Origin of the sequence: Agromyces sp. CCNWLW203 (assembly GCF_036576125.1) — a bacterium.
Classification (GTDB): Bacteria; Actinomycetota; Actinomycetes; order Actinomycetales; family Microbacteriaceae; genus Agromyces.
Window position 1 is genome coordinate 56,975 of the sequence record NZ_JAZHYX010000004.1, and the last position, 227,370, is coordinate 284,344.

Consider the following 227,370-nt stretch of genomic DNA (forward strand, 5'->3'; position numbering starts at 1 on the left):
CGTCGACGCCCTCTTCACCGAGGCGCGCGAACTCGCGCAGGTCGGTGAGGCGGCCGTCGAGCGGCAGCTGGTCCATCTTGAAGTCGCCGGTCGCGAGCACGGTGCCCGCGTCGGTCTTGATCGCCACGGCGAGCGCGTCGGGGATCGAGTGGTTGACGGCGATGAACTCGAGCCTGAACGGGCCGATCTGCTCGTGCCCGCCCTCTTTCACCGTGAGCGTGTAGGGCTTGATGCGGTGCTCTTTGAGCTTCGCCTCGATGAGCGCGAGCGTGAGCTGCGAGCCGATCAGGGGAATGTCTCCCCGGAGCTTCAACAGGTACGGCACGGCGCCGATGTGGTCTTCGTGGCCGTGCGTGAGCACGACGCCGACGACGTCGTCGATGCGGGACTTCAGGAAGCCGAAGTCGGGCAGGATCAGGTCGACGCCCGGCTGGTGCTCTTCGGGGAAGAGCACGCCGCAGTCGACGATGAGGATCTTGCCGTCGATCTCGTAACTGGTCATGTTGCGGCCGACCTCCCCCAGGCCGCCGATGGGGATGATGCGGAGCGTTCCGGCCTCGAGCGGGGCGGGATCGATGACGACGTCGGGCATGTGCCCTCCTTCTGTTGCGGTGTTCAGTTCGGTGCCGACCCTGTGATCGGCGGATGTCTCGGGGCGGAGGACGGAGCGGGCAGGTGCACGCCGCGGCATCCGCTCGTTCAGCGGGTGGTTCCCGCGACCTTCGGCAGCGCGCCGCCGGCGGCGGCGTTGCGGTCGGGACGGAAGTTGTGGAAGTCGGCGCCCGGGATGCCCTGCACGTGGTCGATCTCGTCCTCGATGAGGGCGGCCTCCCACTCTTCGGGGCCGACGAGCGGCAGACGCACACGCGGGCTGCCGATGCGGCCGAGGCCGTGCAGGATGTACTTCGCGGCGACGGTGCCCGGCACGTGGGTCATGACGGCGCGCACGAGCGGCTCGAGCTGCTGGTGCGCGGCGGTCGCCGTCGCGAGGTCGCCCGCGTTCACCGCGTCGATCATCTGGCGGTACGGCGCCGGCGCGATGTTCGCGGTGATGCCGATGAGCCCGGTCGCACCGATCGAGAGGTGCGGCAGCACGTTCGCGTCGTCGCCCGAGAAGTAGAGCAGATCGGTCTGGTTCAGCACCCGGCTGACCTCGGAGAAGTCGCCCTTCGCGTCTTTCACGGCGAGGATGTTCGGGTGCTTGGCGAGCCGGATGATCGTCTCGTACTTGATCGGCACGCCCGTGCGACCCGGGATGTCGTAGAGGATCACCGGAAGGTCGGTGGCGTCGGCGACCATGCGGAAGTGCGTGAGGATGCCGGCCTGAGTCGGCTTGTTGTAGTACGGCGTGACGATCATGATGCCGTCGGCGCCGGCCTGCTCGCTGTGCTTGTAGAGCTCGATCGCGTGCGCGGTCTCGTTCGAGCCGCCGCCCGTGATGATCTTCGCGCGGCCCGCGGCGACGTCTTTGCCGACCTCGACGAGCTTGATCTTCTCGGGGTCGGTGAGGGTCGACGTCTCACCGGTGGTGCCGGTGACCACGATGCCGTCGGCCCCGGAGGAGATCACATCGTCGATGTGCTTCTCGACCCCGGGCCAATCGACTTCGCCGTCCGCCGTCATCGGCGTGACGAGCGCGACGAGCACTTGTCCGAAGGGATTCTCTGAAGTCACGCCCTCCAGCGTATCGGGTCGGCCCCGTTCACCGAGTCGCAGGAACAACCGTCCGACACGCCGAAGCGCTTCGGCGCGCCGCGCGTTTCATCCTGCGACTCAGTGAATGCGGCGACGACTGCGTTCGAGCGCCGCGAGGATCGCCGCCTCGACGAGCGGCCAATCGTGCACCACCATGGCGTAGTCGAAGCGCAGAGCCTCGAGGCCGTAGGTCGACGCGACGGCATCGCGCACGAGGTCTTTGTGCCGTGACGATGCGCCGTCCGCGTGACCCGCGACGCCGTCGACCTCCAGCACGATCCGGCCCTCGATTACGAAGTCCACATGGCCGACGCCCGGTATCGCAACCTGCGAGATGAGGGTGATGCCGAGGGCTCGCAACCGCAGACGCAACAGGGATTCGAGCCCGCTGTCCGCGTCCCAGCGCGCGAAGTCGACGAGCCATCGGCGCTTCTGCGGAACCAGCTGGCGGAGGCGCGCGACACCCGACACCGAGATGAGGCGTTTGCGCATCGCCGACTCGAGAGCGACGAAGAAGTCCTCGATGCCGAGACAACCGAGCGATTGCGCGAGGGCATCGACGATCGAGGCGAGTCCGCCAGTGGCCTGACCGGCGGTCCAGTGGACGATGCAATCACAGCGGTCGTGCCGCCTGGAGCGGCCCGTGCGCGGCATCGAGACGTGCACGCGCCGGTCCTCCTGATCGAGCACCCAGAGCTCCGCATCTCTGAGGCGACTGAGGCATCCGAGTCGGCCACCGTGAGCGACCGCAGTGATCACCTCGGCCGGCGTATCACGGGACGCGTACACGCCTTCGCGAACGCGGATGACCTCGGCACTCAGCACCGCGGCCTTCAGCGAGTGCTCGTCGACCCCCAGGCTCGCGAGTTCGGCCGTGCGCGCGATGCCGCCGAGCTCTTCGCACCACCGGCGCACGTCGAACGGCTGAACTCGCATGGGCCAAGGCTGCTGGTATCTGCGAGGACGGCGGGCGCACCGCATGAATTCGTGAGGATCGGCCACCTCAGCGAGCTGGGGAGGCGGAGTGCGCTGCCGAGGACTGCGCCGAGTCGCAGGATCAGCTGCGCGACACGCCGACGAGTCATCGGCGTGTCGGCCGAATCTTCCTGCGACTCAGCGACGCGGCCGGCCAGCGGTGGGCGGGCGGCGCCGAGGGTCAGGGGCGGGCGTAGCGGCGGAAGCGGTAGCCGATGCCCGTGCGGGAGACGTGCGATGCCATGTCGTCGGTCTCGACGAGCCGCCAGCTCATGTCGACCGAGGGGGCATACGCATCGCCCGGGATGTCGAGGTCGAGCTCGGTGACCTCGAGGCGGTCGGCCCGGTCGATGAGCCGCTCGAAGAGCTCGCCGCCGCCGATCGCCCAGATCCACTCGGGGTCGGATGCCGCGGCCAGCGCCAGCCCGTCGTCGATCGAGCCTGCCCGCGTCGCGCCCTCGGCCACCCACTCCTCATTACGGGTGACGACGATGTTCGCGCGGCCCGGCAGCGGGCGGAATCGCTCGGGCAGCGAATCCCAGGTCTTGCGTCCCATGACGACGGGGCTGCCGAGCGTGATCTCTTTGAAGTGGGCGAGGTCTTCGGGCACGTGCCACGGCATCACGCCGCCGGCCCCGATCACGCCGCGGTAGGCCTCAGCCCAGATCAGGCCGAGCTTCGGCGAGGCCTGCGCCGCCGGGCCCGAAGCCGCCGAGGCATCAGAGGCCCCAGCGGCATCCGGGACCCTCGAGGTATCCGCTTCGCTCATACCGCGACGGCCGCGCGGATCGGCGGGTGGTGCTGGTAGCCCTCGACGATGAAGTCGTCGTACTCGTAGTCGAAGACCGAGTCAGGCGTGCGCGCGAGCCGCAGGGTCGGCGGCGCGAACGGCTCGCGCTCGAGCTGCGTGCGCACCTGCTCGACGTGGTTGTCGTAGATGTGGCAGTCGCCGCCGGTCCAGACGAAGTCGCCGACCTCGAGCCCGGTCTGCGCCGCGATCATGTGGGTCAGCAGCGCGTACGACGCGATGTTGAACGGCACGCCGAGGAAGAGGTCGGCACTGCGCTGGTAGAGCTGGCACGAGAGCTTGCCGTCGGCCACGTAGAACTGGAAGAGCGCGTGGCACGGCGCCAGTGCCATCGCCGGGATGTCAGCGGGGTTCCATGCCGACACGATGAGCCGGCGCGAGTCGGGGTTCGTGCGGATCTGCTCGATGACGTCGGAGATCTGGTCGATCTGCTCGCCCGAGGGCGTCGGCCATGAACGCCACTGCACGCCGTAGACGGGGCCGAGCTCGCCTTCGGCATCGGCCCATTCGTCCCAGATGGTGACGCCGTGCTCGCGCAGCCAGCCGACGTTCGACGAGCCCTGCAGGAACCACAGCAGCTCGTAGGCGATCGACTTGAAGTGCACGCGCTTCGTGGTGACGAGCGGGAAGCCCTCGGAGAGGTCGAACCGCAGCTGGCGACCGAACACGCTGCGCGTGCCGGTGCCCGTGCGATCGGTCTTGACGGTGCCGTGTTCGAGCACGTCGCGCAGCAGGTCTTCGTACGGAGTTGAGATCGTCTCGGCCATCCCCACAAGGCTAACCCGCACCGGCGACACTTCGGCGAAGGCGAGCGGATGCCGCGGCATCCGCGTCATCGTCGGTCACACTCAGTTCGGGGCGCCGCGGCCTGCGTACGCTCGTCGACATGGACTGGCTCCCCGCACTCGCGACCGGCGCAGCGCTCGTCGCCGCGGCGACCGCGCTCGGCCTCGTCTGGCGTGCACGGCAGGGCGTCGCGCGCGCAGGTTCCGGCGACGTGGTGCGGCCGGCCGAGCTCGGGGTCGAGGCGTTCGGCGAGCGGGCGACGCTCGTGCAGTTCTCGACCGAGTTCTGCGCCCGCTGCCCGGCGACGGGTCGCCTGCTCACGCAGCTCGCCGGCGAGCACGATGGCGCGGCGCACGTCGAGGTCGATCTCACCCATCGCCCAGACCTGGCGGGCCGCTTCCGCGTCACCGAGACACCGACGACGCTCCTGCTCGACGCCCACGGGGCAGTGCGCGCCCGCATCGCAGGTCGCCCCCGCGCCGCCGCCGTGCGCGAACGACTCGACGACCTCTTGAGGAGCCCCCATGTCATCTCCCCCTGAATCGGCATCTGAGGCAGGCCGCGCCCAGCCCGGCATCGACCCGCGCGGCCCGCGCTTCGGCGCAGCCATCACGGCGACCCTGCTGCTCATCACGGTCGTGCTCGCGATCGCGGGCGCGGATGCCGCAGCCTTCTGGCTGCTCGTCGCGATCACGCTGCTCTTCGCCTGGGGCGCGTTCGCAGGTATCCGGCGGCACCCGTACGGTCTGCTCTTCGCGCGGCTCGTGCGCCCGCGGCTCGCGCCGCCCGCCGAACTCGAGGACCCGCGCCCGCCGACCTTCGCACAGGGCATCGGCTTCGCCGTCGGCCTCGCCGGGGTGCTGCTCTCCCTCCTCGGCCTCGAGTACGCGGTACCCATCGCCGCGGCGATCGCGTTCTTCGCGGCGTTCCTGAACGCCGCCTTCGACTTCTGCCTCGGCTGCCAGATCTACCTGCTGCTCGCGCGGGCCCGGATCGTTCCTGGGACCTGACCTGCGCCGCCTCGCGCCGATAGGCTGGGGGCCCGGCTCGACGAGGAGGAACCATGGCAGTCACGAGTGAAGCGACCACCGTCTGGAAGGGCACGCTGTTCGAGGGATCGGGCGATGTCGCCCTCGACTCCTCGGGCCTCGCCTCCTTCCCCGTCAATTGGAAGGCCCGCTCCGAAGGCGCCGAGGGCACGACCAACCCCGAAGAACTGCTCGCCGCGGCGCACTCCTCGTGCTTCTCGATGGCGCTCTCGCTCGGTCTCGCCCAGGCGGGCACCCCGGCGGAGAGCATCCAGACCACGGCGGCCGTCACGTTCGAGGCGGGCAAGGGCGTGCTCGGCAGTCACCTGCTCGTGAGTGCCCGCGTGCCCGGCCTCACCGAAGAGCAGTTCGAGACCCTCGCCGAAGATGCGAAGAAGAACTGCCCGATCTCGCAGGCGCTCGCCGGCATCCCGATCACGATCGAAGCCGAACTCGCCTGATCCATGCGGGTACTCGTCGCCGGCGCATCCGGATTCATCGGCACCGCGCTGGTCACCGCACTGACCGGCGACGGGCACGATGTCGTACGCCTCGTGCGCCGACGCGCACAGAGCACCGACGAGGCGTCCTGGTCGCCGGCGGCGGGCATCATCGACTTCACCGTCATGGATCGCGTCGACGCGGTCGTGAACCTCTCGGGCGCATCGCTCGCGAAGCTGCCCTGGTCGAAGACCTACCGCGGTGAGATCCTCGAGTCCCGCATCACGGCGACCCGCACCCTCGCGGATGCGATGCGGAAGGCCCGGCAGCCGCCGGCGGTGTTCCTCAACGCCTCGGCGGTCGGGTACTACGGCGATCGTCCGGGCGAGCTGCTGACCGAGTACTCGAGCCAGGGCACGGGCTTCCTCGCCGAGGTCGTCGGCCGCTGGGAGGCCGCGGCCGGGCTCGCCCCTGAAGAGACGCGCACCGTCGTCCTCCGCAGCGGCATGGTCGTGGGGCACGGCGGCGCCATGAAGCGCGTCGGCACCCTCACCCGCCTCGGCGTCTCGGCCCGGCTCGGCACCGGGGGCCAGCACTGGCCGTGGGTCGCGCTCGACGACGAGGTGGGTGCCATCGTGCACCTGCTGGGGTCCTCGCTGTCGGGGCCGGTGAACATCGCCGGTCCGACACCGGCGACGGCCGATCGCGTGATGGGCGCGATGGCCGAGCGGATGCATCGTCCGCATGCCCTCGGAGTGCCCGAGCGTCTACTCGAGCTCGCCCTGGGGCTGGCCGCCGATGAACTGCTGCTCTCGAGCCAGAAGGTGCGGCCGCAGCGCCTCATCGACGACGGCTACCGTTTCCGGCACGCCACGGTCGAGTCGGCGATCGACGCGATGCTCGCCGTGCCGCGCTCGGCGGCGGGTTAGCTGGTCGACTCGCGCGACAGCTCGATCGCCCGGCGCACCGCCTGCCGCGCATGGCGGCGATCGCCTGCCGCGTCGTACGCGAGGCCGAGCCGCATCGCGGCCTGCCAGGACTCGGGGGTCGCATCAGCGGCCGCGCGGAAGCCGTCGAGCGCCGCTCCGGCAGCAGCCCGCTCGGGGCGACCGCTCGGCATGAGCGGCAGCTCGAGGTCGAGCCCGCCCTCTTCGCCCAGCCGTTTCACGAGTTCGTGCGAGCGGATGCCGAACTCGAGTTCGCGCCACAGCGCCCAGAGGCCGACGATCGGCAGCACGACGAGCGCGACGCCCATCGCGATCGCGATCGGCTCCCCTGTGGCCATGAACTGCACGGCGCGCCATCCGACAAGCGCGAGGTAGAGCACGAGCAGCGCGGCCATGATGAGCGCGCCGAGCTTCGTGGTCATCGGGCGGTGCCGGGGAGCCCGAGGTCGAGCAGGGCGTCGAGGCCGACGGTGACACCGGATGCCGCGGGGGCGCCGCGGAGCGCGAGCAGGATGCCGGCCTCGTACGAGCTCGGCGAGAGCGTGGAGTGCGTGATCGTCAGGGTCTCGCCGTCGCCGCCGAAGACGACACGCTGCTCGGCCGCGACACCGGCGAGGCGCAGGCTGTGCACGGGAACCCCGCTCACGAGCTGCCCCCGCGCGCGCTGGTCGGCGTGCGGCGCTGCGACGGGGCCCTTCGCCGAGCGGGCTTCGCCGATGAGTTCGGCGGTGCGCACGGCCGTGCCCGAGGGCGAGTCGACCTTGCCGGCGTGGTGCGCCTCGACGATCTCGATCGAGTCGAAGAACGGCGCCGCGAGCTTCGCGAAGGCAGTGCCGAGCACACTGCCGATCGAGAAGTTCGGTACGAAGAGCACGGCGCCGGCGTCGGCGTGGCCGCGCACGAACGCGGAGATCTCGGAGATGCGCTCGCTCGACCAACCGGAGGTGCCGACGACGATCGGGATGCCAGCTCCGGCGGCGAACTCGACGATCTCGGCGCTCGCACCGGGATGCGTGACGTCGAACGCGACATCGGCGCCGAGCATGAGGTCGAGACTCGACTTCGAGTCGAGAGCGGCGTGCAGCTCGAGGTCGTCGGCCTCCTCGATCAGTCGAAGCGCCAGCTGCCCCATCTTGCCGGTGGCTCCCGCCACGGCGACCCGTATCGTCACGGATTCACCCTAGCAAGCGGGAGCCGGGCGACCGCCGTGACGGGATTGCCGAGCACGCGGCATCCGCTGCCGTTCGCAAATAGTGTTGAGTCATGCTGCGCTACCGAGACGCCTCAGTGACCGACGCCGACGCGCACGCGCTGCTCGCCGACTACTTCGCCGAGCGGGCGCAGGGGTTCCCGGCCTCGCAGGGCGAGTACAGCCCGACCTGGCCGACGGCCGAGCAGTTCACGCCGCCGGCCGGCGTCTTCCTGGTCGTCGTCGACGAGTCGGGCACGGCGGTCGGATGCGGCGGGGTGCGACGCATCCAGCGCCGTCCCGAGACCCTCGAGGTGCGCTTCGAGGTCAAGCACCTCTGGCTCGCGCCCGCGGCCCGCGGCGGCGGCGAGGGCCGGCGACTGCTCGCCGAGCTCGAACGGCGCGCGGTCGAGTACGGCGCGCAGGAGCTCGTGCTCGACACGAACGCGAGCCTCGAGGCCGCCGGCGGCCTGTACCGCTCGAGCGGCTACGTCGACATCGAGCCCTACAACGCCAACCCCAACGCGACGAACTGGTACGGCAAGCGCGTCGGCTGACGCGCACCGCACGCCCGCTCGCTCAGATCGCGTAGGGCTCCGCGAGGCCCGTGCGAAGCTCGGGCGGCAGGTGCGAGATGTCGTTGTGGGCGACGAGGCTCCACGGCCGGCCGGGCCGCTGGGTGAGCACCGTCAGGGCGCAGTTCGCCTGGTTGATCGAGACCCAACGCCAGGCGGGCGCGCCGAGCACCTCGCGCACGAACCATCCGATCACGAAGTTGTGGGTGATGAGGAGCTCATGCCGGTCTTCGCGGTGCGAGCGGAGGAACTCGGAGGCCGCGTCCTCCATCTGCGCACTGCCGGCCTCGATCTCGGCCTCGGTGACGGAACCGAAGAAGGCGTCGTACGCCTTCGGCGTCTCAGGTGCCGGCCCGGTCGGAACGCAGTCGAACAGCAGCGGCGAGGGCTCGACGCTCAGCGCCGGCATCTTCGCTGCGATGATCTGCGCCGTCTCGGCCGCCCGCTGCAGCGGCGAGTGCCAGGCGTTGTCGAACGGCACTCCGCCGAGGCGCTCCGCGAGGAGCTCGGCCTGACGCCGCCCCCGCGGCGAGAGCGGGCCGTCGGGCAAGCCGTGCTCGGCGTCGAGCTGCTCGCCGTGACGGACGAGGTAGAGGTGATGGGCCACGGTGTATCGGTTCCTCTGATGCGGGGCTGGAGTCGCGATCAGGCGACGTCTGAGTGCGGTGCGACCGCTGCGGGCGCCCCGGTGAACGCCGCCTCGTCGATCGCGCCGACGGCGACGAGCGAGAAGGCGCGCGCGACGAGGTCGCCCGCCAGTCGCTGCACGTCGTCTGCGGTGACGAGGGCGATGCGACGGAGGGCCTCGTCGAGGTCGACGAATTCGCCGAGGGTCAGTTCGGCTCGGCCGAGCCGAGACATCCGGGTGTCGGAGTCCTCGAGCGCGAGGGCCGATGCGCCCGCGAGCTGTCCGGAGGCGCGGCGGAGCTCTTCGGCGGTCACGCCGTGCTCCGCGAGCCGCTCGAGCTCGTCGCGCATGAGCGCGGCGACCGTGCCGGCCTTCGCCGGGGCGCACCCCGCGTACATGCCGAAGAGACCGGCGTCGGAATACCCCGGCGCGAAGGAGTAGACCGAGTAGGCGAGGCCGCGGCGCTCGCGCACCTGCTGGAAGAGCCGTGACGACATGCCCGAGCCGAAGATCGCGTTCAGCATGCTCATGGTCGGGCGCCGCTCGTCGGTTGCGACGAGGCCGGGCACGCCGAGCAACAGGTTGACCTGCTCGTTCGGACGGGCGACGACCGTGACCTCGGGACCGGTCACGAGGGTGGCCGGTGCGACCGAGCGACGTTCGACCGGGCGGCCCGAGGCCGTCGGGTCCCAGCCGGCCTCGGCGAGTGCCCGCTCGAGCTCGGCCAGCAGCAGGTCGTGGTCGACGGCCCCTGCGACCGTGACGACCAGGTCTTGCGGGCGATAGTTCGCCCGGTAGTGCTCCCACACGGCGTCGCGCGTGGCGCTGCGGATGGTCTCGGGGCTGCCGCCGATCGGCCGGCCGAGGGGGTGGGCGCCGAGCACCGCCTCGAAGAAGCGCTCGTTCGCGACGTCACCCGGGTCATCGCCGGCCATCGAGAGCTCTTCGAGGATGACCCCGCGCTCGCTCTCGAACTCGGTCGGGTCGAGCAGCGACGAGGTGAACATGTCGGCGAGCACACCGACCGCCATCGGCAGGTCTCGATCTTGCACCTTGGCGTAATAGCAGGTGTACTCCTTCGCCGTGAGCGCGTTGTGCTCGCCGCCGACGGCGTCGAAGGAGATCGCGATGTCGAGGGCGCTGCGCGTGGCCGTGCCCTTGAACAGCAGATGCTCGAGGAAGTGCGTCGATCCGTACGTCGCGGGGTGCGCGGCATCCGCTCGCTGCTCGTCTCGGGAGCCGACCGCGACCCAGAAGCCGATGGTCGCACTGCGACTGCCGGGCACCTGTTCGCTGAGCACTCGCACCCCCGATGGGAGCACGCTGCGCCGAACTCGCGCGTCGCCTGCGGCGGTGAAGGAGAGCTCGGCCTGGCCGAGTGGGAGGTCGACAGCGCCGTTCATCCCGATCAGCCTATGCCACGCGCGTCGGGCGCGCTCGGGCGGCTCGCGCCCGGGCGCGCCGGGGCACGACGCAGCTTCAGCGCGTCAGGCGGAAGCGCGGTCGAGTTCGACGATCTCCGAACGCTGCAGTTCGACGGATGCCGCGGCCATGAGCGCATCGACGTGGTCGGGCCGGCTCGCACTCACGACCGGCGCGACCACGGTGGGCTTGGCCAGCAGCCACGAGAGCGCGATCGTCGCCGGCTGCACGCCGTGCGCGAAGGCGATCTCGTCGACCGCCGCCAACACGCGGTGGCCGCGACGACCGAGGTAGCGCGCCTGCCGCTCGCCCCTGGCATCGTGACGCACGTCGGCGCGTCGCCGCACCTGCCCGCCGAGGAACCCGCTCGCGAGACCGAAATAGGGCAGCACGGCGAGGCCCTGCGCGTGGGCGACGAGCTCGGGCGCGCCCTCGAACGGGCGACGTTCCATCAGGTTGTACTTCGTCGTCAGCGCCTGGAAGCGCGGCAGCCCGTTGGCGGCGAGCACGCGCGCCTCGATCAGCCGATCGGGCGTGAAGTCCGCGGCGCCGATCGCGCCGACCTTACCGGCGGTGATGAGCGCGTCGACGGCGCCGAGGCTCTCTTCGAGCGGCACCTCGGTGTCGTCGCCGTGGAAGTAGAGCAGGTCGATGCGCTCGACACCGAGGCGCAGCAGCGAGTCGTCGACGGCCGACGAGATCTCGACGGGCGACAGCCCCCGGTGGTCGGGGTGGTGGCCGATCTTCGTCGCGATGGCCATGCGGTCGCGAGTGCCGCGAGAGTCCATCCACTTGCCGATGATCGACTCGCTGCGCCCCGCGGCGTAGCTGTCGGCGGTGTCGACGAGCGAGCCGCCGAGTCCGGCGAAGCGGTCGAGCACGTCGAACGCCTGCTCGGTGCTGAGGGTCCAGCCGAAGGTGCTGGCGCCGAGCGCGAGCGGATGCACCTCGATGCCGGAGTCGCCGATCGGCACCCGCTGCGGCACGATGATCGGGCCCGAGAGCGGGTTCGACGCGATGACGTCGACGTTGAGCGCCGCGAAGAGGTCGGAGGCCGAGTCCGAGGCCGACCCGCCGGGCTGCGTCAGCTCATCGAGCGAGCTCGACTCGTCGATCGTGAGCGCTGCCCCCGCACCGCTCGCCTCGTTCGCCCGATAGGCGTGTCGTCGTGCCACGTTCCCCTCCTCCCCAGGATTGACTCTGAGAATACGTCTCGATCGACGTTCGGAGGGTGTGATCCGCGGAACGGCAGGTGAACCGTTATCGAATCGTTTCGCTCAGGCTCGGGCCCGGCGGAGGAGGGAGCGGGCCTGTCTGAGCACCGGTTCATCGACCATGCCGCCCCGGAAGGCGAACACGCCGCCCTGCTGCTCGGCGGCTTCGAGCACGGCGCGCGCCCACTCCAGCTGCTCGGCATCGGGTCGATACGCCTCGCGCACGACCTCGATCTGACCCGGGTGGATGCACGCCGTCGCCGCGAACCCGACGGCCGCCGCGTCTTCGGCCTCGGCCCGGAGCCCGTCGAGATCGCCGATCTCGAGGTGCACGGCGTCGATTGCGACGACATCGTGCGCCGCCGCCGCGAGGCACACCTGGGACCTGGCGTGCCTCGCGACGTCGCGGTATCGGCCGTCGGGGAACCGGCTCGACGAGCCGCCGAGCGACGCGACGAGGTCTTCGGCACCCCACATGAGCGCCGACACATTCGGCAGCGCGGCGACGTCGCCCGCCGCGAGCACCCCGCGGGCGGTCTCGCAGAGCGCGATGACCTCGAACTCGGCGAGGTCGACGAGATCGGCCGTGCCCTCGCACTTGGCGAGCATGACCGTGCGATACGCCGTCTCGGCGAGGGCCCCGAGGTCGTCCGCGAACTCAGGTGTCGAGGCCGGGTTCACGCGCACGATGACCCGCTCGGGATCGAGCCGCGTTCCGACCAGCGCACGGCGCGCAGCTGCCTTGGCGTCGGCGGCGACGGCGTCTTCGAGGTCGAGGATCACGGCATCAGCACGATCGAGCGCCTTCGCGAAGCGGTCGGGCCGGTCGGCCGGGCAGAAGAGCAGCGCCGGGCCGAAGCGGAAGGTCGGATGCGTCATCCGCTCGCCCCTGCATCGCTGGCGCCGGTCGGCTGGTTGGCGCCGGCGGCCGGCAACCGCTCCCCCGCCTCGCGGAGCCAGACGAGCATGGTGCGCGACGCGGTCGCGACGACGTCTCCGTGCTGGTTGCGAGCGGTGTGCGCGAGCACCACGACACCCTGTCCCGGGCGCGAGGCCGACTCGCGCTTGGACTCGACGACGCTCTCGCCGTAGAGGGTGTCGCCGACGAACACGGGATGCGGGAAGGCGACGGCGCCGAACCCGAGGTTCGCGACGAGCGTGCCCTGCGTGAGCTGGCCGACCGACTGGCCGACGAGCGTCGAGAGGGTGAAGAGGGAGTTCACGAGTCGCTGGCCGAACGGCTGCTCTGCCGACCACGCCGCGTCGAGGTGCAACGGCTGCGGATTCATCGTGAGCGTCGTGAACAGCACGTTGTCGGCCTCGGTGACCGTGCGGCCCGGTCGGTGCAGGTAGCGCACGCCCTCCTCGAACTCCTCGAACCAGAGCCCGCGCTGCATGACGTCGCGGAGCGGCGCCCGTTCTGCCGAAGCATCCGTCATCGTCGTTCCTCCTAGCCGATGCCCAGCTCGCGTGCGATGACCATGAGCTGCACCTCGTTCGTGCCCTCGCCGATCTCGAGGATCTTCGAGTCACGGTAGTGCCTCGCCACGAGGGACTCGTTCATGAATCCCATGCCGCCGAAGATCTGCGTGGCGTCGCGCGAGTTCAGCATGGCTGCGTCACTCGAGACGAGCTTGGCCATCGCCGCCTCCTTCTTGAACGGCATGCCCGCGTCGACCCGCCGGGCGGCGTCGTGCCACGCGAGCCGCGAGGTGTAGACGCGGGCCTGCATCTGGGCGATCGTGAAGGCGATGTACTGGTGCGACGCGATCGGCACGCCGAAGACGTTGCGGGTCTTGGCGTAGGCGAGTGCCTCGTCGAGGCAGCCCTGCGCGACGCCCGTCGCGAGGGCGGCGATCGCGATGCGCCCCTCGTCGAGGGTGCGGAGGAAGTTCGCGAAGCCGCGCCCGCGCTCGCCGAGCAGGTTCGCAGCAGGCACGCGCACGTCCTCGAAGGTCAGCGGATGCGTGTCGGACGCGCGCCACCCCGACTTGTCGTACCCCGGGTCGACGGTGAAGCCGGGCGTACCGTTCGGCACGATGATCGTCGAGAGCTCCTTGGAGACCGAGCCGTCGGGGCGCGTGCGCTCGCCGGTCACCGCGGTGACGGTGACGAATCTCGTGATGGGCGTGCCCGAGTTCGTGATGAACTGCTTCGAGCCGTTGACGACCCACTCGTCGGCGCCCAGCACCGCGGTCGTGCGCGTGGCACCCGCGTCGGAGCCGGCCTCGGACTCGGTGAGGCCGAACCCGGCGAGCGCGCGGCCCGCGACGAGGTCGGGCAGCAGCTCGGCCTTCTGCTCGTCGGTGCCGTGGCGGAACACCGGCATGGCGCCGAGGCCGACGGCCGCCTCGAGGGTGATGGCGATCGACTGGTCGACTCGGGCGAGCGCCTCGATCGCGAGGCAGAGCGCCATGTAGTCGCCGCCCTGGCCGCCGACCTCTTCGGGGAAGGGCAGGCCGAAGAGCCCGAGGTCGCCCATCTGCGCGACGACGTCCATCGAGAGCGTGTGGGTGCGGTCGGCCTCGTACGACTGCGGTGCGACGACGGTGTCGGCGAACTCGCAGACCATGTCGTACAGCTGCTGTTCCTCGGCGCTCAGCTCGGTGCTCACGGTGGTGCTCCTCATTCCTGGTGGGACGGAGTCGGGTACGCCCCTTCGTGGGGCGCGTTCGACGGTTCGGTGACGGGGGTGTCGGATGCCGCGTGCTTCGCGCCGTCCGTCGCGATGACGGTGTCGGATGCCGCGTGCTGCGGTTCCACGCGCGCGACGGGCTGGTCGCGGGAGACCTGCTCCCCCACTGCGACGGCGAGGCGCACGACGCCGGCGACCGATGCCGTGACTCGGTGCTCCATCTTCATGGCCTCGATCGCGACGACCGCGTCGCCCGGCTCGACCACGTCGCCGTCGGCGACCAGCACGGCCGTGACGGTGCCGGGCATCGGAGCACGAAGCTCGGGGTCGGCGAGGCCGCCCCGTTCGATCATGGCGAGCCGGGCATCGAGCGCGGCGCGGCGACCCGGGGCCGGCACCCGCCAGATGCCCGAGCGGGCGTGCAGCCAGACGGCGCCGTCGGCGTCGGTCGCGATGGCACCGGATTCGATGCCACCGGCATGCGCGCTCGAACCGCCGAAGCGCCAGCCCCGTGCCGTCTGCCAGGCATGGGCGCCGGCGGCTCGTGCTGCATCGATCGCCTCGGTGGTGCGGAACCGCGCCGCCGCTGCCAGCACCTCGGGCGGCGCGGCATCCGACTCGGGGTCGGGCATGCGATCGATGAGACCGGTGTCGAGGTCGCCGCGCTGCACGGCGGGTTCGGCGAGGAGCCGTCTGAGGAATCCGAGATTCGTCTCGACGCCGAGCACGACGGTGTCGGCGAGCGCCGCGTCGAGGCGTGCGATCGCGTCGGCGCGGTCGGAGCCGTACGCGATGACCTTCGCGAGCATCGGGTCGTAGTCGGCGGTGATCTCCTGCCCCGAGCGGATGCCGCCGTCGACGCGTACCCCGGCACCACTCGGCTCCCGCCACACGAGCAGTTCGCCGATTGACGGCAGGAAGCCGCGCTCGGGGCTCTCGGCGTAGAGGCGCGCCTCGATGGCGTGGCCGGTGAGGTGGATGTCGGCCTGCCGCAGCGAGAGCGGCTGACCGGCTGCGACGCGAAGCTGCTGCTCGACGAGGTCGACCCCCGTCACGAGCTCGGTGACGGGGTGCTCAACCTGGAGCCGGGTGTTCATCTCGATGAAGAAGAACTCGTCGGGCGCGGCATCCGACACCAGGAACTCGACGGTGCCGGCGCCGCGGTAGTCGACACTGCGGGCGGCGTCGCACGCGGCCTGCCCGATGCGCGCGCGGGTCTCGGCGTCGAGGAGGGGCGAGGGCGCCTCCTCGATGACCTTCTGGTGACGCCGCTGCAGCGAGCACTCGCGCTCACCGAGGTGGATGACCGCGCCGAAGTCGTCGGCGAGCACCTGCACCTCGATGTGGCGGGGGCGCTCGATGAGCCGCTCGAGCAGCAATGTTCCGTCGCCGAACGCGGCAAGCGCGACGCGTCTGGCCGCGGGGATCGCGGCAGCGAGCTCCCGGGCGTCGCGGGCGATCTGCATGCCCTTGCCGCCGCCGCCGGCGCTCGGCTTCACGAGGAGCGGAAAGCCGACCGCTTCGCCTGCTGCGGCGAGCGCGGCGTCGTCGAGCGAGGGATCGGAGACACCGGGCACGGTCGGCACACCGGACGCCTCGACGTGGCGCTTCGCGCGGATCTTGTCGCCCATGACGTCGAGGGCCTCGATGCCGGGGCCGACGAAGACGATGCCCGCGTCGCGGCACGCCTCGGCGAAGCCCGCGTGCTCGGAGAGGAAGCCGTAGCCGGGATGGATCGCCTCGGCGCCCGTGGCACGAGCCGCGGCGATGATGCGCGCGGGGTCGAGGTAGCTCTCGGCGGCGGGCGCCGGACCGATGCGCACCGACTCGTCGGCGAGACGAACATGCGGCGCGTCGGCATCGGCATCGGAGAAGACGGCGATCGAGCGGATACCGAGGCGGCGCAGCGTGCGGATCACCCGCACCGCGATCTCGCCGCGGTTGGCGACGAGCACCCGGTCGAAGGGACGTGTCGACCGTGCCTCATCGACGACGTCGACCGTGCCCATCCGCGCCTCCCTGCGCTCGAGGTGCGCGAACTCAGTTAACGCGCACTAACTGGAGTCGATGTTAGCGGGCATTAACTGAAATCACAAGGGCGAACCGGGTGTGAAGGCGCCACCCACCCGTGCGCGCCACTCAACCGGCTCGCGGCATGAGCGCGGCCGCGAGGCGTTCGACGCCGAACTCGAACGCCCGGTCGACATCGCCGCCGAGGCGGAACGCCCCCGAGAGTTCCATGCTCACGAAGCCCGTGACCCAGGCCGTGAGCGTGCGGGCGGCGTCGAGTGCATGTTCGGGGCCGGCGATGCGGGCGGCGACGGCGAGCAACGGCGCACTGGCCTCGCGCAGCGTCTCGACGTCGAGGCCCGACTCGTCTCCCGATGCGAAGACGAGTCGATACGCTGCCGGCTGCTCGTGCGCGAACCTGCGCACCACGCTGGCGAGGCGGGCGATCTCGGCGATCTCGGCACCCCGAGCATCCGTCGCGGCCGCGGCATCCGTCTCGCCCGGCGCATGCGTCGCATCGCGACCTGCCGTACCGCCAGAGGCCGGATCGCTCTCGACGTCGAGACGCCGCCCGAGCTCGGCGAGCGACGACGCGGCGATCAGGCGCACGAGGTCGCCACGGTTCCGCACCCGCTTGTAGAGCGACGGGGCGCGCACTCCGACGCGGTCGGCGACCGCCTGCATCGTGAGTCCACTGAGCCCCTCGGCCTCGAGGAGGGCTCGCCCGGCCTCGACGATCGCGTCGAGCGAGGTGCGTTCGGGTGTCGGCATCGGCGGAGTCCTTTCGACCATTCGACTCTAGGCTATTGCACTTAGCCATGATAGCTATGTAGCATAGCCATCAACGATCTGCTCACGAACAAGCGAGGCATCTGATGAAGCTCGGCCCCTCCCTCCACCGCATCGGCTCCGACATCGTCGCCGTCTATCTCGTCGACTCCCCCGAGGGCGTCACCGTCATCGACGCGGGGCTCGCGGGGCAATGGAAGGAGCTGACCGCCGAGCTCGCCGCAATGGGCCGCTCGCTCGGCGACATCCGCGGCGTCGTGCTCACGCACGGAGACTCCGATCACATCGGCTTCGCCGAGCGTCTGCGCCGCGAGCACGGCGTGCCGGTCTTCGTGCACGCCGCCGACGCTGCCCGAGCCCGCGGCGAGGAGTCGACGAAGCCCGAGTGGGGCGGCATGAAGCTCGGGGCGACGACGAAGTTCCTCTGGTATGCACTCACCCGAAACGGCCTCCACACGACCCCGGTGACCGAAGTCGTGTCCGTCAGCGACGGCGACGTGCTCGACCTGCCCGGTGCGCCGCACGTGATCAGCATGCCCGGACACTCCCCCGGCAGCATCGCGATCCACGTGCCGTCGGTCGACGCCGTCTTCGTGGGCGACGCGCTCACCACCCGCCACGTGCTGACCGGCGCGACCGGCCCGCAGCCCGCCCCCTTCACCGACGATCCCGCCGAGGCGCTCGCGTCGCTGCGGCGCCTCGAGGGGCTCGGTGCGACGTGGGTGCTACCCGGCCATGGCGCGCCGTGGAACCGCGGCGTCGACGAGGCGATACGGCAGGTCGAGGCTGCAGCCACGCAGCAGTCCTGACCTCGCCGCTCGTACTTCCGAGGGGTCGACCACGGCCCGATCATCCTCGGAATCGCCGATCTCCTCGGAATCGCAGAACCGGGAGGCGCGAGCTACATGCGGAACAGCCCGAAGGCCGGCTCGGGCAGCGGGGTGCGGCTCGCGAGCTCGAGCGCGAGAGCGAGCACCGTGCGCGTGTCCTCCGGAGCGATGATGCCGTCGTCCCACAGCCGCGCGGTCGAGTGGTACGGGCTGCCCTGGTCGTCGTACTGCGCACGGATCGGATCCTTGAACGCCTGCTCCGCGGCATCCGACCAGGTCTCGCCCTTGACCGCGAGCTGGTCGCGCTTGACGGTCGAGAGCACGGATGCCGCCTGCTCGCCGCCCATCACCGAGATGCGGGCGTTCGGCCACATCCAGAGGAACCGGGGCGAGTACGCCCGGCCGCACATCGAGTAGTTGCCGGCCCCGAACGAGCCGCCGATCACGACCGTGAACTTCGGCACCCGGGTCGTCGCGACGGCGGTGACCATCTTCGCGCCGTGCTTGGCGATGCCGCCCGCCTCGGCGTCGCGGCCGACCATGAAGCCCGAGATGTTCTGCAGGAACAGCAGCGGGATGCCGCGCTGGTCGCAGAGCTCGATGAAATGCGCGCCCTTCATCGCCGATTCGGAGAAGAGCACGCCGTTGTTCGCGACGATGCCGACGGGGTGGCCGTCGATGTGCGCGAAGCCCGTCACCAGGGTGTCGCCGTACTCGCGCTTGAACTCCGAGAACTCGCTGCCGTCGACGAGCCTGGCGATGACCTCGCGCACGTCGTAGGGCTGCTGCACGTCGACTGGAACGGCGGCGGCGAGCGTCGACGGGTCGACGGCCGGCGGGCGCGGCTCGCGCACCGCCCATGCCCGAGGTGCCGGCTCGGGCAGCGTCGCGACCATGTCGCGCACGAGTTCGAGGGCGTGCTCGTCGTCTTCGGCGAGGTGGTCGGTGACGCCCGAGACCCGGGAGTGCAGGTCACCGCCGCCGAGCTCTTCGGGGGTGACGACCTCGCCGATCGCGGCCTTCACGAGCGGCGGGCCGCCGAGGAAGATCGTGCCCTGGTCGCGCACGATGACGGTCTCATCGCTCATCGCGGGCACGTAGGCGCCGCCGGCCGTGCAGGAGCCGAGCACGGCCGCGAGCTGCGGGATGCGCATCGACGAGAGCTGGGCCTGGTTGAAGAAGATGCGACCGAAGTGCTCGCGGTCGGGGAACACCTCGTCTTGCAGCGGCAGGAACGCGCCGCCCGAGTCGACGAGGTAGATGCAGGGCAGGCGGTGCTCCTTCGCGACCTCCTGCGCGCGCAGGTGCTTCTTCACCGTCATCGGATAGTAGGTGCCGCCCTTGACGGTCGCGTCGTTGCAGACGACGAGCACGGGGCGCCCGTGCACGAGGCCGATGCCCGTGATGATGCCGGCGCCAGGCGAGTCGCCGCCGTAGAGTCCCTCGGCCGCGAGCGGCGAGAGCTCGAGGAACGGGCTGCCCTCGTCGAGCAGGCGGTCGACCCGGTCGCGCGGCAGCAGCTTGCCACGGGCGACATGACGGTCGCGGGATGCCGCGGGGCCGCCGAGCGCCGCCGCGGCGAGTCGTTCGCGCAGCTCGCCGACGAGCGCGGCGTGCGCCGCGAGGTTGGATCGCGCGGCATCGCCGCTCGGGTCGATGCTCGTCTGCAGGATCGGCATTCGTGCCACCAGTCTTCGTCGACGGCGCGCCCACTTGTGGCCGGCGCAGGATTTCGGTTAGTGTGCACTAACTCGATTCCCGATGTTAGCGAGCATTAACCGAGATGGCAACCACACCGAGCACGGCCGAGATCATCGGCGGCGCGCGCGATGCACGCGCCGATGCACGCGACGACGCGACGACCGCGGGCGGGACGTCGATCTCGACCGAGCGCAGCCGGCAGAAGGCCGATCGCCGTCAGGCGATCCTCACCGCGGCCGCGACCCTCTTCGCGCAGCGGGGCTACGCCGGTGTCACGATCGAAGACCTCGGTGCCGCCGTCGGCGTGAGCGGTCCGGCCGTCTACCGGCATTTCCCGGGCAAGGCCGCCGTGCTCGCGGCGATCCTCCAGGGTGCGAGCCGCACGCTGCTCGACGGCGCTGAGCGGGTGCTCGCTGAGACATCCGACCCGGCCGCGAAGCTCCGCGAACTCATCGCGTTCCACGTCGACTTCGCCCTCGGCGACGCCGACGTGATCCTCGTGCAAGACCGGGAACTCGAGCAGCTCGACCTCGGCGCCCGGCACGAGGTGCGCCTCCTCCAGCGTCAGTACGTCGAGCACTGGGTCGACACCCTCGCCAGACTCCGGCCCGATCGGGCCGAGACGGAGCTCAGGATCCGGGCACACGCCGCCTTCGGTCTCCTGAACTCCACTCCGCACAGCGCCCGCATCCCTGGGCGCAGACCCGCCGACGGCACCATCCGCGGCATCCTGGAGGAAATGACATGGGCGAGCCTCATGTCGTGACCCTGCGCGCGACACGCGTGGGCGATCTCGACGCTCTGTTCCGATTCGAGCAGGATCCAGCCGCCGTGCGCATGGCGGCGTTCACCCCGCCCGACCCGAGCGATCGCGCGATGTTCGACGCCCACTGGCGACGACTCCTCGACGACCCGACGGTCGATGCCCGCACGGTGCGGGCCGACGGCGAGATCACGGGCAGCGTCGTCCGGTGGTTCGACGACGGCGTCGCCGAGATCACGTGCTGGATCGACCCCGCCCACTGGGGCGAGGGCATCGCGACGCGGGCGCTGCACCTGTTCATCGACACCCTGCCGCAGCGACCGCTGCGCGCGCGGGTCGCGAGCGACAACGCCCCGTCGATCGCGATCCTCGAGCGCCTCGGGTTCCGTCAGGTCGACGCCGTCACGAGCTTCGCGAACGCGCGCGAGGCCGAGATCGAGGAGCGCATCTACGCGCTCGACTGAGGCGTGCGCCTCTCGTCCGGCGCGAGCTCGAACCTCTGGCGACCCCAACGGAGAAGCTACCAAGCAAGCGACTCGTCGTACTCGGCGTTCGTGAGCTTCTGAACATCATCGAGCGGGAAGTCCGCGACGAGGCGTTTCCTACGGTTGGGGAGCATCGAGTACTCGATATGCGCAATTGCGCCTTCGAAGTCGAACTGAGACGCCTCACCGCTCCAGTACCTCTGAACGCGTTCGTCGGACGCCGAGGAGAGCAGTCTGAGACGGCCACGGCGAAACTCCACGTGGCCACCCGGTTCGATCGCTGCGAAATGAAGTTTTCGGACGGCTCGTCGCTCGCCGTTCAGAGTGAGGTAGCCCTGCACGTTCAAGGCGGCACCGTCTCCATGATTGGCAATGCGCACAGCGACGTTGTGCAAGTCTTCGCCAGCAACGGGATGCTTGGGGTCCGCAAACGCCACATCGAGCGGAACCCAGATGGGACGAGCCTGGTAGGCACGCTTCTGGACGAGCGCCCAGAGGGCGAACACGGCCGCCCCGACTGCCCCGACTGTGATCAGGATCTGACTGACGACCTCCCATGTCGACGGAGCGGAATCGAGCACGGATGCGATCTCGTCAAGCTTGCAGCTCAGGGGGTAGGTCTCACAATCCATCCCGGCACTCTATCGAGAGCCAGAACCGAAACTGGCGCCGCGAATCACTCGACGCCCAGCCGACGCGTCCAAGTGCGAAGCTGCTCCGCCTCCTGGAGTGGGTTGTTCGCTGGGATGGAAGTGCTCAGGGTCAACCGCCCGTGCACGAGTCCGAGAGTACTCGAGCGGCGGACATGATCGCGAAGCGCGCGGATTCAAGTTCTCGCGATGCCTCAGCCGCCCGCGCGGGCCCCGTGCTTGGCCGCGATGCCCGAGATGCGCGACGCGAGCTCGAGGTCGCGCGAAGTGACCCCGCCGACGTCGTGCGAACTCAACTCGAACCCGACGCGGCCCCACCCGAGCTGCACGTCGGGGTGGTGGTTCAACTCGTCGGCGACGAGGGCCACGGCATCGAGCAGGCGCACGGCGCTCGCGAAGTCCGCGGTCGCGTACGTCGCGACGAGCCGGTCGCCGTCATGGACGAAGGCGGAGCCGGCGAGCTCGTCGGCGGTCTCCCCGGGCGAGAGGATGCTTCGTGCGTTCATGCCACCATCCTCTCGTCGGGGCGCCGATGCCGCCACCGTGTTCAGCCAGTGGGCATCGAGCGCCGAGCCGAGCGCGGCCTCACATCATGGTGAGCGCTCGCCCCGGCTCCCGAAGGATCGCGCCGACGTCGGCGAGGAAGCGAGACCCCTGCGCCCCGTCGACCAGTCGGTGGTCGAACGAGAGGCTCAGCGTCATGACCTCGCGGAGGGCGATCTCGCCGCGGTGCTCCCACGGCTGACGGCGCACGGCGCCCATCGCGAGGATCGCCGCCTCCCCGGGGTTCAGGATCGGCGTGCCCGCGTCGATGCCGAACACGCCGATGTTCGTGATCGAGATCGTGCCGCCCGAAAGGTCGGCGGGGCTCGTGCGCCCGGCTCGGGCGGTCTCCGCGAGCGCGGCGATCGCATCGGCGAGCTCGCCGAGCGACATGCGCTCGGCTCCCTTCACATTGGGAACCACGAGACCGCGCTCCGTCGCCGCGGCGATGCCGAGGTTGACACCGCCGAACCGCACGATCTCCTGCGCCTCCTCGTCCCAGCGCGAGTTGACCTCAGGGGTGCGGCGCGCGGCCAGGCACAGGGCCTTCGCAACGACGGTGAGCGGCGTCACCTTGCGACCCGCGAACTCGCGGTCGTCGCGGAGCGCACGGAGCAGTTCCATCGTGGCCGTCACGTCGACGGTCAGGAACTCGGTGACGTGAGGTGCCGTGAACGCGCTCCGCACCATCGCCGCCGCTGTGTGCTTGCGCACTCCCTTGATCGGGATCCTCGTCTCGGCGGGCGTCTCGGCGCGTGCGGGTGCGGTGAGCGACGACACGTCGTCGGGCACGGGCATCGCGAGAGCGGACGCCGCGCGCTCGACGTCGTCGCGCGTGATCAGGCCGCGCTCGCCGCTGCCCTCGATGGTCTCGAGATCGATGCCGAGGTCACGGGCGAGCTTGCGCACGGGCGGTGTCGAGCGGGGTCGCTCGGTGCGATCCGTCGCCGGCGCGGCCGGTCGAGCGGAGCTCACGGATCCGGTCGGCGCTGCCTGTTGCGCCTCGGCTTGCACCTCGGGAACCGGCGGCACGAGGTCGGCTGCGAGCGCCGTGCGGCGGGCGCGACGCTTCGGGCCGCTCTCAGCGCCGGCCCCGTAGCCAACGAGGTTCGGGCCGGGCGCGGCGTCTGCCGCGGCATCCGACTCGGAGCTCGCTGCCGCCTGCGCAGCCTGCCCGGCCTTCGCGGCGGGTGGGTCCGACGAGGTGGCACCCGCGGTCGGCGCCGAGGCCCCGGCATCCGCTTCGCCCGTGTCGCAGGAGAAGAGCGGCGCGCCGACATCGACCGTCTCGCCCTCGGCCGCGTGCAGCGCGGTGATGACGCCGGCATACGGCGACGGCAGCTCGACGACGGCCTTCGCGGTCTCGACGTCGGCGATGATCTGGTTGAGCTCGACCCGGTCGCCCACGGCGACTCGCCAGGCGACGATCTCGGACTCGGTGAGGCCCTCGCCGAGGTCGGGCAGCGGGAAGTCGCGGATCATGCTCACGCCTCGACTCCGCTCAGCGAGTTCGGCCGGCCGAGCACCCGGTCGACCCCGTCGAGGATGCGGTCGAGATCGGGCAGGTGGTGCCGCTCGAGCTTCGCGGGCGGGTAGGGGATGTCGTGGCCGGTGACGCGCACGGGCGCCGCCTCGAGGAATTCGAAGCAGCGCTCGGTGATCGAGGCGGCGAGCTCGGCGCCCACTCCGCCCTGCTGACCGGCCTCGTGCGTGATGACGAGTCGGCCGGTGCGGCGCACGGAGGCCTCGATGGTCGCGTAGTCGACGGGCGCGAGCGATCGCAGGTCGATGACCTCGATCGACACCCCGTCTTCGGCGGCCGCGGTCGCGACGTCGCGCGCCGTCTGCACGAGCGCGCCATAGGTCACGAGGGTGACGTCGTCGCCGGTGGTCACTGTCGTCGCGACGCCCATCGGCCGGGCGTCGGCGAGGCTCGCGGTCTCGTCGACCTCGCCCTTGACGTGGTAGCGGCGCTTCGGCTCGAAGAACAGCACCGGGTCGTCGCTCGCGATCGCCTGGCGCAGCATCACGAACGCATCGGCCGGGTTCGAGCACGCCACGACACGCAGGCCCGCGGTGTGCGCGAAGTACGCCTCCGGCGATTCGGAGTGGTGCTCGGCCGCGCCGATGCCGCCGCCGAACGGCACGCGGATCGTGATCGGCATGTGCACGTTGCCGCGCGAGCGGTAGTGCAGCTTCGCGACCTGGGCGACGATCTGGTCGAAGCCCGGGTAGATGAACCCGTCGAACTGGATCTCGATGACGGGCCGGAACCCGCGGTACGCGAGCCCCACGGCGGTGCCGACGATGCCGGCCTCGGAGAGCGGCGTGTCGACGACGCGCTTCGCCCCGAACTCGGCCTTCAGTCCGTCGGTGACGCGGAACACTCCGCCGAGCGTGCCGATGTCCTCGCCCATGAGCACGACCTTGTCGTCGTCGGCGAGCGCACGGCGGAGTCCGGCGTTGAGGGCCTTCGCGAGAGTGAGGGTCGTCATCGCGTGCCTCCTTCGGTCGAGTCGGATGCCGCGGCATCCGTGCTGCCGTCTGCCGAGGTCCCGTCGAACATCGAGAGGTAGCGCGTGTAGTGGTCGCGCTGGCGCTCGACGTGGCTGTTGGGCTCGGCGTAGACGTGGTCGAAGACGCTCAGCGGTGCGGGATCGGCGAGCGTAGTGATCGCGGCGCGGAGCTCGGCCGCCGCGCGGTCGGCGTCGGCCCCGACCTCTCGCTCGAGGCCGTCGATGTCGACACCGGATGCCTCGAGCAGCGCGAGCACCCGGGCGAGCGGGTCGCGCTCGCGCCACTCGCTGAGCTCGTCGTCGGTGCGGTAGCGCTTGGGGTCGTCGGCCGTCGTGTGCGGGCCCATGCGATACGTGACCGCCTCGATGAACGTCGGGCCGGCGCCGCGACGAGCGCGGTCGAGCGCGATGCGGGTCGCCGCGAGCACCGCGAGCACGTCGTTGCCGTCGACGCGCACGCCCGGCATGCCGAAGCCGTCGGCGCGGCGGGCGAGGTGCTGCTTCGACTGCAGGCCGACGGGCTCGGAGATCGCCCACTGGTTGTTCTGGCAGAAGAAGACGACCGGGGCGTCGAAGCTCGCGGCGAAGACGAGCGCCTCGTTGACGTCGCCCTCGCTCGTGGCGCCGTCGCCGAAGAACGCGATCGCCGCGGCATCCGAGCCCTCCCAGGCCGCGCCCATGGCGTAGCCGGTGGCGTGCAGCGCCTGGGCGCCGATGATGATCTGCGGCACGGCCATGCCGTGCTCGAACGGGTTCCAGCCCGAGGCCGCCGTGCCGCGCCAGACCGAGAGGAGCTCGGCCGGCTCCACGCCGCGCACCCACGCGAGCGCGTGCTCGCGGTAGCTGGAGAAGATGAAGTCGTCATCGCGGAGCGCACGGCCCGAGCCGATCTGCGCGGCCTCCTGGCCGGCGAGCGGCGGCCACAGCCCGAGTTCGCCCTGACGTTGCAGGGCCGTGGCCTCTGCATCGATGCGCCGCACGATCGCCATGTCGCGGTAGAGGCGGCCCAGGGCGCCGAGGTCGATGTCGGCGATCCACGGATCGAAGTCGGCGTTCGCGTGGCGCTCGCCTGTGGGCGTCACCAGCTGCACGAAGTCGTCGTCGGGCCGGGTGAGCTCGCGCTGCGTGAGGAGCCCGGTGGCGTCTCGGTCGGATGGGGTCATCGTCGATCCTCGCTGTCGGCGGGCTCGCTTCGTGGGCTGCCCGCGCCCGGCGGCACTGCCGGATACCCTGAGCGTACGTCGATCTCGCACACAGCTCAACCAACCAAAGTCGCGCTGAGCATGTTGCACGGTCGCAGCACCCCGGTGACTGCTATCGTGTGGCGTTATGACCGGTTACGACGCTGTCGACAAGGCGCTGCTCACGGCGCTCGCTCCCGATCCGAGGGCGACTGTGGTGGCGCTCGCCGATCGCCTCGGCCTCTCGCGCAACACCGTGCAGGCGCGAATGGCACGCCTCGAGGCATCCGGAGCCTTCCTCTCGTTCGAGCGCAGCATGGACCCGGCGCCGCTCGGCTACCCGATCGAGGCGTTCGTCTCCGTGCACGTGCGCCAGAAACTGCTCGGCGAGGTCGTCGACGAGATCGGGCGCATCCCAGAGGTGATCCAGGCGCACGGGCTCTCGGGCTCGATCGATCTGCTCGTGCGGGTCGTCTGCCGCGACGCGCACGATCTCTTCCGCATCGACGGCGAGATCCTCGCGATCGACGGGGTCGAGCGCACCGAGACCTCGCTCGCGATGGGCGAGCTCATCCCCTACCGGCTCGCACCGCTGCTCGAGCGCACGAGCTGAGCCCATGTGCGTCGCGGTGCTCCGCTGCGAACGACTCCCCAGCTTCGTGGACTGGGAGATCCCCGACGTGGAATCGCTGTTCGACGACGACCGACTGCTCATCACGGCGTTCGCCGAACGAGGGGTCGATGCCGAACCGATCGCGTGGAGCGATGCGGCAGTCGCTTGGGACATGTACGACGCCGTGATCCTCCGCAGCACCTGGGACTACGTCGATCGACTGCCACAGTTCCTGGAGGTGATCGACGCCATCGAGCGCTCGAGCGCCGCACTGCTGAATCCCGCCGAGACCGTGCACTGGAACGCCGACAAGCACTACCTCGACGACCTCCGACGCATGGGGGTTCCGATCGTTCCGCTCATCCGCGGCACACCGGCGGCAGCGGCGCGCCTCATCGCGGAGATCACCGAGAGCGGATGGGACGAGCTCGTCGTGAAGCCCGCGGTCGGAGTCGGTGGCGCGGGGGTCGCTCGCGCGACCGCCGCGACCCTCGAGCGCGCGCTCGACGCATTCCTGCCTGAGACCGAGGTCATGGTGCAGCCCTTCGCCGCGGCGATCCTCGACGAGGGCGAGTCGTCATTCGTCTTCATCGGCGACTCGCTGAGCCATGTATTGCGCAAGCGGCCCGCGGCCGGGGACTTCCGCGCGCACGGCATCTACGGCGGCATCGTCGAGGCGATCGATGCCGCAGAGTCGGATATCGCGCAGGTGCGGTCGATGCTCGCTCGCCTGCCGTTCGACCTGCACTACGCACGAGTCGACGTCGTGCGCGTCGACGGCCGGCTCGCCGTGCTCGAGCTGGAACTCGTCGAACCGATGCTCTACTTCAGGCTCGCGCCGGGCAGCGCGGCGAGGTTCGTCGACGCGACCCTCACGCGGCTCGCATCGGGACACGTGCAGCGCTGATCGAGTTGCAAAGGAATTTCTGCAAACAAACTCTTGCAAAGAAATCTTTGCAGCGGTATCTTTGCAACATGGCATCCACGACCCCTGACGACATCGCGGCACAGCCGAGCAGCACCCGCCACCCCGGCATCGATCACGTGCTGCCGTCGGCGAGCCTCAAGTCGCTGGCGCATCCCCTGCGAGTGCGCATCTACGACGAGCTCTCGGCGTACGGCCCCCTCACCGCGAGCGGGCTCGGCGAGCGACTCGGCGAGTCGAGCGGCTCGACGAGTTACCACCTGCGTCAGCTCGAAGGCGCCGGCCTCGTGCGTGAAGACACCACGAGGGGCAAGGGTCGCGAGCGCTGGTGGGAGCGCACGCCGGGATCGATCTCGATTCCCGACGCCAGGTCACTGCCGCCGGGCAGCGCCGACCGCCTCGCCGTCAAGCTCGTCGAAGACGAGTGGTTCCGCACCAGAGAGCAGAACTTCCGCGAGTTCCTCACCGAGGGCGAGCATGTGTTCGACGAGGCCTGGCTCGACGTCGCGACGAGCGACACCATCAACCTGCGCCTGACGCCCGAGCAATTGAGCGGCCTCGTCGCCGACATCGACACGGCGATCGCGAAGTACGTCGCCGCGTACAAGGGCACCCCATCGGTCGGTTCCCGGCCCGTGCAGCTCCACATCAATGCGTTCCCGCTCGTGCGCGGGGAGCCGACCGGCGACACCTCGAAGAACGACACCTCACCGAAGAACGACACCTCTCCGAAGGAGGAACGATGACCACTCTCCTCTCCCCCGATTCCAGGCTCCTCTCCGGCTGGGCGGTGCGCGGCGGACTCGGCCTCGCGAGCTGGGGCCTGCAGCGCGAGGCACGGCGCAACGATCGCGACCGGCTGCAGCGCCGCATCGATGCTCGTGCCACCGCCGAGGCGGCACTCGCCGAGCGCGACGCGCTGCACCGCAGCGCAGGCTTCCTGCCCATGTGAACGGCACCGGCCGAGAACGACGGATGCCCCGCCCGAACGAATCGGGCGGGGCATCCGCTGTACTTCCTGCGACCTACGCGTCGGCGCCCTCTGCGGGCTCCTCGGCGTGCGTGCCTGCGGTCTCGCGACCCTCGGTGTCGGCGTCTTCGGCCAGCACCGGGGCGAGCGACAGCTTGCCGCGGTCGTCGATCTTCGTGATCTCGACGAGGATCTTCTGGCCGACGCCGAGCACGTCTTCGACGTTCTCGACGCGCTTGCCACCGGCGAGCTTGCGCACCTCGCTGATGTGCAGCAGGCCATCCTTGCCCGGGAGCAGCGAGACGAACGCACCGAACGCCGCGATCTTGACGACGGTTCCGAGGAACTGCTCGCCGACCTCGGGGTTCGTCGGGTTCGCGATCGCGTTGACCTGGGCGCGGGCGGCCTCGGCCGAGGGGCCGTCGGTCGCGCCGATGTAGACGGTGCCGTCCTCCTCGATGGAGATGTCGGCGCCGGTCTCGTCCTGGATCGCGTTGATCGTCTTGCCCTTCGGGCCGATCAGCTCGCCGATCTTGTCGACGGGGATCTGCACCGAGATCACGCGGGGCGCGGTCGGAGCCATCTCGTCGGGGCCGTCGATGGCGGCGTTCAGCACGGCGAGGATCGTCGTGCGGGCGTCCTTCGCCTGCGTCAGCGCGCCGGCGAGCACCGAGGCGGGGATGCCGTCGAGCTTCGTGTCGAGCTGGATCGCCGTGACGAACTCCGACGTGCCGGCGACCTTGAAGTCCATGTCGCCGAGGGCGTCTTCGGCACCGAGGATGTCGGTGAGGGCCGCGTAGCGCGTCTCGCCGTTCACGGTGTCGGAGATGAGGCCCATCGCGATGCCGGCGACGGGTGCCTTCAGGGGCACACCGGCGTTCAGCAGGGCGAGCGTCGAGGCGCAGACCGAGCCCATCGACGTCGAGCCGTTGGAGCCGAGCGCCTCGGAGACCTGGCGGATCGCGTAGGGGAACTCCTCGCGCGTGGGCAGCACCGGCACGAGCGCGCGCTCGGCGAGTGCGCCGTGCCCGATCTCGCGACGCTTCGGCGACCCGACGCGACCGGTCTCACCGGTCGAGTAGGGCGGGAAGTTGTAGTTGTGCATGTAGCGCTTCTTGGTGACCGGGCTCAGCGAGTCGATCGACTGCTCGAGCTTCAGCATGTTCAGCGTGGTGATGCCCATGATCTGGGTCTCACCGCGCTGGAAGATCGCCGAACCGTGCACGCGGGGCACGACCTGCACCTCGGCGTCGAGCGGGCGGATGTCGGCGAGGCCGCGGCCGTCGATACGGACGCCCTCCTCGAGCACTCGCGAACGCACGACGTGCTTCGTGACCGACTTGTACGCGGCGGAGACCTCGGCGTTGGCGGAGGCGGGAAGCTCCCCGGCCTCGACCTTGGCCGCGACCTGCTCCTTGACGCGCGACTTCAGCGCGTCGTCGGCGTCCTGGCGCTCGACCTTGCCGGCGATCTGGTAGATGCCCTTGAGCTCCTCGAGCGCGAGCGTCTCGACGACGGCCTTCGTCTCAGCCTGGTAGGGCGGGAACGTCGGGTAGTCGGCGGTCGGCTTCGCGGCGGTCTTCGCGACCGACTGCTGCGCCTCGACGAGCTGCTTGATGAAGGGCTTCGATGCTTCGATGCCCTGCGCGATGACGGCCTCGTCGGGCTTGACCCCGCCGGCCTGGATGAGGTTCCACGCGTTGTCGGTGGCCTCGGCCTCGATCATCATGATCGCGACGTCCTGCGAGCCGTCGGCCTCGGTGACCACGCGACCGGCGACGACCATGCTGAACACGGCGTCTTCGATCTGCGAGTACTTCGGGAACGCGACCCACTGGCCGTCGATGAGCGCGACGCGCACGCCGCCGACCGGGCCCGAGAACGGCAGGCCCGAGAGCTGCGTCGAGAGCGACGCCGCGTTGATCGCGAGCACGTCGTAGTACTCGTCGGGCTCGATAGCGAGCACGGTGACGACGACCTGCACCTCGTTGCGGAGGCCCTCGACGAACGAGGGACGCAGGGGGCGGTCGATCAGGCGGCAGGTGAGGATCGCCTCGGTCGAGGGACGGCCCTCGCGACGGAAGAACGAGCCCGGGATGCGGCCGGCGGCGTACATGCGCTCTTCGACGTCGATCGTGAGCGGGAAGAAGTCGAAGTGCTCCTTCGGCTGCTTGGAGACCGAGGTCGCCGAGAGCAGCATGGTCTCTTCGTCGATGTAGGCGACGGCGGAACCCTGCGCCTGCTGCGCGAGTCGTCCGGTCTCGAAGCGGATGGTGCGGGTGCCGAACTTGCCATTGTCGATGACGGCTTCGGCGAACGTGATTTCAGGACCTTCCAAGAGGTCGTCTCCTTTGTTTACCGTCGCACCCCGTGTGGGCGCGACTCATCCAGAGGAGCAGGAACAGGCAATACGAATCGCGTCGGTCGACGCGTTCACGCTGGCCACCAGTAGAAGTCCACCAAGCCCTCGCTTGGTAATCCACCACAGGGGACCAGCTTCCTGCCGGCCTGCTCCAGCGATCGCCCGCACGAAACGCACGGGCAACCTCCCCCAATGCTAGCAGAGCGAAGGTTTTCGGCCGGTGAACAGCGGATGTCGCGTGGCGAGCGCTCCTCCGGCGCCGCTCGGGCGTGCGCGAGCGCGAGGCATCCGTGACAGACTCGAAGGCATGAGTTCCGACGAGCAGACCAACCAGGGCCCGTCCGACGAGGCGAAGCGAAAGTTCCGCGAGGCCCTCGATCGCAAGAACAACGCCGCCAAGAAGCGCTCGGGCGAAGCCCACCTCGATGGCGGCGGCGCCGCCCAGCACACGCAGGGCCCGGCCGACCACAAGCGCGAGTTCCGCCGCAAGAGCGGCTGATCGGGCCTCACTCCTCCAGCGTCGCCCTCGGAGCGGCGGCGATCGGCGACGGCTCCGGCCGGTGATCGATGGCCGGCACGATGACGGGCAGCAGGCGCGCTCGCTTCGGCGCCCGCCCGTCGCCCGCCGCCCGGCCGGCGAGACGACGGCGCAGCCACGGCACCGCATGCCGCAGCAGCCACTCGGCATCGCCGACCGCGGTGCGGCCGGGTTCGTCCTCCTGCTCGTGCACGGCGCGCTCGAGTTCGCCGAGCACGCTCGCATCCTGCACTCCGAGCACCCGCGCCGCGGCGTAGGCGATGCCGCGGTGCCCGGCGGCGTTCAGATGCACGCGATCCTCGGCCCACCGCTCGTCGTCGACGAGTTCGGGGCGGTCGTCGACATCGAGGAGCATCGAGCCCGTCGCCTCGGCGAGCTCGCGCAGCCTCGCGTTGTAGACGCGGAAGCGACGCATGAAGAACCGCGTCGCGGGCCGGTGCGGGAGGAACGGCGTCACGAGCAGCACATCGCACCCCGCCGACCGCAGCTTCGAGACGGCGGCGCCCAGGTCGCGCGCGAGCGCTTCGGGGTCCGCTCGGCGGCCCACGAGGTCGTTGGCGCCGATGAGCACCGAGACGAGGTCGGCGCCGAGGGCGGCCGCCTGCGGCAGCTGCACGTCGATCGCGTCGCGCACCTTGCGGCTCCGCACCGCGAGGTTCGCATACGCGACCGGCTCGCCCTCCGAACTCGTGACGGCGATGAGCATCGCGAGGCGGTCGGCCCAGCCGCGGTACTCCCCCGCTGGCACGCGCGAGGTGTCGCAGAGACCTTCGGTCAGCGAGTCCCCGACGGCGACGTAGCGGCGCCAGCTTCGCGGCACCGCTGCAGGTGAGAGCCCGGCCGAGGGCGGGGCGGATGCCGCGGCGCTCGTGTTCCGGTCGAGTGGCGCCGGCGTCGCGACATCCGTCGCCCCGGCCGACGACCGCCTCGCGACCGACGACCGGGTCGCGACCGGCGCCCGCCCCATCGCCGTCTCGTAGTGGCCGATGAGCTCGTCGCCGAGGCGATCCCATCCGCGGCCGGTGACGGAGTCGCGCGCGCGTTCGCCGAACGCCCGTCGCTTCGCATCGTCGCCAGCGAGGTCGCGCACGCGATCGCGCAGGTCGTCGAGGTCGCCCGGGCGGTAGAGCCATCCGTTCGCACTGTTCTGCACGAGGTCGACCGGTCCGCCGCGGCCGGTCGCGACGACCGGCACGCCGCTCGCCATCGCCTCCTGCACGGTCTGGCAGAACGTCTCGCTCTCGCCAGGGTGCACGAACACGTCGAGGCTCGCCATCGCCCGTGCGAGGTCGTCGCCGCCCAGGAACCCGGTGAACCGGGCGTCGGGCAGCGCGCGTTCGAGCTGTGCGCGCGAGGGTCCCTCGCCGATGACGACGAGCCGCACGCCCGGCAGCGCGGTGATCGCCCGAAGGTCCTCGACCTGCTTCTCGGGAGCAAGGCGTCCGACGTAGCCGACGAGCACTTCACCACCCGGAGCCATCTCTCGGCGCCAGGCCTCGTCGCGCCTCGACGGCGAGAAGCGTTCGGCGTCGACCCCGCGACGCCAGAGCCGCAGGCGGTCGACGCCGAGCGACTCGAGGCGCTCGACCGCCGACGACGACGGCGCGAGGGTCAGGGTGGCGCGCCGGTGCAGCCGTGCGAGGTGGCGGGTGAGCGCCGGTGCGGCGCCCGGCACGCCGTAGCGTTCCGCGTACGACGGGATGTCGGTCTGGTAGACCGCGACGCTCGGGATGCCGAGCGACTCGGCGGCGAGCACTCCGCGCCAGCCGAGCACGAACGGCGAGGCGAGGTGCACGACGTCGGCATCGTGCGCGCGCATCACCTCGGCGAGCCGGTGCGCACCAGCGAGCGTGACGCGCACGTCGGGGTAGCTCGGCAACGGCACCGACGGCAGCAGCACCGCACGGGCGCCGTACAGGGTGTGGTCGATCGGCCCCGAGCGCGGGGCGATCACGAGGGCCTCGTGCCCCCGGCGCTCGAGGTGGCGCAGCGCTTGCAGCAGCGAGTGCGTCACGCCGTTCATGTGCGGGAGGAACGATTCTGCGAGGAGGACGACCTTCACGCCTCCAGCGTGCGGCCGGCGGCACCGCCCGCTCGCCGGAATCGCGCCCGAACACCGAGGATTCATCGAGTCGTCGGACGTTGTTCGCCGCGTGGTCGCCGGACGGAGCGGGGCGGCTCGGCCGCCGCATCCGTCAAGCCCTCGCTTTCCTCCGCCCCGAGGCGGATGATGGGCGAGTACGCAACACCCATCGTTCAAGGAGGAATTCCATGGCTTCCGTCGCACGAGTCACCACCATCTCGGTCCGGTCTGAGACCAGCTTCGAAGACGCGGTCGCGGCCGGCGTCGCCCGAGCCTCGGAGACGCTGCGCAACGTGAGCGGCGCCTGGGTGAAGGAGCAGAAGGTCGAAGCCACCGACGGCAAGATCACCGCTTGGTCGGTCGTGCTCGAAGTGAGCTTCGTGCTCGACGACTGACCGCATGCGGCACATCGCCGCAGCGCGACATCCGCCGTTCACCTCGACCGTCTAGAACGGGGGCATGAACGACGCGTGGATCGGCGACGTCGCGGCATCCGCGTGGCTCGTGCCCATCCTTTTCGCGCTCGTCGTCGGCGACGCGTTCCTCGTGGTGCTGCCGAGCGAGGCGGCGGTCGTCGCGCTCGCCGCGCTGTCGACGTCGACGGGCTCCCCGTCGCTCGTGGCGATCATCCCCGTCGCGGCCGCGGGCGCAGTCGTGGGCGACGGGCTCTGCTACTTGATCGGGCGACGGATCGGGCTCGATCGCTGGCACTGGCAGCGCACAGGCCGGATCGGCACCGCGATCACGCGGGTTCGCTCGGCCGTGCACCGGCGGACCGCCGTGCTCGTCTTCACGGCACGGTACGTGCCGTTCGCCCGCATCGCAGTGAACCTGGCTGCGGGGGCGGGCCGCGTGCCCCTGCGCCGCTACTTTCCGCTGTCGATCGCGGCCGGAATCGCGTGGGCCGTCTTCAACGTGTCGATCGGCGCCGTGGTGGGTGAACTGCTCGGCGATTCACCGCTCGTCGCGATCGCGATCTCGGTGCCCACCGCGATCGTGCTCGGGCTCGCCGTCGACCGCGTGCTGGCGAGCCTCGATGCTCGTCGCGCATCGAGGCTCGCCGGTCTCGCCGATTCGGCTGAAGCACCGCCCGGCCCGGTCACTCCCCCGTGAGACCGCCGATCAGGTGACCGAAGGGCCGGTCGAGGGCGAAGGGGTCCCTGACGTTCGCCGAGCGGTCGCTCGCGGCGACGAGCGCGGCGAGCTCGCCCGAGGCCCGGTCGATGCGCGCCGGCAGCGTCTTCACGCTGTCGGCCGACTCGCCCCAGTCGCCGGTCGCGGCGAAGACGCCCGTCGGCGCGACGATCGCGTGCAGGTAGGTGAACATCGGCCGCAGCGCGTAGTCGAGCGCGAGCGAGTGCCGCGGCGTGCCCGCGGTGGCGCCGATCACGACGGGCAGCTCGGCGAGCGCGGCGCTGTCGATCACGTCGAAGAAGGACTTGAACAGCCCCGAGTAGCTCGTCGTGAAGATCGGCGTGACGGCGATGAGCCCGTCGGCGCCGGTGACGGCCTCGATGACGGCCTCGAGCTTCGGGCTCGGGAAGCCCGTCAGCATGTGGTTCATGATGTCGGTCGCGACATCCCGAAGCTCGAAGGTCTCGACCGTCGTGTCGATGCCCTGCTCGGCGAGCTTCGCCACGGTGGCGTCGCTCAGCTTGTCGGCGAGCATGCGCGTCGACGAGGGCTGGCTGAGCCCGGCGGAGACGACCGCCAGTGTGCGGGTGGTCATGGTCAGGCTCCCTTCACGGCTGCGGCGCCGAACGCGGCGCCCTTCGGCGACGACTCGTTCGTGCCGCCGGCGGCCTTCGCGGCGTTGCGCGAGGCGACGAGCGACTCGTGCGTCGGGGCATCCGGAACCGTCTCTGGGCGGTTCTTCGCGAACTCGCGCCGCAGCACCGGCACGACCTCGGAGCCGAGCAGGTCGAGCTGCTCGAGCACGGTCTTCAGCGGCAGGCCGGCGTGGTCCATGAGGAAGAGCTGGCGCTGGTAGTCGCCCACGTAGTCGCGGAAGCCGAGCGTCTTGTCGATGACCTCCTGCGGGCTGCCGACCGTGAGCGGAGTCTGCGAGGTGAACTCCTCGAGGCTCGGGCCGTGACCGTAGACCGGCGCGTTGTCGAAGTAGGGGCGGAACTCGCGCACAGCGTCCTGCGAGTTCTTGCGCATGAACACCTGGCCGCCGAGTCCGACGATCGCCTGCTCGGCCGTGCCGTGCTCGTAGTGCTCGAAGCGCTGCCGGTAGAGCGCCACCATGCGCTGGGTGTGCGAGGCGGGCCAGAAGATGTGGTTCGCGAAGAAGCCGTCGCCGTAGTAGGCGGCCTGCTCCGCGATCTCGGGGCTGCGGATCGAGCCGTGCCAGACGAACGGGGGCACGTCGTCGAGCGGGCGCGGGGTCGACTGGAAGCCCTGCAGCGGCGTGCGGAACTGCCCCTCCCAATCGACGAAGTCCTCGCGCCACAGGCGGTGCAGCAGGTTGTAGTTCTCGAGGGCGAGGTTGATGCCCTGGCGGATGTCCTTGCCGAACCACGGGTACACGGGGCCCGTGTTGCCGCGGCCGAGCATGAGGTCGACGCGGCCGTCGGCGACGTGCTGGAGCATCGCGAAGTCTTCGGCGATCTTCACGGGGTCGTTCGTCGTGATGAGCGTCGTGGACGTCGTGAGCTGGATCTTCGACGTCTTCGCGGCGATGTAGGCCAGCGTCGTGGTCGGCGAGGAGGAGAAGAAGGGCGGGTTGTGGTGCTCGCCGAGCGCGAAGACGTCGAGGCCGACCTCTTCGGCGTGCTGGGCGATCGTCAGCACGTCGGTGATGCGCTCGTGCTCGCTCGGCGTTCGCCCCGTCGTCGGGTCTTGAGTGATGTCGCTGACGGTGAAGATTCCGAACTGCATGGTGCCCTCCTGGGCTCATCCTCTTGGGAGTTCCGCTTTGCATGCTTTTGCATACATCAGGGCCAACGGATGCCCCCTGCACAGTATTCCCGATCGGTTCTCACTGCACCTGCAGGCGTGCACCCGGCATCAGCCGTGCACCGGACGCGCGAACGGGCGGGCAGGCCCACGGCCTGCCCGCCCCTGAAACCGGGTCGCGCCGGTGTCAGTCGATCTCGTCGTGTTCGTGACCGTGGTCGGGCGAGAGCCCGCCGCCACCCGGCAGATTGACCGTGCCCTCGGGGCCGGCCGGTGCCGGCAGCATGAACTTTCCGGGCACCTTCGTGCCGACCACGCCGTTCACCGTCTCAGTGGAGTAGGCATAGGTCAGCACCGCCGTCGCGATCGCGTCGGAGTTGACGTCGAGCGCATCGAGCGCGAGGTTGTCGATCGTGTCGCACACGAGGTGGTAGCACGGGTCGTACTGCGCACCCGCGGTGCCACCCCAGATCGACGCCTGCTGCTCGGTCTTCACGACTTCGGCGCCGGTGAACAGGCCGCCCGCGGGCACCCCGTTCTGGATGAACGCCTGGTAGTCGCTGCGACCGCTGAACTCGGCATCGTCGTAGGGCACGCCGGCCCAGGTGTAGTAGCTCTCGAAGAGGTCCTCGATCTGCACCGACCCCTCGGGCACGACGACGGGCGCGGGCCAGCCGGACTCGTCGCCGTCGTACACCATGAAGATGTAGTTGGGCGAGGCCACCATGTCGAAGTTCAGGTACAGCGCGACCTCGCCGAGCGTGCCGGCTGCCACCTGATCGGCGACGTAGGCCCGCGAGCCGAGCAGTCCGCTCTCTTCAGCACCCCACCATGCGAACCGGAGGGTGTTCTCGGGCTTCAGCTTCGAGATCTGCTGCGCGATCTCGAGCAGCGCCGACGAGCCGCTGCCGTTGTCGTTGATGCCCGGGCCGGCCTGCACCGAGTCGAGGTGCGCTCCAGCCATCACGACGTTGCCGTCGTTGCTGCCCGGCAGTTCGGCGATCACGTTCACCTGGGGCCGCGACTCGGGCGAGGAAACCACGACGTGCGCGGTCGAACCCGCCTGCGCGAGCAGGGCGCCGTCGGCGAAGCTCGCACCCACGACCGGGATGGACAGCGGCGTCTGGTTGACACCGAACAGCGTGCCGGTCAGGAGTCCGGAGCGGAGGTCGGTGTTGCCCTGGTTGAACATGATGACGGCCGCGGCCCCGGCCTCCTGCGCATTGATCGCCTTCACGCCGAACTCGCACGTGCCACGCTGGATGAGCGCGATGGAACCGGCCGGGAAGCCGACGAAGTCGCTGTCTTCGCAGCCGCTCGTGACGGGATCGCGCGGGGGTGCGAGCACGATGTCGACGGGAACCACGTTGCCGGTGACATCGCCGTAGCCCGTGCCCGTGAAGACCGCCGACTCATACGTTGCCGCAGGGCCGGGTGTGAGTTGTTCCAGCACGGGCGGCGGCACGTACGTGAAGTCGAACTCGTCGAGCTCGACGTTCCACCCGGCGGCCTCGAGCGTCTCGACGACGTAGTCGACGCTCTCGGTGTAGCCCGACGTACCGGCGGCACGGTTGCCGCCGTTGGCATCGGCGATGGCCTGCAGCGCCTGCTGATGCTCGAGCACGCCGTCGACACGAACGCACTCGAGGAGCTTCTCGTAGGTGTTGTTCGTTCGGTCGTCGCACCCGGCTCCCGACGGCGCCGCCAGCGCCGCACCGGTCGGTACGAGCACCAGCCCGGCGACCGCCGCGGTAGCGATCGCCGCCGTCCTGGCGCGCCTGGAAAGTGTTGCAGATGGGTACATCGTCTCCCCTTCCGTGCCGGTTCGTCTCCGTTGACCCCCGGTCGCGGGCCAGCATATGTGGAACCTCGCGCAGAAGACAGCCCCCGTTTCCGAATCGGCCGCAGCGACGCACGGATCGAGCGTGGCGCGACCGCTGCGTGGCTAGACTCGCCGTGATGGGCACGATTTCGGTCATCATTCCGAGCCTGAACGACGCGGACTTCCTCGCCGCGTGCCTCGATGCGCTCGCGAGTCAGACGCGTCGCCCAGACGAGGTCATCGTCGTCGACAACGGCTCGACGGATGCCACGACCGAGGTCGCCCTCGCTGCGGGCGCACGCGTGGTGCACGAGCCGCTGCGCGGCATCTGGCCGGCGACGGCCGCGGGATTCGACGCGGCATCCGGTGACCTGCTCGCCCGCCTCGATGCCGACTCGGTGCCGGCACCCGACTGGGTGGCCGAGATCGAGCGGCGCATGGCCGCCTCCGACCGGCCCGCGGTCGTCACGAACGGCGGCCTGTTCTACGGGCGCAACCCGGTGGTGCGCTGGATCGCGCGGAACATCTACATCGGCGGCTACTTCACGGTGATCGGCGCGCTGCTCGGGCATCCGCCGATCTTCGGCTCGAACTACGCGATGCGCACCGACGCCTGGGCGAGGCTCCGCGACCTCGTGCACCGCGATCGCGCCGACGTGCACGACGACCTGGACCTCGCGTGGTGGATGCAGCCCGGCATGACGGTCGTGCGCGACCGGCGCATGCTCGTGGGCGTCTCGGCGCGCCCGTTCGACACCTTCGACGGCCTCGCCCGGCGCGTCCGCATGGCGTTCCACACGATGTCGGTCGAGTCGCGCGAGTGGCCGCCGCTGACCCGACTGTCCGAGCGGCGTCGCGCGCCGGTGTGGGTGTGGGAGGCATCGCCCGCGGATCTCGACGGAGCCGAGCCCTCCGACGCCGACGGCGACGAGCCGCTGCCGGCGTGAGGCCGGCCGCGGACGCCCGCCGGTCGCCACTCGCCGCTACGGCGTGAGTTCCGTCGCCTCGAAGAGCGCGAGCATGTCGCGCACGAGCTGGTTCGGCGCGGTCTCGCACGGACTGTGCCCGGTGGGATACACCGACAGATGCGCACCGATCTCGCGCGCGAAGCGTTCGTGCAGTTCTCGCGGCCAGAGATCGTGTTCCCCGACTGCGACGAGCTTCGGCACGGTCGACGCCGCGAGTTCCGCCCGAAGGTCGGGGGTCTCCATCATGAGCGCGATGATGTCGTCGACACTCTCGCGCCGGGTGAGCGCGAAGCGGTCGCGCACGAACTGGAGCCTGCGCGGCGGCACCCGATTGAGGTTGTTGCGGATGCCCCAGAGCATGAGCCCGGCACCCTGACGCGGCGAGGTGAAGGCGCTGATCGGCCCGATGCGCTTGACCCCTCGGAACGCCTGCCCCGGCTCGGGCGGGGCGCTGAGCAGCGTGAGGCTCGCGAAACGATCGGGTCGCTCGAGCAGCGCGCGCTCGGCGAGCGTGCCGGCGAAGCTGTAGCCGAGCACGTGCGCCGGGGCGGTGCCGTCGTCGAGCACGGCCAGCAGGTCGTCGAGGAAGAGGCGTTCGTCGTAGCGCTGCCGCGGCGGGTCGAGGTTCCACGGCCCGGCGCGCCACGACTCGTACTGCCCGGCGAGGTCGAAGGACTCGACGCGGTACCCGGCCTCAGCGAAGAGCGGCATCATGAGCACGAAGTCCTCTTTCGACCCCGTCGCGCCCGGCACGAGCACGACGCGCGGGGCCGTCGGCGCACCCAGCGCGACACGAGCGAGGCTGCCGCTCGGCGCCTCGAAGATCGAGTGCTCGGCGCCCTCGGGGAAGACCCGCCAATCGAGGTCGGGGATGGCATCGTCGGCCTCCCGCGCTGCGTCCGGCGGTTGAGCTGACCCGTGCGGACGTGCGGCATCGACCGCGACATCCGGTTCCGACGATTCGTCGGCGACCGAGCCGCGGCGACGGAACGAACCGAGTGCGCCTCCGAATGCGACCACGGCTTCACGATACCGGCGCCGCCCCGCTGCGGCGCGGAACTCCCGTCCGAAGCGGACGCGCGTCGGCGGCTGCATCGCGCATCGCGCACCGGGCATCGCGCGGCTCGGCGCACAGCTCGCGCAGAGCGAACACCGGGCGGGCCCACAGCGACCGCGCTTAGGCTTGGGGGCATGGCTACCGTGGCGCTCACCCTGGACACCTTCGAGAAGACGATCCTCGAAGGCGGTACCGTCTTCGTCGACTTCTGGGCCGGCTGGTGCGGCCCGTGCCTCCAGTTCGCGCCGAACTACGAGGCCGCCGCCGAGGCGAACCCCGACTTCACCTTCGCGAAGGTCGACACCGAAGACCAGCAGCAGCTCGCCGCGGCCATGAACATCACGTCGATTCCGACGATCATGGCCTTCAAGGACGGCATCGGCGTCTTCGCCCAGGCCGGCGCACTGCCGCGGCCGATGCTCGACGAGCTCATCTCGCAGGTGCGGGCGCTCGACATGGAGCAGGTGCGGGCGGATCTCGCCAAGCAGGAGTCCGACGAGGCTTCCGAGGCTTCGGCCTGAGCGGTCACTCCCCCGCTGCGCCGACGCGCTCGAGGCCGCTGAGGTCGAGCTCGACACCGTAAGGCCGCGAACCACCCGTGATGAGGGCCGGCACCCGAACGTAGCGACCGTGCTCGCGCATGCCGTCGAGGAGGTCGCGCCACCGGTCGTCGGCTGCCGGGCTCAGGAAGCCCGCGTGACGCGGCCGATCGCCGCCCGCGAGCTGCACGCCGATGCGATACCGCCGCGACAGCCACCTGCTCGCACGGGGCACGAGCACCGCATGCTGTTCGGGTCCGCCGTGCAGCCGCGCGAGTTCGATCGCCGGCTGGTGCCGGTGCGCGTCGGCGACGGGCGCCACAGCGCGCACCTCTCGATCGACGCGGGGTGCGTCGACGATCTCGAGCCCGTCGAGGGTCGTCAGGTCGCCCCATTGATCGGGGTTCGAGCGCCGCGAGCCGCGCACGAGGCCGAGGATCAGCCACGCGACTGCTGCCGCCAGAATCGCGAGGAACGGCCAGAGCAGCCACGGCGGACCGTCGGGTCGCACGACCCCCGTCAGCAGCAGCAGCACGAACACGACGAGGTACGGGAGCGGCTCCCAGGCGAGAAACGGCTTCGAACGGGGCGCGGGCATGTGGTTCAGGCTATCGCGGGCGCGGATGCCGCTTCGCCCGCCGGATGCCTCAGTCTCGAGTCAGCGCAGCCGCTGTATGAGCTCGGCCACCTCGTCGAGCACGGACTCGTCGCCCGCGTAGAGGCCGTGCTCGCGCGGCCAGTGCGCGACGACATCGGTGAAGCCGAGTTCGGCGGCACGCCCGACGGCGTCTTCGAACGCGGCGGCGCTCTCGAGGCTGTAGCGCGGTTCGGAGTCGAGCGAGAGGATGCGTTCGAGGCTCGACGGGTCGCGCCCTTCGCGAGCGCAGGCGTCGTCGAGGCGCGCGCTCAGCTCGGCGAGGCGCTGCCACCAGGCATCGGTGTCGTCGACGGTGCCGCCGGTCGTCACCCAGCCGTCGCCGAGGCGCGCGACGAGGTCGAGCCCCTTCGGGCCCTCGGCCGCGAGGTGCAGCGGCATGCGCGGCCGCTGCGCCGGTTCGCCGACCATGCGTGCGCCCGACGCCGTGAACCACTCGCCCTCGAACGAGATGCCGCCGGAACCAGGCGGCTCGAAGCGCAGCAGCACGTCGAGGGCCTCGGCGAACTCGACGAACCGAGCAAGGCGCTGCCGCGGCGTGTACTCAGCCTGGCCGAGCACGAAGGCGTCGAACCCCGTGCCGCCCGAACCGAGCCCGAGCAGCAGTCGGCCACCCGAGATCTGGTCGAGCGTCGCGACATCCTTCGCGAAGGGCACCGGATGCCGGTAGTTCGGGCTGGCGACGAAGGTGCCGAGCCCGATGCGCTCGGTGACCATCGCGGCCGCCGTGAGGGTGGGCACGGTGGCATGCCAGCGTTCACCGGCGAGCCCCCGCCACGAGAGGTGGTCGTAGGTCCACGCGTGGTCGAACCCGAGTTCCTCGGCGCCCCGCCAGTAGTGCACCGCCTCGGGCCAGTCGTACTGCGGGAGGATGATCACGCCGAATCGCATGATCAGAGTCTAGGCAGTGCACTCCTGGGCGGTGAGCCCGCCGCTCACCGCGTGAGCGGCCCCACCGCGACATCGAGCGCCTGCCGCAGGTCGGCGATCAGGTCGTCGGCGTCTTCGAGGCCGATCGAGAACCGCAGGTGCCCGTACTTCTTGAACCCGTCGGGGTAGAACGCGACGCGCGGCCCCGTCGTGCCGACGTGCACGATCAGGGACTCGTCGTGCCCGAGCGAGACCGCGGACGTCACGATGTGGAGCGCCGCCACGAAGGCGTTCTGCACCTCGGGTCCGCCGTCGACGGCCAACGACATGACCCCGCCGTAGGCGCCGCCGAACTGGACCGTGGCGAGCTCGTGCTGCTCGTGCCCGGCGAGCCCCGGGTAGGCGACGAACGCCACACGCGGGTCGGCGTCGAGCGCTTCGGCAACGCGCAGCGCCGTCGCGAACGTCTGCCGCAGGCGGAGCGGCAGCGTCACCGAGCCGCGCATGATGAGCCACGCGTTGAACGGGCTGATGACACCGCCGACGTCGACCATCGCATCGGCCTTCAGCTGCGCGATGAGCTCGCGCCGACCGGTGACGGCACCGCCCATGGCGTCGCCGTGGCCGTTGATGTACTTCGTGAGCGAGTGCACCGAGAGGTCGGCGCCGTGGTCGAGCGGGCGGAAGAACGGCGGCGGGGTGAACGTCGAGTCGACGCTGAGCAGGGCACCGGCGTCGTGCGCGATCGCGGCGACGCCCGCGACATCCGTCACCTTCGTCGTGGGATTCGCGATGGCCTCGATGTGCACCAGGCGGGTGTTCGGGCGAAGCGCCGCGCGCACGGCGGTGAGGTCGCTCGTGTCGACGAAGTCGGCCTCGATTCCGTACTTCTCGGGGAACAGCTCGGTGAAGAGCCGGTAGGTCGCCTCGTACGAGACATCCGAGACGATCACGTGGTCGCCCGACTTCAGGAAGGTGAAGAAGACGGCGTGCAGCGCCGCGACCCCGCTCGCGAGCACGACCGAGTCCTCGCCGTGCTCGAGCACGGCGAGCTTCGCCTGCAGCCCGAGCTGGTTCGCCCCCGAGTTGCGCGTGTACAGCGGCTTCTCGGTGCCCGACCAGCTCATCGTCGACGGATCTTCGGGCAGTGCGTAGGAGTTCGCCATCACGATCGGCGTGCGGATCGCCCCTGAACCGCCGTCGACGGCGTTGCCGGCGTGCACCGCCTGAGTCGTGTCGGCGAGTTCGGTCCAGTCGGCGCGTGTCATGTCTCGACGCTACGCCCGGTGCGCCGACTGTTACGGCCGGTTGCGAGAGCGGATGCCGCGGGCCGCTGCTACTCGCGGGCGTCGACCGCCACCGGCACGAGGTCGATGTCGAGCGCGACCGACGCGGCATCGCGTGGGCGCTCGAAGCGCACGAGCACGATGCCGCCGAGGATGAGCAGCCCGCCCGCCGCCTGCAGCGGACCGATCGCCTCACCCAGCACGAACCACGCGACGATCGCCGCGAAGATCACCTCGGAGAGCCCGAGGAACGACGAGAGCCTCGTGCCGAGCAGGCGGATGGCGCTGATGCCCGCGACGTAGGCGAACGCCGTCGAGACGAGGCCGACCGTCAGCACCGGCACCCACCACGGCGCGATCGTGCCGAAGTACTGCACCTCGACGAACTCGGCCGAGAACGGCATGACGCCGATGATGCCGAGGGCGCCGAGCACGATGGCGCCCACCACGAAGCCGCTCGCGGCGAGCGCGATCGGGGGCACCGAGGCATCCGCTCGCTCGCCGAGCACGTAGTAGACGCAGACGCCGACCATCGCGACGCCGGCGAGCAGCAGGCCGACGACGTCGAGACCGCCGCCGCCCGGGCCGATCACGAGGTAGAGGCCCGCGATCGCGAGCACCGAGCCCGCGATGACGACGAACTGCGGTGCGCGGCGCTGGCGCGCCCAGGCGACGAGCACGAGGGCGACCGGCGCGAGGTACTCGATGAGCAGCGTCGTGCTGACGGGGATGAGCGCGATCGAGGCGTAGAAGGCCACCTGGGTGCCGACGATGGCGATGAGTGCGTAGGCGAGCACGGTCCAGCGGGCGCGCCAGAGCGGGCGCAGGTCGAACTTCAGGGCGATGAGTCCGGGCACGATGAGCGCGATCGCGGCGACGCTGATGCGTGCGAAGACGGCGGCGCCGGGCGACCAGCCCGCCTCCAGGAGGGGCTTGACGACCACGCCGCCGGCGCCGAACGCGAGCCCTGCGGCGAGACCCAGGACGATGCCGAAGATGCCCTTCGATCCGCGCATCGGCGTCTCCTTCCCGTGGGTGTGAATGCTGGCCGTGTCATGACCGAACGACGTTATGCTCGTGACAGTACCGCCAGCGGATGTCAGGAGTCAAATGATTTTCACCGATGACACGATCGCGGCGCTCGGCTTCGTCGCCGCACTGGCCGACACCGTGCCCGAGGCATCAGAATCCGGCGTCGACGAGCTCACGACGCCCGAGCAACTCGGCGCGATCCTCGACGCCTGGTGGTACTCGGGCCGGCGCGACGGCACCGACGCCGAAGTCGCCGAGGTCGCCGCCGCGCGCGACCGGCTGCGGGTGCTCTGGCGCCTCGATCGTGACGACGCGGTGACCGAGGTGAACGCGATCCTCGACGAGGCGAACGCACTGCCGCGGCTCGTGCGCCACGACGACCTCGACTGGCACGTGCACGCGACCAGCCAGGAGGCCCCGCTCGCCTCCCGCATCCTCGTCGAGGCGGCGATGGCCTTCGTCGACGTCATCCGCGCCGACGGCATGGACCGGCTGCGGGTCTGCGAGGCCGACGACTGCGCGGGCATCTACGCCGACCTCTCGAAGAACGCGTCGCGCCGTTACTGCAGCACGCGTTGCGGCAATCGCATGGCCGCGCGGGCGCACCGCGCGCGCGTCGAGTAGCGGGCGCACCGCTTCATTCCCCGCCGATCTCCGATGCCGCCACCCGCTCGCATCCGGGCTGACCGACGGCGACGTCACGCCCCCTTAGAATCGGCCGGGTGACCCGACGCCGCTCCCGCCACGACGACTCCGCGTCTGCGCAGACCCCTGCGGCTGTCGATCCCGAACGGTCGATGCCCGACGACGCCCTTCGCGACGACCGTCCGCGGCACACCCCGCTCTGGGCACTGCTGTCGGGCTGGCTGCTCGCGCTCGAGGCATGGCTGCGCAGCCACGGCGGCCGCGGGCTCCGGCGCGGTCTGCGCCTGTTCTGGGCCGTCGTCGCAGCAGCTGGCGTCGTCCTGCTGGTCGGCCCCGTCATCAATCCGCCGCTGACCCTCGACGACATCACCTCGTCCGCCTCGCACGCGACCGACGACTGGATCGCCCGCGAGTTCGCCGCCGACTATCGCATCGAACTCGACGCCGACGACCGGCTACGCGCCGAGGTCGACGAGCGGATCGCGGCGAGCTTCCCCGACGACGTCGAGGCGACCGGCATCCAGCGCGTGCTCGCCGCCGAGTACGAAGGGCATTCGCTCGATCCCTCGTCGATCACCGCGTCCCTCGACGGTGAACCCGTCGAAGCCGAGGTCAGCCGGAGCCCGACGCAGGTCACCGTCACGATCGACGCCGGCGAACAGCTCACCGGCGACCACGAATTCGGACTGAGCTACCGGATATCGGACCTCGCATACGTCGCCGTCGACGAAGCAAGCGGCGCGAGCATCGACCTCCTGGAATGGGACGTCTTCGGACCCTCCTGGCCGCAGGCGTTCTCGTCCCTCGACGTCGCGATCACCCTGCCCGACGAACTCGCCGAACGGCTCATCCGCGAACCGCGCGGCAGCCTCGCCTGGACGCTCGTCGGCGGTGGCGAGTGGCTCGAGGCCGAGGCCGACGGCGAGCCGGGCCATTCCACGTACCGCCTGACGAACGACCAGAACATCCCGCCGCACGCGCAGGCCTGGTTCACCATGAGCTTCGAGGCCGGCACGTTCGAGATGCCGCCGCCGTCGCCCCTGTTCATCGTGCAGTCGTTCGGGCCGCTGCTGCCGCTCGCCCTGCTCGCGATCGCCCTGCTGTTCGCGCTGGCCGCGCGCGCAGTGGCCTGGGCCGATGCCCGCGGTCGACCGTGGTTCGTGGCCCAGCACGCGCCGCCGGAGATCACCCCCCGCCTCGCAGCGCACGTGCTCGGTGCGCCGCAAGCGGTCGAGCTGGGCGAGGCGCTCGCTGGGCTCCCGCGGTCGGGGCGTGCTCGCCCGGCCGAGATCGCACGTGCCCGCCTGCACGCCGCCCGTGCTGCACGCCGCACCGGGCGGATCGGCGACCTGCCCCGCGCGCTCGCACGGTACTGGTTCGGCGCCGATCGGCGGAAGATCATCGCCGACGGCCTCCGCCGTGTGCCGGTGGGGTTCGTGCGCGATGCGTTCCTCGTCGCTCCCCCGGCGCTCGCGCTCGTGCAGTGGGGACTCGTTCGCCAGCTCTCGCACCAGGCGAAGCTGGCCGTCGTCTGGTGGCCGGTGGCGTTCGTCATCGTCTCGACCGCGATCGCTGCGGTCGTGATGTGGATCGCATGGTCCTCGCGCCCGCTCACCCGGCGCGGGGCGCTTCTCAAGCAGCACCTGCTCGGCATCGACGCCTATGCGGGGCGCACGCAGCTGCTCGATCGGGGCCCATCGAGCGATCCGGCGCTCCCGTACGCCGTGCTCGCGGCCGACGCGAGATCGGCCGGGCGACGCGTGACCGCCCTGCTCGACGCCGAGATCGGCGACGCGTCGGCCGAACGCGGATGGCGCACGCCCGGGTACCTCACCTGGCCGCGTCTGCTCGTGATCGGCGCATCCCTCCTGCTGCTGCCCGGCATGATCGCGATGATCGCGCTCGTACCGAATCCGTACGAGCGCGGCATCCGCTACGCCGCGTTCGACCAGGACGTGCCCGGCTCACTCTGGACGAACGTCGTGACCGCGGACATCGTCGGCGAGCTCACGAGAGCGGCCGACGGCCGTGCCGTGCTGCAGGTCACCGAGCGGTACGAGGTCGCGTTCGACGATTCGAGCAGCCGCGTGCCGCAGTTCGCCGACCAGTGGCGCAACCACGTCGAGGGCCAGCCGCTCGACCTGCGAGTCGACTCGGTGCGGATCGACGGCGACGACGTGCCCTTCGCGACCGAGCAGGTGCGCGACACGCTCCTCATGTACACGACACTGACCGAGGTGCTGTCGGGAACCCGCGAGGTCGTGATCGAGTACACGCTCGGCTCGGCTGCCATCGCGACGGCGGGCGACGAGGGCGGCTCCGGGCAGGGGCCGATCGTCGACCGGGTGCGCTGGGCGGCACTGATCGAGAACTGGGATCTCGCCTCGTCGTGGCGCGACCACGACACGCAGGAGTTCGCACCCACGCGGATCGAGTTCCGCGTGGCCGACGAGCTGTACGCCCTCGCGACCGCGGCAGGCTGGATCACGCGCGACACCGATGCGGCCGACGAGGTGCGGGACTGGCCCGAGGCCGTCGTGCCGTTCGGAGGGATCGACGAGGCCGTGGCCGAGCTCGACATGCACGGGGTCGAGGAGACGACCGAGGGTTCAGGCGGCACGTTGGTCGCCGCCGTCTCCCTCGAGGACACCGAGTTCGGCGTGCCGCTCGCACTCACGGTCGACGACCTCGGTGTACGACTCGACTTCCCGGCGGGCACGTTCGCCGGTCCCGATGAGGACGCGCGGCGCAGTTGGCAGGTGATCCAGGCCCTCCCCTTCGCCGCCACGCTCACGCTCGAGGTGCTCGCGATCTTCATCGCCGTGCTCGGGATCCTTGTCGGCCTCGCCGGCATTCCGGCCGCGTTCCGGCCCGGCGCGTTCCGCGACCTCCTCGTCTGGTTCGCGCCCTCGGCGACGCTCGCCGCGGCCGTCGGGTTCTTCTGGCTGTGCGGTGACATGGTGGCCGACCATCCAGTGCTTCCGGGCCTCGGCCTGCCGCTCGTCGCGGCGATCGCCGCGGTTGTCGCCGCGCTCGTGCGGACCGCGCCCAAGCGGGCTCCCGAAGAGCTCCGCGACGAACTCGGCCGCGAATGACGAAAGCCCCCGGCCACTGGGTGGCGGGGGGCTTTCGCAAGAAGCTCGCGGTATCAACGAGAGCCGCAGCGATGAAGCTGCTTAGCGGCGCAGGCCGAGACGCTCGATGAGCTTGCGGTAGCGGTTGATGTCCACATCGGCGAGGTAGCCGAGCAGACGACGACGCTGACCGACGAGGAGGAGCAGGCCACGACGCGAGTGGTGGTCGTGCTTGTGCTCCTTCAGGTGCTCGGTGAGGTCCTTGATTCGCTTCGTGAGGAGCGCGATCTGGACCTCGGGGGATCCAGTGTCACCGGGGTGCGTCGCGTACTCTTCGATGATCGCCTTCTTGACATCGGATTCAAGTGCCATAGATGGGATCCCCTTCCTTCTTGTTGCGCGCTGCCCGTAGCAGATTGCCCGGGCTCTCTTTATGCGCGGCCGTCATGACGGCAACCTCAATACTCTACCAGAGCGGATGCCTCGCGGCCGACCTGCCCGCTTCGCAGCTCTGGTGCGCAGGCGGCACGGTGGATAGAGTCATCCGCATTGCCGGGGGCCGTCAGGGCGCCGAATTCGCGAAGGGTGTTCCGACATGTTCCAGGGGTTCGCCGGATGGCATGCACTCCTCGGCATGCTGGTCTTCTTCGCCGCGATCGCGGTCGGCGTGCTGCTGCTCATCCGGTACGCGGCGAAGTCGGGCACGACGGCGGCGCTCGAGAGCGCCGGGCCGCTGTCGCCGGGTGCGAGCGACCGGCTCGAGCAGCTCGAGCGTCTGCGCTCCGAGGCGAGGATCACCGACGCCGAGTACGCCGCGAAACGTGCGGAGATCCTGCGCGGACTCTGACGGCGGAGGTCTTCGGATCGCAGCCTCTGCTGCGACCAATCAACTGAGCTCGATCACGGCCTTGCCGAGCACGGCGCCCGACCGCAGGCGGGCAAGCTGCTGCGGCACCTGTTCGAGCGGGTGCGGGCCGTCGATGATCGCGCGGAGCTCACCCGCCGCGGCGAGCGCGGCGATGCCCGGCAGGTCGCGGTTCGGCACGGCGGCGAGCAGGCCGATGCTGCGAACAGCGTCGGCGTCCCCATCGGCGTCGGCGTCGGGTCCATTCCGGCGACCCGCACGAGCGCCCGCGACGAGCACTTGGGCGATGCGACGCGAGCTCCCGCCGATGTACGAGGCCCGCCCGTCCTCGGCGAGCAGCTCGGTCGACTGCGCCGGCGGCAGCGCCCCGACCACGTCGAGCACGACATCGAATGCAAGGCGCGACCCACCCACGCCGACGTCATCGCCGACGCCCGCGGCGACGACATCGGCGCCGAGATCGGCGAGCGCGTCGAGCTTCCACACCGCTCGTTCGACGGCGGTCACGTGCGCCCCGCCACGCTTCGCGAGTTGGATCGCGAAAGTGCCCACTCCCCCGCCGGCGCCGACGACGAGCACGCGCTTGCCGGTCAGCGACCCGCCGGGCACCACCGCCTCAGCCCCGCCGAGGGCCTGCCACGCCATGCTCGCGGCCTGCGGCAACGCGGCGGCGGTGAGGTCGTCGAGGCCGGCGGGTCGCGCCGTGAATGCGTCAGCGCGCGCCACGACGCGCTCGGCGAAGCCGCCCCAGCCCGCCGCCGAGAGTTCCCCGAACACGGCATCTCCGACGCGGTGACGGGTCACGCCCGGCCCTACGTCGATCACGGTGCCCGAGACATCCGAGCCGATCACCCGACGCTTCGGACGGAATGGCGCCTCGAGGCGAATGAGCGTGGCCCCGGTGGCGAGGTCGACGTCCCACGAGTTGAGCGACACGGCGGCGACCCGCACGGCGACCTCGCCCGCCGCCGGCACCCGATCGGGCAGTTCGGCGAGGCGCATGACCCGCTCGGGCGGGCCGTAGCGGTCGAGCACGATCGCGCGCATGCGCGGCATCCTCTCGTCGGGCGTCGGGGCGGGCGTCGGGGCGGCTTCGGGTCCGCTCGCGGTGCTCCGAGACTACCGAGCAGGCGACTCGACGGCACCGGATGCTTGCGGCATGGTCGCCACTGCGCGAAGCTGCCCGCATGCGAAAGCCAGTTCTCGTCGCGATCGGCGCGCTCGTCGTCGTCATGGGTGTCGTCTTCATGCTCCAGGGATTCGGCCTCATCGGCGGCAGCGCCATGACCGGATCAGCGCTGTGGGCGATCCTCGGACCGATCATCGCGCTCGCGGGCATCGCACTCATCGTGGTCGGGGTTCGCAGCCGGCCGAAGAGCTGACGGGGCCGGCACGACGGCACTTGGCACGGCGGATGCCGCGGGGCAGACTGACTCCATGGCGTTCGTCATCAAGCGGGTGTACGACCCGGCCGAGGCATCCGACGGCTATCGGGTGCTCGTCGACCGCCTCTGGCCGCGCGGTGTGAGCAAGGAGCGCGCCGAGCTCGACCTGTGGGACAAGGAGGTCGCACCTTCGCCCGACCTCCGCACGGAGTGGCACCACAACCGCGAGCGGTTCGACGAGTTCGCCGAGCGATACCGCAGCGAGCTCGACGCGAACGAGGCCGCGCGGGCGCTCATCGCGCTCGGCGACGAGCACGATCGGGTCACGCTGCTGTTCGGCGCACGCGACGAGCAGGTCAACCACGCGGCGGTGCTGCTCGAGTGGCTCGGAGAGCGCGGGGCATCCGTCGAGTCGGCCGACTGACGGCGACCGCAGCCGATCTTGCGGCGCCGAAACTCCCGGCGTAGCGTGCGAATCGATCGAAGGAAGTGAGTACCTATCATGATCACTACCACTCGAACCCGCACCGCGGCACTCGGCCTCACGGCGATCGCCGCCCTCGCATTCGCCGGCGCAGGAGCCGCCGCAACAGCGCACGCCGCGCCGCCCGGCGCCCCCGCGATCCCCCTCACGAGCGGGCAGGAGACCCCTCGCCCGACGGATGGCGGCGGCGCGCACGGCTCGTTCAGCTACGAGATCGACGGCGACGAGCTCTGCTACTCGCTCGAGGTCTCCGGCCTTTCGACACCGGCCGTCGCGGCGCACGTGCACCTCGGCGATCGCAATGTCGCCGGCCCCGTCGTCGTGCCCCTCGTCATCGAGAGCGCGACGGACTTCGACATCGAGACCTGCGTGCCCGGCGACCCGGAAGTGCTCGCCGCGATCGAGGCCGACCCGTCGAACTACTACATCAACGTGCACACCACGCTGAACCCGCCCGGGGAGGTTCGCGGACAGCTCAAGTGACGGCCAGCGCACCGGCCATCGCATGCGGCAGTACTACGGCGCCAGCAGGAAGATCGCCGGCCATCCCGTGTGCGCGTACACGATGACGGCGAACACGACGGCGTCGAAGAGCATGTGCACGACGAACACGTAGGTGAGCGACTTCGTGAGCTTGAACGTGTAGCCCTGGATGAGCGCGAACGGGATCGTGAGCAGCGGCCCCCACGACTGGTAGCCGAGCTCCCACAGGAACGACACGAACACGATCGACTGCAGCAGGTTCGCCTGCCAGGCCGGGAAATGCCGGCGCAGCAGCACGAAGATCGTGCAGATGAAGAAGAGCTCGTCCCACGTGCCGACCGCGGCGACGCCGACGAACAGGCGCGCGATCATGTCGGGCTCGGTCACCGTCGGCCAGTTCTCGTAGACGCCGGAGCTGATGAAGTAGAACGGCAGGATCAGCCAGCCCGCGAGCGTCACGAAGATCAGGTAGAGCCACTGCGTGCGGTTCCAGCGCCGGCCGGTGCGCCACGGGAAGCGGATGACGTGCTCGCGGTAGACGAACCGCGAGATCACGTAGGGCACGATCACGGCGAGGCCGAGCACCACCGCGAATCGCACGATGCCCTCGTTGCTGAGGTCGGCCTTCAGGGACACCGTCGAGATGATGACCTGGCCGATGGCGATGAGCGCGAGGTCGGCGAGCAGTCGCTCGGTGCGACCCGAGCGGTCGCAGAGCCACGCTGCCAGCAGCCCGACCGCGAGCATCGCGTAGCCCGCGATCGGCACCATGAACCCGAAGAGCGCGACCGCTGCGCCGCACACGAGCAGCGCCGGCAGCAGCGCGATGGGGTGTGTTCGCAGGGCCGGCAGGTCAGCGGATGCCGCGGCGCGCGCGTCGGGCGACTCGGGTGCCTGCTCGTCATTCGTGCGCGACATCCGTTCGCCGCCTACTCGTCGTCGGCGAGGTCGCCGCGGCGCGACGCCTCGGCCCAGCGGGAGAGGAAGACCGCGCCGGCCTCGTCGTGGATGAGCTCTCCCGCGGTGAGCACGGGGTAGGCGGTCGCCGGGATCCCCTCGGCCGGGCGAACGTCGACGTGCCGCACACGCTCGCCGCGTTCGGCGAGCCAGTCGGCCATGCGGTAGTCGCCGCGCGAGTCGCCCATCGTGCGCCAGTGCTGCGGGCGGATGCCTCGTTCCTCGAGCAGGTCGACGGCCCGCGCCGCCCCCAGGTCCTTGCCGAGTCGCACCGACTCGACGTCGGTCGAGATGATCGTCGGGTCGATGCGCCAGTGCACGCGCCCCGCGGCATCCGGTCGCTCGTCGCCCTCGCGCACCGTGCCGAAGCCGCGCGCGGCGAGCGAATCGTGGGCGTGCGCGTCGAAGCGCGGCTGGGCGCCGAGATAGTCAGCGGATGCCACGTGCACGTGCTGCTCGACCGAGACCATCGCCCGCTTGGTGTCGTCGAAGAACGCGAACTCGTCGAAGTGCGCCTCGACGTAGGCGCGCATGTCGGCGGCGAAGTCGACGGGCATCGCGAGGTCGAGGTCGACGAAGACCTCGCCGAGCCCCTGCTGGTCGATCGCGGCCCAGACCGCGCCCTTCTCGCAGATCGCCCAGACCGGAGCGCCGGGCTCGAGTCCTGCGGCGAGCAGCGGCGGCACCACCTGCTCGGCGATGAACGCGTCGGAGCGGCCCGTGTTGAAGATCACGGGGTTGCCTCCGTTCGCGAGCGCTGCGAGATCGCGGGCGATCGACGGGATCGCGATCGAGCGGGTCACGGGGCTCGCGATGGGGCCGTCGACGTCGAGCAGGAGGCCGAGGAGCGGGGCGGAGGTCACGTGTCAAGCCTACGGGCGCACCGGAGCGTGCGCGGCGTGCCGGCAGCACCGCGCTCAACTCGACGACATGTGGGCGCGCCGGAACTCGCCGATGTCGCCGGCGGATGCGAGCATCGAGGCATGCAGCAGATCGTGCCTCCCTACCTGCTCGACCGCATCGCCCACGCGGCCGCCCCCCGCTTCCCGATCGCGGCCGAGGCCGCGAGGCGGGCGCTGCTGCGCGAGCCCCCAGCGCGGCTCGGCATCGAGCCCCTGCCCGAACGGCCGACCGACCTGCCGACCGTGCTGCCCGACGCACCGTCGGCACCCGATCGCCGCATCTCCGACGCCGAGGGTCGCGAGACGCTGCCCGGTCGCCTCGTGCGCCGCGAGGGCGAACGCGCCACGGGCGACGACGCCGTCGACGACGCCTACGACGGGCTCGGCGACACGCACCGCATGTTCGATCGCATCTTCGGCCGCGACTCGATCGACGGAGCAGGCATGCCCCTCGAAGCCACCGTGCACTTCGGCGACAAGTACGACAACGCCTTCTGGGACGGCGAGCGCATGGTCTTCGGCGACGGCGACGGAGAGGTCTTCAGCGGCTTCACCGGCTCGCTGAGCGTCATCGGCCACGAGCTCGCGCACGGCGTCACCGAGCACACGGCGAAGCTGCGCTACCAAGGGCAGTCGGGAGCCCTCAACGAGCACGTCTCCGACGCCTTCGGCGCGCTCGTCGAGCAGTACGCGCTCGGCCAGGACGCCGAGGCGGCGAGCTGGCTCATCGGCGAGGGCATCTTCACCGACGAGGTGCAGGGGCGGGCGCTGCGATCCATGATCGAACCCGGCACCGCCTACGACGACGACGTGCTGGGCCGCGACCCGCAGCCCGGGCACATGCGCGACTACATCGAGACCGACGACGACAACGGCGGCGTGCACCTGAACTCCGGCATCCCGAACCGTGCGTTCGCGCTCGCCGCGATCGAGCTCGGCGGCTTCGCGTGGGAGCACGTGGGGCGCATCTGGTACGACGTGCTCACCTCGGCCCGGCTCTCCGTCGACGAGGATTTCGCCGGCTTCGCGGCCGAGACCGTGCGAGCCGCGCGCGAGCGCTTCGGACCCGACAGTTCCGAGGAGCGCGCCGTCGCCCGCGGCTGGGAGGCCGTCGGCATCGAGGTGCCGCCCGTCGAGTAGCGCCGGGCGCCACTCGACCGCGGTCGCCAGCCGGCGGCCGACATCCGGCAGCCGCGGAGTACGATCACCCCATGGACGTCATCGTGTCCCGGAGCGGGGGCCTCGCCGGCACGCGGCTCACCTGGGAGGTTCGCATCGACGAGCAGCCCGATCCCGACGAGTGGTACATCCTCATCGACGAGATCCCGTGGAGCGAGCCGCCGCCGCTGCCGCCCGAGCCCGACCGCTTCGTGTACCGCATCCGTTGCGAACCCCACGAGGCGACACTCGCCGAGCGCCAGCTCACGGGGCCGTGGCGCCAACTGGTCGATCGGGTGAAGGAGACGACGGACCCGAAGCGGCTCGGCGCGCCCGAGTCTCGGCCACCACGCCCCACGCGATGAGACCCTGCGCCGCGAGGTAGGTCGACATGACGGCGAAGTCGTGCCCCGCGAACTCGTACCCCGGCAGGAACCGGCCGAGCGCGAGCACCGAGTCGGAGACGATGAAGAACGCACCGCCGAGCGCGATCCACCGACCGTGGAGCGACGCGCACATCGCCATCGTGCCGATGGCCGCGGCATAGAGCACGATCGGGGCGGCGAGCGCGCCGGCGTGCGGCAGCAGGAGGCCGAGCATGACGATCATCCACGCCCAGTAGACGTACGACCACGCCGGCGGCCGGCGCCGTGCACGCGGCATCCGGAGGAAGAGCACGACGTAGACGACGTGCGCGAGGAGGAACGAGCTGAGGCCTGCGACGAACCATCCGTCACCCGGGAACGAGAGGAGCACGTCACCGCCCCAGGAGAACGCGATGCCCGCGAGCAGCAGCGGCGCGGGAGCCCGTCGGTCGCGAACACCGAGCGGGCGCACGAGCAGCACCACTGCGAGGGCGAGCAGCGGCATCAGCAGCGCCTTCGTCGCCGTCACGCTCCAGGCCGGCCCGGAGGAGAGCAGTACGAGGTGCAGGGCCGAGAGCACGAGGTACGGCGCGAACGCCATGAGCGGCGATCGTTCGGCACGCACCTCGGCGGCGGGCGGGTTCGTTCGGGTCACGTCGTCGTGCCTCTCGGATCGGGGGCCTCTCGTGAGGTCCCTCGATGCTAACCGAGCGGAAACGGCGAAGGCCGCCGGCACTCGCCGACGGCCTTCGCACATGGTGTCTCGATTCAGCTGACGCCGAGCAGGTCGATCACGAAGATGAGGGTCTTGCCCGACAGCTGGTGTCCGCCGCCGGCGGGGCCGTAGGCCTGGTGCGGGGGCACGGTGAGCTTGCGACGACCGCCGACCTTCATGCCGGGGATGCCCTCCTGCCAGCCGCTGATGAGCGCCTGGAGGGGGAAGTTGATGGACTGGCCACGACCCCATGAGGAGTCGAACTCCTCGCCGGTGTCGTACTCGACGCCGAGGTAGTGCACGTCGACGGTCGAGCCGGGCTGCGCCTCGGCGCCGTCGCCGACGACGATGTCTTCGATCACCAGCTCGACGGGAGCCGGCCCCTCGGGAGCGTCGATCTCGGGCTTGCTGTTCGTATCGGTCATGCATCAACCCAAACAGGTTCGCGGCCCGGTCGCAATCGCGGACGAACGTCCACCCCCCTCTTGCGCTGACTGCGAACACGTTGCAGTCTGGAATTCGAGAACTCGTCGCCCCGTAGAGATGTCGGCCATGCCACACCACAGGGCGGCGAGTTTTTGCGCGGGCGGGCGGCGGGCGAACTGCGCCGGGCGGGCAGCGGATGCCTCAGCGGAGCAGCACCCGGCGATCGTCGACCACCGCGGCGAGCAGACTCTGCTCCTCGGCGAACGTGCGCTCGTTCGCGAGCCCGGTGGCGATGCGCTGACGGGTGAACGCGAGGTGCGTGGCATCCGTGATGAGCTTGCGCATGACTCCGGTGCGCGCCGGAGTCTGCGCCTTCGCCCAGGCCTTCGCCTGCCGGCGACCGGCCGGGGTTGCGAGCATCTCGACCTCCGCCGGGCTGAACCAGCCGGCGGCGCCGTACTCGGCGAGCCGGAGGCGAGTGACCCGCACCTCCTGCCGCCGGAGCAGCACCGTGACCACGACGGCGGCGATGAAGATCGGCACCTGCACCGTGAAGTAGAGCCCGATCGCGTCGTCGGCGAAGGTGAGCGAGCCGTTCCAGAGGGCGTGCAATGCGATCGCGGCGAGGAGACCGGCGAGGAACCATCCGACGACACCGGCTCCCCCGCCGCGACGGGCACCGATGCCGATCGCGAGGCCTGTGCACGCCGTGAAGAGCACGTGCGCGAAGGGTGAGAAGAGCCCCCGCACGATGAAGGTCGCACCGAGGGTCTCGGCGCCGCCCTCGGCGAGCGCGGCGCCGAAGTAGAGCACGTTCTCGGTGAAGGCGAACCCGGCGGCCACCGTCGCGGCGTAGACGAGCCCGTCGACGGGGCCGTCGAAGTGCGAACGCGAGAAGGCGAAGATCAGGAGCACTCCGAGCCCCTTCGCGAGCTCTTCGACGAATGGCGCCTGCACGACCGCCTGCAGCGCCTCGTCGGGCGCGCCGCCAGGCTCGGCGAACGCCATCGCGAGCTGCACGCCGAGGTCGACGACGAGCGCGATCGCAACCGACACCGCAGCGCCCCACAGGAAGGCGAACCACAGCGCCCAGCGCGGTTCGGGCTCCCAGCGGTCGACCCAGCGCACGGCCAGCAGCACCAGCGCGAGGGGCACGAGGGCGAGGAGCGAGCCGATCAGGAGCGTCGGCACCCCGAGCCCCACCGCGAGGTAGGCGAGTACGAGGAGTCCCACGAGCCCGGCGACGACGATGCCGATGACGGCGAAGAGCAGGCCGCCGCCTCGCGCCTTCGGCGGCGTCGTCCAGATGGGCGGCGCGGGCGACGGGTTCACGGCGGGGTCTGGAGCGGACTGCGGGGCCACGGAGGTCACGTGGGCAGCCTATCGAGCGGCGCCGTCACCGAGGAGAGCCGTCACCGGGCCGGCGGCGTGACCGGCGGGTCGGACGGCACGGCGGCCTCGAACATGACCCCGGGGTTCATGATGCCGCGGGGGTCGAAGAGCGCCTTGATGCCGCGCTGCAGCCCGAACGAGTCGTCGCCGAGCTCGTCGGCGAGCCAGCGCCGCTTCAGGATCCCGACGCCGTGCTCGCCGGTGAGCGTGCCGCCGAGCGCGACGGCCGTGCGGAACATATCGTCGGCGGCGGCCCACACGTGTTCGGGCACCTCGTCGCCGGTGAACACGAAGTTCGGGTGCAGGTTGCCGTCGCCGGCGTGCGCGATCGTCGGGATCTCGATGCCGTGGCGCTGCCCGATCTCCTCGATCGCGCGGAACATCTCGGGCAAGCGCGAGCGCGGCACGGCGACGTCCTCGATGAGCACCTGGCCCGAGGCGGCGAGCGCGGGGTGCATCGCGCGGCGGATGTCGAGGAGGCGCTCGCCCGCCGCGGCATCCGTCGATCGGCTGACTCGGCCGCCCGCTGCGGCGAAGAGGCCGGCGATCTCGGCGGCCTCTGCTGCCGCTCCCGCCCCGTCGCACTGCACGAGCAGGAACGTCTCCGACGGCGCGAGCGATTCGAGCGGCGTGCCGGCGATGCCGTCGGCGCCCAGGTAGGCGGCCACGCGTGCGAGCCCGGCGGCGTCGATGAGTTCGAGCACGGCGGGCCGCAGACGGGCCGCGGTGACGGCAGCGGATGCCGCGGCAGCCGCCTCGACGTCGGGAAGCATCGCGGCGACGGTGACGGTCTCGCCCGACGGGATCGGCCGCAGCCGCACGGTCGCCTCGACGATCACGCCGAGCGTGCCCTCGGAGCCCGTGAGGAGGGCCGTGAGGTCGTATCCCGTGACCCCCTTCACCGTGCGGTGGCCGGTGCGCAGCAGGCGCCCGTCGGCGAGTACGACCGCGAGGCCGAGCACGGCCTCGCGGGTCACCCCGTACTTGGCGCAGAGCAGCCCGCCGGCGTTCGTGGCGATGTTGCCACCGATCGACGAGATGGCGCGGCTCGCGGGATCGGGGCGAACCACAGGCCGAGCGGCGCGAGCGTGTCGTTCAGGTCGCCGTTCAGCACGCCGGGCTCGACGACCGCGAGCTCGTCGGCCTCCGAGATCTCGAGCACCCGGTTCATGCGTGTGAGATCGAGCACGATCGCGCCGGGGCTCGCGAGGGCCCCGCCCGCGAGGCCGGTGCCGGCGCCGCGCGGCACGACGGGCGTCGACGTCTCGTACGCGATGCGCATGAGGGCCTGCACCTCGGCCACGGATGCCGCGTGCACGACCGCGATCGGCGGGGTGGCGCTGCGCCATCCCGATCGGTCCTCGCGCACGGCGTCGAGATCGGCGGCGGCGGTGGAGACGGCCTCCCCGAGGGCGTCCTGGAGAAGGGTCACGACGGCATGCGGCATCCCTCCACGCTAGCCGTGCACGACTATCGTGGAGACATCATGAGGACCGCACCGCATCAAGTCATCCGCGACACCCGGTTCTCCGCGCTCGCTGGGCCTGCAGCATGACCGGACCGCTGCGATCGGCCGCACCGCTCGTCTCACGGTCGGTGCTCTCCGACGAGACCTACGGGGTCATCAGCAATCTCGTGCTCGAACACCGCATTCCGCCCGGGAGCCGGGTCAACATCGACTCGCTCTCCGCTCAGCTCGGCGTGTCGCCGACTCCGGTGCGCGAGGCGCTCGCCCGCCTCGAGTCCGACGGGCTCGTCGTGAAGACTCCCCTGCGCGGCTATTCGACGACTCCCCTGCTCACCGTCAAGGAGTTCGTCGAACTCGGACAGTTCCGCGTGCTCATCGAGCAGTGGACGGCCGCGGAATCGGCGAAGTCGGTCGCTCCGTCCGTCGCGGATGAACTGCGGGCCGAGGTCGCGGCGACACGGGAGTCGCTGGGCGTCCAGGAGGCCGGTGCTGACGCGTTCCGCACGCTGACCGAGCACGACACCCGGTTCCACGGCTTGATCGCGCGCCTCGCGGGCAACGAGCTGATCGCCCAGTCCATCGAGCGCACGCACTTCCACCTGCACTTCCTTCGGCTCTATCTCGCGTCCCGCAACCTCGAGTCGAATCTCGACGCCCCCGCGTCGCAGACGCTGCGCCGCGTGCTCGGCGAGTTCGAGCGTGCAGGCCGGGTCTCGCACACGATCGACGATCACGCCGCGATCGCGGAGGCCATCATCGCCGGCGACGGCGAGACGGCGGCAGACCTCATGCGCGAGCACATCGAGATCGGGCGCCGCCGGTTCCTGCCGATCGTGGAGATCCTGAACTCGATCGACTGAGCCGGGTCGCGCGACGCCCGCGCTCGTGTCCGATTTCCGCTGGTCGATGTCGGCGGTGCGTGTCAGGCTGGTCGCATGACCAGCATGCCGACCGCCCCCCACCTGCACGGCAACCGACCGCGCGACCCGCTCGACGACCCCGAATTCGCCGAACGGTACCGGGCGATGCAGGCGCGCGACACCCGGTTCGACGGGCAGTTCATCACCGGCGTGCACTCGACGGGCATCTACTGCCGCCCGAGCTGCCCGGCGGTGTCGCCGAAGCCGTCGAACGTCAGCTTCTACCTCACCGCGGCCGCCGCGCACGAGGCGGGGCTCCGGGCCTGCAAGCGGTGCCTGCCCGACGCCGTGCCGGGCTCCCCCCAGTGGGACCTGCGCGACGACCTCGCCGCTCGCGCCATGCGACTCATCGCCGACGGCGTCGTCGAGCGCGAAGGCGTGCCGGGCCTCGCCGCCAGGCTCGGCTACACGCCGCGGCACCTGACGCGCGTGCTCACGGGCGAGCTCGGCGCCGGCCCGCTCGCGCTCGCGCGGGCTCACCGGGCGCAAACCGCGCGCGCACTCCTCACCTCGACGGCGCTCCCCGCGGCCGACGTGGCCTTCGCATCGGGGTTCGGCAGCATCCGTCAGTTCAACGACACGATCCGCGAGGTCTACGAACGCAGCCCGCTCGAGCTGCGTGCCACGGCGCGCACGCGCGAGCGGCGGCCCGGATCGGCCGGCACCGGCTCGGCATCGGACTCGTCGCCCGGGCCGGCTCTCGACGCCGGAGTGGTGCGACTGCGACTTCCGGCGCGGCCGCCCTTCGACGCCGCGGGCGTCTTCGGTTGGCTCGCGGCGCGCGCTCTCGACGGCGTCGAGCAGGCCGGTGTCGACAACGCCGGTGCCGACAGCTACCGGCGCACTCTCGGCCTGCCGGGCGGCCCAGCCGTCGTCGCGTTCGCCGCGTCGGGCGACGTCACGGCGCCGGCGATCGACGTCGAGGCGCACCTCACCACGCTCGCCGACCTGCCGCCGCTCGTCGCCCGGGTGCGCCGGCTCTTCGACCTCGACGCCGACGCCGTCGCGATCGACGCGGCACTCTCCCGAGACCCGGCGCTCGCGGCATCCGTCGCCGAGACACCGGGCATTCGCGTGCCCGGATGCCTCGATCCCCACGAACTCGTCTTCCGAGCGCTCATCGGGCAGCAGATCTCGGTGAAGGCGGCCCGCACCGCGCTCGCCCGGCTCGCCGCTGAGCTCGGCGAGCGCGTGGCACCGCACGCCGACGGCGCACCGTCGACCCTCTTCCCCACCGCAGCGGCGATCGCCGAGCACGGAAGCGAGGTGCTCAGGGGCCCGGCGGCGCGCGTGCGCACCATCGTCGACGTCGCGAGTCGGCTCGAGTCGGGCGAGCTCGTCGTCGCCGCCGAGTGCGAACGCGTCGAACTGCAGGCCGAGCTCCTGGCGGTTCCCGGCATCGGGCCGTGGACGGCCGGCTACGTCGCGATGCGCGTGACACGAGCACCAGACGTGCTGCTCACAGGCGATCTCGCGCTGCGGAGCGGCGCCGAGAACCTCGGTCTCCCGGCGAATGCGAGCGAGCTGGCCGCCGCCGGCACGAGGTGGGCGCCGTGGCGCAGTTACGCGTCGATGCACCTGTGGCGCGCCGCCGCCACAAAGATCTGATGTCTGCGCCGCTTCCCGCGCCGACACACGGTACGATCACGACATGGCCGTCACCGACGAAGCGATCCTGCACATCAAAGAGATGATCATCGCGGGTGAACTCGCCCCCGGTGATCGACTGCCGCCCGAGAAGGAGCTGAGCGATCGGCTCGGTCTCTCCCGCTCCTCGCTTCGCGAGGCGGTGAAGGCGCTCGAGGTGATCCGGGTGCTCGACGTGCGACGCGGTGACGGCACCTACGTCACGAGTCTCGAACCGCGACTCCTGCTCGAGGCGATGTCGTTCGTCGTCGACCTGCACGACGACCAGTCGGTGCTGGAGATCTTCGCGGTGCGGCGCATCCTCGAGCCGGCGGCCACGTCGCTCGCCGCGCGCAACGCCGACGACGACGACGTTGCGCGCCTCCGCGTGAGCATCGCGAGCGTCGACCACGCGGCAGATGTGGAAGCGCTCGTCGAGCACGATCTCGAGTTCCACCGCGGCATCGCCGAAGCGGCGGGCAACACCTACCTCGCGAGCCTCATCGACTCTCTGTCGAGCCACACGGTGCGCGCTCGCATCTGGCGCGGCATCACGCAGGAGAACGCGGTCGAGCGCACGCTCTCCGAGCACCATGCGATCCTCGACGCGATCGAGGCCGGCGACTCCGACCTGGCTTCGGCGTTGACGGTCGTGCACGTCAGCGGCGTCGAGCAGTGGCTCCGTTCCGCCCTCTGATCGCACGGGTAGCCGCACTGCGCCGAGCACGACGGGCGGGCGCGGCAGCCGGGCATGACAACGGGGCGCCGGTCGAAACCGGCGCCCCGCGACATCCGCTGGCCTACTCGTAGAGAACGGCCTGGATCTCTTCGTCGTCGATGTTCGCGAGGTCGTACCAGTAGTAGCCGGTGTCGATCGTCGTCGGGAGCTCCTTGCCCTCGATCGCCTCGACGGCGGCTTTCACCGTCTCGTAGCCGATGCCGACCGGGTTCTGCGTGATCGCACCGACCATGAGGCCGTCGCGGATCGCGTTCATCTGAGCCTCGCCCGAGTCGAAGCCGACGACCGTCAGCGCGGCCGGGTCGATGCCGAGTTCCTTGACGGCCTGCACGACGCCGATCGCCGAACCCTCGTTCGAGCCGTAGATGCCCTTGAGGTCGGGGTTCGCCGCGAGGATCGCCTTGGCGAGGTCGGCGGACTTCGCCTGGTCGCCGCCGCCGTACTGGATGTCGACGATCTCGATGTTCGGCTCGTTCTCCTCCATGTACTCGACGAAGCCGTCGCGACGCTCCTGGCCGGTGACCGAGGTCTGGTCGTGCACGACGAGGGCGACCTTGCCCTCGTGGCCGATCGCGTCGGCCATGTGCTTGGCGGCCTCGCCCGCTGCGGCGAGGTTGTCGGTCGCTGCGGTGGTGAGGGGGATGTCACTGTCGACACCCGAGTCGAACGCGATGACCGGGATGTTCGAGTCCTTCGCCTGCTGCAGCAGCGGGTCGGCCGCCTGGCTGTCGAGGGCAGCGAAGCCGATCGCCGCGGGGTTCTTGTCGAGGGCGGTCTGCAACTGCTGGATCTGCTGGTCGACATCGGCCTCGGTATCGGGACCCTCGAAGGTGATCTCGACGTCGAACTCCTCGGCGGCCTGCTCGGCACCCGACTTCACGGCCTGCCAGAACTGGTGCTGGAAGCCCTTCGAGACGAGCGCGATGTACGGCTTCTCGCCGTCGCCGCCTGCCTCGGTGCCTCCGCCGCTGCTCGTGCAGCCGGCAAGCACGAGGGCCGCGGCAACAGCGCCGACGACGACGCTCATGGTTCGCCTCTTGAACATGGTCACTCCTTGGTGTGTGGGTATTCCTGGTGGTGCAGTTCGTGCGGGTCGGTGCCGGACGGCCGGCGGGTCAGGAGGCTTGGCGCCGCCGCAGCATGTCGAGATAGACGGCGACGAGGATGACGACGCCGACGGCGACCGACTGCCACTCCTGCGGGACCGAGATGATCCGAAGCCCGTTCGTGAGCACGGCCATGACGAGTGCGCCGATGACCGTGCCGATGATCGAGCCCTTGCCGCCCTGCAGCGAGGTGCCGCCGATGATGACCGCGGCGATCGCCTCGAGTTCGAGCCCCATGCCGCCGGTCGGCTGCGCCGACGAGAGCCTCGAGGCGCTCAGCACGCCCGCGAGCCCGACGAAGAGGCCGGCGAGTGTGTAGATGATGATCTTCCAGCGGCGCACGTTGACGCCCGACAGTGCCGTGGCCGCCTCGTTCGAACCGATCGAGAAGGTGTAGCGACCGACGATCGTCTTCGAGAGGAGCACTGCGGCGACCACGATCATGACGATGAAGATCGCCACGCCGAGGGGGAACCGGACACCGGGGATGATCGACAGGTTCATGATCGACTGGAACTCGGGCGTGTCGTTGAAGTAGATCGGCTTCGTGCCCGAGATCACGAGCGAGAGACCCGCTGCGATGAGCATCATGCCGAGGGTCGCGATGAACGGCGGAATGCCGAAGACCGAGACGTTGACGCCGTTGATCAGACCGATCAGCCCGCCGAACAGGATCGTCGCGGCGACGCCCGCCCAGAGCGGCCAGCCGAGGTAGGTGAGGAAGACGCCGGCCATGACGCCGCAGAGCACCATGCCGGTGCCGATCGACAGGTCGATGCCGCCGGTGATGATCACGAAGGTGGTGCCGAGCGCCAGGATGCCGGTGACCGTTGCCGCCGTGAGGATCGACACGAGGTTGTTCGTCGTGAAGAAGTGCGGGCTCAGGAATGAGAAGACCGCCACGATCACGATGAGGCTCGCGAAGGCGAGCAGCTGCTGCAGCGATCCGCGCAGCCAGCCCAATCGGGGCTTGCCCGCTTCGACGGCGGCGAAGGCCGTCGTCGACGGGTTCGGTGCTGACGGTTGCGTCGTCGTCGGGTTCATCGTGCGATCGTTCCTTCGCTGCTGAATCGGGTGGCGTAGTCCATGAGGTTCTCCTGGGTGGCCTCGGCGTTGTCGAGCACCGCGGTGAGGCGGCCTTCGGCCATGACGGCGATCCGGTCGGAGAGCCGGAGCACCTCGGGCAGTTCGGAGGAGATCATGATGATCGCCTTGCCCTGGTCGGCGAGTTGTCGCAGGAGCGTGTAGATCTCCTCCTTGGCGCCGACGTCGATGCCACGGGTGGGTTCGTCGAAGATCAGCACCTCGCAGTCCTTCGCGAGCCATTTCGCGATGACGACCTTCTGCTGATTGCCGCCCGAGAGGTTCTTCACGAGTTGCGCGGTCGACGGCGTCTTGATGCGGAGCTTCTCGACGTACTCGCGACCGGTCTGCTCGATGCGCGCGCCGCTCACGAAGCCGGGCCCCGAGACGTACTCGCGGAGCGAGGCGAGCACGATGTTCTCGCGGACACTGCGTTCGAGCAGCACGCCGAGGTGCTTGCGATCCTCGGAGAGGTAGCCGATGCCGAGGCGAGCCGCCTCGGCCGGGTTGCCGATCGTCACCGCTCGGCCGTGCACGAGGATCTCCCCGGACTCACGGCGGTCGGCGCCGACGACGGCTCGAGCGACCTCGGTGCGCCCAGCGCCCATCAGCCCGGCGAAGCCGAGGATCTCGCCGGCGTGCACGTCGAAGCTGACGTCGCGCAACAGGTTCCTCGTCGTGAGCCCCCGTACCGAGAGCACCGGCTCGCCGGCCGTCTCCGCCGCCGGCGGCCGCTGCTCGCCGACGATCTCGCGGCCGACCATGAGGGCGATGACCTCTTTCGGCGCGGTCTCGGCGGTCACCCGGGTGCCGATGTAGCGCCCGTCGCGCAGCACGCTGATGCGGTCGGAGATGCGTGCGAGCTCCTCCATGCGGTGCGAGATGTAGATGACTCCCGTGTCGGGCGTGCGGAATCGCCGGATCAGTTCGAACAGCACGTCGACCTCGGCGTCGTTCAGCGCGGCGGTCGGCTCGTCCATGATGAGCACCTTCGCGTCGAACGAGAGCGCCTTCGCGATCTCGACCATCTGCTGGCGGGCGACGGTCAGCCGTTCGACGCGTTCAGTGGGATCGAGCGCGAGCCCGAGCCGGTCGAAGAGTTCCTGTGCTCGGCGGTTGAGGGCGCGCTCGTCGAGGAACAGTCCGCCCGCGCGGCGTTCGCGCCCGATGAAGATGTTCTGCGCGACCGTCAGGTCGGGCATCAGGTTGAACTCCTGGTGGATGATCGAGATGCCGAGTTCCTGCGCGTGGCGGGGACCCTCGATCGAGAGCTCCTCGCCGTTCAGTCGGAATGTGCCGGCGTCGGGCGTGTAGATGCCCGCGAGCAGCTTCATGAGCGTCGACTTGCCGGCACCGTTCTCGCCGACGAGGGCGAGCACCTCGCCGTGGCGGAGGTCGAGTCGCACGTCGTCGAGCGCCTGCACGCCCGGGAAGCCCTTGCTGACGCCCTCGACGTCGAGGAGGGGGGTGGGTTCGACCGTCTGTCCGATCATCGCGCTGCTCCTCGGGGCTCGTAGCTGTTCACGACGCCCTTGCGCAGCACGATGTTGCCGTAGGGTCGCAGTTCGCCGGTGCGGACGATGAGTCGGGCTCGGCCGGCGCGGTCGTAGAAGGCGAAGCGCTCGAGTTCCTCGACCCGGTCCGTCGTGGTGGCTGCCGCGACGACGAGTTCGTCCTGCACGGGCAGGCGCAGCCCGCCTTCGGCTGCCATGAGCAGCACGGATGCCGCCTCGTAGCCGTCGAGGGGCACGACGCTGCGGATGGCGCTGGTCACGGCGGGGGCGTCGAGCCCGGGTCGTTCGACGACGACCGCGCCCAAGCGATGCGCGGGGAAGTTCGCGTCGGCGACGACGAGCTCGTCGCCGTGTCCGAGCCGATCGAGCGCGGCGAGGAGTTCGCCGTCGAGCATCGGGTTGATACCGCTCAGCACAGTTGCCTCTTCCTTGAGAATGGTGATGAGTCTACAACTCATCCGATGTTTGAGGTGCTTTCGGGTGGACTGTTACGAATTCGAGTTCGAATCCGACTGAGAGATATGACTATTCAGGCGGTAGACCCGCTCCGCGGTTCCGCCGAGCACGGCATCCCGCTCCGCCGGAACGAGCTCGCCGACGCATCCGCTCATGACCGCCCAGGTCGGCTGATAGCCGCCGTGCGGCACCGACATCGGCCAATCGCCGCCGTACATCAACCGGTCGGGGCCGAACGCGTCGAGCGCGATCTCCCAGAGCGGACCCACCGTCGCGGCACCGAATGCCGCACCGGGCAGGTGCAGGCCCGAGAACTTCGCGACCGTGTTCGGCAGCGCAGCGACCTCCTCGAACTCTCGGCGCCAGGCGTCGAAGTCGTCACTGCCGACGGGGGGCTTGCCGAGATGATCGATCACGACCGTCAGCGCGGGCAGATGCCGCGCGAGCCGCCCGGCCGCCCCGAGATGCCTCGGCCACGCATCGGGCACGTCGAAGGCGAGGCCCCGCCGGGCGACCTCGGCGAGCGAGGTGCGCACGTCGGGCAGCTCGAAGAAGTCGTCGCGGGGGTCGCCGTGCACGAGATGACGGATGCCCCGGAGGGCCGCCTCCCCCTCGAGCGCGTCGAGCGCTGCGAACGCCGCGGCGCGGTCGTCGAGCTGGACCCAGCCGACGACGCCCGCAACCCAGTCGTTGGCGGCGGCGACGTCGAGCATGAAGCGGGTGTCGGCGAAGGAGTCCTCGGCCTGCACGAGCACTGCGGCGTCGATGCCGGCGGCGTCGAGTTCCGCCCGCGCCTCCGCCGGGCCGAAGTCCGCGTGGAGCGGTCCGAGATCGGGCGTGATCCAGGCGTAGTCGCTCACCGTGCGATCCCACAGGTGCAGGTGCGCGTCGATCGTGCGGGCCGGGGCGGTCATGGGATCAGCTCCTCGTCACGAAGCCTCGTCCACAGGGCTTCGGGAATCGCCGCCCGCACCCGAGCCGCGTTCTCGGTGATGTCGGCCGGACGGGCAGAACCGGCGACGACGGAACGCACCGCGGCGTGACGCAACGGATACTGCATGGCCGCGACCGGGAGATCGACCCCCTCGTCACGGCAGACCTCGGCCAGCCGGGTCGCGCGCGCCAGCACCTCCGGCGGCACCGCGCCGTAGTTGTAGCGCCCGTTCGCCCCGGGCGTCGCGCTCGAGAGCAGGCCGGAGTTGTAGACGGCGGCGGCGATGACACCGACCCCCCGCTGCTCGCAGAGCGGCAGCAGCTCGGCCAGAGCCGGCTGCTCGAGGAGGGTGTACCGGCCGGCGATCATCACGAGGTCGAGCTCGCCCTCGGCCACGGCGCGCGCCGCGGCATCCGCGTCGTTGGTGCCGATGCCGATGGCGTCGACGACTCCCTCTTCGCGAAGTCTCGCGAGCGCAGGCAGCCCCTCGGCGAGACCCCGGTCGAGGTCGTAGGCGTCGGGGTCGTGCAGGAATGCGATGTCGATGCGGTCGAGACCGAGACGTTCGAGGGACTCCTCGATGCTGCGCCGAACGCCCGCCTCGCTCGGGTCGAAGCGGCGTACCGTCTCGTTCGGCACGGCGAAATCGAAGGCCATGTCGTCGCCGCCGGCGAAATCGGGGTTCGGGTCGAGCAGTCGGCCGACCTTCGTCGAGATCACGAACTCGTCGCGGGGCTTCGTCGCGAGGAACACGCCGAGTCGCCGCTCGCTGAGTCCCAGGCCGTAGTGCGGGGCGGTGTCGAAGTAGCGGATGCCGCTGTCCCACGCCGCATCGAGCGCTGCGAAGGCGCCCTCGTCGCTGACCGCGCGGTGGAGGTTGCCGACGGAGGCCGCGCCGTAGCCGAGCGGCCCGAGTCGCTCGGCGGAGGTGACGTCACCGGTCATGCGCGGGCCCCGCTCACGACGTGCGCACCGCGCCAGGTGTATTCGTCGACGGATGCCGCGTGCATCTCGGTGCCCGCACCCGGCGCCGTCGGCGTGACGTAACGGCCGCGGCGCACGACGGCAGGCGTCACGAAGTGCTCATGGAGGTGGTCGACGAATTCGATCATGCGTCCCTCCATCGTGCCCGAGAGCGCCACGTAGTCGAACATCGACAGGTGCTGCACGGCCTCGCAGAGACCGACGCCCCCGGCGTGCGGGCACACCGGCACACCGAACTTCGCGGCCAGCAGGAGGTTCGCGATGTTCTCGTTGACACCGCCGACGCGGGTCGCGTCGATCTGCATGACGTCCATGCCGCCGACTTGGAGGAGCTGCTTGAAGACGATGCGGTTCTGAACGTGCTCACCGGTCGCGACCTTGATCGGCGAGATGCCGCGTGCGATGGCGGCATGGCCGAGGATGTCGTCGGGGCTCGTCGGCTCCTCGATCCATTCGACGTCGAACTCGGCGAGCGCGCGCACCCATTCGATCGCGGCGTCGACGTCCCAGCGCTGGTTCGCGTCGATGGCGATCGGGAACCCCTCGCCGACGGCGGCGCGGGCGATGCCGAGGCGTCGGATGTCGTCGGCGAGGTCGGCCCCGACCTTGAGCTTGATCTGCGGGTAGCCGTCGGCGACGGCCTCGCGGCAGAGCCGGTCGAGCTTCTCGTCGGAGTAGCCGAGCCATCCGGGAGTGGTCGTGTAGGCGGGGTAGCCGATCTCGAGGAGCTTCTCGGTCCGTTCGGCGCGGCCGGGCTCGGCGGCGCGGAACAGCTCGAGCGCCTCTTCGGGCGTGAGCGCGTCGCTGAGGTAGCGGAAGTCGACGAGCTCGACGAGCTGCTCGGGGGTGAGCTCAGAGAGCAGGCGCCAGAGCGGCAGGCCGCTGCGCTTGGCCTTGAGGTCCCACAGCGCGTTGACGGCCGCGCCGATCGCCATGTGCATGACGCCCTTCTCGGGGCCGAGCCAGCGCAGCTGCGAGTCATGGGTGAGCAGTCGCCACGCGGCGCCCATGTCGTCGAGCAGCGCTTCCACGTCGCGACCGAGGAGGTGTCCGCGGAGCGTGTCGAGCGCCGCCACCTCGACGTCGTTGCCGCGTCCGATCGTGAAGACGAAGGCGTGGCCCTCGTGCCCGTCCTCGGCGTCCGTTCGGATGGTGAGGTAGGCCGCCGAGTAGTCGGGGTCTGGGTTCATCGCGTCCGACCCGTCGAGTTCGAGGGAGGTGGGGAAGCGGATGTCCCGGGTATCAACACTGACGATGGTGCTCATGACGTCCTTTCGTGGCGACCCCGAGCATAAACATCGGATGTCTTGTCTGTCAACCGCACATTCATGTGCAAGAATCTCCCAGAACCGGCCTGCGCCCACTTCAGAGTTCAGATGTTCACGCAGCGCCCTGATGGAGAGGACCCGCATGAGATTCGCCCGCCTCGGCAACGCCGGCGCCGAGATCCCCGTCGTCATCGACGGCGATCGCACGCTCGACCTGCGATCGATCACCGCCGACATCGACGGGGTGTTCCTCAGCGAGGGCATCGAGCGCGCTCGTGCGGCCGTCGCCGCCGGCGAACTGCCCGAGGTCGCAGATGCCGCCGAACTCCGCGTCGGTGCGCCCATCGCCCGCCCGTCGGCCGTCTACTGCGTCGGCATGAACTACGCGGCGCACGCCGCGGAGTCGGGCTCCGAGCCGCCGAAGCAGATCGTCATGTTCATGAAGGCCCCGAACACGATCGTCGGCCCGTACGACGACGTCGCCATCCCGCGCGGCAGCGAGAAGACCGACTGGGAAGTCGAGCTCGGCATCGTCATCGGCCGACGCGCGAGCTACCTCGACTCCCCCGCCGACGCCCGCGCGCACGTCGCCGGCTTCGTGATGGCCAACGACCTCTCCGAGCGCGACTGGCAGATCGCCGTGTCGGGCGGCCAGTGGTCGAAGGGCAAGAGCGCTCCCGGCTTCTGCCCGACCGGCCCTTGGCTCGCGACGAACGACGAACTGAACGCCGACGACGTTCGCCTGCGCAGCTTCGTGAACGGCGAGCCCCGCCAAGACTCGCGCACCGCGGACCTCATCTTCGACATCGACACGATCGTCTGGACCCTCAGCCAGTACCTCACCCTCGAACCGGGCGACCTCGTGCTCACCGGCACCCCCGAGGGCGTCGCCCTCTCGGGCCGCTTCCCCTACCTCGCCGCGGGCGACGTCGTCGAACTCGACATCGAGGGTCTCGGCGCCCAGCGCCAGCAGTACGTCTCCGCCTGACCCGATCAGCTCGACCCGGAAGGACTCCCACATGAGCAACGAATTCAGCGGCCTCGTCGCGATCGTCACGGGCGGCGCGTCGGGCATCGGCGCCGCGATCGCCGACCGCCTGCAGCAGGGCGGCGCGCGCGTGGCCGTCTTCGACCTGCAGCCGGATGCCGCGGCGCACGCCGACCTCGCCATCGCCGTCGACGTGGCCGACGACGCGAGCGTCCGGGCGGGCGTCGAACGGGTCGCCGCCGAGCTCGGCCGCATCGACATCGTCGTGAACAACGCCGGCATCGGCGCGCAGGGCACGATCGAGGCGAACTCCGACGAGGAGTGGCACCGGGTGTTCGACATCAACGTGCTCGGCATGATGCGCGTCGCGCGCGCCGCGCTGCCGCACCTGCGCAACTCCCCTTCGGCGTCGATCGTCAACACCGCCTCGATCGCGGCCACCGCCGGAATCCCCGAGCGGGCGCTTTACAGCGCGAGCAAGGGTGCCGTCTCGGCACTCACGCGCGCCATGGCCGCCGACCACCTGCGCGAGGGCATCCGGGTGAACGCCGTGAACCCGGGCACCGCCGACACCCCGTGGATCGGCCGCCTGCTGGCATCGGCAGCAGACCCTGCAGCCGAGCGCGCCGCACTCGAGGCACGCCAGCCGCACGGCCGCCTCGTCGCGGCCGACGAGGTGGCGGGCGCAGTCGCGTACCTCGCGAGCCCCGCATCGGGATCGACCACCGGCGTGGAGCTCGCGGTCGACGGCGGCATGCAGCAACTGCGGCTCCGCCCGGCAGGGAACTGACGCGGCATCCGGTATCGATGCCGGCGGCGATGCTGACGCGGCATCCGCTCGGATTGTCGACGTGATGGTGCATCCGGCTGTGTTCGTTGTACAACGTGCACAGCCGGATCGCCGTCTCGCCCGATAGCCTGAAGAGGTGAAGTTCGCGCACTTGAGAGTCGAAGGCCAGACGACCCCTCGGCTCGCGGCGGTGATCGCGGACTCGGCGCTCTTCCTCGACGAGTTCATGGAGCGACCGCCCCGCGACCTGCAGGATCTGATCGAGCGAGGCCCCGAGGGCCTCGCCGAAGTGCGCGAGGTCGTCGACACCGCGGTCTCGCTCGACGCCGAGCTGACCCCGGTCGCGGCGCTGCGGCACTCCTCGGCCGTGCTCCGCCCGGCCCAGGTCATCGCGATCGGTGCGAACTACGCTGCGCACGCCTCCGAGCTGAAGCTGCGCTCCGAGACGGCGATGACGATCTTCTCGCTCTGGCCGAACTCGCTCACGGCGCATGGCGCCACGACCACCTGGCCCGAAGACCTGACCACGCAGGTCGACTACGAGGCCGAACTCGGCGTCATCATCGGCCGCCCCGCCCGCGGCGTGCACGTGCGCGACGCGCTCGACTACGTGTGGGGCTACACCGTGGTCAACGACATCACGGCACGCGACATCCAGTTCAGCGAGGCGCAGTGGTCGCGCTGCAAGTCGTTCGACGGCTTCACGCCGACCGGCCCCGTGGTCGTCACGGCCGACGAGATCCCCGACCCGCAGAACCTCTGGCTCACCACGAACCTCGACGGCAGCATCATGCAGGACGCCTCGACGAACGAGATGGTGCGCAGCGTTGCCGAGATCATCTCGCTGCTCTCGCGCTCGGCCACGATCCCCCCGGGAACGCTCATCTCGACCGGCAGCCCCGGCGGCGCCGGCTACTCGCGCAAGCCCCCGGTGTTCCTGCGCGACGGCTCGACCGTCACCGTCACCGTCGAGGGCATCGGCTCGCTGACCACCCACTGCCGCGTCGTCTGACCGGTTCGGTGCCGCGCCAGTCGGACGCGGCACCCAGCAGGCGTACTACTCGCTCGGCTCGCCCTGCAGGTCGACGAGCGGAATCGCCATCGTGATCGGGCGGATCCCCGAGAGCTTCGACGGCTGCAACTGCGCCATCACGGCCTCGCGGCTCATGAGCCCTGCCTCGACGACGAGGTCGGCGACGGGCCGGCCGGTCTTCAGGGCGAGCTTCGCGATGGTGGATGCCTCGGTGTAGCCGATGAACGGGATGAGCGCCGTGATCACGCCGACGCTCGAGGCGACCATCGCCTCGAGCCGGTCGACGTTCGCGGTGATGCCGTCGACGCAGTTGACGCGGAGGGTCCAGCAGGCCTGGCGCATCCACGTGATCGACTGCAGCAGCGAGTGGGCGATCACCGGCTCGAAGGCGTTCAACTGCAATTGGCCGTTCTCGGCGGCCATCATGACCGTGACGTCGGCACCGGCCACCGCGTAGGCGACCTGGCTCACCGCCTCGGGGATCACCGGGTTGACCTTGCCGGGCATGATGCTCGAGCCCGCCTGCCGCGGCGGCAGGTTGATCTCGCCGAACCCGGCCTGCGGACCCGACGAGAGCAGGCGCAGGTCGTTGCAGATCTTCGAGAGCTTGATCGCGCTGCGCTTCAGCGCGCTCGAGAACGTCATGAAGACGCCCGTGTCGCTCGTCGCCTCGATGAGATCGGGCGCCGACACGAGACGGAGCCCGGTGATCGCGCTGAGGTGGCGCACGGCGGCCGCCGCATACCCGGGGTCGGCCGTGATGCCGGTGCCGATCGCGGTCGCGCCGAGGTTCACCTCGGAGAGGAGCTTGATGGTCTCGTTCAGGCGCTCGTGGTCTTCGCCGAGCGTCGTCGAGAAGCTGTGGAACTCCTGACCGAGCGTCATCGGAACGGCGTCCTGCAGCTGGGTGCGACCCACCTTCAGCACCTCGTGGAACTCCTGACCCTTGCGACCGAACGAGACGCGGAGCAGATCGAGCTCGCGCATCATCGTCGTGAGCGAGAATGTCATCGCGAGCTTGACTGCGGTCGGATACGTGTCGTTCGTCGACTGGCTGCGGTTGACGTCGTCGATCGGGTGCAGGACGTCGTAGCGGCCCTTGGGGTAGCCGGCCATCTCGAGCGCGAGGTTCGCGATGACCTCGTTCGCGTTCATATTCGTCGAGGTGCCGGCACCGCCCTGGATCACGCCGACCACGAACTGGTCGTGGTGCTCGCCCTCGATGATGCGCTGGCAGGCGTCGTCGATCCAGGCGGCCTTCTGGTCGGTGAGCACGCCGACCTCGCGATTGGCGCGTGCTGCGGCCTGCTTGACCGAGGCGAGCGCCACGACGAGGTCGGGGTAGACGGAGATCGGGCGCTTGGAGATCGGGAAGTTCTCGAGCGCACGCATCGTGTGCACGCCCCAGTAGGCATCGGCCGGCACCTCGACCGAGCCGAGGGAGTCGGTCTCGGTTCGAGTGGATGGCTGTGCACTGCCGCCGACGAGCGTCGGATCGGTGTACGTGTCATCGGTGGACTGGTCGCCGGTGCGCTCGGGCTCGTGCATCTCTTCCTCCACGGAGTCGTGCGCGATCGGACAAGTGGGTGTCTTGCCCCCGCAGCCGGCTCCATCGCCTGGGGTCTGCGCGGGATCGCCGCGCTCGTACTCGACACCGAGCCTATCGTCGCCGACCGTGCGAGACGAATGCGACGGGGCGCCCCTCGCCCCGCCGCATCCTCGACCGACGAACTCAGAGGAACGCGAAGGGCAGCATCGCGAGTCCGAAGACGAGCGCGAGGGCGCCGAAGAGCACGGTGCCGGCGAGCATGACGCCGTTCAGCACGATGCCCCAGATGGCCATAGTGCGCGACGCCGGCTCGCGACTGAGCGCCAGGATGCCGAGCACGAGCCCGATCACCGGCACGAAGAAGGTGGAGCTCGCCACGATCGAGACGAGGCCGAGCACGAGGCTCGAGATGCTGAACCCGCGCGCCTCCGCTGCCGGCGCGGCGTAGGGGTTCGGCTCCGCGAACGGCGCCTGGGTTGCGGTGTCGGTGACGGTGGTCATGGTGTGCTCTCCTGTTCATGGGTGCCCCGTTTGCGGGCGTGCTTCCACGCTACGGACCCGCGGAATCGCGCGGTATGGGGCTATCCCCCCGATACGATCGGATGGATCCCCACCCTTCGACTCCCATGAAACGGAGCAGCATGACTCTGCCCTGGACTCTCCACGGCGACGGCAAGAACGTCAACCCCGGCGAGGTCGTCGCTCCCGGTGAACGCCTGAGCTGGCCCCGCACGATCGGCCTCGGCGCACAGCACGTCGTCGCCATGTTCGGCGCGACCTTCCTCGTGCCGATCCTGACGGGTTTCCCGCCCGCGACGACGCTGTTCTTCTCCGGCATCGGCACGATCCTCTTCCTCGTGATCACGAAGAACCGGGTACCGAGCTACCTCGGCTCGTCGTTCGCCTTCATCGCCCCGATCAGCGCGGCGATGGGCGCGAAGGGCATCGGCGACCCCATGGGCGCTGCGCTCTTCGGCATCGTCGTCGTCGGCGTGCTGCTCGCGCTCGTGGGCCTCCTGGTGCAGTGGGTCGGCACACGCTGGATCGATGTGCTCATGCCGCCCGTCGTCGCGGGTGCGATCGTCGCGCTCATCGGCTTCAACCTCGCGCCCGCCGCGAAGAACAACTTCATGCTCGCCCCGCTGACGGCGCTCATCACGCTCGCGGCCGTCATCATCGTGAGTGTCGCGTTCCGCGGCATCCTCGGCCGGATGTCGATCCTCGTCGGCGTGGTGATCGGCTACATCGCCGCGGCGATCCAGGGCGAGATCGACTTCGCGCGCATCGAGGACGCCGCGTGGGTCGGCCTGCCGACCTTCCATCTCCCGGCGAACCCGTTCGCCGACGCCGCCGTGTGGGGCTTCCTTCCCGCGTTCCTGCCCGTCGTGCTCGTGCTCATCGCCGAGAACGTGGGCCATATCAAGGGCGTCGCGCAGATGACCGACCCGTCGGTCAACCGGTCGACGGGTCGCGCGCTCTTCGCCGACGGCCTCGCCACCACGATCGCCGGATTCTTCGGCGGCTCGGGCACCACGACCTACGGCGAGAACATCGGCGTCATGGCGGCGACGCGCATCTACTCGACCGCCGCCTACTGGGTCGCCGGCATCGTCGCCGTGCTGCTCGGCCTCTCCCCCAAGTTCGGCGAGGTCATCAACACGATCCCCGCCGGCGTGCTCGGCGGCGTCACCACGGCGCTCTACGGCCTCATCGGCATCATCGGCGTGAAGATCTGGCTCGACAACAAGGTCGACTTCGGCAAGCCCGTGAACCAGTTCACCGCTGCCACGGCCCTCATCATCGGCATCGCGGACTTCACCTTCGCGATCGGCGGGGTCTCGTTCAACGGCATCGCGCTCGGCACGATCGCCGCCATCGTGATCTACCACCTGATGAACGGCATCGCGAAAGCCCGCGGCACGAACTGAGCACGCACTCGCCGGCACGCCGGTATGAACGACGGATGCCCCGTGGCCGATCATCGGCCACGGGGCATCCGTGTCTCAACTGGAGGTCAGGCGAAGAGCGCCTCGACCGGCCCGCGTGCGAAGTACACGAGGAAGCCGGCCGCGACGATCCAGAGCAGCGGGCTGATCTCACGCGCCTTGCCCGAGAGCGAACGCACGACGACCCAGGCGATGAAGCCCGCGCCGATGCCGTTGGCGATCGAGTAGGTGAGCGGCATGACGGTGACGGCGAGGAAGACCGGCAGCAGCACCGAGAACTGCGAGAAGTCGATGTACTTGATCTGCGCCATCATGAGCGCACCCACGATGACGAGGGCGGCCGAGGCGACTTCGGTCGGCACGATCGAGACGAGCGGGGTGAAGAACATCGCGGCGAGGAACAGCAGGCCGGTCACGATGTTGGCGAGGCCCGTGCGCGCACCCTCGCCGATGCCGGCACCCGACTCGATGAAGACCGTGTTCGACGACGCGGAGGCGTACCCGCCCGCGACGGCGCCGACACCCTCGACGATCAGTGCGGACTTCAGGCGCGGGAAGTCGCCCTTCTCGTCGGCGAGCTGCGCCTCTTTCGAGAGGCCCGTCATCGTGCCCATGGCGTCGAAGAAGTTCGTGAAGACGAGCGTGAAGACGAGCATGACGGCGGCGAGCACGCCGATGCGCTCGAAGCTGCCGAACGAGACCTGTCCGACGAGCGAGAGGTCGGGCAGGCTCACGATCGAGCCGGTGAGCTCGGGCACCGAGAGGCTCCAGCCGCCGGCGTTGAAGTCCTCGCCGGCGAACATCGGCCCGAGGTTCCAGATCGCCTCGACGACGACCGCGAGCACGGTGCCCGAGACGAGGCCGATGAGGATGCCGCCCTTGACCTTGCGGGCCACGAGGATGCCGGTGAGCAGCAGCGTGAAGATGAAGACGAGGGTCGGCACGGTTGCGACGGACCCGGCGATGCCGAGCCCCACGGGCGGCGAGGAGGCGCCGGTCGCGGTGACGAACCCGGCGTTCACGAAGCCGATGAAGGCGATGAAGACACCGATGCCGACCGTGATCGCGAGCTTCAGCTGGATCGGCACCGCGTCGAAGATGAGACGGCGGAGGCCGGTCGCGGCGAGCAGCACGATGACGAGGCCGTTGATGACCACGAGGCCCATCGCCTCGGGCCAGGTCACCTGGCCGACCACCGAGACCGCGAGGAACGAGTTGATGCCGAGCCCTGCCGCGAAGCCGAAGGGCAGGCGGGCGACGAGGCCGAACAGGATCGTCATGACACCGGCGGTCAGACCCGTGACGGCCGAGACCTGGGCGAACCCGAGCTGGCCGCCGTCGACGTCGACGCCCGCCGACAGGATGATCGGGTTGAGGATCACGATGTAGGCCATCGTGACGAACGTGACGATGCCGCCGCGCACCTCGGTGCCGACGGTGGAACCGCGCTTCGTGATCTCGAAGAATCGATCGATCGGGTGCGACGGCTTCGCGCTCTGGGGCGCCGTCTCGGGGGCCGACTCAGGGGTCGTGTCAGGGGTCGTTTCAGTGGTCATCCGGGAACCTTCGATGAGGGACGCGCCGGGTGCCGGCGCGACGGGTGGACTGGGCTGCTCAGCTGAGCAGCTTGATGACGTGCTCGCCGACGATCAGGTAGATGCCGTAGATCACGGCGAACGCGCTGATGGCGAAGCACACCCACGCACCGATGAGGGCGGCGCGTTTCTGCCCCTCGCTCAACGGACTCTTCTTCTTCGCCTTCGCCGCCCGCTTCTCGGCCTGGCGGATCTCGGCGGGCGTCACCACGGTGATCGCGTCGGTGAACTCGGCCGGCGTCACGATGGGCGTGCGCCCCGAGAGCGTGAGGAGCCGAACACCGAGGGAGTAGGCGGCGACCACCACGACCGTGCCGACGAGGGCCGAGACGAAGACGAGGAGGAACGCGCCGAGGTCGATCACGAGGTCACCTTCTTCTTCGGCTTCGGATTGCGCTTGATCTTCACCGCACGGCCCGAGTGGGCGACCTCGCTCACCACGTTGTGGTGGGAGACCTCGTTGCGGCGCGACCAGAGGAAGATGCCGGCGATCACGGAGACGCCCACGATCGTGTCGATGATGATGCCGACGACGCCGAGGTGGGCGACGACCGCGGCGAGTGCGCCGACACCGCCGGCGGCGGGAAGCGTCAGGAGCCAGCCCACGCCGATGCGGCCGGCGGTGCGCCAGCGCACCTTCGAGCCCCGGCGGCCGAGGCCGGAGCCGATGACCGAGCCTGAGGCGACCTGCGTGGTCGACAGCGCGAAGCCGACGTGGCTCGAGGCGAGGATCGTCGCGGCGGTCGCCGTCTCGGACGCGAAGCCCTGGGCCGGCTTCACGTCGGTCAGGCCCGTGCCGAGGGTCTTGATGATGCGCCATCCGCCCATGTAGGTGCCGAGCGCGATCGCGATCGCGCAGGTGACGATGACCCAGAGCTGCACCTCGGCGCCGGCGGGCTGGAGACCCGCGGCGACGAGCGTCAGGGTGATGACGCCCATCGTCTTCTGCGCGTCGTTGGTGCCGTGCGCGAGGGCGACGAGCGAGGAGGAGAAGATCTGCGCGTGGCGGAACCGGTCGCGCCCGTCAGGCTTGCCGTCGTAGCGACGGGTAATGGCGTACGCCAGCTTCGTCGCACCGTAGGCGATGAGCCCGGCGGTGAGCGGGGCGAGCAGCGCGGGCAGGATGACCTTCGACATCACGACGGCGAAGTCGATGGCGCCGACGCCGAACCCGACGAGGGCCGCACCGATCAGGCCGCCGAAGAGCGCGTGACTCGACGACGACGGCAGGCCGAGCAGCCACGTGATCATGTTCCACACGATCGCGCCGATGAGACCCGCGAAGATGAGCTCGGGGGTGATGAGCACCCCGCCGTCGCCCTCCTTGATGATGCCGCCCGAGATGGTCTTGGCCACCTCGGTCGAGAGGAACGCGCCGATGAGGTTCAGGATGGCGGCGAGGCCGACGGCGACCTTGGGTTTCAGCGCACCCGTCGCGATGGGCGTCGCCATCGCGTTGGCGGTGTCGTGGAAGCCGTTCGTGAAGTCGAAGAAGAGCGCCAGTGCGATGACCAGCACGACGATGAGGGTGAGATCCACCGGCGTCTTTCTCTGGGATCGGTGCAGCCATCGCTCTCGCGAATGGTCTTCACCAGATGTTCAGGGGACGTGCCTTGCAGAAGCGTCGTTGTTCGCCGTGCACCCATCGATACTACGGGACGGAACCCGGCTCCTCCACCACCGAGGCGAGGTCGGCGCCGAACACGAACGTGCGCCGCACCGTGCCGCCCGCGAGCACGTCGGGCAGCCAGCGGCTCGCGTCGTCCCACATCTGGTCGAGCGGGATGTCGCGTACGTCGAACCACTCGGGATCGAGTTCGTCTGACGGCACCGGCTCCCCCGTCCACCGGCGGCACACGAAGACGTTGGACTCCTGACTCCATGCCTCCTTGTGCGGGAAGTGATAGCTCAGGATGCCGCGCGGCTCGAGGTCGTCGGCGGCCACGACGAGGCCCGACTCCTCGAAGATCTCGCGCACCGCTGCATCCGTCGCCGACTCGCCCGGTTCGAGCTTGCCGCCCGGCGCGACGAAGTAGCCCATGCCGAGGCCGTGCTTCTTGCGCCCCAGGAGCACCTCGACGCGGCCATCGTGCTCGCGCAGGAGGTAGCAGACGCACACCTGGGGCAGCAGCACGATCAGCCGAAGAGGATCTTCGCCTCGTCGTAGCGCGACTGCGGCACCCGGTTGAGGGTGCCGACGGCGTCGGCGATCGAGACGGTGCGGATGTCGGTGCCGCGGAGCGTGACCATCGAGCCCCATGCCCGGTCGTAGACGGCGTCGACGGCGGCCATGCCGAGGCGGGTCGCGAGCACGCGGTCGTATGCCGAAGGAGCGCCGCCGCGCTGGATGTGGCCGAGTACCGTCGCGCGGGATTCGATGCCCGTGCGCTCTTCGATCATCGGCGCGAGCTGCTCGGAGATGCCGCCGAGGCGGGGCCGGTTGAAGGCGTCGAGGCCCTTGTGCGAATGCGCCTCGTTCATGCCGGGCAGCGTGAAGCCCTCGGCCACGACGACGAGCGGGGCCCGCCCGCGGTCGCGCACCGATTCGACCCACTCGCAGATCTGCTCGATCGACTGCGGCTGCTCGGGGATGAGGATCGCGTGCGCGCCGCCGGCCATGCCGGAGTGCAGGGCGATCCAGCCGACGTGGCGGCCCATGACCTCGAGCACCATGCAGCGCCCGTGCGAGTCGGCCGTGGTGCGCAGGCGGTCGATCGCCTCGGTGGCGATCTCGACCGCGGTGTCGAAGCCGAACGAGTAGTCGGTGGCGGCGAGGTCGTTGTCGATCGTCTTGGGAACGCCGACGACGTTGATGCCGCCCTCGTCGTGCAGGCGGCGGGCCGCGGTCAGCGTGCCTTCGCCGCCGATCGCGATGATCGCGTCGATGCCCTGCTCGTCGAGCATGCGTTGGATGTTCTCGGGGCCTCCGCCCTCACCCTCGAAGGGGTTGGTGCGGCTCGAGCCGAGGATCGTGCCGCCGACCTTCGCGAGTCCGCGAACGTCGTGACGGGTGATCGGCATGATGTCGGTCTCGACGACGCCCTTCCAGCCCCACCGGAACCCGACGAACTCGGTGTCGTGCGCGATGACGCCCTTCAGCACGGCACCGCGGATGACCGAGTTGAGGCCGGGGCAGTCGCCGCCCGATGTGAGGATGCCGATCTTCATGCTCGTGGGACTCCTTGTGCTCGAATGAGACGCAATGCTCAGGGGGGTGTCGACGGAGCCGCTTCATCGGGGCACGACTCCGGGAAGTCTAGCGAACCTCGACTTCCCGTTCCGACGCGCTCGGGTCGTGCCGAGCTCGCGCCGTGGTCGCGCCCGTACCGGCGCCGTGCTCGCGCCTACAGTGCGCCGTCGAGCGCCTGCCGCAGCAGGTGCTGCAGGGCGTCGAGCTGCACCGAATCCGCCGAGCCCGGCTCGACGTCGCTGCCGTCGAGGGCACGGGCGGCGAGCCCCTGCTTCGAGTCGATGAGCTCGGCGATGCGCGCGTCGATCGTGTGCGCGGCGATGATGCGCCACGCGGTGACGGGCTCGTCTTGGCCGATGCGGTGCACGCGGTCGATCGCCTGCGTCTGCTCGGCCGCGGTCCAGCTGAGCTCGGCGAGCACGACGTTCGACGCGGCCTGCAGGTTCACGCCGACGCCCGCCGCGGTGAGCGAGCAGACGGCGACGGCGACCTCGGGGTCGTTGTTGAACGCGTCGATCGCCGCCTGTCGTTGCAGGGCGGTCTGATCGCCGCGGAGCGAGACGGTGCGCAGTTCTCGGGCGGCGAAGGCCGCCTCGGCCTGGTCCATCACGTCGATGTGCTTGGCGAAGAAGACGACCTTGCCGACCGAGCGGGCCAGCTGCGCCGCGTAGTCGGCCGCGAGGCCGGCCTTGGCCTGGCCGATGCGGCGCACCATCGTGAAGACGTTCTCGCCCGACTTCGTGGACTTCGCCTCTTCGAGCTCGGCGCTCGCGACGGCGCGGATGAACTGGTCGCGCTGGTCGTCGTCGAGGTCGCCGACGCGCAGCTTGCGCGCCTCGACGAGCGCGCGGAAGCGACCGGCGAGGCGGTTGCCGAGCTCGCGCTCGGCGGCACGCACCGAACGGCCGAGTTCATCGTCGAGCTCGACGGGCAGGTCGGCGATGCGCTTGGCCGGCAGGTCGGCCGCGACATCCACCTTGCGGCGGCGCACGATGCCGAGGTCGATCACTGCGCGGCGCGCAGCGCTGTAGAAGCCGGGCTCCGCGGGCGTGAGCCCCGTCTCTTCAAGCTTGCCGAGCAGCTCGGGCGAGGGCTTGTCGCCCTCGATCCAGCCGAGGAACTTCCAGATCGCACGGAAATCGTCGACGTCGTTGATGAGCGGCGTCCCCGTGAGGGCGAGCAGCAGCGGGTCGCCGCCGGGTGCCGCGCGGCGGATGCGCTCGGCGAGGGCGAGCACGTTCTTCGAGCGCTGCGACTGCAGGTTCTTGATGAAGTGCGCCTCGTCGACGACCATTCCCTTGAAGCCGAGGGTCGACAGCCACGCCATGTGCCGGTCGAGCACGTCGTAGTTGACGATGACGACGTCGGCGAACGCGTCGAGCGTGTCGCCGTCGCCGTGGATCACGGTCGCACGGCGGTGCGGGGTCCACCGCTCCACCTCGCGCGCCCAGTTCATCTTCACGACGTTCGGCACGACCGCGAGCAGCGGGTAGGCACCGGCGACGGATGCCGCGAGCACCGACTGCGCCGTCTTGCCGAGGCCCGGCTCGTCGGCGAGCAGGAACGTGCGGTGCCCGAGGCGGGCGCTCTCGATGAAGCGCGCCTGGTGCTTCATGAGCTCGAGGCCGCGCGGTGCGAGCCGGTCGACCTTCGGCGCCTCCGGCAGCTCCATCGTGGCGGCCTGGCCGCCGGAGCCGACCTCGAACGACTTGAACAGCGGACCGAGCAGCTCCCAGTTGGCGAGCCGGCGCACCGGCACGGCCGGGGCGGCCTGCTTCGAGAAGTCGGGCGCGAGGAAGGGGTTCGCGAGCTGTCGCGAGCGAACGGATGCCGGGATCACCTGGTTCTCGCTGAGCACGGGCGTCACCTCGGCCTCGCGCGTGATGATGAGCTCGTCGGGCGAGAGCTCGGCACCCGACTCGAGCAGCCAGTCGCGCCGGAACCGCTGCGCGACCGTCGAGATCGAGGCGTCGGGCTCGAGCAGCGCGATGAGGCTCGTGTCGCGAGCGGCGGTCTTCGCGAGGATCTGCGCGATGCCGTCGAGTCGCTTGAGGAGCTCGGAGCGCGCGGCATCCGTGATCTCGGTGTCGGCCTTGACCCGTGCACGCTCTTCACGCATGAGGAGTGCGATCACCTGGAACTTCGTGCGGTTCGTCGGGCCGAGCCTGCCCTTCTGCGCCTTCTGCTCCACCTCGCGCACCTTGCGCGCGAGGATCGGGATGATCGGTGCGTCATCGTCGCGCGAACGCGTCCGCTGCCGCTGCCTCGTCTGGGCCAATGGTCCTCCAGTGTCTGGGCCGAATCCTTCGAACGGACTCGGCGCCCCCCTCGACATCGTGAGATGTTCGAGACCGCTCGGCCGCGCCGAACTGGTCGGTGGCCCGCGGTGCGCGAATCCCGAACCGAGCAGCGCGCGAACTCGGGATCATTCAGACCCAGCTCACGCGGTCGGACGAAGAACGGATTCGTCGTGCGCAGGCCCAGTCTAGCGTCAACCCCGTGCAAGATCGGCGCGACAGGCCTACCCTTGCCTCATGGACGGTCTCGCAGGGGCGGGTGACGGCGTCTCGCCCGATGACGACTTCACGGTGCCCGATGACGATTTCACGGTCTCGCAGGACACCGAGTTCGACGAACCGGGCGACATCGCCGACGACGACGAACGCACGATCGACGACAGCCTCGACGACGAGGTGCCCGGTGTCGACGCCGAGCGCCGGGTCGATCTCGCCGACGAACCGGGCGTCACCGCCGCCGACGAGGAATGACGGTCGTCGCGCTCGCCTGACGATGCCGGCGCTGACGATGTCGGCCCTCAGACTCCGCCTCCGCCGCCTCCCCCGCCTCCGCCGCCCGCGGAGCCGCCGCCACCGGAGCCGCTCGAGCCCGAACTCGAGGCCGAGCCCGACCACGACGAACTCGAGGCCGACGAGAACGACGAGATGCCCGACGCGAGCACGCCGGCGTTGAATCCGCTGGTTCCGGAGTACCACGTCGGCTCGGTGCCGACCTGCTCGTGCAGCGCCGAGAGCACCTCGGCCCATTCCCGCTCGAGGCCGAAGAGCACCGCGAATGGCAGCAAGCGCTCGTTGAGCTTCAGCACGGTGACCGGGTCGAGGGCGACGGTCGAGACCGGCGCGGCCGCGGCATCCGCCGACGCCACCCCTGCATCGGATGCCGCCGGTCGCTCCACTCGGAGGGCGCCGCTCGGGCTCTGCAGCACGCGGAGCCGGTCGGCCTCGGCGAGGCGGATGTAGAGGCGCAGGCCCTCGAGGTGGTCGCGGAGCGCTCGGCCCTGCTCCGTGAGCGGACGGACCCCGGCGACGGTGAAGAGCGTCAGCACCGCGGCGAGGCCTCCGACGATGAAGCAGACGGCCGGCCAGAACCCGCCCATCTGGTTCTCGAGCGCGATGACGCCGAGCACGAACGAGGCGATCGAGGCGACGGCCGCGACGACGAGGAGCAGCACGCGGAGCCCGAGGGCGGGCCGGTGGCGCAGCCCCGCCGAGACCACGCGCTTGCCGACCGACTGGTTGATCGCGTACAGGCGCTTGCCGAGCGCCGTGTCGCTGGCGAGTTCGCGCCGCTCGCCGACGCGGCGATCCCCGAAGAGCGCGGTCACGACCGCGTCGGCATCGGGGTCGGCGGGGTCACCGGCCCCGACGTACTCGACGGCGTACTTCTTCTTGCCGGATTCGACGATGCGGAGCTGACCGGCGACCGCGCGTTCGAGGATCGTCGCCGTCACGCCCTTCGTCGACGCGCCGACGAGGTCCGACGCGACCAACGTCGAGGCGCCCTGCGGCGGCTCGTACTGGGCGATGATCGTGCCTCGGCCTGGGTGGTTGCGCCAGCGCGTGATGCGCAGCACCAGCGCCGCGACGGCGGCGAGCACGGCGATCACGGCCGCGACCGCGCCGCCGACCGCGGCGGGCGAGGAGCCGAACGACTCGTCGCGCGGCACGAAGGTGCCGGGCTGGAACGCCGCGGCGAGCGTCAGGGTCTCGCGCGGCGCCAGGTCGAAGGCCTCGGCCGTGATGACGGGCGGCTCGGCCTCCTCCTCGAGCGACTCGCATGGCGTGCTCGAGCCCTCGGAGCCGCGATAGCAGGCCACCGCACCGGTTCGGGCCGCGGCGACGTCGTCGCTGAGGTGCAGCTCGGCGCTCACCCGTCCGAACGGCTGCGCCCAGCCCGTGCCGTTCACGTCCCAGTAGAACTCGTCGACATCGGCGTCATCGGGCTGCAGCGTGACGTTGTGCTGGCGGTAGCTGATCACATAGGTCTGCTCGCCGTGCACGAAGTCGTCGGCGCGGATCGTGACGAAGAGGAAGCCGTCGTCGTCCTCGTCCTCCTCGACCTCGAACGATCGAGGCGCACCCGTGCCGTCGGTCACCGTGATCTGCTCGATGTCGGTGAGGTGGCCCCGATACGACTTCGGGAGCGCACGACGGATGCCTCGGTTCTGGTCGAACTCGGGGAAGCGGGCGACGAGGGTCTCGGTCGCGTCGAGCACCGAGCGGCCGCCCTCGTCGCGCGAGAGCTCGTAGACGGCGTCGAAGGAGTCGAAGGTGAAGTCGTCGACGCCTGCCGTGACGGAGGAGCCGGGGCCGAGAGACACTGAGGCAGAGCTTGCGGCGCTCGCAGGGAGCGCCGCGGCGAGCGCGGCCACGAGCCCGACGACCGCCGAGGCGAGACCGATGACTGCTGCTGAGCGGAAGCGGCGCATGCCCCTACGCTAGCGCGGGCGCGGGCGCCGATCGGCACTCGCCGATCGAGGCCCGCGCCGCGCGTCACGCCCGGCGGAGCCGGAGGCTGTTCAGCACCACGAACACGCTGGAGAACGCCATCGCCGCACCCGCGATCATCGGGTTCAGGAATCCCGCCGCCGCGAGCGGGATCGCCGCGACGTTGTAGGCGAAGGCCCAGAACAGGTTGCCCTTGATCGTGCGGAGCGTCGACCGGGCGAGCGAGATCGCGTCGGCGATCGCGCCCGGCTCATCGCGGGTGAGTGCGAGGTCGCTCGCCGACGCCGCGGCATCCGTGCCCCCGCCCATCGCGATGCCGAGGTCGGCCGCCGCGAGTGCCGCGGCGTCGTTCACGCCGTCGCCGACCATCGCGACCCGGTGCCCCTGGCCCTGTTCGCGGCGGACGATCTCGAGCTTGCCCTCGGGGCTGACCCCCGCGTGCACCTCGTCGATGCCGAGGGCCGCCGCGACACGGGCGGCCGGTCGCGCGGCGTCGCCCGTCACGAGCGCGGGTCGCAGGCCGAGGGCGCGGAGCCGGTCGACCGCCTCGCGGGCGCCGTCGCGCACTCGGTCGCCGACCTCGATGAGCGCCTGCACCTCACCGGCCGAGCCCACGGCGACGAGGGTGTCGTCGGAGGCCGCCGCACGTGCGTCGAGCGCCGCCGGCATGCGGTAGCCGAGGTCGACGAGGAACGCCGGTCGGCCTGCCGCTGCCGGCACGCCGTCGACGACGCCCGTGACCCCGAGCCCGGCGTGGGCACGGAAGTCGCTCACCTGCACGCCGCGCCACGTCGACCCCGAGGCATCCGCCCCGTCGACGATCGCCCGGGCCACCGGGTGCTCGGAGCTGCGCTCGAGCGCCGCAGCGAGATCGAGGGCGGCGCCGCCACCGGCGGTGCCGATGCCGACGGAACCATCGGCGATCGTCACGGCGGTCAGGCTCATGCGGCCCGTGGTCAGCGTGCCGGTCTTGTCGAGGAGGATCGTGTCGACGTCGCCCGCACGGTCGAGTGCCTCGGGCCCGGTGATGAGGATGCCGCGTTCGGCGCCGCGCCCCGTGCCGACGAGGATCGCCATCGGCGTCGCGAGGCCGAGCGCGCAGGGGCAGGCGATCACGAGCACGGCGACCGCGGCGGTGATGGCCTGTTCGACGGGGCTGCCCGTGGCGACCCACACGATCGCCGTCGCGACCGCGAGCCCGATGACGATCGGCACGAACACGGCCGAGATGCGGTCGGCGAGGCGCTGCGCGCGCGACTTGCCGAGCTGGGCGTCCTCGACGAGGCGGGCGATCTGCGCGAGTCGGGTGTCGCCGCCGACGCGCTCGGCTGCGACGACGAGGCTGCCGCCGTGCACGATGGTCGCCGCGGTCACCGAGGTGCCGGGCGCCACGTCGACGGGTGCCGGCTCACCGGTCAGCATGCTCTCGTCGACGCCGGCCTCACCGCGCACGACGACGCCGTCGGCCGCGATGCGCTCACCGGGGCGCACGACGAACAGGTCGCCGGGGCGGAGGCTCTCGATGCGCACCCGCTCCTCTCGCTCGGCGGCGCCCTCGCCGCGCAGGACCGAGACCTCGCGCGGGGCGAGTTCGAGGAGGGTGCGCAGCGACTGGCCCGCACGGCGCTTCGACCGCTGCTCGAGCACCCGCCCGAGCAGCAGGATCGTGATGACGCCCGCGGCCACCTCGAGGTAGATGTCGCCGCCGGGCGCGCCGCGCACCCCGAACGTCCACTCGTGCGTCATGCCCGGCATGCCCGCGTGCCCGAAGAAGAGCGCCCAGAGCGACCAGGCGAACGCCGTGAGGGTGCCGAGCGAGACGAGCGTGTCCATGGTGAGCGAGCCGTGGCGCAGGTTCACCGCCGCGGCGCGGTGGAACGGCCAGCCGCCCCAGACGACGACCGGCGCCGCGAGGGCGAGCGAGAACCACTGCCAGTACGTGAACTGCAGCACGGGCACCATCGCGATCACGACGACCGGCACCGTGAGCAGGGCCGAGATCACGAGGCGGGTCATGAGCGGGTCGGATGCCGCGGCGCCCGAGCCTGCGCCCCGTGCCGCGCTGCGCTCCCCTACGCTGCTCGCCGCCACGCTGCTCGCCCCAGCCGCGTGCACAACTCCGGAGCCGCCGCCCGACACGCCGTGCTGAGCTGCTCCGACCCCGGCGTGTCCGCCGAGATCTCCGGAGTTCTGCTCGGTCGGCGCGACGGGCACGATCGCCGTGTAGCCCGCGGCGCGCACGGCCTCGACGAGGTCGTCGATCGACGTGGTCGACGGGAACGAAACGCGCGCTTTCTCGGTCGCGAGGTTCACCTCGGCCGCGACGCCGTCGAGTTTCCCGAGGCGTTTCTCGACCCTCGAGACGCAGCTCGCGCAGGTCATTCCCTCGATGCCGAGATCGATCGTGCGGGTCTCGTGCTGCAGGGTCATCCGTCGCTCCTTGGGTCGATTGCCGAATCCCAACAGTACCCCCCTGGGGTATCTGACGCAAACGGGGTATCCTATTCACGTGATCGAGGACATCAAGAAGCGAGCCATGCACCGCACGAAGATCATCGAGGGCCAGTTGCGCGGCATCGAGAAGATGATCGAGAACGACGACTACTGCGTCGACATCATCACGCTCTCGCTCGCAGTGCAGAAGTCGTTGGGCTCGCTCAACAAGCTCCTCGTCGAGAACCACCTGCGCACGCACGTGACCGAGATGTACGAGGCGGGCGGCGAACAGCGCGAAGCTGCGGTGGCCGAACTCGTGCGCATCTTCGAGCTCTCCAACAACCGGGGGTAGTCGAGCGGATGCCGCGCATCGAACTGGTCACGGGCGACCTCACCGTGCAACGGGTCGATGCCATCGTGAACGCTGCGAACTCGACCCTGCTCGGCGGGGGCGGCGTCGACGGGGCGATCCATGCGGCCGGTGGTCCCGAGATCCTCGCCGAGTGCCGCCGCCTCCGCGCGACCTCGCTCCCCGGCGGGCTGCCGACGGGCGAGGCCGTCGCGACGACCGCCGGACGCCTTCCGGCGCGATGGGTCGTCCACACGCTCGGGCCGGTCTGGCCGGGCGCGGGATCAGAGGCCGACTCACGCCGGCTCCTGCTCGCCGCCGCATACCGCAACTCGATCGGCCTCGCGGCATCGCTCGGGGCGACATCGGTCGCCCTCCCGGCCGTCTCGGCCGGCGTGTACGGCTGGCCGGCAGCGGATGTCGCGCGCGTGGCGCTGTCGACGGCGGCCGACGCACCCGCACCCGAGCTCATCCGCTTCGTGCTCTTCACCCCCACCATGCGCGAGGTCTTCGCCGAGGCGGCCGCGTCGCTCGGCATCGCCGTGGCATCCGCCGACTGAGCGCCCCCTCGATCACGTGCCGGGCGCCGTGACCGCCAGCCAGTCGTCGAGCTCGCTCGGCTCGTCGGTGATGATGCCGTCGACACCGAGCGCGCTCACCTCCTCCCAGTGCTCGTGACTGTTCAGCGTGTAGCAGAGCACGGCGATGCCGGCCTCGTGCAGGGCGACGAGGGCACCGGGCTGCGCGGTGACGGATGCTGCGGTGGTGCCGAACCCGATGACCCCGAGCCGCTCGGCCATCGGCACCGGATTCGCCGGCAGCTCGCGGATCAGCATGATGCGCGGAATCGTCGGCGCCACGCGCTGCAGGGCGAAGAGCGTCTCGAGGCTGAAGCTCTGCAGCACGACGCGCCCGCGGAGGCCATGGCGTTCGATGAGTCCTGTCACGGCACGGATGCCCTCGGTGCGCCAGTCGGCCTTCAGCTCGATGAGCGCCCGAGCGTCGCTGCGTTCGGCGAGGGCCTCGAGAAAGGCGTCGAGCGTCGGGATGCGCGTGCCCTCGAACTCCTCGCCGTACCAGGCCCCGGCATCGAGCCGGCCGACGGCGGCGGCGTCGAGCTCGCCGATGGACCGTGGATCCCCCGTGATGCGCTCGAGGGTCGTGTCGTGGAAGAGCACGGGCACGCCGTCGCTCGTGAGCTGCACGTCGGTCTCGACGAACGCGAGCTCGTCCATGGCGAGCTCGAGGGACGGCATCGTATTCTCGGGGGCCGTTGCGCGGTCGCCGCGATGGCCGACCGTGAACGCGGGATCGCCCGGTTCGCGGAGGGCACCGAAGACGTCGATCGCGTAGACGGTCGGAGGTACCTGGGCGAAGAGCAGGAGCCCGGCGAGCACGGCGGCGGCGAGGCTCGCGAGGCCGATCCGCACGCCTCGAGGCGGCGGGTTCAGACTGCGCCGTTGCCTGATCAGCATGCCGCGGGGCGGCGGGTTCGTGAGGCGCCTGCGGCGTTCGCGACGGGTGGGTTCTTGCGTTCGGGTCGCGTGGTCGGCTTGGGCGGGCCGCCGACGCCCGGTCGCCGGAGCGGCCGTGTCGAGGGGGTGGAGCACGGGTTCGGGCCTTTCCACCGTCGCGCGCCGTTGCGCGATCGGTGCAGGTCACTCTAGCAAGCCCGTTACCGTTTCGTTACATCTTTTCTTGGGGCTGCGCGCGCGCACCCGACGCCACGGAGCCATGCGGGTACTCTGCTGAGCGACGCTGGAATTCCAGGATGGCCGGGTTCCGGATGCGACCGTCGGCGATCTCCGTGGCCCGATCGATCGTCTCGGACGAGGCCCAGGCGCCGGGGCCCTCCATGACCGTTCGCAGGAACGGCATGAGCGCCTCGCTGATCTCCCACGTCGACGAGTTCCACAGGTACGACGGGCTGTGATCGACGGCGTAGTAGTTCGTCGACTCCCCCACGGTGAACATGGGGTCCGCGAACGACGTCGGGCGGGCCCAGTCGAACCCCATGCCGGCATCGACCGACACATCGACGATGAGGCTGCCCGGCCGGAAGACGCCGAGGTCCTCGGTGCGCAGGTAGGTGAGCGGCGAGTTCGGATCCTGCAGGGTGCAGTTCACCACGATGTCCCGCTCGGCGAGGAACGGCGCGAGGGCGACCGGCCCGTCGTCGGTGTTGACGGTGCTCTCGAACGGGGCCTCGGGATTGTGCTCGAACTGGATGATGTCGACGGAGGGGATCGGCGAGCCGACCGCCGCAGTGTCGCGATTGGTGAGCACCCGCACATCGTGGATGCCGTGGGCGTTCAACGCCGTCACTGCACCCCGCGCGGTCGCCCCGAATCCTATGACGACTGCGCTCAGGCGCCGTCCGTAGTCGCCCGTCGACCCGCACAGCTGCAGCGCGTGGAGCACGGAGCAGTACCCGGCGAGTTCGTTGTTCTTGTGGAACACGTGCAGCCCGAAGCCGCCCGTCTCGGTCCAGTGGTTCATCGCCTCCCACGCGATGAGCGTGAGTCGCTTGTCGATGGCGAATTGGGTCATCTCCCGGTCCTGCACGCAATGCGGCCAGCCCCAGAGCACCTGGCCATCGCGCAGGTCTTCGAGGTCGGCGGCCTGCGGCTTCGGCAAGAGCACGACGTCGCACTGCGCGATGATCTCCTCGCGAGTGCCGAGCGCACCGACGAGCGGCACAAGGGCCGCGTCCGAGATGCCGAAGCGCTCGCCGTACCCCTGCTCGAGCATCATGCGCTCACGCAGGTCGCCGTCGATGCGCTCCAGGTGCGACGGATGCAGCGGCAGCCGTCGTTCGTCGGGCTTGCGCGAATGCGCGAGCACTCCCAGTCGCAGCAGTCGAGAGGTCGGGTCGGCCATGGCGGATGTCCTGTCTCCCGCCGGTGCGCAGCACTCGACGGATTCGCTCGAAGGAATCCGCGATGAACTGGTCGCCGTCGAATCACCGGTCGCCTGCGGCGGCCTGCTCCCGAGGGTACGCCATGTCGACGTGGTCGGCTCCGGCGCCCGCCGAGGGCGCAGTCACGCCCGCTCGTTGCCCCGTCGATAGTTACCGCTCGCCCGCGCGAGCAGGTGCTGCGCATGCGTCTCGTCGGCGCGCTGCAGCGCGGCGACGAGCCGGGCGGCGTTGCCACCGCCGACGGTCATCACCGCTCGGCCGCCACGCAAGACGAGCACGCCGCCCTGCTTCGTGATGCGGTACTCGAAGGGGTCGGTCGCGAGCCGGCCTCGTTCGTCTGACGCGCCATTGCGTCCGGACATCGTGCTCCTATCGCAGGCTCTTCGTGTGCCAGACCGTCTTGGTCTCGGTGAACGCGGCGATGCGGCCGAGCGCGGGGGCCGCGGCATCCGCCCCCGACTCGGGTCGCAGCACGCGCTTCAGCGTGTCGGCCGCGTCGATCTCGAGCGAGATCCAATCGAGCTCGCCCGCGCCGACGAGGTCGAGTGCGTTGACGTCGGCGTGGCTCGCGAGCCACGGCGCGATCTCGGCCGGCGAACCGGTGAGCACGTTGACGACGCCCTTCGGCACGTCGCTCGTCGCGAGCACCTCGGAGAGGGTGATCGCCGACAGCGGGAAGCGCTCGCTCGCGACCGCGACGACGGCGTTGCCCGCCACGAGCGCCGGCGCGACCGCGGAGACGAACCCGAGGAGCGAGGAGTCCTGCGGCACGACGACCGCCACGACGCCAGTGGGCTCGGGCACGGAGATGTTGAAGTACGGGCCCGCCACGGGGTTCGCGTTGCCGGCGACCTGGGCGAACTTGTCGGCCCAGCCCGCGTACCAGACCCAGCGGTCGATCGCCTCGTCGACCTGAGCGGATGCCGCGGCGCGCGTGGCCCCTTCGGCCTCCTCGATCTCGGCGACGAACTGCGCCCGGCGCCCCTCGAGGAGCTCGGCGATGCGGTAGAGCACCTGACCTCGGTTGTACGCGGTGGCGCCCGACCAGCCCGAGACGGCGGCTCGGGCGGCGACGACCGCATCGCGCGCGTCTTTTCGGGAGGCCAGCGCGGCGTTCGCGAGGAACGAGCCGTCGGCGGCGAGCACTTCGTAGGTGCGGCCCGATTCGCTTCGCGGGAAGGCTCCGCCGATGTAGAGCTTGTACGTCTTCGGCACGGCGAGGCGGCTCATCGCTTCGATCCCTTCGTCGCGTTCTTGAGCGTTCGGGCGGGCTTCGCGGCCCGAGACCGCTTCGCGGGCGCCGAGGCATCCGCTTCGACGGCCGCGGCGGATGCCCGACCGGTGATCGCCGCGCGGCTCGTCGACGACTGGCCGATCGGGGCGGGTGCGAGGTACGCGCCGAGGCCGTGGCGGCCGCCCTCGCGGCCGTAACCCGATTCCTTGTAGCCGCCGAACGGTGACGCGGGGTCGAAGCGGTTGAACGTGTTCGCCCAGATGACGCCGGCGCGCAGCTGATCGGCGACCGCCAGGATGCGGCTGCCCTTGTCGGTCCAGATTCCGGCCGAGAGGCCGTAGGGCGTGTTGTTCGCCTTCGCGATGGCCTCGGCCGGGGTGCGGAAGGTCAGCACCGACAGCACCGGGCCGAAGATCTCGTCGCGAGCGATGCGGCTCGAGGTCTGCACCCCCGTGAAGATCGTGGGTGCGAACCAGAAGCCGTTCTCGGGGATGTCGCACGGTGCGGTCCACCGCTCGGCGCCCTCGGCCTCGCCGATGTCGGAGAGGGTGCGGATGCGCTCGAGCTGCTCCTTCGAGTTGATCGCGCCGATGTCGGTGTTCTTGTCGAGCGGGTCGCCGAGGCGCAGCGTCGAGAGGCGCAGCTTCAGTCGCTCGACGACCTCGTCGTGGATGTTCTCCTGCACGAGCAGCCGCGAACCGGCGCAGCAGACGTGCCCCTGGTTGAAGAAGATGCCGTTGACGATGCCCTCGATGGCCTGGTCGATCGGCGCGTCGTCGAAGACGATGTTCGCGGCCTTGCCGCCGAGCTCGAGCGTGACTTTCTTGTCGGTGCCCGCGACCTGCTTCGCGATCGCCCGGCCGACGCCGGTCGAGCCCGTGAACGCGACCTTGTCGACGCCCTCGTGCGCGACGAGCGCGGCGCCGGTGTCGCCCGCACCGGTGATGATGTTCACGACGCCGGCGGGCAGCTCGGCCTGCTGCAGGATCTCGGCGAAGATGAGCGCCGTGAGCGGTGTCGTCTCTGCGGGCTTCAGCACGACGGTGTTGCCGGCGGCGAGCGCCGGAGCGATCTTCCACGCGAGCATGAGCAGCGGGAAGTTCCACGGGATCACCTGCGCGGCGACGCCGAGCGAGCGGGGGTTCGCGCCGAGACCGGCGTGATCGAGCTTGTCGGCCCAGCCTGCGTAGTAGAAGAACCACGCCGCGACGAGGGGCACGTCGACGTCGCGCGACTCCTTGATCGGCTTGCCGTTGTCGAGCGACTCGGCGACGGCGAGTTCACGGGCGCGCTCCTGCACGAGGCGGGCGATGCGGAAGAGGTACTTGCCGCGGTCGCGCCCGCTCATCTTCGACCACGTGCGGTCGTAGGCGCGGCGGGCGGCTGCCACTGCGGCGTCGACATCGGCGGCGTTCGCGTTCGCGATCATCGCGATGCGCTCTTCGGTCGCCGGGCTGATGGTCTGGAAGGGTTCGCCGCGGCCGTCGACGAACTCGCCGTCGATGAAGAGACCGTAGCTGTCGCGGAGCGAGAGGATCGCGCGCGACTCGGGGGCTGGTGCGTAGTCGAGGAAGCTCATGAGTTCCGTCTCAGTCGATCGTCACGTAGTCGGCGCCGGAGTAGTGCCCGGTCGCGATCTTCTGCCGCTGCAGCAGCACGTCGTTCAGGAGGCTCGAGGCGCCGAAGCGGAAGAGGTGCGGCTGCAGCCAGTCTTCGCCGACGGTCTCGGCGACCGTCACCAGGTATTTGATGGCGTCCTTCGACGAGCGGATGCCGCCGGCGGGCTTCACACCGATGCGCTGGCCCGTCGCGAGGTGCCAGTCGCGAACGACCTCGAGCATGAGGAGGGTGACCGGCAGCGTCGCCGCGGGGGCGACCTTGCCGGTCGAGGTCTTGATGAAGTCGCCGCCCGCGAGGATCGAGAGCCACGACGCGCGGCGCACGTTGTCGTAGGTCACGAGCTCACCGGTCTCGAGGATCACCTTGAGGCTCGCGCTCGAGCCGTCGGGCCGGGCGCAGGCCGCCTTCACGGCTGCGATCTGGTCGAACACGAGGCCGTAGCGACCGGCGAGGAACGCGCCGCGGTCGATGACCATGTCGATCTCGTCGGCGCCCGCCGCGACGGCCTCGGCCGTGTCGGCGAGCTTGATGTCGAGCGAGGCCCGGCCGCTCGGAAACGCCGTCGCGACCGCGGCGACCGAGATCAGGCCGTCGTCGGGGTCGCCGTGCGCCGCGCCGAGGGCCTCAACCGCATAGGGCACCATGTCGCCGTAGACGCAGACCGCAGCGACGCGCGGCGTCGAGGCGTCGGACGGGTCGGGGTTGACGGCCTTCGCGACGAGGGAACGCACCTTGCCGGGAGTGTCGGCGCCCTCGAGGGTCGTGAGGTCGATGAGCTCGATGATGCGGTCGAGCGCCCATTTCTTGGAGCTCGTCTTGATCGACCGGGTGCCGAGCCCCGCAGCGCGCTGCTCGAGGCCGACGGCGTCGACACCGGCGATGCCGTGCAGGTAGCGCCGCAGGGTCGCGTCGTCGGGCTCACCGCCGAGCACGGCGATGGCCCGCTCGCGGGCGGTGACGAGGGAAGTGCCTGACATGAGGAAGACCTGGCTTTCGTGAGTGGTGCGAGGCGGCGGTCAGCCGTCGAGGAGATGGAGGGCGGTGGCCTCGTCGGTGACGAGCACCGAGCAGAGCCTGCTGCGCACGACCGCGTCGGCGACGGCGTGCTTGCCCGGCCCCGAGATGACGGCGATGGCGAGTTGCGCCTTGCGCAGTTCGTCGAGCGTGAGCCCGACCGTGCGCGCATCGAGCGCGGGGTCGACGATGTTGCCGTCGGAGTCGATGTAGCGGCCGACGACGTCGCCGACGGCGCCCTTCTGCACGAGCAGGTCGACGTCGGGCGCCGAGAGGTACCCGCTCTCGACATGCACCGAGGAGTGGTCGGCCGCGCCGGCGCTGAACAGGTAGGCATCGGCGGAACGGGCGAGCTCGATGACGCCCGCGACGACGCGGTCGGACTCGATCGCCTCCTTCGTCTCGAGCCGCTCGAGGATCGCGGGGCTCGGCAGCAGCGTCGCGCTGCCCCCGCCCTTCTGCGCGATCGCGACGGCCGTCGCCGCAGCGGTGCCGGGCCGGCGGTTGAGGCTCACGCCGCCGTTGATCTGCACGACGTTGACGCCGGTCGCCCAGCCCTGGCGGAGGTGCTGCGAGATCTCGAAGAGGGTGCGCCCCCAGCTGACGCCGAGCGTGCGCGGCACCGGTCGGAGTGCCGTGAGGTAGTCGGCCGCCGCCTGGGCGGTGCGCGCCTGCAGTTCTTCGGGCGATGACACGCCGGCGGTCGAGACGACGATCGCGTCGGCGAGGCCGCGCTCGTCGCGCAGGCGCCGCTCGATCGGCAGGCGCCTCGCCCGCGGGTGCAGGATCTCGATGCGGATGAATCCGCGCTGCTTGGCCTGCGCGAGCAGGCGCCCGACCTTCCACCGGGTGAGGCGCAGCGCCTGCCCGATCTCGTCTTGGGTCTTGTTCTCTTCGTAGTAGAGCTCAGCAGCCCTGATCGAGAGCAGTTCGTCGATCTCGTCCATGCGCCTCCCCGTTCCCCTCCAGCGTAGGCACGTGGGTGCGCATCAGCAACACTCGCAGGCGATGGTGCTCATATGAGCAAATGAGCGGATGCCGCGCGCGCTCGAGCGGGCACCGTGTCGTGCAACTCGCCGCAACGGGCTCGACCGACAGGCCCTCAGCCGCCGAGCAGCGGCGGCTGATCCTGCACGCGCACCGCGGTCGCTGCTCCGATGGCGGCAGTCGTGCTGCCGCGATGACGCACGAGCACGAGCGCACTGATGCCCACGATCACGAGGAACGCGATCGAGAGGGCACCGAGCGCGAACCAGTTCGCATCGAGCCCGAGCACGATGCCCGCCGAGACGACCGTGATGGCGGCGGCAGCGAGCTTCGACCCCGTCTTCAGCTTCAGCGCCGGGGAGAGCCGGCCGCCGGGGCCGTCGCCCTCGGCGAGCAGGAGGTCGGCGAACGAGTCGATCGTCGCGAAGAGCGCTCCACTGTAGGCCAGCGCGCAGCCGAGCGCGCCCCAGAGGTTCGGCGCCTTCGGCGCTGCAGCGACCTCGGCGAGTTGCAGGAAGGTGTCCATGGCACCCGGATACTACGACCGCGCGCCCTGCGCGGCAATGGTGCAGTCGAGGAGACCCGGTTCACGGCGCCCGATCGTCTTCGAGGTAGCGCGGGCGGGCGACGACGCGACCGGCGATCGCCGCGGGCACCGCGGAGGCGAGCAGGACGAGGATCGGCAGGGTCCATCCATCCGTCCACTCGTGCAGGAGCCCGACGACGAGCGGCCCGATGGCGACGATGAGATAGCCGCCCGATTGCACGAATCCCGACAGCGCGACGGAGCCGGCGTGCGTTCGCGTGCGCAGGTTGATGAGCACGAGCGTGAGGGGGAACAACAGTTGCCCGGTGCCGATGAGCGCCACCCAGAGGGACGTCGCCGAGCCCGGCACGAGCAGCAGGCCGAGGTATCCCGTCGCGAGCACCGCGACGGCGATCGCGACGAGCAGCCTGACCTTGCCGAAACGCGAGGCGATGAGCGGCACGATCAGCCCCGCGGGCAGGCCCATCGCGGCGTAGAGTCCGAGCAGCGCACCCGCCTCTGCGGGCGCGACGCCGGCGACGTCGTGCAGGATGGCCGGCAACCACGCGAAGGCGGCGTAGGCGTTGAAGCCTGAGACGGCGAACACGATCATGAGCGACCACGCGAGAGGTGATCGCAGTGCGTGTCGGAGCAGGCCGGGGTCGGCCTGCTCGGGCAGCGCCTCGGCCGGTGCGGCTCTCGGATGCACGAGCATCGCGATCCACGGCACGAGCGAGATCGCCGCGATCAGCGCCCACTCTCCGAGCGAGACCCGCCATCCGGCCGTCTCTGCGACCGGCACCGCGATGAGCGGCGGCGCGAAGGTGCTGAACGACATGGCGGTCACGTAGATCGTCGTGACGAGGCCGATGCGGTCGGGGAAGTAGCGCTTCACGAGCGGCGGGAGCAGCACATTGCCGACGCCGATCGCCGCGAAGGTCACCGCGGACGCCGCGACCAGCCAGAACGCGGAGCCGGCGAGGCCTCGCCCCACGAGTCCGGCCGACAGCGCGAGGAGCGCCACGACGAGGGTCGGCTCGAGCCCGAGGCGCTTCGCGACCGCCGGGGTCATGACGCCGAAGACGGCGTAGCACAGCGGCGGCAGCATGCCGAGGAATCCGACGACCGCCGGCGTGAGCGGCATCTCGGCCTCGAGATGCCCGAGGATCGGCGAGAGCGAGGCCACGGCCGTGCGGAGGTTGAACGCCACGAGCACGATGCCCGCGAGGGCGAGGGTTCGCCCCGCCCAGAGCGGTCTGGGTGAGGGCGGGCTCATTTCCTCGAGTCTAGGGGCGGGCCGCCTCGCACTCAGCCGGCGAGGATGACGCGCGAGCGCTCGACATCGTCGCGCATGGTCTCGACCAGCGCCTCGATGCTCGTGAACGCGACCATGCCGCGGATGCGCTCGACGAACTCGACGTCGACCACGTGGTCGTAGAGGTCGAGCTCGCGGTCGAGCACGTAGGCCTCGACCTGCTTCTTCGCGACGCCCTCGAACGTCGGGTTGTCGCCGACCGAGATCGCCGCCGGATACCGGGTGCCGGCATCGGTCAGCCACCCGGCGTACACGCCGTCGGCGGGGATGAGCCCCTCGGACTCGGGCGACAGGTTCGCCGTCGGGAAGCCGAGCTCTCGCCCGCGGGCCGCACCGTGAACGACGATGCCCGACACCGTCGGCGTGTGGCCGAGCATCTCGGTGGCCGCTCGCACGTCACCCTCGGCGAGCAGTTCGCGGATCCAGGTCGACGAGACGCGCCGCTCCCCTTCGGGCCGAACATCGTCGACGACCTCGACGGTGAACCCGAACTTCGCACCGAGCTCGATGAGCAGCGGCACGTCGCCGGCGCCGCGGGCGCCGTAGCGGAAGTCGGCGCCGACGAGCACGGCCTTCGCATCGAGCGCGTCGACCAGCACGCGCTCGACGAACTCGGTCGCGGGCACCGAGGCGAGCGCCCGGTCGAACGGCAGCAGCAGCGTGGCGTCGACGCCGGTCGTGGCGAGCAGCTCGAGCTTCTGGCGCACGCTCACGAGCGAGTCGGGGCACTTCTCGGGCGCCAGCAGTGCGAGTGGGTTGCGGTCGAACGTCACGACGATCGTCGCGAGCCCGCGTTCGTCGGCGATGCCGCGGGCTCGGGCGATGACGGCACGGTGGCCCTGGTGCACGCCGTCGAACTTGCCGATCGTCACGACCGACGGGCCGATACCCGCGGGCACAGCGCCGAGTCCCTTGAAGGTCTTCACGAGGCATCCGCTCTCGAGGTCGGGCGATGGCGGGCGAGCCACCACATGCCGAGTACTGGCAGCACGAGCGGGATGAACAGGTAGCCGCGGCCGAACCACGACCACACGGTGTCATGGGGGAAGAGCGACGGATAGACGATGCTCAGCGTGCCGATCACGATGACGCCGGTGAACTCGAACAGGATCGTCGCCCATGCCACGCGGTACCAGACGATGCCGGGACGCACGAGTGCGATGGTCGCGACGACGTATACGACCGCGGCGAGTGCCGAGAGCGTGTACGCGAGCGGCGCCTCGTCGAACTTGGAGGCGATCTGCACGAACGATCGGCCGATCGCCGCGAGCGCGAGCACCCCGTAGACGGCGACGAGCACTCGCCCGATGCCGCTCATCCGTCGGCCCTGTCGTGCCTCGGGCTGGGCACTTCGCACGTCACTCATGTCGATCGATTCTCTCAGACCCGCGCTCACGCCTGCTGCACGTTCCAGATCTGGAGCATGCGGTAGACCATCACGCCCACCGAGAGCGCCGCGACGCCGAGGATGACGGTCGACCAGCGGTTGCGTTCGATGAGCGCCCAGAACGCCGCTGCCGGCGGCAGGATGAGCGCGCCGACGAGGTAGGTGCCGAACTCGAGCACGCTGCCCGTCGGTTCGTTGCCGAGCGCCGGCGCGATGAACGCGACGACCACCTGCACGATGAGGAGCACCTCGACGAGGGCGAGCGCGCCGATCGTGAGGTCGCTCGGCACCCGGCCGGCGAGCCCCATACCGATGCAGAGGAGACCGGCCACCACGGCGACGGCCAGCTGCACCCACGTGAACCACTCGATCATGCTTCGCCGCCTTGCGACTCGGCTGGTCCTTGCGACTCGGCGGGCGGGAATCCGGTGACGACCTTCAGCTGCGTGCCGCGCGGTTCGACGATGGCGACCAGGTGGTCGTGCGGGTCGACCGCTGCGAGCACGGCGGGCAACGGGGCGCCGGATGCCTCGAGGCCGGCCACCGCCCCGACGTCGACGCGCTTGCCGTGGCCGAGGTCGACGGCCTGCTGCGCAGTGAGCGTCACGGTGGGCAGCGCGCGCCGCGCGGCATCCGCTGGGCTCATGATGGCGCTCGCGACGTCGAAGCCCTCGAGCTCGCCGGCCTCGTCGACGCCGAAGCGCCCGATGCGGGTGCGGCGGAGCGCCGTGAGGTGGCCCCCCGAGCCGAGTGCGGCGCCGAGGTCTCTCGCGAGGGCGCGGATGTAGGTGCCCGACGAGCACTCGACGCGGACGTCGACGTCGAGCCATCCGTCGCCGGCGCGGAACGCGAGGGTCTCGAACGCCGAAACCGTGACCCGGCGCGAGGCGAGCTCGACGGTCTCGCCGTCGCGCACCCGCTGGTACGCGCGCTTGCCCGCGACCTTGATGGCGCTGACGGCGCTCGGCACCTGCTCGATCTCTCCGGTGAGGGGCATGATCGCGGCCAGCACTGCAGCCTCGGTGATCGCAGCGACGACCTCGGCCGGTGCGGCGTCGAGGGCCTCGCCCTCCGCATCGTCGGTCGTCGTGTCCCAGCCGAGGCGGATCGTGGCGAGGTACTCCTTGTCGAGACCGACGAGGTAGTGCAGGAGGCGGGTCGCGCCGTTCACGCCGAGGACGAGGAGGCCCGTGGCCATCGGGTCGAGGGTGCCGGCGTGGCCGATCTTGCGCGTGCCGGCCAGCCGGCGCATGCGCGAGACCACGTCGTGGCTCGTGATTCCCTGCGGCTTGTCGACGAGGAGGATGCCGCTGTTCACGCCGTACAGGCTAACAGTCGAGCACGGCCTGCCCGTGCCGCGAGCCCGACCCGCACGCATACGCTGGAGCGGTGAAGATCGGCATCATCGGCGCTGGCGCGCTCGGCGGCACGTTCGCGGCACTGCTCTCGAAGGCCGGGCACGCCGTCGAGGTGACGGCGCGCGGCGCAGGCCTCGCCGCGATCCGCGAGACGGGCATCGCCTTGAGCGGCGCCTACGGCGAGTTGCACGCCCGCGTCGCTGCCGGCGAGCGGCTCACCGTCGCGCCCGAGCTCGTGCTCGTCTGCACGAAGGCGCAGGACGCGGCATCCGCCATAGCCGACAACGCCGGACTCATCGGCGACGTGCCCGTCGTCGTCGTGCAGAACGGGCTCGACGGCGTGGCGACCGCCGCGCGGCTGCTCCCCCGCGCCTCGTGCATGGGGCTGCTCTCGATCATCGCCGCCAACTACACCGAGCCGGGCGCCGTGCGCGTGACGACCCCCGCGACGAGCTACCTCGGCCGCGGCGACGGCCCCGCCGACGCCGAGTGCACGCGCATCGCCGCCGTGCTCTCCGAAGCGGTGCCCGTCGTCGCGATCCCGGGGTTCCGCGGGGCGCAGTGGACCAAGCTCGTCGTCAACATGCTGAACGCCGTGCCCGCGATCGTCGGCCGCAGCGTGCAGGACGTCGTCGACGATCGGCGCCTGCGCCGCGTCGTCACCGCCTCGATGCGGGAGACCGTGCGCATCGCCATCGCCCAGGACGTGCGCTTCGGCGCCCTGCAAGGACTCGGCGATCGGCGTCTGCGGCTCTTCGCGCGGCTGCCGCTCGCGCTCGGGCAGGTGCTGCCGTGGTCGATGCGCCGGCGCATGGGCAGCGTGCCGAACCTCGGGTCGACGCAGCAGAGCCTGCGGCGCGGGCAGCCGACCGAGATCGACTTCCTGAACGGCGCGGTCGTGCGCGAGGCCGCCGCCATCGGCCTCGACGCGCCCGTGAACCGGGCGCTCACCGCGCTCGTGCACGAGGTCGAGGCGCGCGGCGCCTCCCTGCCGCTCGAGCGCGTGCTCGCCACTGTTCCGGCCTGAGAGACCTCGCGCGCTCGCGCAGTCGAGCGGATGTCTCGTTCCTGCCACCTGCGAGCGACGACGGAGGGGGCCCGGCGAACCGGACCCCCTCCGCGTGCTGTGCTGCTGCGAACGCTAGGCGCGCTGGCGACGGATGCGAGCCACCACGAGGAACGCGACACCGGCGATCACGATGATGCCCGCGACGATCGCGATCGTCGTACCCGCGAAGCCGGTGCTGGCGAGCCCGGTGCCGTCCGACGAGGCCGGGGCACCGCCCTCACCGCCGCCCGGTGTGGTCGTCGGGCCGGTGGCGCACGACGGGGTGGCCTCAGGGTAGGAGATCGTCACCGGAACCTCGGGGTTCACGACGAGCTTGGCCGTGATGGCACCGCGGGTCCACGCGAAGTTGCCGTCGGTCTCGATCCACTTGTCGCCCACGAGCGCCCAGCCCGGCCAACCGTTGGCCGTGCCGTTCTCGTCGACCGAGGCGCCGGGCCACAGCTTCTCGCCCTTCAGCGTGCCGTCGGCCTTGAGCTCACCGAGCTCGACCGTGTGCGTGTTCGTGCCGTCGGTCATGACGAGCGAGGCGGTGTTGCCGGTCGACTGCTTGTCGGGGTCGTCCAGCTTCACATCGAACGTGATCCACGGGGAGTCGGCCACGCAGGTGCCGGTTGCGAACGAGCCCGCGAGGGTCGGCTCCTCGGGCTCCGTCTCACACGCCTCGTCGGTGAATTCGAACGTCCACGAGGTCTTCGCGCCATCGGCGAACTTGTAGCCGGTTGCGGCGACCGCGCTCACGACGACCTTGCCCGACGCGACCGTGCCTTCGACGATCCAGTCGATGCGAGTCGTGTCGGTCGGAGCCGTGAATCCGTCATCCACGGTGCCGCACAGGTTGGTCGACGTCGGCTCGATCTCGATGACGACCAGTTCGGGCTCGTCTTCGCACTCGACGTTCGTGAACGTGAAGGTCCACTCCTTCTGGATGCCCGCCTCGAAGACGAAACCGGGCTTCGTCGTCGCTGTGAGGGTCACCGTGCCGGTTTGGACCGAACCCGTCATCGACCAGATGATCGCCGTGGTGTCGCTCGGCAGCGTGTACGAGTCGTTCTGCGTTCCGCAGGGGTCGATCGACGTCGGCTTCACAGAGATCGTCACGACCTCGGGCGCGTCGATGTAGCGCACCGAGTAGTGGCTGATGTCCTTGCCCGACGGGTGGGAGATGGTGACGGACGCGACAGGCGGGTCGTACTTGGTGGAGACGGGGCCGTCGCCCTGGTTGTCGGAGCCCGCCTTGACGCAGACCTCGGCGATGAGCTTGCCCTCGGGTGCTTCGATCGTGAACGATGCTCCGTCGGCGTCGAAATTGTGCCCGGTGTCGAGGTCGGCGCAGACCTTCCCGTCGTTGCCGTCGCCGCTCGCCGACGCGGGCGCGGCGATGCCGACGAGAGCGAGGCCGGTACCGAGCACGAGGGCGGTGAGCGCCGCGGCGACGCGGTTGAGCGGTGTCGGCGATGACGATCGCCTGGATGTTCCGGCGCCGCTGTCAGTTGCGGGCGCCAGAGCGAAGCGGGGCTTGCTCATTCGGGTTGTCTCCATCGGTCGGCCCGGCGGGGTCGTCGAATCCGAGGTGACGGCGGTGCTCGGGGCGCACAGCGATATCGACGGGCGCCGAGGCGCTCGTCGATTGATGTCGGGTGTTTCGGGTGGTGAGATCGGGTTCGCACAGCCGGGGGCGGGGCAATGTCGTCAAGTATGTCGTCCGAAACGGGGACACGCCTGCCGTTTCACCCACAAGGCGACGATTCACCCCCGAACTGGGGTGACAGCGACGGAGGGGGCCGGCGAACCGGACCCCTCCGCGTGTTGTGCTGCTGCGAACGCTATGCGCGCTTGCGGCGGATGCGAGCCACCACGAGGAACGCGACGCCGGCGACCACGATGATGCCCGCGATGATCGCGATCGTCGTGCCGGCGAAGCCGGTGCTGGCGAGCCCGGTGCCGTCGGACGCGGTGGGCGTGGTGCCTGCACCACCACCCGGAGGCGTGGACTTCGGGCCGGTGGCGCAGTTCGGCGTGGCCGGCGGGTACGAGATCGCGACGTCCAACTCGGGGTTCACTTCGAGCGTCGCCGTGATGTCACCACGAGTCCAGGCGAAGTTGTCGTCGACCTCGATCCACTTGTCACCGACGAGCGCCCAACCGGGCCAGCCGTTGGCCGTGCCGTTCTCGTCGACCGAGGCGCCGGGCCACAGGACCTTGCCCGTCAGGCTGCCGTCCTTCAGCTCACCGAGCTCGATCGTCTCGGTGTTGGTGCCGTCCGACATGACGAGGGAGGCGGTGTTGCCGGTCGACTGCTCGTCGGGGTCCGTCAGCTCCACGTCGAAGAAGATCCACGGTGAGTCGGCCTCGCAGACGCCGGTCGCGACCGAGCCCGTGAGCGACGGTTCGATGCACTTCGCGTCGGAGTACGCGTACTTCCAGGTGAAGGGCCCCTTGGCGAATGCGTAGCCGGGCTTCGCCGATGCGGTCACGGTGATGACCCCGTTCGCTCGCTCGGAAGTCCAGAGCGTGGTGTCGGTGCTCTGAGGAACCACGAGCTTCTCGTTCTCAGGGCCGCACCAGTCTTCGAACGTCGGCGCGCCGACGAGTTCGATGAGGCAGGGGCCGTCGTCGACCTTGAAGGTCCACGTCTTCGTTGCTCCGGTCGGGAACGTGCTGCCCTTCTTGGCCGTCGCCGTCACGGTGATGACCCCGTCGACCTCTTCCGACGTCCACGTGATCGCGTCAGTGCTCTCGGGGATCTCGAGCACCTCGTTGTCAGGACCGCACTTGTCTTCGAACGTGGGCTTCTCGTCGGTCTCGATCACGCACGGCTCGTCATCGACCGTGAAGGTCCAGGTCTTGGTGGTGCTTCCCGGGAAGGTGTTGCCGGGGGTCGCCGTCGCGGTCACCGTGATGACTCCGTCGACCTCCTGCGACGTCCACGTGATCGCGTCGGTGTTCTCGGGAACCTCGAGCACCTCGTTGTCAGGACCGCAGGTGTCTTCGAACGTCGGCTCGTCGACGATCTCGATGATGCAGGGGAAGTCGCTGACGTCGAAGGTCCACGTCTTGACGAGGCCCTCGGCGAAGATGAAGCCCTTCTGCGCCGTCGCCGTCACCGTCACGACGCTGCCGGCCTTGGCGGACGTCCACACGACCTTGTCGGTATTGGCGGGAAGCGTGACGGCCTCGTTGTCGGGCCCGCAGGTATCGGTCACCGAGGGCACGGCCTCCACTGTGATGACGCACGGCTCATCCGTGAACGTGAACGCGAAGACCTTCGAGGTGGTGCCGTCGGCGAACTTCTTGCCGCCGGTCGTCGTGGCAACGGCTTCCGCCGTGCCCTCGACGATCTCGCCGATCTCCCACTCGACGTCGACAGTGTCGGCCGGCGCCACGATGCGGTCGTTCACGGTGCCGCAGAAGTCCTGCTTCTCAGGCTGCGCGGGCACCGGAACAGTCTTCGGCACCTCGACGTAGCGCACCGAGTAGTGGCTGATCTCCTTGCCACTCGAGTGCGAGATCGTGTACGTCTTCGAGGGCGGGGTCACCGTCGTGTACTCGGGGCCGTTGCCATTGTTGACCGAACCGGCCTTGACGCACACCTCGGCGATCAGCTTGCCATCGGGCGCGGTGATCTCGAGGCTCGTCTTGTTACCAGCTTTGAGGTGGCCCGTGTCGAGCGGGTCGCAGACCTTGTCAGGCAACTCGTCACCGCAGGTGCCGTTCAGCCCTTCGACGCGACCATCGGAGCCGAGTCCGAAGCCATCGTTCCACGTCGTGTAGGCATACACCCAAGGACCGGTCTTCGCCGTGCCCGCCAGCTCGACGGTGCCGAGGGTGATCGTCTCGTTGCCCTTCGATTCGACCGGGCCGCGGTCCATGCCGTCCGAGTTCGTCGGCGTTCGCTCGAAGTTGGTGGTGCCTACGCGCCATTCCGTGGCGCCGGTCTTGCCCTTCGCATTCGAGAGCTTCAGCGTGTACGTCACGTCGTACTTGCCGGTCTCGGTGTTGCAGACGGCAGCGGCCTTGAGGTCGCCGGTGTGCGCGCTCGCGGGGGCGGCGACGCCCACGACGGCGAGTCCCGCGCCGAGCGCGAGTGAGGTCAGGATCGCCGCGATGCGGCGGAACGGGCGGCGTGACGACCATCGCACACGAGTGCGGGCATCGCCGTCGGCGTGCGCCAGAGCGGCGCCGGGCTTGCTCATTCGGGGTGTCTCCATCGGTCGGCCCGGCAGGGTCGTCGAATCCGAGGGTGACGGCGGCGCTCAGGGCGCACAGCAGTGCCGACGGGCGCGGTGCGCTCGTCGACTTCGTCGGGTGGTTCGGGTGGTGATTCGGGTTCGCGTCGCCGGGGGGCTTGGCTGTGTCCCCCATTATGTCCCCCGAAACGGGGACCTGTCACCCTTTTCTAGGATCGGGGTACAAACTTCCACCCGAACGGGGGACAATCCGGCCTCCGGGTACCCGGAACCGCGCGGTCAGCAGCTGTCGAAGAAGCGGCGGCGGGGATGCTCGGGGTCGCTGTTGTCGATGACGACGGATGCCGCGAGCCGCGGGTCGCTCTCGGCATAGGCGATCTCATCAGCGGGGTCGGCCGGCTCGCCGTCGAGGGCGATGCGCGCGTCCCAGAGGTCTGCGAGCCGCGGTCGCAGCACGAAGCGCCCGTCGAGCACGAGGATGGCGTCCTCCGGTCCGGTGATCCACTTCGGCTCGACCCAGGCGTCGCGCGTCGGGTCCCAGACTCGGGTGACGAACGCGGTCGAGCCGCCGAGGCGGAACGGTTCGACGAGCACGCGGCGCAGTGCCGACTCGTCGAAGCCGTACCGGTAGTACCGGTCGGGCGTGTCTGCGCCGAACACCGCCTGCGCCTCCCGCGAACGGTGGAAGCCCTCCATGCTCGCGCGGAACACTGCGTGGTCGCGCTCCTCGAGCACGGCAGCGAGGTCGTCGGCGAGCTCGGTCTTGCCGCTCTGCATCGGTCCGTCGATCGCGACGATCATGCGCCCGCGGCCGTGATGTTGCAGCACCTCGTCGGCGATCGAACGCAGGAAGGTGACCCGGGGCGTGGTGACGAGCCTCATGCGATGAGCCTAGCTCCGCGGCATCCGCCTCGCCGTAGGCTGGACGGATGCCACGAACGACGAGCCCCGAAGCGATCGCGCCGGCGGTCGGCGACTGGTTCGCGGATGCCGCGCGGCCGCTGCCGTGGCGCGCCGCCGACGTCTCGCCGTGGGCCGTGCTCGTGAGCGAGTTCATGCTGCAGCAGACGCAGGTCGCCCGCGTCGTGCCGCGGTGGGAGGCCTGGATCGAGCGGTGGCCGACGCCGGCCGCCCTCGCGGCGGAGCCGCCGTCGGAAGCGGTTCGCGCGTGGGATCGACTGGGCTACCCGCGCCGGGCGCTGTGGCTGCACCGCGCTGCGGTCGAGATCGTCGAGCGGCACGGCGGCGAGGTGCCCGCCGACCTCGATGCGCTCCTCGCGCTGCAGGGCATCGGGCCGTACACGGCGCGAGCGATCGCCGCGTTCGCGTTCGGTCTGCGAGTGCCGGTCGTCGACACGAACACGCGACGTGTCATCGCCCGCTCGATCACGGGCCAGGCGGAGCCCGGCCCGGCGTCGACGGCGCGGGATCTCGCGGCGATGTCCGAGCTGCTCCCCCGCGACGACGATGCAGCCCGCCGGTTCAACGCCGGAGCCATGGAGCTCGGCGCGACCGTCTGCACCGCGCGGGCGCCCGAGTGCGACTCCTGCCCGATCGCCGGCTCCTGCGCCTGGCGCGCCGCCGGCTACCCCGCCTACGCCGGCCCGCGGAAGGCCGCGCAGGCGCGCTTCGAGGGCTCCGACCGCCAGGTGCGCGGACTCGTCATGCGCGAGCTGAGAGCGGCCCACCGCCCCGTGGGGCGAACGGAGCTCGAGCCCGTCTGGGCCGATGCCGCCCAGCTCGAGCGAGCGCTCTCGACGCTCGTCGCCGATGGTCTCGCCGTCTGCGACGACGAGGGCTATCGCCTGCCCGAGGGCTGACGTCCGCCAGCCGAGCAGAGATCAGCGCGCGGCATCCGCCTCGTCGACGCTGTCGTCGCCGCCGAAGATCTCTTCTCCGTCTTCGTCGAACTCGCGGGGCTTGACGTACGGGTCGGCCTCGCCGGCGTACTCGGCCGTCGCGGCGAGCGACGCGGTCTCGGCGTCGCGCGTCTGCGCCTCGCGGAGGAGGGCGCTGATGTGCTCGGCGTTCTCGGGGATCGCGTCGGCGATGAACTCGAGCGACGGGGTGAGGCGGGCCGTGATGTTGCGGCCGACCTCGCTGCGGAGCATCCCGGTCGCCGCCTTGAGCGCCTTGGCCGAGTCCTCGCGCTCTTCGTCGGTGCCGTACACCGTGTAGAAGATGCTCGCGTGCTGCAGGTCGCCCGTGACGCGGACGTCGGTGATCGTGACGAACCCGAGTCGCGGGTCGCGCAGGCCCTTGTCGAGCCGCTTGGCCACGATCTCCTTGATGCGATCGGCCATCTTCCTGGCCCGTGCCGGATCCGCCATGTCCCTCAGCCCCTCTTCTCCCCAGGGGCGTTGCGCCCTCGGGGTACCTGTTACTTCACTCCGGTGAATCGGGGTAGGGGTCCCCGTTCTTCACCGGAGTGAAGAACGGGAACCCCTTCCCACGAATTACGCCCGAGGCTTCTCCCGCATCTCGATGGTCTCGATCTCGTCGCCGACCTGGATGTCGTTGAACTTGCCGAGGCCGATGCCCGCCTCGAAGTCCGTGCGGACCTCGGTGACGTCGTCCTTGAAGCGGCGCAGCGACTCGATCGCGAGGCTGTCGCCCACGACGACGCCATCGCGGATGACCCGAGCCTTGGCGTTTCGCGTGATCGTTCCCGACCGCACGATGACACCGGCGATGTTGCCGAACTTCGAGGAGCGGAACACCTCGCGGATCTCGGCGACGCCCGACTGGACCTCTTCGTACTCGGGCTTGAGCATGCCCTTGAGGGAGTCCTCGATCTCGTCGATGGCGTTGTAGATCACCGAGTAGAAGCGGATGTCGACGCCCTCGCGAGCGGCGCGCTCGCGCGCCTTCGTGTCGGGGCGCACGTTGAAGCCCACGATGATCGCGTTGTCGATCGTCGCGAGGTTCACGTCGCTCTCGGTGATGGCACCGACACCGCGGTGGAGGATGCGCAGCTGCACGCTGTCGTCGACCTCGATCTTCATGAGCGACTCCTCGAGTGCCTCGACGGCACCCGACACGTCACCCTTGATGATGAGGTTGAGCGACTCGACCTTGCCCTCTTCGAGCGCACGGGTGAAGTCTTCCAGCGAGATGCGCTTGCGCGCCTTGGCCAGCTGGGCGTTGCGCTCGGCAGCCTCGCGCTTCTCGGCGATCTGACGCGCGGTGCGGTCCTCCTCGGTGACGAGGAAGGTGTCGCCGGCGCGCGGGACGCTCGAGAGGCCCTGCACCTGCACGGGACGCGACGGGGTGGCCTCGGCCACGGCGTCACCGTTCTCGTCGACCATCGCACGAACGCGGCCGTAGGCCGTACCCGCGACGATCGCGTCGCCGACGCGCAGTGTTCCGGACTGGATGAGCACGGTCGCAACCGCACCACGGCCCTTGTCGAGCTTCGCCTCGATGGCGACACCGCGGGCGTCCTTGTTCGGGTTCGCGCGCAGGTCGAGCCCGGCGTCGGCGGTCAGGAGCACTGCGTCGAGCAGGTCCTGGATGCCGATGTTCTCGCGAGCCGAGACGTCGACGAACATGACGTCTCCGCCGTACTCCTCGGCGACGAGGCCGAACTCGGTGAGCTGCTGGCGCACCTTGGCCGGGTTGGCGTCGGGCTTGTCGATCTTGTTCACCGCGACCACGATCGGCACGTTCGCCGACTGCGCGTGGTTCAGCGCCTCGATCGTCTGCGGCATGATGCCGTCGTCGGCCGCCACCACGAGGATCGCGATGTCGGTCACCTGCGCACCACGTGCACGCATGGCGGTGAACGCCTCGTGACCCGGGGTGTCGATGAAGGTGATCGCGCGGTCGATGCCCTCGTGCTCGGCGTGCACCTGATACGCACCGATGTGCTGGGTGATGCCGCCGGCCTCGCCGGCGACGACGTTCGCGTTGCGGATCGCGTCGAGGAGTCGGGTCTTACCGTGATCGACGTGACCCATGACGGTGACGACCGGAGGCCGCTGCTGGAGGTCTTCGTCGGTCTCGTCCTCGAGCTCCTGGTCGAGGTCGATGGCGAAGCCCTCGAGGAGCTCGCGGTCTTCGTCTTCGGGCGAGACGACCTGGATCTTGTAGCCGAGCTCTTCGCCGAGCACCTGGAAGGTCGCCTCGTCGAGCGACTCGGTCGCCGTGGCCATCTCACCGAGGTGGAACAGCACGGTGACGAGCGAACCGGGGTTCGCGTCGATCTTGTCGGCGAAGTCGGAGATCGACGAACCGCGACGCAGGCGGACGACGGTATTGCCATCGCCGCGGGGAACGCTCACGCCGCCGAGCGACGGGGCCTCCCGCATCTCGAATTCTGCCCGCTTCGTCCGCTTCGACTTGCGCGACTTGCTCTTGCCGCCGCCACGACCGAAGGCACCTGCGGTGCCGCCGCCGGGGCCGCGACCACGACCGCCGCCGCCCGCGGGACGCGGGCCGCCGAAGCCGCCGCCGGGTGCGCCGCCGGGGCGCTGGAAGCCGCCGCCGGCACCGCCGGGACGAGCGCCCGCGCCGCCGCCTGCACCGCCGGGGCGCTGGAAGCCGCCGCCGGGACGACCGCCTGCACCGGCCGGACGCGGAGCGCCGGGACGCGGCGAACCGGGTCGCGGTGCCTGCGGGCGCGGGATGTTGCCGGGGCTCGGGCGCTGGCCCATGCCCTGCGCGCTCGAGAACGGGTTGTTGCCCGGGCGCGGCTGTGCGGGGCGCGAGCCCATGCCCTGCGAGCTCGAGAAGGGGTTGTTGCCGGGGCGGGGCGTGCCGCCGCCTGCGGGGCGAGGAGCTCCGGGGCGCGGCGCTGCGGCTGCACCGGGCTTCGGGGCGCCGCCGGGCTTGACGGCGTCGCCGTCACCCGCGGCCGAAGCGGCTGCCGGGGCATCCGTCGACTTCTCGGCTGCAGCCTGGGCTGCACGCTCTTCGGCCTGCGCCTGACGCTCGGCGACCGTGAGCGGCGCCTCGACGACGGGGGCCTCTGCGGCCTCGACGGGAGCGGGAGCCTCGGGGGCTTCCGGGGCCTTCGGGGCCGGCTTCGGGCCGGGCTTGGCACCGGGCTTCGCGGCGGTCGCCGCTGCCGGCTTCGCAGGTGCCGAGGCGGCAGGAGCTGCGGAAGCGGCCGCACCTGCGGCCTCGAGCGCCGCCTTCAGGCGACGTGCGACGGGGGGTTCGATGGACGACGAGGGTCCCTTGACGTACTCGCCCATCTCCTTGAGCTTCTCAAGGGCGATCTTGCTGTCGACACCGAGTTCGCTTGCGATCTCGTGTACGCGTGGTTTGGCAGCCACTTCTCTCCTGTTCCGGGCCTGCGCCCGGACAGGGGCAGACCATCAATGGCGGACGGGACTCATTTCGAGCCGCTCATTAGTTGTCACTCATTGGTCATCACTTGTGGGTTCAGCCTGTTCTCTACGTTGCCGGTGTCCACCTCGCCGCGAATGCGGAGCGCTCGCCCGAAGGCGCGCTTCCGAACGGCGAGCCGGTAGCACTCGAGTGTCGGATGCAGCCACGCACCCCTGCCCGGAAGCACAGCCGTGACATCGGCCACGACGTGGGAGTTCTGGGAGACGACCCTCAGAAGTGAGGACCTTGGGGCGCGCGAACGGCATCCGATGCACGTTCTGACGGGTTCCATCTTACACTCTGCGCTGTGCGGCCGCCGACGGCGGCCGATCGGTGGACATGGCGGCCGCCGCTCGGCGGCCGTCGGGATCAGTCGGACTCGAGGACCGAGTCGGGCTGGATGTCGATCTTCGCACCCGTGAGCTTCGCGGCGAGGCGGGCGTTCTGGCCCTCCTTGCCGATCGCGAGCGAGAGCTGGTAGTCGGGCACGAGCGCGCGCACGGCACGCGTCGCCTCGTCGATGACGAACGCGCTCGTGACCTTCGCGGGGCTCAGTGCGCTCGCGACGAAGGTCGCGAGGTCGTCGTTCCAGTCGACGATGTCGATCTTCTCGGCGCCGAGTTCGGCGGTGACGGCACGCACGCGCTGGCCGAGCTCGCCGATCGCGGCGCCCTTGGCGTTGACGCCGGGCTGGGTCGCACGCACCGCGATCTTCGTGCGGTGGCCGGCCTCGCGGGCGAGCGAGACGATCTCGACGACACCCGAGGCGATCTCGGGCACTTCGAGTGCGAAGAGCTTGCGCACGAGCGCGGGGTGGGTGCGCGACACGGTGATCGACGGACCCTTCAGCCCCTTGGCGACGCTCGTCACGTAGACGCGGATGCGCTGCCCGTGCAGGTACTCCTCGCCGGGCACCTGCTCTTCGGGAGGCAGGATCGCCTCGACCGTGCCGAGGTCGATGTGCACCATGCGCGGGTTCGGACCCTGCTGGATGATGCCGGCGACGATGTCGCCCTCGCGGCCGCGGAACTCGCCGAGCACCGCGTCGTCGGCGATGTCGCGCAGTCGCTGGTTGATGACCTGCTTCGCGGCGAACGCGGCGATGCGGCCGAAGTCGCTCGGGCTGTCTTCGGCCTCGCCGACGACGTTGCCCTCTTCATCGAGCTCGGGAACGAACACCGAGACGTGGCCGGTCTTGCGATCGAGGTGCGCACGTGCGCCGTCGGGGTTCGCGTGTCCGTGCTGGTCGGGATGGGTGTGCTTCAAGTAGGCCATCAGGATGGCCTGCTCGATGATCTCCACCAGCTCGTCGAATGGGATCTCTTTCTCGCGCTCCATCATCCGCAGCACGCTGAGGTCGATATCCATGAACCCGGCCTCCTCTATTCAGCTCTCACGCCGCTTCCCCTCGGAGCGGACAGGACTCTACGGTACCGGATGTCGCGGCCCCCGGGCAGCCACGATGGACGCTGGTGGCGCGTCCGAGCGGCGATCAGCGCCGCGAGGCCGGTCGCCCTCACGCCCGGCAGATGACGAGGGTGACGGATGCCGCGGCATCCGTCACCCTCGTCGCGTGCTGTTCGCTCGTGCTACGCGCGCCACACCTGCACGACCGACGGCCGAGGCGCAGCCACGAGGCCCGCGTCGAGGCGGTGCGACGGCACGTAGTCGGGGAAGTACGAGGTCGGAGCGTCGACCGTGCCGTCTTCTCCCGGGTGCTGCACGGCCACGAAGACCATGCTCTCCCGGTCGTGGATGACCGGACCGCAGGTCTCGCCGTCGCGCGGCACCGACAGGAACTGCTGCACGCGGCCGCGCTCGGGCCCCTCGAGCGGCACCTTGAAGAGTCCGTCGTTGAACCCGATCTTGCTGGGCGCACCGTCGGTCGAGATCCAGAGGTTGCCCTCGGAGTCGAACGCGACATTGTCGGGGCAGGAGATCGGCGACACGAGCTCCTTCGGGAACCCGGCGAAGTAGGTGTTCTGGTCGACGGCCGGATCGCCGCAGAGCAGCAGGATGCTCCAGCCGAACGCGGTGCCCGACTGGCCCGCCGTCTCGGTCAGCTCGATGATGTGCCCGTTGCGGTTGCCCGTGACGGGGTTCGCCTCGTCGATCGTCGCCGCGGTGCGCGAGGAGTTGTTCGTGAGGGCGACGTAGACCTTGCCGGTCTTCGGGTTGGGCTCGACGTCCTCCGGGCGGTCCATCTTCGTCGCGCCGACGGTGTCGGCCGCGAGGCGCGTGAAGACGAGCACCTCCTCGGTGGTCATGCCGGGGATGACGCTCTCGCCGTTCTGCGTGAGCGGAATCCACTCGCCGGTGCCGTCGAAGAGCCCGTCGGCGGGCAGCGCGCCCGTGCCGGTGATCTCGGCGGCCGGCGAGTTGCCCGAGAACTTCGCGACGTAGAGGTCGCCTTCGCTCAGGAGCCCGAGGTTCTTGCGCCGCGCTACGGGGGTGTTCTTCGGGTCGAAGGTGCCCTTGGAGACGAACTTGTAGAGGTAGTCGTTCGTCTGGTCGTCGCCCATGTAGGCGACCGCACGGCCGTCGCCGCCGATGATGACGTTGGCGCCCTCGTGCTTGAACCGGCCCATCGCCGTGTGCTTCCGCGGCGTGGAGGTCGGGTCCTCGGGGTCGATCTCCACGATCCAGCCGAAGCGGTTGGGCTCGTTCACGAAGCCTGCGTCGTGGGCGTCGAAGCGCGGGTCGATGCGCTCGAACGTGTATGTGGACTTCGCCGTCGGGGTGGCACGGTAGCGCTTCTGCCCCGCCGTGTCGGCGGCCCAGGCGAAGTAGCCGTCGAAGTTCTCCTCGCCCGAGAGCACGGTGCCCCACGGGGTGGTTCCGCCGGCGCAGTTGCCGAGCGTGCCCTTGATGAAGCGGCCCTCGGGGTCTTCGGCGGTCTTCAGCAGCTCGCTGCCCGCGGCGGGCCCGGTCGCCTCGAACACGGTGTCGGCCGTGATGCGGCGGTTGCGGCGGCCGTCGACGAGGTAGCGCCACGGCTGGCCGAGCTTGCTGCGACGCAGTTCCACGACCGAGAAGCCGTGCGCCGCCTTGTAGATCGCCGCACGCCGGTCGAGTTCTGCGGCGTCGCTCGTCGCGGCGAACATGATGCCCGGGTTGACGTACTCGTGGTTGCTCGCGAGCACCGCCGTGCGGCCGCTGCGGTCGGCGATGATGTCGATGTAGTCGCAGTTGTAGCCGAACTGGCCGGCCTGCGCCTCGGGCGTCTGGTTGTCGAAGTCGAGGGCCGGCACGCCCGAGAAGAGCGGGTCGCCCCAGCGGATGACCGGTGCCCACGTGTACCCCTCGGGCACGGTGAAGTCGTCGACGATCTTCGGCACCGGTGCGATGGCATCGAACGCGAGGCCGCCGAGCGCACCGGAGGCTCCGCCGCCGGGCGCGGCGATGGCCGAGCCGGTCGGCGTCGCTGCGGCGAGGGCGATGCCCACCGCGCCGGCCGCACCGAGCCCGAGCAGCGCCCGGCGCGACAGTGCGGCGGAGGCGATCTCGCGGAAGGCGGGGTTCGAGGAGGTGTTGCACTCGGGGCCGAGGCAGGCGTTGCCGCACTTGAAGTGGCACGTCACCGGCGAGCGCTTGCCTCGCACGTGATCGGCCATGGGGAACAGCTGGATGTCGGTGATCGTCACGGATCAGTCCTCACGCTCGGGGTCGGGATGCCTCCCTGCACAGTGCTCGCGGAAACCGAATCCGCTTCGGACGACCGCTGAACGAGCGGTGAACCCGGGGTGAACGATGCGACGGGCACCTGCGCGCGGCGCGGCGCGCCGCACCTTCGCACGTGAGCCGGGCTCGCGATACTGAGGCACATGGATGCTGTGAACGAATGGGTGCTCGCCGGGGGCGACGTGCTCTGGACCTGGATCGTGCTGCCGGTCGTCGTGATCCTCGGGGTGTACTTCACCGTGCGGTCCGGCGTGGTGCAGTTCCGCCTGATCCCCGAGATGTTCCGCACGCTGACCGACAAGACCCCGCGCGACGCCGCAGGCGAGCCGCAATCGGTGTCGGCGTTCCAGGCGTTCACCATCTCCGCGGCCTCTCGCGTCGGCGTCGGCAACATCGCCGGCGTCGGCACGGCGATCGCGATCGGCGGTCCGGGCGCGATCTTCTGGATGTGGCTGATGGCCTTCGTCGGCGGCGCCTCGAGCTTCGTCGAGTCGACGCTCGGGCAGCTGTTCAAGGTTCGCGACCAGGACGGATTCCGCGGCGGACCGGCGTACTACATGGAGCGCGGCCTGCGTGCGCGCTGGATGGGCGTGCTCTTCGCGATCGTGCTCATCATCTGCTTCCCGTTCGCGTTCTCATCGCTCCAGGCCAACACCATCAGCGCGACGGTCGCCGTGACGATCAGCCCCGACGGCGCCCCCGAGTGGGTCTCCTGGGTCGTCGGCCTCGTGCTCGCCGCGCTCACGGCGCTCGTCGTGTTCGGCGGCGTCCGCCGCATCGCCTCGGTCACCCAGGCCGTCGTGCCCCTCATGGCGCTGCTCTACCTGCTGCTCGGCCTCGTGATCGTCGCGATGAACTTCGAGAAGTTCCCCGAGGTGTTCGCCTCGATCTTCACCGAGGCGTTCGGCTTCAACGAGGTCGTCGGCGCCACGCTCGGCATGATCGTGCTGACCGGTGTGAAACGCGGCATGTTCTCGAACGAGGCCGGCCTCGGTTCCGCGCCGAACGCCGGCGCGAGCGCCGCCGTGACGCACCCCGTGAAGCAGGGACTCGTGCAGACCCTCGGCGTGTACTTCGACACCTTCCTCGTCTGCTCGATCACGGCGTTCATCATCCTGGTCTCGAGCCCCGACCTCGAGAACGCCACACGAGGCATCGGACTGACTCAGAACGCCGTCGTGTCGAATCTCGGCGCCTGGTCGAGCATCGCGCTGAGTGTCATCATCTTCCTGCTCGCCTTCAGCTCGATCCTCGGCAACTACTACTACGGCGAATCCAACATCGAGTTCATCACTCCGCGGCGCTCGGTGCTCGCCGGCTATCGGATCCTCGTCGTCGTCGCGATCTTCGTCGGCTCGGTGGCGTCCTCCGATCTCATCTGGAACACCGCCGACGGCATCATGGGCATCATGGCGCTCATCAACCTGGTGGCGATCGCATTGCTCTCGGGCATCGCATTCCGCCTGCTGCGCGACTACACCAAGCAGCGGCGGGAGGGCCGGAACCCCGTCTTCACGCGCGCACTGCTGCCCGACGTCGGCGGCATCGAGTGCTGGGAGGACGAACTCACCGTCACCGGCCCGCTCGACCTCGCGACCCTGCGGCACGAGGCCGAGAAGCACCGCGACCACCTGCACGAGCAGCACGAGACCGGCGAGAAGCACTGAACCGCCCGCCCGGGCGATCGATGAGATCGCCGGGCGAGCGGTTCACGTGAGCTCGGTTCGTCAGCCTTGCAGCGCTGCGGCGACCTCGCCGATCGCGACCTGCGTGCGCTCCCCCGTCGCCCGGTCCCAGACCTCGACGATGCCCTCGGCAACACCGCGACCGGCGATGACGATCTTCGGCACGCCGATGAGCTCGGCGTCACCGAACTTCACGCCCGGCGAGACCTTGGGGCGGTCGTCGTAGAGCACGTCGAAGCCGGATGCCTCGAGCTCGGCCACGATCGTCTCGGCCGCCTCGAACACGGCCTCGTCTCGGCCGGTGGCGACCACGTGCACGTCGAAGGGTGCAACGGCCGCCGGCCAGATGAGGCCCTTGTCGTCGTTGTTGTCTTCGGCGATGATCGCGAGGATTCGCGTCACGCCGATGCCGTAGGAGCCCATCGTGACGGTCGCGAGCTTGCCGTTCTCGTCGAGCACCTTGAGGCCGAGCGCCTCGGCGTACTTGCGGCCGAGCTGGAACACGTGGCCGATCTCCATGCCGCGGGCGAGCTCCACCGGGCCCGAGCCGTCGGGCGCCGGGTCGCCGGGCAGCACGTTCGACGCTTCGACGGTGCCGTCGGCGACGAAGTCACGGCCGGCGACGAGCCCGAACACGTGCTTCTGGTCGACGTTGGCGCCGGTGATCCACTCGGTGCCGTCGACGACCCGCGGGTCGACGAGATAGCGGATGCCGGTGGCGGACTCCTCGCCGAGCACGGCGCCGGTCTCGGACCACGGGCCGATGTAGCCCTTCACAAGGCCGGGGTGCTTCACGAAGTCCGCCTCGGTCGCGGGCTCGACCTCGCCGGGGGCGAAGGCGACCTCGACGCGCTTCATCTCGACGTCGCGGTCGCCGGGCAGGCCGATGACGACGAGTTCACGAGTACCGTCGGGCGCGACGACGGCGAGTACGACGTTCTTCAGCGTGTCGGCCGACGTCCACGCACGCCCGTCGGGACGCGGGTACTCGGCGTTCGCGAGATCGACGAGGGTCGCGATCGTGGGCGTGTTCGGGGAGTCGAGCACGAGCGGTGCCGGCAGCCCGTCGAACGGGATCGACGCGGGCACGATCGTCTCGAAGGCCTCGACGTTGGCCGCGTACCCGCCCGCCGACCGCACGAAGGTGTCTTCGCCGACGGGGGTCGGGTGCAGGAACTCCTCGCTCTTCGAGCCGCCCATCGCACCGGCATCCGCCTTCACGATCACGTACTCGAGCCCGAGGCGCGTGAAGATGCGCTCGTAGGCGTCGCGCTGGGCCTGGTAGCTCGCGTCGAGTCCTTCGTCGGAGATGTCGAACGAATACGCATCCTTCATCGTGAACTCACGGCCGCGCAGGAGGCCGGCGCGCGGCCGCGCCTCGTCGCGGTACTTGTCTTGAATCTGGTAGATCGACAGCGGCAGGTCCTTGTACGAGTTGTACAGGTCTTTCACGAGCAGCGTGAAGACCTCCTCGTGCGTCGGCGCGAGGAGGTAGTCGGTGCCCCGGCGGTCCTGCAGGCGGAAGAGGTTCTCGCCGTACTCGGTCCAGCGGTTCGTGACCTCGTAGGGCTCGCGCGGCAGCAGCGCCGGGAAGTGCACCTCGTGCGCGCCCGCGTTCGTCATCTCGTCGCGGATGATCGCCTCGATCTTCGCCTTGACGCGGAGGCCCAGCGGCAGCCACGCGAACACGCCTGGCGCCTGGCGCCGGATGTAGCCGGCGCGCACGAGCAGGCGGTGGCTCGTGACCTCGGCGTCGGCGGGGTCTTCGCGGAGCGTACGGAGGAAGTAGTTCGTCAGGCGTGTGGGCACTCGACGATTCTACTGAGGACTCAGGTGAGGTCGACGTCGACCACTTCGACGCCGCTCTCGGCGAGGTGACGGGTGACCTGGTCGGCCCAGTTGATGAGGTCGAAGAGCGCGGTGTCGAGGCTCTCGAGCACCTCGAGCACGCGCGGGTGCACATCGCCGTCTTCGAATTCCTCGATCAGGTGGTAGGCGTCGTCGCGGGCATTGGCGGCGTTCTCGAGGTGGCGGCTGTTGATGGTCATCCCCGGATTCTATCTAGGCTGGGGCCATGCCGAGCCGCCGAACGCACGTCACGGACTCCGTCGCGCAGAGCGAACTGGCGGTCGCCCTTGCCCGGCTCCGGGCCGAGCTCGACGTGCCCGAGTCCTTCCCGCCCGAGGTGCTCGCCGAGGCCGCGTCGATGCGCGCGGCCGACCCCGGCACCGATCTGGGCGAACTCGAGTTCGTCACGATCGATCCGCCGGGTTCGACCGATCTCGACCAGGCGCTCTGCATCGCGCGCCGTGCCTCCGGATTCCTCGTGCACTATGCGATCGCGGATGTCCCGGGCTGGGTGCTTCCCGACGGCGCCGTCGACCTCGAGGCCCGACGCCGGGGTCAGACCCTCTACGCCGCCGACGGCCGGGTGCCGCTGCATCCGGTGGTGCTCAGTGAAGACCGCGTGTCGCTCCTGCCCGATGCCGAGCGCACGGCGTTCGTGTGGGTGTTCGAGCTCGACGAGCGGGGCGAGGTGACGTCGACCGGACTCGTTCGAGCGAACGTGCGATCGCGCGAGCAGCTCAGTTACGACGAGGCGCAGGCCCGCATCGACGCCGGCGACGGCGACTCCTCACTCGCCCTGGTGCGCGAGGTGGGATTGTTGCGCATCGAACTCGAACGCGCCCGCGGGGGCGCGAGCCTCAACTCTCCCGTCGAGGAGATCGTGCGCACCGCCGACGGCGGCTACTCGCTCGAACGACGCCGCCCCCTGCCGGTCGAGGATTGGAACGCCCAGCTGTCGCTCATGACCGGCATGGAGGCGGCGAAGCTCATGCTCGCTGCCGGTGTCGGGGTGCTCCGCACGATGCCGAAGCCGAGCGCCGAGCGCATCACGACGTTTCGCGAGCAGACCCGGGCGCTCGGCCTGCCATGGACCGAGACGATCTCCTACGGCGAGTACCTTCGCGGGCTCGATCGCGACGACCCGGCCGCCCTCGCGGTGATGCAAGCGGCATCCGGGCTCTTCCGCGGCGCCGGATACCTGGCCGTCGACGGCGAGTTCCCACCCGATCCGATCCAGTCCGCGCTCGCAGCGCCGTACGCGCACGTCACCGCGCCGCTCCGCCGCCTCGTCGATCGCTGGGGACTCGCCATTTGCGAGGCCATCTGCGGGAAGCGCGAAGTGCCCGTGTGGGCGCGCGCCTCGCTCCCCGAGTTGCCGTCGCTCATGGGCGCCTCATCGCAGCGTGCGGGCCGGCTCGAGGCCGAGTCGATCGCGCGGGTCGAAGCGGCGCTCCTGAGCTCCCGGGCCGGCGAACGCTTCTCGGCGACCGTGCTCGAGGTGCGCGGCGAGCGGGCGTGGCTCCAGATCGCCGAGCCGGCGGTCACGGCGACGTGCCCGGCGCCCGCCGACGTTCACGCGGGTACCTCACTCGAGGTGGAGTTGATCGCGGCCGACATCGCCACGGGCACGATCGAGTTCAGGGTCGTCGCAGGCGCCGCCGCCTGACCGACACCGCGAGGCCGTCGAAGGGTCAGACGCCCTCGACGTCCTCCTCGTCGTCGAGTCCGAACGTCTCGAGGTCGCCCTCGGCCTCGGTCGCGGCGTCCTCGGTGCTCGCATCGGTGGCATCGTCGACGCCCTCGTGCAGGGTGCCCATGCCGTCGGGGTAGCCCGCGGCATCGGGGTACTCGAACTCGCTGCCGTCACCGCTCATCGCGGTCTCCTCTCGCGATCGGATGCCACGGGGCATCCGCTGCCGCCCACGATACGCTCGGGCGGCCCTCGCGACTACGGGGTGAGCACCTCGGGACCGCCGACCCGCCTCCGCGCAGCGCGCGGCTCAGCTCGATTCGGCGTCGATCGCCCGGGTCGATGCGGGGCGCTCCTCCACGACCGCGTCGGCGAGCGCTTCAGTGCCGTCTGACGGCCAGACCATAGACTCGACGCGTGATGCGGGGCTGTCGGAGCCCGCGACCGCATCCGGTGCAGAAGATGCGAGGGAGCGGTGACCGAGAGCATTCCACGGTTGGAGCCACCGCCCTCCGACGACATCCCGGGTCTGAGCCGCGACGCCCACTCGCTGTATTCCCGGCTGGCGGTCGACGGCCCGGTTGTGCCCGACGAGCTCGACGGCGATGCACTCGACGAACTGCTCTCGACCGGCCTGGTGGTCGCCGCCGATGGAGCGGTCGAGATCGTGCCGCCGACCGGCCCACTCCTGGAGCTCGCCAGTCGGCACATCGACAGGGCGGTCGCCGCCCACCGGGCGATCGACGACCTGATGACGGTCTGGCGCACGGCGCGCCATGGGGAGGTCGGGGTCGACGTGCTCACGGGGGCTGCGGCGATCCACGAGTACACCAGCGGGATCGCCGACTCCCGCCGCGAGATCGTCGCACTGTCGATCGGGCCCCGAACCGGCGGGACGCTCGTCCAGGCTCCGGGGCTGATCGATGCGCTCGAGCGCGGCGTCAGCGTCCGGGCGGTCTACCACAGCCGGCTCTTCGAGAACCAAGCGGCGCTCTCGATCATCTCGGCGTGCGTGGCCGCCGGCGAGGAGGCACGGGTGCTCCCGACCGTGCCCGTGAATCTGCTGGTCACCGACGACTTCGCAGCCATGAACATCTCGTACGACGGCGACGGGCCGATGCACGTCGCCTGCACCCGCAATCCTCGGATCGTCGAATCCTGGCGAACGATCTTCAACTCGTTCTGGCGGCAGGCAATGCCGTTCGACCCCCAGGGCGCGTTCGGCGCCGACCGCGAGGAGTTCCGAGAGCTCGTGCGCCTGCTCAGCCTCGGCATCACCGACCGCGCGATCGCGCGCGAACTCGGCGTCTCCGAACGCACGATCGGCCGTCGGGTCACCACCCTGCAGCGGCACCTGGGAGTGGAGACCCGATTTCAGTTGGGCCTGCAGATCGCCATGCGCGGCTGGGTGTGACTCGACGGCCGATCGCGGTCGACCCCAGGGGTCAGTCGAGGTCAGGCGCGACGAGCTCGGGAAGCACCTGCTCGAATCCGGCGGCGACCGTCATGCTCGGCAGCACGTGTCCCAGGTCATCGGCGGACTGGGCGAGGTTCGCACCCCACGCCGCACTGGCATAGCGTTGGTTCGGCGTGCCGTGGTGACCGGAATTCGCAAAGCTGCAGTCGCCGACGTTGTAGAACGTCTGCAGGTCCTGGAGCGTGTACTCCTTGTTGAGCGCCGCGCCGCGCTTGCTCACGGTGAAATAGGTGGCGAAGGCATCGGCCATCAGTTCGGTCCTGCGGGTCGCCTCCGCCTCGTCGGTCAGGTCGGTCTCGAAGAGCTCGTCGTCGTATTGCACCTGGTGGGCGTACTCATGCGCGAGCACCGCTCGTGTGCCGACTCGGCCGAGACCGAGGTCGTTCCAGACCTCGACGAGACCCTGGCCCATCGCGATGCGGCGCGTGATGCCGAGCGTCTCGAGCATGTCCTGGCTGTCGCCGGCGCCGGCCGGGTCGATGGCGAAGGCGTTCACGGAGAACACGGGGTTCTCGACCCCGCCGGGAAAGCCGTCGAGCATGCCACGAGTGATTCCCGACTCGACCGACAGCCGCAGGATCAACGAGATGAGCGGGCTGACCTCGTCGAATCGGTCGTACACGAACTCGCGATCGGCCACGGCCTGGGCGTCGGAGCCGAGCACCTTCGCGTCGAGCGACACGATGCCGATGCCGCTGCCGTCGATGTCCCAGAACTCCTGCAGTGAGCGGAAAGTGCGCGAGACCTCGTTCGTCGCCGAACCGCCGGGGCCGAACGCGGTCTCGTGAGGGGCGACGGGCGTCTTCATGAGGGTCCAGTACTGCACGAACAGCGCAGGCGAGAGCCCGAGGAGCCCCTGGTTGTACCAGGACCACGACGCCGGATCGATCTGCGCCAGTTCGGCGGCGGTCCACTCGCGCATCGGGGTGGGGCCGCATTCGTAGTCGCCCGGCTCGATCGCCCAGGCATCGTCACGGTCGACGCCGGCGCTCTCGAGGCCGTGCTGCAGCAGCGTCACGGCGTCGGCCGTCGCGGCGGTGAAGGCATCGTCGCTGGCGATTGCCGCGTCGATCGAGGCCCGCGTGGCCGGGTCGAGGTCGACCGCTGCGAAGTGCTCGGCGACCTGCTCGCGGAGCGAGGCGACGTCGATGGCCGCCTCGGACGACGACGAGACCACCGTCTGGCCGGCCGCTGGCACTTCGTCGGCGTGAGCCACCGTGGTGCCCAGACATGAGAGCGTGGCGAGTGAGGCGACGAGCAGGGTCGTCGACATTCGGCGTTTCATCATCACTGATTCCTTCTCTTCGTCAGGCTCTCGGGTCCGCCTGAACTCGGTTCGTCAGGCGGAATTCGCCTGGCTTCCCTCGAAGTGAATCAATGCCGCGATCGCATGCACAAGGAATCGTGGTGACCGACAGCGGTCATGTCGGGCACCGGACATCCCGCGGCCGAAACAGCCGTCGCCCCCACGCCGACCGGTCGACGCAGATCAGGACGCGATGCCGATCACGGCGTGACGACGGTCGGCGCACCGACCTGGGCATCGGCGCCCATCTCGTCGGCGATGCGGTTGGCCTCTTCGATGAGGGTCGCGACGATCTCGGACTCGGGCACGGTCTTGATGACCTCGCCCTTCACGAAGATCTGGCCCTTGCCATTGCCGGATGCCACGCCGAGGTCGGCCTCGCGAGCCTCGCCGGGACCGTTGACGACGCAGCCCATGACCGCGACGCGGAGCGGCACGGTCATGCCCTCGAGTCCGTCGGTGACGTCGTTGGCGAGCTTGTACACGTCGACCTGGGCGCGGCCGCACGACGGGCACGAGACGATCTCGAGCTTGCGCTCGCGGAGGTTCAGCGACTGCAGGATCTGGAGGCCGACTTTCACCTCTTCGACCGGCGGCGCCGACAGCGAGACGCGGATCGTGTCGCCGATGCCTTCGCCGAGCAGGATGCCGAACGCCGTGGCCGACTTGATCGTGCCCTGGAACGCGGGCCCCGCCTCGGTGACGCCGAGGTGCAGCGGCCAGTCGCCGCGCTCGGCGAGCATGCGGTACGCCTTCACCATGACGATCGGGTCGTTGTGCTTGACCGAGATCTTGAAGTCGTGGAAGTCGTGCTCCTCGAAGAGGCTCGCCTCCCAGACTGCCGACTCGACGAGCGCCTCGGGCGTCGCCTTGCCGTACTTCTGCAGCAGCCGGGGGTCGAGCGAACCGGCATTGACGCCGATGCGGATCGACACGCCCGCGGCCTTGGCCGCTGCGGCGATCTCGCCGACCTTGTCGTCGAACTTGCGGATGTTGCCGGGGTTCACGCGCACCGCGGCGCAACCGGCGTCGATTGCCTGGAACACGTAGTTCGGCTGGAAGTGGATGTCGGCGATGACCGGGATCTGGCTCTTCTTCGCGATGATCGGCAGCGCCTCGGCGTCGTCGCGGCTCGGCACCGCGACGCGCACGATGTCGCAGCCCGAAGCCGTCAGCTCGGCGATCTGCTGCAGCGTCGCGTTGATGTTGGTCGTGGGCGTCGTCGTCATCGACTGCACGCTCACCTGGGCGTCACCGCCCACGAGCACCTTGCCCACCTTGATCTGGCGGGACTTGCGTCGCGGGGCCAGTACCTCAGGGACTTTGGGCATTCCGAGATTCACAGCAGGCACGAGTCGAGTCTACTTCGGCGCGGATGGTCGTCGGCTGCGAAGCGGATGTTCAGGCGCAGCCCTCCTGGTTGACACGCAGCGGTGCCCGGACCCGTTCGACGATGCTCTCGTCGGCGCTCGCGGTGAAGTCCACACCGTAGCGGGCCTCGTGCACTGTGCCGTCAGGCCACGTCTCGTCGAACGTCACGTAGTCGAGGTATGGTCCGGAACAGCCACTCGGATTCGATTGGAGTCCGGGTGTCGCCTCGAGCTCGGCCCATGATGCCCCTGCTACAACGCCCTCTTCGGTCAAGAGGGCGACTCCGACCGCCTCGGGTCCGGTGAACTGGACGCTGAAGCTCGGCATCCCGAGGGTCCGTTCCCGGGTCTCGAAGTCAGCCCATCGGTCGACGTACCGTCGCTCCCACAACTCGAACCCGCCCCAGCGGTGCGCCGTACTCGGCGGGAAGTGATTCGAGCCCCTGAACTCCTCGTCAACGGGCGCTTCATCGAGCACCCGTTCGATCGCGGCGATCGCCGCATCCACATCGCCAAGGTAGTCGAGTTCGACGACCACCTCGCCGGAGGCATCGCGGAGTTCGAGCGCTTCGGGGCGAGCGACAAGTGCGACCACCGTGTCGATCGGGTCCACCGTGGCAGTCGGGGTCGCGCTTGGCGTCTTGCTCGCGACCGTCGACGAGGCGGGCGGTTCGGGGGCGGCCGAGCACCCCGCAAGCAGGCACGCCGTGACCAGGAGCGTCCCAACCGATGCGATCGCGCCGCGTGCCGTGAAGTGGTTCATGATCCTCCGATTCGATGGTCGGACCAGTATCGGGCACGCCGAGACATCCGAGCGTCGGGGGCTGCCCTGATGCGGCGGCTCGGCCCAGTCGATCAGTCGGACAGATGCGCGACGAGTCCGTCGCGGAAGGTCTCGGGGTGCTCGAGGTGCGGCGAGTGCCCGCAGTTCTCGAACTCGAGCTCGGTGACCCGGCCTCCCGCCGCGGAGTAGCGCGCGAGCACCGCGCGCGTCTGCGCGATCATCGGTTGCGGCGGCGCGGCGTCTGCACCCGGCCAGCCCGGGATGATGCCGGCCGCACCGAGCTGGTTCAGGTCGAAGAACGACGCGTCACCGACGATCGCGTCCTGGGCGCCGTGGATCCAGAGCACCGGCGGCTTCGCCGCGAGCTCGACGATGCCGCTCGTGTCGAAGACGGTCGGCGCCATGGTGTTCAGCACTCCGCGACCGCCGGGGGCGAACCCGGGCCAGTCCGCGGAGGGTCTCGAGTCGCCCGGGTAGTTGTCGAGGCCGGTCGCCGTCGAGAGCATCGACTCGACCCAGACGTCTTCGTGCTCCGAAACGAAGCCGGGCGCCACGTAGCTCGAGCGGTACACCGCGCGCGGCGATCCCGCGTCGTCGCTCCGGTCGCCCGCCGCGAGCCGCGCCACGAAATCGGGGTTCGCTCCCCCACCGCCGGTGCCTGCGGCATCCGCTGTGACCAGCGAGCCGTCGAGCCCCGTGCCGCCGAAGCCGAACGGCGACACCGTCGACTGGAGGGTGAGGCTCGCGACGAGCTCCGGCCGGTCGAGCAGGAGTTGCATGACGACGCCGCCGCCCATGCTCCAGCCGACGAGGTGCACGGCGCCGAGGCCGAGGGCGTCGATGACGGAGGCCACGTCGTCCGAGAAGTCCCGGACGCCCCGGGTGGCATCCACCGGCAGCGTCTCGCTGTCGCCGAAGCCGCGCAGGTCGACGGCGAACGACGCGACCCGGGGCGGGAGGGAGAGCATCATCGGCTGCCAGAACAGCGACGACGAGACGTTGCCGTGCACGAAGACGACGGTCGTCGACGGGTCGTCCGCCGGCCGTTCGAGCACGCCGGCGACGAGGCGAGGCGTCTCGACCCGGCGCGCGACGATACCGGGGAAGATCGTGTCGACCATTGAGCGATCAGTCCGTTCAGTCGGTGATGAGGGGCGGTTCGGTTGCGGCGACGACCTCGTCGACCGTCACGCCGGGGGCGCACTCGACGAGCCGCAGGCCTTCGGGCGTCACGTCGATGACGGCGAGGTCGGTGATGATGCGGTGCACGACCGCGCGACCGGTGAGCGGCAGCGAGCACTCGTTCACGATCTTCGCCGAGCCGTCCTTCGCGACGTGCTCCATGAGCACGATCACCTTGCGAGCGCCGTGCACGAGGTCCATCGCGCCGCCCGGGCCCTTCACCATCTTGCCGGGGATCATCCAGTTGGCGAGGTCGCCCGAAGCCGAGACCTGCATCGCGCCGAGGATGGCCGCGTCGATCTTGCCGCCGCGGATCATGCCGAAGCTCGTCGCCGAGTCGAAGTACGCGGCGCCCGGCAGCACGGTCACGGTCTCCTTGCCGGCGTTGATGAGGTCGGGGTCGACGGCGTCATCGGTCGGGTACGGCCCGACGCCGAGGATGCCGTTCTCGGACTGCAGGAGGATCGTGACCCCGTCGGGCACGTAGTTCGGCACGAGCGTCGGCAGCCCGATGCCGAGGTTCACGTAGGAGCCGTCGGCGAGTTCCCGGGCGGCCCTCGCGGCCATCTCGAGGCGTGTCAGTGCCATCTCAGTTCCCCTCCTGCACGGTGCGGCGTTCGATGCGCTTCTCGATGTCGCGGCCGACGACCACGATGCGGTCGACGTAGATGCCGGGCAGGTGCACGGCATCGGGGTCGATCTCGCCGGCGTCGACGACCTCCTCGACCTGCGCGATGCAGACGCGCCCGGCCATTGCCGCGAGCGGCGAGAAGTTGCGCGCCGACTTGTCGAAGACGAGATTGCCGTAGCGGTCGCCCTTCAGCGCGTGCACGAGCGAGAAGTCGGTCGTGATCGCCTCCTCGAGCACGAACTCTCGGGCCACCCCGGCGACGTCGAACGTCTGCACGGGCTTCGCGGGGCTCGCGACGGCGATCGACCCGTCGCCGTTGTAGCGCCGTGGCAGTCCGCCCTCGGCGACCTGCGTGCCGACACCTGTCTGCGTGAAGAACGCGGCGATGCCGCTGCCGCCGGCCCGCAGCTTCTCGGCGAGCGTGCCCTGCGGCGTGAGCTCGAGCTCGAGCTCGCCCGAGAGGTACTGGCGTTCGAACTCCTTGTTCTCGCCGACGTACGACGAGGTCATCTTGGCGATGCGCTGCTTCGCGAGCAGCACGCCGAGCCCCCAGTCGTCGACGCCGCAGTTGTTCGAGACGACGGAGAGCCCGTCGACGCCTGCGTCGAGCAGGGCCTGGATCAGCACCATGGGGATGCCGCAGAGCCCGAACCCGCCGACGGCGAGACTGGCCCCTGAAGGGATGTCGGAGACCGCCTCTTGAGCGGACCCGACGACTTTGTCGAGTGTCACGATGCACCTTCCTGTGTTTCCGCCGCCTCGATGCGGGCACGGATCACAGGGATCACGCTACCCGCGCCGGGGCCCGTCATGACGATCGTGTAGTGGTTCACGTCGGCGATGTCGTGCACGACGAGCTGTGGCATCCGTTCGGCCCATTCGGCGACGAGCGCCTCCGGGTAGAGCGGCGCCTCGTCCTGCAGGCCGCGCGGGGCGCGGAAGAAGTCGACGGGCGGGGCCAGTGATTCGAGCGCAGTCACGTACCCGTTCGCCCCGTCGAGCTGCACCGCGTTCTCGGCGACGGCCGCGGCGACGGCCGAGCTCCTGAGGTTCGGCTCCTCACCGTCGAGGTCGTACTCCACGTAGCCCTCGATCGACGGATTCCAGTACGGGCCGAGCGCCGGATGCCGCCGCCAGAAGTCGAGGTACGCGCCGCGATCGGCGAAGGTCATCGAGAGCCGTTCGAGCGCCGGGCCGAGCAGCAGCGCCGGCAGCTCGGCCTCGGGGACGCCCGCCGGGTTCGGCACCGGCAGTCCCCCGTCGATGAGCGCGATGCCGGCGACCCGGTCGGGGTGCCGTTCAGCGAATCGCACCGAGACGAACGCGCCCATGGAGTGGCCGAGCACGTAGGCCCGATCGACGCCGAAGGCGTCGAGCACCGCGGCCAGGTCGTCGGCGTGGCGTTCGATGCCGTAGGGCCCGGGCAGGGCGTTGCTGCGGCCGCGGCCGCGCAGGTCGGGCGCGATCACCCGCCTGTCCTCGAGGCCGTCGGCCACGAGATCCCAGTTGCGGTGGGTCGCCGAGATGCCGTGCACGGCGAGCACCGGCAGGCCTGCGGCATCCGCGCGCCATTGGCCGCCGGCGATCATGCCGCCCTCGACGGGCGCGGCGAAGGGCGTCGAGGCGGTTGTGACGGTCACCGTGCGCTCCATCCGCCGTCGATCGTGTAGCTCGCGCCGGTCACCATGCCGGCGGAGGGCCCCGCGAGCCAGAGGGCCAGGCTCGCGACCTCCTCGGGCTCGACGAGTCGTTTCACCGCCGACTCGGTCAGCATGACCTTCGGCACGACCTCGGCCTCTGAAATGCCGTGCACCCTCGCCTGATCGGCGATCTGCCGCTCGACGAGGGGCGTGCGCACGTAAGCGGGGTTGATGCAGTTCGAGGTGACGCCGTGCGGGCCGCCCTCGAGGGCCGTGACCTTCGAGAGCCCCTCGAGGCCGTGCTTGGCCGCGACGTAGGCCGACTTGAACGGCGAGGCGCGCAGGCCGTGCACGCTCGAGATGTTGATGACGCGACCGAAGCCTCGTGCGTACATGCCCGGGAGCGCGGCCCTGATGAGCAGGAACGGCGACTCGAGCATGAGCCGCATGATGAACGCGAAGCGCTCGGGCTCGAACTCCTCGATCGGGCGTACGTGCTGGATGCCCGCGTTGTTGACGAGGATGTCGGCATCGAGCGAGAGTTCGGCGAGCGCGGCGGTGTCGCCGAGGTCGACCTGCCAGGTCTCGCCGCCGAGCTCGGCGGCCACCCGGGAGGCGGCCTCGCCGTTGAGGTCGGCGATGGTGACGTGGGCGCCGGCCGCAGCGAATGCACGGGCGCATGCCTCGCCGATGCCGCTCGCTCCCCCGGTGACGAGCGCTCGGCGTCCGCTGAGATCGGTCACGATTCCTCCTTGCCTGCCGCGCCGCTGCGCGGGTCGATGTCGTCTCGCCCGGTCGGCGCCGAGGCCGGGGCCACAAGGCCCGCGGCCGGGGCCGCACGGCCCACGCCGGGCCGACCGAGCGCCCCCTCGATGAAGCGCATCATCTCGTCCAGCACATGCGGCGGCACGGCGCGGGTGCCGCTCGCCGTCGGGTCGGCGTCGTCGCCGGGCGCGGCGTCGCCGTCGCCCCAGAGCACCCAGCGCATACCGATCATCTCGCCGATGCCCATGAGCGCCCACGCGGCGACGGTCGGATCGATGTCGCCGATCTCGCCGTCTTCGCTCGCTTCGCGGAGCCCGTCGATGTAGCCGTCGACGATGCGCGTGTAGTGCAGCCGGAGCGCGTCGGGCGAGACGAGTTCGGCTTCGCGCACGACGCGGTAGAGCGCCGGATGCTCCGCAGTGAACCTGAAGAACGCCGCGAATCCGGCGCGCTCGGCCTCGATGCGGCTCGCCGCACCCCGGGTGCCCTCGCTCATGGCCTGCCGCACGCGATGGTTCAGGTCTTCGACGAGCTCGTTGAAGATGTCGAGCTTCGTGGCGAAGTACAGGTAGAAGGTGCCCTGGCCGACACCGGCCCGGTCGGTGATGCGCGAGACGGATGCCTCGTGGTACCCGTGGGCCGCGAAGACGTGTTCGGCGGCCTCGAGCAGGCGCCGGCGGGTCTTCTCGCCGCGGGCGGTGCGGGGTGCGGCGCTCATCGTGCGTCCTCTCGGTCGTGCTTGCTGCCGTGTACGGCACCGGCGTCGGCGGAGTCGGCGATCGCGGTCGCACGCTCGACGAGCACGCGTCGCAGCACCTTGCCCGCCGTCGAGCGCGGGAGTTCGTCGACGAGGTGCACCTCGCGCGGCACCTTGAAGCGGGCGAGCGAGGCGCGGGCGAAGCCGATGAGCTCGGCGGCATCCGTCACCCGGCCGCGGCCGGCGACCACCCAGGCCACGCCCGATTCGCCCCAGCGCTCGTCGGGCACTCCCACGACGGCGACGTCGGCGACGGCGGGATGGCTCTGGAGCACCGCTTCGACCTCGGCGGGGGCGACGCCCTCGCCGCCCGAAATGTAGACGTCCTTGATGCGGTCGACGATCGTGAAGTAGCCGTCGACATCGCGGCGCACGAGATCGCCGGTGTGCAACCAACCGTCGTGCAGCGCGGCGGCCGTGCCGGCCGGGTCGCGGAAGTAGCCGGCGAAGACCGACGGGCCGTGCACGAGCAGCTCGCCCTCGGCCTCGCCGTCGAGGCGTTCGCCGGTCGCCGGGTCGGCGACCGCGACGTCGACGTGCGGGTAGGGCTTGCCGGCCGAACCGGCGCGACTCTGCGCGTGCTCGTCGGGCAGGCACAGCACGTTGGGCGAGGCCTCGGTGAGTCCGTAGCCCTGCGCGAGGGCGACGCCGCGCGAGTGCCAGGCGCGCAGCAGCGCGGGCGGCATGGGCGCACCGCCGACGATCGCATGCTCGAGGCTCGAGAGGTCGGTGCGGGCGAAGTCGGGATGCTGGGCGAGGAAGAGGTAGTTCGACGGCACGCCCATCATCGTCGTGATGCCGCGGTCCTGGATCAGGTGCAGCACCCGGCCGGGGTCGAAGGTGCGCTCGAGCACCACGGTCGCGCCCGTCCACCAGGCGAGGAGCGGCTGGATGTTCCATCCGCCCACGTGGTACTGCGGCATGACCGCGAGCACCGTGTCGGCGGCGCGCAGCTCCGAGATGCGCGAGAACGACAGGTTCGTCCAGAAGCAGTTGGCGTGCGTGAGCACGGCACCCTTCGGCGTCGCCGTGGTGCCCGACGTGAAGATGATGAGCAGTGCGTCGTCGTCGGCGACCGCGGTGCGAGGCGACGGCGCGGCGGCCCCACTCCGCGCCGGTGCCGGCACCTCGGCCTCGACGCCGTGCGCGCCGAGCGCGGCAGTGGGGATGACGCGGGCGACGCGGGACAGCGTCGCCCGGGCGAGCGACTCGAACTCGTTCTCGATCAGGAGCAGCGCGGGATCGGCGATCTCGAGCTGGGTCGCGAGTTCGCGCGGAGCGAGTCGCCACGAGAGCGGCACGAGCACGAGCCCCGCCTTGGCACAGGCGAAGAACAGCACGACGTGATCGGCGCTGTTGCCGGTGATGGTGGCGACCCGATCGCCGATGGCGAAGCCGGCGGCCCGGAACGCCGCCGCGAGCCGCTCGGCGCGGTCGTCGAGCTCGCGGTAGGTGACGACGACGCCGCGGTCGTCGATCGCGATGCGTTCGGGGGTCGCCCGGGCGCGATCTCGCGTCCACCGCCCCAGCGTGTGGAGTGCGTCAGGCATCTGCGGTCTCCTCCGCTTCGGCCGGGTGCTGCTTCCGGCCCGTCCGCATGCGCTGCGGGAGCCCGGCGATCCCCCCTGGCAGGAACAGCACCACGAGGATGAAGAGCGTTCCCAGAATGAACAACGGCTCGGAGAGCGGGATCCGGAGCACGTCGGGCAGGGCCGCGATCGCGTCCGAGCCTGCGAGCGCCGTCAGTCGCTGGTCGAGCAGTGTGTAGACGATACCGCCCACGATCGCACCCCAGCGATACCCCACACCGCCGAGCACGACGATGACGAGCAGGGTCAGCGTGAACTCGGCCGTCGCGACGCGCGGCGAGGCGCCCGACTGCAGCAGCAGATAGCCCATGCCGGCGACGGCGGCGAGCACCGAGGCGACGATGAAGATCAGGAGCTTCACGTTGTACGGGCGCAGGCCGATGACGCGCACGCGCAGCTCGTTCTCACGAGTGGCCTCGGCGACGTGACCGGCCCGGCTCTTCTCGACCCAGAGCACCACGAGGTAGACGAAGAGCAGCACGCCGAGCGCGACCCAGTACAGGTTGCGGGTGTTGAGCACGCCGACGAGTGCGCCAGGCACGTTCGTGATGTCGAGCGAGAGACCCTCGTCGCCGCCCGTCGCCCCGCCCGGGTTGCGCCGGATGATCACCGAGCCCGCCTGGGCGAACGCGAGCGTCACCATCGCGAACGAGATGCCGGTGACCCGGAGCGCGAGCGCCCCGACGGTGGCCGCGAGCACGACACCGAGCACGAGCGTGACGACGATCGAGGCGAGGAAAACGAGCTCGCTCGGCCACGAGACCGGTGCGAACGCGTCGAGCGACATGCCGAGCCCGTAGGCACCCGCCGCGAAGAAGAGCGCGTGGCCGAACGACAGCAGCCCGGCGAGCCCGAACATCATGCGATAGCTGAGGGCGAGAGACGCGATGAGCATCGCGTACGCGAGCAGCTGCAGCGTGCCCGGGGTGTACGTCGGGCCGGGCAGCACGCCCGGGATGTCGATCGCGAGCAGCGGCAGCACCGCGAGCAGCACCACGAGCGCCGTGCCGCCGAGTGCGAGCCACAGGCTGCGCCGGCCGGATGCCGCGGGGCCCGTCGGTGCCGTCGTCGAGGCGGATGCCGCGGCATCCGTCGCCTGCTGGGCGGTGCCGTTTCCGTGAGTCATGCGACCTTCCCCATCAGTCCGCGAGGGCGGACGAGCAGCACCGCGGCGAGCGCGATCACGACGACCAGGTCGCCGGTGCCGCCGAGGTAGAAGTTGGCGAACTGCTGCAGCACCGCGACGAGCACCGACGCGATCGCAGCACCCGTCAGCGAACCGAGCCCGCCGATCACCGTCACGATGAACGCGAAGATGAGCAGCGTCGAACCGAGGTGGGCGGAGACGTAGCCGTAGTACACCGAGGCGAGCACCCCGCCGAGCCCGGCTGCTGCGCCGCCGATCGCGAAGACGAGCGTGAACGAGCGGCGCACGTCGATGCCGAGCGCGGTGACCATCGAGCGGTTCTCGACGCCGGCGCGGATGATGAGGCCGTACCTGGTCCTCCGGAGGAAGAGCACGATGCCGCCGAGCACCAGCAGCGCGCACGCGATGAGGAGGAACCGGTCGTTCGGAATCTTCGCGCCGAGGATCATCGTCGTCTGGCCGAGCCAGTCGGGCTTCTCGGTGTAGATCGGATCGGTGCCCCAGATGCCCTCGAACAGCGCGATGGTCGCGAGCGACAGACCCACGGTCACGAGCGCCTGTTCGATGTGGCGTTCGTAGAGCCGGCGGATCAGCAGGTACTCGGTGAGCGCCGCGACGATGGCGCCGACCGCGATGCCGACGAGTGCCGAGACCGCGAGCCCCCACCACGTGCCGTCGGAGACGCGGCGTCCGACCTCCCAGCCGATGAAGGCCGAGATCGTGAGGAACGAGCCGTGGGCGAAGTTCAGGACGCCCATGAGTCCGTAGATGAGGGAGAGCCCGCTCGCGACGAGGAAGTAGAGCGCTCCGAGGCCGAGGCCCGTGATGACGAGGAGGACGACGGTGCTCATCGGGTGCTCCCCTCGGTCGTGCCGGCGTGATGGTCGGCGTCGTGGTCGGCGTCGTGGTCGGCGTCGTGGACGCCGAGGTAGCGCTTGATGCGGTCCTCGTCGCCGAGGAGCTCTGCAGCCTCGCCGGTGAAGACCACTCGGCCGCCCGAGAGCACGACGACCCGATCGGCGAGTGCGCGGATGACGTGCAGGTTCTGTTCGACGAGGAGCATCGGCACGGTGCGCGCGGCCTCGCCGAGCGCCGCGGCGACCTCGTCGACGATCTTCGGGGCGAGCCCCTTGGTCGGTTCGTCGACGAGCAGCAGCCGGTTCTCGTTCACGAGCGCGCGGGCGAGGGAGACCATCTGCTGCTGCCCTCCGGAGAGTGTGCCGGCACGTTGTGCGCGGCGGTCGTGGATGTCGGGGAAGAGCTCGGCGATGAACTCGCGGCGGGGCCGGTCGTCGCGCTCGGCGAGCCGGAGGTTCTCGGCCACCGTGAGCGAGCCGAACACCTCACGATCCTCGGGCACGTAGCCGACGCCGCGCTGCACGATGCGGTGGGTCGGGAGGCGGTCGATGCGCTCGCCCTCGAGCAGCACCTCGCCGCTCCGGTCGATGAGGCCGAGGATCGACCTGATCGTCGAGGTCTTGCCCACACCGTTCCGGCCGAGCAGGGCGGTGACGCCCGTCGCGGGGACCTCGAACGAGACGTCCTCGACGACCTGCTGGCCGGCGATGCGGCCCGAGAGGCCTCGGACGGCGAGGACCGGCGGAGCCGGGGCCGCGTTCACACCGCCTCCCCGAGGTAGGCGGACTGCACGGTCGGGTTCGCCATGACGGCCTCCGGGGTGTCGACGGCGAGCAGCTCGCCGTGATGCATGACCGCGACCCGGTCGACGAGGCCGAGCACGACGTCCATGTGGTGCTCCACCATGAGCACGGTGCGACCGCCGTGGTGGAGGCCGCGGATCACCTCCGTGATCGCCGGCACGTCGCCCGACGCGACCCCGGCCATCGGCTCGTCGAGCAGGATCACCTTGGGGTCGGTCGCGATGAGCATCGCGATCTCGAGCTTGCGCTTCTCACCGTGCGCGAGGCCCGAGGCCAGGGCGTCCGCCCGGTGCTCGAGCCCGACCTCGGCGAGGCACTCGAGCGCACGTGCGCTCGCGGCATCCGTCGCCCGAGGAAGGCGGAAGACCGAGGTGGCGCCGCCCAGGTGCGATTGCGCCGCGAGCCGTACGTTCTCGCGCACGCTGAGCGCGGAGAAGAGGCTCGACGTCTGGAAGGTGCGACCGAGGCCGGCCGCGGCCCGCCGATGGATCGGCTCGCGCGTGACGTCGGCGCCGTCGAGCACGACTCGGCCGTCCGACGGACGCACGACGCCCGAGATGACGTTGAAGAGGGTGGTCTTGCCGGCGCCGTTCGGGCCGATCACGCCGAGCATCTCGCCGGCGGGCACCTCGAGCGAGACGTCGTGGAGGATGCGGGCGCCGCCGATGCGGAGGCCGATGTGCTCGAGGCTGAGCATCGCGTCGTTGGTCATGGTCGCCTTACTGCGAGTTCGGGTGGAGGGGCGGCGGCCGCGTTCGGGATCGCGGCCGCCGCACTGGTCACTTGCCGGCTACCGGCGGTGCGACCGTCTCGGCGTCGACGGTGTCGACGAGCTCGGGCGCCCAGTCCGATCCCTGCTGCACGAGCTTGGCCTGGTACATCGGCTGGATCATGGCGTGGTCCTCGGCGCGAACGGTGATCTCGCCCTTCACGGAGTCGAAGGTCCACCCCTCGAGGGCGGCGATCATGCCGTCGACGGTGTCGCCGCCCTCGCGCACGGCCTGCACGATCATCTGCGCCGCGACGAAGCCGTCGGGCGAGAACAGGTCGGCGGTGGCGCCAGCGGCCTCGAGGTGCTCGATCATCGCGGCCTCGGCATCGGTGCCCGCCGCCCCGCCGAAATAGTGGTTCAGGAACGAGATGTCGCTCGAGGCGTCGCCATAGGCGCCGTAGGTCGCGACGTCGCCGAGGCCCGTGACGACGGGCACCTGCTCGAAGACGCCCTGCTGCGAGAGCGAGGTCCACATGGCGCCCGAGGAGGCACCGGCCCACGCCACGAACACGAGGTCGGGCGCGGCGTCGACGATCTGCTGCGCGAAGGGCGTGAACTCGGTCGCGTCCTCGGCGACGAGCACTCCCTCGACGGTCGCGCCCTGACCACCGAGCACGGCCTGCACCCCGGCGAGGTTGCCCTGGCCGAAGGCGTTGTCCTGCGCGAAGACGACGACCTTCTTGCCGGCCGGGTCGCCGATGAAGGTGCCGGCAGTCGCGACATCCTGGTAGGTCTGGCGACCCGAGCGGAACGTGTACTCGTTGACGCCGGTGATGGCGTCGGCGGCAGCTGGGCCCGAGATGTAGAGGATCTGGTTCTGCGCCGCCTGCTCGGCGAGCGCGGTGGCGATGCCGGAGGCCGCGGTGCCCGCGAGGATCTGGTAGCCCTGCCCGATGAAGTCCTTCGCCTTCGAGACGGCGGTGTCGGGGTTGCCCTGGTCGTCGGCCCACTCGATCTCGAGTTCTCGTCCGTCGACGGCGCCGGTGCCGTCGGTCGCGTAGTCGAGGCCGGCCTCGAAGCCGGCGGTGTACGCGGCACCGTACGCGGCGAGCGGGCCCGTCTGGCTCGTCAGCATCGCCACCTTGATGGGGGCCGCGGCATCCGTCGATTCGGCGCCGCCGGTGGCGGTCGGGGCGCACCCGACCAGGGCGATGGTCGCGGCGGCGATGACGGCCGTCGCGAGGAACTTCTTCGTAGCTCGCATGGGTTGTGTGCCTCTCAACAGTGAATGGCTGGAACAGGGGAAGATCGTGGTGCGATTCGCAAACCTGACAGCTGGTTCAGGTCTCAGGAAAGTACAATAGGCTGAGAGCAGTGCAGCTCGCAACCCGAACGAAGGAGTCCCGGAAAATGAGCATCCCCGACGTCGTCATCATCGCGGGGGCACGCACGCCGTTCGCCCGCATCAACGGCAACCTCGCGGGCAAGTCGGCCGTCGAGCTCGGCACCGTCGCCATCCGCGGCGCGCTCGAGAAGGCCGGGGTCTCCCCCGACGACATCGACGCCGTGATCATGGGTCAAGTGCTGCAGGCCGGCGCCGGCCAGAACCCCGCCAAGCAGTCGGCCGTCGCCGCCGGCATCCCCTGGCGGGTGCCAGCCACGACCGTCAACAAGGTCTGCCTCTCCGGTCTCGTCGCCATCACGGATGCCGCGAGGCTCATCCGCCTCGGCGAGGCATCCGTCGTCGTGGCCGGCGGCCAGGAGTCCATGACGAACGCCCCGCACCTGCTGCCCGGCTCGCGCAGCGGCCAGGCCTACGGATCGTGGGAGCTGCTCGACCACGCCGCCCACGACGGACTCACGGACGCCTTCGACCGCGAGTCGATGGGCGCCTCGACCGAGCGCTTCAACGGGCGCTACGACATCACGCGCGCGGCGCAGGACGAGATCGCGGCGGCATCCCACGTGCGCGCCGGTGCCGCGCAGGCCGACGGCGTGTTCGCCGACGAGATCGTCCCCGTCGAGATCCCGCAGCGCAAGGGCGACCCCGTGGTCGTGGCCGAAGACCAAGGCGTGCGTCCCGACTCCACCGTCGAGGTGCTCGCGAAGCTGCGGCCCGCCTTCAGCGCGGCGGGCACGATCACGGCCGGCAACTCCTCCCCGCTCTCCGACGGGGCCGCGGCCGTCGTCGTGGCGAGCCGCGAGTGGGCCGAGTCGCGCGGGCTCCCCTGGCTCGCACTCGTCGGCGCGGCAGGTCAGGTCGCCGGCCCCGACAACTCGCTGCACGCCCAGCCCGCGAACGCGATCGCCGCGGCCCTCGAGAAGTCGGGCGGCACGGCCGGCGAACTCGACCTCATCGAGATCAACGAGGCGTTCGCCGCGGTCTCCCTGGAGTCCGCCCGGGAGCTCGGCGTCACCTCCGAGGTCGTCAACGTGCACGGCGGCGCGATCGCGCTCGGCCACCCCATCGGTGCATCGGGCGCACGACTGGCCCTGCATGCTGCGCTCGAGCTCTCCCGCCGCGGCGAGGGCCGCGCGGCCGTCGCGCTCTGCGGCGGCGGCGGCCAGGGCGAGGCGCTCCTGCTCTCCCGCTGACGACCGCGCGTTCGGCGAGCGCGAGCGTCTTCGCGCCCGGGGCGCGCGCGTGCGACGATGTCGTCATGAGCACCCCGACGCACCCGCCGCTCGACCATCGGCTCCGGCGCATGGTCGGGCGCGACCCCGACGAGGCGCACCGCACGGCCACGCCGCTCGAGCTGCTCTTCGACCTGACGTTCGTCGTGGCCTTCAGCCAGGCGGGCACGCAGGCCGCTCACCTGCTCGAGGTCGGGCACTTCGCGCCGGCGATCATCGGGTTCACGATCGCCGTCTTCGCGATCTGCCTGGCCTGGATCAATTACTCGTGGCTCGCGTCGGCGTACGACAACGACGACGTGTACTTCCGAGTCGCGACCATGGTGCAGATGCTGGGCGTGCTCGTGCTCGCCCTCGGCCTGCCCCCGATGTTCGACTCGATCGACGAGGGCGCGCACCTCGACAACGGCGTCGTGGTCGCCGGGTACGTCGTCATGCGGGTCGCCACCGTCGCCCTGTGGCTGCGGGTCGCCCGCCACGATCCGGTGCGCCGGCGCAGCGCGCTCGCCTACGCGACGGTCGTCGGCATCATCCAGGTCGGCTGGGTGATCACGATCTTCATCAACCCCTCGCTGCCCGTCATGCTCGGCCTCTTCGCCCTGCTCGGCACGCTCGAGCTGCTCGGCCCGTACGTGATCGAACATCGTCTGGGCGGCACCCCGTGGCATGCGCACCACATCGCCGAGCGCTATGGACTGCTCGTCATCATCACGCTCGGCGAGGTCGTGCTGGGCACGATCCTCGCGATCTCGGCCGTGATCGAGAATCAGCACGAGTGGAGCGTCGACGCGGTGCTCGTCGCCTTCGGTGGCACGGCGCTCGCCTTCGGCATGTGGTGGGTCTACTTCACGATGCCTTCGGCGAAGGTGTTGCAACGGTTCAGGGAACGCGGGTTCATGTGGGGCTACGGCCACCTCGTGATCTTCGGGTCGATCGCGGCGACGGGGGCCGGCCTGCACGTGGCGGCGTACGAGATCGACGGAACCGCCCACATCGGCGAGGTCGCGGCGATGCTCACGGTCGCGGTGCCCGTCGGCGTCTTCCTCGTCGCGCTCTTCACGATCTACTCGCTGCTGCTGCGCGAGTTCGACCGGTTCCACATCCTGCTGTTCGTGCTCAGCCTGGTGGCGCTCCTGGGCTCCGTGCTGGCCGTCGTGGCCGGCGCGAGCATGGCGATCGGCATCGTGCTGACGGCGTGCGCGCCGATCGTCGTGATCGTCGGCTACGAGACGATCGGGCACCGGCACCAGGCCGAGGCGCTGCACCGGGCGCTCGACCGGTAGCGAGACGGGCGCGGCACGACCGAGGGGCGGATGCCGCGGCATCCGCCCCTCTGAATGCACCGGTTCGCGGCGCCGGCGCGCCCTACGAGGCGTTCGGCCGGTTGGTGCGAAGCACCTCGAGCCGCGCCCGGTACTCGGTCTCGTCGATGTCACCCTTGGCGAAGCGCTCGGAGAGCGTCGACTCGGCGCTGCCAGCGCGCATCCACGGCGGACCGTACGAGCCGTCGGGACCGCCGTGCGCCCAGTGGCGACGACGATTCCGCGTCACGAGGAAGACGATGAGGCCGATGACGAGGAACCAGAAGATCGGGATGAGGAAGAAGGCCCATCCGAACCCGGCCGCCCATGGGCCGGCGTGAGTGACCACCGTGGTGGTGGCGAGGGTTGCGAGCATGGTGTGTCCCTTGATCGTGCGGCCTGCGGTTCAGGCCGTCGATTCGAGTCTCGCGAGCGGGCGGCATCCGCGAATCCGCCCGGCGGAGTCACTTCGACTGCTCCCCGGGGAGCAGTACGGGATGTCGCGGCTACCGCCGGCCCGGCCGGCTACTGCCAGCCCGGCGCGACGAGACCGGCCTCGTAGGCGACGACCACGAGATGCACGCGATCGCGTGCCGAGAGCTTCGACATGATGCGCGAGACGTGCGTCTTCGCGGTCAGGGGGCTGAGCACGAGCCGCTCGGCGATCTCGTCGTTCGTGAGGCCGAGTCCCACGAGGCGCAGCACCTCGCGCTCGCGGTCGGTGAGAACGGCGAGCAGGCGCTCGTCGGGCGCGTCGCGGAGCCCGATCGACATGCGCTCGAGGAGCCGCTTCGTGACGCCCGGTGAGAGCAGCGCCTCGCCGGCGGCGACCACCCGCACGGCGCGGATGAGGTCGACGGGCTCCGTGTCCTTCACGAGGAAGCCGCTCGCGCCCGCTCGCACCGCCCTCGCGACGTACTCGTCGAGCTCGAAGGTCGTGACGATCACGACGTGCACCCCGGCGAGCGCCGGATCCGCCGCGATCTGCTCGGTCGCCCAGAGTCCGTCGCCGTCGGGCATGCGGATGTCCATGAGCACGACGTCGACGGACTCGCGCCGCACGAGTTCGAGCAGCTCGGTGCCGGTCGAGGCCTCCCCGACGACCTCGACGTCGTCCTCGGCGGCGAGGAGGGCCCGGAAGCCGGCGCGCACGAGCACCTGGTCGTCGGCGAGCGCGACGCGGATCATGCCACGCCTGCCCACGGGAGGCGCGCGGTGACGCGCGTGCCGCCGAGCGGCGACGGGCCGAGCTCGACCGAGCCGCCGAGGAGTGCCGCGCGCTCCCGCATGCCGAGGATGCCGCTGCCTTCGCCCTGGCCCGCGACGCCCGCGGCGTCGTGGGGATCACGAGCGGCCGCAGCGCCGGCGCCGTCGTCGTCGACGGTGAGCACGAACTCGTCGCCCGACCGCTCGACGGTCACGACCGTCTCGGTCGCGCCGGCATGACGCACCACGTTCGTAAGCGCCTCCTGCGCGATGCGGAAGCCCGCGAACTGCACGGCGCGCCTCGGCGCTTCCGTGAGCCGGTCGACGAGGCGGGCGTCGAGTCCGGGCGAGCGGATGCCGCGAACGAGCCTCGGCAGCTCGGCGAGCTCGGCCTGCGGCACGAGCGGGGCCTCTCCGTCGCGGATCACGCCGAGCACGGTGCGCACCTCGTCGAGCGCCGACTTCGAGGTCTCCTTGATGCTGCCGAGCGCCGTGCGCGCCTGCTCGGGGTCGCGGTCCATGAGATGCAGGCCGACGCTCGCCTGCACGTTGATCTGCGACAGGGCGTGGCCGATGACGTCGTGCAGTTCACGGGCGATGCGCACGCGCTCGCGTTCCTCGGCGCTCTGGCGTCGACGCATCGCCTCGGCACGGTACGCCGACGCCCTCGTGCGGCGCACCCGCACGAACCAGCCGATGGCGAAGCAGGCGGCGAGCGCGAGCGTCGTGAACGCGATGCGGAACGGATGCCACGACTGGCCGAGCATCGACCCGAGCACGATCGCCGCGACCCATACGGCGACGATCGAGGAGACCGCCCAGACGACGGCGCCGCGCGCGACGGCGAGCACGATCGCGAACGCGACGGCGACGTACGGCGGACCGAGGTCGGGCGCCAGCACGAGGTCGGCGAGCGCGGCGAGCGCGACCGCGACGACCGTGGGGCCCGGGTACCGCCTGGCCCCGAGCAGGGCGAGCGGACCCGCTGCGGCCAGGGCGACCTGACCGAGGCCCGCCGCCCATCCGACGTGCAGCCACACCGCGATGCCGATCGCGGCGGGCACCTGCACGAGCAGGCTGATGACGACCGGCGCGATCAGCACGAAGCCGGGCGGCGGCCGGAATCGTTCGGGGCGGCCGCCCCATGACGCCTGCCACGGCGGCGGTCCGTCCCAGTTGTGCGGCGGCATCGTCGAATCGTATCGCCGGCGCCGCCCGCCCGGATCCGCTCCGCGGAGACTCACTCGCTACTCCCTGCGGAGTACGAGCGGGTGTGCACCACGGCGCGGGCGATGTGCGGCACGGTCAGAACAGCTGCACCGGCTTGACGATGTCGGCGTAGATGAGGAGGGCGCTCATCGCCCCGAAGATCACGACGACCGCGAGTGTCACGGGCATGAGCTTCGCGAGGTCGACGGGCCCCGGGTCGGGGCGCCGGAAGAGCTTGGCGAACCCGCGACGGACGCCCTCCCAGAGCGCACCGGCGATGTGGCCGCCGTCGAGCGGCAGCAGCGGGATGAGGTTGAAGACGAAGAGCGCGATGTTCAGCGACCCGAGGATGCCGATCATGGTCGCCGCCTTCGAGGCGATCGGGATCTCGTCGATCGTCGCGATCTCGCCGGCGAGGCGGCCGACGCCCACGACCGACATCGGGCCGTTGGGGTCGCGCTCCTCGGGCCCGAACGCGGCATTGGCGACGTCGATGATGCGCTGCGGCAGGTTCAGGATGATGCCGGCGACGCCGGCCACGTTCTCGCCGACGGCGGGCAGCACGGCGGTCGCCGGTTGCTGCACGATCTCGGTCGCGGGGCCGATGCCGACGAACCCGGCCGGTTCGGTGAGCTCGGCGCCCGAGGCATCCGTCACCACTCGGCCCTGGTCGTCGAGCACATAGCGCTCGCTCAGCATCGGGGTGACCTCGAGCTCGACGGTCTCGCCGTCGCGCTCGACGACGAACGCGACAGGCTCATCGGGGTGGGCGCGGATGATCGCGGTCGACTCGTTCCACGACTCGATGGGCTCGCCGGCGACCGAGACGATGCGGTCGCCCGGCTCGATGCCCGCCGCAGCACCGGGGGCTGCCGGGTCGTCGGCCTCGCACGTCTGGCGCTCGCTCGTCGCCGGCAGCGCGCACGCCGAGACCGAGCCGACGGTCGTCGAGGCCTGCGCGACGCCGAACCCCATGAGCAGCACGGCGAAGAGCACGACCGCGAGCAGGAGGTTCATGAACGGCCCGCCGAACATGACGATGATGCGCTTCCACACCGGCAGCAGGTAGAAGGCGCGGTGCTCGTCGCCGGCGGTGATCGACTCGGTGCTCGAGTCGCGCGCATCCTGCACGAGGCCGCGGAAGAAGCCCGTGCTGTCGGCGTGCACCTGCTCGCCCTTGGCCGGCGGGAACATGCCGATCATCGAGATGTAGCCGCCGAGCGGGATGGCCTTCACGCCGTACTCGGTCTCGCCCTTCTTGCGCGACCAGAGGGTCGGGCCGAAGCCGATCATGTACTGGGTGACCTTGACGCCGAAGATCTTGGCCGGCACCAGGTGCCCGATCTCGTGCAGGCCGATCGACACGGCGAGGCCGATCACGATGATGACGACGCCGATGATGAAGGCGAGCACGGAATCCACGGCTGCAAGCGTAGTGCCGCCGGCTTCGAGTGCGCTGGCGGTCGGCTGTGAGCGAGCCGCGCGCGAACTCAGCCCGAGATCGCGGCGATGCGGGCCCCGGCGGCCCGGCGGGCGCTGCGCTCGGCCTCGGCCAGCGACGCGACCGAGAGCACGGCATCGGATGCCTCGTGGTGCTCGACGACGCCCCGCACGGTGTCGACGATGTCGAGGAAGCCGATACGCCCAGCGTGGAATGCCGTGACCGCCTCCTCGTTGGCCGCGTTGAACACGGCGGGGTACTCGCCGCCGGCACGACCGACCTGCTTCGCGAGCGCGACCGCCGGGAACGCTTCGCCGTCGAGCGGTTCGAACGTCCACTCCTGAGCCCGCGTCCAGTCGAGGGGTGCGCCGACCGCCGCGACCCGGTTCGGCCAGTCGAGGCCGAGGGAGATGGGCAGCCGCATGTCGGGCGGCGAGGCCTGCGCGATCGTCGAGCCGTCGACGAACTCGACCATCGAGTGCACGATCGACTGCGGGTGCACGACGACGTCGATGCGGTCGTACTCGACGTCGAAGAGCAGGTGCGCCTCGATGACCTCGAGGCCCTTGTTGACGAGCGTCGCGGAGTTCGTCGTCACGACGAGGCCCATGTCCCACGTGGGGTGGGCGAGGGCCTCGGCCGGGGTGACCGCGGTGAGCTCGTCACGCCGGCGACCACGGAACGGACCGCCCGAGGCGGTCAGCACGAGTCGGCGCACCTCGTCGTCGGTGCCCGAGCGCAGTGCCTGCGCGATCGCGGAGTGCTCGGAGTCGACGGGCACGATCTGGCCCGGCTTCGCGAGGCGGGTCACGAGGTCGCCGCCCACGATGAGCGACTCCTTGTTCGCGAGGGCGAGGGTCGTGCCGCGCTCGAGGGTCGCGAGAGTCGGCCCGAGGCCGACGGAGCCGGTGATGCCGTTCAGCACGACGTCGGCGTCGACGTCGCGCACGAGTTGCTCGGCCTCCTCGATACCGACCGCCGTGTGCTCGACCGAGAATTCGGCGGCCTGCGCCTCGAGGAGTGCCCGATTGGACCCCACGGCGAGACCGACGACGTCGAACCGGCGAGGGTTCGCCCTGATGACGTCGAGGGCCTGGGTGCCGATCGAACCGGATGAGCCGAGGATGATGACGGAGCGCACGTCCCCACTGTATGGGAGCGCGCGGCCGCCCGTCAGGAGCACCGGCGCGTCAGGAGAGTACGGCCACGGTCGCTGCGCGGTTGCCGGGCACGTCGAGGTCGTGGAAGCGGATGCCGCGCCATCCGGAACCGAATTCGGGCGGGCTCACCTCGATACTGCCGACGCCGCCGTCGTCGCTCGGCAGCGTGAGCGCGAGCCTCGACGGCTCGATGAACTCGGTGTGGCCGACGGCGCGCAGCAACGCGGACTTGCGCGCCCACAGCGTGGCACGGGTGATCGCCCGCGCCGCCGGGTCGAAGCGGTCGAGCGCGGCCCGCTCGTTCGCATGGAAGGCCGCTTCATCGATGACGGCGCCCGACTCCAGCGCGGCCGATTCGATGCCCACACCGACCGGATGCCGCGTAGCCGCCGCGCCGACGACGGCATCGCCGAACACGGCGACGTCGGCGAACCATGTGGCGCCCGAAGGCGTGAGCGGGTAGGCGACCGACGGCCGGCCGTGCCGTGCCCCGCACTCGACGCAGGCGTGCACCAGTTCGACATCGTCGGCGGGCACGCCCGTCGCGTGCGCGAGCAGCCCGCGCAGCACCGTGTCGGCGGCCGGGCCGCGACGCCCGCGAGTCATCACGACGACCCGCACGCCGCAGGTGTCGAGCTCGATGAGTTCACCGTCGGCCGCGACATCCATGCCCCCATCTTCTCGCATGCCGGCCGACGCGCGGGCGGATCGGATATGCCGCGGCGCGCATGTCGCCGCCCGTAGGGTCGAACGGTGACAGAGATCGAGGGCGACGCCGTGCCCGCACCCGTGCGGCAGGGTCCGCTGTACCGCATCGTCCGCGGCTTCCTCCGCCCGCTCGTGCGGCTCGTCTACCGGCCGAAGATCACCGGGGCCGAGCACGTTCCCATGCGGGGGCCGGTCATCCTCGCCTCGAACCATCTCTCGTTCGTCGACAGCATCGTGATCCCGCTCGCGTCGCCGCGACCCGTGCAGTTCCTCGCGAAGTCGAGCTACTTCACGGGCACGGGCTTCTCGGGCTGGGTCTCGCGCACCTTCTTCGGCGCGATCGGCGCCGTCGCGGTCGAACGAGGCGCGGGCTCGCAGGCGCAGGAGGCGCTCGACGCCGGCCGGCGCATCCTCGACGCCGGCAATGCGTTCGCCATCTACCCCGAGGGCACCCGCTCGCTCGACGGCCGCCTCTACCGTGGCCGCACCGGCGTCGCCTGGCTCGCGCTGACGACCGGTGCGAAGGTCGTCCCCGTCGGCCTCATCGGCACCGAGGAGATCCAGCCGGTCGGGGCGAAGCTGCCCCGCGTGCGCCCCGTCACGGTCCGGTTCGGGGAACCGCTCGACCTCGCCCGGCACGGCCAGGCGACCTCGGGTCGCGCCCGCCGCGCCGCGACCGACGAGATCATGGCCGCGATCCACGCACTCAGCGAGCAGGAACTCGCGGGCGCCTACAACGAGACCCCGCCCCAGGGCGCCCTCGCCAAGCTCGCCGACCGGGTCGTGCCGCGCGAGCGGATCTGACCGGATTCCCAGCCGATCCGGGCCTCGTCCCGGTATCGTCAGTCCGATGCGCCCCGCTTCGATCATCAGCCGCGTCGCCGCGACGGTGGCTGTCGTGCTCGCGCTCGCCGCGTGCGCGGGCCCCGCCGACGTGCCCAAGGCCGCGGCCGGCGGCATCGATGCGCCGGCGGTCGTCGACCGTCCGATTCCATCCGCCACCGAGTTCGATCCCGGCTACATCGTGAGCGACGACTCGTTCTACGACAGCGGCGCGATGAGCGAAGACGAGATCCAGGAGTTCTTCGAGGGACTCGACTGCCGCCCCGAAGACCGCGTGCCGTGCCTCGCCGATTTCAAGCAGAGCACGACGACCCAGGCCGCCGCCGGCCCCGGTCACTGCGCCGAGTACCGCGGCGGCATCCGCGAACGGGCGAGCCGCATCGTCTCGAAGGTCTCGGCGGCGTGCGGCGTCAGCCCGAAGACCCTGCTCGTGCTCCTCCAGAAGGAGCAGTCGCTGCTCACCCGCCCGAGCGAGTCGGGCTACCTCCGCGCAACGGGATACGGCTGCCCCGACACCGCCGACTGCGACACCAAGTACTTCGGCTTCTTCAACCAGGTCTACAACGCCGCCTGGCAGTTCCGTCAGTACACGGAGCAGCCCGACCGGCCGTACCGCATCGGCGCGGTCGACGTGGGCTTCCATCCGGATGCCGCGTGCGGCGCGTCATCCGTCGCCATCGCCAACCAGGCCACGGCGAACCTCTACAACTACACGCCCTACCAGCCGAACCCGGCGGCCGTGGCCGACCCCGAGGCGGGCGACGGCTGCTCGGCGTTCGGCAACCTGAACTTCTGGCGACTCTGGCACCGCTGGTTCGGCGACCCGCAGGACGAGCGCTACCCCGGGTTCCTGCCGCCGTGCAGCCGACTCGTCGGCGGGCACCCGTGCCCGATCCCCGAGGCGACGCTGCCCGCGGTGCCACCCGTGCGACTCAGCGCCGACTGACGGTCACCACCGGCCGGCCCGTCACGACCGGTCGACCGACGCGACCGTCACGACCGGCTCGTGCCGCACCGGAAAGGCCACGGATGCCGCGATGAAGCACTTCTCGGCGGCCTCGACGTGGATCGCCCCGGCGAGCTCGAGCATCGAGGCATCCTCGACCTCGACCTGCGGTCGCAGCACGACCTCGACGAACGCGCCACCGCCCCTGCCGTCCTCGCGCATGGTGCCGGTGGGCTGATCGGTGTAACTGCGAACGACGACGCCGTGGTTCGTCGCGACGTGCAGGTACGAGAGCATGTGGCATTCGCCGAGCGCCGCGAGCAGCAGTTCCTCGGGGTTCCACCGCTCGCGATCGCCGTGGAAGGTGCGGTCGCTCGACCCCGCGATCTCGTGCAGCTTGCCGGCCGCCCGAACGACGTGCTGCCGGCTGTAGTCGCGGTACCCCGAGGTGCCGGTGCCGCGATCGCCCTGCCACTCGAGCTCGATCTCGTAGTGGTGTTCGCCGAGCATGTCTCCTCCGATCGTGCACGCGAGCCGCGCCATCCGATTCTGCCCGATGCCGGTCTCGGGGCGGCGATAAGCTGGAGGAACCATGACTGATACCCGCATCGACGCCCAGACAGCCGCCGCCCCGGTCTACACCGTGCCGCAGGAGCGCAAGATCGTGACCGCCATCCCCGGTCCGAGGTCGCAGGAGCTGCAGGCCCGACGATCGAAGGTCGTCTCGGCCGGCGTCTCGTCGGCGCTGCCCGTCTACATCGAGCGTGCGAACGGCGCGATCCTCGTCGACGTCGACGGCAACCAGTTCGTCGACTTCGGTGCCGGCATCGGCGTGACGACGATCGGCCACACCGAGCAGCGCGTCGTCGCCGCCGCGGCCGACCAACTGCAGGACGTCATCCACACCCTCTTCACGATCACCCCCTACGAGGAGTACGTGCGCGTCGCCGAGCTCCTCGCCGAGCACACCCCCGGCAACTGGGAGAAGAAGAGCGTGCTCGTCAACTCGGGCGCCGAGGCCGTCGAGAACGGCGTGAAGATCGCGCGCAAGCACACCGGTCGCCGCGCCGTCGCCGTGCTCGACCACGCCTACCACGGCCGCACGAACCTCACGATGGCCATGAACTACAAGGCGATGCCCTACGCGACCGGCTTCGGCCCGCTCGCGGGCGACGTCTACCACGCCCCGAACTCCTACCCCTACCGCGACGGGCTCTCGGGCGCGGATGCCGCGGCCCGCACGATCACCTACCTCGAGAAGGTCGTCGGGGCGAGCGACCTCGCCTGCCTCGTCGTCGAGCCCATTCAGGGCGAGGGCGGCTTCATGGTGCCCGCCGACGGCTTCCTGCCCATGCTGCAGACGTGGTGCACCGAACACGGCGTCGTCATGATCGCCGACGAGATCCAGTCGGGCATGGCCCGCACCGGTCGCTACTACGCGAGCGAGCACTTCGGCTGGGAGCCCGACCTCGTGCTCTCCGCGAAGGGCATCGCAGGCGGTCTCCCGCTCGCCGCCGTCACCGGCCGCGCCGAGATCATGGACGCCGCGCAGCCCGGCGGGCTCGGCGGCACCTTCGGCGGCAACCCCGTGGCCTGCGCCGCGGCGATCGCCGTCTTCGAGTCCATCGAAGAGCACGACCTCCTCGCCGAGGCCGAACGCATCGAGGCGACCTTCCGCGCCGGGCTCGAGCAGCTCGCGGCGCGCTACGACATCATCGGCGAGATCCGCGGCAAGGGCGCGATGATCGCGATCGAACTCGTGCAGCCGGGCACCGCCGACACGACCAAGGCGCCGAACGCCGAGGCCGTCACGGCTCTCGTGGCCTACGCGGCCCAGCACGGCGTGCTCTTCCTCAACGCCGGCACGTACGGCAACGTGCTGCGGTTCCTGCCGAGTCTCGCGGTGAGCGACGCGCTCATCGAAGACGGGCTCCGTGTGCTCGACGACGCCCTCGCCTCGCTCGGATAACGCAGGTGACCGGAACATTCTCAGTATCTGACGCCGTCGAGCTCGCCGTGGTCGAACGTAATGGTTTCATCGAGTCCCGTCACGCGGGTTCCGCCGTCGTGCTCTCCCCCGAAGGCGAGGTGCTGCGCGCCCTCGGCGACGTCGTCACCCCGATCCTTCCCCGCTCCTGCCTGAAGCCGTTCCAGGCCGTCGCCGTCATGACCTCGGGCGTCACGCTCCGCGGTGAAGACGCGGCGATCGCCACTGCAAGCCACTCGGGCACCGCCGCGCACGTCGCCCTCGTGCGACGTCTGCTCGAGCGCGAGTCGCTGCCCGAGTCGGCGCTCGGCTGCCCGCCGGCGGCCCCGACCGACCATGCGGCGCGCGAGCAGCTGATCCGCTCGGGCGGACCGCGCGAGCGGGTCTACATGAACTGCTCGGGCAAGCACTCGGCGATGCTCCTCGCGTGCGTCGCGAACGAGTGGCCGCTCGAGAGCTACCTCGAGCTCGACCACCCGCTGCAGAAGCGCGTGCTCGACGTCATCGAGCGCTTCACGGGCGAACGCCCCGCGGCGACCGCGATCGACGGCTGCGGCGCACCCGTGCACGCCATCAGCCTCGGCGGCCTCGGCCGGGGCATCCAGAAGATCACGACCGCCGCGGCGGGTTCGCCGTTCGCGCTGTACCGCGAGGCGGCGGCGCTCACCGAAGCTGTGCGCGAGCACGCGTGGGCCGTCGGCGGCCCCGGCCAGCCCGACACCGTCGCCGTCGAGCGCCTCGGGGTCTTCGCGAAGATCGGCGCCGAAGGCGTCATGGTCATGACCGCACCCGACGGCACGACCGTGGCGCTCAAGGTGCTCGACGGCTCGCCCCGCGCGTCGACGATCATCGCACTGCGGCTCCTCGCGCAGTCGGGTGCGATCGAGCACGAGGCCATCGACGCCGTGCAGACCGAGCTCGACCTCTGGGTCATGGGCGGCGAGCAGCGCGTCGGCGCCATCCGCGCCACGATCTGAATCGCCCGGCACCGGTATCCAGCCGGCGCCGACACGAGAAGCGGATGCCGCGGCGGGAAGCTCCCGCCGCGGCATCCGCTGCTCGCGCTCTCGGCCGTTCGGGTCAGCCGAGTCTCGCGAGCCGCTTCGCGCGTGCCGCGCGAGAGACCTGCGCGACGATCACGAGCACCAGGGCGAAGAGGAACACCGCCGAGGCGATGACGTTCGCCTCGGCCGGGATGCCGCGCGACGCCGAGATGTAGATGTACTTCGGGAAGGTCGAGACCGCGCCCGAGTTGAAGTTCGTGATGATGAAGTCGTCGAAGCTGAGCGCGAACGACAGCAGCGCCGCCGCTACGATCCCGGGAAGCAGCAGCGGGAACGTCACCCTCCAGAACACCTGCGACGGCGAGCCGTAGAGGTCGCGGCCCGCCTCTTCGAGGGCCGGGTCGAGGCTTGCGACCCGAGCCTTGACCGTCACCACGACGAAGCTGATGCAGAACATCGTGTGCGCCAGGATGATCGTCGTCATGTCCTTCGCGACGCCGACGGCGAGGAACTGCGCCGCGAGTCCGGCGCCGAGCACGACCTCGGGCGTCGCCATCGGCAGGAACAGGAGCAGACTGATCGCTCCGCGCGCGCGGAATCGGTAGCGCACGAGCGCGATTGCGATCATCGTGCCGAGCGTCGTCGCGATGACGGTGGCCGCGACGCCGATGACGATGCTGTTGCCGAACGCCTCGCACACGGCGCCGCCCTCGACCGTGCAGACGTTCAGCCACTTGTCGAAGGTGAACCCGCGCCACGAGATGTTCGACTTGATCGAGTCGTTGAACGAGAACACGAACGTGTAGGCGATCGGGATGAGCAGGAACACGAACGCGATGATCGTGTACGCCGGCAGCAGCCAGTCGCCGAGCCCGAGTCGCCGGCCACGCACCCGCCCGCGCGGGCCTCGCGAGTCGAGCTCCTGGCTCTCGCCGAGACCGCCGAGCACGGCGGCCGCCTGGACTTCTCCGCTCACAGCAGGTCCTCCGTTCCGGATCGCTTCACGTAGACGCCGACGAGCACGAGGATCGCCGCCATGAGGATGATCGAGAGCGCCGCGGCCGCCGGATAGTTCAGCAGCACGAGGAAGTTCGCCTCGATCACGTTGCCCATCATCTGCGTGTCGGGCCCGCCGAGGAAGTCGCGGCTCGCGTTCACGTAGTCGCCTGCGGCCGGGATGAAGGTCAGCAGCGTGCCGGCGACGATGCCCGGCATCGACAGCGGGATGGTGACCCTGCGGAACACCGTGAACGGGTTCGCGTACAGGTCGCTGCCCGCCTCGAGGTAACGCAGGTCGAGTCGTTCGAGCGTCGTGTACAGCGGCAGCGTCATGAACGGGATGAAGTTGTACGTGAGGCCGAAGATCACCGCGAACGGAGTGCCGGTGAAGTGCGCGTCGGGCGCCATGAGCGAGAGCGCCTTCAACGAGGTGATGACGAAGGACTCGTCGGAGAGCAACTGCTTCCAGGCGAGGGTTCGCAGCAGGAAGCTGATGAAGAACGGGGCGATCACCAGCACGAGCATGAGCCCCTGCAGCATCGGCCACCGCCGCGCCTTCACCCCGATGAAATAGGCCAGGGGGTAACTGAAGAGCAGCGCGAACACCGTGGCCGCGAGCGCGTACCCGAAGGAGCGCACGATGTGCGGCCAGTAGTCGCTCATCACGGTGACGTAGTTCTGCCAGTTGAACGCGTAGTCGTACTGCCCGATGTCGCCGAACTCCGCGGGCGCCTGCAGCGAGGTGAGCAGGAGTGAGATGAGCGGCGTGAGGAAGAACAGCACGAGGTAGAGGAGGCCGGGAAGCAGCAGGAACAGGGCGATCCTGCTGCGCTTCCGCGGCGCCTGCGGCACGACCTCTGCGGTCTGGAAGGCGGCGAAGGCCATGGTCAGCCCTCCTCGAGCTCCGTGACGAGCTCCTCACGGCGCAGTGCTGCGATCGACGTCGTGTCGTCGTCGGCCGCGAACCGCGCCGAGGGCTCGGCCACGTCGTCGAGGCCGAAGCCGTGCTCGACCGGCCAGGAGACCCACACCTCGGCACCCTCGCCGACGACCGGACCCGATCCGGTGTTCTGCGCGAACACGGTGACGGTACCGGCCCCGGGGATCGCGACGAGGTACTGCGTGCTCACGCCGGAGAAGGACACGTCGACGACCCGCCCGGGCCCGAGGGCGTTGCGGTCGGAGGACGAGGGCACTGGCTCGCGCGACAGCGTCACCTTCTCGGGTCGCACCCCGATCGTGACGCGGCCCTTGTGGCGCTGCGCCCGAGTGGTCGGCACGACCACGCGTGCACCGGCGATGTCGACCGTGATCGCGGCATCCGTCGAACCCGAGACGTCGCCCGTGAACAGGTTCGACTGGCCGAGGAAGTTCGCGACGAAGGAGGTGCGCGGCAGCTCGTAGAGCTCGGCCGGCGCACCCATCTGCTCGATCGCGCCCTTGTTCATGACCGCGACCGTGTCGGCCATGGTCATGGCCTCCTCCTGGTCGTGCGTCACGTGCAGGAAGGTGAGTCCGACCTCCTCTTGAATCGTCTTCAGCTCGAGCTGCATCTGCCGGCGCAACTTCAGGTCGAGCGCGCCGAGCGGCTCGTCGAGGAGCAGGAGCGCCGGACGGTTCACGATGGCACGGGCCAGCGCGACGCGCTGCTGCTGACCACCCGAGAGCTGCGCCGGGCGGCGCTGCGCGAGGTGATCGAGCTCGACGAGGCGGAGCGCCTCATGCGCCCGGCCGAGTGCGTCGCCGATGCGGCGGCGCTTCAGCCCGAACGCGACGTTCTCGAGCACCGACATGTGCGGGAAGAGCGCGTAGCTCTGGAACACCGTGTTGACGGGGCGCTCGTGCGCCTTCGTGCTCGTGACGTCGCGGCCGCCGATGAGGATGCGCCCGCTCGTGGGCTCTTCGAGGCCTGCGACGAGCCGGAGCGTCGTCGTCTTGCCGCAACCCGACGGACCGAGCAGGGCGAAGAAGGAACCGGCCGGGATCGTGAGATCGAGGTCCTCGATCGCGGTGAAGCCGGGGAACCGCTTCTGGATGCCGACGAGCTCGAGATCTGCGCCGCGTTCGGCGAACTCCCGTACCGACACGCTCACGCCCCCAGGAGGATGCTCTGGAACTGCGCCTGGTACTTCTGCTCCTCGGCACCGCTCAGCGAACGGAAGATGTGCGCGTTCGAGAGCGTCTCCTCGTTCGGGAAGATGAGCTGGTTCTCGGCGAGCTCGGGGTCGATCGCGATGGCGGCCTCCTTCGCGCCGGCGACCGGCGTGATGAAGTTCACCCAGGCGGCGACCTCGGCGGCGACCTCGGGGTCGTAGTAGAAGTTCATGAGGGCTTCGGCGTTGGCCTTGCGCGGCGAGCCGATCGGCACGAGGAAGTTGTCGTTCCACAGCGTGCCGCCGGCGGTCGGGATCGCGAATTCCCACTTGTCGCCGGCCTCGGCGTTGATCACGGTGATGTCGCCCGACCAGCAGATCGCGGCGAGGGTGTCTTCGCTCTTGAGGTCTTCGAGGTAGGAGTTGCCCTTGATGTTGCGCACCTGGCCGGACTCGACCTGTGCACGGAGCACCTCGATCGCCTCGTCGAACTCGGGGTCGCCCCAGTCGCTCGCGATGTCGACGCCGTTCTGCTGCAGGATGAGCCCCATGGTGTCGCGCATCTCGGAGAGCACGCCCACCCGGCCCTTGAGCTCGGAGTTCCACAGGTCTTCGACGGATTCGATGCCGCCGGGGATCGCCTCCTTGTTCCAGCAGATGCCCGCGAAGCCGCCCTGCCAGGGCAGCGTGTGCGCCCGGCCCTTGTCGAAGTCTGGGTCGCGGAGCGCCGGGTTCAGGTTCACGATGTTCGGGATGTTGTCGTGGTTCAGTTCCTGCGTGTAGCCGAAGCGGATCCAGCGGGCGGCCATCCAGTCGGTGAGCACCGCGGTGTCGGCACCGATGTCCTTGCCGAGCGCGAGCTGGTCCTTCACCTTGCCGTAGTAGGTGTTGTTGTCATCGACGGCGACCTCGTAGTTGACCGTGATTCCGGTCTCCTCGGTGAAGCGCTCGAGCGTGGGGTAGGCGCCGCTGTCGTCCTCGTCGATGTAGGCGGCCCAGTTCGCCCAGTTGAGCGTCTTGTCGGTCTCGGAGGTGTCGGCCGCGGGCGTCGGCTTGCCCTGCGAGCCGCCCGTCGAGCACGCTGCAAGCGCGAGCGCTGTGGCTCCGGCACCCGCTCCGGCGAGCAGCGTGCGTCGATTCAACTGCATCTGGCGAGCCTGGGTGATGAGCGCTCGCATCATCGGGTCCTGGGGCAGGGGGCGTCGATTCACGGGGGACTCCGTTTCGGTTTGCTGCAGTGCAAGGGTGGGAAGATACTGACACACTGCTGGGCTGAAATCACTCGATGATGTCCGAATCGTTAATTTCTGCGAACATCTCGTGCGGAATCAGCGCTTCCTGACCGATCCGGCCACCGATTCAGTGGTCAAGGTGTCTTGGCCAGCTCGCTCGGCGGACACTCTGTCCAGGTTCGATGAGCCAGCACTGGCCGGCCCCTTCGTCGAGCAGCGGCGGCAGTTCGCGCGAGCGCACGAGCGCACGGTACTCCGTGGTGCCGCCCTGCACGACGATCGCGGCCTCCTCGCGGAGCGCGGCGATCAAGGACCAGCTCGCCGACCATGCCTCCGCGTCGCCGACGATGACCGGCGGCGGCGCGTCTCGGGGGTGCGCGGCGACGGCGACCCTCACCGCCGACTCCCCGCCGGCGACGAGGACGATCGCGGTACGACCCGCCGCGGTGATCGCCTCGGCGACCGCGCGCGGTGCTCGCGCCGCGATCGCGTACGGGACATCGCGTCGCAGCTCGAGGAGCGGTACGGCACGCGCCTCGGGCGGTGAACCCTGCGCCGCCTCGATGACCTGCACCCGTCGGCCCTGCCATTGGCCGGCACCCGGGCCGTGGCCGCCGCTCCAGAGTTCGCCGCGGCCGCCGGACTGCACGAGGTCGGAGCGCGTCGCATGGCGGAGCAGCAGGCGCGAACCGAAGGCGTCGCGCAGGCCGCTGCCGAGCGCGAGCAGGTTGCTCGCCGATGCTGCGACGGCGACTCCCCTGCCGCGGCCCTCCCTGATGAGCGATTCGACCATCGTGAACGCGGCATGCGCGTACTCCTCAGGCCAGGCACGGAAGCGCACGTCGAGGTCGTCGATCACGACGAGCGCCGGCGGTGTCCCGGCCCCGCGCACCGCGGACTGGGCTGACAGGAGGTCGTCCCAGACGGCGCTCGACGGCCCGCCGAGTCGCAACACCACCGGCGTCACGGAATCAGCCGTCGTCGTGAATCCGCTCACCACGGCCCACGCGACCGCCGCGAGTGCGGTGCTCCGGCCGCTTCCGGGCGCGCCGAGCACGAGCAGCCCGCCGTCGCGGTCGGGCGACCACCGCGCGAGGCTGCGGCGTTGGTGCTCGGGCTCGTCGATCACGCCGAACCCGACGCCCTCGCCGGCACGCTCGGCGACGTCTCGCCCGGGCGATTCCGCAGACCGTCCTCCGCCGAGGAGCTCGACGATCGCTTCGGGGGCGATGCGCGCGGGCAGCGGATCGAGCCACGTGCGACACGCCCGCGGGAACGCGGTCGAGTGCGCGGCGACCGCCGCGATGACGCTCGGAGTCGCGATGGCCGACTGGAAGGGCACTGGGCGCCCGTCGCCCGGATCGACCACGCCGCGGCCGGGAAGGTCGGGCGGAATCTCGGCCGCCGACGGCGTGCCGACGACCGCGTCGCTGTCGGCGCGCTGCAGCACCCGCAACGACACCCGGATGGCGCAGTTGGCGGTGACCTGATCGCGAACGACCCCGTTGGGTCGCTGCGAGGCGAGCACGAGGTGCACCCCGAGCGAACGACCGCGTGCGGCGATGTCGCCGATGACCGCGCCGAGATCGGGGAAGCGCTCGATCATCGCCTGGAACTCGTCGACGACGATCACGAGCCGGGCGAGGTCGACGGCGTCGTCGAGCCCGGCGATGTCACGCGCACCCGCGCGTGCGAGCACTGTCTCGCGATGCGTGAGCTCGGCCCGCAGGCTCTGCACCGCACGCTCCGCCTCCGACTCGTCGAGGTCGGTCACGAGACCCGTGACGTGCGGCAAGCCGCGCACGGGCTCGAACGCCGCGCCGCCCTTGAAGTCGACGAGGAGGAAGGAGACCCGGTGCGGCGGATGGGCCGCCGCGAGCGCGACGATCCAGGCGAGCAGGAACTCGCTCTTGCCGCTGCCGGTCGTGCCCGCGACGAGCGCATGCGGGCCGCATCGAGCGAGGTCGAGTGCGAGTGCGCCGGCCATGCTCCGGCCGACGAGCACCGCGAGGCTCGATCGGTCGAGGACCGCGTGCGCCGGGCGACCCATCGCGTCGAGCTGCGTCACGCCGCGCTCCATCGCGTCGAGCCGCAGCTCGTCGAGCTCAAGTCGTCGCGGGAGACCCGTCGAGCGATGGCCGATGCCGGCACGTGCGGCCACGGCCGCCAGGGACTGCGCCCAGTCGACGACCTCCGCTGCCCCGAGTAGGCAGGGCGTCACCCTCGTCTCGGCGCTCGCGCGCTGCCGCTGCACGAGTGCCGCATCGGGCCCGTGCAGCGTGACGATCGTGCCGAGCCCGGGAGGCAGCTCCGACGCGGTGCGCGCGATCGCGATGACGGCGGCGAACCGGTCGATCGGCGCCGCGAGCGACGACGCCGACGGCGGTGGCGCCTGCGGCGACGACTGCAGTCGTCTTCCTCCGACGCACTCGACGACCGTCAGTCGGGCTGCCGCGCGATCTCCGCCGTGCGGCAGGAGTCGCAGCCAGGCCCAGTCGTCGTCGGCCGAGCCCTCGGCGGCTTCGACGGTGAACTGCTGCGGGTGGGCGTGATGGGCGAACTGCACGACGCTCGCACGAGCGGCCGCTCGAGCGAGCTGGAGCTCGCCGACGAATCCGACACCAGCGCCGGCATCGACCGACACCGGGGCGTCGTCGAGTCGTGCCGCCGCGAGCAGGAGCGCTCGATCCTCGGCGTCGACGGGTGTTCCATCGACGCGGAGCGTGCTCGCCGCGACGCCCCGCCCGAGCACGAGCGGGGGCGGGGGGCCCTCTCGCCACGAGGGGTGCTCCGGCTGCTCCAGCAGCCGGCGCGACGACGGCGAGCGGCGCCAGGCCGACTGCCGCTCCAGGTGGTGCCGCTCCTCGACCTCGACGACGAGTTCGTCGAGCAGCCGCCGTCGCTCGGCCCTCGCCCGTCGCCGCAGTCGCCGTGCGCTACGCCGGGCGTCGAGCATCGACCCGATCGCCACGATCGGGCCGAGCACCGCGAACACGAGCGAGAACGGCGACGCCGTGATCGCCCACAGTGCGAGCGCCCCGACGACGGGCGCGAGGGAGGCGATGAGCGGGAACCCGGCTCTGGCGGGGTCGGCCGGCGCAGGCGGAATCGAGAGCGGGGTCTCGAGCGAGACGGGTGCGATGTCGAATCGGTCCACCGTGCGATCCGATCACGCGGGCACCGCAGACGACCGAGCGAGTACTCACCGGGGAACGGATCCGGCCAACGGCTCCCTGTGGAGGAGGAGCGTCAGGACACGGAGACGAGCGTCAGGAGACGATGAAGAACTGCTCCGCGAGCTCGACCCGGCTCCCCCGCGGCACGAGGTAGCGCCGTCCGGGCTCACAGCGCATCGCGCCGTCGTCGGGTCGCCGCACGATCGTGCCGTTGCCCGAGAAGCGGTCGGCGATCCAGAGGGTGCCGTCGTGCTCACCGAACTCGACGTGCGTCTTCGACACCGACAGCGATCGGTCGGCGATCTGCACGAGGTGATCGAACACCTCGCCGGGCTGCGGCAGCGGACGACGGCCGATGAGGCCCGAACCGAAGACCGTGCGCGTCTCGCCGGTGCTGAACGTCAGCACGAACCGCGTCGCGGCGGGCGTCGTCAACGACGGCACCGGCGACTCGGACGTGCCGGCCACGCGCAGCTCGCCGCCCGCGACATCCGTCGCCTCGATCGCGACTGCGGCACGGAACCCCTCGACCGGGATCGAGATGACTCCGCTGGTTCGCCGAGCCGGCCGTTCGATCACGGTCGTGTCGCCGGGCCGCGGATCGGGGCGCCGACGGGACTCGGGCGTCGCGCTCGTCGAGCTCCCGCATTCGCCGCAGAACATCGCCCCATCGGGCAGCTCTGCTCCGCAGATGCGACACGTCACGAACGCGCTCCTCTCCGGGTCACAGCGTACCCGCCGAGCGAGGTCAGCGAGACCGCCGCCCGCACCCGCTCGCGCAGCGACCGCGGGGCGCCGAGCCGCTCCTGCAGCTCGTCGACCGAGTCCCAAACTCGGACATCGTCACCGTCGGCCGGCCCGCCGGGTGCGAACACGGCACGGTCCACGACTGCGGCGAGCACGAGCGGTGCGAGTCCGCCGACCGTCGCTGCCTGCTCGGCGCGCGTCGCCATGGGCCGGATCGGGTATCCGTAGTCGGCGGCAGAGTCCGCGAACTCCTCCCACCCGCCCTCGATGCGCTCGACCGCCGTCGGCGCCTTCCGCCGCAGCCGCCGGCGTCGCATCTTCGCGACGATGATCGCGAGGAAAGGACTCGCGACGAGCGCGAGCACGCCCAGCACGATCCCGGAGATGCCGAGCACGGCGAGCAGCGCCTGCACCCACGCGGTGTCGTCCTCCGGGTCGTCGGGGGGCGTGTCGGGCTCGTTCGCGAGGTCGTCGACGGGCGTGCGCTCGGCCGGCGGGGGCAACGCCGACTGCGGCCTCGACACGATCGTCGGCTGGTCGGGTTCTCGCTCGGGAATGGGGCGCGGCTCCGGGTTCGGGTCCACGGCGATCCAGTTGCCGTTCGCGGCCTGCACCTCGATCCATGCCTGCTTGTCGCCGCTCACGAACCGGGTGACGCCGTCGGGGGCCGGCGGGCTCGCGGCATCCGTCTCGCGCGCTTCGTCACCATCGCGGTCGCGGTCGCCGGTCGCCCCGGCAGCCTCCGCAGCCTCCGCCGCCGCCTCGGCGGTCCCCGGCAGGTATCCGACCACGACGCGCGCCGGGAACCCGATTCGCCTCGCCATGAGCGCTGCGGCGACCGCGTACTGCTCGCCGTCGCCGACCATCGGCCGGTCGAGCGCGAGGTCGGCGAGCCGGTCGAGCGAATGCCCAGACCTGCTCGCCACCTCGTCGAGGCCGTGACTGACGTACCCGTTCGCGCGGAACCCATCGATGACCGCCTGCAGCCGGGCACCGGGGTCGTCCGATGCCGGCGCCCACTCGTCGAGGAGGCGCGCGAGATCCTTCGGCAGCTCGGGCGCTGCCGGCAGCACGCTCGTGCCGGGGCTCAGGCGCTCGAGCTGCGCCGGGTCGACCGGCACCACCGAGGTCGCCGTGTACCGGTCGCCCGACTGCAGGGGCCGCTGCACCGCACCCGTGCTCGTGACCTCGTTGTAGAAGAAGGATTCGGTGAGCATGTCGGCTCGCGGCCCCCCGAACGTCACGCGCTCGAGGCTGCCGACCCCGGGCACCCACACATCGGAGTACCCGTCGACCTCGACCTCGATCGCGAGCAGTTCGGTGTCGCCGCTCACCCCCGACTGGTCGAGCCGGTAGGGCACGCGGGTGAAGCGCCCCGACGCCGAGGCGCCCTCCGTCCCGCCGACCGTGTAGACGATGCCGTCGTAGGAGTCGAGGGTCGCCAGCCGCACTCCCGCCCCCGCCGGGAGTCCTCGGACGTCGAGCATGACGTCATCGGCGACCTCCTCGCGGAACGCGGCACGGAAGCCCGCGAGCGGGCTGTCGTACTGCGCCGGCTCGAACGGGGGCTGCAACTCGGCCCGCACGACGTTGCGCGGCGGCACCGGCACGGCCAGCGACGCCGCCGTCGCGCCGACGACCGCGATCGCCACGAGCGCCGAAGCACCGAGCACGCGACGCGCATCGGTGAGGGCGGCCTCGACCCGCCGTCCGCCGACGATCGCGCGACGGTCGGCGATGGCGACGCGCACGAGCCAGGCCACGGCGGTGATGAGGAACGCGATGCCCGCCTCGACGGCGAGCGCCGAGTGCACGACGCCGAGGGCGATGCCGACCATGAGCAGCGCGGCGGGTGGCAGGGCGGCTGCGGACGGTCGCCTGCTGCGCAACGCGATCGAGATCGCAGCGGTGGCGGCGACCAGGCCGAGGAGGAAGGGCGGCACGAGGAGCGCCTGGTAGGACCCGACGGGAACCGAGATCGTGACGAGCTGCTTCCACGAGAGCGCCGCGCCGGCGAGGAGTTCGACGATTCCCGACGGGCTCGGCAGGATGCCGCCGATCGCGGCGCCCGGCACTGCTGCGGGCACGCCGAGCACGAGGTACGCGCCGAACACCGAGAGCACGATGATCCAGGAGGGAAGGCGGAACCGTGCCCCGGCGACGCCGATCGCGACACCGGCCGCGATCGCGACCGCCGCGGCGACGACGAATGCGGGGCTCTCGTAGACCGGCCACCACGGCAGCATCGCCGCAGCGAGCATCGCGACGACGAGCACCACGCTGACGAGGGTCGGCGTGAACCTTCGGGCACCGGCCGGGGTGCGTTGCTTCACGAGACCGACGCCGATCTCGCGAGCATCGCGCGCAGGTCTTCGAGGTAGCCGATGCCGAAGACGGTGAGGCCCGCGATCGTGCGCGCGCTCGCCTCGCCCTCGGGCGAGCACTGCACCGCCACGCTCTCCACGCCCGGCGGCAACCGGGTGGCAGCCGCGCGGAGCGGCGCCACGCCGCGCGCCGTGCCGGTGACGATGAAGGCGAGGGAGACCCCCGCGAGCGTCTCGGCGGCGGCGCGGGCGACATCGGGCAGCATCACCGCATCGGTCTCGGTCTCGACGACGCAGAGCGCGTCGAGCAGCCGATCGCGGGAGACCGTCGGCAATTCACGCATCGCGCTCAGTCGTGCGCCGGCGCCGCGTTGGCGCCCCGAGACCACGAACGACACCGTGCGGGCGTCGCGGATCGCCCGCGCGCCGACGGATGCCGCCGCGCCGACGGCGAGCTCGAACTCGGCCTCGTCGGCGTAGGCCCCGGGGTCGAGATCGAGCAGCACCATGAGGCGGCTGCGACGGGTCTCCTCGAACTGGCGCACCATGAAGGTGCCGGTCTTCGCCGAGCTGCGCCAGTGGATGAACCGACGGTCGTCGCCGGGCACGTACTCGCGCAACGCGTGGAAGGCGATGTCGCTCGCGGTGAGGTCGCGCGTCGGGGTGCCCTCGAGATCGCGGATGAACCCCGTGCTGAGCGCGTTGATCGGCACGGTGCGCGGGTGCACGTGGAGCTCCGCCGTCTCCGACCACACGAACTCGCGGCGCATGAGGCCGATCGGGTCGGCGCGCACGGTGCGCGCCGGACCGACCGGCACGACGCCGCGCCGCTCGGTCGGGATCGCGAACTGCTCGTCGAACACGCCGCCTCGCGGCAGACCCGGCAGGACCCGCTCGACGATGCGACGGCCGACGGGCAGCTCGAGCTGCACCCCGCCGAATCGGCGTCGACCGGGGTTCGCGGCGATGAGCCGCGCTTCGGCGGCCTCCCCGACAACCACGCGCGGCGACGGGAGCACGAGTTGGATCGTGCCGGCGCCGCGGCCGATCAGCCAGACGGATGCCGCGGCCACGAGCACTCCGAGGCCCCACCCGAGTGCGATGAGCTCGAGCCACCCCCAGGTGTACCCGCCGATGAGTGCGAGCACCGCGGCGACGATGACCGACCAGCCGAGCGGTGTCACGATGCCCTGCACCGCACGGGCGGCACGCACGACGGCCGCGCTCGCGCGACCGCCCGCGACGACGGCACGCCCGATGACCACCGCGAGCACGCCCTCTCTTCGGGCGTCCTCGGGGATCGTCGTTCGGGTCTGGGTGAGTGTCACACCGCTTGCCTGGTCGAGGGTGGAGGCGTCTCGATCAACACCTGGGCGATCATGTTCGAGGCCGTGACCCCGTCGAACTCGGCCTCGGGATCGAGGATCAACCGGTGGGCGAGCACGGGCTCCGCGAGCGCCTTCACGTCGTCGGGCACGACGTAGTGCCGCCCGCGACCCGCGGCGTGCGTCTTCGCCGCCCGGATGAGGGCGAGCGCGCCGCGAACGCTGACGCCGAGCCGCACCTCGCGGGCTGTGCGGGTGGCGTCGACGATGCGCGAGACGTAGTCGTGGATCGTGGGGTCGACGTAGACGGTTCGGGCGATCGCGGCGAGTTCCACAACCTCGTCGGCCGCGAGCTGCGAGGCCACGCGGTGCTCGTGCGCACGCTGGTCGGCGCCCTCGAGGATCCGGATGGTCGAGGCGTGGTCGGGGTAGCCGATCGAGGTGCGCATCAGGAACCGGTCGAGCTGGGCTTCGGGCAGACGGTATGTTCCGGCTTGCTCGACCGGGTTCTGCGTCGCGATCACCATGAACGGCCGCCCGACGGGATGCGTCACGCCGTCGACGGTGACCTGCCCCTCCTCCATGACCTCGAGCAGTGCGGACTGCGTCTTCGGGCTCGCCCGGTTGATCTCGTCGGCGAGCACGATGTTCGCGAACACGGGGCCCGGGTGGAACTCGAACACGCCCGAACGCTGGTCGTATACGGTGACGCCCGTGATGTCGCCGGGCAGCAGGTCGGGAGTGAACTGCACGCGATTGCTCGAGCCGTCGATCGACTGGGCCATCGCCCGGGCGAGTGACGTCTTGCCCGTGCCCGGCACGTCGTCGAGCAGCAGGTGCCCCTCGCTGAGGAACGCCGTGAACGCGAGCCTGATGACCCGGTTCTTGCCGAGCAGCACCTCCTCGACCGCGCCGACGAGTCGATCGAGCGTCGCAGCGAACCGCGCCGCCTCATCGGGGGTCATGGTCATCTCGGCTCCTTCTCAGCGGTTCTGGTAGCGGACGACGACGTCCGCGATCTCAACATCCAACCAGACGAGGTCGCCCGGCTTCGCCTCGGGGATCTGGCAGCTCGTCGGGGTCTGCGCCTGCCGGCCGTTGCGATCGCCGTCGACGCCGCAGGTGAACGCCACGGGAAGTCCGGAGTTGGAGGGCGCCGTGGTCCACGACCACGTCTTGGCCGCGTCGTCCCACACCCGGCTCGGCAGTGCGAACGTGAGTGAGGAGCGGGCGTCGGCGGGCAGCACCTCCGACCACGGGCCGCAGCTCCCCCAGATCGAGCAACTGCGCACCTGGAACCGCACCGCCTCGCCGAAGGGTCGCGCGAACAGGTCCTGCGTCCACCCCGACCCGCCGAACGTCTGCTGCGTGCCGGGGATCTGCGCGCCGCTCGCGTCGACGGCGACGATGTCGTATCGCCAGGCGCCGGGCGCGACGCCCGAGATGTAACGGTCGTAGACGTCGGCGGTGCGCATGCCCATGCTGCTGTCGACCCTGCGAACCGCGTCGGGCGCAGGACGCACGACCGTGCCCTCGACCCTGGTGTTCACGCATGCGGAGCGGTTGTACCCCCACACGAGGAAGGAGTACCGCGTGGACTCCGTCGCCGTGCCCGCGAACTGCACGCTCGTGGTGCCGGGGCCGACGTGCACGACCTCGGCCACCGTGCCACCGCCGCTCGGCGCGACGACGGTTCCGGGCGCGGGGCTCGTCACCGAGCACGCCTGTGCGCCGCCCGGCACCTGGGTGGCTCCGTCGACGAGTCGCTCCACGAAGTAGCCGCCGATCGGGTCGCCGTTGCCGGCGAAGGCGTCCCAGGCGACCGTCACGGTGCCGGCTGCGGCATCGGGAGTGACGGCGATCTCGCCCGCGACGGGCGGCCCGAACGGCGTGCCGCTCGCGCCGGCCTCGGTCCAGACCGCGAGCGCCGGGAACGCCTGGTTCCTGGCGCTGACCGCGATCGGCACCTGGCTTCCGTTCTCGAGCGATTGCGAGTCCATCGAGCAGAGCGTCGCCGTGCACACCGCGGCGGCCGAGAGTTCGTTCGAGACGCCGGCGACGGTCACCACGTACGACCCGATGGCACTGCCCGAGCCGGCGGGCACCGGATCCCACTCGATGCGCAGGTAGCCGTCGCGCGGGAGCGCGCGTACGCCGCTCGGCGGCTGCGGGATGACGTCGGACCAGATCGGCCCGGGTGCGTCGACGGGATCCGAGAGGCCGATCGCGTTCTTCGCCCGGATCCGCACCTGCACCGCCTCGGACTGTCCGTTGCCGGGTGTCGGGACGGTGCACGTCGTCGCCGCGCACTCCGACGAGCCCACGACGTCGCCGGTGGCCGGCTCGACGAGTTCGATCTCGTAACCCGTGATCGGCGAGTTGTTGAACGCGCCCGCCCCGAACGCGATGTCGAGGGAGCGGTCGCCGAACCCGGTCACCTGCGCGCCCGTCACGGGGTCCGGCCGGTCCTGCACCGAGATCGTGACGATGCCCCATGCGTTCCGGGCCGCATCGCCGGTCGCATCGGCGACCTCGTACTGCACGGTCGAGTTCACCGGTGCGGCCCCTGGGGCGACGGTCACCTCGAGCTTCGAACGGTCGTCGCTCGGCTCGATCGAGACTCCGGCGGGCAGGCTCTCGGCATCGGCGCCGCGAACGTCGACGACACGGAGCGGGACGTCGGGGAAGGGGTTGGTCGCCCGGTCGTTGGCGAGCACGTCGATCGTGGTGGTTCGGCCCCGCTGCACGATCTCGGTGTCGGGCGCCGGGCGAGCGATCGGCCTCGTCGAGGGCACCACGCGAAGTTCGATGCGGCCGGCCTTGCCGTCGCCCGCGTCGTCGGCGACGCCGATCGCGACCGTCGCCCGAGTCTCGTTGGGTGTCGATGCCTCGGCCTCGATCGTGAGCACCGAGCCTTCGAGCGAGAAGCGGAACCCCTCCGTCGGCGGTGGGAGCAGCCGGAAGACGAGTTCGTCCCGTGCCGAGGGATACGGATAGTTCGTGAGCCGGTGCAGGTCGATGTCCTTCGACTGCCCTGGCTCGAAGTCGATCACCCCGCCCGTGAACACCGGCGGCTGATCATCGGTCGGCTCCACCTCGATCGGGATCACGATGGTGCCGGTGCGCGCCGAGGGGTCGGCCGCCGATTCGCCGTCGGTGACCGTGAACGAGAGGGAGGCCGGGCCGAAGTAGCCCTCCTCGCTGCGATACCGCAGGGTGTCCTGGTCGACGACGAGATCGGACCCGTCGCTGTGCGAGGCGCGCACGGTCGCGGCATCCGTGATCTTGACCGGTCGGCCGGATGCCGCGATGACGAAGTCGCGGAGGTCGAGCACGACCTCCTCGCCGCTCACGACGCGAACGTCGGGTGAGTCGGTGCGCAACTGCGGCAGCGCATCGTCGCGGCCGGGCACCCAGATGAACGCGTAGGCGACGAGCGACGGGTCTTCGGGGTGGGCCACCGAGAACGGGATCACACGCCGACGGTCCTCGACCGTCACGCGGATGCTCCCGTCGCGGCGCACTTCGGCACCAGACTCGTAGCCGTCGACGAGACCGACCTCGAGGTCCGAGACGTCGGCGTCGGCGAGGAATACGTTGCGCAGCACCGGGACGTCGACGACGTCTTCATCGAGGATGTCGCTCAGCGTGAGCGCGGTGTCGGATGCCTCGGGGCGGGCGAGCGGCGCGTCATCCCGCGCGATGATCGAGAGGAAGCTCGACGCCGTTGCGAGCTGCTCGTTCTCGACGGTGTAGACGAAGCCGTAGTCGCCCTCGCCTGGCGGCAGCTCGACTTCGATCCGATCGTCGACGACCGTCGCGACGGCATCGCCCTCGGTCGCTTCGACAGTCGTCAGCGTGAGCGCCCCGCCGTCGGGATCGGAGTCGTTCTCGAGCACGCGGACGGCGACCGTGCGACCGGGCCGCACCTCGACGACATCGTTGACCGCGATCGGCCGGCGGGCTCCGTCGAGGCGCGGGGCGATGCCCACGCGCACGGAGCCCACGGCACGCGCGCCGAGCGCGTCGACGACCTCGTACTCGAAGGTGTCGGTGCCCGCGGAGTACTCTCCGGCCTGGTACTCGAACCAGTCGGCGCCGTGGGCGCTGACGTTGCCGAGATCGGGGCTGCCGCCTTGGCCGAGCAGCTGCACGCTATCGCCCTCGGGGTCGGAGCCGCCGAGCGGCACGGGGATCCGCACGGTCTCGCCCGAGAGCACCCTCGCGGTGATGGTCGGAGGAACAGGCGGGGTGTTCGTGACGGGGTCGGCGTCGCGCACCGAGATCTGCACGGTGGCCGTCGCCGACTGCGGACCGGGTCCGGTGATCCGGTAGATCGCCTCGTACTCCCCCGGCGTCTCGGGGGCGAAGTAGCGGAGGCGGTCGCCGTCGGCGAAGAGGAGGCCGGCCTCCGGCTCCGCCTCCAGCACGGGGTCGAGGGTGATCGGCAGCGCATCGGGATGGTCGTCGTTCGCGAGCACCGCGATGTCGACCACGTCGCCGGTGCGTGCCGAGATCCGGTCGGGCACGGCGACGGGCGGCTGCGCCGACTCGAGTTCGGGTATCTCGACGATCGTCACCTCGCCCGCGGCCTCGGCCAGGCCGTTGCTCACTCGATAGCCGAACACGCTCGATCCGGTCTCGAGCGGCCTCGTGAGGGTGACTCGGAGGATGCGGTGGTCGACGACCTCGACCTGCACGCCGGGCTCCGGCTCCGGCTCGCCGAGGCCCGTGAGGATGAGCACGCCGCCCATCGGGTCGATGTCGGTCGCGAGCACGTCGATGTCGACGGGCTGGCTGCCCCTGACGAACGCCGTGTGCGGCACGGTCACGGGCGTCGTGTCGAGCTCGGGCGGGGCCGAGACATCCACCCGCACACGACCGGTCGTCGTCCAGACGCCGTCGGTCACCGTGTACTCGAGCGAGTGCGTGCGCACCGCGGAACTCGTGAAGCGGAAGCTGCCGCCGTCGAAGTCGGGTGTCAGCTGCGCATCGGGCTTCGCGGGAACCGCGCTCAACCGGATCTGCCCCGACCCGCCGCGCACGTGCCGGAGCGGGTCGATGCGCACCTCCTGACCCTGCGTGGCGAGTACGACGAACGGGTCGGCGACGAGCGGCACGTCACCGGCCGCGCGGACCCCGATGCCGAGGGTGCCGACGGCGGTGTCGCGACCGTCGGAGACTTCGAGGGAGACGCTGCGGTCGGACCCCTCACCGCCCTTCTCGTCGAACACGACCACGCCGTCGGCAGTCGACGACAGGCCGTCGGGCTCGGCCGCGGTGGCGCGCCTCAGGAAGAACGGATCGCCGTCGGGATCCACCCAGTCGCCGAGCACAGCGGTGCTGACCCGGCCGTTCGCCTCCACGAGCGACTTGGTCGACCGTCGCTGCTCGGGCGGCGAGTTCTCGTCGGCGTCGCGAACGGTCACGCTCACGGTGGCGTGCGCGGTGCCCCCGAATCCGTCGTCGACCGTGTATCCGAACGAGATGGTCCCGGATGCCTCGTCGTCGAGCGCGAGCTGCAGCTGCTGGTTCTCGGCGACGCGGTCGAGGGTGACTCCCGGTGGAAGCTCGCCGTCGACGGCGTCGACCGCGATGGCGTCGCCGTTGGCGTCGTAGTCGTTCAGCAGCACCGGCAGCGACGTCGTGCGGCCGGGGCGGGCGCCGAACGCGTCGTCGGCCGCGACCGGCGGCACCTGGTTCTTCTCGATCGTCGGGTCGGTGTCGGGGTCGTTCTGCTCGATCGTCTCCTCGTCGCGCTCGACCGCGAGCAGTTGCTCCCAGTTGTCGATGACTCCGAAGCCGGCGCCGACCGCCCAGGTTCTGCCGCTCCGCCGTTCGTTGAGCACGAGCGTCGCGCCGTTGGAGAGGTATGCGTAGTCGCCGCTCGTCGTCGACGACGGCAGGTCGATGGACGGTTCGTCGTCGCCGTCGCAGGACCGCCACGCGGTGCCGCCCGCCCACACCGCGTAGAGGCATCCGTCGTGCACGAACGGTGCACCCGGCAGGCCCGAACGTCCGTCCTCCCGGATCCGCGGCGCGGCGCCGTCGAGCCCCACGGTGACGAGGCCGCGCCGAGTGGCGATCGCGACCTCCTCCCCGGCGCTCGACGGCCGCTGCACCACGGGTGCGTCGCTCGCCGCGATGAGTCCGGTGAGGTCGACCGGCCCGCCTTCGAGGTGGAGCGTGCGCGTCGCGGCGTCGAACACGGCCCATCGATCGTCGACCGAGGTGATCTGGACGTCGGGGTCGCCGGCGACCGGCTCGCTCTGCCAGGTCGTGCCGACGGTCTGCGCCTCGGCGGTGTCGACGCGCGCGACCTCGCCCGTCGACGGCGTGTAGGCGAAGAGCGTGCCGTCGGCATCGACCGACGTCACCGATCCCGTGCCGAATTCGAGCATCGACTCGGCGTCGGCGTCGAACTCCGCGAACCGGTCGACCGGCGTCGTCCAGACATCACCCTCCGAGGTGATGACCACGTTCGGACCGGCGAGGGCGAGCGTCGTGTCGTCGGGCGGCACCGCGACGGTGTCGGTGACGCTCGACGTCGTCGCGTCGATCACGCGCACCGTCGCGCGCGCGCGGTCGAGCGCCAGCACGGTGGACCCCTGCTGGACGATCTCGGTTCCGGTGGATCCCGTCTCGACGACCGAGTTCAGCTCGAGGAGGGCCGTGTTCGCGCGGCCGATCGCCTGGTATTCGTTGCTGCTCACCCACACTGCGGCGTCGCCGAGGTCGACCCGCTGCGCCGCATACCCGCCGGAGGCGATCGCGACGCCGGCGACGAGCGCCACGACGGCCGTGGTCGCCGCGGCGGTGACGACGGCGGATCGCGGCTTCGGGAGTCGGGCGAGAACGGGAAGCCGCGTCATCATGTGCCCTGATCGATGTCGACGGACACCTCGACGCAGCGCTCGGCGCTCGAGTCTCCCGACTTGCCGTCGCGCACGACCCTGACGCTCGCGCACACGCGGTCGCCGTCCTCTGCCGTCACGGTCACCTGCGGTTCCCGCTGCAGCGCCTTCGTCTCGCCGTCGACGGTCACGACGTACGCGTCGGAGCTCTGGAGCCCCGGGTCGTTCCAGGAGAAGATCACGGTGCCGCCCGCGTCGACGCCCTGCACATCGGTCACGACGGGGATCGACCTGGTGCCCTGGATCACGAAGAATGCGCCGGCGCCGACGAGCGCGATCAAGAGCACCGAGACGAGGGAGATTCCCCAAGCCAGTCGCGCCGACGTCGGCGGCGTCGTGCGGATGCGGCTCGTGCCGACGTCGCGCGGGCGGGATTCCGCCTCGGAGCGGGCCGAGGCGAGCGAGCCGCCTCGCGATCGCCGCCGGCGCGGAGCGAGGTCACCCGTGCCATGGGCTCCGCTGATGCGGGTCTGCTCGTCGACGTCGACGGCGGTGGCGAGGGCCCAGTCGTCCATCGCGACCTCGAGCGGCGTCTGGGACAGCCCGAGCTCCTCCTCGACCGCCTGCAGGTCGCGGATGAACTCGAGCGCGCTCGACTGACGGGACGACGGCCGCAGCGACATCGACCGCGCGAGCACCTGCTCGAGGTTCTTGGGCACGTCGATGCGGCCGGTGGGCGTGTACTTCGCCTTGTCGATGCGGGCCATGAGCGCCCCCGACCCGTTGTCGCCGCCGGGCGTCTCGAAGGGGCTCCGACCGGCGAGGAGGGAATACACCGTGGCGCCGAGCGACCAGACCTCGCTCGCGACGCTGCCCGAGACCTCGTCGTGCAGCACTTCGGGGGCCGACCACGGGATCGACAGCCCGACGGCGTCGGAGGACTCGGCCTCTCCGAGCGTGGCCGCGATGCCGAAGTCGGAGAGCACGGGATGGCCGTATGCGGTGGTCAGGATGTTCGACGGCTTGATGTCGCGGTGCAGCACGCCCTGTCGGTGCGCCGTCTCGACCGCACTCGCGATGCGCACGCCGACGGAGAGCACCTCGGCGAGCGGCAGCTGCACGGCGCGATATCGCTGACCGAGCGAGGCCGAGCAGTACTCCATCACGAGGTAGGGCCGGCCGTCGGCCGCGACGCTGGCCTGGTAGACCGTGAGGATCGACGGGTGCGAGGAGAGCTGGGCCATGAGGTTGGCCTCGGCCTGGAACATCTGACGCAGGTCGTCGTTGACGACCTCGGCGAGCAGCACCTTCACGGCGACGAGCCGGCGCGGCATGTTCTGCTCGTAGAGGAAGACGTCGGCGAACCCGCCGGAACCGAGCACGCGGATGAAGGCGAACCCGGGCAGGTTCGGCGGCGTGGACGGCAGTCGACGAGACACGATCCTCCTGCCTGCTCCGGGTCGGTTCGACGCAGCCCCGGTGGCCGGAGGCGCCCGGTGCCCTCATTGTATCCGCGGGCGACGGATGCCTCGTGGTGCTGTGGACAGCACGATCGGTCGCGTTTGACGGGTCAGCCGCGCGCCGGCTCGACCTCGCCCGACGACTGCGCCCCGGCTGGCCGAACGACCTTCAGCACGTCGACGACGATCGCCGTCACGTTGTCGCGGCCGCCGTTGCCGAGGGCGGCCTCGAGCAACTGGTGCGCGGCCTTCTCGGCCTTCGCGTTGGCGACGAGGAAATGGCGGATGCCGTAGGTCGTGAGCTCCTTCGTGAGCCCGTCGGAGCAGATCAGGAGCCGCATGCCGGGTTCGACGGCGATCGCCCGGTAGTCGGGGATCGGCGCCTCGTGGAAGCCGACCGCGCGGGTGATCACGTTCGAGTGCGGGTGGGTGTCGGCCTCTTCGCGGGTGATCTGGCCCGCGTCGACGAGCTCCTGCACGATCGAGTGGTCGACCGTCAGCTGTTCGAGCACGCCGCCCACGAGTCGGTACACGCGCGAGTCGCCGATGTTGAAGACGATCCACGCCGGCTCGTCGGCGATCGCGCCGAGCGCGGCCCCCGTGACCGTCGTGCCGCTGCCCTCGTCGGTGACGCCGGCGCCGCGGCCCATGTCCTGCACCGCGAGGCGGAGCGCGTGGTCGATCTCTGGAGTGCCGACGAGCGTCTTGCCGCCGTGCTCTGCGAGCCGGGTGACGACGGCGGCGCTCGCGAAGTCGCCCGCCGCGTGCCCGCCCATGCCGTCGGCGACGGCGAAGACCGGCGCCTGGGCGATGAAACTGTCTTCGTTGACCTCGCGGCGGAGCCCGGTGTCGGTGACCGCCGCCCACGCGAGCGTGACCTCGGTGCCGTCGGGCAGCGTGATCCGGTGGCGGGCATTGCCGTTGCCGATCTGGGTCACCTGTGAGGCCTGCTGTCTGTTCGGGTCGCGCCTGGAGCACCCTGGGCGGAGAGGATCTCGACGATCGTATCGTCTCCGAGGTCGAGGAGGGCGCCGGGAAGCACGACGATCGATTCGCCCGCGCGCAGCCGTCGGGTGCCGGAGGCCGTGCGGAGCACGGTGCCGTTGGTCGAGTGCAGGTCGGTGGCGACGAGGCGAGAGCCGACGAGGCGGAGCTCGAGGTGGGTGCCGGAGATGACCCCTTCCGGCGACTCGACGGTGAGGAGTTCGGGCTGGTCGCCGCTGCCTGCGATGCGCGGCGGCATCGGCTTCCGACCGATGAGCACCGGATTGGCGATGACCACCGGATCGCCGTGGCCGATGCGGAAGCGAGGAGCGCGCACGGCGGTGTCGGTCGTGGGAGCGGTCGGCGAACCGGACGCCGTCTCTGTGGAGGATTCGGCCACCGCGGGTGCGATCGCCCCAGCGATTGCGGGGTCCTCGACCCGGTCGCCGTGCCGCGCTGCGACGGCCACCCGTGGCGTGATGATCGTGTCAGCGACCGCATCGCCGGGGCCGGGCTCGAGTCGACGGGAAGCGAGCAGGGTGTCCGCGTCGATCCACGGCGCGGGAGGCGCGGCATCCGCTCCCTCGGCGGTGGTCCATTCGATCACCGACGTCCTGAGGCTCGCCCGTTGGTGGAGCACCCGCTCGCCGGAGGCACGCACGTGCTCGAGCGGCGCCGCGGCGTGCGTGATTCGCAGTGCCACGACGTCGTCGAAGTCGGCGAGGTGCCAGGGCCGGATGCCCCGCGCGTCGAACCTGCGGCTGCCGCCGGGCGACGCGAGGTCGACGACGACGTCGCCGCGCACCACGGCCGTGACGCTCGAGGTCGCGCCCGGCGCCCACCAGACGAGGCCGAAGGACTCCACCGGATCGACGCGGCCCGACGGCACGAGGCCGACGAGCCGCTCGAGTTCGAGTGCGTCGTCGCTCGCGGCCTCCGCGAGCGAGTGCAGCACCTGTTCGGGAGCGGGTGCGGCGAGCGCGGCGATGAATCGGTCTCCGACGATCACGTCCCACGCTGGTGCGCCGGCCACGGCCGAACTCGAGACAGCGCCTGAGACCATGCGGAACATTCTGGCACCGTGCGACCGGCCGCACGAGAGACGATCCAGTTCGAACGACATCGCGATCCGTGGCGAAACCTTGGTATGAGATGTGGATTCAGTCGATTTCACACCGGGATTCAACGGAATCGCTTGCACGAGGCATCCGTCACTGTCATGATCGTGCAATGACGAACACCGGGCGTTCCTCTCAGCCCCGACCTGTGCAGCTCGACGATGTCTCGAAAGCGATCATCGAGCAACTGCAGGCCGATGGGCGGCGCTCCTACGCCGACGTCGGCAAGGCCGTCGGCCTGTCGGAGGCCGCGGTTCGCCAGCGCGTGCAGCGACTCACCGAGTCGGGCGTGATGCAGATCGTCGCCGTCACCGACCCGATGCAGCTCGGCTTCACCACGCAGGCGATGATCGGCATCCGAGCCTCCGGCGACACCCGCGTGCTCGCCACGCGTCTCGCCGAGATCCCCGAGATCGACTACGTCGTGCTCACCGCCGGCAGCTTCGACGTCATGGCCGAGGTGGTCTGCGAGAACGACGACGAGCTGCTCGAGCTCCTGAACACGCGCATCCGCGTGATCGAGGGCGTGCAGTCGACCGAGACGTTCGTCTACCTGAAGCTCCAGAAGCAGTTCTACAACTGGGGCACTCGCTGAGAGCGGCGAGGGCCCATCGAGAAAGGGAATGGCATGACCGGAACGGTCTATGACAACGACGTGCTGCAGCAGAAGGCGAAGGATCATCTCTGGATGCACTTCTCCCGGCAGTCCACCATGGAGACGTCGGGGGTGCCGATCATCACCCGGGGCAAGGGCCACCACGTCTACGATGTGCAGGGCCGCGAGTACTTCGACGGGCTCGCGGGACTCTTCGTCGTGAACGCGGGTCACGGTCGCGCGCGCCTCGCCGAGGTCGCCGCCAAGCAGGCCGAGCAGCTCGCCTTCTTCCCGATCTGGTCGTACGCGCACCCTTCGGCGATCGAGCTCGCCGACCGGCTGGCGGGCTACGCACCCGGCGACCTCAACCGCGTGTTCTTCTCCACCGGCGGCGGCGAAGCCGTCGAGACGGCGTTCAAGCTCGCGAAGTACTACTGGAAGCTCCAGGGTCGCCCCACGAAGCACAAGGTGATCTCCCGTTCGGTGGCCTACCACGGCACTCCGCAGGGCGCCCTCGCGATCACCGGCATCCCCGGCATGAAGGAGATGTTCGAGCCGGTCACCCCCGGCGGCTTCCGCGTGCCGAACACGAACTTCTACCGTGCCGCCGAGATGGGCGCCCCGGCCGACGACCTCGAGGCCTTCGGCCTCTGGACGGCGAACCGCATCGAGGAGATGATCCTCTTCGAGGGCCCCGAGACGGTCGCCGCGGTCTTCCTCGAGCCCGTGCAGAACTCGGGCGGCTGCTTCCCGCCGCCCCCCGGCTACTTCAAGCGCGTGCGCGAGATCTGCGACCAGTACGACGTACTGCTCGTCTCCGACGAGGTCATCTGCGCGTTCGGCCGTCTCGGCCACATGTTCGCGTGCGACGCTTACGGGTACGAGCCCGACATGATCACGTGCGCGAAGGCCATGACCTCGGGCTACTCCCCCATCGGTGCGACGATCGTCTCGGAGAAGATCTACGCGCCCTTCGCCGAGGGCAACACGTCGTTCTACCACGGCTACACCTTCGGCGGTCACCCGGTCTCCGCCGCGGTGGCGCTCGAGAACCTCGACATCTTCGAGGAGGAGGGGCTGAACGAGCGCGTCCGCGAGAACTCGCCGTTGTTCCGCGCCGAGCTCGAGAAGCTGCTCGACCTGCCGATCGTCGGCGACGTGCGCGGCGACGGGTACTTCTTCGGCATCGAGCTCGTGAAGGACAAGGAGACGCGCGAGACCTTCGACGACGACGAGTCCGAGCGGCTCCTCCGCGGCTTCCTGTCGAAGGCGCTCTTCGACGCCGGCCTCTACTGCCGTGCCGACGATCGCGGCGACCCCGTGATCCAGCTCGCCCCGCCGCTCACGATCGGCCCCGCGGAGTTCGCGGAGATCGAGCAGAAGCTGCGCGGAGTGCTGACGGAAGCATCCAACCGCCTCTGACGCACCGGCTCGCCCGGCGGCGACGGAGACCTCACAGGTCTTCTGCCGCCGGGCGAGCGTGCTCCCGCCGGCGCAGGCTTCCTCCCGCGACCGGCTTCCCGGCCCGGCGTACTCACCGGCCGCTGAAGGCCCACTCGGGCAGCGTGCCGCTGCCGATGAGCGCGGAGAGCAGCCCCGCCATCGAGTGCTCGGGGTCGAGCTCGACCGCGAGGTCGATGAACGCTCCGCCCGCCGAACCCCGGCCGAGCGACCACGAGAGCCAGGCCGCGATGCAGAGCGGGCCGACGCGGTGGGTCGGCGGTGCGTTCGCGATCGTGCGGCGGAGCAACGCGAGCGCCCGTTCGACCCGGCCCACGTCGGGCCGCAGCTGCGACTGGCCGATCATGAGGCGGGAGAGCATCTCACTCACCTCGCCGGAGGTGCCGGCCACCAGCTCGCGCACGACTAGGCCGTCGACGGTCTCGTCGCGCTCGGCCGCCCGCTCTGCGGTGGCGATCGCATCGTCGTGGGCAGCTTCGCCGACCAGTGCGCCGAACGCGATCTGCAGCATCATCGCGTCGCGTACGGCGGGGACGGACGCAAGATGCAGGAACCACGCGAGCCGGAGGGGCGGATGCACGGCGCCCCGCCCGAGCAGCGTCTCGACGAGCGCCACCGGATCGCCGTTCACGCCCAGTCGCCTGAGCGCTGCCTCGCGCCCGGCGCCTGCGAGTTGGTCGAGCGCCTCCGCGATGCGATCGGCGACCGCGGGTTCGACGGGAGGCAGGGAGGCGCTCGCGGACGGTGACGACGCCACCTCTCGCGCATCGCCGGCGAGCCTCGCGACCGGGCTCTCGTCGATGAGGGCGAGCGGATGCCCCGTGACCGGTGTCGCCGGATCGAGGAGCGATCCCCAGCCGTCCGCGGCCCGGCAGAGCGCGTCGCGCACGAGGAAGCCGGCCTCCTCGGCTCGCGACGTGAGCATTCCGAGGAGCGCACGCTGCGGCATCCCCCGTCCGCTGCCGAATCGGGCCTCGGTGTACACGATCGGAACGACGGCGTCGACACCCCGCATCCGGCACAGCGTGGCGACCACGGCGGCGGCGAGCGAGGCGCGATCCGCGGCTCGCCGCGGCAGGTCGTATCGCAGCACGCCCGCCGTGCGGTTGCCGCTGAAAGCCACGCAGAGGAGCGACCGGCGAGGATGGAAGCCCGCCAGCGACGGGACGAGGGCGAGGAAGTCGTGCGCTGCTTCGGCGCGGATGATGGTCGTCATGCGGTGAGCGTGACCCCGCTTGCCCCCGATGGAGCGGGGCCGTCGACGATCGGTGGCCGAGCGCGACGCGATCGCCATTGTGGAGGACGGGTGCGCCGACTCCTCCTCCACAGCGAGGCGATTCGGCCACGATTCGCAATGTCCGATTCCCGCGAGCTCGTGTCGCAGGGCGGGGTTACGCTCGGATCATGACGAACGTGTACCTCATCCGCATCGACAGCCCGATCGGGCGCCTCGAACTCGTCGCCGACGACGACGCCGTCACCGCGCTCTCCATCGAGAGCGGCGGCTCGCTCCCCCACGACGACCAGCCCGAGCACCCGAACGACGTGCTCCGCCTCGCTCGCGAACAGCTCACCGAGTACTTCGCCGGCCAGCGCCTCGACTTCGACGTGCCGGTGCGCCTCACCGGCACCCCCTTCCAGCAGGCCGTCTGGGCCGAGCTCGAGCGCCTGCACTGGGGTGAGGCCACCTCTTACGGCGCCCTCGCCGCCGCCGTCGGCAAGCCGGGTTCGGCTCGTGCCATCGGCGGTGCCGTCGGCGCGAACCCCGTGCCGATCATCGTGGGCTGCCACCGCGTGCTCGCGAGCGACGGACGCATCACCGGCTACTCCGGCGGCGAGGGCGTTCCCACGAAGCTCTGGCTCCTCGGCCACGAGCAGATCGGGTTCGCCGCGTGAGCGTCATCCCCCGACCAGAGATCGTCATCGGCGACGACGGCCTCGCCAGGTGCGGCTGGGGGGCTTCGGACCCCGAGTACCGCCGCTACCACGACGAGGAATGGGGCACGCCCCAGCACGATCCGGTGCGGCTCTTCGAGAAGGTCTGCCTCGAGGGGTTCCAGGCCGGCCTGTCGTGGATCACGATCCTGCGACGCCGACCGGCGTTCCGCGAGGTCTTCCACGGCTTCGATGCCGAACGAGTCGCCGGCATGGGCGACGCCGACGTCGAGCGGCTGCTCGGCGACGAGCGCATCATCCGCCACCGCGGCAAGATCGAGGCGACGATCCAGAACGCCCGCGCGACGCTCGAACTCGAAATGCCGATCGACGAGCTGCTCTGGAGCTTCGCCCCCGCGCCCCGCGAGCTCGCGCCCGTCACCTTCGCCGAGGTGCCGGCCACGACGGCCGAGTCCGCAGCGATGAGCAAGGAGCTGCGTCGTCGCGGATTCCGCTTCGTCGGGCCGACGACGATGTATGCGCTCATGCAGGCTGCCGGCATGGTCGACGACCACCTGGCGGCATGTCACCGCTCGGCCCACGCCGAAGCAGCCTGATTCCCGACAACGCCGTTCCGACGGGGGCGTGCCGTCAGGCCACAAGCTCGAGCTCGCGTGCCCTCGCATCGTCGCGTGCCGGCCCGAGCGAGAGTGAGAACCCCGCATCGGCGGCCCACTCGAGCAGTTCGCCGATCGAGTCGATGCGTGGCCGGCTGGTCAGCACCGCTCGGGTGAAGAGCCCCTTGGCTCGCTTGTTGAAGTGGTTCAGGGCTCGTCTCCGGCCCGATCCGTCGACCGAGACCACCCGTACGAACGCTGAATCAGCGTGCGCGGGCACGGGTCCGAGGTCGACGTACGCCTCGGAGCGCAGATCGAGGATGAGGCCGCCCTCCGCCCCGAGCTCGGCGGTGATCGAATCGCGCCAGAGCGATTTCAGCCGCATCGACGGCAGGCGAGAGTCGTGGGAGAGCCGGTACGCCGGGATCGGATCCATCGCGCCGAGCAACCCGAAGAGCGCCGAATGCACGACCACGTGATCGCCGGCGTAGGCGCGAGCGCGAGCGTCGAGCGTCGGAGCATCGAGCGCGTCGAAGAGCACGCCGGTGTAGCGATCGAGCGCCGGCATCGTGGGCGAGCGCAGCAGGTCGCGGTTGCGATCCACCTCGTGCGCCTGCCGCGGCCCGAGCTTCAACGCTCGCATCATGTCGACAGGCTGCAACGCGAGCTCCGTCAGCGCGGCGGTGGTCGTCGCTCGAACCGATGTGAGCGAGCCGAACGAGAGTTCGTGCAGTTCGAGGACGCTGCCCGCGCCCCCGTCGCGCTTGGTCTCGGACGGCGGAAGGAGCAGCCGCACTACGAGCCGATGAAGGCGAGCGCCGCTTCGACGTTCGAGCCGAGCGATTCGATGCTGTCGACCGTCACTCGCGGCAGCGCCGACGAGGGACCGGTCCAGGCCGCGTACCCCTCGAGGCTCTGCTCCACGGCGCGCCACGTGGTTTCCTCGAGATGCGGGAGCCCGCGCTCGCGCTTCTCGAGGCGGGCACGGTGCAGCGCCTCGTCGGAGCACACGACCTCGATCACGCGCAGGCGCACATCGGCACGCTCGGCGAGATCGCGCCACTGCAGCCGAGCCGCCTCACCGGCGTTGACCGCGTCGACGATCACCGTGCGGCCCGACTCGAGCTCCTTCTCGGCGATCTCCTCGGCCACGAGGTAGGCCGCGAGGCCGGTCGGCTGGTCGGCGTCGATGCCGGCCCGCAGGATCGCAGACTCGATCGGGTCGACGGACACGACCGTGGCGCCGAGCCGGGCGCCGACGATCTCACCGATCGTCGACTTTCCCGCACCCGGCAGCCCGGCCATGACGATGAGCTGGGTGACGCTCAGGTCACCGAACTGGCGTTCGATCGGCTGCTCCCCCTGCATCCGCTACTCCTCAGACGAGTTCGGCGCGGGATGCGACGACCTGCACCGCATTCGCCTGCACCGACAGGAATCCGTCATCGGCGTTGGCGGTGATCTTCTCACCGCCGGGCAGGGTGACCCGCACCTCGCCGCCGGCGAGGATCGCGAGCATCGGCTCGTGACCCGGCAGGATGCCGATCTCGCCTTCGACGGTGCGCGCCACCACCATGGTCGCCTCGCCCGACCAGACCTGCTGGTCGGCCGAGACGACACTCACGTTGAGGCTGGCCATGCTCAGCCGTTCTCCTTCTGGATCTGCGCCCACTTCTCTTCGACGTCGGAGATGCCACCGACGTTGAAGAAGGCCTGCTCGGCCACGTGGTCGAACTCGCCCTTGGCGATCGCGTCGAACGACTCGATCGTGTCCTTGAGCGGAACCGTCGAGCCCTCGACACCGGTGAACTTCTTCGCCATGTAGGTGTTCTGCGAGAGGAACTGCTCGATGCGGCGCGCACGCGACACCGTGATCTTGTCTTCCTCGGAGAGCTCGTCGACACCGAGGATGGCGATGATCTCCTGCAGTTCCTTGTTCTTCTGGAGGATCTGCTTGACCGTGGTGGCGACGCGGTAGTGGTCTTCACCCAGGTACCGGGGGTCGAGGATGCGCGAGGTCGACGTCAGCGGGTCGACGGCCGGGTAGAGGCCCTTCGACGCGATGGCGCGGGAGAGCTCGGTCGTCGCGTCGAGGTGGGCGAAGGTGGTCGCCGGAGCCGGGTCGGTGTAGTCGTCGGCGGGGACGTAGATCGCCTGCAACGAGGTGATCGAGTGTCCGCGCGTCGAGGTGATGCGCTCCTGCAGAACGCCCATCTCGTCGGCGAGGTTCGGCTGGTAGCCCACAGCCGACGGCATGCGGCCGAGCAGCGTCGAGACCTCGGAACCGGCCTGCGTGAAGCGGAAGATGTTGTCGATGAAGAGCAGCACGTCCTGCTTCTGCACATCGCGGAAGTACTCCGCCATGGTCAGGGCCGACAGGGCGACGCGCAGACGCGTTCCCGGCGGCTCGTCCATCTGGCCGAAGACGAGGGCGGTCTTGTCGAAGACGCCCGCCTCCTCCATCTCGTGGATGAGGTCGTTGCCCTCACGGGTGCGCTCGCCGACACCGGCGAACACCGACACACCACCGTGGTCCTGCGCGACGCGCTGGATCATCTCCTGGATGAGGACGGTCTTGCCGACACCGGCACCACCGAAGAGGCCGATCTTTCCACCCTGCACGTACGGCGTCAGGAGGTCGATGACCTTGATGCCGGTCTCGAACATGGAGGTCTTCGACTCGAGCTGGTCGAATGCGGGCGCCTTGCGGTGGATCGGCCAGCGCTCGGTGATCTCGATCTGCTCGCCCGGCTCCGCGTTCAGCACCTCGCCGATGACGTTGAAGACCTTGCCCTTGGTGACATCGCCGACGGGCACCGAGATCGATGCGCCGGTGTCGGTGACCTCCTGGCCGCGGACGAGGCCGTCGGTCGGGTTCAGGGCGATCGCGCGAACGAGGTCGTCACCGAGGTGCTGGGCGACCTCGAGCGTCAGCACCGAGGTGGTGCCCTCGATCGTGACCTCGGTCTTCAGCGCGTTGTAGATGGGAGGGATCGAGTCGTGCGGGAACTCGATGTCGACCACGGGGCCGGTGACCCGGGCGACGCGGCCGACGGCGCCGGCCACAGGCGCGGCCGCGGCCGGGGCGGTAGCGGTGTCAGTCATGTGTTCTCTCTCTTCGTAAGGGGCTACTTGGCGGACGACAGCGCGTCAGCGCCGCCCACGATCTCGGAAATCTGCTGGGTGATCTCGGACTGGCGCGCATTGTTCGCCAGACGCGTGTAGTCGGTGATGAGCTTGTCGGCGTTGTCGGAGGCCGACTTCATCGCCTTCTGCGTCGCAGCGTGCTTGGCCGCCGACGACTGCAGCATCGCGTTGTAGATCCGGCTCTCGATGTAGACCGGGAGGAGGCCGTCGAGGACAGTCTCCGCGTCGGGCTCGAACTCGTAGAGCGGGAACACCTCGTGCTTCGTCGACGCCTCAGGGGCCTCGTCGCTCTCGACGACCTCGAGCGGGAGCAGGCGGGTGACCACCGGAACCTGGGTGATGCGGCTCACGAAGCGGTTGTAGACGATGTGGATCTCGTCGACGCCGCCGTCGCCAGCGTCCCGCAGGAACGCCTCGAGCACGGCATCGGCGATCTCCTTCGCCGTGTCGAAGTCGGGGTTGTCGGTGCCGCCGATCCAGCTGCGCTCGAACGAGCGGTGCCGGAAGTTGAAGTAACCGACGGACTTGCGGCCGACGAGGAAGTACTCGACCTCTTTGCCCTGGGTCTTCAGGAGCTCGGTGAGCTCCTCGGCTTCACGCAGCACCTGCGAGTTGAACGCGCCGGCGAGGCCGCGGTCGGACGTGAAGATTACGATCGCGGCGCGATCGATGCGCTCCGGCTCGGTCGTCAGCACGTGCGCCACGTTCGAGTAGCTCGCAACGGCCGAGACGGCGCGAGTGATGGCGGTCGAATACGGCTCCGACGCCGCGACGCGGGCCTGAGCCTTCTGGATCCGCGAGGCGGAGATGAGCTCCATCGCTCGCGTGATCTTCTTGGTCGTCTGGGCGGATTTGATCTTCTGCCGGTAGACCCGAAGCTGCGCTCCCATGTTTCTCCTGTGTCCTGTCTTCCTGGTGCTGAGGCTCTCGATGCGACCCCGTGAGGTCAGTTCCCGTCGAGAGCCTCAGGGAACCTCGGAATGACTAGCGGCGACCCTTGACGATCTTCTCCTGGACGACCTCTTCTTCAGCGATCGCCTCGAACTGCTCGGACCCGACCGACGCGAGCGGCTTGCCCTCGCCCGTCTGGAACTCGAGCTTGAACGTGTCGACTGCCGTAGCGAGTTCGGCCGCGGTCTCGTCGGAGAGCACGTTGGTCTCGCGGAGCGAGTCGAGCACCTTGGTGTTGCGGGCGAGGAAGTCGTGCAGCTCGCTCTCGAAACGGAGGATGTCTTCGACCGGAACCTCGTCGAGCTTGCCGTTGGTGCCGGCCCAGATCGAGACGACCTGCTTCTCGACCGACATCGGCGAGTACTGCGGCTGCTTGAGCAGCTCGGTGAGGCGAGCGCCTCGAGCGAGCTGACGGCGGCTCGCGGCGTCGAGGTCGGACGCGAACATCGCGAACGCCTCGAGCGAGCGGTACTGCGCGAGCTCGAGCTTCAGCGTGCCGGAGACCTTCTTGATCGACTTGACCTGTGCGTCACCGCCGACTCGGGAGACCGAGATGCCGACGTCGACAGCAGGGCGCTGGTTCGAGTTGAACAGGTCGGACTGGAGGAAGATCTGGCCGTCGGTGATCGAGATCACGTTGGTCGGGATGTAGGCCGAGACATCGTTGGCCTTCGTCTCGATGATCGGCAGACCCGTCATCGAGCCGGCGCCGAGCTCGTCGGAGAGCTTCGCGCAACGCTCGAGCAGACGCGAGTGCAGGTAGAAGACGTCACCGGGGTACGCCTCGCGTCCCGGCGGACGACGGAGGAGCAGCGACACGGCGCGGTAGGCCTCGGCCTGCTTCGACAGGTCGTCGAAGATGATGAGGACGTGCTTGGAGTCGTACATCCAGTGCTGGCCGATGGCCGAGCCGGTGTACGGCGCGAGGTACTTGAAGCCGGCCGGGTCGGAGGCGGGAGCCGCGACGATCGTCGTGTACTCCATGGCTCCGGCGTCTTCGAGGGCGCCCTTCACCGAGGCGATGGTCGAGCCCTTCTGGCCGACGGCGACGTAGATGCAGCGAACCTGCTTCGACGGGTCGCCCGTCTCCCAGTTGGCCTTCTGGTTGATGATCGTGTCGATCGCGATGGCCGTCTTGCCGGTCTGGCGGTCGCCGATGATGAGCTGGCGCTGGCCGCGGCCGACGGGGATCATGGCGTCGATCGCCTTGATCCCGGTCTGCAGCGGCTCGTGCACCGACTTGCGCTGCATGACGCCGGGCGCCTGCAGCTCGAGGGCACGACGACCCTCGAGGCCGGTGATCTCGCCGAGGCCGTCGATCGGGTGGCCGAGCGGGTCGACGACACGGCCGAGGTAGCCCTCACCGACGGGGACGGAGAGGACCTCGCCGGTGCGGGTCACCTCCATGCCCTCTTCGATGCCGGTGAACTCGCCGAGCACGACGACGCCGATCTCGTCTTCGTCGAGGTTCTGCGCGAGACCGAGCGTGCCGTCCGCGAAGCGGATCAGCTCGTTCGCCATGACCGAGGGAAGACCTTCGACGTGCGCGATGCCGTCGCCGGCGTCGGTGACGTACCCGACCTCGGTCTTCTCCGCCTGTCCCGGCTCGTACGACGAGACGAACTCCGAGAGAGCCGAACGGATCTCGTCGGGGCTGATGGTGAGTTCTGCCATTGTCTTTTCCCTTTTTCTGTACCGGTTGTACAGCTACTGGTGTGTCACGGCGCGAGCGCCGGTCGTTTCAACCGGCGTCAGCCGGCAAGCTTCTGCCGCAGCGAACTGAGGCGCGAGGCGACGCTGCCGTCGATGACGTCGTCGCCGATCTGCACGCGGATCCCGCCGAGCACGGCGGGATCGACGATGGTGTCGAAGCGGACACGGCGGCCCGCCTGGACGGCGAGGCCCTGCTCGAGCCGGCCCAGCTGGGCGGCGGTGAGCGGAACGGCACTCGTGACCGTCGCGATGTCGAATCCGCGCTGGTCGGCGACGACGGATGCCCCGTGGCGGAGCAGCTCGCCGATGCGGCGCCCGCGCGGCTGCTGCACGAGGTGCCGCACGATGACGACCGCCTGCGGCGAAGCCTTGCCGACGAGGAGCCGGTCGACGATCTGCGTCTTGCCTGCGGTCTCCCCGAGCTTCGACCCGAGCGCGAGCTCGAGTTCGGCGTCGCCCGCGACCGCACGCTCGAATGCGAGCAGCTCGGCGTCGAGGTCGACGGTGTCGGGAGCCGAGTCCGCGGCGACGCGGATGCCGATCTCTTCGACGCCGGCCAGGAAGTCGTCGCCCGACGACCACCGGCGCGAAGCCGCGCTCACGAGGAGCGAGGCGGCCTCGGCCGGGATGCGGGCGCCGAACACTGCCTCGACGAGTGCGCGCTTCTGCGCGACATCCGCCTCGGTGTCGATGAGTGCGGTGCGCAGGTGCGCGGACTCGCCGATGACACGGCCGGCGGCGAGGAGGGCCTCGGCGACGGGGAGCTCGGCGCGACCGAGCTCCGCCAGCGCGGCCTTCGAGCCGGCCAGGGCCTCTCTCGTAGCGCTACCCATGGACTACTTCTTCCCCCCGGCGGTGGCCTCGGAGGCCTCCAGTTCGGCGAGGAACCGGTCGACGACGGCGGTCGCCTTGGCGTCGTCGGAGAGCGACTCGCCGATGACACCCGATGCGAGGTCGATGGCCAGCGTGCCCACCTCGGAGCGGAGCGAGACGAGTGCCGTCTGGCGCTCGGCCTCGATCTGCGCCTGGGCGCTCGCGGTGACGCGCGCGGCCTCGACGGTGGCGGCCTCCTTGGCCTCGGCGACGATCTTCTTGCTGTCGTCGCGAGCCGTCTCGCGGATGCGACCGGCTTCGGTGCGCGCGTCGGCGAGCTGGGCGGTGTACTCCTCGAGTGCCGCCTCGGCCTTGCGCTGCGCCTCGTCGGCCTTCGCGATGTTGCCCTCGATCGCCTCGCCGCGCTCATCGAGCAGCTTCTGCACGCGCGGAAGCACGTACTTCCAGAAGAAGATGAGGATGATGATGAAGCAGACCGACGACCAGATGATGTCGTACCACTCCGGAATCACCGGGCTGTGGGTCTCGCCACCCTCGGTTGCAGCGCTCAGTACTGCATGAAGCACGTTGGCCTCCTCAGTTGCGGCGAATGGATCAGACGAAGATGAAGTAGGTGGCGATGCCGATGAAGGCGAGCGCCTCGGTGAAGGCGATACCGATCCACATCAGCACCTGGAGGCGGCCGGCCAGCTCGGGCTGACGGGCGACGCCCTCGATCGTCTTGCCGACGACGATGCCGACGCCGATGGCCGGGCCGATGGCCGCGAGGCCGTAGCCGACCGTCGCGATGTTGCCGTTGATCTCAGCGAGAACGGTGGTTGCGTCCACGTTGGGTTTCCTTTCCTAGGGAATGTTCTGGGCGGATGCCCGGGCTCAGTGCTCTTCTGCGACCGCGAGCTGGATGTAGACCGCGGTGAGGAGGGCGAAGACGTACGCCTGCAGGACGGCGACGAGGACCTCGAACAGCGTGAACGCGAGGCCGAAGGCCAGCGTTCCGACGCCGAGCAGGGTCCACCAGCCGCTCATCTGCACGACGAAGAACTGCGTCGCCGCGAAGAAGAGCACCAGCAGGAGGTGGCCGACGATCATGTTCATCATGAGTCGGAGCGTGAGGGTGATCGGGCGGATCACGAACGTCGAGATGAGCTCGATCGGAGTGACGATGATGTACACCGGCCACGGAACACCCGAGGGGAAGAGCGAGTTCTTGAAGAAGTTCTTGGGGCTCTTCTTGACGCCCGCGTAGATGAAGGTGACGTACGCGACGATCGCGAGCACGAGCGGCACGCCGATGACGGAGGTGCCGGCGATGTTCAGGAACGGGATGACACCCGTGAGGTTCATGAACAGGATCATGAAGAACATGGTCGTGAGGATCGGCAGGAACCGCTTGCCGTCCTTCTTGCCGAGCAGGTCGTCGGCGATGTTCACGCGCACCATGTCGAGACCCATCTCGACGAGGCTCTGGAAGCGCCCCGGCACGACGCTCATGCGACGGGTGCCGAGCCAGAACACGAGCAGCAGCGCGGCGACCGCGACGAAGCGGACGAGCATGATGCGGTTGATCTCGAAGGGGGTGCCTTCGAAGAACAGTGCTCCAGGGAAGAATTCGTCGATCGACGGCCCGTGGAAGCCACCATCATCGGTTGACATCGGAACCAGCAGGTTCAGAGCGTTAGCTAGCAGCGCTTTCTCCTGTTTCGGGGCGTGGAGCTCGGCTCTCGCGGCGACGAACATGGACCTCGGCAGCCCATGCGCGAGCAGGGCAGAACCGTGGGGGGATCCCCATTACTCTAGCAATACTTCGGGCTGCCGACGAATCGCGGAGCGCGTCTCATTCGTCGGTGGGACCCTTCGGCAGTTCGACGTCGCTGACGTAGGGCAGGCGCGACTTCGCGACGACGATCACGTCGACCGCGAGCGACGCCAGCACGCCGGCGACGAGGCTCAGGAAGAGCGCCGTCGTGTTCAGCCAGTCGGCGTCGCGCAGCACTACGACGAGCACGATGAAGACGATGAACTTCAGGATCCAGCCGCCGAGCACGATGCCGAAGAACGCGCCGACGAAGAGGTCGCTCGAGGCGAAACGGTTCGCGGCGAGGATGCTCGCCGCGGTGATGCCCATGAAGACGACCGCCATGAGCGTGCCGATGAGGGCGCCGAGGAGGCCGGGCACGCCCGCGAGGAGGTAGCCGAGGATCGCGCCGACGACGAGGATCACGCCGGCGAGCACGCCGCCCCAGACGAGCGCCCTCCGCAGCACGGGGTTCGAGGTCGGGGTGCGGTCTGCTGCAGGTCGTGCGTCGTTCATCGTGCTCCAGGTTCGGGGTCTCCAGAGTCTACCGAGCCGTCCTGAGCAGCGGCCGGGCGGTTCGCCGAGTCGGCGGCGACGGCGGCGGCGGTGCCCGCGAGCTCGTCGAGCCCCGTCGCATCCGCTTCGGGGACGTCGGCGACGGCCTCGGCCTCGGCAGCGACGGTGAGTCGCTTGCGGCGGCCGAGCGGGGCGAGCGTGAACACGGCGCAGATGACGAAGCCGATGAAGAGCGCGAGGAGCGCCCAGAGCGACGAGATCTTGAAGTAGACCGGGAAGACGTAGGTGAGGAGGCATCCGACCGAGGCGACCGCGGTCCAGGCGTAGAGGATCAGCACCGCGTGGAGGTGGGAGTGACCCATGTCGAGCAGCCGGTGGTGGAGGTGCTTGCGGTCGGCCGAGAACGGCGACTTGCCGGCGCGGAGACGGCGCATCACCGCGAGCCCGAAGTCGAGCAGCGGGATCACGAGCACCGCGAACGGCAGCAGGATCGGGATGAACGCGGCGACGAACTGGTTGAGGCCGACGCCCGTGGGGTTCAGCTGACCGGTGACGGCGACGGCGGAGGTCGCCATGAGCAGGCCGATGAGGAGGGCGCCCGCGTCGCCCATGAAGAGCTTCGCGGGGTGCCAGTTGAGCGGCAGGAACCCGGCGCACGCGCCGACGAGGATGACGGCGACGAGCGAGGCGAGGTTGAAGTAGTTGGTCGGCGAGGTCTGCTGCACGAGCAGGTAGGAGTAGAGGAAGAACACGCCGTTCGCGATGAGGGCGACGCCCGCGACGAGGCCGTCGAGACCGTCGATGAAGTTCACCGCGTTCATCACGAGCACGATGACGAAGACCGTGATGATCGCGAACATCCACGAGGAGCCGACCGTGATACCGCCGATCGGCAGCGACACGATCGAGACGCCCTGCCAGGTGATGAGCCCGGCGGCGAGGAACTGGGCGGCGAGCTTCGTCGTCCAGTCGAGGTCCCAGATGTCGTCGGCGACGCCGACGATCACGATGAGGAGCGCGGCGCCGAGGATCGCGAGGATCTGGCCCGGGTTCTGGAAGACGATCGCGATGTTCGAGAACCGCGACGAGCCGAGCGTCGAGATGAACGCCGCCGCGCCGAATGCGATGAGGATGCCGACGAACATCGCGACGCCGCCGAGACGCGGGGTGGGCCGCGTGTGCACGTCGCGCTCGCGGATCTTCGGGTAGAGCTTGTACTTCAGGCTCAGCTTCCAGACGATGATCGATCCGCCGAAGGTGACGAGCGCCGTCAGCAGTGCGATGGCCAGGAAGAGGGTCATGAGGCGGCGGCGTCCCCGTCGTCGGATGCCGCTGCGCCGTCGGGCTCGGCGGCCGGTGCTGCCTCGGGCTCGGGCGCGACGGTCGGCGCGGCCTCGGACGTCGTCTCGGCGGCCACCGTCTCGGATGCCGCGGCTCGCGCGGGCTCGAGGAGCTCCTCCCCCACGACCTCGGCGATGCGCTCGCGCGAGATCACGCCGGCGCGCACGATGCGGAGACGGCCGCCCTCTCGGGCGAGCGCCGTCGCGTCGACGATGGTCGAGGACGTGTCGCCCTCGCGCTCACCGATGGCCTCGTAGGAGCCGCCGGCCGGGCCGCCGTCGAGGTAGATCGCCACGGACTCGCCGAGCATCTCCGCGGCGCCGGCAGCCGTGGTCGCCGAGGGCTCGCCCGAGCGGTTCGCCGACGAGACCGCGAGCGGGCCCGTCTCGGCGAGGAGTTCGAGGGCGATCGGGTTCGCCGGCATGCGGAGGGCGACGGTGCCGCGCGTCTCGCCGAGGTCCCACTGCAGCGAGGGCTGGGCGTGGAGGATCACGGTCAGGCCGCCGGGCCAGAACTCGCCGACGAGCTGGCGCACGGCGGGCGGCACCTCGCTCGCGAGGGCGTCGAGGGTCGGGATGCCGGGGATCAGCACCGGAGGCGGCGAGGTGCGGTCGCGCCCCTTCGCGTCGAGGAGCCGGGCGACGGCCTTCGCGTCGAAGGCATCGGCGGCGACGCCGTAGACGGTGTCGGTGGGGATGACGACGAGCTCCCCGCGCCCGATGGCGCTCCGAGCGAGGCGCATACCGGTGAGGAGCTCTGAGTCGACCGAGCAGTCGTAGATGGCAGTCATGACCTGCCGATTCTAGACCAGCAGTCCGGGGCGGAACGGCGTGCGGCAACGGATGCCGCGGCGCAGGCGTGCGCCGCGGCATCCGCTGCCCTGCACCGCCTCAGCGGCGCCCGGCCTTGCGCCGGAACAGCACGCTGCCCCAGACGATCGAGACGAGCAGGATCGCGAGGCACCAGCCGAGCGCCCACCAGACGGTGTCGTCGACCGGCGTGTCCATCAGGAACCCGCGGATCGTCTCGATGATGGGTGTGATCGGCTGGTATTCGGCGACCCACTGCAGCCACTCGGGCATCGTCTCGACCGGCACGAAGGCACTCGAGACGTACGGCAGGAACAGCAGGATGAAGCCGAACCCGCTGGCCGCCTCGGGGCTCGACGCCGCGAGACCGATCGCCGCGAAGAGGTAGGTGATCGTCAGGATGTAGAGCGCCACGAGGCCGAACGCGGCGAGCCAGCCGAGCGGCGTCGCGTCGGGGCGGAAGCCGACGAGCAGGGCGACGACGATCACGACGGCGGTCGCGACGAGGTTGCGCACGAGGCTCGCGACGACGTGGCCAGTGAGCACGGCGCCGCTTCGGAGCGGCATCGTGCGGAACCGGTCGATGATGCCGGTGGTCATGTCTCGCGAGACCGAGATGGCCGTCGAGGAGGCTCCGAAGCCCGCGCACAAGAGGATGATGCCCGGCACGACGTAGTCGACGTAGCCGCCCGACGGGTCGATCGCGTTGCCGAAGATGAAGGTGAACATCAGCATCAGCATCGTCGGCAGGATGATCGCCATGAGCAGGGCCTCGACGTCGCGCACCGAATGCCGGAAGCTGCGGCCGATGAAGGTCGATTCCGCGGTGAACGCGCCGAGTCGTGCGCGAGCGGGTGCCGCCGATGAGGCGGGAACGGCCGGGCGGGGCGGGGCGGTGGTGGCGGTGGTGGTTGCGGTCGTCGTCATGGCGCTCACTTCGATTCGATGAGTTCGGGGGCGGATGCCGCCGCGCCGGCCGTGATCGCGAGGAACACGTCGTCGAGGCTGGGGCGGCGGATGGAGACCTGCGCGCCGTCGACCGAGGCCTCTGGCGAGCGGTCGAGCACGTCGATGGCCGCACGGAGTCCGTGGACGCTGCCGTCGGTCGGCAGCTCGAGGAGCAGTGCGCCGTCGGCGCTGCGGAGTTCGACGACATCGCCCCCGATGCGGGCCTTGAGCTCGTCGGCGGTGCCCTCGGCGGCCACTCGCCCGCGGTCGAGCACGGCGATGCGGTCGGCGAGCTGATCGGCCTCCTCGAGGTACTGCGTGGTGAGGAAGACGGTCGTCCCGGCTTCGGTGAGCCCGCGGATGACGTTCCAGAGCTCCTGACGGCTCCTCGTGTCGAGGCCGGTGGTTGGCTCGTCGAGGAACAGGATCGGCACGTCGACGACGAGACTGAGCGCGAGGTCGAGCCGGCGGCGCATGCCTCCCGAGTAGGTGCCGACACGGCGGCGCGCGGCATCCGTCAGGTCGAAGCGTTCGAGCAGCTGCGCCGCACGGTCGCGGGACTGCTGGCGGCCGAGTCCGGAGAGCCGGCCCATCATGACGAGATTCTCGGTGCCGGTCAGCACCTCGTCGACGGCCGCCGACTGGCCGGTGAGGGCGATGCGCCCCTTCACGTCGCTCGGCGCCGCCGCGACGTCGAAGCCGCCGACCAGCGCGGTGCCGGCGTCGGGTGTCACGAGGGTCGTGAGGATGTTGATGGTGGTCGTCTTGCCGGCTCCGTTCGGGCCGAGCAGGGCGAAGACGGTGCCCGCAGGCACCCTGAGGTCGAGGCCCGCGAGCACGTCGGTCTTGCCGAAGCGCTTGCGGAGTCCACGTGCGTCGATCGCGAGGTTCATGGCGTTCTCCGTTCCTTGGTGACTGCGGCTTGCGATATGCGTATGGCGCAAACTGTTTATGTGATCCACGGTTGTTTAACATATACACAGTTCTAGACTGTCGTCAACACCCTCTCGAGAACGGAACCCCAGTGAGCCCTGAGCGACGCGATCCCGAGCTCCCCCGAGCGGTCGCCCTGGCCTGGGGCGTCGCGGCCAACCCGCAGCGCGGCCCCAAGCGCGAACTCTCGATCGAGCGCATCGTCGACACGGCCATCGAGATCGCCGATGCGGAGGGGCTCGGCGCCGTCTCGATGAGCCGGGTCGCGGCGTCGCTCGGCTTCACGACGATGTCGCTCTACCGGTACGTCACGAGCAAGGACGACCTGATCCTGCTGATGCAGGAGGGCGCCGTGCTGCCGCCGGTGCCGGGCGAGGCGGTCGAGCGCGGCTGGCGCGACGGCATCACCGCGTGGGTGCTCGCCATGCGCGCCGCCTACCGCGAGCACTCGTGGCTCGTCGACATCCCGATCTCGGGCGCGCCGATCACCCCCAACAGCCTCCTCATCGTCGACTGGTTCCTCCGCGAGGTGCGCTCGCTCCCCCTCAGCGACGGCGAGAAGATGTCGACACTGCTGCTGCTCACGAGCTACGCCCGTGCGACCGCTGCCCAGGAGCGGGACATCGGCGCCGCCGCAGCGGCGGCGGCCGACCCGGCGGATGTCACCGGAGCGAACTTCTTCGAGGTGCTCGCCGAGCTCGTGACCCCCGAGCGGTTCCCGTACCTGAGTCCCCTGCTCACCGCCGGGGGCTACGTCGCGGAACCCGGCGCCGAACCCTACCCCGACGACGGCGACGACGACTTCTCGTTCGGCCTCGAGCGCATCCTCGACGGCATCGAGTACCACGTGGAGCGGGTCGAGTCGGGCGCCGGAACCCCCGTCAGGGAACCACTGCCGCCGTCACTCGAGCTGCCCCGCGATCCGAAGGTTCGGGAGGCGGCGAAGGCCCGCCGCGAAGCGGAGAAGGCACTGCGCGAGGCGCAGAAGCGCGAGCGCGACACCATCAAGCACGCGCTCGAACGCGAGAAGCACGCCCGCGAGAAGGCGGAGCGGGCGAAGAAGGAGTAGCGCTCAGCGCACGGCCGACGTCGCCCGGTCCCGCGTCGTGAGATCGCGGTGATGCGCGATCGCCCGCCAGCCGTCGGCCGCGAGGATCTCGGATATCGCCGCCGACTGCTCCTCGCCGTGCTCGATCACGAGTGCGCCGCCCGGCCGGAGCAGCACGCGCGCGCGCCGGGACAGCACCCGGACCACGTCGAGACCGTCAACGCCGCCGTAGAGCGCCTGCTCGGGGTCGTGGAGCCGCACCTCGGGGTCGCGCGGCAGGTCGCGGAGCGGAACATAGGGCGGGTTCGACACCACGACCGCCACCCGGCCGTCGAGTTCGGGCAGCGCGTCGGCGAGGTCGCCGAAGACGAGCTCGAGATTGGGCGCCGCGACCTCGGCGACGTTGCGCCTCGTCCAGACGAACGCCTCGGGCGACTTCTCGACCGCCCACACCCTCGCGTGCGGCACCTCCGTCGCGAGCGCGAGCGCGATCGCTCCGCTGCCCGTACCGAGGTCGACGGCGATCGGCTCGGGCTCCGCCGCCGAGGCGAGCGCATCGATCGCGAGCTGCGCGACCTGCTCGGTCTCGGGCCGCGGCACGAAGACGCCCGGCCCCACCTGCAGGTCGAGGTTGCGGAACGCCGCGCGCCCCGTGATGTGCTGCAACGGCTCGCGCAGGGCGCGCCGCGCGACGAGGGACGCGAGCACCGCGGCATCCGCTTCACTCATCTCGTCGCCGACGACGACGCGCGCCTGCACCGCCCCGCGCGAGAGGCCGAGCACGTGACCGATCAGGAGGTCGGCATCGACCTCGGCGTCGGGGACTCCGGCGGCCGCGAGCGTCGACGCCGTCTCGTCTCGGATCTCTCGCAGCGATCGCGATCGGGCGTCGGGGGTCGTCGTATCCACGCAATGGAATGTAACGCACTCGCCTCCATGCGAGCCGAAGCCTAGGCTGAGGCCGTCGTCCACCACCTGACCCGAGAGGCAAGCCCATGGCGCAGATCTACGAGAACATCACCGAGGTCGTCGGTCGCACGCCGCTCGTGCGCCTCAACCGGCTCACCGAGGGCGCCGGTGCGACGGTGCTCGCCAAGCTCGAGTTCTACAACCCCGCCGCGAGCGTGAAGGACCGCATCGGCGTCGCGATCATCGACGCGGCCGAGAAGTCGGGCGAGCTGGCCCCCGGCGGCACGATCGTCGAGGGCACGAGCGGCAACACCGGCATCGCACTCGCCCTCGTCGGCGCAGCCCGCGGCTACCGCGTGATCCTCACCATGCCCGAGACGATGAGCATCGAGCGCCGCGTGCTGCTTCGCGCCTACGGCGCCGAGATCGTGCTCACCCCCGGCTCCGAGGGCATGAAGGGCGCGGTCGCGAAGGCGAACGAGATCGTCGAGGCGACCCCCGGCGCGATCCTCGCCCGGCAGTTCGAGAACGAGGCGAACCCGGCGATCCACCACGCGACCACCGGCCCCGAGATCTGGGCCGACACCGACGGCGGCGTCGACATCTTCGTCGCGGGCATCGGTACGGGCGGCACCATCACGGGTGCCGGTCGCTACCTCAAGGAGCAGAACAGCGGCGTGCAGGTCATCGCCGTCGAGCCGGCCGACTCCCCCATCCTCACGCAGGGCACCCCGGGCCCGCACAAGATCCAGGGACTCGGCGCGAACTTCGTGCCCGACATCCTCGACCGCGAGGTCTACGACGAGGTCATCGATGTCGCGACGAGCGATGCCATCGCCACCGCCCGCGCGCTCGCGACCGACGAGGCGATCCTCGGCGGCATCTCCTCCGGTGCGGCCGTCTGGGCCGCGATCGAGGTCGCGAAGCGACCCGAGAACGACGGCAAGACGATCGTCGTCATCGTGCCCGACTTCGGCGAGCGGTACGTGTCGACGGTGCTCTACGAGGACCTGCGCGACTGACCGACCCTCGCAACTCGAGCGCCCGGCGCAGCGTCATCGACGTTGCCCGGGCGCTCGGTGCATCCGATCGACGTACGGACTGATTGACTATCGACGTGACCTTCTTCCGAGCACTGCGCGAGGACATCGCGACGGCGCGCGCCCACGACCCCGCCTCCCGCGGAAACCTCGAGGTGTTCCTCGCGTACTCGGGCCTGCACGCCATCTGGGGCTACCGGCTCGCCCACGCGCTGTGGCGAGGCGGGCTGCGTCTGCCGGCTCGCATCCTCTCGCAGCTCGTGCGGTTCCTCACGGGCGTCGAGATCCACCCCGGCGCCACGATCGGCCGCCGGTTCTTCATCGACCACGGCATGGGCGTCGTCGTCGGCGAGACGGCGGTGATCGGCGACGACGTGATGCTCTACCACGGCGTCACCCTCGGCGGAAAGGCCGCCCGCGGCGCGAACCGCGGGGCGAAGCGCCATCCGACCCTCGACGACGGCGTCACCGTCGGCGCCGGCGCGAAGGTGCTCGGCGACATCACGATCGGTGCATGGAGCGCGATCGGCGCGAACGCCGTCGTCACGAAGGACGCGCCGGCACACTCACTCGTCGTCGGCATCCCCGCGACGTTCAAGCCGCTCACGCACGAGACGGCCGACGCCGCTCGCGGCATCCACGACTGGCACATCTGAGCACTCACCGAACGAGCGGATGCCTCGGACACGTGTGGTGTCCGAGGCATCCGCTCGTCGTGGTTGCGGCTGCGGCCGCCGCTGCTACTGGTCGCCGAGGTGGGCGAGCCGCGCCTCTTCGTCGGCCTGGATGGCCGACTCGATGATCGGCTCGAGCGCGCCGTTCATGACCTGGTCGAGGTTGTAGGCCTTGTACCCGGTGCGGTGATCGGCGATGCGATTCTCGGGGAAGTTGTACGTGCGGATGCGCTCCGAACGGTCCATCGAGCGGATCTGCGATTTGCGGGCGTCGGACGCCGCGGCCGCGATCTCCTCCTGCTGGCGCGCGAGGATGCGGGCGCGGAGCACGCGCATCGCCGCCTCGCGGTTCTGCAGCTGCGACTTCTCGTTCTGCATCGAGACCACGATGCCCGTGGGCAGGTGGGTGATGCGCACCGCCGAGTCGGTCGTGTTGACCGACTGGCCGCCGGGGCCCGATGAGCGGTAGACGTCGATCTTCAGGTCGTTCTGGTTGATGTCGACCTCTTCGGGCTCGTCGACCTCGGGGAAGACGAGCACGCCCGTCGTCGAGGTGTGGATGCGCCCCTGCGTCTCGGTGACGGGCACGCGCTGCACACGGTGCACGCCGCCCTCGTACTTGAGGTGCGCCCAGACGCCCTGCGACGGGTCGGTCGCGTTCGACTTGATCGCGACCTGCACGTCTTTGTAGCCGCCGAGGTCGGACTCGTTCTGATCGAGGAGCTCGATCTTCCAGCCCTTCGACTGCGCGTACTGCATGTACATGCGGAGCAGGTCGCCGGCGAAGAGGGCGCTCTCGGCGCCGCCCTCGCCGCCCTTGATCTCCATGATCACGTCACGGCCGTCGTCGGGGTCACGCGGGATCAGGAGTCGGCGGAGCCGCTCCTGGGCCGCCGCGAGCCCCTCTTCGAGCGCGGGCACCTCTTCGGCGAACGCCTCGTCCTCCTTCGCGAGCTCACGCGCGGCGGCGAGGTCGTCGTGAGCCTCGAGCCACGCCGAGTGCGCCGAGACGATGCGGCTCAGCTCGGCGTAGCGCCGGTTGACCTTCTTCGCGCGCGCGGCGTCGGCGTGGAGCGCCGGGTCGGCGAGCTCCTCTTGCAGCTTCGCGTGCTCGGAGAGCAGGCTCTGGACGGACTCGAACACGGATGCCTCAGCGGTGGTCGGTCTCGTGCCCGTGCGAGTTGCCGTGACCGGCGACCGGCATCGACTTCTGCATGAGCATGAGGAACTCGACGTTCGACTGCGTCTCTTTCAAGCGACCGAGGACGGCTTCGAGCGCCGGCTGCTGGTCGAGGCCCGCGAGGGCTCGGCGCAGCTTCCAGGTGATCTTGACCTCGTCGGCCGAGAGCAGCATCTCTTCGCGGCGCGTGGACGACGCATTGACGTCGACCGCCGGGAAGATGCGCTTGTCGGCGAGCTGACGCGAGAGGCGCAGCTCGGAGTTGCCGGTGCCCTTGAACTCCTCGAAGATCACCTCGTCCATCTTCGACCCGGTCTCGACGAGCGCCGTGGCGAGGATGGTCAGCGAGCCGCCGTTCTCGATGTTGCGCGCAGCACCGAAGAACCGCTTCGGCGGGTACAGCGCCGAGGCGTCGACACCGCCCGAGAGGATGCGCCCGGATGCCGGTGCGGCGAGGTTGTACGCACGGCCGAGGCGCGTGATCGAGTCGAGCAGCACGACGACGTCGTGACCGAGCTCGACGAGACGCTTCGCGCGCTCGATGGCGAGCTCGGCGACCGTCGTGTGGTCTTCGGCCGGACGGTCGAAGGTCGAGGCGATGACCTCGCCCTTCACCGTGCGCTGCATGTCGGTGACCTCTTCGGGGCGCTCGTCGACGAGCACGACCATGAGGTGGACCTCGGGGTTGTTGATCGAGATCGCGTTGGCGATCTGCTGCAGCACGATCGTCTTGCCGGCCTTCGGGGGCGCGACGATGAGGCCGCGCTGGCCCTTGCCGATCGGGGCGACGAGGTCGATGATGCGCTGCGTGAGCTTGGTGGGCTCGGTCTCGAGCCGCAGGCGCTCCTGCGGGTAGAGCGGCGTGAGGCTCTGGAACTCGACGCGGGCCGCAGCCTCATCGGTCGTCTGGCCGTTGATCGAGTCGACCTTCACGAGCGCGTTGTACTTCTGACGGCTGTTCGAGTCGTTGTCGCGCGGCTGCTTGATGGCGCCGACGACCGCATCGCCCTTGCGCAGGTTGTACTTCTTCACCTGGCCGAGCGAGACGTAGACGTCGCTCGGGCCCGGGAGGTAGCCGGTCGTGCGCACGAAGGCGTAGTTGTCGAGCACGTCGAGGATGCCCGCGATGGGGATCAGCACGTCGTCGTCGAGGATCTCGGGCTCGACCTCGTCGCCCATGCCCTGGCCACGACGCTTGCGGTCGCGGTAGCGGTTGCGGCGGCCGCCTTCGCCGTCGAGCTGCGCCTGGGGGTCGCGCGCCTGGCCGTCACGGCCCTGGCCGTCACGGCCCTGGTTGTCGCGCGCCTGACCGTCGCGAGCCTGGCCGTCGCGGCCCCGGCCCTCGCCCTGCTGCTTCTGCTTGTCGGCGTCGCCGTTCTGGCGAGGCTCGCCGGCCTTGGCGGCCTGCTCCCGACCCTCGTTCTGGCGGTCGCTCTGACGGCCCGACTGGCGCTCGCCCTGCTTCTGCTCGCCCTTCTGGGCGTCGTCGCCGCGCTCGGCGCGGTCGCCGCGCTCTCCGCCGCGACGGCCGCGGTTGCGGCTGCGACCCTGGCGGGGCTCTTCGGATGCCGCGGCGTCGCCGTCGCCCTCAGCGGGCTGGGGGCCGCGTGCGCCCTCGCCGGTCGCGGCGGCGAGCTCTTCGCGCACCGCGGCGCGTGCGGCCTCGCGGGCCTCGTCGGTCTCGGTGGGCGCGGGGGCCGCGGTCTCGGGCACGAGGCCGACACCGGCACCGCCGCCGTTGACGTGCTGCACGGCGGACGTGGTCGCGCTCGTGGCGCGACGCGGCTGACGGCGCTGACGCGTCGGCGCGGTGGTCGCAGGTGCCTCGGTCGCGGGAGCCTCGGCCACGGGAGCTTCAGCCGCAGGAGCCTCGGTCGCGTTGACGACCGGGGCCTCGGCCTCTGCCGGTGCGGCGGGCACGTCGAGTTCGACGGGGGCGGCCTGCGCGGCCGCGGGGGCCTCGAGCTGCTCAGCCGAAGCGGTGGACCCGCTGTCGGCCGCCGAAGCCTGGTGCTCGGAGATCAACTCCACGAGTTCTCCCTTTCGGCGCTTCGAACCGCCTGCCAGGCCGAGAGATGCGGCGAGCTCCTGGAGCTCGGCGACCTTCATGGAGGACAGACGGGCGGTGTTGGCCACGCGATCGGCGTGGTCGGTTCCGTTGGTCACTGGGTATGTTCCTTTCCCCTGTCGCAAGAGTTGCGGATTCAGGAGAGCTGATCGCTGGCACGAACGATGCCGGTGCGCACGAAGGCGCAGACACGCGCGAGAGCGAAAGCAATAGATTGCCGGGAATTGCACGAGCGAGCTGGGACGCGAACAGTGCGTCACCTGCCGGGTGCACGCTCAGTCTACCATCACCGAGCCGTTCGTCCCGCCACGCGACTCGCCTGTGGAGAGGATGCCGCAGCGGCGGGTTAACACACGAGCCGCCGTCGCCTTTCGCTCTCCAGCCTTCCGCGAGGGGCGGCGTCACCCTGAGCGGTCTGCCGCAGACGCTGCGCGGCGCCAGGGCGCCGCGCGAGCTGGGGCTGCCGCCTTTCGCGACGGTTCAGACCGCTACGCGCTCTGAACCGTCGCGCCCTTGAAGTCGACCGCGAGCGGCAGCGCCTGCCAGGCGGTGTCGGCGGATGCCTCGACGAGGGCGATGGCCGCTGCGCGTTCACTCGGGTCGCTCGCGAGCACGAGGATCGACGGGCCCGCACCGGAGACGACCGCCGGATGCCCCGCCTCGCGGAGCACTCGGATGAGCCGGTCGGTCTCTGGCATCGCCGCGGCACGGTAGTGCTGGTGCAGCTTGTCCTCGGTCGCCTGGAAGAGCAGCTCGGGGCTCTGGATGAGCGCGGCGACGAGCAGGGCCGAACGCGACACGTTGAACACGGCGTCTTCGTGCGGCACCGACTCGGGCTGCAGCGAACGCGCGAGCGCGGTCGACATCTCGTGCTCGGGCACGAGCACGAGCGGCGAGACGCCGCGGTGCACCATGAGCTTCTTGTGACGCGGGCCCTCTGGGGTCACCCACGCGATCGTGAGCCCGCCGAAGAGCGCGGGGGCGACGTTGTCGGGGTGCCCCTCGAGCTCGGTCGCGAGCTCGAGCAGCTCGTCGGCCGTGAAGTCGACGATGCCCTCGAGCAGGCCCTTCGCCGCCACGACACCGGCGACGATCGCGGCACCAGAGGAGCCGAGGCCCCGGCCGTGGGGAATGACATTGTGGGCCACGAGCCTGAGCGCCGGCAGCGGCACGCCCGCGCGCGCGAAGGTGTGCGCGATCGCGCGCACCACGAGGTGCGACTCGTCGAGCGGCACCTCGCCCTCGCCGACGCCGTGCACCTCGATCTCGAGCCCCGGGCCGGCATGTGCCGTCGACGCAGTCGGCGTCGCCGAAGCATCCGGAACCGAGACCTCGAGCTCGTCGTACCTCGCGAGTGCGAGGCCGAGGGTGTCGAAGCCGGGGCCGAGGTTCGCCGACGTCGCCGGCACCTTCACGAGCACCCGGCGGCCGATCAACGACGCGGCGACGTCACCGGAGGCGACGGGGGCGACGGTCATGAGGAGAGTCCGAGCACCGAGGCGATCTGCGCGGTGTCGACCGGCACGATCGTCGGCTGCACGTCGGAGCCGTCGGCCGTGCGGAGCGCCCACTGCGGGTCCTTCAGGCCGTGGCCGGTGACCGTGAGCACGACGCGTGCGCCGGCGGGGACGACGCCGGCGGCCGAGCGCTCGAGGAGACCGGCGACCGAGATCGCCGACGCGGGCTCGACGAAGATGCCGACCTCGGCCGAGAGGATGCGCTGCGCCTCGAGGATCTTGTCGTCGTCGATCGCGCCGAAGTAGCCGTCGGTCTCGTCGCGCGCCTGCAGGGCGAGCTCCCACGATGCCGGGTTGCCGATGCGGATCGCGCTCGCGATGGTGTCGGGGTCCTTCACGGGCTCGCCGCGCACGATCGGCGCGGAACCCGAGGCCTGGAAGCCGAACATCCGCGGCATCCGCGTCGCATTGCCGATGGCGATGTCTTCGCGGTAGCCGCGCGTGTAGGCGGTGTAGTTGCCGGCGTTGCCGACGGGGATGAAGTGGAAGTCGGGCGCGTCGCCGAGCGCCTCGACGACCTCGAACGCCGCCGTCTTCTGGCCCTCGATGCGGTCGTTGTTGACCGAGTTGACGAGGTGCACGGGGTAGTTCGCCGCGAGGTCGCGAGCGATGTCGAGGCAGTCGTCGAAGTTGCCCTGCACCTGCAGCAGTTCCGCGTTGTGGGCGATCGCCTGGCTGAGCTTGCCCATCGCGATCTTGCCCTCGGGCACGAGCACCGCGGCCTTGATGCCGGCGTGCGTGGCGTAGGCCGCGGCCGATGCCGACGTGTTGCCGGTCGACGCGCAGATGACGACCTTCGCGCCGTGCTCGACGGCCTTCGTGACGGCCATCGTCATTCCGCGGTCCTTGAAGGAGCCCGTGGGGTTCATGCCCTCGAACTTCACCCAGACGTCGGCACCGGTGCGGGCCGAGAGGGCGGGGGCGGGCAGCAGCGGCGTGCCGCCCTCGCCGAGCGTGACGATCGGGGTCGCGTCGGTGACGTCGAGCCGGTGCGCGTACTCGCGGATGACTCCGCGCCATTGACGCGAGTTGGCCTTGGGGGTGATGGGGGTGTTCACACTGCTCCTTCGACTCGGAGGACGGACGCGACGGATGCGACGACTGGGCTCTGGGCGAGGGCTGCGACGGTCTCGGCGAGCGCGGACTCCTTCGCCTCGTGCGTCCCGATCACCAGCGTAGCCCGCTCGGAGCCCTCGCTGACGGTCTGCTGCAACTGCTCGACGGAGACGCCGTGGGCGGCGAAGGTGTGGGCGATCTGCTCGAGCACGCCCGGCTCGTCTTCGACCTCGAGCGTGATGGCGTACCGCGTGGTGATGCGGCCGATCTCGAGCACCGGCAGTTCGGCATGCGTCGACTCGGCCGTGCCGGGGCCGCCGATGACGTGTCGGCGGGCGATCGCCACGAGGTCGCCGAGCACGGCGGAGGCGGTCGGCACTCCCCCGGCGCCCGCGCCGTAGAACATGAGGGGGCCGGCAGCGGATGCCTCGACGAACACGGCGTTGTTCGCGCCGTGCACGGCGGCCAGGGGGTGGCTTCGGGGCACGAGCGCTGGGTACACGCGTGCCGAGACGCCCTCTTCGCCGGTCTCGGCGTCGGTCAGCCGCTCGCAGATGGCGAGGAGCTTCACGACGTAGCCGGCGCGGCGCGCGGAGTCGACCTGCTCGGCGGAGACGCCCGTGATGCCCTCGCGGTGCACGGCCTCGACGGGAACGCTCGTGTGGAACGCGAGGCTCGCGAGGATCGCCGCTTTCTGCGCCGCGTCGTAGCCGCCGATGTCGGCGGTCGGGTCGGCCTCGGCGTAGCCGAGTTCCGTCGCGGTGGCCAGGGCGTCCTCGAGCGAGGCGCCCGTCTGGTCCATGCGGTCGAGGATGAAGTTCGTCGTGCCGTTCACGATGCCGAGGATGCGGTCGACGCGGTCGCCCGCGAGGCTGTCGCGGAGGGGCCGGATGATCGGGATGGCTCCGGCGACGGCGGCTTCGTACGAGAGCTGCGCGCCCACCTGCTCCGCGGCGGCGAAGAGCTCGGGGCCGTGGCTGGCGAGCAGCGCCTTGTTGCCCGTGACGACGTCGGCGCCCGACGCGATCGCCTGCAGCACGAGCGTGCGGGCCGGCTCGATGCCGCCCATGAGCTCGATGACGATGTCCGAGCCGAGGATGAGCGCGTCGGCGTCGGTCGTCAGGAGCTCGCGAGGCAGCTCGGCGTCGCGCTTGGCGTCGAGGTCGCGCACGGCGATGCCGACGAGCTCGATGCGGGCGCCGATGCGCTGGGCGAGCTCGTCGGAGTGCTCGAGCAGGAGGCGAGCCACCTGGGAGCCGACGGAGCCCGCTCCGAGCAGGCCCACTCGGATGGAGCGGTACTCGATCATGCAGGGTTCCCTTCGATGGCGCGGTCGTTGGCGGCGGATGCCTCGAGGCCGGCGTCGCGGGCCAGCAGCTGCGCCTCGGTCTCGCCGTGCACGATGACGCGCGCTTCGCCGTCGCGCACCGCGACGACGGGCGGCCGCGGCACGTGATTGTAGTTCGAGGCGAGCGACCAGCAGTAGGCGCCGGTGGCGGGCACGGCGAGGAGGTCGCCAGGGGCGACGTCGCCCGGCAGGAATTCGGCGTCGACGACGATGTCGCCCGATTCGCAGTGCTTGCCGGCGACGCGCACGAGCGCCGGGGCCGCGTCGGAGACGCGGGAGGCGATGCGCGCCGAGTAGTCGGCGCCGTAGAGCGCGGTGCGCGCGTTGTCGCTCATGCCGCCGTCGACGGAGACGTAGTGGCGCACGCCGCCCTCGATCGGCACGGGCTTGATCGTGCCGACCGTGTAGAGCGTGACCCCTGCGGGCCCGATGATCGAACGCCCGGGTTCGAAGGCGAGCTTCGGCACCGGCACGCCGTGCTCGCGGCATCCGTTCGCGACGGCCGCGGCGATGCCCTGCGCGATCTCCTCGATCGACGCGGGCTCGTCGGCGGCGGTGTAGGCGATGCCGAAGCCGCCGCCGAGGTTCAGCTCGGGCACCGGGGCCGCCTTCGCGAGCTCGGCGTGGACGCCGAGCAGTCGCTCAGCTGATTCGGCGAAGCCGGCGGCGTCGAAGATCTGGGAGCCGATGTGGCAGTGCAGTCCGAGGAAGGCGAGCGAGGCGTGCGAGCGGATGCGGGCGCCGAGCTCGACCGCGCGGTCGAGCGGCACGCCGAACTTCTGGTCTTCGTGGGCCGTCGCGAGGAACTCGTGCGTCGAGGCGTGCACGCCGCTGTTGACGCGGAGTCGCACGGGCTGCACGCGTCCGGCGCGCGCTGCCGCCTGCGCCACCCGCTCGATCTCGATCTCGCTGTCGATGACGATGGCGCCGACGCCCGCGGCGACGCCGCGCTCGATCTCGGCAATCGACTTGTTGTTTCCGTGGAAGCCGATGCGGGCCGGGTCGGCGCCCGCCGCGAGCGCGACGGCGAGTTCGCCGCCGGTGCACACGTCGACGGCGAGGCCCTCGTCGGTCACCCAGCGCACGATCGCGCCGGAGAGGAACGCCTTGCCCGCGTAATAGACCGTCACAGTCGTGCCGATGGACGCCGCGGCGGCGTCGAAGGCGCGCTTCATGCGTGCCGCTCGGGCTCGGGCGTCGGTCTCGTCGACGACGTAGAGCGGGGTTCCGTACTCCGCGACGAGCGACGCGGCGTTGCGGCCGGCGATCACGAGCCGGCCCGCCTCATCGCGCGCGGCGGTCGACGGCCAGACGAGCGGCGCGAGCGCGTTGGCGTCGCCCGGCACGGTGAGCCATCCGGGGACGGATGCGGTGGATGCCACGGGGGAACCTCACGGACGGAAGACGATTGCATGGATCGCTCGCGGCGAGCGAACCCGGATCGGTTCCTGAAGCCTGCTGTGCGCGCTGCCTTGTGGGCGGCGTACCGCGAGTCTACCGAGGCCTGCATGCCGAGCCGAATCGGGCCCCGGCACGGGCTGTGCTACCCGCAGGAGCCCGTCTGCTCGAGGCTCGCGGCGTCGAGCACGAGGCCGTCGGCTCGGAGCCGCACGGCTGCGGCAACGGGCGCCACCGCGATCGACTCGAGCTTCACACCCTCTGGCAGCCGGTCGGCGATGCAGATCTCGAGCGGGTCGCCGCCGAGGAGCCGCTCGACGATGCCCGACACGTCGATCGCCGCGCCGACGGCGCCGACCTCGACGGCCTCGGGCTCGAGCAGCACCGAGTCGCCCGCGGCGACGGGCGTCGCCGTCACCTGGTAGGTGATCGGCAGGCCGAAGATCTCGATGCTCCCCTCGTAGCCGACCGTGCCGTCGCCGAGCGTGACCCCGGTCGGGGCGCCCGCGACGGTGATGAGGTGGTTCACCGCGTCGGCGTCGGCGGTGATCGTCGCGGTCAGCCGATCGACGGGCGACGCGAGATCGACCGGCACGCCCTCGGCGACGACCGAGACGGCGAGGGGCGCGCCCTCGACGGTCAGTTCGGGCGCATCGAGCTCGACGTGCTCCATCGTGCCCGAGAGGTACTGGGCGATCACCGAGAAGCCGCCGATCGTCACGTCGACGTCTCCGTCGACACCCTCGGGCAGGTTGGACCGGATCTCCTCGGCCACCCGCTGCTCCGCGATGCCGCGCACCACGAACTCGGCCACGACGACGAGCGCCACGATCACCGCGAGCACGACGCCGACGACGATCCAGATGCGGGCCGCACGGCCGAGCCGTCGGCGCTCGCGGGGTTCTGAGGCGTCCGCCGCCGAGGCTCCTGCGACCGCTGCTCCGGCCGCTGCACCGCCGGCCAGGGCGCCGCCGGCCGCGTACGGCTCGATCACCTCGGTCGGCCGCTCGTCCGCGACATCCGTCTCGATGACCGCCGTGGCCGCGAGCGCGTCGTCACCGGTCTCGATCACAGCCGTCGGCTGCGCATCGTCGGCCCCCACACCGTCGGCCCCGGCCGGGTCGTCGAGCGGCCTCGGCGTCTCAGTCGTCTCGCCCGGGTCGTGCTCGTCGCCGTGCTGCGCCATCGGGGGCCTCTCGGATCGGGTCGTGGGTCACATGCGCTCGGGCGCCGACACGCCGAGCAGTTCGAGGCCGTTGCGGATGACCTGACCCGTCGCGTCGTTCAGCCAGAGCCTCGTGCGGTGCAGTTCGCCGATCGGCTCCTCGCCGAGCGGCAGCACCCGGCAGTTGTCGTACCAGCGGTGGTAGAGCCCCGCGAGCTCCTCGATGTAGCGGGCCACGCGATGCGGTTCGCGCAGCTCGGCCGCCTGGGCGACGACGCGCGGGAACTCCTGCAGCGCGCCGAGGAGCGCCGACTCCGTCTCGTGGGTCAGGAGCTCGGGCGCGAACGACGACCGGTCGAGCCCGACGGATGCCGCGTTGCGGTCGACCGCGCACGTGCGGGCGTGCGCGTACTGCACGTAGAAGACCGGGTTGTCGTTCGTGCGGCGCTGCAGGATCTCGGGGTCGATCGTGAGGGGCGAATCGGCCGGGTAGCGGCCGAGCGTGTAACGCAGCGCGTCGGTGCCGAGCCAGGCCTGCAGGTCGTCGAGCTCGATGATGTTGCCGGCGCGCTTGGAGAGCTTGGCGCCGTTGATCGAGACGAGCTGGCCGATGAGCACCTCGATGTCGCGCTGGGGGTCGTCGCCCGCCGCGCCGGCGAGCGCCTTGAGACGGTGCACGTAGCCGTGGTGGTCGGCGCCGAGCAGGTAGATCTTGTGCGCGAAGCCCCGATCGCTCTTGTCGAGGTAGTAGGCGGCATCGGCGGCGAAGTACGTGTAGACGCCGTTGGCGCGGCGGATGACCCGGTCTTTGTCGTCACCGAAGTCGGTCGTGCGCACCCAGACGGCGCCGTCGAATTCGAAGACGTGGCCCTGGGCGCGCAGTCGCTCGACCGCGGTGTCGGTGTCGGAGAGGCCGTCGTCGCCCTTGCGGTGGAGGCGCCGTTCGCTCGTCCACACGTCGAAGTGCACGTTGAAGCGGGCGAGCGAGGCGCGGATCTCGGCGAGCTGCAGTTCATAGGCGATCTCGGTCGCGGTGTGCAGCGCCACCGCGTGATCGAGTTCGAGGAGCTTCGGCTCCCGCTCGAGCACCTGGCGCGCGAGCTCGCCGATGTAGGCGCCCGGGTAGCCGCCCTCGGGGGTCGGCTCCCCCTTCGCCGCGGCGAGCACCGAGGCGCCGAACGTCTCCATCTGGTTGCCGGCGTCGTTGATGTAGTACTCGTTGGCGACCTCTGCGCCGGCTGCGCGCAGCACCCGGCCGATCGAATCGCCGAGCGCCGCCCAGCGGGTGTGGCCGATGTGCAGGGGCCCCGTGGGGTTCGCCGAGACGAACTCGAGGTTGATGACGCTGCCGGCGAGGGTCTCGCTCGTGCCGTAGCCCTGTCCCGCCTCGACGATGGTCTTCGCGAGCGCACCGGCGGCCGCGGCGTCGAGCCGCACGTTGATGAAGCCCGGGCCCGCCACCTCGGCGCTCGCGACGCCGTCGACGCCGGCGAGGCCCGCCGCGAGTTCGGTCGCGAGTTCACGCGGGTTGACGCCGAGCGGCTTCGCGACGCGCATCGCGATGTTCGAGGCCCAGTCGCCGTGCTCGCGGTTCTTCGGGCGCTCGAGCGCGACATCGTTCGCGGTGAGGTCGAACGCGACCTCGTCGCCCGCAGCGCGACGTCGCTCGACGATGGCGAGGACGAGGGCGTACAGGGCGTGCGAAAGATCGGCGGGAGTCACCCGCAAATCCTACCCGCCGCCATTGATAAGGTTCGTCACATGCTGCGCTCGCACCGTCTGTCCCGCACCCGTCCCGCCGTCGTCGCAGTCGCGCTCGCGGCATCCGTGATGCTGCTGAGCGGATGCACCGGCGACGCCGCCGAACCTGACAAGACGACCGCCCCGCCGACGGCGAGCGAGACGCCGGACTCGTCCTCGTCACCGGTGCCCACCGAGACCGCCGAGCCCGCGGTGCCCTTCGCGATCGAGTGCGACGCGCTGCTCACGCCCGATCAGGTGTACGCCTTCAACCCGAACTTCGGCACCGCCCCCGACTTCGAGCCCTCGGGCGAGCACATGGCCTCCGTGGTCGACGAGGCCGGCACCGCGTGCGGCTGGATGAACCAGACGAGCGGAGAGATCATCGAGGTCGGCGTCGCGACGCCGCCGCCCGCGGCCCTGCTCGCGCACCAGAGCGACGCCGCGATGGAATCGACCCCCGTGCCCACCTACGGCACCCCGCCCACGCTCGAGGGCTACTTCACCCAGGCCGCCGGCAGCGGCGAGGTGCAGGTCTTCAGCGGCCCGTACTGGATCGTGATCCGCTCGGCCGCGCTCTTCGAACCCGGCGACGCCGGCCAACTGGTCGCCGACGTGCTCGCCAACCTCCCCGCCGCCTGACGTACGCGCGACGACGATGAGATCAGCTCAGGGCACCCCCTCGTGGCTCGGCGCGGTCAACGACCGCGTCGGGCTCTCGGCGCTGCTCGACCACGGGCCGCTCACCCGCAACCGCATCTGCGAGCTCGTCGGCGTCTCCAAGCCCACGGCGTCGATGATGATGACCCGCCTGATCGCCGCCGGCGTCGTCGAGGAGCGCGGCCAGGTCGCCGGCAACCCCGGCCGCAGCGCCACCCTGTATGCCGCGCGCACCGATCGCCCCCTCGGCGTCGTCATCGCGATCGAGGCCGACGAACTCCGCGCCTCGGTCGTGGATGCGGCCGGCGGCGAGCGGCCGGTCGTGCGCACCCCTCTCTCCCGCGACCCGGCCGACCGCGACGCGGTGCGCGAGGTCGCCGCCGCGATCCGCGACGCGAGCGAGGCCGCTGGCACCGACCCCTCGGTCGTGCACACCGTCTGCATCGGCACGGCCGGCTACGTCGACCCGGGCGAGGAGGGCACGCTGTTCAGCGAGACGCTCCCCGGCTGGCCGATCAGCGGCCTCCGGCACGCGCTCGAGGCCGAGCTCGGCGTCTCGGTGTTCGTCGAGAACGACGTGAACCTCGCGGCGATCGCCGAGCGCGAGTCGGGTGCGGGCGAGGGTCGCGACGTCTTCGCCCTGCTCTGGCTCGGCAACGGCGTCGGCGCGTCGTTCGACGTCGCGGGCGACCTGCACCGCGGCAGCTTCGGCGGCGCGGGCGAGATCGGCTTCCTCCCGCTGTCGGCCGCGGCCCAGGCGCTCGACGAGCACGCCGTCACGAGTCAAGACCTCGCGGGCGCCGTGGCCGTGCGCCGCATCGCGGCCGCCCACGGGCTCGACGACACCGACCACCGTTCGGCGCTCGACGCGATCGCCGCGAGCCCCGAGCGGGCGGCCATCGTCGAGGAGATCGGCGAGCGCGTGGCGCACATCTCGCTGCCGCTGCTCGCAACCCTCGACCCGGGCCGACTCGTGCTCGCGGGCCCCACCGCGATCGTCGGCGGCCAGCCCCTCGCCGAAGCCGTCGAGCGCGGCATCCGGAGCATCAGCCGGTGGTATCCCGAGGTCGTCGCGACGAGCATCGACCACGACCCCGTGCTGCACGGGGCGCGTGCGTTCCTGACGGCGAAGGTGCGCGACGACCTGCTCGGAACGGTCGCCCGTCTCAGCCTCTCCTGAGGTCGTTCGCAGCCCGCCGGCGAGTCCGAGGGTGGTGTGCGAAAGTGGTAGTGTCTCTAGCTGTGCGCCTCCGTAGCTCAGGGGATAGAGCGCCGGTTTCCGGTACCGTAGGTCGGGGGTTCGAATCCCTCCGGGGGCACGACAGAAAGACACCCGGTCAGATGTATTCCAATCCGACCGGGTGTTCTTGTATCTCGAAGCACGAACCGTATGGTTGAGGCTATTCCTCGACTCGTACTGCGGTCGGCCACATCGGTTCTGACGCGACCTGCTCGACATCACGCATGACACGGAGGATGTTCTCGCCGGCAATACGCACCAGGTCCGACCTCGACCAATTCCGGTTCGCCAACTCTGCGAAGAGGTACGGGTAGCGGCTCACGTTCTCAAGTCCCCGCGGAAATTCGTCGGTACCGTCGTAATCTCCGCTGACTCCGAGATGGTCGATCCCGACCTGCTCGCGGGCCGCATCGAAATGGTCGGCGACCTGGGCGAGCGTGGCAGATGGCCTCGGATTCTTCGCATCCCATTCCAGCAGCGACGCCCGTTGCTCATCGGAGATGGGCAGAGTGCGGAGTGCCCGCTCCCGAGCGTTCCTGGCCAAGGTCTCGTGTGGCGATTCAGCGGGCATCGGGGCGCTGGGATAGTGCGGTTTCGTACCAAGGACGTTTCCGTCGTTGCCGGGCTCGATGCCGAGACTGGTGCATGCCTCGCGGCGGTCGAGATCCCACTGCGCCACCTCGGAGGAGACGAACTCGGGAACGAAAGTGCACTGCAGCACGCCTCCGTTCGCAACGAGACGCGAAAGCACACGGTCGGAGACATTTCGAGGGTGATCCGTCAGCCGGCGAAGCGATGAGTGCGAGAAGATGACGGGGGCCTCGGCGACTCGGAGAGCGTCGAGCTGCGTCGACTCCGCGGTGTGAGAGAGGTCGACGATGAGACCGATTCGGTTCATTTCACGCAGGATCGCCTCACCCTGCAGGCTGAGCCCGGCACCTGGATCCATTCCGGTCGCCGACGCTGCCCAGTCGGTGTCGTCGTTGTGAGTGAGTGTGAGATATCGCACGCCGAGCCTGGCGAACATGCGGAGCACCCCAAGCGAGCCTGCAATGGAGTGCCCTCCCTCGATGCCGATGAGGGACGCGATGCGGCCCCGAGCGAACTGCTCGGTCGCCCCATCGGCGGTGAACGAGATCCCGATCTCGTCGGGGTACCGGGAGGCGAGACGGTAGACAGCGTCGATCTGTTCGAGCGTCGCCGCGGCGGCAGCATCTTCGTCGAGGTGCGACGGAACCCAGACCGACCAGAACTGCCCGCCCACCATCCCCCGGCGAAGCCTCACCAGGTCGGTGTGCACGTCCTGGCGTTCATCGTCCAATCGTTCGACGGAATATCCCGCGACCTTCCTCAGCCTCGACGGGAGGTCGTTGTGACCGTCGATGAGCATCGACTCGGTGAGCAACTCCGACACCCATGCAAGGACGTCCCGGGTTCCGTGTTGATTCATCAGCCCGGGAGCCTTCCCAGGCCATCGACCACCGGAATCGCCGAGAGGAGCCGTTGAGTGTACGGGTCTTGCGGGTGCTCCCAAATTTCCGCCACTGGACCACGTTCCACTATTCGACCTCGCTGCATGACCGCCGCCTGATCGGCGACGACTCGCACCACCGCGAGGTCGTGCGAGATGAAGAGCAGCGCGGCATCGCTTTCGAACGCCAGCTTCCTCATCAGGAGAGCGATCTTCGACTGGAGCGAGGCATCGAGGGACGCGATCGGCTCATCGCCGATGAGCAGGTCGGGGCCCGCCGCAATCGCTCGGGCGATGGCGATCCTTTGACGTTGCCCTCCAGAGAACTCGTGCGGAAACCTGGTCGCCGCAGATCGCTCGAGTTCTACCTCTTCCAGGAGCTCGGTAACACTCCAGCGCTCGGCTTTGGGGCTCGCCCTGATCCCGTCTTCGATCTGACTCGCCACTGTTCTCCTGGGATTCAAGGAGGCGTAGGGGTTCTGGAACACCATTTGGATGCCCATGAGATGAGGTGGCCGGCGTCGATTCTTGAGGGGCTTCACCTGATTTCCATTGAACAGGATCTGCCCTGATTCCGATCGCTCCAGTCCGCAGACTGCGCGGGCAAGTGTTGACTTTCCGCACCCCGACTCACCGACGAGGCCGAGCACTTCGCCTCGTTCGAGCGAGAAGGAGACGTCGTTCGCTGCAACGATCCTCTCCAGCCCCGGTCGTCGATACGTGATGGTGAGGCCCTGAACAGACAACAACGGGGTACTCATTTCGCCTCGAATCGGGTCGCAGTCGAAGTCTGTGCCGGGGAGTCGACGGTTGGAGAGACAACCGATGGCAGCGATTCGATGAGTGCTCGTGTGTATGGTTCCTGGGGCGAAGTGATCACGTCGAATCGGGTCCCGGATTCCACGATCTTGCCGTGTCTCATCACGATGAGGGTGTCGGCGACAGCCGACATGACTCCGAGGTCATGACTCACCAGCAGGATCGCGAGGCCGAACTCATCGCAGAGCCCCCGCAGGAGTCGGAGGATCCCTGCCTGTACCGTGACATCGAGTGCCGTCGTCGGCTCGTCTGCGATCAGGACCTTCGGGTTGCAGATCATCGCAGACGCAATGGCGATCCTCTGGAGCTGACCGCCGGAGAACTGATGCGGGTACTTTCTGAGTGCCGAACTGGGGTCGGGAACCTGCAGCGAACCCAGCAGCGAGATCGCCCGCGTTCTCGCCGCGCGTCGGGAGACACCCTCGTGGAAGCGGAGATGATCGGTGAGCTGCGACTCGATTCGGAGCATCGGGTGCAGCGACGCCGTCGGATCCTGGAAGATCATCGCGATGTCTTTCCCGCGATGGCCATTCATCTCCCGTTCGGAGAGGTCGAGCAGGTTGCGGCCCTCGAACGCGATCGACCCGCCGCGCCGGCCCTGTTTGGGGTGGAGCCCGCAGATGGACATCCCGGTCATGGTCTTTCCTGATCCGGATTCGCCCGCGAGACCGGTGATCTGGCCGGCCGGAATGTCGAAACTGATGTCCCGGATGATCTGCGTCTCGCCGACTTCCAGGGTCAGGTTCCTCACGGCGATTCCGTTGCTCATAGCCGACCTCCCTTGACTTGCTTGGCAGTGGACGGATCGAGGGAATCACGGAGTGAATCTCCGATGAGATTGAATGCGACCACCACGGTGAGGATCGCGAGCCCCGGATACAACGAGATCCACCATGACGAGAAGTGATGCACGCCCTCTGAAACGGCGGCGCCCCAATCGGGAAGTGGCGGGATCGCGCCGAGACCCAGGAACGACAGGCCCGCGAGTTCGAGCACCGCTGTGCCGACGTTCAAGGATCCGAGCACCAGCAAGGGCGAGGTGACGTTCGGCATGACATCCCGTCGCAACGAGGTGAGCGGGCCTGCGCCGAGGAGTCGCCCCGCGACCACGTAGTCGTTCTTCCGTGCGACGATCACGAGCGAACGTGCGACCCTCGCATAACTCGGCCACGAGACGAACACCAACGCGATGAATGCATTCGTCAGGCTCGGGCCGAGTGCAGCGGCGATCACCATGGCCAGGATGATCGAGGGGAATGCGAACACGACGTCCGTGATCCTCATCAGGATCTCGTCCACCGCTTTGCCGAAGTAACCGGCTATGGCTCCGATGGTGGATCCGATCACCATGGAACTGGCGACGATGAGAAAAGCCAGGGGCATCGAGGTCCGAGCACCGAACATCACCCGTGACAGTACATCTCTGCCGATGGCGTCGGTCCCCATCAGGTTCGTTGCATCCGGCGGCTGAAGCCGTGGGAAATCGTCGGCGAGCGGGTCGAAGGGTGCGAGCCACGGTGCCGCGACTGCGATGAACGCCCAGATGAGAACGATCCCGACACCGACGTACCCCAGGGGCGAGCGTAGGGCTGCCGGAACCCGGAACGATCGGCGAGACGCGACGAGCGCTTGCGTGTCGACCGTCATGACACCCTCGCTCTCGGGTCGACGACACCGTAGATGAGGTCGACGATCAGATTGACGCAGATGTAGGTGATCCCGACGAGCAGCCCGACGCCCATGACCACGGGAAGATCGAGCCTGGTGGCGGCGTTGTACGCCAACTCGCCGATGCCGTGCCACGCGAAGACCTGCTCGGTGAGCACGGCGCCGGCCAGCAGCGAACCGAATGCGATGCCGGTGACCGCGATGATCGGAACGGATGCCCCCCGGAGGACGTACTTCAAGATGACCGTGCGCGCCGGCAGGCCCTTCGCGCTCGCCGCCTTGATGTACTCCAGATTGAGCACCTCGAGAACCGAAGATCTCGAGAAGCGGGTGAGCAGGCCTATCGCGCCGAGCGCGAGCACCGAAGCCGGCATGACGAGGTGCAGGGCGGCGTCTCCGAACGTCGTCCACTGCCCGGCAAATGCCGAGTCGACCGTGTAGAACCCGGTGACATTCGGTGGCGGAATGGTCAGCGGAGAGAGCCGCCCCGATCCGGGCAGGAGTCGAAGCTGAGAATAGAAGAAGAAATAGACGAGGATCGCCAACCAGAAGGTCGGCACCGAGATGCCCACAAGGCTGACCACCCGGATCAGGTGATCGATGGCACGGCCTCGTCGGAGCGCAGCCCAGAGCCCGAGTGCCACGCCGATGACAATGGCTACGAGTATCGCCGCGATGGCAAGCTCCGCAGTGGCCGGAAACGCCGACGCCAGTTCTTCGGCGACCGGCGTCTTCGTCTGCGTCGATACACCCAGGTCACCCTGGAACAGGTTCGTCATGTACGTGACGTACTGCACGGGCAGCGGCTGGTCCAGGCCCATGTCTTCGCGGAACTGCTCGACGATCGCCGGGTTGTTCGATGCCTGCTCCCCGAGCGCCGCTTGCACTGGATCCCCCGGCACGAGGTTCGCCAACGCGAAGGTGATGAGCGTCACCCCGAAGGCGAGAATCACGGCCATGAACAGTCGCAGTGAGACGTACCGAGCAAGCGGCGGCATATGCCGCTTGCTCGGTGAGGTCCCGCGTTCACGATCCTCCTGAGCGATCAACATCTCAGGCGGTGGTGGCGTCAGAGCCTTCGGGTCGGTTCGGAGCTCGGTGTCACTCATACCGAATGCTTGCGAGATCTACCGTCCAGACGAGGTTCGAGTCGACCGAGGCGATGGACTTCGCGGTAACGATGTGCAGAGCCGGCTGAAGCAGCGGGATGAACGGTCCCTCCTCGTTGAGTGCTACCTGAAGGTTCTGAAATGCGGTGTTCCGCTCGTCTACACCCGAGGCTGCGACGGCTTCGGCACGGAGCGCATCGAGGTTCGCTGAGGCACCCGTTTCCCACATCGCCCGCGAGCCGACGTTCTCCCCCGGAAGGAAGACGAAGTAGTTCGACGGGTCCGGGAAGTCCGCTCCCCAGGACCAGATGCCCATCGCCTCTCCGCCGCTGCGGTAGTTGTCGAGTTCGGTCGCCTCCGGGGCAGGAGCAAGGGCGACATCGATGCCGACGGCCTTGAGATCGGACTGGACGCTGAGCGCGATGGGCTCCAGTGCGATCCCTGCCACGGTCGTGTCATTCGCGTAGTGAAGTACGACTTCCTCACCTGAATAGTCCGATGCTGCGAGGAGTTCTTCGGCAGCACCCTGGTCGAAGCTGTTGCCCTGCTCGACGGGAAGTGCGCCGAGGAGGCTGGTCGGAACGAGGCCACCGGGACGCTCTGCACCTTCGCCACCCAGGGCGAGGATCTTGTCGTAGTCGATTGCGGACTTGACGGCAGCGGCGAACTTCGGGTCGGATGTCGCGGTGCTGACTGCTGAGTCCTGATTCATCATCATGTACACCGTGTACCGCGACGCGGCGGTCTCGACATTGAGTTCGTCGGTATCGAGCTCGGCGACCTGGTCGGGATTCAAGTCGATCGCCACTTGCGATTCACCTGACTGCACGTTCAGCTTCTGCGTCTCGCCGCTCACGTTGCGCAAGACGATGCGAGAGCTGCCGGGCGCTTCCCCCTGGAATTCCGGGTTGGCCGTGAGCACGATCTGAGACGTTGCGTCGAAACTCTCGAGTACATAGGGGCCGGATCCGGCCGATGTCTCGTTGAGGAACGTCTCTGCCGTGTCATCCGACTCGGCGGAGCCGCCGTTCCCTTGCAGCACCTTCGAGTTCACGATTCCGAGGCTGGGGTTCGGCAAGAGGTACACGAGCGTCGGGTTCGGCTCCTCCGACGTCAGCGTCAACGTGTCGTCCGACGTCTTCTCGACCTCGACCCCGTCCAGCATGAACGACGGGTTTCCCGCGATCTGCTTCACACGATTCAGCGAGAACACTGCGTCGTCCACCGTCACCGGCGTCCCGTCCGAGAACGTTGAACCACCCTTCATCGTGAGAGTGACGACGCGATCCTCATCAGACAGCTCATAGCTGGCGAGCCCGTCGATCGGTGCAGACACATCATCGCCGTCGAAAGTCAGCAGGGTTTCGTACAGTACGTGATTCACGATCGAGCCCGTCGGCTCGAATGATCGCGCGGGGTCCAGCGTCTTGATGTCGAAGGAAGTATCGACGACGACGGCATCTGTTTGCGAACTCTCGCCCCGGTCGGCATCGGCAGCACAGCCGATCAGCGTCGAGGAGAGGAGGATTGCCATCGCAGCAATTCCTATACGGGTGGTTTTCATCGTTTGCTCTCTTCTGTGATTTGGAGAGCCAGCGTTGCTCAAGCAGACACACCTTCGATTCCCTGGTGACGCTGCTGGTTCTCCCATTGTTTGGACGTGGTCCCTTGGCAACCCCTCGAGATCAGGGGCGCTCCCGCTCCCTATGGAGCCTCCGGAAATCGAACCGGAGAATGGAGTGAGAGGAGGTCGTCGTAGGTCTCGCGCCGCACAGCAAGACGTGACTCGCCATCCTCGACGAAGACGACTGCGGGCCTGAGCGCGCCGTTGTAGTTGTTGGTCATGCTGTAGGAGTAGGCGCCCGTCGTCGACATGGCCACCAAGTCGTTCACCCTGGCGACCGGCAGATCCAGTCCGTCCACCAGCAGATCTCCCGACTCGCACTGGCGGCCGACGAGTTGTACCGATTCCACCCAGGCTTCGTTCATGCGGTTGCCCAGAACTGCTTCGAAGCGTTGCCCGGTGAGGGCCACGTCGAGCTGATCTGCCATGCCGCCGTCGACAGCGACGAATATCTTGCCTGTGCGCTTCACCGAAGTCACTCGGTACAACGTAACCCCGGCACGCGCGACCAGTGAACGACCGGGCTCGATGATGAGCTTGGCATCGGCAGGCAGATGATCCCGGGCGGCCGAGACGATCGCATCGAGGTACTCGTCGACCGACGGAGCGTCATCCTCGTAGGTGTACTTCACCCCGAGGCCGCCACCCACATCGTAGATCGAGAACTCGCCCGCGCTCGAGATCTTCTTCACCGCCTCGGCGAACTGCTCCGTATTCAGGATCTGCGAGCCGATGTGCAGGTGGACGCCCTCGAATTCCATCAGAGGGTGCGCCTGCATTCGCCGGATCGCGACGAGCGCCTGATCCATCGGCAAGCCGAACTTCGAGTCGAGGCCCCCGGTGGCCTGCGAGGCATGCGTCACGGCATCCACGCCCGGGATGATTCGCAACAACAGCCGTTGGGAGCGAGTGAGGAGGCGCTCCAGGCGATCCAGCTCGTCTTCATTGTCGACGATGATCGTGCCGATTCCCGCGTCGAGCGCCATGCGCAGTTCTGCGTCGGTCTTCGCATTGCCGTGGAAGTACAGCCGTTCGGGCGCAACGCCCGCCGCCAAGGCGAGTTGCAGCTCGCCACCGCCCGCAACGTCGACGGAGATGCCCTCCTCTTGCGCGACCCGGTACATCGCGACGATCGGGAGCGACTTCGAGGCGAACAGCACCTCGGAATTCGGCCAGCGCCGGCGCAGTCCAACGGCGAAGCGCTGTATCTGGCGACGAAGCCCGGCCTCGTCGATGATGTGCAGCGGGGTGCCATGCTCCGACGCGAGCTCAGCGACCGAAACACCACCGATCTTCAGGACTCCGTCGTCGTTCACCCCGGACTCCTCGGGGAGGACCTCCCAGAGTGCGCCCAACCGGGTGCCCGCGATCTCGGGTTTCGATCCCACGGTCTCCGTCGTCATACCACTCCAATCGATCCACTGCTCCGGCAGTCTAGGTCGGAAACAGCGGTCAAAATTTGTAGTTTCGATATAGATTAGCGAGATGGATGTCGTTGTTTCTCCAAATCCTTCGGGCATCGAGCTCCGTGAACTCCTCGCCGAACTCGGCCCCCAGACCGCAACGCTGATCGGAGACGCCGACGCGACACGGCGCGTGCTGGGAGCCGAGTTCCATGACGCGCTCGATGAACTGCGAGATGAACCCGACAGACTGCTGCTCGCACCCTCGGCTTCTGAGATCTCGCCCCAGAGCCTGACCGATCTCGCGACCATGGCGAAGCGGTCCCACTACTCGGCGATCGCGATCAAGTGCCACGACGGCGAGGCCCCCCTGCTCGCCGAGGTAGCCGAGACATGCAGCATTCCTTTCATCCGGGTCTCGGAGCATGTGAGCTGGAGGGTGTTCGATGCGTTGGTCGCCCGGTTGCTCGGCGAGCGGGGCCACAGCGATGACACCCACTTCCATCGCGGTGCCGAGCCGCTCTTCGCCCTCGCGAACGAGCTCGCCGGGTTCTTCGGCGGTTCCGTGGCGTTCGAAGACCTCGGCCGACGCGTCCTCGCCTATTCCTCGGTGCCCGACCAGCTGATCGATTCGCTGCGGACGCGCGGCATCCTGAATCGCCTCGTGCCGCATTCCCCGTTCAACGACGACCAATATCGCACCGTTCTGCGCTCGGAGGCACCGATCAAGTACCCGAGACTCGCTGACGAAGAGCCGCGTGTCGCCTTCGCCATCAGAGCCGGCGCACTGCCGCTGGGAACGGTTTGGGCGATCGATGCCTCGGGCAACCCCGACCTCACCCCCGAGCAGGATCGGCGCATCCGCGCAGCAGCTGAAGTCGCCGCTGGGCACATGCTCGATGACATCCGCGTGCGAAGCGCCGGCCAGATGCCGCGTGAGGATCGCCTGCGCACTCTTCTCACGGGCCAGGGTGTCGTTGGAACGGAGTTGGCTGAGCTCGGCATCTCGGAGGAACGGGGGGCAGCACTCCTCGTCTTCGAGGCGGCCGATGGCGACCACGCGACGACGCTCGCCCAATTGCGCTTGACTGTTCAGCGGCATCTGTCCCTGTACCGAGAGGAGGCGGTCACAGTGGCGCAATCCGGGCGTGTCTACGCGCTCTTCTCCGGCGCTTCCGCGGAGTTCGCCGAATCACTTGCCGAGCCGCTCCTCCCGATCCTCGACCGGCTGATCATGCCCGGCACAGTCGTCGCGTCTCCGGGTGCCGCGCACTATGCGGCAGGCATCGCACCGCTTCGAGAACTCGCCGACCGGCTGCTCAGCACCGTCAAGGAACACGCGGTGCCACAGCGCATTCTCTCCGTGAAGAAATTGCGGCCGCTGCTCATCTTCGAACGAGTGTCACGGCTCCTTGCGGAGCAACCAGAACTCCGCTCGGACGCCGTCACGGAGATGAATGAGTCAGACCCGGCAGTGGCCGAGACGTTGCTCACCTGGTGCGGGAGCTTCGGCAACGTCGCCCAGGCGGCGAGGTCGCTCGGCATCCACGAGAACACCGTCAGGTACCGTCTGCGCTGCGCGGAGGAGCGCTACGGTGTCGATCTCTCCGATCCCGAAACCCTGCTCGTCATCTGGTTGCAATTGCGTTCGCAGTGGTTTGCAGAGCGGCGCGCGTCCGACCGTTCCGCGCCATCACCATCGCCGAGAGGGTGACGATCGCCCTCGGGCCGGCCACCGGCCGAGGCTTCGACCGTTTGCAGGTCCTCACCTTGCCGGTTTCATCGAGGAGGTACGCGGCCTCTCGATGGACGACGTACGCGACCTCCCCATAGACTCGAATCCGTCCGCTTGGACGGGGGAAAGGCACTGGTGCATGCGCGCAGTACGCAAGTGGTCCGCGACTCTCGCGATCGTCGCAGGGGTGGTGATCGGAACCGGCGCGACGGGGCTCGCCTGGGCTGAAGACCCCGTCACGTTCACGACCTCCCCCGTCATCGACACGGCCGGTGCGCTCGGCGGCGAGACCGACGGCGTCGTCGCAGCGCTCGACGCCGCGGCCGAGCGCAGTGGGCGCCAGCTCTTCGTCGCCTACGTCGACGAGTTCACGAACCCGGCTTCGGCGGCCGACTGGGCCGACGAGACGGCGATCGCCAACAACATGGGCAGTGAGGACTACCTGCTCGCCGTGGCCGTCGACGGTCGCGCCTACTACCTCTCGGCGGCGAGCGACGCCTCGATCTCCGCTGAAGAGCTCGACCGCATCAGTCTCGAGGTCATCGAGCCGAACCTCCGCGACGAGGACTGGGCGGGCGCCGCGGTCGCGGGTGCGAATGCGATCGCCGACGGTTCGGCAGGCGGAGGAGGAGGCGCCGGAGGCGCCGGCTGGGGCTTCGTCTGGTTCATCGTGATCGCCGCGATCGTCGTCGTGATCATCGCGATCGTGCTGGCACGACGCAAGAAGAAGCGTGCGGAGGCCGGCGGTGCCGGCGAGGTGCCGCTCCCCTCGATCGAGGAGCTGCGCCGCCAGGCCGGCAGCGCCCTCGTGCAGATCGACGACGCCGTGAAGACGAGCGAAGAGGAGCTCGGCTTCGCCGTCGCCTCCTACGGCGAGGAATCGACCGAGGCCTTCCGCACCGCACTCGCCGACGCGAAGGAGAAGGTCGCCCGGGCCTTCACCCTGCAGCAGCAGCTCGACGACGCGACGTCCGACACCGACGAGGAGCGCCGTGAGTGGTACGGCGGCATCATCCGGCTCACGGGCGAGGCCGACGCCGTGCTCGACGAGCAGGCGGCGCGGTTCGACGAGCTGCGGGCACTCGAACGCGATGCCCCGGCCCAGCTCGCCAGGGTGCAGGAGGCGGCGACCGCGGCCGAGGCGACGATCGCGCCGGCTGAGCAGCGCCTCGCCGCGCTCGGCGCCCAGTACGCGGCATCCGCCCTCGCGCCCGTCGGTGACAACCTGACGCAGGCGCGGTCTCGCATGGGCTTCGCCCGCGAGGCCCTGACGGCTGCGGCAACGGATGTCGCGGCCGGCGATGCCGCCCAGGCCGCGGTCGGCATCCGCGCGGCCGAGGAGGCCGTCGACCAGACCAAGCTGCTCTCGGCAGCAGTCGAGCGGCTCGCCGTCGATCTCGCGGCGGCCGACGCCGCGGTCGCCGACGGCGTCGCCGACCTCGACCGCGACGTCGCGACCGCCCGCGGCCTGGCGAACTCCGACGCCGCTGCGGTCGCCGACCGAGTGGCCGCGGAGTCGGCGGAACTGCGGGCGGCGATCGGCTCACCCGGGCGCGACCCGATCGCGCTGCGGGCCAGGCTCGAGCAGGTCGACGCCGAGATCGACGCCGTGATCAAGACGGTGCGGGATGCCGCGGAGCAAGCCGCTCGCGTCGAGGCCCAGCTCTCCCGCTCGCTCACGACCGCGCGAGCGCAGGTGCAGGCCGCCGAGGACTACCTCGTCGCCCGGCGCGGCGCGATCGGCGCGGAGGCCCGTACTCGCCTCGCCGAGGCCGGTCGACTGCTCGTCGAGGCCCAAGGCGCCGGCACGACCGATCCCGCCGCCGCACTCGCCTCCGCTCAGCGGGCCGAGCGGCTCGCCGCCGAGGCCATGTCGCTCGCCCAGCGCGACGTCGGCGGGTACGGCGGCGGCATGGGTGGATTCGGCGGCGGCTCCGGCGGCTCATCGGGCGGCGGCGACGTCTTCGGCGCGGTGCTCGGCGGCATCCTCATCAATTCCGTCCTCGGCGGGGGCGGAGGCGGCTTCGGCGGCGGGCGCTCCTCCGGCGGCTTCGGCGGCGGAGGCTTCGGCCGCAGCAGCGGCCGCTCGGCCGGCAGCTTCGGCGGCTCCGCGACCCGCTCGCGGCGCGGAAGCGGAGGACGATTCTGATCCGACCATCGACCGGCACGACCGAACTCTGAACATCACGAAAGGAACGACCATGGCAAAGCAGTCCATCTTCGGACGGATCTCGCAGCTCGTGCGAGCCAACATCAACAACCTCATCGACCAGGCGGAAGACCCGCAGTTGATGCTCGACCAGATGGTGCGCGACTTCACCAACGCGATCGCCGACGCCGAGGCCGCCATCGCCGAGACCATCGGCAACCTGCGACTGCTCGAAGACGACCACCGTGAAGACGTCGAAGCCGCGCGCGAGTGGGGCGAGAAGGCCGTCGCCGCGAGCCGGAAGGCTGACGAGCTCCGCACCGCCGGTGACACGTCGGGTGCCGACAAGTTCGACAACCTCGCGAAGGTCGCCCTCAGCCGCCAGATCTCGTCCGAGAACGAGGCCAAGGCCGCCGACCCGCAGATCGCCGCGCAGACCGAGGTCGTCGACAAGCTGAAGGCGGGCCTGAACGGCATGAAGGAGAAGCTCGTCCAGCTGCAGAACAAGCGCTCCGAGCTCGTCGCCCGCTCGAAGACGGCAGCAGCCCAGAAGCAGGTGCACGACGCCGTCAAGTCGATCGACATCCTCGACCCGACGAGCGAGATCGGCCGCTTCGAAGACAAGATCCGTCGCGAGGAGGCCGTCGTGCGCGGCCAGGCCGAGCTCGCTGCGTCGAGCCTCGACGCGCAGTTCAACGAGCTCGACGACCTCGGCGAGCTGACCGAGGTCGACGCGCGGCTCGCCGCGCTGAAGGCGGGCGGCAACTCGCAGGGCGCCATCGGCGGCTGATCACCCGGTTCCGAGTGATCGGAGCCACCACGGCCGCGTCGCGCGAGGATTCGCACGGCGCGGCCGTCGCGTGTTCGCGGAGCGCAGATGCCCGCTCCCCCCGATCAGGCGCGAAAGCCGGCCGCGAGCGCGATACTTGAGGACATGCCGGCAACGTTCGTGGTGGTCCCGCTCTGGCAGGGATCCGTGTCCTCCCGCGCCATGAGTCATTCCGACGGCGCCGACGCCATCCTCGGCGACCTCCCGAGCTCATCGACCGTCGTCGTCGAGGTGCCGGTTGAGGCCGGCGAGTCGCTCGGCACGGGCGTGCAGCGCTACAGCACGCTCCTGCGCGTGCGGGAGCGCACGGCCGTCGCCCTCTCGCATGTGCCCGACTGGGCGCTCACGATCGGCGGCGACTGCGGCGCCTCGCTCGCGTCGGTCGGCCACGCCTCCGCACGCACGGGCGGCGACCTCGCCGTGCTCTGGCTCGACGCCCATCCCGACCTCAACACGCCCGAGACCTCGCCGTCGGGCGGGTTCGGCGGCATGACCCTGCGGGCGATCGCAGGCGAGGGTGCCGAAGGGCTCGCACTCGACCCCGACACACGCGTCGCACCCGAGCGACTCGTGCTCGGCGGCATCCGCGCCATCGACGACGAGGAGCGGCGGTTCATCGACGAGCACGGGGTGTCGACGCTCACCGTCGAAGACCTCTCCGACCCGTCGCTCGTGATCGCGGCGCTCGAGGCGACGGGCGCCTCGCAGGTCTTCATCCACATCGACCTCGACGTGCTCGACCCCGCAGCCCTCGCCGGGCTCTCGTACCCCATGCCCTTCGGCATCGGCGCGTCGGAGCTCGTGGCCCTCGTTCGCGCGGTCGTCGCGCGCTTCCCGATCGCCGGCGCAGCGATCGCCGGCTTCGCGCCCTCGTCTCCGCAATCGGCCGACGACGACCTTCCCACGATCCTGCGGCTCGTCGGCGCGCTGACCTCGGGCGGCGCCGCGTCTGCCTGATCACCGCCCGCCAGACGCCCGCGCTGCCTAGGCTGGGTGTCGGGCCACGGCACGTGCCGGCGCTCGGGAGGGGAACGGGATGCAACGCGAAGTCGACGTCATCGTCATCGGCGGCGGGCCGGTCGGAGAGAACGCCGCAGATCGGGCACGCGCCGCCGGTCTCGAGGTCGTGATCGTCGAACGGGAGCTCGTGGGCGGCGAGTGCTCCTATTGGGCGTGCATCCCCTCGAAGACACTGCTTCGGAGCGCGGCCGCCCTCCGCGCCGCCCAGCGGGTCGGCGGTGCGAGGCAAGCCGTCACCGGGCGCCTCGACGTCGCGGCCGTGCTCGCGCGGCGCGACTACTGGGTCTCCGACTGGAGCGATCAGGGCGGCGCCGACTGGCTCGAGAGCATCGGAGTCGGCCTCGAGCGGGGGCACGGCCGTCTCGACGGCGTGCGACGCGTGGTCGTCGAACGCACCGGCGGCGAGGAGGTCGTGTACCTGGCGCGCCACGCCGTGATCGTCGCGACAGGCAGCGATGCCGTCATCCCGCCGGTCGACGGCCTCGCCGCATCACGCCCGTGGACCAGTCGCGAGGCGACGAGCGTCACCGAGCCGCCGGCCAGGCTCGTCGTGATCGGCGGCGGGGTCACGGGGGTCGAGATGGCCACCGCTTTCGCGGGGTTCGGCACCGAGGTCACCGTGATCGCCCGCAGCGGGCTGCTCGGCGGCATGGAGCCGTTCGCCGGCGAGGCGGTGGCGAAGGGTCTGCGGGAGCTCGGGGCATCCGTTCGCCTCGATGCCGCCGTCGAGCGCGTCGAGCGAGCCGCATCGGGTGAGGTCGTCGTCACGCTCGCGGGCGGCGAGGCCGTCACCGCCGACGAGGTGCTCGTCGCCACCGGACGCCGGCCGCGCTCCGAGCGGCTCGGACTCGAGACGATCGGCCTCGAGCCCGGCGACTGGGTCGCCGTCGACGACACGATGCTCGCGACGGGAGCCGACGGCAACGACGAGCGGCCGTGGCTCTACGCCGTGGGCGACCTCAACCACCGCGCCCTGCTCACGCACCAGGGCAAGTACCAGGCGCGGGCCGTGGGCGATCTCGTCGCCGCTCGCGCACTGGGCCGAGCCGAGCAGACTGCGCCGTGGGGCGCGCACGTCGCGACGGCCGACCATTCGGCCGTGCCGCAGGTCGTGTTCGCCGAGCCCGAGGCGGTCTCGGTCGGCCTCACCGCGGCAGCGGCCGAGCGCGACGGCCGCCGCGTGCGCCTCGCCGACGTGTCGTTCTCCTCCGTCAGCGGCGCGGGCATCCTCGCCGACGACTACGAGGGCCGGGCGCGGCTCGTCGTCGACGCCGATCGCGGCACCGTCATCGGCGCGACGTTCGTCGGGCAGGACGTCGCCGAGCTCCTGCAGTCGGCGACCATCGCGATCGTGGGCGAGGTGCCGGTCGATCGGCTCTGGCACGCCGTGCCGGCGTTCCCGACCATGAGCGAGGTGTGGCTGCGACTGCTCGAGGCGCTCGGCAGGCCGGGGGCAGCGGATGCCGCGGAGCCCGGCGAGACGGAACGTGCCGACGACTCCGAGGCGGCGGCGTGAGCGGCAACCCGCCCGAGCGCGCCGGCGCCCGCGACCGCGACCGCATGCTCCGGATCCGCCTGACCGACTCCCCCGTCAGCCGTCTCGGCTACTGGTGGGCGACGGCCGTGGGCTTCACGTGGGGCTTCATCTGGAGCACCGGCCCGATCGAACGCCGGCACGGGCTCTTCGTGTTCAGCGGCATGCCGAACTGGACGTTCGGCCGCGGAGGCTCGTGCGTCGGCGGCTGCTACCTCACGAACCGCAACGTCGGCGAACGCGTGCTCGGCCACGAGGCCGTGCACAAGCAGCAGTGGCTCAAGTACGGCATGCTCTTTCCGCTGCTCTACCTCTTCGCGGGTCGCAACCCGCTGAAGAACCGCTTCGAGATCGAGGCGGGGCTCGAGGCGGGCGGGTACCTGCCTACCCCTCGGCGCGGCCGAGCTTCCAGTACCCCATGAAGGCCACGCGGCGCCGATCGACGCCGATGCCCTTCACGAGGTGGCGCCGAAGCGTCGTGATCGCCGTCGCCTCGCCCGCGAGCCAGGCGTAGAGTCCGCCGTCGTCGGTCGCAGCGGGCACCTCCCAGAGGATCTCGTCGTCGTCGAGCGCCGGCAGTTCGCGCGCCGCGGGCGGGGCAGCGGCCGGCACGGCCGCTGCGGCGGGGTCGGCCGCGACCCAGGCGTCCGCCCACGCGGTGACCGCGCCGACGAGGCGCGCGCCGTACTGCGACTCCCCGGCCGACCCGCTCGCACCGTCGCCGCGTGCGAGCCAGTGCACGTCGACACCGGCCGGCGCACGCAGGTCGAGTTCATCCCCGGCCTCGGGCACCTCGAGGAACACCGCTCCCCGGGCATCAGCCGGCAGCTGCTCGAGGATCGCGCCGACGGCGGGCACCGCGGTCTCGTCGCCTGCGATCAGCAGGGTTCGCGCCGCACCGGGATGCCACTCCCACCCACCCGACTCCTCGTCGCTCGTGGCGTCGGGACCGATGACGAGCATGCGATCGCCGACCTCGGCCGCGGCGATCCAGCGCGACGCCGGTCCGCTGTCGCCGTGGGCGACGAAGTCGACGTCGAGCTCGCCGAGCTCGGGCCGGCTCGCCCGGATCGTGTAGGTGCGGATGGGGTTGCGACGGTCGTCGGGCAGCGCCCGCCACGCCGAGTACCAGTCGCCCTCGAACGGCACGTCGTCGTAGCCGCTCTCCGCGAGCGGCAGCACGACCTTGAGGCGCTGGTCGGGGCCGTCCCACCCGAGGTCGCGCAGATCGTCGGAGCGGAACGTCACGCGCACGAAGTGCGGCGACATCCGCCGGATCGCGGCGACAGTCGCGTCGAACACTCGGTATCCGGGCTTGGCCATGGGGATTCTCCTGACGGAAGGGGTGATGGGTCAGGCGCTCCGGCGCGAACGCCAGAGCAGCCAGACGAAGTACGGGGCGCCGACGACGGCGGTGAGGAGGCCGGCCGGCAGCTGCGCCGGCGCGATGACGGTGCGGCCGAGCGTGTCGGCGACGCACACGAGCAGGGCGCCGAGAAGCGCCGCGAGCGGCAGCACGAGTGCGTGCCGCGACCCGACGAGCGCGCGCGCCGCGTGCGGAGCGACGAGCCCGACGAAGCCGATCACGCCGACCGCCGAGACCGCGGTGGCCGTAAGGGCGACGCTGACGGCGAGGAGTCCGAGTCGCGCCGAGCCGAGCCGCACGCCGAGCACCCGTGGGGTGTCGTCGTCGAACGCGAGCAGGTCGAGTTCGCGGCGCGCCGACGCGAGCAGCGGAACGGCGATGACGATCACGATCGCGAGCGGGATCAGCTGGGGGAAGGTGCGTCCGTAAGTGGAGCCCGACATCCAGGTGAGCGCCTTGGCCGCGTTGTACGGGTCGGTCGCGATGATGAGCATCGAGGTGATGGCCGCTGCCGCCGCCGAGACGCCGAGCCCGATCAGGATGAGCCGCGTCGAGGCGAGGCCGCCCCGCATCGCGAGCCCGAACACGATGAGCGCCGCGAGCGCCGCGCCGGCGAACCCGCCGACCGTCACGCCGAGGAACGTCGCGAGCGGCCAGAACGTGATCACGAGCACGGCACCGACCCCGGCACCACCGGTGACGCCGAGGATCGCGGGTTCGGCGAGCGGGTTGCGCGAGACCGCCTGCACGACGGTTCCGGCGAGGGCGAGGGCGGCACCGGCGAGGATCGCCGCGGCGACCCGCGGCGCACGCGTGTTCATGACGAACTCGACGAGCGGCCCGGCCTGCCCGGTCACCCAGTTGACCACGTCGCCGCCGAGCATCTTGGCGTCGCCGAGCAGGAGCGAGACGAACGCGAGCACGACGAGCAGCACAGCGGATGCCGCGATGACGAGGCTCCTGCCACGGGGCGAGAGCCCCGCGCCGATGACGAAGCCGGTGCCGCTCTCCGACGAGGCGCGGGCGCGCAGGGCGAGCGCGACGAGGAACACGGCGCCGAAGATCGTGGTGACGACGCCGGTGGGCACCTCGACCGCTGCCTGCCCGCCGAAGGCGAGGCGCAGCAGCACGTCGGCGCCGAGCACGACGATGACGCCCATGAGCGCGGCTGCGGGAATGAGGAGCACGTGCCGCTGCATGCCGGGCACGCGCACGGCGATGAGCCGCACGATCGCGGGTGCCGCGAGGCCCACGAAGCCGATCGGCCCCGCGACCGTGACCGCGGCGGCGGAGAGCAGCACCGCGAGGAGGAGTCCGATGAGACGAGTGTGACGCACGCGCACGCCGAGCACCGTCGCGGTGTCGTCGCCGAGCGAGATGAGGTCGAACTGGCGCGCGAAGAGGAAGAGGGCGGCGACGACGAGGAGCACCACCGGCCCGAGTTGCAGCATCGGCGCCATGCCCGTCTGGGCGAGCGTGCCGTTGCCCCAGGCGAAGAGGCCCTCGGTGCGCTCGGGGTGGAGGAGCAGCAGCATCGTGGTCAGCGCCGTGAGGGCGAGCGCGATCGCGGACCCGGCGAGCACGAGGCGCACGGTGCCGCCGCCGCGACCGCCGCCCGCCGAGAGGGCGAGCACGAGCCCGGCCGCAGCGAGGCCGCCGACGAAGGCGACGGCGCCGCCGCCCGCGACGGGCAGCGCGATGCCGAACGCCGCGACCGCGACGACGGCGAGGTACGAACCGGCGTTGACCGCGAGGGTGTCGGGCGAGGCCAGCACGTTGCGGGAGATGCTCTGCATGACGAGGCCGGCGACGCCGAGGGCGACGCCGACGAGCACGCCGGCGGCGAGCCGCGGCATCCGCGAGGCCACGAGCACCGCTGCGGCCTGATCGTCGGACGCCCCGCCGAGGAGGGCCAGCAGTTCGGGCAGGGCGACGTCGGCGGATCCCTGTGTCACGTGCACCGCGGCGAGCAGGGTCGCAACGACGAGGCCGACGGCGAGCAGGAGCACCGCACCGAGGCGGGGCCGGGCGGCCCCGCCTCGGGCGGGAGTCAGTGTCTCCGCTCCTTCAAATGCGCGAGCCTGTTCAGCCGGCAAGAGTCGCGACGACGGCATCGACGTAGTCGTTCATCGACGAGGGCCCGCCGAACATCCAGATGCCGTCGGGCAGACGGTGCACCTTGCCGCTCTGCACGAACGGCAGCGAGGTCCACACGGCGTTGCCGGCGAGCTCGTTCTGGTAGGCGTCGGTCTCGCCGTTCGCGATGTAGATGAACTCGACGTCGCCGAGGGCCGTGAGCCCCTCGACATCGGTCGAGGCAAGCCCGTAGTCGGCGTCGCCCTCGCCCGTCCAGGCGTTCTCGAGGCCGAGCTCCTCGGTGACGGCGGTGAGCAGGGCGCCCTCGGCGAAGGGGCGGATGGCGACCTGGCCGCCGCTCGGCCACGAGTCGCTCATCACGAACGGCGCGCCGGTGAGCCCGGCGGCCTCGATCGCCGCCTTGCCCTCGGCGAGCTTCTCGTCGAAGCCGGCGAGGATCTCCTCGCCCTCGGCCTCGCGGCCGGTGGCGGTCGCGATGCGCTCGAGGTTCGACTCCATCTGGCCGATCGGGTTCGAGGCGTCGGCACCGCGCACGACGAGCACTGGGGCGAACTCCTCGATCTGGGCGATGACCGACTCGGAGAGGTCGGTGGTGGTCAGCACCAGGTCGGGCGCGAGTCCGGCGATGGCGTCGACCGAGGGCTCGCCGCGGCCGCCGACATCCGTGACGGCCTCGTCGAGGGTCTCGGACTTCACCCAGTCGGTGTAGCCCTCGACATCGGCGACGCCGACGGGCATGACGCCGAGCGCCACGAGGTTCTCGGCGGTGTTCCACTCGAGGGCGACGATCTTCTCGGCGGGTGCGGCGAGTTCGATCGACTCGCCGCGGTCGTCGGTGATCACGATCGCGGCCTCGCCGGCCGCTGCGCCCGCCTCTTCGGTGGTGCCGCAGCCGGTCAGCAGCAGCACGGATGCCGCGGCGACGGCGGTCAGGGCGATGGTCGGCCGGGTGGCGGCAGCTCGTCTCATGATGTCCTTCGATCGGTGCGCGGGCATAGGGGTCCCGCGCGAGGGGGGTTGGATGGGAAGAAAGCGCTAGGCGACGGCGAGGCGTTCGACGCGTTGCCGCGTGTTGTACCGGCCGATGGGGCAGGTCGTGATGCAGCCCCGGTCGTCGACCTCGACGTCGACGCGGATGCCGTAGGCGGAGCTCAGCGTGTCGGAGACGAGCACCTCGGCGGGGGTGCCGACGGCGCGGACGCGCCCGGATTCGAGCAGCACCACGCGGTCGGCGACGGCGGCGGCCTGGTCGAGGTCGTGCAGCACGACGCCGATCGTCACGCCGTGCTCGTCGGCGAGCTCGCGGATCAGGTCGAGGAGCTCGACCTGGTAGCGCAGGTCGAGGTAGGTGGTCGGTTCGTCGAGCAGGAGCACGCTCGTGTCCTGTGCGAGGCACGAGGCGAGCCAGACGCGCTGCAACTGCCCGCCGGAGAGTCGGTCGACGGGCTGCCCCGCGAACTCGGCGACGCCCGTGAGCGCCATGGCGCGCGCCACGATCGCGCCGCCGTCGGCGTCACCGGCGATCCACCGGCCGCGGTGCGGGTGCCGGCCGAACTCGACGAGTTCGCGCACCGTGATGCCCCCGGGCGTTGGGCGGCTCTGGGCGAGCAGCGTGACGCGCCGCGCGAACTCCCGACCGTTCAGGGTCGCGGCGTCGATGCCGTGTTCGAGGAGGTCGGCCGGCTCGGTGCCGTGCGCGCCCTCGCTGATCGTGTGGCCGTCGTCGGCGGCGAGGAGGACGCGGCCGGCGTCGGGCCGGTGCAGTCGGGCGAGCGAGCGCAGGAGCGTCGACTTGCCGCTGCCGTTCGGGCCGACCAGTGCGGTCACCTTGCCCGGTTCGAGATGGATCTCCGCGCCGTGCACCACGGGGGCGCCGTCGTAGGAGAGGGTGAGGTCGAGACCGAGCATGACTTCAACTATAGGTGAGGCTTACCTAACCCCGTCAACTCGGCAGCGAATCGGGCCGTCACGGACCGTCGCGAAGGCGCAGCCGGCCCGCAGCCGGTCACCAGAGATCCGGATGCCGCCGGCTCCGCCGCACCCGACGCTCGAGCTGTGCGGCGATCGAGAAGAGCGTCGCCTCGCCGCCCGGACGCCCGATGAGTTGCACGCCCATCGGCACCCCGCCCGCCGTCTCGGCGACCGGCACGGTGATCGCCGGCAGCCCCGAGACGTTCACGAACGAGGTGAACGGCGTGAACGCCACCTGCTGGGCGAAGTTGCGCTCGCCGTCGGCGGGGTCGTACCAGCCGACCGGCCTGGGCGTCAGGGCGAGCGCGGGAGTCAGCACGGCGTCGTAGGAGGCGAAGCGGCGGATGACCCGCTCCTCGAAGCCGGTG

The 227,370-nt window shown here is 70.2% G+C and carries 214 protein-coding genes, 1 tRNA gene and 1 pseudogene (2 of these 216 only partly in view); 62 read left to right on the forward strand and 154 right to left on the reverse strand.

All coding sequences use genetic code 11. The annotated features are described in order from the left end of the window. From VPH61_RS10565 to VPH61_RS10585, 5 genes are all read right to left on the reverse strand, one after another. Positions 1-592: the beginning of a ribonuclease J gene (locus VPH61_RS10565; protein ID WP_332063456.1), read on the reverse strand. Its footprint begins 1,085 nt before the window's first position; only the first 592 of its 1,677 coding nucleotides appear in the window; its start codon is at positions 590-592; its stop codon lies beyond the left edge, outside the window. A 107-nt stretch (positions 593-699) separates the two neighbouring features. Then, on the reverse strand, positions 700-1,674 hold the full coding sequence (gene dapA, locus VPH61_RS10570; RefSeq protein WP_332063457.1) for a 4-hydroxy-tetrahydrodipicolinate synthase: 975 nt from the start codon (positions 1,672-1,674) through the stop codon (positions 700-702). 99 nt (positions 1,675-1,773) lie between these two features. After that, positions 1,774-2,631: a type IV toxin-antitoxin system AbiEi family antitoxin domain-containing protein gene (locus tag VPH61_RS10575; RefSeq protein WP_332063458.1), complete on the reverse strand. Its 858-nt coding sequence runs from the start codon at positions 2,629-2,631 to the stop codon at positions 1,774-1,776. A gap of 220 nt (positions 2,632-2,851) precedes the next feature. Further along, positions 2,852-3,439, reverse strand: coding sequence for a dihydrofolate reductase (locus VPH61_RS10580; protein ID WP_332063459.1), 588 nt, complete (start codon positions 3,437-3,439; stop codon positions 2,852-2,854). Further along, positions 3,436-4,245: a thymidylate synthase gene (locus tag VPH61_RS10585; RefSeq protein ID WP_332063460.1), complete on the reverse strand. Its 810-nt coding sequence runs from the start codon at positions 4,243-4,245 to the stop codon at positions 3,436-3,438. The genes VPH61_RS10580 and VPH61_RS10585 overlap by 4 nt, the downstream gene beginning before the upstream one ends. Before the next feature lie 119 nt (positions 4,246-4,364). Between VPH61_RS10585 and VPH61_RS10590 the strand changes: the two genes are divergently transcribed. The 4 genes from VPH61_RS10590 to VPH61_RS10605 are packed head-to-tail and all read left to right on the forward strand — an operon-like array spanning position 4,365 to position 6,662. Continuing rightward, complete coding sequence (locus VPH61_RS10590) at positions 4,365-4,805, forward strand: TlpA family protein disulfide reductase (RefSeq protein ID WP_332063461.1); 441 nt, start codon at positions 4,365-4,367, stop codon at positions 4,803-4,805. Further along, positions 4,789-5,274: a DUF4395 domain-containing protein gene (locus tag VPH61_RS10595; RefSeq protein ID WP_332063462.1), complete on the forward strand. Its 486-nt coding sequence runs from the start codon at positions 4,789-4,791 to the stop codon at positions 5,272-5,274. Before VPH61_RS10590 ends, VPH61_RS10595 begins: the two co-directional genes overlap by 17 nt. 53 nt (positions 5,275-5,327) lie before the next feature. After that, the gene (locus VPH61_RS10600; RefSeq protein WP_332063463.1) at positions 5,328-5,753 is read left to right on the forward strand and encodes an OsmC family peroxiredoxin; all 426 of its coding nucleotides are present in this window, start codon (positions 5,328-5,330) and stop codon (positions 5,751-5,753) included. Positions 5,754-5,756: 3 nt separating this feature from the next. Then, the gene (locus VPH61_RS10605) at positions 5,757-6,662 is read left to right on the forward strand and encodes a TIGR01777 family oxidoreductase (RefSeq protein ID WP_332063464.1); all 906 of its coding nucleotides are present in this window, start codon (positions 5,757-5,759) and stop codon (positions 6,660-6,662) included. On the opposite strand, the gene VPH61_RS10610 is transcribed toward VPH61_RS10605, so the two are convergent. Beyond that, the gene (locus VPH61_RS10610) at positions 6,659-7,102 is read right to left on the reverse strand and encodes a hypothetical protein (RefSeq protein WP_332063465.1); all 444 of its coding nucleotides are present in this window, start codon (positions 7,100-7,102) and stop codon (positions 6,659-6,661) included. The genes VPH61_RS10605 and VPH61_RS10610 overlap by 4 nt on opposite strands. After that, complete coding sequence (dapB, locus tag VPH61_RS10615) at positions 7,099-7,851, reverse strand: 4-hydroxy-tetrahydrodipicolinate reductase (protein WP_332063466.1); 753 nt, start codon at positions 7,849-7,851, stop codon at positions 7,099-7,101. Before dapB ends, VPH61_RS10610 begins: the two co-directional genes overlap by 4 nt. Positions 7,852-7,943: 92 nt before the next feature. Here dapB and VPH61_RS10620 point away from each other — a divergent pair, with 92 nt between their 5' ends. Further along, entirely contained in the window at positions 7,944-8,426 is a 483-nt protein-coding gene (locus tag VPH61_RS10620; RefSeq protein WP_332063467.1) for a GNAT family N-acetyltransferase, read from the forward strand. A 22-nt stretch (positions 8,427-8,448) separates the two neighbouring features. Here the strand turns inward: VPH61_RS10620 and VPH61_RS10625 are convergent, their stop codons facing one another. The 8 genes from VPH61_RS10625 to VPH61_RS10660 all read right to left on the reverse strand — a co-directional run bounded on the left by VPH61_RS10625 (position 8,449) and on the right by VPH61_RS10660 (position 17,124). Beyond that, complete coding sequence (locus tag VPH61_RS10625; RefSeq protein ID WP_332063468.1) at positions 8,449-9,051, reverse strand: histidine phosphatase family protein; 603 nt, start codon at positions 9,049-9,051, stop codon at positions 8,449-8,451. 38 nt (positions 9,052-9,089) lie between these two features. Continuing rightward, positions 9,090-10,475 (reverse strand): M16 family metallopeptidase, encoded by a 1,386-nt coding sequence (locus VPH61_RS10630; RefSeq protein WP_332063469.1) that lies wholly within the window; start codon positions 10,473-10,475, stop codon positions 9,090-9,092. 84 nt (positions 10,476-10,559) lie between these two features. Then, complete coding sequence (locus tag VPH61_RS10635; protein WP_332063470.1) at positions 10,560-11,669, reverse strand: aldo/keto reductase; 1,110 nt, start codon at positions 11,667-11,669, stop codon at positions 10,560-10,562. 102 nt (positions 11,670-11,771) lie between these two features. After that, complete coding sequence (locus tag VPH61_RS10640; protein WP_332063471.1) at positions 11,772-12,587, reverse strand: HpcH/HpaI aldolase/citrate lyase family protein; 816 nt, start codon at positions 12,585-12,587, stop codon at positions 11,772-11,774. Beyond that, positions 12,584-13,147, reverse strand: coding sequence for a MaoC family dehydratase (locus VPH61_RS10645; protein WP_332063472.1), 564 nt, complete (start codon positions 13,145-13,147; stop codon positions 12,584-12,586). Before VPH61_RS10645 ends, VPH61_RS10640 begins: the two co-directional genes overlap by 4 nt. A gap of 11 nt (positions 13,148-13,158) precedes the next feature. Then, positions 13,159-14,337, reverse strand: a complete 1,179-nt coding sequence (locus VPH61_RS10650; RefSeq protein ID WP_332063473.1) for an acyl-CoA dehydrogenase family protein — start codon at positions 14,335-14,337, stop codon at positions 13,159-13,161. After that, entirely contained in the window at positions 14,334-16,352 is a 2,019-nt protein-coding gene (locus tag VPH61_RS10655; RefSeq protein WP_332063474.1) for an acetyl/propionyl/methylcrotonyl-CoA carboxylase subunit alpha, read from the reverse strand. The genes VPH61_RS10650 and VPH61_RS10655 overlap by 4 nt, the downstream gene beginning before the upstream one ends. Positions 16,353-16,482: 130 nt before the next feature. Further along, positions 16,483-17,124: a TetR/AcrR family transcriptional regulator gene (locus VPH61_RS10660; protein ID WP_332063475.1), complete on the reverse strand. Its 642-nt coding sequence runs from the start codon at positions 17,122-17,124 to the stop codon at positions 16,483-16,485. Between the two features lie 104 nt (positions 17,125-17,228). On the opposite strand from VPH61_RS10660, the gene VPH61_RS10665 reads away from it, so the two are divergent. Then, the gene (locus VPH61_RS10665) at positions 17,229-17,951 is read left to right on the forward strand and encodes an MBL fold metallo-hydrolase (RefSeq protein WP_332063476.1); all 723 of its coding nucleotides are present in this window, start codon (positions 17,229-17,231) and stop codon (positions 17,949-17,951) included. 92 nt (positions 17,952-18,043) lie between these two features. On the opposite strand, the gene VPH61_RS10670 is transcribed toward VPH61_RS10665, so the two are convergent. Beyond that, on the reverse strand, positions 18,044-19,651 hold the full coding sequence (locus VPH61_RS10670) for a carboxyl transferase domain-containing protein (RefSeq protein WP_332063477.1): 1,608 nt from the start codon (positions 19,649-19,651) through the stop codon (positions 18,044-18,046). 104 nt (positions 19,652-19,755) lie between these two features. Between VPH61_RS10670 and VPH61_RS10675 the strand changes: the two genes are divergently transcribed. Both VPH61_RS10675 and VPH61_RS10680 read left to right on the forward strand, forming a co-directional pair. Next, the gene (locus tag VPH61_RS10675; protein WP_332063478.1) at positions 19,756-20,439 is read left to right on the forward strand and encodes a TetR/AcrR family transcriptional regulator; all 684 of its coding nucleotides are present in this window, start codon (positions 19,756-19,758) and stop codon (positions 20,437-20,439) included. Next, positions 20,418-20,900 carry a GNAT family N-acetyltransferase gene (locus tag VPH61_RS10680; RefSeq protein ID WP_332063479.1) on the forward strand — a complete coding sequence of 161 codons (483 nt, stop codon included), beginning with the start codon at positions 20,418-20,420 and terminating at the stop codon, positions 20,898-20,900. Before VPH61_RS10675 ends, VPH61_RS10680 begins: the two co-directional genes overlap by 22 nt. Positions 20,901-20,956: 56 nt before the next feature. Here the strand turns inward: VPH61_RS10680 and VPH61_RS10685 are convergent, their stop codons facing one another. The 5 genes from VPH61_RS10685 to pdhA form a co-directional block, all read right to left on the reverse strand. After that, on the reverse strand, positions 20,957-21,553 hold the full coding sequence (locus VPH61_RS10685) for a hypothetical protein (protein WP_332063480.1): 597 nt from the start codon (positions 21,551-21,553) through the stop codon (positions 20,957-20,959). A 212-nt stretch (positions 21,554-21,765) separates the two neighbouring features. Next, positions 21,766-22,077 carry a 4a-hydroxytetrahydrobiopterin dehydratase gene (locus tag VPH61_RS10690; RefSeq protein WP_332063481.1) on the reverse strand — a complete coding sequence of 104 codons (312 nt, stop codon included), beginning with the start codon at positions 22,075-22,077 and terminating at the stop codon, positions 21,766-21,768. A 79-nt stretch (positions 22,078-22,156) separates the two neighbouring features. Then, a complete protein-coding gene (locus VPH61_RS10695; RefSeq protein WP_332063748.1) occupies positions 22,157-23,596 on the reverse strand; it encodes a dihydrolipoamide acetyltransferase family protein in 1,440 nt (479 codons plus the stop codon). A 2-nt stretch (positions 23,597-23,598) separates the two neighbouring features. Then, positions 23,599-24,609 carry an alpha-ketoacid dehydrogenase subunit beta gene (locus tag VPH61_RS10700; RefSeq protein WP_332063482.1) on the reverse strand — a complete coding sequence of 337 codons (1,011 nt, stop codon included), beginning with the start codon at positions 24,607-24,609 and terminating at the stop codon, positions 23,599-23,601. After that, positions 24,606-25,793, reverse strand: coding sequence for a pyruvate dehydrogenase (acetyl-transferring) E1 component subunit alpha (gene pdhA, locus VPH61_RS10705; RefSeq protein WP_332063483.1), 1,188 nt, complete (start codon positions 25,791-25,793; stop codon positions 24,606-24,608). Before pdhA ends, VPH61_RS10700 begins: the two co-directional genes overlap by 4 nt. 166 nt (positions 25,794-25,959) lie before the next feature. Between pdhA and VPH61_RS10710 the strand changes: the two genes are divergently transcribed. The 4 genes from VPH61_RS10710 to VPH61_RS10725 all read left to right on the forward strand — a co-directional run bounded on the left by VPH61_RS10710 (position 25,960) and on the right by VPH61_RS10725 (position 28,301). After that, positions 25,960-26,424: an Lrp/AsnC family transcriptional regulator gene (locus tag VPH61_RS10710; protein WP_332063484.1), complete on the forward strand. Its 465-nt coding sequence runs from the start codon at positions 25,960-25,962 to the stop codon at positions 26,422-26,424. Positions 26,425-26,470: 46 nt separating this feature from the next. Then, entirely contained in the window at positions 26,471-27,331 is an 861-nt protein-coding gene (locus VPH61_RS10715) for an ATP-grasp domain-containing protein (protein ID WP_332063485.1), read from the forward strand. A gap of 68 nt (positions 27,332-27,399) precedes the next feature. Then, positions 27,400-28,095, forward strand: a complete 696-nt coding sequence (locus VPH61_RS10720) for an ArsR/SmtB family transcription factor (RefSeq protein WP_332063486.1) — start codon at positions 27,400-27,402, stop codon at positions 28,093-28,095. Then, the gene (locus VPH61_RS10725; RefSeq protein ID WP_332063487.1) at positions 28,092-28,301 is read left to right on the forward strand and encodes a hypothetical protein; all 210 of its coding nucleotides are present in this window, start codon (positions 28,092-28,094) and stop codon (positions 28,299-28,301) included. Before VPH61_RS10720 ends, VPH61_RS10725 begins: the two co-directional genes overlap by 4 nt. Before the next feature lie 73 nt (positions 28,302-28,374). Here the strand turns inward: VPH61_RS10725 and VPH61_RS10730 are convergent, their stop codons facing one another. Further along, positions 28,375-30,657, reverse strand: a complete 2,283-nt coding sequence (locus VPH61_RS10730; protein WP_332063488.1) for a polyribonucleotide nucleotidyltransferase — start codon at positions 30,655-30,657, stop codon at positions 28,375-28,377. Between the two features lie 331 nt (positions 30,658-30,988). On the opposite strand from VPH61_RS10730, the gene VPH61_RS10735 reads away from it, so the two are divergent. Further along, positions 30,989-31,180 carry a DUF5302 domain-containing protein gene (locus VPH61_RS10735; RefSeq protein ID WP_056658069.1) on the forward strand — a complete coding sequence of 64 codons (192 nt, stop codon included), beginning with the start codon at positions 30,989-30,991 and terminating at the stop codon, positions 31,178-31,180. A gap of 7 nt (positions 31,181-31,187) precedes the next feature. On the opposite strand, the gene VPH61_RS10740 is transcribed toward VPH61_RS10735, so the two are convergent. Then, positions 31,188-33,281 carry a glycosyltransferase gene (locus tag VPH61_RS10740; RefSeq protein ID WP_332063489.1) on the reverse strand — a complete coding sequence of 698 codons (2,094 nt, stop codon included), beginning with the start codon at positions 33,279-33,281 and terminating at the stop codon, positions 31,188-31,190. Positions 33,282-33,490: 209 nt separating this feature from the next. Between VPH61_RS10740 and VPH61_RS10745 the strand changes: the two genes are divergently transcribed. Next, positions 33,491-33,697 (forward strand): dodecin family protein, encoded by a 207-nt coding sequence (locus tag VPH61_RS10745; protein WP_332063490.1) that lies wholly within the window; start codon positions 33,491-33,493, stop codon positions 33,695-33,697. A gap of 64 nt (positions 33,698-33,761) precedes the next feature. Further along, positions 33,762-34,415, forward strand: coding sequence for a DedA family protein (locus VPH61_RS10750; RefSeq protein ID WP_332063491.1), 654 nt, complete (start codon positions 33,762-33,764; stop codon positions 34,413-34,415). Here VPH61_RS10750 and VPH61_RS10755 read toward each other — a convergent pair. From VPH61_RS10755 to VPH61_RS10765, 3 genes are all read right to left on the reverse strand, one after another. After that, complete coding sequence (locus VPH61_RS10755; RefSeq protein ID WP_056013718.1) at positions 34,402-35,031, reverse strand: FMN reductase; 630 nt, start codon at positions 35,029-35,031, stop codon at positions 34,402-34,404. The genes VPH61_RS10750 and VPH61_RS10755 overlap by 14 nt on opposite strands. A 2-nt stretch (positions 35,032-35,033) precedes the next feature. Continuing rightward, positions 35,034-36,185, reverse strand: a complete 1,152-nt coding sequence (locus VPH61_RS10760; RefSeq protein WP_332063492.1) for an LLM class flavin-dependent oxidoreductase — start codon at positions 36,183-36,185, stop codon at positions 35,034-35,036. 205 nt (positions 36,186-36,390) lie between these two features. Further along, the gene (locus VPH61_RS10765; RefSeq protein ID WP_332063493.1) at positions 36,391-38,007 is read right to left on the reverse strand and encodes a M28 family peptidase; all 1,617 of its coding nucleotides are present in this window, start codon (positions 38,005-38,007) and stop codon (positions 36,391-36,393) included. 155 nt (positions 38,008-38,162) lie between these two features. Here VPH61_RS10765 and VPH61_RS10770 point away from each other — a divergent pair, with 155 nt between their 5' ends. After that, complete coding sequence (locus VPH61_RS10770; protein WP_332063494.1) at positions 38,163-38,972, forward strand: glycosyltransferase family 2 protein; 810 nt, start codon at positions 38,163-38,165, stop codon at positions 38,970-38,972. A 36-nt stretch (positions 38,973-39,008) separates the two neighbouring features. Here VPH61_RS10770 and VPH61_RS10775 read toward each other — a convergent pair whose 3' ends face one another. Continuing rightward, the gene (locus VPH61_RS10775; protein ID WP_332063749.1) at positions 39,009-39,866 is read right to left on the reverse strand and encodes an alpha/beta fold hydrolase; all 858 of its coding nucleotides are present in this window, start codon (positions 39,864-39,866) and stop codon (positions 39,009-39,011) included. A gap of 318 nt (positions 39,867-40,184) precedes the next feature. Here VPH61_RS10775 and VPH61_RS10780 point away from each other — a divergent pair, with 318 nt between their 5' ends. Next, complete coding sequence (locus VPH61_RS10780; RefSeq protein WP_332063495.1) at positions 40,185-40,571, forward strand: thioredoxin family protein; 387 nt, start codon at positions 40,185-40,187, stop codon at positions 40,569-40,571. Positions 40,572-40,575: 4 nt separating this feature from the next. On the opposite strand, the gene VPH61_RS10785 is transcribed toward VPH61_RS10780, so the two are convergent. The 4 genes from VPH61_RS10785 to VPH61_RS10800 all read right to left on the reverse strand — a co-directional run bounded on the left by VPH61_RS10785 (position 40,576) and on the right by VPH61_RS10800 (position 44,416). Continuing rightward, positions 40,576-41,187 (reverse strand): hypothetical protein, encoded by a 612-nt coding sequence (locus VPH61_RS10785; RefSeq protein ID WP_332063496.1) that lies wholly within the window; start codon positions 41,185-41,187, stop codon positions 40,576-40,578. Positions 41,188-41,247: 60 nt separating this feature from the next. Continuing rightward, complete coding sequence (locus VPH61_RS10790) at positions 41,248-42,135, reverse strand: LLM class flavin-dependent oxidoreductase (RefSeq protein WP_332063497.1); 888 nt, start codon at positions 42,133-42,135, stop codon at positions 41,248-41,250. Between the two features lie 44 nt (positions 42,136-42,179). Continuing rightward, entirely contained in the window at positions 42,180-43,382 is a 1,203-nt protein-coding gene (locus tag VPH61_RS10795; RefSeq protein WP_332063498.1) for a trans-sulfuration enzyme family protein, read from the reverse strand. A 68-nt stretch (positions 43,383-43,450) separates the two neighbouring features. After that, on the reverse strand, positions 43,451-44,416 hold the full coding sequence (locus VPH61_RS10800; RefSeq protein WP_332063499.1) for an EamA family transporter: 966 nt from the start codon (positions 44,414-44,416) through the stop codon (positions 43,451-43,453). 94 nt (positions 44,417-44,510) lie between these two features. On the opposite strand from VPH61_RS10800, the gene VPH61_RS10805 reads away from it, so the two are divergent. Together VPH61_RS10805 and VPH61_RS10810 are read left to right on the forward strand one after the other, a co-directional pair. Beyond that, positions 44,511-45,056 carry a CGNR zinc finger domain-containing protein gene (locus tag VPH61_RS10805; RefSeq protein ID WP_332063500.1) on the forward strand — a complete coding sequence of 182 codons (546 nt, stop codon included), beginning with the start codon at positions 44,511-44,513 and terminating at the stop codon, positions 45,054-45,056. A gap of 98 nt (positions 45,057-45,154) precedes the next feature. Further along, positions 45,155-48,172: a DUF2207 domain-containing protein gene (locus VPH61_RS10810; protein ID WP_332063501.1), complete on the forward strand. Its 3,018-nt coding sequence runs from the start codon at positions 45,155-45,157 to the stop codon at positions 48,170-48,172. 81 nt (positions 48,173-48,253) lie between these two features. Here the strand turns inward: VPH61_RS10810 and rpsO are convergent, their stop codons facing one another. Beyond that, positions 48,254-48,523 carry a 30S ribosomal protein S15 gene (gene rpsO / locus VPH61_RS10815; protein WP_056013748.1) on the reverse strand — a complete coding sequence of 90 codons (270 nt, stop codon included), beginning with the start codon at positions 48,521-48,523 and terminating at the stop codon, positions 48,254-48,256. A 223-nt stretch (positions 48,524-48,746) separates the two neighbouring features. On the opposite strand from rpsO, the gene VPH61_RS10820 reads away from it, so the two are divergent. Then, positions 48,747-48,998: an SHOCT domain-containing protein gene (locus VPH61_RS10820; RefSeq protein WP_332063502.1), complete on the forward strand. Its 252-nt coding sequence runs from the start codon at positions 48,747-48,749 to the stop codon at positions 48,996-48,998. A 39-nt stretch (positions 48,999-49,037) separates the two neighbouring features. On the opposite strand, the gene VPH61_RS10825 is transcribed toward VPH61_RS10820, so the two are convergent. Further along, on the reverse strand, positions 49,038-50,063 hold the full coding sequence (locus VPH61_RS10825) for an NAD(P)-dependent alcohol dehydrogenase (RefSeq protein ID WP_332063503.1): 1,026 nt from the start codon (positions 50,061-50,063) through the stop codon (positions 49,038-49,040). 140 nt (positions 50,064-50,203) lie between these two features. Here VPH61_RS10825 and VPH61_RS10830 point away from each other — a divergent pair, with 140 nt between their 5' ends. The 3 genes from VPH61_RS10830 (at position 50,204) to VPH61_RS10840 (ending at position 51,368) form a co-directional block, all read left to right on the forward strand. Continuing rightward, a complete protein-coding gene (locus VPH61_RS10830) occupies positions 50,204-50,398 on the forward strand; it encodes a hypothetical protein (RefSeq protein ID WP_332063504.1) in 195 nt (64 codons plus the stop codon). 55 nt (positions 50,399-50,453) lie between these two features. After that, positions 50,454-50,825 carry a DUF488 domain-containing protein gene (locus VPH61_RS10835; protein ID WP_332063505.1) on the forward strand — a complete coding sequence of 124 codons (372 nt, stop codon included), beginning with the start codon at positions 50,454-50,456 and terminating at the stop codon, positions 50,823-50,825. Between the two features lie 78 nt (positions 50,826-50,903). Further along, positions 50,904-51,368 carry a CHRD domain-containing protein gene (locus VPH61_RS10840; RefSeq protein WP_332063506.1) on the forward strand — a complete coding sequence of 155 codons (465 nt, stop codon included), beginning with the start codon at positions 50,904-50,906 and terminating at the stop codon, positions 51,366-51,368. A gap of 33 nt (positions 51,369-51,401) precedes the next feature. Here VPH61_RS10840 and VPH61_RS10845 read toward each other — a convergent pair whose 3' ends face one another. Then, complete coding sequence (locus VPH61_RS10845; RefSeq protein ID WP_332063507.1) at positions 51,402-52,286, reverse strand: CPBP family intramembrane glutamic endopeptidase; 885 nt, start codon at positions 52,284-52,286, stop codon at positions 51,402-51,404. An 11-nt stretch (positions 52,287-52,297) separates the two neighbouring features. Continuing rightward, a complete protein-coding gene (locus VPH61_RS10850; protein ID WP_332063508.1) occupies positions 52,298-53,188 on the reverse strand; it encodes a hypothetical protein in 891 nt (296 codons plus the stop codon). A gap of 120 nt (positions 53,189-53,308) precedes the next feature. On the opposite strand from VPH61_RS10850, the gene VPH61_RS10855 reads away from it, so the two are divergent. Then, the gene (locus tag VPH61_RS10855; RefSeq protein WP_332063509.1) at positions 53,309-54,367 is read left to right on the forward strand and encodes a M4 family metallopeptidase; all 1,059 of its coding nucleotides are present in this window, start codon (positions 53,309-53,311) and stop codon (positions 54,365-54,367) included. A gap of 71 nt (positions 54,368-54,438) precedes the next feature. Then, a complete protein-coding gene (locus VPH61_RS10860) occupies positions 54,439-54,750 on the forward strand; it encodes a protealysin inhibitor emfourin (protein WP_332063510.1) in 312 nt (103 codons plus the stop codon). Here VPH61_RS10860 and VPH61_RS10865 read toward each other — a convergent pair. The 5 genes and pseudogenes from VPH61_RS10865 to VPH61_RS18850 all read right to left on the reverse strand — a co-directional run. Further along, positions 54,650-55,405, reverse strand: a complete 756-nt coding sequence (locus VPH61_RS10865; protein ID WP_332063511.1) for a lysoplasmalogenase — start codon at positions 55,403-55,405, stop codon at positions 54,650-54,652. The two genes, VPH61_RS10860 and VPH61_RS10865, sit on opposite strands and share 101 nt — an antisense overlap. Positions 55,406-55,518: 113 nt before the next feature. Then, positions 55,519-55,890, reverse strand: coding sequence for an FKBP-type peptidyl-prolyl cis-trans isomerase (locus VPH61_RS10870; RefSeq protein WP_332063512.1), 372 nt, complete (start codon positions 55,888-55,890; stop codon positions 55,519-55,521). A gap of 202 nt (positions 55,891-56,092) precedes the next feature. After that, on the reverse strand, positions 56,093-57,262 hold the full coding sequence (locus VPH61_RS10875) for a PrsW family intramembrane metalloprotease (protein WP_332063513.1): 1,170 nt from the start codon (positions 57,260-57,262) through the stop codon (positions 56,093-56,095). 41 nt (positions 57,263-57,303) lie between these two features. Continuing rightward, the gene (locus VPH61_RS18845; protein ID WP_442879095.1) at positions 57,304-58,056 is read right to left on the reverse strand and encodes an FAD-binding oxidoreductase; all 753 of its coding nucleotides are present in this window, start codon (positions 58,054-58,056) and stop codon (positions 57,304-57,306) included. Between the two features lie 198 nt (positions 58,057-58,254). Then, positions 58,255-58,730: pseudogene (locus VPH61_RS18850) on the reverse strand (FAD-binding oxidoreductase); the annotation flags it as partial. Between the two features lie 104 nt (positions 58,731-58,834). On the opposite strand from VPH61_RS18850, the gene VPH61_RS10885 reads away from it, so the two are divergent. The 3 genes from VPH61_RS10885 (at position 58,835) to VPH61_RS10895 (ending at position 61,994) form a co-directional block, all read left to right on the forward strand. Beyond that, positions 58,835-59,611 carry a GntR family transcriptional regulator gene (locus VPH61_RS10885; protein ID WP_332063514.1) on the forward strand — a complete coding sequence of 259 codons (777 nt, stop codon included), beginning with the start codon at positions 58,835-58,837 and terminating at the stop codon, positions 59,609-59,611. 84 nt (positions 59,612-59,695) lie between these two features. Beyond that, positions 59,696-61,279 (forward strand): DNA-3-methyladenine glycosylase 2 family protein, encoded by a 1,584-nt coding sequence (locus VPH61_RS10890; RefSeq protein ID WP_332063750.1) that lies wholly within the window; start codon positions 59,696-59,698, stop codon positions 61,277-61,279. A gap of 43 nt (positions 61,280-61,322) precedes the next feature. Then, positions 61,323-61,994: a FadR/GntR family transcriptional regulator gene (locus VPH61_RS10895; RefSeq protein WP_332063515.1), complete on the forward strand. Its 672-nt coding sequence runs from the start codon at positions 61,323-61,325 to the stop codon at positions 61,992-61,994. A gap of 103 nt (positions 61,995-62,097) precedes the next feature. On the opposite strand, the gene VPH61_RS10900 is transcribed toward VPH61_RS10895, so the two are convergent. The 7 genes from VPH61_RS10900 to VPH61_RS10930 form a co-directional block, all read right to left on the reverse strand. Beyond that, positions 62,098-63,081, reverse strand: a complete 984-nt coding sequence (locus VPH61_RS10900; protein WP_332063516.1) for an ABC transporter substrate-binding protein — start codon at positions 63,079-63,081, stop codon at positions 62,098-62,100. A 70-nt stretch (positions 63,082-63,151) separates the two neighbouring features. Continuing rightward, complete coding sequence (locus VPH61_RS10905; protein WP_332063517.1) at positions 63,152-64,186, reverse strand: ABC transporter permease; 1,035 nt, start codon at positions 64,184-64,186, stop codon at positions 63,152-63,154. Then, positions 64,183-65,718 (reverse strand): sugar ABC transporter ATP-binding protein, encoded by a 1,536-nt coding sequence (locus tag VPH61_RS10910; protein ID WP_332063518.1) that lies wholly within the window; start codon positions 65,716-65,718, stop codon positions 64,183-64,185. Before VPH61_RS10910 ends, VPH61_RS10905 begins: the two co-directional genes overlap by 4 nt. Further along, a complete protein-coding gene (locus VPH61_RS10915; RefSeq protein ID WP_332063519.1) occupies positions 65,715-66,197 on the reverse strand; it encodes an RbsD/FucU family protein in 483 nt (160 codons plus the stop codon). Before VPH61_RS10915 ends, VPH61_RS10910 begins: the two co-directional genes overlap by 4 nt. A gap of 30 nt (positions 66,198-66,227) precedes the next feature. Then, positions 66,228-67,109 carry an amidohydrolase family protein gene (locus VPH61_RS10920; protein WP_332063520.1) on the reverse strand — a complete coding sequence of 294 codons (882 nt, stop codon included), beginning with the start codon at positions 67,107-67,109 and terminating at the stop codon, positions 66,228-66,230. Further along, positions 67,106-68,074 carry an aldo/keto reductase gene (locus tag VPH61_RS10925; RefSeq protein WP_332063521.1) on the reverse strand — a complete coding sequence of 323 codons (969 nt, stop codon included), beginning with the start codon at positions 68,072-68,074 and terminating at the stop codon, positions 67,106-67,108. Before VPH61_RS10925 ends, VPH61_RS10920 begins: the two co-directional genes overlap by 4 nt. Then, positions 68,071-69,378 (reverse strand): L-fuconate dehydratase, encoded by a 1,308-nt coding sequence (locus VPH61_RS10930; RefSeq protein WP_332063522.1) that lies wholly within the window; start codon positions 69,376-69,378, stop codon positions 68,071-68,073. Before VPH61_RS10930 ends, VPH61_RS10925 begins: the two co-directional genes overlap by 4 nt. Before the next feature lie 145 nt (positions 69,379-69,523). Between VPH61_RS10930 and VPH61_RS10935 the strand changes: the two genes are divergently transcribed. The 3 genes from VPH61_RS10935 to VPH61_RS10945 all read left to right on the forward strand — a co-directional run bounded on the left by VPH61_RS10935 (position 69,524) and on the right by VPH61_RS10945 (position 72,171). Then, entirely contained in the window at positions 69,524-70,369 is an 846-nt protein-coding gene (locus VPH61_RS10935) for a fumarylacetoacetate hydrolase family protein (RefSeq protein WP_332063523.1), read from the forward strand. 31 nt (positions 70,370-70,400) lie between these two features. Beyond that, positions 70,401-71,159, forward strand: coding sequence for an SDR family NAD(P)-dependent oxidoreductase (locus VPH61_RS10940; RefSeq protein WP_332063524.1), 759 nt, complete (start codon positions 70,401-70,403; stop codon positions 71,157-71,159). Positions 71,160-71,295: 136 nt separating this feature from the next. Continuing rightward, positions 71,296-72,171 carry a fumarylacetoacetate hydrolase family protein gene (locus VPH61_RS10945; protein ID WP_332063525.1) on the forward strand — a complete coding sequence of 292 codons (876 nt, stop codon included), beginning with the start codon at positions 71,296-71,298 and terminating at the stop codon, positions 72,169-72,171. A 45-nt stretch (positions 72,172-72,216) separates the two neighbouring features. Here the strand turns inward: VPH61_RS10945 and VPH61_RS10950 are convergent, their stop codons facing one another. Together VPH61_RS10950 and VPH61_RS10955 are read right to left on the reverse strand one after the other, a co-directional pair. Continuing rightward, positions 72,217-73,740, reverse strand: coding sequence for an aspartate ammonia-lyase (locus tag VPH61_RS10950; protein WP_332063526.1), 1,524 nt, complete (start codon positions 73,738-73,740; stop codon positions 72,217-72,219). A 184-nt stretch (positions 73,741-73,924) separates the two neighbouring features. Next, positions 73,925-74,242 carry a DUF4190 domain-containing protein gene (locus VPH61_RS10955; protein ID WP_332063527.1) on the reverse strand — a complete coding sequence of 106 codons (318 nt, stop codon included), beginning with the start codon at positions 74,240-74,242 and terminating at the stop codon, positions 73,925-73,927. Positions 74,243-74,382: 140 nt separating this feature from the next. Here VPH61_RS10955 and VPH61_RS10960 point away from each other — a divergent pair, with 140 nt between their 5' ends. After that, positions 74,383-75,669, forward strand: a complete 1,287-nt coding sequence (locus tag VPH61_RS10960) for a uracil-xanthine permease family protein (RefSeq protein ID WP_332063528.1) — start codon at positions 74,383-74,385, stop codon at positions 75,667-75,669. Between the two features lie 86 nt (positions 75,670-75,755). On the opposite strand, the gene VPH61_RS10965 is transcribed toward VPH61_RS10960, so the two are convergent. From VPH61_RS10965 to VPH61_RS10990, 6 genes are all read right to left on the reverse strand, one after another. Beyond that, positions 75,756-77,243, reverse strand: coding sequence for an NCS2 family permease (locus VPH61_RS10965; RefSeq protein ID WP_332063529.1), 1,488 nt, complete (start codon positions 77,241-77,243; stop codon positions 75,756-75,758). Positions 77,244-77,301: 58 nt separating this feature from the next. Continuing rightward, on the reverse strand, positions 77,302-77,646 hold the full coding sequence (locus VPH61_RS10970) for a peptidase (protein ID WP_332063530.1): 345 nt from the start codon (positions 77,644-77,646) through the stop codon (positions 77,302-77,304). Next, positions 77,643-78,821 carry an inorganic phosphate transporter gene (locus VPH61_RS10975; protein ID WP_332063531.1) on the reverse strand — a complete coding sequence of 393 codons (1,179 nt, stop codon included), beginning with the start codon at positions 78,819-78,821 and terminating at the stop codon, positions 77,643-77,645. Before VPH61_RS10975 ends, VPH61_RS10970 begins: the two co-directional genes overlap by 4 nt. 112 nt (positions 78,822-78,933) lie before the next feature. Then, a complete protein-coding gene (locus VPH61_RS10980) occupies positions 78,934-79,416 on the reverse strand; it encodes an 8-oxo-dGTP diphosphatase (protein ID WP_332063532.1) in 483 nt (160 codons plus the stop codon). 2 nt (positions 79,417-79,418) lie between these two features. Then, positions 79,419-80,450 (reverse strand): 6-phosphofructokinase, encoded by a 1,032-nt coding sequence (locus tag VPH61_RS10985; RefSeq protein WP_332063533.1) that lies wholly within the window; start codon positions 80,448-80,450, stop codon positions 79,419-79,421. Positions 80,451-80,626: 176 nt separating this feature from the next. After that, complete coding sequence (locus tag VPH61_RS10990) at positions 80,627-82,807, reverse strand: DEAD/DEAH box helicase (protein ID WP_332063534.1); 2,181 nt, start codon at positions 82,805-82,807, stop codon at positions 80,627-80,629. 199 nt (positions 82,808-83,006) lie between these two features. Here VPH61_RS10990 and VPH61_RS10995 point away from each other — a divergent pair, with 199 nt between their 5' ends. Then, on the forward strand, positions 83,007-83,240 hold the full coding sequence (locus tag VPH61_RS10995) for a hypothetical protein (protein WP_332063535.1): 234 nt from the start codon (positions 83,007-83,009) through the stop codon (positions 83,238-83,240). Between the two features lie 47 nt (positions 83,241-83,287). Here VPH61_RS10995 and VPH61_RS11000 read toward each other — a convergent pair whose 3' ends face one another. Further along, positions 83,288-85,198 carry a DUF2207 family protein gene (locus VPH61_RS11000; protein WP_332063536.1) on the reverse strand — a complete coding sequence of 637 codons (1,911 nt, stop codon included), beginning with the start codon at positions 85,196-85,198 and terminating at the stop codon, positions 83,288-83,290. Between the two features lie 64 nt (positions 85,199-85,262). Then, positions 85,263-87,647, reverse strand: coding sequence for a heavy metal translocating P-type ATPase (locus tag VPH61_RS11005; RefSeq protein ID WP_332063537.1), 2,385 nt, complete (start codon positions 87,645-87,647; stop codon positions 85,263-85,265). Between the two features lie 79 nt (positions 87,648-87,726). On the opposite strand from VPH61_RS11005, the gene VPH61_RS11010 reads away from it, so the two are divergent. Continuing rightward, positions 87,727-88,005, forward strand: a complete 279-nt coding sequence (locus tag VPH61_RS11010; RefSeq protein ID WP_022893547.1) for a metal-sensitive transcriptional regulator — start codon at positions 87,727-87,729, stop codon at positions 88,003-88,005. A gap of 8 nt (positions 88,006-88,013) precedes the next feature. Next, positions 88,014-88,562: an O-acetyl-ADP-ribose deacetylase gene (locus VPH61_RS11015; RefSeq protein WP_332063538.1), complete on the forward strand. Its 549-nt coding sequence runs from the start codon at positions 88,014-88,016 to the stop codon at positions 88,560-88,562. A 12-nt stretch (positions 88,563-88,574) separates the two neighbouring features. Here the strand turns inward: VPH61_RS11015 and VPH61_RS11020 are convergent, their stop codons facing one another. The 13 genes from VPH61_RS11020 to truB form a co-directional block, all read right to left on the reverse strand. Continuing rightward, the gene (locus VPH61_RS11020; protein ID WP_332063539.1) at positions 88,575-89,432 is read right to left on the reverse strand and encodes a glycerophosphodiester phosphodiesterase; all 858 of its coding nucleotides are present in this window, start codon (positions 89,430-89,432) and stop codon (positions 88,575-88,577) included. A 256-nt stretch (positions 89,433-89,688) separates the two neighbouring features. After that, positions 89,689-90,882 (reverse strand): N(5)-(carboxyethyl)ornithine synthase, encoded by a 1,194-nt coding sequence (locus VPH61_RS11025; RefSeq protein WP_332063540.1) that lies wholly within the window; start codon positions 90,880-90,882, stop codon positions 89,689-89,691. Positions 90,883-91,044: 162 nt separating this feature from the next. After that, positions 91,045-91,284, reverse strand: coding sequence for a hypothetical protein (locus VPH61_RS11030; protein ID WP_332063541.1), 240 nt, complete (start codon positions 91,282-91,284; stop codon positions 91,045-91,047). Between the two features lie 7 nt (positions 91,285-91,291). After that, positions 91,292-92,152 carry an aldehyde dehydrogenase family protein gene (locus tag VPH61_RS11035; protein WP_332063542.1) on the reverse strand — a complete coding sequence of 287 codons (861 nt, stop codon included), beginning with the start codon at positions 92,150-92,152 and terminating at the stop codon, positions 91,292-91,294. Further along, the gene (locus VPH61_RS11040; RefSeq protein WP_332063543.1) at positions 92,149-93,735 is read right to left on the reverse strand and encodes an aldehyde dehydrogenase family protein; all 1,587 of its coding nucleotides are present in this window, start codon (positions 93,733-93,735) and stop codon (positions 92,149-92,151) included. Before VPH61_RS11040 ends, VPH61_RS11035 begins: the two co-directional genes overlap by 4 nt. Before the next feature lie 10 nt (positions 93,736-93,745). Beyond that, positions 93,746-94,753: a deoxyribose-phosphate aldolase gene (gene deoC / locus VPH61_RS11045; protein ID WP_332063544.1), complete on the reverse strand. Its 1,008-nt coding sequence runs from the start codon at positions 94,751-94,753 to the stop codon at positions 93,746-93,748. A 39-nt stretch (positions 94,754-94,792) separates the two neighbouring features. Further along, on the reverse strand, positions 94,793-95,737 hold the full coding sequence (locus VPH61_RS11050) for a sugar-binding transcriptional regulator (RefSeq protein ID WP_332063545.1): 945 nt from the start codon (positions 95,735-95,737) through the stop codon (positions 94,793-94,795). A 155-nt stretch (positions 95,738-95,892) separates the two neighbouring features. Continuing rightward, a complete protein-coding gene (locus VPH61_RS11055) occupies positions 95,893-96,303 on the reverse strand; it encodes a hypothetical protein (RefSeq protein WP_332063546.1) in 411 nt (136 codons plus the stop codon). A gap of 61 nt (positions 96,304-96,364) precedes the next feature. After that, positions 96,365-97,579: an MFS transporter gene (locus VPH61_RS11060; RefSeq protein WP_332063547.1), complete on the reverse strand. Its 1,215-nt coding sequence runs from the start codon at positions 97,577-97,579 to the stop codon at positions 96,365-96,367. A 32-nt stretch (positions 97,580-97,611) separates the two neighbouring features. Then, positions 97,612-98,544 carry a bifunctional riboflavin kinase/FAD synthetase gene (locus VPH61_RS11065; RefSeq protein ID WP_332063548.1) on the reverse strand — a complete coding sequence of 311 codons (933 nt, stop codon included), beginning with the start codon at positions 98,542-98,544 and terminating at the stop codon, positions 97,612-97,614. After that, complete coding sequence (locus tag VPH61_RS11070; RefSeq protein ID WP_332063549.1) at positions 98,541-98,984, reverse strand: hypothetical protein; 444 nt, start codon at positions 98,982-98,984, stop codon at positions 98,541-98,543. The genes VPH61_RS11065 and VPH61_RS11070 overlap by 4 nt, the downstream gene beginning before the upstream one ends. A 26-nt stretch (positions 98,985-99,010) precedes the next feature. Next, the gene (locus VPH61_RS11075) at positions 99,011-99,379 is read right to left on the reverse strand and encodes a hypothetical protein (RefSeq protein WP_332063550.1); all 369 of its coding nucleotides are present in this window, start codon (positions 99,377-99,379) and stop codon (positions 99,011-99,013) included. Further along, positions 99,376-100,323, reverse strand: a complete 948-nt coding sequence (gene truB, locus VPH61_RS11080) for a tRNA pseudouridine(55) synthase TruB (RefSeq protein ID WP_332063551.1) — start codon at positions 100,321-100,323, stop codon at positions 99,376-99,378. The genes VPH61_RS11075 and truB overlap by 4 nt, the downstream gene beginning before the upstream one ends. Positions 100,324-100,394: 71 nt before the next feature. On the opposite strand from truB, the gene VPH61_RS11085 reads away from it, so the two are divergent. Beyond that, on the forward strand, positions 100,395-101,390 hold the full coding sequence (locus tag VPH61_RS11085; protein ID WP_332063552.1) for a ketopantoate reductase family protein: 996 nt from the start codon (positions 100,395-100,397) through the stop codon (positions 101,388-101,390). Between the two features lie 114 nt (positions 101,391-101,504). Here VPH61_RS11085 and VPH61_RS11090 read toward each other — a convergent pair whose 3' ends face one another. The 3 genes from VPH61_RS11090 to VPH61_RS11100 all read right to left on the reverse strand — a co-directional run bounded on the left by VPH61_RS11090 (position 101,505) and on the right by VPH61_RS11100 (position 106,501). After that, the gene (locus VPH61_RS11090) at positions 101,505-102,956 is read right to left on the reverse strand and encodes a hypothetical protein (protein ID WP_332063553.1); all 1,452 of its coding nucleotides are present in this window, start codon (positions 102,954-102,956) and stop codon (positions 101,505-101,507) included. Between the two features lie 299 nt (positions 102,957-103,255). Beyond that, positions 103,256-105,625 carry a hypothetical protein gene (locus tag VPH61_RS11095; protein WP_332063554.1) on the reverse strand — a complete coding sequence of 790 codons (2,370 nt, stop codon included), beginning with the start codon at positions 105,623-105,625 and terminating at the stop codon, positions 103,256-103,258. A gap of 273 nt (positions 105,626-105,898) precedes the next feature. Further along, entirely contained in the window at positions 105,899-106,501 is a 603-nt protein-coding gene (locus VPH61_RS11100) for a hypothetical protein (protein WP_332063555.1), read from the reverse strand. 47 nt (positions 106,502-106,548) lie between these two features. Here VPH61_RS11100 and VPH61_RS11105 point away from each other — a divergent pair, with 47 nt between their 5' ends. Continuing rightward, entirely contained in the window at positions 106,549-107,439 is an 891-nt protein-coding gene (locus VPH61_RS11105) for an A/G-specific adenine glycosylase (RefSeq protein ID WP_332063556.1), read from the forward strand. 21 nt (positions 107,440-107,460) lie between these two features. On the opposite strand, the gene rbfA is transcribed toward VPH61_RS11105, so the two are convergent. From rbfA to VPH61_RS11130, 5 genes are all read right to left on the reverse strand, one after another. Continuing rightward, positions 107,461-107,949, reverse strand: a complete 489-nt coding sequence (gene rbfA, locus VPH61_RS11110; RefSeq protein ID WP_332063557.1) for a 30S ribosome-binding factor RbfA — start codon at positions 107,947-107,949, stop codon at positions 107,461-107,463. Positions 107,950-108,075: 126 nt separating this feature from the next. Continuing rightward, positions 108,076-110,898: a translation initiation factor IF-2 gene (infB, locus tag VPH61_RS11115; RefSeq protein WP_332063558.1), complete on the reverse strand. Its 2,823-nt coding sequence runs from the start codon at positions 110,896-110,898 to the stop codon at positions 108,076-108,078. 83 nt (positions 110,899-110,981) lie between these two features. Beyond that, positions 110,982-111,245 (reverse strand): YlxR family protein, encoded by a 264-nt coding sequence (locus VPH61_RS11120; protein WP_115962395.1) that lies wholly within the window; start codon positions 111,243-111,245, stop codon positions 110,982-110,984. Positions 111,246-111,322: 77 nt separating this feature from the next. Continuing rightward, complete coding sequence (gene nusA / locus VPH61_RS11125) at positions 111,323-112,321, reverse strand: transcription termination factor NusA (RefSeq protein WP_056658274.1); 999 nt, start codon at positions 112,319-112,321, stop codon at positions 111,323-111,325. 221 nt (positions 112,322-112,542) lie between these two features. Beyond that, the gene (locus tag VPH61_RS11130; protein WP_332063751.1) at positions 112,543-114,567 is read right to left on the reverse strand and encodes a PhoX family protein; all 2,025 of its coding nucleotides are present in this window, start codon (positions 114,565-114,567) and stop codon (positions 112,543-112,545) included. A 210-nt stretch (positions 114,568-114,777) separates the two neighbouring features. Between VPH61_RS11130 and VPH61_RS11135 the strand changes: the two genes are divergently transcribed. Further along, positions 114,778-116,301: an alanine/glycine:cation symporter family protein gene (locus VPH61_RS11135; protein WP_332063559.1), complete on the forward strand. Its 1,524-nt coding sequence runs from the start codon at positions 114,778-114,780 to the stop codon at positions 116,299-116,301. Between the two features lie 60 nt (positions 116,302-116,361). Here VPH61_RS11135 and VPH61_RS11140 read toward each other — a convergent pair whose 3' ends face one another. Then, on the reverse strand, positions 116,362-118,128 hold the full coding sequence (locus VPH61_RS11140; protein ID WP_332063560.1) for a proline--tRNA ligase: 1,767 nt from the start codon (positions 118,126-118,128) through the stop codon (positions 116,362-116,364). 20 nt (positions 118,129-118,148) lie between these two features. Beyond that, entirely contained in the window at positions 118,149-118,367 is a 219-nt protein-coding gene (locus tag VPH61_RS11145; RefSeq protein WP_056013941.1) for a hypothetical protein, read from the reverse strand. 26 nt (positions 118,368-118,393) lie between these two features. Here VPH61_RS11145 and VPH61_RS11150 point away from each other — a divergent pair, with 26 nt between their 5' ends. Then, a complete protein-coding gene (locus VPH61_RS11150; RefSeq protein WP_332063561.1) occupies positions 118,394-119,833 on the forward strand; it encodes an RNB domain-containing ribonuclease in 1,440 nt (479 codons plus the stop codon). Positions 119,834-119,858: 25 nt separating this feature from the next. Here the strand turns inward: VPH61_RS11150 and VPH61_RS11155 are convergent, their stop codons facing one another. After that, on the reverse strand, positions 119,859-120,041 hold the full coding sequence (locus tag VPH61_RS11155) for a hypothetical protein (protein WP_332063562.1): 183 nt from the start codon (positions 120,039-120,041) through the stop codon (positions 119,859-119,861). Between the two features lie 312 nt (positions 120,042-120,353). On the opposite strand from VPH61_RS11155, the gene VPH61_RS11160 reads away from it, so the two are divergent. Then, entirely contained in the window at positions 120,354-121,271 is a 918-nt protein-coding gene (locus tag VPH61_RS11160) for a helix-turn-helix transcriptional regulator (protein ID WP_332063563.1), read from the forward strand. Between the two features lie 31 nt (positions 121,272-121,302). On the opposite strand, the gene VPH61_RS11165 is transcribed toward VPH61_RS11160, so the two are convergent. The 15 genes from VPH61_RS11165 to VPH61_RS11235 form a co-directional block, all read right to left on the reverse strand. Then, positions 121,303-122,622 (reverse strand): hypothetical protein, encoded by a 1,320-nt coding sequence (locus VPH61_RS11165; protein ID WP_332063564.1) that lies wholly within the window; start codon positions 122,620-122,622, stop codon positions 121,303-121,305. 218 nt (positions 122,623-122,840) lie between these two features. Then, a complete protein-coding gene (gene ispG, locus VPH61_RS11170) occupies positions 122,841-123,971 on the reverse strand; it encodes a flavodoxin-dependent (E)-4-hydroxy-3-methylbut-2-enyl-diphosphate synthase (protein WP_332063565.1) in 1,131 nt (376 codons plus the stop codon). Positions 123,972-124,041: 70 nt separating this feature from the next. Next, positions 124,042-124,773 (reverse strand): hypothetical protein, encoded by a 732-nt coding sequence (locus tag VPH61_RS11175; RefSeq protein ID WP_332063566.1) that lies wholly within the window; start codon positions 124,771-124,773, stop codon positions 124,042-124,044. 92 nt (positions 124,774-124,865) lie between these two features. Further along, positions 124,866-125,915 (reverse strand): alpha/beta hydrolase, encoded by a 1,050-nt coding sequence (locus tag VPH61_RS11180; protein WP_332063567.1) that lies wholly within the window; start codon positions 125,913-125,915, stop codon positions 124,866-124,868. A gap of 16 nt (positions 125,916-125,931) precedes the next feature. After that, complete coding sequence (locus VPH61_RS11185) at positions 125,932-126,564, reverse strand: CoA transferase subunit B (protein ID WP_332063568.1); 633 nt, start codon at positions 126,562-126,564, stop codon at positions 125,932-125,934. A 1-nt stretch (position 126,565) separates the two neighbouring features. Then, positions 126,566-127,339, reverse strand: coding sequence for a CoA transferase subunit A (locus VPH61_RS11190; protein WP_332063569.1), 774 nt, complete (start codon positions 127,337-127,339; stop codon positions 126,566-126,568). Then, entirely contained in the window at positions 127,336-128,247 is a 912-nt protein-coding gene (locus tag VPH61_RS11195; RefSeq protein ID WP_332063570.1) for an alpha/beta fold hydrolase, read from the reverse strand. The genes VPH61_RS11190 and VPH61_RS11195 overlap by 4 nt, the downstream gene beginning before the upstream one ends. Beyond that, positions 128,244-128,990, reverse strand: a complete 747-nt coding sequence (locus VPH61_RS11200; RefSeq protein WP_332063571.1) for a 3-hydroxybutyrate dehydrogenase — start codon at positions 128,988-128,990, stop codon at positions 128,244-128,246. Before VPH61_RS11200 ends, VPH61_RS11195 begins: the two co-directional genes overlap by 4 nt. After that, positions 128,987-129,730, reverse strand: a complete 744-nt coding sequence (locus tag VPH61_RS11205) for a TetR/AcrR family transcriptional regulator (RefSeq protein WP_332063572.1) — start codon at positions 129,728-129,730, stop codon at positions 128,987-128,989. Before VPH61_RS11205 ends, VPH61_RS11200 begins: the two co-directional genes overlap by 4 nt. Next, the gene (locus VPH61_RS11210; RefSeq protein ID WP_332063573.1) at positions 129,727-131,319 is read right to left on the reverse strand and encodes a class I adenylate-forming enzyme family protein; all 1,593 of its coding nucleotides are present in this window, start codon (positions 131,317-131,319) and stop codon (positions 129,727-129,729) included. Before VPH61_RS11210 ends, VPH61_RS11205 begins: the two co-directional genes overlap by 4 nt. Then, positions 131,312-132,484, reverse strand: a complete 1,173-nt coding sequence (locus tag VPH61_RS11215; protein WP_332063574.1) for a branched-chain amino acid ABC transporter permease — start codon at positions 132,482-132,484, stop codon at positions 131,312-131,314. Before VPH61_RS11215 ends, VPH61_RS11210 begins: the two co-directional genes overlap by 8 nt. Continuing rightward, on the reverse strand, positions 132,481-133,356 hold the full coding sequence (locus tag VPH61_RS11220; protein ID WP_332063575.1) for a branched-chain amino acid ABC transporter permease: 876 nt from the start codon (positions 133,354-133,356) through the stop codon (positions 132,481-132,483). Before VPH61_RS11220 ends, VPH61_RS11215 begins: the two co-directional genes overlap by 4 nt. Next, the gene (locus tag VPH61_RS11225; RefSeq protein WP_332063576.1) at positions 133,353-134,126 is read right to left on the reverse strand and encodes an ABC transporter ATP-binding protein; all 774 of its coding nucleotides are present in this window, start codon (positions 134,124-134,126) and stop codon (positions 133,353-133,355) included. The genes VPH61_RS11220 and VPH61_RS11225 overlap by 4 nt, the downstream gene beginning before the upstream one ends. Further along, on the reverse strand, positions 134,123-134,878 hold the full coding sequence (locus tag VPH61_RS11230) for an ABC transporter ATP-binding protein (RefSeq protein ID WP_332063577.1): 756 nt from the start codon (positions 134,876-134,878) through the stop codon (positions 134,123-134,125). Before VPH61_RS11230 ends, VPH61_RS11225 begins: the two co-directional genes overlap by 4 nt. A gap of 67 nt (positions 134,879-134,945) precedes the next feature. Further along, on the reverse strand, positions 134,946-136,142 hold the full coding sequence (locus VPH61_RS11235; protein ID WP_332063578.1) for a substrate-binding domain-containing protein: 1,197 nt from the start codon (positions 136,140-136,142) through the stop codon (positions 134,946-134,948). A gap of 146 nt (positions 136,143-136,288) precedes the next feature. On the opposite strand from VPH61_RS11235, the gene VPH61_RS11240 reads away from it, so the two are divergent. Both VPH61_RS11240 and VPH61_RS11245 read left to right on the forward strand, forming a co-directional pair. After that, entirely contained in the window at positions 136,289-137,473 is a 1,185-nt protein-coding gene (locus VPH61_RS11240) for an acetyl-CoA C-acetyltransferase (protein ID WP_332063579.1), read from the forward strand. A gap of 65 nt (positions 137,474-137,538) precedes the next feature. After that, positions 137,539-138,795: a low temperature requirement protein A gene (locus VPH61_RS11245; protein WP_332063580.1), complete on the forward strand. Its 1,257-nt coding sequence runs from the start codon at positions 137,539-137,541 to the stop codon at positions 138,793-138,795. A gap of 82 nt (positions 138,796-138,877) precedes the next feature. Here the strand turns inward: VPH61_RS11245 and VPH61_RS11250 are convergent, their stop codons facing one another. The 6 genes from VPH61_RS11250 to VPH61_RS11275 form a co-directional block, all read right to left on the reverse strand. Next, on the reverse strand, positions 138,878-139,189 hold the full coding sequence (locus VPH61_RS11250; protein WP_332063581.1) for an SHOCT domain-containing protein: 312 nt from the start codon (positions 139,187-139,189) through the stop codon (positions 138,878-138,880). A 149-nt stretch (positions 139,190-139,338) separates the two neighbouring features. Continuing rightward, on the reverse strand, positions 139,339-140,001 hold the full coding sequence (locus VPH61_RS11255) for a response regulator transcription factor (protein WP_332063582.1): 663 nt from the start codon (positions 139,999-140,001) through the stop codon (positions 139,339-139,341). Then, positions 139,998-141,209, reverse strand: a complete 1,212-nt coding sequence (locus VPH61_RS11260; protein ID WP_332063583.1) for a sensor histidine kinase — start codon at positions 141,207-141,209, stop codon at positions 139,998-140,000. Before VPH61_RS11260 ends, VPH61_RS11255 begins: the two co-directional genes overlap by 4 nt. A 115-nt stretch (positions 141,210-141,324) precedes the next feature. After that, on the reverse strand, positions 141,325-142,650 hold the full coding sequence (locus VPH61_RS11265; RefSeq protein WP_332063584.1) for a M50 family metallopeptidase: 1,326 nt from the start codon (positions 142,648-142,650) through the stop codon (positions 141,325-141,327). Positions 142,651-142,718: 68 nt separating this feature from the next. Next, complete coding sequence (dxr, locus tag VPH61_RS11270; protein WP_332063585.1) at positions 142,719-143,810, reverse strand: 1-deoxy-D-xylulose-5-phosphate reductoisomerase; 1,092 nt, start codon at positions 143,808-143,810, stop codon at positions 142,719-142,721. 49 nt (positions 143,811-143,859) lie between these two features. Beyond that, the gene (locus VPH61_RS11275) at positions 143,860-144,498 is read right to left on the reverse strand and encodes a 4'-phosphopantetheinyl transferase family protein (RefSeq protein WP_332063586.1); all 639 of its coding nucleotides are present in this window, start codon (positions 144,496-144,498) and stop codon (positions 143,860-143,862) included. Between the two features lie 84 nt (positions 144,499-144,582). Between VPH61_RS11275 and VPH61_RS11280 the strand changes: the two genes are divergently transcribed. Together VPH61_RS11280 and VPH61_RS11285 are read left to right on the forward strand one after the other, a co-directional pair. Further along, a complete protein-coding gene (locus VPH61_RS11280) occupies positions 144,583-145,341 on the forward strand; it encodes a lysophospholipid acyltransferase family protein (RefSeq protein ID WP_442879089.1) in 759 nt (252 codons plus the stop codon). A 46-nt stretch (positions 145,342-145,387) separates the two neighbouring features. Continuing rightward, complete coding sequence (locus VPH61_RS11285) at positions 145,388-146,326, forward strand: hypothetical protein (protein ID WP_332063587.1); 939 nt, start codon at positions 145,388-145,390, stop codon at positions 146,324-146,326. Between the two features lie 21 nt (positions 146,327-146,347). Here VPH61_RS11285 and VPH61_RS11290 read toward each other — a convergent pair whose 3' ends face one another. After that, positions 146,348-146,836 (reverse strand): OsmC family protein, encoded by a 489-nt coding sequence (locus VPH61_RS11290; RefSeq protein WP_332063588.1) that lies wholly within the window; start codon positions 146,834-146,836, stop codon positions 146,348-146,350. 82 nt (positions 146,837-146,918) lie between these two features. Here VPH61_RS11290 and gabT point away from each other — a divergent pair, with 82 nt between their 5' ends. After that, a complete protein-coding gene (gabT, locus tag VPH61_RS11295) occupies positions 146,919-148,295 on the forward strand; it encodes a 4-aminobutyrate--2-oxoglutarate transaminase (RefSeq protein ID WP_332063589.1) in 1,377 nt (458 codons plus the stop codon). A 5-nt stretch (positions 148,296-148,300) separates the two neighbouring features. Next, positions 148,301-149,290, forward strand: coding sequence for an asparaginase (locus VPH61_RS11300; protein ID WP_332063590.1), 990 nt, complete (start codon positions 148,301-148,303; stop codon positions 149,288-149,290). Positions 149,291-149,393: 103 nt separating this feature from the next. Here VPH61_RS11300 and VPH61_RS11305 read toward each other — a convergent pair whose 3' ends face one another. The 13 genes from VPH61_RS11305 to VPH61_RS11365 all read right to left on the reverse strand — a co-directional run bounded on the left by VPH61_RS11305 (position 149,394) and on the right by VPH61_RS11365 (position 171,574). Further along, on the reverse strand, positions 149,394-150,209 hold the full coding sequence (locus VPH61_RS11305; RefSeq protein WP_442879096.1) for an ABC transporter permease: 816 nt from the start codon (positions 150,207-150,209) through the stop codon (positions 149,394-149,396). An 80-nt stretch (positions 150,210-150,289) separates the two neighbouring features. Next, positions 150,290-151,201 carry an ABC transporter permease gene (locus tag VPH61_RS11310; protein WP_332063591.1) on the reverse strand — a complete coding sequence of 304 codons (912 nt, stop codon included), beginning with the start codon at positions 151,199-151,201 and terminating at the stop codon, positions 150,290-150,292. Positions 151,202-151,203: 2 nt separating this feature from the next. Further along, positions 151,204-152,403: an ABC transporter ATP-binding protein gene (locus VPH61_RS11315; protein WP_332063754.1), complete on the reverse strand. Its 1,200-nt coding sequence runs from the start codon at positions 152,401-152,403 to the stop codon at positions 151,204-151,206. 2 nt (positions 152,404-152,405) lie between these two features. Then, positions 152,406-153,620 carry an ABC transporter substrate-binding protein gene (locus tag VPH61_RS11320; protein ID WP_332063592.1) on the reverse strand — a complete coding sequence of 405 codons (1,215 nt, stop codon included), beginning with the start codon at positions 153,618-153,620 and terminating at the stop codon, positions 152,406-152,408. Between the two features lie 148 nt (positions 153,621-153,768). After that, positions 153,769-156,798 carry an FtsK/SpoIIIE domain-containing protein gene (locus tag VPH61_RS11325; protein ID WP_332063593.1) on the reverse strand — a complete coding sequence of 1,010 codons (3,030 nt, stop codon included), beginning with the start codon at positions 156,796-156,798 and terminating at the stop codon, positions 153,769-153,771. Positions 156,799-156,910: 112 nt separating this feature from the next. Further along, positions 156,911-157,522 (reverse strand): zinc-ribbon domain-containing protein, encoded by a 612-nt coding sequence (locus tag VPH61_RS11330; RefSeq protein WP_332063594.1) that lies wholly within the window; start codon positions 157,520-157,522, stop codon positions 156,911-156,913. Next, complete coding sequence (locus tag VPH61_RS11335; RefSeq protein ID WP_332063595.1) at positions 157,519-159,897, reverse strand: transglutaminase-like domain-containing protein; 2,379 nt, start codon at positions 159,895-159,897, stop codon at positions 157,519-157,521. The genes VPH61_RS11330 and VPH61_RS11335 overlap by 4 nt, the downstream gene beginning before the upstream one ends. Then, positions 159,894-161,216 carry a DUF58 domain-containing protein gene (locus VPH61_RS11340; RefSeq protein WP_332063596.1) on the reverse strand — a complete coding sequence of 441 codons (1,323 nt, stop codon included), beginning with the start codon at positions 161,214-161,216 and terminating at the stop codon, positions 159,894-159,896. Before VPH61_RS11340 ends, VPH61_RS11335 begins: the two co-directional genes overlap by 4 nt. Next, positions 161,213-162,184 (reverse strand): AAA family ATPase, encoded by a 972-nt coding sequence (locus VPH61_RS11345; RefSeq protein ID WP_332063597.1) that lies wholly within the window; start codon positions 162,182-162,184, stop codon positions 161,213-161,215. The genes VPH61_RS11340 and VPH61_RS11345 overlap by 4 nt, the downstream gene beginning before the upstream one ends. A 12-nt stretch (positions 162,185-162,196) precedes the next feature. Next, positions 162,197-168,085, reverse strand: coding sequence for an Ig-like domain-containing protein (locus VPH61_RS11350; protein WP_332063598.1), 5,889 nt, complete (start codon positions 168,083-168,085; stop codon positions 162,197-162,199). Then, the gene (locus VPH61_RS11355; protein ID WP_332063599.1) at positions 168,085-169,506 is read right to left on the reverse strand and encodes a serine/threonine-protein kinase; all 1,422 of its coding nucleotides are present in this window, start codon (positions 169,504-169,506) and stop codon (positions 168,085-168,087) included. The genes VPH61_RS11350 and VPH61_RS11355 overlap by 1 nt, the downstream gene beginning before the upstream one ends. A 131-nt stretch (positions 169,507-169,637) precedes the next feature. Beyond that, a complete protein-coding gene (locus VPH61_RS11360) occupies positions 169,638-170,465 on the reverse strand; it encodes a PP2C family protein-serine/threonine phosphatase (RefSeq protein WP_332063600.1) in 828 nt (275 codons plus the stop codon). Further along, positions 170,462-171,574, reverse strand: a complete 1,113-nt coding sequence (locus VPH61_RS11365; RefSeq protein ID WP_332063601.1) for an FHA domain-containing protein — start codon at positions 171,572-171,574, stop codon at positions 170,462-170,464. Before VPH61_RS11365 ends, VPH61_RS11360 begins: the two co-directional genes overlap by 4 nt. A gap of 167 nt (positions 171,575-171,741) precedes the next feature. Here VPH61_RS11365 and VPH61_RS11370 point away from each other — a divergent pair, with 167 nt between their 5' ends. Together VPH61_RS11370 and VPH61_RS11375 are read left to right on the forward strand one after the other, a co-directional pair. Then, on the forward strand, positions 171,742-172,224 hold the full coding sequence (locus VPH61_RS11370; protein WP_332063602.1) for an Lrp/AsnC family transcriptional regulator: 483 nt from the start codon (positions 171,742-171,744) through the stop codon (positions 172,222-172,224). Positions 172,225-172,257: 33 nt separating this feature from the next. After that, the gene (locus VPH61_RS11375; protein ID WP_332063603.1) at positions 172,258-173,646 is read left to right on the forward strand and encodes an aspartate aminotransferase family protein; all 1,389 of its coding nucleotides are present in this window, start codon (positions 172,258-172,260) and stop codon (positions 173,644-173,646) included. 112 nt (positions 173,647-173,758) lie between these two features. On the opposite strand, the gene VPH61_RS11380 is transcribed toward VPH61_RS11375, so the two are convergent. Beyond that, on the reverse strand, positions 173,759-174,901 hold the full coding sequence (locus VPH61_RS11380) for a DUF4192 family protein (RefSeq protein WP_332063604.1): 1,143 nt from the start codon (positions 174,899-174,901) through the stop codon (positions 173,759-173,761). 188 nt (positions 174,902-175,089) lie between these two features. Here VPH61_RS11380 and VPH61_RS11385 point away from each other — a divergent pair, with 188 nt between their 5' ends. Together VPH61_RS11385 and VPH61_RS11390 are read left to right on the forward strand one after the other, a co-directional pair. After that, positions 175,090-175,581, forward strand: a complete 492-nt coding sequence (locus VPH61_RS11385) for a methylated-DNA--[protein]-cysteine S-methyltransferase (RefSeq protein WP_332063605.1) — start codon at positions 175,090-175,092, stop codon at positions 175,579-175,581. Positions 175,582-175,586: 5 nt separating this feature from the next. After that, the gene (locus tag VPH61_RS11390) at positions 175,587-176,177 is read left to right on the forward strand and encodes a DNA-3-methyladenine glycosylase I (protein WP_332063755.1); all 591 of its coding nucleotides are present in this window, start codon (positions 175,587-175,589) and stop codon (positions 176,175-176,177) included. Positions 176,178-176,211: 34 nt separating this feature from the next. On the opposite strand, the gene VPH61_RS11395 is transcribed toward VPH61_RS11390, so the two are convergent. From VPH61_RS11395 to VPH61_RS11465, 15 genes are all read right to left on the reverse strand, one after another. After that, positions 176,212-176,973: a YaaA family protein gene (locus VPH61_RS11395; RefSeq protein ID WP_332063606.1), complete on the reverse strand. Its 762-nt coding sequence runs from the start codon at positions 176,971-176,973 to the stop codon at positions 176,212-176,214. After that, the gene (locus VPH61_RS11400) at positions 176,973-177,545 is read right to left on the reverse strand and encodes an AAA family ATPase (RefSeq protein ID WP_332063607.1); all 573 of its coding nucleotides are present in this window, start codon (positions 177,543-177,545) and stop codon (positions 176,973-176,975) included. Before VPH61_RS11400 ends, VPH61_RS11395 begins: the two co-directional genes overlap by 1 nt. A gap of 10 nt (positions 177,546-177,555) precedes the next feature. Beyond that, complete coding sequence (locus VPH61_RS11405; RefSeq protein WP_056014040.1) at positions 177,556-177,816, reverse strand: F0F1 ATP synthase subunit epsilon; 261 nt, start codon at positions 177,814-177,816, stop codon at positions 177,556-177,558. Between the two features lie 2 nt (positions 177,817-177,818). Further along, positions 177,819-179,282 (reverse strand): F0F1 ATP synthase subunit beta, encoded by a 1,464-nt coding sequence (gene atpD, locus VPH61_RS11410; RefSeq protein ID WP_332063608.1) that lies wholly within the window; start codon positions 179,280-179,282, stop codon positions 177,819-177,821. 23 nt (positions 179,283-179,305) lie between these two features. After that, the gene (locus VPH61_RS11415) at positions 179,306-180,214 is read right to left on the reverse strand and encodes a F0F1 ATP synthase subunit gamma (protein ID WP_332063609.1); all 909 of its coding nucleotides are present in this window, start codon (positions 180,212-180,214) and stop codon (positions 179,306-179,308) included. A gap of 94 nt (positions 180,215-180,308) precedes the next feature. Beyond that, positions 180,309-181,949: a F0F1 ATP synthase subunit alpha gene (atpA, locus tag VPH61_RS11420; protein ID WP_332063610.1), complete on the reverse strand. Its 1,641-nt coding sequence runs from the start codon at positions 181,947-181,949 to the stop codon at positions 180,309-180,311. Between the two features lie 77 nt (positions 181,950-182,026). Then, complete coding sequence (locus VPH61_RS11425) at positions 182,027-182,821, reverse strand: F0F1 ATP synthase subunit delta (RefSeq protein WP_332063611.1); 795 nt, start codon at positions 182,819-182,821, stop codon at positions 182,027-182,029. Positions 182,822-182,824: 3 nt separating this feature from the next. Beyond that, positions 182,825-183,388: a F0F1 ATP synthase subunit B gene (locus tag VPH61_RS11430; protein ID WP_332063612.1), complete on the reverse strand. Its 564-nt coding sequence runs from the start codon at positions 183,386-183,388 to the stop codon at positions 182,825-182,827. Between the two features lie 28 nt (positions 183,389-183,416). Further along, the gene (gene atpE / locus VPH61_RS11435) at positions 183,417-183,650 is read right to left on the reverse strand and encodes an ATP synthase F0 subunit C (protein WP_022888426.1); all 234 of its coding nucleotides are present in this window, start codon (positions 183,648-183,650) and stop codon (positions 183,417-183,419) included. 45 nt (positions 183,651-183,695) lie between these two features. Further along, a complete protein-coding gene (gene atpB, locus VPH61_RS11440; RefSeq protein ID WP_332063613.1) occupies positions 183,696-184,475 on the reverse strand; it encodes a F0F1 ATP synthase subunit A in 780 nt (259 codons plus the stop codon). Positions 184,476-184,656: 181 nt separating this feature from the next. Next, complete coding sequence (locus tag VPH61_RS11445; RefSeq protein WP_332063614.1) at positions 184,657-185,133, reverse strand: hypothetical protein; 477 nt, start codon at positions 185,131-185,133, stop codon at positions 184,657-184,659. Beyond that, positions 185,130-186,434, reverse strand: coding sequence for an MraY family glycosyltransferase (locus VPH61_RS11450; protein ID WP_332063615.1), 1,305 nt, complete (start codon positions 186,432-186,434; stop codon positions 185,130-185,132). The genes VPH61_RS11445 and VPH61_RS11450 overlap by 4 nt, the downstream gene beginning before the upstream one ends. Next, complete coding sequence (locus VPH61_RS11455; RefSeq protein WP_332063616.1) at positions 186,431-187,264, reverse strand: L-threonylcarbamoyladenylate synthase; 834 nt, start codon at positions 187,262-187,264, stop codon at positions 186,431-186,433. The genes VPH61_RS11450 and VPH61_RS11455 overlap by 4 nt, the downstream gene beginning before the upstream one ends. A 100-nt stretch (positions 187,265-187,364) precedes the next feature. After that, positions 187,365-188,210 carry an ABC transporter permease gene (locus VPH61_RS11460; RefSeq protein WP_332063617.1) on the reverse strand — a complete coding sequence of 282 codons (846 nt, stop codon included), beginning with the start codon at positions 188,208-188,210 and terminating at the stop codon, positions 187,365-187,367. 5 nt (positions 188,211-188,215) lie between these two features. Continuing rightward, complete coding sequence (locus VPH61_RS11465; RefSeq protein WP_332063618.1) at positions 188,216-189,124, reverse strand: ATP-binding cassette domain-containing protein; 909 nt, start codon at positions 189,122-189,124, stop codon at positions 188,216-188,218. 131 nt (positions 189,125-189,255) lie between these two features. Here VPH61_RS11465 and VPH61_RS11470 point away from each other — a divergent pair, with 131 nt between their 5' ends. Then, a complete protein-coding gene (locus VPH61_RS11470; protein WP_332063619.1) occupies positions 189,256-190,233 on the forward strand; it encodes a TetR/AcrR family transcriptional regulator in 978 nt (325 codons plus the stop codon). Positions 190,234-190,236: 3 nt separating this feature from the next. Here the strand turns inward: VPH61_RS11470 and prmC are convergent, their stop codons facing one another. Continuing rightward, a complete protein-coding gene (gene prmC / locus VPH61_RS11475) occupies positions 190,237-191,085 on the reverse strand; it encodes a peptide chain release factor N(5)-glutamine methyltransferase (protein WP_332063756.1) in 849 nt (282 codons plus the stop codon). A 122-nt stretch (positions 191,086-191,207) separates the two neighbouring features. Here prmC and cysK point away from each other — a divergent pair, with 122 nt between their 5' ends. Both cysK and epsC read left to right on the forward strand, forming a co-directional pair. Continuing rightward, positions 191,208-192,143 (forward strand): cysteine synthase A, encoded by a 936-nt coding sequence (gene cysK, locus VPH61_RS11480; RefSeq protein WP_332063620.1) that lies wholly within the window; start codon positions 191,208-191,210, stop codon positions 192,141-192,143. 95 nt (positions 192,144-192,238) lie between these two features. After that, positions 192,239-192,817 (forward strand): serine O-acetyltransferase EpsC, encoded by a 579-nt coding sequence (gene epsC, locus VPH61_RS11485; protein ID WP_332063621.1) that lies wholly within the window; start codon positions 192,239-192,241, stop codon positions 192,815-192,817. A gap of 84 nt (positions 192,818-192,901) precedes the next feature. On the opposite strand, the gene prfA is transcribed toward epsC, so the two are convergent. The 8 genes from prfA to argS all read right to left on the reverse strand — a co-directional run bounded on the left by prfA (position 192,902) and on the right by argS (position 204,289). Beyond that, positions 192,902-193,978 (reverse strand): peptide chain release factor 1, encoded by a 1,077-nt coding sequence (prfA, locus tag VPH61_RS11490; protein ID WP_332063622.1) that lies wholly within the window; start codon positions 193,976-193,978, stop codon positions 192,902-192,904. 7 nt (positions 193,979-193,985) lie between these two features. Then, entirely contained in the window at positions 193,986-196,181 is a 2,196-nt protein-coding gene (gene rho / locus VPH61_RS11495; RefSeq protein WP_442879092.1) for a transcription termination factor Rho, read from the reverse strand. Positions 196,182-196,571: 390 nt separating this feature from the next. Then, a complete protein-coding gene (thrB, locus tag VPH61_RS11500; protein ID WP_332063623.1) occupies positions 196,572-197,561 on the reverse strand; it encodes a homoserine kinase in 990 nt (329 codons plus the stop codon). After that, positions 197,558-198,658: a threonine synthase gene (gene thrC, locus VPH61_RS11505; protein ID WP_332063624.1), complete on the reverse strand. Its 1,101-nt coding sequence runs from the start codon at positions 198,656-198,658 to the stop codon at positions 197,558-197,560. The genes thrB and thrC overlap by 4 nt, the downstream gene beginning before the upstream one ends. Then, a complete protein-coding gene (locus tag VPH61_RS11510; RefSeq protein ID WP_332063625.1) occupies positions 198,655-199,965 on the reverse strand; it encodes a homoserine dehydrogenase in 1,311 nt (436 codons plus the stop codon). Before VPH61_RS11510 ends, thrC begins: the two co-directional genes overlap by 4 nt. Then, entirely contained in the window at positions 199,962-201,386 is a 1,425-nt protein-coding gene (lysA, locus tag VPH61_RS11515) for a diaminopimelate decarboxylase (protein ID WP_332063626.1), read from the reverse strand. The genes VPH61_RS11510 and lysA (VPH61_RS11515) overlap by 4 nt, the downstream gene beginning before the upstream one ends. Positions 201,387-201,547: 161 nt before the next feature. Further along, positions 201,548-202,588 carry an LmeA family phospholipid-binding protein gene (locus tag VPH61_RS11520; RefSeq protein WP_332063627.1) on the reverse strand — a complete coding sequence of 347 codons (1,041 nt, stop codon included), beginning with the start codon at positions 202,586-202,588 and terminating at the stop codon, positions 201,548-201,550. Between the two features lie 27 nt (positions 202,589-202,615). Continuing rightward, entirely contained in the window at positions 202,616-204,289 is a 1,674-nt protein-coding gene (gene argS / locus VPH61_RS11525; protein WP_332063628.1) for an arginine--tRNA ligase, read from the reverse strand. Between the two features lie 39 nt (positions 204,290-204,328). Between argS and VPH61_RS11530 the strand changes: the two genes are divergently transcribed. The 3 genes from VPH61_RS11530 to VPH61_RS11540 all read left to right on the forward strand — a co-directional run bounded on the left by VPH61_RS11530 (position 204,329) and on the right by VPH61_RS11540 (position 206,286). Next, positions 204,329-204,949, forward strand: coding sequence for an iron ABC transporter ATP-binding protein (locus VPH61_RS11530; protein WP_332063629.1), 621 nt, complete (start codon positions 204,329-204,331; stop codon positions 204,947-204,949). A gap of 16 nt (positions 204,950-204,965) precedes the next feature. Continuing rightward, positions 204,966-206,147 (forward strand): ROK family transcriptional regulator, encoded by a 1,182-nt coding sequence (locus tag VPH61_RS11535; RefSeq protein WP_332063630.1) that lies wholly within the window; start codon positions 204,966-204,968, stop codon positions 206,145-206,147. Between the two features lie 66 nt (positions 206,148-206,213). Beyond that, positions 206,214-206,286, forward strand: a tRNA-Arg gene (locus tag VPH61_RS11540). An 81-nt stretch (positions 206,287-206,367) separates the two neighbouring features. On the opposite strand, the gene VPH61_RS11545 is transcribed toward VPH61_RS11540, so the two are convergent. The 8 genes from VPH61_RS11545 to VPH61_RS11580 form a co-directional block, all read right to left on the reverse strand. Continuing rightward, positions 206,368-207,657, reverse strand: a complete 1,290-nt coding sequence (locus VPH61_RS11545) for a dipeptidase (protein WP_332063631.1) — start codon at positions 207,655-207,657, stop codon at positions 206,368-206,370. Then, on the reverse strand, positions 207,657-208,439 hold the full coding sequence (locus VPH61_RS11550) for an ABC transporter ATP-binding protein (protein WP_332063632.1): 783 nt from the start codon (positions 208,437-208,439) through the stop codon (positions 207,657-207,659). Before VPH61_RS11550 ends, VPH61_RS11545 begins: the two co-directional genes overlap by 1 nt. After that, positions 208,436-209,266 carry an ABC transporter ATP-binding protein gene (locus tag VPH61_RS11555; RefSeq protein ID WP_332063633.1) on the reverse strand — a complete coding sequence of 277 codons (831 nt, stop codon included), beginning with the start codon at positions 209,264-209,266 and terminating at the stop codon, positions 208,436-208,438. The genes VPH61_RS11550 and VPH61_RS11555 overlap by 4 nt, the downstream gene beginning before the upstream one ends. Beyond that, the gene (locus tag VPH61_RS11560) at positions 209,263-210,144 is read right to left on the reverse strand and encodes an ABC transporter permease (protein WP_332063634.1); all 882 of its coding nucleotides are present in this window, start codon (positions 210,142-210,144) and stop codon (positions 209,263-209,265) included. Before VPH61_RS11560 ends, VPH61_RS11555 begins: the two co-directional genes overlap by 4 nt. Next, complete coding sequence (locus VPH61_RS11565; RefSeq protein WP_332063635.1) at positions 210,141-211,274, reverse strand: ABC transporter permease; 1,134 nt, start codon at positions 211,272-211,274, stop codon at positions 210,141-210,143. The genes VPH61_RS11560 and VPH61_RS11565 overlap by 4 nt, the downstream gene beginning before the upstream one ends. Beyond that, positions 211,267-212,808 carry an ABC transporter substrate-binding protein gene (locus VPH61_RS11570; RefSeq protein ID WP_332063636.1) on the reverse strand — a complete coding sequence of 514 codons (1,542 nt, stop codon included), beginning with the start codon at positions 212,806-212,808 and terminating at the stop codon, positions 211,267-211,269. Before VPH61_RS11570 ends, VPH61_RS11565 begins: the two co-directional genes overlap by 8 nt. Before the next feature lie 170 nt (positions 212,809-212,978). Next, positions 212,979-214,301 (reverse strand): diaminopimelate decarboxylase, encoded by a 1,323-nt coding sequence (lysA, locus tag VPH61_RS11575; protein ID WP_332063637.1) that lies wholly within the window; start codon positions 214,299-214,301, stop codon positions 212,979-212,981. Positions 214,302-214,350: 49 nt separating this feature from the next. Next, complete coding sequence (locus VPH61_RS11580; protein ID WP_332063638.1) at positions 214,351-214,806, reverse strand: hypothetical protein; 456 nt, start codon at positions 214,804-214,806, stop codon at positions 214,351-214,353. Between the two features lie 60 nt (positions 214,807-214,866). On the opposite strand from VPH61_RS11580, the gene VPH61_RS11585 reads away from it, so the two are divergent. From VPH61_RS11585 to VPH61_RS11610, 6 genes are all read left to right on the forward strand, one after another. Then, on the forward strand, positions 214,867-216,015 hold the full coding sequence (locus VPH61_RS11585) for a PucR family transcriptional regulator (RefSeq protein WP_332063639.1): 1,149 nt from the start codon (positions 214,867-214,869) through the stop codon (positions 216,013-216,015). A 160-nt stretch (positions 216,016-216,175) separates the two neighbouring features. Then, entirely contained in the window at positions 216,176-218,185 is a 2,010-nt protein-coding gene (locus VPH61_RS11590; protein WP_332063640.1) for a TPM domain-containing protein, read from the forward strand. A 52-nt stretch (positions 218,186-218,237) separates the two neighbouring features. After that, the gene (locus VPH61_RS11595) at positions 218,238-218,975 is read left to right on the forward strand and encodes a PspA/IM30 family protein (protein ID WP_332063641.1); all 738 of its coding nucleotides are present in this window, start codon (positions 218,238-218,240) and stop codon (positions 218,973-218,975) included. A gap of 144 nt (positions 218,976-219,119) precedes the next feature. Further along, on the forward strand, positions 219,120-219,971 hold the full coding sequence (locus VPH61_RS11600; RefSeq protein ID WP_332063642.1) for an arginase family protein: 852 nt from the start codon (positions 219,120-219,122) through the stop codon (positions 219,969-219,971). Positions 219,972-220,050: 79 nt separating this feature from the next. After that, entirely contained in the window at positions 220,051-221,550 is a 1,500-nt protein-coding gene (locus tag VPH61_RS11605; protein ID WP_332063643.1) for a dihydrolipoyl dehydrogenase family protein, read from the forward strand. A 44-nt stretch (positions 221,551-221,594) separates the two neighbouring features. Then, positions 221,595-221,990 (forward strand): Fe-S oxidoreductase, encoded by a 396-nt coding sequence (locus tag VPH61_RS11610; protein WP_332063758.1) that lies wholly within the window; start codon positions 221,595-221,597, stop codon positions 221,988-221,990. Here the strand turns inward: VPH61_RS11610 and VPH61_RS11615 are convergent. From VPH61_RS11615 to VPH61_RS11635, 5 genes are all read right to left on the reverse strand, one after another. Beyond that, positions 221,953-222,891 (reverse strand): siderophore-interacting protein, encoded by a 939-nt coding sequence (locus VPH61_RS11615; RefSeq protein ID WP_332063644.1) that lies wholly within the window; start codon positions 222,889-222,891, stop codon positions 221,953-221,955. The genes VPH61_RS11610 and VPH61_RS11615 overlap by 38 nt on opposite strands. Before the next feature lie 30 nt (positions 222,892-222,921). After that, positions 222,922-225,048 (reverse strand): iron ABC transporter permease, encoded by a 2,127-nt coding sequence (locus tag VPH61_RS11620; RefSeq protein WP_332063645.1) that lies wholly within the window; start codon positions 225,046-225,048, stop codon positions 222,922-222,924. After that, positions 225,020-226,000 (reverse strand): iron-siderophore ABC transporter substrate-binding protein, encoded by a 981-nt coding sequence (locus tag VPH61_RS11625; protein ID WP_332063646.1) that lies wholly within the window; start codon positions 225,998-226,000, stop codon positions 225,020-225,022. Before VPH61_RS11625 ends, VPH61_RS11620 begins: the two co-directional genes overlap by 29 nt. A gap of 66 nt (positions 226,001-226,066) precedes the next feature. Further along, positions 226,067-226,939 carry an ABC transporter ATP-binding protein gene (locus VPH61_RS11630; protein ID WP_332063647.1) on the reverse strand — a complete coding sequence of 291 codons (873 nt, stop codon included), beginning with the start codon at positions 226,937-226,939 and terminating at the stop codon, positions 226,067-226,069. A gap of 97 nt (positions 226,940-227,036) precedes the next feature. Then, positions 227,037-227,370, reverse strand: partial view of an amidase gene (locus VPH61_RS11635; RefSeq protein ID WP_332063648.1) — the 3' portion only. It continues 1,091 nt past the right edge of the window; 334 of the gene's 1,425 nt are visible here — the last part of the coding sequence; its start codon lies beyond the right edge, outside the window; the stop codon is at positions 227,037-227,039.

Bases quoted from the DNA above. Each gene is read 5' to 3' on its own strand.
- VPH61_RS10985 (WP_332063533.1), bottom strand. From the start codon at position 80,450: ATGAAGATCGGCATCCTCACATCGGGCGGCGACTGCCCCGGCCTCAAC.
- VPH61_RS10935 (WP_332063523.1), top strand. From the start codon at position 69,524: ATGAGATTCGCCCGCCTCGGCAACGCCGGCGCCGAGATCCCCGTCGTC.
- VPH61_RS10930 (WP_332063522.1), bottom strand. From the start codon at position 69,378: ATGAGCACCATCGTCAGTGTTGATACCCGGGACATCCGCTTCCCCACC.
- VPH61_RS11595 (WP_332063641.1), top strand. From the start codon at position 218,238: ATGGCAAAGCAGTCCATCTTCGGACGGATCTCGCAGCTCGTGCGAGCC.
- VPH61_RS11570 (WP_332063636.1), bottom strand. From the start codon at position 212,808: ATGGCAATCCTCCTCTCCTCGACGCTGATCGGCTGTGCTGCCGATGCC.
- VPH61_RS11105 (WP_332063556.1), top strand. From the start codon at position 106,549: ATGCCACGAACGACGAGCCCCGAAGCGATCGCGCCGGCGGTCGGCGAC.
- VPH61_RS10750 (WP_332063491.1), top strand. From the start codon at position 33,762: ATGAACGACGCGTGGATCGGCGACGTCGCGGCATCCGCGTGGCTCGTG.
- VPH61_RS11130 (WP_332063751.1), bottom strand. From the start codon at position 114,567: ATGGCCGATCACGTGCGAGGCAAGCGCTCGCCGGTGACGTGCCACTTC.
- VPH61_RS11205 (WP_332063572.1), bottom strand. From the start codon at position 129,730: ATGAGCGCCGCACCCCGCACCGCCCGCGGCGAGAAGACCCGCCGGCGC.
- VPH61_RS11050 (WP_332063545.1), bottom strand. From the start codon at position 95,737: ATGGACGAGATCGACGAACTGCTCTCGATCAGGGCTGCTGAGCTCTAC.
- gabT (WP_332063589.1), top strand. From the start codon at position 146,919: ATGACTGATACCCGCATCGACGCCCAGACAGCCGCCGCCCCGGTCTAC.
- VPH61_RS10765 (WP_332063493.1), bottom strand. From the start codon at position 38,007: ATGTACCCATCTGCAACACTTTCCAGGCGCGCCAGGACGGCGGCGATC.
- VPH61_RS10825 (WP_332063503.1), bottom strand. From the start codon at position 50,063: ATGCGCGCGATCGTGCTCGACCGCTACGGCCCGCCCGAGCGGGTCATG.
- VPH61_RS11520 (WP_332063627.1), bottom strand. From the start codon at position 202,588: ATGGCGCAGCACGGCGACGAGCACGACCCGGGCGAGACGACTGAGACG.
- VPH61_RS11245 (WP_332063580.1), top strand. From the start codon at position 137,539: ATGAGCACCCCGACGCACCCGCCGCTCGACCATCGGCTCCGGCGCATG.
- VPH61_RS11590 (WP_332063640.1), top strand. From the start codon at position 216,176: ATGCGCGCAGTACGCAAGTGGTCCGCGACTCTCGCGATCGTCGCAGGG.
- VPH61_RS10990 (WP_332063534.1), bottom strand. From the start codon at position 82,807: ATGTCGAGGGGGGCGCCGAGTCCGTTCGAAGGATTCGGCCCAGACACT.
- VPH61_RS10835 (WP_332063505.1), top strand. From the start codon at position 50,454: ATGGCGTTCGTCATCAAGCGGGTGTACGACCCGGCCGAGGCATCCGAC.
- VPH61_RS10680 (WP_332063479.1), top strand. From the start codon at position 20,418: ATGGGCGAGCCTCATGTCGTGACCCTGCGCGCGACACGCGTGGGCGAT.
- atpA (WP_332063610.1), bottom strand. From the start codon at position 181,949: ATGGCAGAACTCACCATCAGCCCCGACGAGATCCGTTCGGCTCTCTCG.
- VPH61_RS11580 (WP_332063638.1), bottom strand. From the start codon at position 214,806: ATGGAAGTGGGTGTCATCGCTGTGGCCCCGCTCGCCGAGCAACCGGGC.
- VPH61_RS10885 (WP_332063514.1), top strand. From the start codon at position 58,835: ATGACCGGACCGCTGCGATCGGCCGCACCGCTCGTCTCACGGTCGGTG.
- VPH61_RS11375 (WP_332063603.1), top strand. From the start codon at position 172,258: ATGACCGGAACGGTCTATGACAACGACGTGCTGCAGCAGAAGGCGAAG.
- rpsO (WP_056013748.1), bottom strand. From the start codon at position 48,523: ATGGCACTTGAATCCGATGTCAAGAAGGCGATCATCGAAGAGTACGCG.
- VPH61_RS11610 (WP_332063758.1), top strand. From the start codon at position 221,595: ATGCTCCGGATCCGCCTGACCGACTCCCCCGTCAGCCGTCTCGGCTAC.
- VPH61_RS11600 (WP_332063642.1), top strand. From the start codon at position 219,120: ATGCCGGCAACGTTCGTGGTGGTCCCGCTCTGGCAGGGATCCGTGTCC.
- VPH61_RS10710 (WP_332063484.1), top strand. From the start codon at position 25,960: ATGACCGGTTACGACGCTGTCGACAAGGCGCTGCTCACGGCGCTCGCT.
- VPH61_RS11150 (WP_332063561.1), top strand. From the start codon at position 118,394: ATGCCGAGCCGCCGAACGCACGTCACGGACTCCGTCGCGCAGAGCGAA.
- VPH61_RS10915 (WP_332063519.1), bottom strand. From the start codon at position 66,197: ATGAGTTGTAGACTCATCACCATTCTCAAGGAAGAGGCAACTGTGCTG.
- VPH61_RS11175 (WP_332063566.1), bottom strand. From the start codon at position 124,773: ATGAACCACTTCACGGCACGCGGCGCGATCGCATCGGTTGGGACGCTC.
- VPH61_RS10760 (WP_332063492.1), bottom strand. From the start codon at position 36,185: ATGCAGTTCGGAATCTTCACCGTCAGCGACATCACTCAAGACCCGACG.
- VPH61_RS10840 (WP_332063506.1), top strand. From the start codon at position 50,904: ATGATCACTACCACTCGAACCCGCACCGCGGCACTCGGCCTCACGGCG.
- VPH61_RS10620 (WP_332063467.1), top strand. From the start codon at position 7,944: ATGCTGCGCTACCGAGACGCCTCAGTGACCGACGCCGACGCGCACGCG.
- cysK (WP_332063620.1), top strand. From the start codon at position 191,208: ATGGCGCAGATCTACGAGAACATCACCGAGGTCGTCGGTCGCACGCCG.
- VPH61_RS10770 (WP_332063494.1), top strand. From the start codon at position 38,163: ATGGGCACGATTTCGGTCATCATTCCGAGCCTGAACGACGCGGACTTC.
- VPH61_RS10630 (WP_332063469.1), bottom strand. From the start codon at position 10,475: ATGAACGGCGCTGTCGACCTCCCACTCGGCCAGGCCGAGCTCTCCTTC.
- VPH61_RS11005 (WP_332063537.1), bottom strand. From the start codon at position 87,647: ATGACCCTGCAGCACGAGACCCGCACGATCGATCTCGGCATCGAGGGA.
- atpD (WP_332063608.1), bottom strand. From the start codon at position 179,282: ATGACTGACACCGCTACCGCCCCGGCCGCGGCCGCGCCTGTGGCCGGC.
- VPH61_RS11260 (WP_332063583.1), bottom strand. From the start codon at position 141,209: ATGCCGCCGCACAACTGGGACGGACCGCCGCCGTGGCAGGCGTCATGG.
- VPH61_RS11120 (WP_115962395.1), bottom strand. From the start codon at position 111,245: ATGGAACCCGTCAGAACGTGCATCGGATGCCGTTCGCGCGCCCCAAGG.
- VPH61_RS11030 (WP_332063541.1), bottom strand. From the start codon at position 91,284: ATGTCCGGACGCAATGGCGCGTCAGACGAACGAGGCCGGCTCGCGACC.
- VPH61_RS11220 (WP_332063575.1), bottom strand. From the start codon at position 133,356: ATGAGCACCGTCGTCCTCCTCGTCATCACGGGCCTCGGCCTCGGAGCG.
- VPH61_RS10950 (WP_332063526.1), bottom strand. From the start codon at position 73,740: ATGCACGAGCCCGAGCGCACCGGCGACCAGTCCACCGATGACACGTAC.
- deoC (WP_332063544.1), bottom strand. From the start codon at position 94,753: ATGTCAGGCACTTCCCTCGTCACCGCCCGCGAGCGGGCCATCGCCGTG.
- VPH61_RS10690 (WP_332063481.1), bottom strand. From the start codon at position 22,077: ATGAACGCACGAAGCATCCTCTCGCCCGGGGAGACCGCCGACGAGCTC.
- VPH61_RS11000 (WP_332063536.1), bottom strand. From the start codon at position 85,198: ATGCGCCGCTTCCGCTCAGCAGCAGTCATCGGTCTCGCCTCGGCGGTC.
- VPH61_RS10605 (WP_332063464.1), top strand. From the start codon at position 5,757: ATGCGGGTACTCGTCGCCGGCGCATCCGGATTCATCGGCACCGCGCTG.
- VPH61_RS10900 (WP_332063516.1), bottom strand. From the start codon at position 63,081: ATGTTCAAGAGGCGAACCATGAGCGTCGTCGTCGGCGCTGTTGCCGCG.
- VPH61_RS10820 (WP_332063502.1), top strand. From the start codon at position 48,747: ATGTTCCAGGGGTTCGCCGGATGGCATGCACTCCTCGGCATGCTGGTC.
- VPH61_RS10645 (WP_332063472.1), bottom strand. From the start codon at position 13,147: ATGACGGATGCTTCGGCAGAACGGGCGCCGCTCCGCGACGTCATGCAG.
- VPH61_RS11015 (WP_332063538.1), top strand. From the start codon at position 88,014: ATGCCGCGCATCGAACTGGTCACGGGCGACCTCACCGTGCAACGGGTC.
- VPH61_RS10640 (WP_332063471.1), bottom strand. From the start codon at position 12,587: ATGACGCATCCGACCTTCCGCTTCGGCCCGGCGCTGCTCTTCTGCCCG.
- VPH61_RS11095 (WP_332063554.1), bottom strand. From the start codon at position 105,625: ATGAGCAAGCCCGGCGCCGCTCTGGCGCACGCCGACGGCGATGCCCGC.
- VPH61_RS11455 (WP_332063616.1), bottom strand. From the start codon at position 187,264: ATGACTGCCATCTACGACTGCTCGGTCGACTCAGAGCTCCTCACCGGT.
- VPH61_RS11385 (WP_332063605.1), top strand. From the start codon at position 175,090: ATGACGAACGTGTACCTCATCCGCATCGACAGCCCGATCGGGCGCCTC.
- VPH61_RS11425 (WP_332063611.1), bottom strand. From the start codon at position 182,821: ATGGGTAGCGCTACGAGAGAGGCCCTGGCCGGCTCGAAGGCCGCGCTG.
- VPH61_RS11345 (WP_332063597.1), bottom strand. From the start codon at position 162,184: ATGACCATGACCCCCGATGAGGCGGCGCGGTTCGCTGCGACGCTCGAT.
- VPH61_RS10995 (WP_332063535.1), top strand. From the start codon at position 83,007: ATGGACGGTCTCGCAGGGGCGGGTGACGGCGTCTCGCCCGATGACGAC.
- VPH61_RS11625 (WP_332063646.1), bottom strand. From the start codon at position 226,000: ATGAGACGAGCTGCCGCCACCCGGCCGACCATCGCCCTGACCGCCGTC.
- VPH61_RS10910 (WP_332063518.1), bottom strand. From the start codon at position 65,718: ATGATCGGACAGACGGTCGAACCCACCCCCCTCCTCGACGTCGAGGGC.
- VPH61_RS10720 (WP_332063486.1), top strand. From the start codon at position 27,400: ATGGCATCCACGACCCCTGACGACATCGCGGCACAGCCGAGCAGCACC.
- VPH61_RS11415 (WP_332063609.1), bottom strand. From the start codon at position 180,214: ATGGGAGCGCAGCTTCGGGTCTACCGGCAGAAGATCAAATCCGCCCAG.
- VPH61_RS11145 (WP_056013941.1), bottom strand. From the start codon at position 118,367: ATGACCATCAACAGCCGCCACCTCGAGAACGCCGCCAATGCCCGCGAC.
- VPH61_RS10600 (WP_332063463.1), top strand. From the start codon at position 5,328: ATGGCAGTCACGAGTGAAGCGACCACCGTCTGGAAGGGCACGCTGTTC.
- VPH61_RS10805 (WP_332063500.1), top strand. From the start codon at position 44,511: ATGATTTTCACCGATGACACGATCGCGGCGCTCGGCTTCGTCGCCGCA.
- VPH61_RS11465 (WP_332063618.1), bottom strand. From the start codon at position 189,124: ATGAACCTCGCGATCGACGCACGTGGACTCCGCAAGCGCTTCGGCAAG.
- VPH61_RS11235 (WP_332063578.1), bottom strand. From the start codon at position 136,142: ATGCGAGCTACGAAGAAGTTCCTCGCGACGGCCGTCATCGCCGCCGCG.
- VPH61_RS11180 (WP_332063567.1), bottom strand. From the start codon at position 125,915: ATGGTCGACACGATCTTCCCCGGTATCGTCGCGCGCCGGGTCGAGACG.
- VPH61_RS11135 (WP_332063559.1), top strand. From the start codon at position 114,778: ATGGATGCTGTGAACGAATGGGTGCTCGCCGGGGGCGACGTGCTCTGG.
- VPH61_RS11040 (WP_332063543.1), bottom strand. From the start codon at position 93,735: ATGAGCTTCCTCGACTACGCACCAGCCCCCGAGTCGCGCGCGATCCTC.
- VPH61_RS11310 (WP_332063591.1), bottom strand. From the start codon at position 151,201: ATGGCCTTCGCCGCCTTCCAGACCGCAGAGGTCGTGCCGCAGGCGCCG.
- VPH61_RS11460 (WP_332063617.1), bottom strand. From the start codon at position 188,210: ATGACGACGACCGCAACCACCACCGCCACCACCGCCCCGCCCCGCCCG.
- VPH61_RS11055 (WP_332063546.1), bottom strand. From the start codon at position 96,303: ATGGACACCTTCCTGCAACTCGCCGAGGTCGCTGCAGCGCCGAAGGCG.
- VPH61_RS11615 (WP_332063644.1), bottom strand. From the start codon at position 222,891: ATGGCCAAGCCCGGATACCGAGTGTTCGACGCGACTGTCGCCGCGATC.
- VPH61_RS10660 (WP_332063475.1), bottom strand. From the start codon at position 17,124: ATGCCGACACCCGAACGCACCTCGCTCGACGCGATCGTCGAGGCCGGG.
- VPH61_RS11070 (WP_332063549.1), bottom strand. From the start codon at position 98,984: ATGAGTGACGTGCGAAGTGCCCAGCCCGAGGCACGACAGGGCCGACGG.
- VPH61_RS11365 (WP_332063601.1), bottom strand. From the start codon at position 171,574: ATGGTCTCAGGCGCTGTCTCGAGTTCGGCCGTGGCCGGCGCACCAGCG.
- VPH61_RS11630 (WP_332063647.1), bottom strand. From the start codon at position 226,939: ATGCTCGGTCTCGACCTCACCCTCTCCTACGACGGCGCCCCCGTGGTG.
- VPH61_RS11060 (WP_332063547.1), bottom strand. From the start codon at position 97,579: ATGAGCCCGCCCTCACCCAGACCGCTCTGGGCGGGGCGAACCCTCGCC.
- VPH61_RS10895 (WP_332063515.1), top strand. From the start codon at position 61,323: ATGGCCGTCACCGACGAAGCGATCCTGCACATCAAAGAGATGATCATC.
- VPH61_RS11620 (WP_332063645.1), bottom strand. From the start codon at position 225,048: ATGCCGTCGTCGCGACTCTTGCCGGCTGAACAGGCTCGCGCATTTGAA.
- VPH61_RS10920 (WP_332063520.1), bottom strand. From the start codon at position 67,109: ATGACCGCCCCGGCCCGCACGATCGACGCGCACCTGCACCTGTGGGAT.
- VPH61_RS10755 (WP_056013718.1), bottom strand. From the start codon at position 35,031: ATGACCACCCGCACACTGGCGGTCGTCTCCGCCGGGCTCAGCCAGCCC.
- VPH61_RS10725 (WP_332063487.1), top strand. From the start codon at position 28,092: ATGACCACTCTCCTCTCCCCCGATTCCAGGCTCCTCTCCGGCTGGGCG.
- VPH61_RS10785 (WP_332063496.1), bottom strand. From the start codon at position 41,187: ATGCCCGCGCCCCGTTCGAAGCCGTTTCTCGCCTGGGAGCCGCTCCCG.
- VPH61_RS11510 (WP_332063625.1), bottom strand. From the start codon at position 199,965: ATGATCGAGTACCGCTCCATCCGAGTGGGCCTGCTCGGAGCGGGCTCC.
- VPH61_RS10595 (WP_332063462.1), top strand. From the start codon at position 4,789: ATGTCATCTCCCCCTGAATCGGCATCTGAGGCAGGCCGCGCCCAGCCC.
- VPH61_RS10665 (WP_332063476.1), top strand. From the start codon at position 17,229: ATGAAGCTCGGCCCCTCCCTCCACCGCATCGGCTCCGACATCGTCGCC.
- VPH61_RS10670 (WP_332063477.1), bottom strand. From the start codon at position 19,651: ATGCCGATCCTGCAGACGAGCATCGACCCGAGCGGCGATGCCGCGCGA.
- VPH61_RS10650 (WP_332063473.1), bottom strand. From the start codon at position 14,337: ATGAGGAGCACCACCGTGAGCACCGAGCTGAGCGCCGAGGAACAGCAG.
- VPH61_RS10955 (WP_332063527.1), bottom strand. From the start codon at position 74,242: ATGACCACCGTCACCGACACCGCAACCCAGGCGCCGTTCGCGGAGCCG.
- VPH61_RS10965 (WP_332063529.1), bottom strand. From the start codon at position 77,243: ATGACCACTGAAACGACCCCTGACACGACCCCTGAGTCGGCCCCCGAG.
- VPH61_RS10700 (WP_332063482.1), bottom strand. From the start codon at position 24,609: ATGACGACCCTCACTCTCGCGAAGGCCCTCAACGCCGGACTCCGCCGT.
- thrB (WP_332063623.1), bottom strand. From the start codon at position 197,561: ATGACCGTCGCCCCCGTCGCCTCCGGTGACGTCGCCGCGTCGTTGATC.
- VPH61_RS11215 (WP_332063574.1), bottom strand. From the start codon at position 132,484: ATGACTCACGGAAACGGCACCGCCCAGCAGGCGACGGATGCCGCGGCA.
- VPH61_RS10800 (WP_332063499.1), bottom strand. From the start codon at position 44,416: ATGCGCGGATCGAAGGGCATCTTCGGCATCGTCCTGGGTCTCGCCGCA.
- VPH61_RS10580 (WP_332063459.1), bottom strand. From the start codon at position 3,439: ATGAGCGAAGCGGATACCTCGAGGGTCCCGGATGCCGCTGGGGCCTCT.
- VPH61_RS10780 (WP_332063495.1), top strand. From the start codon at position 40,185: ATGGCTACCGTGGCGCTCACCCTGGACACCTTCGAGAAGACGATCCTC.
- VPH61_RS10870 (WP_332063512.1), bottom strand. From the start codon at position 55,890: ATGACCGATACGAACAGCAAGCCCGAGATCGACGCTCCCGAGGGGCCG.
- VPH61_RS11560 (WP_332063634.1), bottom strand. From the start codon at position 210,144: ATGACGGTCGACACGCAAGCGCTCGTCGCGTCTCGCCGATCGTTCCGG.
- VPH61_RS18845 (WP_442879095.1), bottom strand. From the start codon at position 58,056: ATGCTTCCCGACGTCGAGGCGGCTGCCGCGGCATCCGCTGCCGTCACC.
- VPH61_RS11075 (WP_332063550.1), bottom strand. From the start codon at position 99,379: ATGATCGAGTGGTTCACGTGGGTGCAGCTGGCCGTCGCCGTGGTGGCC.
- VPH61_RS11185 (WP_332063568.1), bottom strand. From the start codon at position 126,564: ATGGCACTGACACGCCTCGAGATGGCCGCGAGGGCCGCCCGGGAACTC.
- VPH61_RS10735 (WP_056658069.1), top strand. From the start codon at position 30,989: ATGAGTTCCGACGAGCAGACCAACCAGGGCCCGTCCGACGAGGCGAAG.
- VPH61_RS11230 (WP_332063577.1), bottom strand. From the start codon at position 134,878: ATGACCAACGACGCGATGCTCAGCCTCGAGCACATCGGCCTCCGCATC.
- VPH61_RS11565 (WP_332063635.1), bottom strand. From the start codon at position 211,274: ATGAGTGACACCGAGCTCCGAACCGACCCGAAGGCTCTGACGCCACCA.
- VPH61_RS10745 (WP_332063490.1), top strand. From the start codon at position 33,491: ATGGCTTCCGTCGCACGAGTCACCACCATCTCGGTCCGGTCTGAGACC.
- VPH61_RS11275 (WP_332063586.1), bottom strand. From the start codon at position 144,498: ATGGATGTCGCGGCCGACGGTGAACTCATCGAGCTCGACACCTGCGGC.
- VPH61_RS11285 (WP_332063587.1), top strand. From the start codon at position 145,388: ATGCGCCCCGCTTCGATCATCAGCCGCGTCGCCGCGACGGTGGCTGTC.
- nusA (WP_056658274.1), bottom strand. From the start codon at position 112,321: ATGGATATCGACCTCAGCGTGCTGCGGATGATGGAGCGCGAGAAAGAG.
- VPH61_RS11605 (WP_332063643.1), top strand. From the start codon at position 220,051: ATGCAACGCGAAGTCGACGTCATCGTCATCGGCGGCGGGCCGGTCGGA.
- VPH61_RS11350 (WP_332063598.1), bottom strand. From the start codon at position 168,085: ATGACGCGGCTTCCCGTTCTCGCCCGACTCCCGAAGCCGCGATCCGCC.
- VPH61_RS10845 (WP_332063507.1), bottom strand. From the start codon at position 52,286: ATGTCGCGCACGAATGACGAGCAGGCACCCGAGTCGCCCGACGCGCGC.
- VPH61_RS10905 (WP_332063517.1), bottom strand. From the start codon at position 64,186: ATGAACCCGACGACGACGCAACCGTCAGCACCGAACCCGTCGACGACG.
- VPH61_RS11545 (WP_332063631.1), bottom strand. From the start codon at position 207,657: ATGAATCAACACGGAACCCGGGACGTCCTTGCATGGGTGTCGGAGTTG.
- VPH61_RS11155 (WP_332063562.1), bottom strand. From the start codon at position 120,041: ATGAGCGGTGACGGCAGCGAGTTCGAGTACCCCGATGCCGCGGGCTAC.
- VPH61_RS10830 (WP_332063504.1), top strand. From the start codon at position 50,204: ATGCGAAAGCCAGTTCTCGTCGCGATCGGCGCGCTCGTCGTCGTCATG.
- VPH61_RS11380 (WP_332063604.1), bottom strand. From the start codon at position 174,901: ATGACGACCATCATCCGCGCCGAAGCAGCGCACGACTTCCTCGCCCTC.
- VPH61_RS10695 (WP_332063748.1), bottom strand. From the start codon at position 23,596: ATGATCCGCGACTTCCCGCTGCCCGACCTCGGCGAGGGCCTCACCGAG.
- VPH61_RS11405 (WP_056014040.1), bottom strand. From the start codon at position 177,816: ATGGCCAGCCTCAACGTGAGTGTCGTCTCGGCCGACCAGCAGGTCTGG.
- VPH61_RS11255 (WP_332063582.1), bottom strand. From the start codon at position 140,001: ATGATCCGCGTCGCGCTCGCCGACGACCAGGTGCTCGTGCGCGCCGGC.
- VPH61_RS11035 (WP_332063542.1), bottom strand. From the start codon at position 92,152: ATGAGCCGCCTCGCCGTGCCGAAGACGTACAAGCTCTACATCGGCGGA.
- VPH61_RS11370 (WP_332063602.1), top strand. From the start codon at position 171,742: ATGACGAACACCGGGCGTTCCTCTCAGCCCCGACCTGTGCAGCTCGAC.
- lysA (WP_332063637.1), bottom strand. From the start codon at position 214,301: ATGACGACGGAGACCGTGGGATCGAAACCCGAGATCGCGGGCACCCGG.
- VPH61_RS11250 (WP_332063581.1), bottom strand. From the start codon at position 139,189: ATGCTCGCAACCCTCGCCACCACCACGGTGGTCACTCACGCCGGCCCA.
- VPH61_RS10795 (WP_332063498.1), bottom strand. From the start codon at position 43,382: ATGACACGCGCCGACTGGACCGAACTCGCCGACACGACTCAGGCGGTG.
- VPH61_RS10790 (WP_332063497.1), bottom strand. From the start codon at position 42,135: ATGCGATTCGGCGTGATCATCCTCCCGCAGTACGACTGGCCCGAGGCG.
- VPH61_RS10585 (WP_332063460.1), bottom strand. From the start codon at position 4,245: ATGGCCGAGACGATCTCAACTCCGTACGAAGACCTGCTGCGCGACGTG.
- VPH61_RS10890 (WP_332063750.1), top strand. From the start codon at position 59,696: ATGCCGACCGCCCCCCACCTGCACGGCAACCGACCGCGCGACCCGCTC.
- VPH61_RS10940 (WP_332063524.1), top strand. From the start codon at position 70,401: ATGAGCAACGAATTCAGCGGCCTCGTCGCGATCGTCACGGGCGGCGCG.
- VPH61_RS11240 (WP_332063579.1), top strand. From the start codon at position 136,289: ATGAGCATCCCCGACGTCGTCATCATCGCGGGGGCACGCACGCCGTTC.
- VPH61_RS11400 (WP_332063607.1), bottom strand. From the start codon at position 177,545: ATGCAGGGGGAGCAGCCGATCGAACGCCAGTTCGGTGACCTGAGCGTC.
- VPH61_RS10590 (WP_332063461.1), top strand. From the start codon at position 4,365: ATGGACTGGCTCCCCGCACTCGCGACCGGCGCAGCGCTCGTCGCCGCG.
- VPH61_RS11450 (WP_332063615.1), bottom strand. From the start codon at position 186,434: ATGACCCTCTTCCTGGCCATCGCACTGCTGACGGCGCTCGTCACCTTC.
- VPH61_RS10925 (WP_332063521.1), bottom strand. From the start codon at position 68,074: ATGACCGGTGACGTCACCTCCGCCGAGCGACTCGGGCCGCTCGGCTAC.
- VPH61_RS11100 (WP_332063555.1), bottom strand. From the start codon at position 106,501: ATGAGGCTCGTCACCACGCCCCGGGTCACCTTCCTGCGTTCGATCGCC.
- VPH61_RS11550 (WP_332063632.1), bottom strand. From the start codon at position 208,439: ATGAGTACCCCGTTGTTGTCTGTTCAGGGCCTCACCATCACGTATCGA.
- VPH61_RS11530 (WP_332063629.1), top strand. From the start codon at position 204,329: ATGCTGCGCTCGCACCGTCTGTCCCGCACCCGTCCCGCCGTCGTCGCA.
- VPH61_RS11445 (WP_332063614.1), bottom strand. From the start codon at position 185,133: ATGAACGACGCACGACCTGCAGCAGACCGCACCCCGACCTCGAACCCC.
- VPH61_RS10855 (WP_332063509.1), top strand. From the start codon at position 53,309: ATGCAGCAGATCGTGCCTCCCTACCTGCTCGACCGCATCGCCCACGCG.
- VPH61_RS11555 (WP_332063633.1), bottom strand. From the start codon at position 209,266: ATGAGCAACGGAATCGCCGTGAGGAACCTGACCCTGGAAGTCGGCGAG.
- ispG (WP_332063565.1), bottom strand. From the start codon at position 123,971: ATGCCCAAAGTCCCTGAGGTACTGGCCCCGCGACGCAAGTCCCGCCAG.
- rbfA (WP_332063557.1), bottom strand. From the start codon at position 107,949: ATGGCGGATCCGGCACGGGCCAGGAAGATGGCCGATCGCATCAAGGAG.
- atpB (WP_332063613.1), bottom strand. From the start codon at position 184,475: ATGTCAACCGATGATGGTGGCTTCCACGGGCCGTCGATCGACGAATTC.
- VPH61_RS10610 (WP_332063465.1), bottom strand. From the start codon at position 7,102: ATGACCACGAAGCTCGGCGCGCTCATCATGGCCGCGCTGCTCGTGCTC.
- VPH61_RS10960 (WP_332063528.1), top strand. From the start codon at position 74,383: ATGACTCTGCCCTGGACTCTCCACGGCGACGGCAAGAACGTCAACCCC.
- VPH61_RS10575 (WP_332063458.1), bottom strand. From the start codon at position 2,631: ATGCGAGTTCAGCCGTTCGACGTGCGCCGGTGGTGCGAAGAGCTCGGC.
- VPH61_RS11165 (WP_332063564.1), bottom strand. From the start codon at position 122,622: ATGATGAAACGCCGAATGTCGACGACCCTGCTCGTCGCCTCACTCGCC.
- pdhA (WP_332063483.1), bottom strand. From the start codon at position 25,793: ATGACCCCATCCGACCGAGACGCCACCGGGCTCCTCACGCAGCGCGAG.
- VPH61_RS10685 (WP_332063480.1), bottom strand. From the start codon at position 21,553: ATGGATTGTGAGACCTACCCCCTGAGCTGCAAGCTTGACGAGATCGCA.
- VPH61_RS11025 (WP_332063540.1), bottom strand. From the start codon at position 90,882: ATGGCCGACCCGACCTCTCGACTGCTGCGACTGGGAGTGCTCGCGCAT.
- VPH61_RS11090 (WP_332063553.1), bottom strand. From the start codon at position 102,956: ATGAGCAAGCCCCGCTTCGCTCTGGCGCCCGCAACTGACAGCGGCGCC.
- VPH61_RS10655 (WP_332063474.1), bottom strand. From the start codon at position 16,352: ATGGGCACGGTCGACGTCGTCGATGAGGCACGGTCGACACGTCCCTTC.
- VPH61_RS11535 (WP_332063630.1), top strand. From the start codon at position 204,966: ATGAGATCAGCTCAGGGCACCCCCTCGTGGCTCGGCGCGGTCAACGAC.
- VPH61_RS11210 (WP_332063573.1), bottom strand. From the start codon at position 131,319: ATGCCTGACGCACTCCACACGCTGGGGCGGTGGACGCGAGATCGCGCC.
- VPH61_RS10675 (WP_332063478.1), top strand. From the start codon at position 19,756: ATGGCAACCACACCGAGCACGGCCGAGATCATCGGCGGCGCGCGCGAT.
- VPH61_RS10860 (WP_332063510.1), top strand. From the start codon at position 54,439: ATGGACGTCATCGTGTCCCGGAGCGGGGGCCTCGCCGGCACGCGGCTC.
- VPH61_RS11290 (WP_332063588.1), bottom strand. From the start codon at position 146,836: ATGCTCGGCGAACACCACTACGAGATCGAGCTCGAGTGGCAGGGCGAT.